The organism is Methylocystis sp. ATCC 49242, assembly GCF_000188155.2.
GTDB lineage: Bacteria > Pseudomonadota > Alphaproteobacteria > Rhizobiales > Beijerinckiaceae > Methylocystis.
In genome coordinates, this window is the sequence record NZ_KE124774.1 from 204,421 (window position 1) to 431,600 (window position 227,180).

Here is a 227,180-nt window from a genome sequence, read left to right on the forward strand (position 1 = left end):
AGCGTCCTTTTTAGCGCGGCGTCGCCACCCTGCGCCAACAGCGCCCGCCGCCATAGTTGTGCGGCGATGACCGGCACGACGATGTAGAGCAGGACCGACAGGAGCAGCGTGTTCCAAGGCACGGTGATGGAGGAGAGGCCGAGCAGCAGCGCGACGATCGGCGCGAAGGCGATGACCATGATGGAGTCATTCAGCGCGACTTGGGACAGTGTGAAATGCGGTTCTCCTTCGACGAGGTTGGACCAGACGAAGACCATGGCCGTGCAGGGAGCCGCCGCCAGCAGGATCAATCCGGCAATATAGCCGTCAATCTGATCGGCAGGCAGATAGGGCCGGAACAGATGCGAGATGAAAATCCAGCCGAGCAGCGCCATGGAGAAGGGCTTCACCAGCCAATTGATGCCGACGGTTACGGCAATTCCGCGCCAATGCTCCTTCACCTGCCCGAGAGCGGCAAGGTCGATTTTCAGGAGCATGGGAACAATCATGAGCCAGACGAGCACGGCGACCGGCAAATTGACCTCGGCGACCGTCGCCGCGCCAATGGCGTGGAAGACGGCGGGCATCATCTGCCCAAGGACAATTCCAGCGACGATGCAAAGGGCGACCCAGAGAGTCAGATATCGCTCGAACACGCCCATTGCCGGCGCTTTGTCTATCGTGGAGTTTCTGGCGACGGTTGTGGCTTCACTCATGATGCTCGATCTTCCCAATGATATTTCAGACGGGTTCAGTCGCACGGCCAGCCAGTTCGAGAAGGCGCGACACCCCGACCGGCTCTTCCCTCAGCAGCGGTACGACGGCGTAGCGCCGCGCGTGGGTTGTTGCGACTTTCTCCACCTCGCGCAGTTCGTTCTTCGCGCGCTGGCGCAGCAAGGGAGAATGCGGGCGCGCCGCCGCGACGCTGTTATTGACGACCCACGCCCATGGCTCGATCCCCGCACGGCGCAAATCCGCCTGAAGGTTTGCCGCTTCGAGGACGGGCGTCGTTTCCGCGAGCGTGACGAGCAAAACCTTGGTTCGGCGCTCGTCCTGTAGCTGCATCATCGGCGTCGTGTAATGCGCGCCCTTGGCGTCCAGCATCCGCGCGACCTCGCGGTGATACGCCCCCGTCGCATCCAGGAGCAGTAACGTGTGGCCGGTCGGCGCGGTGTCCATGACGACGAACTTCTCGCCCGCCTCGCGGATGATGCGCGAGAAAGCTTGAAAGACGGCGATTTCTTCCGTGCAGGGCGAGCGCAAATCTTCTTCCAGCAAGGCGCGTCCCTGCGCGTCGAGCTTTGCACCCTTCGTCCGCAGCACCTCTTGCCGGTAGCGTTCAGTTTCGGCGTGCGGATCGATGCGGCTGACCGTCAGGTTTTCCAGTGAGCCATGCAGCGTTTCAGCCAGATGCGCCGCAGGGTCGGAGGTGGTGAGATGCACTGGCAGGCCGCGATGCGCCAGTTCGACCGCAACCGCCGCCGCCAGCGTCGTTTTGCCGACGCCGCCCTTGCCCATCAGCATGACCAGGCCGTGACCGTCGGCGGCGACGCCATCGACCAGCTCGGAGAGACTGGGCGCGTGCAGCTCGACAGCTTCGCCGACCGCTGCGTCCAGGTGCGGCGGCGTCTCGACGAGGAGCTGACGCAACGCATCGAGCCCGACCAGATTGAAGGGCTTCAATGGCACATAGTCGCAGGGCAAGCCGCGAAGCGCATCGGGTGTGGCCCCAAGAGCGGACTGCTCGCGCGCGTAAAGTGCGGCGGCGAGCGCATCGAGCGCCGCCTCTTCCTTCGGCAGCAGACCATTCACGACGAGGAATTGCTGATTGAGACCAATCGCCGCCAGTTCTTCATGCGTGCGCGCGGCTTCGCGCAGCGCGGAATTTTGGGCGCGTGCGACAAGGATAAGACGGGTGCGCTGACCGTCGGCCAAAGCGTCAACGGCGGCGCTGTATTGCGCGCGCTGCTTTTCCAGTCCAGCGAGCGGGCCGAGGCAGGAGGCGTCACCCTTGCCCGCTTCGAGAAAGCCGCTCCACGCAACGGGAAGCTGCAAGAGGCGTATGGTGTGGCCGGTCGGGGCCGTATCGAAGATGATATGGTCGTAACCCGACGTAATAGCGGTGTCCGTCAACAGCGCCGTGAATTCGTCGAAGGCGGCGATCTCCGTCGTGCAGGCTCCCGAGAGCTGCTCTTCGATGCCCTTCACCACGGCGTCCGGCAACTTGCCGCGCACGGGACCGACAATGCGGTCGCGATAGGCTTGCGCAGCGGCCTGCGGGTCGATTTCCAGCGCGAACAGGTTCGGCACGGCGTCAATCGCCGTGATTTTGTCGCCGATGCCGACCCCGAACACCTGCCCGACATTCGAGGCCGGATCGGTGCTGACGAGCAGCACACGGCGACCGGCTTCGGCGAGCTGTATCGCCGTCGCGCAGGCGATCGACGTTTTGCCGACGCCGCCTTTGCCGGTGAAAAAGAGAAAGCGCGGAGGTTGTTCTAGAAATTTCATATCGACCTTTCAGCAGCAGGATGTGCCGCTGCAACATGCGCCTTGTTTTACTTCCTCGACCTCTTTGACGCCCGCCCAGCGCGCCAGCTCCGTGCGGCTCGGATAGCGTCCGGCGAGCGCGATATCGCCGTCAACCAGGATCAGCGGCAGCGCTTCCTGCCCGGAGCGTTCGAGAAAGCCTTTCACCGTGGCGTTGTCGGCGAAGGCCAAGGGTTGCTGCGCAAGATTGAAGCGCTCCACTTGCGCGCCGTTCTGCTTCGCCCAATCCACGTCAGCGGCGAAAGTCACAAGGGCCTGATCGGTTTCAACGCCGCAGACGCCAGAGCTGCAACAAAGAGCGGGATCAAAAACATGAATGGTCGCCATGGTGTTCCTTTCAGGGTTGAGGTTGTGAGGCCCTGCCGCCGACGACTTCCCCATCTTCCTTGATGAAGCCGCCGATGTCGGGGTTGGGCAGAATATCGAGCACGGCCTCCGAGGGACGGCACAGCCGCGCGCCCTTCGGCGTTACGACGATTGGCCGGTTGATGAGGATCGGGTGTTCGAGCATGAAGCCAATCAATTCCTCTTCCGTCCACTTCGGGTCGCCGAGACCGAGCGCGTCATAGGGCGTGCCCTTCTGGCGGAGCAGCTCGCGCGCTGAAATCCCCATGGCCGCGAGCAGTTCGACGAGCCGCTCGCGCGTCGGGGGCTCCTTCAAATATTCAACGACGACCGGCTCTTCGCCGCTCTGCCGGATCATCGCGAGCGTGTTGCGCGAGGTGCCGCAGGCGGGGTTGTGATAGATGGTGATCGTCACCCTCACGCCTCCGTCTTTTGGCCGTGGGTTGCCCCTTCGGACTCGCCGATTTCCTGCAAACGGTTCTTGAGCGCGAGTTTATCCAGGCGCGCGATTGGCACCGCGAGCAGCAGCCAGATCCGATTTTTCATGTAGCGGAAGGCTTCGTTGAAGGCGCGTTGCTTCTCCAGATCAGAGCCCTCGACGGCGGCAGGGTCTTCAATGCCCCAATGCGCGGTCATGGGCTGGCCCGGCCAGATCGGGCAGGCTTCACCCGCTGCGCTGTCGCAGACGGTGAAAACGAAATCCATTTTCGGCGCGTCGGGCGCGGCGAATTCGTCCCAGCTCTTCGAGCGGAAGCCATCTGTCGGATAGCCAAACTCGGCAAGAGTCTTGAGCGCATAGGGATTGACGACGCCCTTCGGCTGGCTTCCCGCCGAATAGGCGTTGAACCGGCCCGCGCCATCCTTGCGCAGAATGCCTTCCGCCAAGACGGAGCGCGCAGTGTTGCCGGTGCAAAGAAAGAGGACGTTATAAACGCGGTCAGTCATTTGTTGGCTCCCGTTCCAGAACAACAAGCGCCTTCAACCGCAGGCGCAGGCTTAGAGCCGCAGCAGGAGGCGGGCTCCGCGACGCCGCCACCCGTGCGGAATCCTGCAAGCGATTCATCGTCGCCGTAAATCGTGCTTTCGCCGCTCGTCAGGAACGATTCCCACAAGAGCCCTTGCGGGTCGGACGTCCACGCTTTCTCGGACTCGGCGTAGCAGCAGGTTGTCGCGCCCTCTTCGAGCACAGGCCGTTCAGCACGTTGCAGGCGGCCATAGACTTCCTTCAGTTCTTCTGGCGTCTCGACCTGAATCCCAAGATGATCGACGCCAGCCTTTCCGCCGCGCGACGATATCGCGAAGTTCACGCGCGGATCATCCAGCATCCATTTCGCGTAATCGGACGCGGCGACGGTCGGCTCCGCCCCAAAAAGCGCGCTGTAAAAGCGGATGGACCCCGCAAGGTCATCAACGGACACGTGCACGTGCAGGCGTTTCATGGCGTCCCTTTGGCGGGCAAGTTGGAGGAGCGTCGGCTTCGCATGAAGCGGTTGCGCCTTGGCAGCAGTTCTCGGTCATGTAAGCGAGCAGCGCATTCATGACCGGATAAGCAGCCGAGTAGATCAGTGACCGACTTTCGCGGCGGAAGGTCACGAGGTCCGCATGCTTGAGCTGACTGAGGTGGAACGACAGCGTCGCAGGTGGGAGCGCGAGCCGCTCGCCGATCTGTCCCGCCGCAAGTCCCTTGGGTCCGGCTTGCATGAGCAGCCGGAAAATATCGAGGCGCGTCTCATGACCGAGCGCGACAAGGGCGGCTATGGCTTCATGGCTTTCCATATTTCTAATATGATGGAAATATAAGAACCAGTCAAGGCGTTCTCAATCAGAAGCTTCGCATGGATGCGGTTCAAGGTTCCCAAAATGAAATTGCAAAGGGATTGCAGTGACCGTTTCAGGCGTGGCTTTTGCCCGTGCTTGGAATGGTCGCTGCGCCTCACTCATCAATGAAACATTCAAAGTCTCGTTCGTCGCCGTAACGCGAGCTTCGCGGGAAGCAACGGCGGCGGGGGGAACGGTCGCCACTTGCGTAAGGCGCGCATGGCGTCGCTACTTCATGTCTCCCGAGTAGCTTAGCCGTGTTTCTTGCTGGCTTTGCAAACGACGAGGTCATAGCGGCAGACGTGAAGACCAAGCCCAGAAAGATTGCCATAACCATGCGTCTGGCGTCGAGATAGGGGGCGCTGGTGTGTTCCATGTCCTGTCTCCAAGTGGCACTCATCGCCTAGAAATAAGTCGGGCGAGCAAAGAAGCTGAAAGAACAAGGACGACGACCTTAAAAAGAGGTCCGCGTTCAGCAAAGGTCGCGAGCGGCTTCGGCAAGGCTTGTACGCAGCTACGTCAGGGATCAGCTCAATCGAGCGTCGAACAATCCGCTTACTTAGCGATGTGGATGTTGACCACGCGCAATCATCAAGTGATGCATCTGGTGATGCATGCCACGAGTCATGACACCTATGAATCCGAGCCCGCGCAACTTAGCGGCCTCCCCAGGGGACGGACGCACTGTGAGCGTCGAACCGCTCTCGATTTCCAAGGCTTCGAAGCCCCATCCGTCGACATCGTTCATGGTCGCCGCGTGGGCTGCGACCATGCGGCGGATGGAGTCTCGGACCGCGCCAGGTCCCGTTACCGTGAAGCGCATTCCGCCTTCCGTAGGCTCGCTTTTCACTTCAGCCGTGAGGGTGACGTTGTTCATGTCGATTAGGTGCTGTCGGAGCGCCTCGATATCGACTTTGGTCCAATCTGTTTTCGGATCTGCTTCCAGAATTTCAGCAATTTCCTGAATGGCAGCGAATGCGGCCTGGCCGGGTTGGGTTGGGGCTGGCTGACCAGAGTGATGCTCATGCCCCATCATCATTTGATGGTGAGAGGCTTGGCTGCCTCCGTGTTGTTCCTGGTCCGATTGCGCGAGCGCAATGGTTGGGAAGAGGCAGGCGAAAAGTGCAATGGCGCGGATCATCGGATTCTCCTTCAATGAGTTCTTGCCATGGGCGTGCGTTTATAGACATGATAGATATCATGTCAGAGGCTGAATTCTTTCTGGAGGGCCTAAGTGGGCACGAATGCGCCTTCGCAGCGGGCGAGGCGGTATTTCACTTGGGAGACGCCGTGCAGTTGGTTCATGCCGTGCGGCGTGGCGTCGTCCATCTTGTTCGTGTCCACGAGGACGGGACGTCTCTGATCCTTCAACGCGCGGGGCCGGGATCAATTCTGGCAGAGGCTTCCGTGTATTCCACCGTGTATTACTGCGATGCGCGTGCTGAAACCGCTGCCATAACTTGGGCTGTGGCCCGCGACGCTTTGCGCAGTCGGCTCGTCCAAAACCCTGATTATGCGGAAGCTTGGGGCCAGCGCCTCGCGCATGATGTGCAGCGTGCGCGGCTTCAGGCGGAAATCCTATCGCTCAAAACCGTCGAGGATCGACTGAGCTCGTGGATCGCCTGGAATGGCTCGTTGCCCGGCAAGGGCCAGTGGTCCAACGTCGCACAGGAGATCGGCGTCAGTCCCGAAGCCCTTTATCGAGAAATCGCGAGACGCCGAAAGTTGAGTCGCGGGCGGTGCGCAAATGAAGAGAAACACACCACGCGGTAAGCCTTGTGCGGGCTTTGGAAATCGGTCTTTTTTGCTCTACGAGTCCGAGCAGCATCCGCTTGCGCGGCCTTGCTCTTTTGCCTCCTGAATCGGCGGGCATGGCACGTCTCCAAATGAGCAGAAGACGCAGCAATCTCCTGCCTTGGGCCTGAGCAAAGCACCGCAGCCTTTGCACTCATAGAAGAACTGGCAGGCATCCGTGGGCATTGTCTCAGCCGATTGATGGCCGCAAGACGGGCAGGTTATCGTCGAGACGAGTTGCACTCACCGCCCCTTAAACAGTTTCAGCAGCACGGGGTCGATATAGCTCCAGCTCGGCGCCAGCACCACAATGAGAGAGGCGCACAGGAGCAGCCCCAGCGTTGCGCGTGATCGCTGCGGCGACGCACACGCCGAACCCGAAGCGCAAGGAACCGGACGCTTCCACCACCATGCGCCCCACCCCCCGACAATGGCCGAGGCGCTGACCGCCAGAAGCGGGACGCGCCATTCGGCGACCTTCTCAAGGCCGCCTAGAACGCTCGCGCCCGCGCCGAGCGCGGCGAGACCGAGCGGAATAACGCAGCACGACGAGGCGACGACCGCCCCGAGACCTGCGACGAGTCCCAATGCTGCGAACCACTTCGGCGCGGCAGTCAATGCAGGGGGAGACGTAACGGCTGGCGTCGTCTTTTGCACGGCATCGTTGATGGTCATGGCTCGCCCTTCCTTGAAGTTTGGGCTATCCTGCACCCTGTAGCGACTACGGGTTCAAGGGAAAACTCATGCAGCCTTTGACGATTGGCAAGCTCGCAGCGGCGGCGGGGGTCAATTTCGAGACCGTGCGCTATTACGAGCGCATCGGCCTGTTGCCTTCGCCCGCACGGACGGCGAACGGGCGTCGCGCTTATGAACATGCGGACGTTCAAAGGCTCGCCTTTATCCGCCGCGCCCGCGAGCTCGGATTCAGCATTGAGGACATTCGCGCCCTGCTTGCCCTCGCCGAACTGCCTCGCGCTTCCTGCGCCGAAGTGAGAGAGATTGCACTGATGCATCTCGACAAGGTGAGGACGAAACTCGCCGACCTTGCCAGACTTGAGTGCATTCTCGCTGCGACACTCGCCCAATGTTCCGGTGACGTTGCCCCCTCATGTCCCGTGCTCGACATGCTGGATGCAGGCCTGAAAGCCCCCGCTTCCTTCACTCGTGCCGCCAGACTTTGATGGCGGAAGCGATGAGGATAGCGGCCAGCAGCGGGAGCAAAATCGTGTTCGGCGCCATGCCGAGCAGCTGCCCGCCGAGGAATGTCCCGACGATGGAGCCAAGCGCCATGACGAGGACGAATGCGCGGCTCTCGCGCAGAATTGCAAAACTGCGGTCACGGCTGTAGCGCGTAAAACCCACGATCATTGTCGGCAAACTGACGGCGAGTGAGAGGCTTCCCGCAAGCTTGATATCCACGCCGAACAGCAAGACCAGAGTTGGAATAAGCAGTTCGCCCCCCGCAACGCCGAGAAGCGATGCGACGACCCCGATGATGAAGCCCGCCGCCACACCCGCGACGAGCTGGAGATTGCCAGTTGCGAGAGCTGGGCCGCCCCCCTGCTGATCGTGGCCGAACAGCAGCAGGGCGGCGACGCCCACAAGTAGCGGGGCAATTACGCGATAGAGCGTTGTCGACTTGAGGCGCGTCGCCCATCCCGCGCCGAGCCATGCGCCCAGGAGGCTGCCCGCCAGGAGGTTGAGAACAATCGGCCAATTTGCGGCTACACCGCCGAGCGGCACAGCCGCGGCCCGAAAAGGCAACGCCGAGGCGACGACCACAAGGCTTGTCGCCTTGTTGACGATAACCGCTTCGAGCGCTGCGAACTGAAACGCGCCGATCAGTAATGGCAACCGGAATTCAGCTCCGCCTAAGCCGATTAGACCGCCGAGCATGCCGATGATTGCCCCGCCACCGAACGCCGCCGCTTTGTTGTCTCGCACGTCTGCCCCCGCATTTTTCTCTGCGTCGCATGGAGCATGCCACGGGGGCGGGGGCTTTCGCGCCATGTCCATGGACGCAGCATGCGAAGAGATGGGTACGAAACTCTTGATCAGTCCAGCCAAGACGTAGTCATAGTAAAGGATCGCTGTGGGTCCATGAATGAACCATCGCGAAAATGAGGAAAAGGACGCGATCATCGATTGCCATCGTTCCTGAAGCCCTCGTCACTGGAGTTAGGCTCGATCTCCTCCAAAGCCTCCTTCGCCAACCGTTGACCCTTTGCCAGCCTCCGCCCTAACGCCTCGACGAAACTTTGATATCGCTCCCGCCCCTTGGCCTGTGCTGCGGCTTGTGCGCCTTCCGGCAATGGCGGCGTTGCGGTGAGCCAGGCGCGGATATAAAGCGCCAGCGCCTCGACCGAGAATTCGAGGTCGCGCTCCACGCGGTCGATGGAGCGCGTTAGCCTGTCGAGCCGTCGCGTTAGCGCGGCTTCCCATCGATCTGCGTCGTCCGCGGTAAGGAACGAGATGATCGCCGCCTCGGCGATCGACGACTTCGCAGCGCGCTCCTTTACCGCAAGCTTTTCGAGCTGCGCCATCATCTCGGCGTCGAGATAGACCGAAAGACGTTGCTTCACCGCCATGGGGTCGCCTCACAATGCGATGCCATCGTCGGGGTCGAGCGCCGCTTGTCGAGCAAGCGCGCGACCTTGGCTGCGGAGCAAGCGGGCCTTAATCGCCTCGTCATTATCCGCTTCATCGACCGTGGTGGCTTCGAGCGGCGGGGCCAGAGTCGATTCGATCCTCGCGATGTCTTCGTGTTCGGGGAGCTCGGGTTCTCGGCGGATGCCGCCATTGGCGGGGTCTTCGTCCAATCCCGCTTCGCGTTTGGGCGGGGGCAAGCCAGACCAATCGTCCATCACATCGGCGCTGGTGGGGTTCGCAGCCGATAGGCCATCGTCGACTATCTGGCGCTCCGGGGGCCGCAGTATCCGCCCATTCAACCGGCGATCTTCGTAGTAGCGCGCCTTCTTGGCGCGGATCGGCGGCAGGCCAGAGACGAGGATGATTTCGTCGGCGTGCGGCAGCTGCATGACCTCGCCCGGCGTCAACAGCGCCCGCGCTGTCTCCTGTCGCGAGACCATCAGGTGCCCGAGCCAGGGGCTTAAGCGATGGCCAGCGTAGTTTTTCATGGCGCGCATCTCCGTCGCGGTGCCGAGGGCGTCGGAGACGCGCTTCGCCGTGCGCTCGTCATTGGTCGCGAAGGACACCCTCACATGGCAATTGTCGAGGATGGCGTTGTTCGGTCCATAGGCCTTCTCGATCTGATTGAGCGACTGCGCGATGAGGAAGCTTTTGAGGCCGTAGCCCGCCATGAAAGCGAGCGCCGACTCAAAGAAGTCGAGCCGCCCCAGCGCCGGGAATTCGTCGAGCATGAGCAGCAGGCGGTGGCGCCGCTCCTTCGGCTCCAGCTCTTCGGTCAGCCGTCGCCCGATCTGGTTGAGGATCAGGCGCACCAGCGGCTTGGTTCGGGAGATGTCGGAGGGCGGCACCACGAGATAGAGCGTTGCCGGCTTCTCGGCGTAGACGAGGTCGGCGATGCGCCAGTCGCAGCGTCGCGTGACCCTCGCGACGACGGGATCCCGGTAGAGGCCAAGGAAGGACATTGCGGTCGAGAGAACCCCGGAGCGCTCGTTCTCGGATTTGTTCAGGAGCTCGCGCGCGGTTGATGCGACCACGGGGTGCGGGCCAGCCTCGCCGAGGTGGCGCGTCGTCATCATGGCCCGCAGCGTCGCCTCGATCGGGCGTTTGGGATCGGACAGAAAATTGGCGACGCCGGCGAGCGTTTTCTCGGACTCGGCATAGAGGACATGGAGGATGGCGCCGACGAGGAGCGAGTGGCTGGTCTTCTCCCAATGATTGCGCCGCTCCAGCGCCCCTTCGGGATCGACGAGAATGTCGGCGACATTTTGCACGTCTCGAACCTCGGCGGGGCCGCGCCGAACCTCGAGCAGGGGGTTATAGGCGGAGGACGCGGCGTTGGTCGGATCGAAGAGCAGCACACGGCCGAAGCGCGCCCGCCAGCCGGCGGTGAGGGACCAGTTCTCGCCCTTGATGTCATGGACGATGACAGCGCCTGACCAGGTGAGAAGCGTCGGAACGACAAGGCCGACGCCCTTGCCGGAGCGGGTGGGCGCGAAGCAGAGGACATGTTCGGGGCCGTCATGACGCAGATAATGGTCCAGCAATCTCCCGAGGATCACACCATCAGGCCCAAGCAGCCCCGCCGCTTCGACTTCTTCGGCAGTCGCCCAGCGCGCCGAGCCATAGGTGACGACATTTTTCGCCTCGCGCGCGCGATGCACGGACATGCCGATGGCGGCGGCGATGGAGATGAAGCCGCCCGAGGCGGCGATGACCGCGCCCTCGACGAAGACATCTGGCGCATAGGCGTCGAAGTGATACCACCACCAGAAGAACGCCGGGGGCGGATAGAGACGCCACACGCCGACCAATATCCAGGGCGGCCCCAGTTCCGGCTGGTGCGCCAGTCGCCACGCTGTCCATTGGGTCGCGCCCCATGTGGTCGCGAGCACGATGGCGCAGACGACGAGGATCTGACCCCAGAGGATGCGGGTGGCGGACATTGGCTCCAGCTTGTGGGGTCGTCGCTCGCGCCCGCAAGACGAATTGAGCAAGGATCGCAGCCTGTCGCGCTACGGCGCGCAAATACCGGGAGAGATGTGACCTCAAGGACTGCGAGAGCTCGGAAATCCAGACAGCACGCCTCAACGTCCCTCCTCCTACAATCCGATTCCCTTCTTCCGCCCAAAGCTCCAATCCACGCCGCCACCTGGCGTCATCAACCCCGACACCTGCCGGCCGAGTTCCTTTTCAAGCGACGGGGACCACGGGACGAGGCTGAAGCCAAGTCCGTCGTCGATCATGGCGAAGCGGCCCGATGCGAGAGTCAGGCGCTGACGATAGACGCCAGCGACGGTCTCACCCTCGGCGACGGCATGCCGCGGAAGGCCTGTCTCCGCTGTGAGCCGGTTGGAAACTTCGCTCAGCTCGCGCGACCGCAGCGTGTCGAGAAGATCGCGCGCGAAGACAAGGCGCTGACCCTGGCGGTGGGCGAGCCCTGTGGCGGCAAGATGGTCGGCGCGCGCTTCCATGGCGTCCCGGACCTCGCGGCCGAAGCTCGATTCCGATAAAGGCATAGGCTCCCTTTCGACGAGGCGTCGATCGAGCCAGGTCGCGCCCGTCGCGTTGATTTGCGCCTCGATCGAAAGGTCGGATCGAACGGCGAGTACGAGATGGGGCGTCCCGCCATCTCGGGGAGGGAGTCGCCTGACCTCGACCATGGCGCCGGGGGCGGCGTCGCTCGTGGCGTCGAAATCTTTGAGCCGAATGTGGTGCGCGCGACCGTCGACGCCGTCGATGATCGCGAAGGCTGAGCCCTTGAGTTCGTCGTCCAGGCCGCGAGAGATGAGGCGGCCGATAATTGGCTCGCTGCGCGCTTCGTTCTCCCAGACGAAGTCGGCGGTCGCCCGCTCGACGCCCCGCTCCCTCAGGCCGCGATGGATGCGCTTGATGATGTCGCCGCGTTCGCCGAGCGCGCGCAGGACGCTCTCGGCTTCCTCGCCGATCATCCACTGGCCGGGGCCGAGCGGTGCGGTGAGACCAAGTTTTTCGAGCTTGCGCGCGCGAGCGATCAGCGTTGAGCGTTCGACATCGTGCTCCTGACCGGCGTTCGGCCGAAGGTCGACGAGGCCATCCTGCTTCCCGGCTTCCCGCGCCAGCGCCTGATCGAGCGGCGTCCAGCGGTCGGCGTCGACCTGCCGCTCGAGAGCCTGACGAATCTCCTGCTCGCTGCGGGGCCCGAGCTCCAGGGTGACAAGTCGCTCGGCGCGGGCGCGTAGACCCCGGCTGATATAATCGCGGCTGATAACGAGATCGCCGCGGTCGTCAGCGCGGCCCCGCATCAGGACGTGGATGTGGGGATGCTCGGTGTTCCAATGGTCGATCGCCACCCAGTCTAGACTGGTCCGGAGATCGCAGGCCATCTCGCCCATGAGATCACGGGTGAAGGCGCGAAGGTCGGAAAGCTCTCCGGCGTCATCGGGCGAGACGATGAATCGAAAATGATGTCGGTCGCCCTGGCAGCGATCGGCGAAGTCTCGCGCATCGATCTCGTCGCCGTTGGGATCAAACATTTTTCCGGGCGCGCCGTCGCGGGTGACGCCGTCGCGTTGCAGATAGGAAAGATGCGCGGTAAGCGGCGCCGATCTCGGACCGTGTCGCACGACGCGCGCCTTGATCACAACGCCGCGTGAATGGGAGGTCAGGCCGCGCAGCGCCGAGAGGCTTGCCGCCCGGCCGCGGCCAAAGGCGCCGCGCCCCTTTCCGCGCGCGTCCGACCGATGCAGACCGCCCGCCTTTTCCGTCGCGGCCAGCACGCGCGAGACAAAGCTCCTCGTTCTTCGCGGCTTCGTCGAGCGGATACGGCCGGGGCGGATGTGAATGTCGTCGTCACGCGACATAACGAATCGCAGACGAGGTGGAAATTGGCGCGTCGTTACAGGGACTTGCTACGAGCGAAAGGCTGTGCGTCGAAAACGCAGCCTGTATGAATGCATTGAAGCACAACGACAAACCGACCGTCGGACAAAGCCGCAGGCTGTCCCTTTTATCCTGCAATAGCTCGGTCGCTGGCGCTCCCTCGGCGGGACTCGCGCACAAAGGCGCGAGGACATGCGCTATTCTAGGAAAATGGGAGAGTTGGGTCATCTGGATGCTCCTGAAGGCCCGCGAACGGCGAAAAGGTCGGAGGAGCGCGAAAATGCAGCGAGGGACGAAGCGTCGGGGCGGTTCTCCGTGTGCAAATCTGTTGCAAATAATCTGACGTCTATCCGCGCCGGAATGAGCGAGCGGCGTGTCGATCCTTCGGCTCCAAGAGCGGCATCGGCGCTGTGTCTCGGCGGCTTATCGTCGTGCTTTTCCTGTGCGGTGATCGCGACAAAGATTGAAGAGCAACCGTTGCTAGAGGAGGCGGAATAAGGGGCTGCGGAAATACCGCCGAGTGAAAGTGCGGGCGCAATCCTTCGGACATATTCCGTCGTTTCGGCTGGCAAGGAGCGACCGTGAAGGTAGTCCTCATAGCGCCCCGGGCCGGCGTTATACGCCGCCAGAAAGCCGTGCTCGCCATATTGGTCGAGCAACGAGCGAAGGTAGGCGGCGCCGGCCAGAATATTGTCGCGAGGAACGAACGGGTCTGCGCCAAGACCGTAGCGCGTGCGCAATTCGGCGTAGGTCGCGGGCATGAGTTGCATGAGGCCGATCGCGCCTTTGCTGGAGACGGATTTTGCCTCGCCGCCGCTCTCGGCGCGCATGACGGCGCGCAGCCAATGGACTGGGAGATGGAAGCGATTGGACGCCTCCGTGAGCGAGCTGCTGATGGCGAGACGGCGCGAAAGTTGGTTCGATATAGTCTCGTGGCGCGCGGACTCGGCATATGCAGGAAACGCCCATAAGGCGCAGAGCAAGGCGCGCGCAATTGTTCGAAGCCTTGCCGAACGTCGACCAATTGAAGCGCGGTTGCAATCTGCATCCCAGCAGAGCGATGGGTCGATCATCACTCGGCCTCCGTCCAGATGGGCTGCGCGCGGCCGACAATGGAGTCGACTGGAAGCGCCCCGAAATACCGCCCGTCGAGCGAGGCGGAATGGTCCCAATTGAGCAGGAAGACGTCGCCGGGCTGGAGCGTCAGACATCCGCTCCAGCGCGGCAGGTCGCGGCCCGCATGATCGCGCGCATTCGCCTCGGCGACGACGCTGCCGTCGACAGAGATCGCGAGGTTAGCTCGGCATACCTTCTGTCCTGGGAGCGCCGCCACTCGTTTGATGAGCAGCGCGCCTTTGGGCAGATAGCCGCGCGCCGCGAGCCACTCGGCGAGGTGTTCGGGCGGCCGCGCGAGGACGAGATCGGCGATAGAGAGCGCGCCGAGCGGACGGACGGCATAGAGTCCGATGGGCGCGCTGGCGGAGGCGTTCCAGACGAGAAGCGGCTCGCGGCCGCCGGCGAAGGTCGACGCGATTGCGCAGACGGCGACGAAAGAGAGAGCGAGCGTCCTCATGGGCGTCGCTCCAATCCAGCACGCAGCAGCCACGCGCGGTGACGGTCGTGCGAATAGGCGCGCGGCGGCAGCCCGGCGGCGAGCCGGTTGTGGACGTGCCGCCAATGGTCGGGACAGACTTCGTGCGGGAGAAAGCCGAGCGCTTCAACGGCGTCGATGGCGCGCAGGACGCGCTGCACCTTCTCCCAGCCGACCGTCCGCAGCAAAATCTCTGCGCCGGGCTTTACGCCCGGAACGGTGGAGCAGGCCTCGCCGTCGTCGCAGGCGCGCAAGATATCGATGCGCGAGACGAGCGTTCCATGCGCATTCGACGCCCAGCGGATGAAGCCGAAGATCGCGCCCGGCGCGAATGTCGCGATGCGCCGCCGTCGATCGAGCGTTCGCTCGTTGATCGGTTTGCCGAAGCGCAGCCAGCGTTCGATCTTGCCTCTGACGAAATAGAGTTCAACTTCGGTCGGCGCGCTCATGGCTGGCCTCCGGTCGCGTCATGGTCGAAGGGAGCCGCGGGCTGCATTCTGTCTGCGAAGGCTCGTTGTCCCGAAGGGATGACGGCGTCGACGTCGGCCGGATGTTCGGCTCTGTACGCGCGGCGCGCGCGCCGAGCTGCGGGCGCGCTTTCTTCTCTTACCGGCGGGCTTTTTGCCCGTGGGGCGGCAGTCGAGCGGGAGGCGCCCGCCGTTAGAAGGAATCCGAAGGATTCCGAAGTTAGTAAGTTAGGAGCGCCGTGAATGACGCTGCGACAATAGCTTGGGCGCCATTTTGGTCCCCGATAGCACGAGGATTTGGTCCCCGATAGCACGATAGCTTCGGTCCCTGATAGCACGAGGCTATTCACAGCTTTTCCACAGCGGCGAGACGACGGTCGAGGCGCTGAACGGCGCGCTCGAGCGGATCGGTGGTGAGCGGCGCGAAAACCAGAAGTTCGCGGTCGAACGGCCCTCGGCGAATGTCGAGCCGGTAATTGGGAATGGGCTGCCGTCGAACGATGTCGCGCAGATCGAATGCGAAATGTTTGAGCGGCGAGAGCGCGCCGGATTTGGCGTGGAGATGCGCGAAATCGAAGCTCCAGCCGCCACTCTGATTGCCGGCGTGCTTGCGAACGAGGCGATAAAGCCAGCGCTCCAAACCGCCCGTCAGTCCGAAGTAGGCCCGGTCGATTGTGAGCACCAAGGCTTCGTTGAGGACGCCTTCATAGAACCAGTCGGGGACGATGAGTTCGACGCCGAGGGGGCGTCCGCTCGGATCGGCGGTCTCCTTCCATTCATTGATCCAGGAGAAGCGCCGCCGGCGTCTTTCGGTCGTTTGGCGGATCGACGTGACGACGCTCGTCGACTGCAGCCGGTCGAAGGCGGCGCGCAGGCGCTGATAGTCTCGTGCGCCCGTGGCGCGGCCGGTGAAGGTGAGAATCTCATAGGGCGTCGTCGCCATCAGGCGCGAGGTCTTGAGGCCTCTATCGCGCGCCTGGACGATTTGGGACGCCGCCCAGATCAGAACGTCGGCGTCCCAGATGGTCGCCATGCCATGCTCGGCGGTCGCTTCGACCTTGATCGCGATCTGAGCCGTCCTGAAGTCGATTGGCGCCGTTCGCTTTGACTTGGCGAGGCTGAAGAAGGGATAGGCCATGAGGTCCTGCGCATCGCGCGGCGCGAGCTCGCCGGGCAGCGCTCGAAAGAGTTCGAGCTGCTCCCGTTCGTCGCCGCAGTTGCGAGCGTGTCGGTCTCGGGGCGTCATTCTCGTCGCTCCCGAAAGGTCAGCCGCGCGGTTGAGCGGCGCGCTGCACAAGGCCATCGGCATGCCGGCGCGCGGGCAAGACGGTTCCGACACCGGGGTCGGAGGTCGACGCCTTGGCGCCGCGATCGGCCCAGGCCTGCAGGTCTTCGACGCGGTAGACGACCCGGCCGCCGAGCTTTGAATAGCGGGGACCGGTTCCGTAAGTGCGATGCTTTTCGAGCGTGCGGCCGGAAAGGCCAAGAAATCGCGCGGCTTCGGGCGTGCGAAGGTAACGCGGCGGCAAGGGCGCTGTTTGTGCGGACATGGATAAGCCTCGGCAGATCATGGAGCGTCGCCGGTTATCGGCGGGTTGGCTGGATCACCATGGCGGAGGGAAACGGGCGGGAGGGATGGCGAAGATGGGGGCGACGGAAATCGCCACCCCGGCGACAGCATCCGAAGGAGCTTTGGCGAGCGCCGCTACTTTTTGAGGAACTTGCGATAGCCGCCGCGCATCAGCGCGACGCCGCCGCGAACAAGACGGATCGTCTCGTCGCGAAGGGAAGAAGTTTTCCAGGGATGGGCGGCGACGCGGGCCGTGCCAAAAAGGCGCTCGGCAATCTTGCGATAGGAGGCGCCGCCGAGATGGCCGTCGAGGGCGCGAAGAAGGGAGAAGATGCGGCGCAGATCAGGAGGATGTTCGGCGCGTTGCGGCGGCTTGTCGCGCAGCAACCGCCAGAATCGCAATACGGCTTCGGTTCGGTGCGGCGTGCGTTCGTCGAGTAGGATGACGGCGGCAAGCGGTCTGCTACCGGCTTGTAGATCGGGGAGCCAAAGCTGGCATTGGTCGCGCCCGGATTGCAACAGGACGTGTTGGCCATCGTCACTTGTTCGGTGAGCGACTAATTTGGAATGAGTTCGCAACTCAGCGGCGGAAGGCGCGATTGAAGATGGCGCCGGCGTTTCCTCGTCGGAAGCGGGTGCAATCGGCGACGCGACGAGGATGACGCTCGACGCCCGCAGCTCAGGCAGCCAGAAGATCTCTGCTTCGTCGGCGCGCAGATTGGGATCCACCGCGAAATCGCAACCCCCAGCGCCGCGTCGAACCGGCGGCGCCGGCGTCGAGCGCAGCTCGAATGTCTGGGTTTGCGTAGTCGGCGCGATAATCCGCGTTGCGTCTGAGAAACTCCCAGGCGAGGCCCGGAGCGCTCAAGTCCTGCAAATAATCGTATGCTTTTGGCGAGCGCCAGTCCTGATCCGACATGGAAGTTCTCGCAATGAATGAATATCGCCTGCAAAGGTTGTGGAGAAACGTGTCAAGAATCGCGTCAGAATCCGACCGGAATGGGAAATCGACGGCGATGGAGTCGAATCGCGGATGTTTACTGAAGCCACGGTTCAGCTGCCTTTGAGCAAGTCTCGATAGCCGTGCTCGGTGAGCCATCTTGCTCGTTCGAGATGCGACCGATGCGCGCTTGCAGCGCGTTCGGGCTCTCGATCGGGATCAATGCCGAGCACAATCCGGCAGGCGTCTTCCCATGAAGCGCCTTCGGTCGCCGCATCCAACAGACGCAGATATGTCGGCGCGTGGGCGCGATCATAGTCTGTGGCGGAAGGTTCGGTAGGAGCAAGATCGGCGACGGGCATGGGGTCGGGACGGCTCATGACGTCGCGTCTCCTAAGGTGGCCTGCCGCATCAACTGGCATTTAACGGGAATTTTCCCCGAATGGCTACAGGGGCGCAGCCTGCCGTCCCAACGCATTTTGTAGAGTATACTCCGTGGTGAAATACTCGACAAGGCGGCGTCATCTCGCAGATGAATTTGCGAGATGTGCTGGCGCTGAACCTCCGGAAATTGCGACGAGCCCGTGGCTGGTCACAAGAGGAGCTTGCGCATCGAGCGGAAATCGATCGAACCTATATCAGCGCGATCGAGCGTCGGCTCTATGCGGCGAGCGTCGATGTTCTGGAACGCCTTGCGATCTCGCTCGAAATTGAGGCGAGCGAGCTCATCAGATCGTCGGGTGATCGGAAGTCAGGACAGAGCTGCGCGATGCCAGTTCGAAAGTTACCCCTGAAAGCGCGGAAGGAGCGGCCATCCGTTGCAAGCCAAGTAGACGCCCAAGCCGGAAAGGCTCGTCGTCGAAATCATGGCTCACAACAGTCGGCTTCAGGCGCGCAGCGCTCGCCAATGACGCATGAAAAGGGCGAGCTCGACCCAAAGTCGAGCTGACGAGTTAGGGAAGAAGAATCCCCGCCCGATCGCTCGGGCGGGGCGCTCACGGTCAGTCACCATTGGCCTTTCGGCCACGCGACCAGATCAGGCTGTAGCCGTCGCCTTCCTCGTCGTCGAAGAGGTTGGCGTAGATCGGCGCGGTGAAGCTCGGATCGTCGAGCTTGAGCGAGAGATAGTCGCGGCCCTCGTTGGAGCGCTTCGGCCAGGCGGCGCCGATCTCGACGTTATGTGGAGCACCGCATAACGCCGATTATGCGTAGCGCGTTATTATGCGGAGTCGCGTGGGCGGAACTTCGGTTTTCCGTGCGTTTCGAGGTTGCGGCGCTCCGCATAATATCAGCGCCCACGATGGGATGACGTGCCTCGCTCCAATTATGGAGAAAGCTGCTAACGTCGTAGGCATGGCACATCTACAAATTACTCTTGTCCTTGAATCCGGGGCTCGTATCGGCCCCGGTAAGGCCGCACTTCTCGAAAGCGTGCAATCGACGGGCTCGATCGCAGCGGCCGCGCGCGCGATGGACATGGACTATAAGCGCGCCTGGCTTCTGATCGACAGCCTTAACCAGTCTTTCAAAACGCCTTGCGTCGAGCGCGTCATGGGCGGCGCGGGCGGAGGCAGTGCGACGCTGACGCCGCTCGGCGAGGAGATTCTGGCGCGCTACCGCAAGCTCGAAATCGCCACCCGGAAGATTGCCTCAGCTGATCTGGCCGTGCTCGAAAAGCGGGCGACGAAGGAAAAGCGCCCCAAGGTGTGATGAAAAAAGATTCGCCGCCGCGCTCACTTTCAATTATCGCTATGTAATAAAAACATAGCGAGTAACGGGATGGTGGACCAAACGAAAGACGCTGCGCCGGGACTATGGCGGATAGCAGACGTGTTTATCCGCTATGCGAACTTTACCCTGGGTGGCGGCAGCGCGACGACGGCGACGATGCACCGCGAATTGGTGACCAAGCGCCGCTGGGTCGATGACCAGCACTTCACTCTATCCTTTGCGCTCGCGCGGCTGACGCCGGGGACGAATGTGTTGGCCTTCTGCACGGGGATAGGCTGGATGCTGCGGCGGCTTCCTGGCGCGATCGTAGCGCTGCTCAGTGCGTCCATCCCTTGCACGATCATCGTTGTCATTCTGACCGCGCTTTTCAGCCGCTGGCAGGAGAACCCCACGGCGCAGGCCGCTTTGCACGGCGCGGTTGCGGCGGCCGTCGCGATCACAGCCAAGACAAGCTGGACGATCGCAAGGCCGCACTTCAAAGGCGGCGCGCGGGCGCGCGTCGTCATCGTGAGCATAGCTGCCTTTGTGCTGCATGTCGGCCTCGGCCTGTCGGCGATTCAGGTCCTTCTGCTGGCCGCCATAGTCGGTACGATTCTTCCCCCGGTGCGCGCATGAATATCGTTTATCTCTATTTGCTATTGCTCAAAGGCACGGTGACGGCATTCGCCGGTCTCGCCTCGCTGCCGGTCATTCAGGATTCTCTCGTCAACCAGCACCATTTGCTCACCGACCAGCAATTGAACGAGGCGGTCGTCATCACGCGAAGCACGCCGGGGCCAGTCGGCCTCTACATCGTGAGCGTCGGCTATTTTGTGGCAGGCTTGCCAGGTGCGTTCGTCGCCTGGCTCGCAATGATAACGCCGGCGATATTGATTATTCCGCTCGTCCATTATGTCGGCAAGCGCATGGAGCATCCACGGGTCAAGACGATCCTGCAAACGGTCGTTCTCGCAAGCGCGGGTCTGCTGCTCGCGGCCTCGATACCGCTGGCGCATGACGGTCTGACGGATTGGATCACGGTCGCGATCGCGGTCGCGAGCATGATCCTTTTGCTGACAACCGAGGTTGACACGCTTTGGATCATTCTTGGCGCCGCTCTCATCTCCTTGTCCGCATCGTCAGTAGGATTGGTCGTGGGCATCTCCTGAAGTTCCCAGCCGCCATTGCTTCAGGTGCAAATCGAAAGCTGGTTCCGCATCAAGCGCGAATGCGGATACTTGCAGTCATCTCGCTCCGCATAATAACGGGGCGATATCCGCGACGCCCCGCTGTGTGGCGGGGCGCCGCGGGCGCCGATCAGCGCGACCAGATCAGCGCGCATTCGCCATTCTCACCGTCGAAGAGGTTGGCGTAAATGGGGGCGGTGAAGCTGGGATCGTCGAGCTTGACCGAGTGGTAGGTGCGGCCCTCCTTCGAGGTCCGGCGCCACGCGGCCCCGATCTCGACGCCTGAGACGATCACCCGGAGGTCGGGCGCCTTGTCGCTGGTGGAGGCGGGATCGCTGGGGACGAGGCGCGCCTTGGCGTCGATGGCGAGGGTCTTGATCGCGCCGGTGTAGGCGCCATCGTTGCTGCGGGTGAACGAGCCGATCTGGGACATGGTGTAACTCCTTTTGCTGTGTTCCAAGCCCGCGACCATCGCGGCCTTGTGGCGATCAGGAGCACCGGGACGGCCGCCCCGCACCTGCAAGGGCCGCAGCGCACGCGAAGGACGGCATGAGCCGAGCTTCTTGTGCCGCGAGGAGCGGCGCAGCCGCGGGGAAGAAGGTCGGCGACGCCGTTGCGGGGACAAGGCCGGGTCGAAGACCGCATCCTGGGGCCGATCCGCCCAGCAAAGGCCCGTTGGTCATGGGGGACACCGCACCCATGGAGAACACACCCAGCATGGATCAGTCACCGCGGGCGATGGCGGACACCGATCAGCGCGCCATCGCCGTTTCGGACAATGGAAGCCCACGCTTCATAGTCCCGCCTCCAGCAAACGAGGAGGCGAACCGTGCCGATAGGTGTCTATGTAAGAGCGAAGAGCGTCGTCAAAGACCGGCTGCGAGCAGGACTTGCCGCCGATCACGTCGATGATTTTACCGCGTGGCTGCGACAACGGCGCTATACCGACAAGACGATCGTCGAGCGGATCAGGCTGCTCGCCTGCTGGACGCACTGGGCGCGCGAGAAGGGCTATGCGTTCGACACGGTCCGCGCCGCGCACGCTGCGTCGTTCGCGCTGATCGACGCGGGATATCGCCCGCGCTTCCGGGGCGACGTCAACAAGGACGCGGTCGAAACCGGCAAGCTGTTCATCGGCTATCTCGAAGATCGCGGCGCGTTGCCGCGTGTGCCAGTGCTGCCGGGGCCGCCAATCGTTGGCGAGTACATGGTGTGGGCGCGCGAGCAGCAGGGGCTGGCCGAGACGACACTCGCCACTTACGCCAGCGCGATCATCCCGTTCGTCGCCGCGCTCGGTGAGGATCCGGCTGCCTATGACGCCGCGGCGATCCGGGGCTACATGCTGGGCCGCGCCGGCGCCGTATCTGTCGCCCGCCTCAATGGTATCGGCGTTGCGATCCGCGCGTTCCTTCGCTTCCTGATCGCGATGGGGCGTTGCCCGCCGGGGCGCGACCGAGCCATGCCCCAGGCGGCGGAATGGCGGCTCGCCTCGATTCCGCGCTTCCTACCCGAGGACGACATCGCGCGCATCATCGCCGCGTGCGAAAGCGAGCGGCGGCTGCGCGACCGCGCGATCATCCTGCTGCTGGTTCGGCTCGGAATGCGCGCCAGCGAGGTCGCGCGGCTCGGCTTCGACGATATCGACTGGAGACAGGGCAGCATTCGACTGCATGGCAAGGGGCGTCGCGAAGAGCTGCTGCCGCTCAGCCAGGAGGTCGGCGATGCTTTGATCGCCTATATCGAATGCGCACGTCCCGCGTTCGCGGCGCGTGCGCTGTTCCTTACCGAATCTGCGCCGCTCCGACCGATCGACCGCGGCACAATCAAGTGCGTTGTGCGGCGGGCGCTCGAGCGCGCCGGGGTCGAAAGTCGATTCAAAGGCGCGCATGTGCTGCGTCACTCGGCGGCAACGTCGATGCTGCGACACGGGGTGAGCCTCGCAGGCGTCAGCATAGTGCTACGCCACCGCTCGCCCGCGATGACGGTGCATTACGCCAAGGTCGATATGACGCTGCTCGCGACGATCGCACAGCCCTGGCCGGGGAGTGCGTCATGCTGATTGACGACGCTCACCGCTATGTCGCGCTCCGCCGGTCGCTCGGCTTCAAGCTCGAAAAAGCCGCGCGTCACCTCGACGCGTTCACCCGCCACGCGGTCGATCATGGCGACAGCCATATCCGCGCCGCGACGGCGCTCGCCTGGACGGCGGCTGTCTCTTCAACGCCGGACACCCGCTATCGCCGACTTCAGGAAATAGCCGACTTCGCACGGTTCCTGCACGCCGAGGACGCGAGGCACGAGATACCACGGCATCATCTGTATTATCGTCCGCGCTCGCGACCCGCGCCATATATCTACACCCCGGACGAACTGGTCCGGATGCTTGATGCCGCCGCGACTCTGCGGCGTCAGAAGCCGAGCCCGCTCCGGCGGTACGTCCACGCGATGCTGATCGGACTGCTCGCCGCAACGGGCCTGCGCGTCTCGGAAGCGCTGAACCTGCGGCTGGGCGATCTGTTGCCGGGCGGCGTGCTCCACATCCGCCAGACCAAGTTCAACAAGAGCAGGCTCGTGCCGATGCACGCGAGCGTCATCACCGCGCTCGACGCCTATCTTCGCATCCGGGCGACGGTCGCGGGCATCGATGACCATGTATTCCTGACGGTCGGCGGCAAACCGATGGGCCTCGGGACCGTCCATGCCGCCTTCCATGCAATCCTGGACAAAGCCGGTATCGCGCCGGATCGACCACGCCGCCCGCGCATCCATGACCTACGCCACACCTTCGCGACGCGCGCGCTGGAGCAATGCGCGATGCGCCGCGCGGACGTCGCCCGCGACTTCGTCGCGCTCTCGACCTATCTGGGGCACGGCCATATCCGGCACACCTACTGGTATCTGGAATCGACGCCTGACCTGATGGGCGACATCGCCGCCGCCGCCGAGGCGCTGGTTGCGGAGGTGATCGTATGACTCCGATCGCACCGCTCATCACAGCGTTCCTGCGCGAGCACATGCCGCAGCAACGCGGGTATAGCCTGCACAGCTGCGAGGCCTATGCGACCTGCTTTCGGCTGTTGCTGACCTTCGCGGCTGACCGCCTGAAGACGCGGCCATCGCGGTTGACGTTGGAGGCGATCGACGCCGCCATGGTGCTCGCGTTCCTCGCCCACATCGAGCAGGATCGCGGCAACAGCCCGGCGACGCGCAACCTGCGGCTCGCCGCGATTAAGGCGTTCATGCGCTACGTCGAACTCCAGCGCCCGAGCGCGTTGGAGCAGGTTGCTCAGATCGATGCGATACCGGGCAAGCGCCATGACCAGAAGCTCATCCGTCATCTGACGACGGCGGAGGTGCGCACTATCCTCGACGCGCCCGACACGTCAACTCGATCGGGAATCCGCGATCGGGCGATGCTGCACCTATGCTTCGCCGCCGGCTTGCGCGTCTCGGAACTCGTCGGGCTAACCATGAATGGCGTCACCCTGCATCCCAACCCAAGCGTCCTTGTGTTCGGCAAGGGTCGACGCGAGCGCAGTCTGCCGCTCTGGAAGGAGACCGCGCGCGACGTTCGCGCCTGGCTTGCGGTGCGCGGAAACCCGCCAACGCCCGAGCTGTTCGTCAACGCGAAAGGCATGGCGATGACGCGCGCCGGATTCGAATACATCCTCGAGAAGCACGGGGCGATCGCCGCGAAAAAATGTCCGACGCTGGTTGGTCGCACGCTATCGCCGCACCTGTTGCGGCATAGTTGCGCGGTGCTAATGCTTCAGGCCACGCGTGACATCCGCAAGGTCGCACTCTGGCTCGGTCATGCCGATATCCGCACCACCGAGATCTACCTCGGGATGGATCCGTCCGAAAAGCTCGAGGCGGTCGAGGCGGTGCTGCCGCCTGCGCTGCGACGCGGTCGGTTCAAGGCGCCTGACGCGTTGATCGCATCGCTGATGGCCGATGCCCGTTCCGTGCCGACGTGAGCGGGTCGATGCCGGACCGCCATCGCCCGCGGTGACTGATCCATGCTGGGTGTGTTCTCCATGGGTGCGGTGTCCCCCATGACCAACGGGCCTTTGCTGGGCGGATCGGCCCCAGGATGCGGTCTTCGACCCGGCCTTGTCCCCGCAACGGCGTCGCCGACCTTCTTCCCCGCGGCTGCGCCGCTCCTCGCGGCACAAGAAGCTCGGCTCATGCCGTCCTTCGCGTGCGCTGCGGCCCTTGCAGGTGCGGGGCGGCCGTCCCGGTGCTCCTGATCGCCACAAGGCCGCGATGGTCGCGGGCTTGGAACACAGCAAAAGGAGTTACACCATGTCCCAGATCGGCTCGTTCACCCGCAGCAACGATGGCGCCTACACCGGCGCGATCAAGACCCTCGCCATCGACGCCAAGGCGCGCCTCGTCCCCAGCGATCCCGCCTCCACCAGCGACAAGGCGCCCGACCTCCGGGTGATCGTCTCAGGCGTCGAGATCGGGGCCGCGTGGCGCCGGACCTCGAAGGAGGGCCGCACCTACCACTCGGTCAAGCTCGACGATCCCAGCTTCACCGCCCCCATTTACGCCAACCTCTTCGACGGTGAGAATGGCGAATGCGCGCTGATCTGGTCGCGCTGATCGGCGCCCGCGGCGCCCCGCCACACAGCGGGGCGTCGCGGATATCGCCCCGTTATTATGCGGAGCGACATCACCTCCAAAGTCCCGGAAAACCGAAGTTCCGCCCACGCGACTCCGCATAATAACGCACTACGCATAATCGGCGCGGCCGACGAAGACGCGGTGGCTGGGGGCGTTGTCGTTGGCGCGGTTCGTTTCGGGGACGATGCGGACGCCGCGCGCCTGGACGCTGAGGGTGACGATTTCGCCCTGATACTCGTTGCCGGACTTTTTGAAGGAGCCGATGTTCGCTATGATAATCTCCTGTTGATCTCGCTTTCGAGCCCGCGACCACCGCGGCCTCGATGGCGCTTCGAGAGACGAAGGCGATTCGCCGACGCACCCGTAGGGCCGCAGCAAAGCCGAGGACGGCGGAGAAGCGGCTTTCTTGCCTCGCGAGGAATGACGCTGCAGGCGTCAGGGGAAGAAAGTTGCTGACCCGCTGTTGCGTCTCAGGCGGTCGAGGCGCAGCCGTCCTTCGTCCAGATGAAGCCAAGAGAGAGGCCAGCGTTGGCGCCGGGCTGGATTGCGATCAATGCGGAGAGTTGGCGCGCAACATCGGTTGCAGCACAAGTCCTGCGAGCTACGAGGCGAAGGAAAAGAAAGCTTCGGCGGCGTTCGGGTGACGTGACCTCAGACCGGAGCGACCGTCGCGACGAGAGGAGCCGCAGCGCGCTTCTTCATCGCAGCGGCGTCCGCGCCGCAGCCTCCGCGTCAAACGATGCCGCAGTCTCTCGTCACCGGAAAATGTGACGTTCAGCCGTCCGAACTCGGATTGCGCAACGACGGGGAAAGATCCGTCGGTCCCGGCTCACCGAGGCGCCAGAAAGGCACTGACCGCCGCCCGGGGCGCCTCATCTCGCGGGATCGGGAGGCGGCGCTTTCAATCGCGTCCGCGCCGCTGCGGCGACTGCGAGCGCTCCAAGAAACGCCATGGCGTCACGCCAAGGTCCGCTTGCGCCGCCAAGGCCAGCGAAAGCGCCCGAAAGCTGATAGCCGGCGACGCCCGCCGGGATGGCGTAGATCAGCGTGATCGCGAGCCGGATGGGTGCAGAGCGGGTCGCGGCGACGCCGATGCGGATAGTGGTCAGGACGCCAACGCCCGCGATCAGCGCCAGAGCGACGGCGCCGATGACGCCAGCGCCAGCGTTGAACGCGGCGAATGCAATGGAGAGCGCCGCGAAGAAAGCGAGAGCATCGACGGCGAGTGCATAAAGGAGCCAGCAAAAGAGCCCCAAGCCTGCGAAATTGAAAAGGATGGCGAACAACATCTTTGCTGCTCCATGGCGTGAGTCGAGGTTGCGCCCCCACCTCCGCCATGGCGCAATGCACATCGTCGTCAGAGGAATATGGAGAATCCTTGGCGACGGCGCGTCATTGACCAGTGGCGGCGCTTATGCGCCGCTGCTCTCGTATTTCCAGACCGGGATGCCGAGGACCCGCGCCTTGTCGGCGAGATTGGCGGAGATGCCGGAGCCGGGGAAGACGATGACGCCGATGGGGAGCGTTTCGAGCATCCGGTCGTTGCGCTTGAAGGGGGCCGCCTTGGCGTGACGCGTCCAGTCGGGCTTGAAGGTGATCTGCGTGACTTTGCGGTTGTCGGCCCAGCATGACGCGATGCGTTCGGCGCCCTTCGGCGAGCCGCCATGCAGCAGCACCATGCCGGGATGTTTCGCCAGCGTTCTGTCGAGCCGATCCCAGATGGCGTGATGGTCGTTGAAGTCGAGCCCGCCGGTGAAGGCGATCCGGGGACCGGCGGGTATGAGAAGCTCGGTGTCGGCGCGGCGCTTGGCGGCGAGAAAGTCGCGGCTGTCGATCAGCGACGCCGTCAGCGAGCGATGGTTGACCTTGGAGCCGCCGCGGGGACGCCAGGACGAGCCGGTGTGCAGTTCGAAGGCGTCGGCGGCTTGGTCGCGGAAGAACTCCATGCTGTCCCGGCGTTCGATAAGAGTCTGGCCTTCGCAGATCAGCCGCTCGAGCTCGACCGAGCGGATTTCGGACCCGTCCTGCTCCTTCTGGCTGCGCTTTTGCGCCTGCTCATTGTCGTCGAGTTCGCGCTCGATGCGGCCGACGGCGCGGTGGAAAAGGTTGACGGTGGACCAGAGCAGGTCTTCCAGGTCGGGCTCGAGGCGGCTGTCGCTCAAGGTGACGACAAGCGCGTCGAAGATGTCGGCGACGGCGCCGGTGATCGTGCTGGGCTCGGGCAGCGGCCGGGGATCGGGTTCGTTGTGAAAGGGGCGGTAGCCATAGAGTTGGAGTTCGGCGAGCACCCGGTCAGTTGGCGAGGCGGCTTGCGCGGTCTCGGGGTCTTGGTCGTCGCGATCGGTCGTCATTGGCGTTCTCCTTCGCCCGTTGGGCCGCGACCCTCGCGGCCTTCGTGGCGACAAAAGGCGGCGGACGAGACCGGCTGGCACCGGGAGCGCAGCGACGGGCCGAAGCGCAGCGGAGGATGGCGAAGCGCCGGCTATTTTGTTTCGCGCTGTAAAGCGCCCGCAGGGCGCGACGGAAAATAGCCGGCCGCAGCCATTGCCGGGCGGGCGCGTGCGACGCAAAAGTCGCCCTCTCAGAAGGCCGGGACTGCGGCCCGATCTGGCGGGTAGGAGCCGATTGGCGAGGAAGGCGGCGGCGAGAGGTCAGCGGCGAACATGCTCGACCTGCGGACTCACGCGGAGAGCGTCAGGAAGCGCTCGACGTCCTGCGGCGCGAGCTGCGTCCGGATCGCCGCGCGCAGCGCATCTTCGCCAAGGCGGCGCAGATCGTCGTTGAAGTCGCCGAGCCGGGGAACAAGGACGATCGCCTCGATGCCTTCGGCAGTGGCTCGGTCGACGAGGATTGCCGAAGCCTTCTTGCCGGCGGCGTCATTGTCGCAAAGGACGTAAAGACGGCGCAAGGCCGATGGCAAAAGCAGCGCGGCAAGATGCGCGGATGAGAGCGCAGCGACCATCGGCATGGTGGGAAGCAGAGACCGAACCGACAGAACGGTTTCGATGCCTTCGCCCGCGGCCATGACGTCGAGAGGCGCGCCAAAGCGCACGCCATTGCCACAAAGATCGCCCATCATCCGGCGAGGAGTGGCGATCGGCGCCTTGTCGCGCCCCGATCGATCGAGCCAGGTGCGATGCGCGCCGGTCATCTTGCCGTCGAGATCGCTGACGGCTGCGATCAATGCGGGCCAAGTTTCGACAGCAAAGGATTTTTCCGGCCGATAGTAGCAGCGGGGGTGAAAGCGCAGGCTGTCGAGATCGTGCAGCGTCGTCATACCGCGATGTCGCAGATAGCGCTCGGCCAACGTGCCTGTGATCGGTCTCGACATATGGAAGAGACGTCGCGCGGCTTCCGAAGACGCTTTCGGCGCGTGGATATGCGATGTCACTCGTTCTGTCTGCGGGTCATCCCTCGGCAGACTGAGAAAGCGCCGTGCTTCATCAATGGCCTCGACGAAGTCGGCGCAGCGGGCGCTTTCGCTGATGACGTCAAGTAGATCGCCATGTTCGCCCGTGGCGGCGTCGGTCCATTTTCCGGCAGCGCCCTTCCCGCTCTCCGGTCCGGTCAGGCGAACAAATAGGCTGCGGCCCAGCGCATTGCGCACGTCGCCGACAAGCCAGTACCGGCCTTCGCGACGGCCGTTCGATAAATATCGCCGGCAGACCGCCTCGGCGTCCCGCGCGAGGCGGCGCGCTAGCTCGGAGGCTACTGAACTGGGCATGGCTCCACCTCCAAAAGAAAAAGGGGCCCGCCATTGCTGGCGAGCCCCACGCTGTCGGCCTCGGGGAGGTCTATTCGGCGGCGACGCCCTGGGGCTCGTCGACCGACGCCTGATCAGCATCTTCCTCGGATGCGGTTTCGTCGATGGCCGTTTCGCTTTCGATCGCCGCCGATTCTTCGACCGGTAGGGCGTCATCCTCGGCGGGGCGCTCCGAGGGCGTTCCTTCGGAGGCATGCAGATGCGGGGCGCGCCCGGGCGTACGAAGCGGCTCGGGCAGCCAGTTCGTCCCCACAAGGAGCCTTTCGGCTTCCTGGACCATGTCGCCTTTCTTCAATCCTTCGATGCGCCGGGCGACTTCTGTGCCCTTTGCTTCGCTCACCGCCTGGACGATGCGCGCCTTGGTCACGCGGCCGAGAAAATTGTCGGCCGTCGGCGTCCAGCCCGTCGCCGAGATGTCGAGTGACAGTGAGGTCGCGAGACGGTCGGCATGGGCGATGGCGCGCGGACGCCGGCTCCAGGGCTCATGCACGGCGTTGACCGTCAGGGAGACGCAATGCGCGAAGAGACGTTGGCGTGCTTCCACGTCAAAGGTCGTCAGAGCGTCCCAAAGGTCTTGTGGCTCCGCCGGGAGCTGCTGCGACCAGTCGAGATGACGGGCGTCGACCTTGGCGGCAAGGGCCGTGTCGGAGAGACCCGGCGCCTGCGCGCCAAAGGAAACATTCTTCGCTTCGATCTCCATGCAGGTGTCCGAACCGTAGCGGTAGAAGAGGCGCAGGCAGATGGCGTGTAGCGCGGCGAGGAAGGCCATGTCCGGTTCATTGCCGAGCGCCTCGCGCAACGCGAGCGTGCGATAGGCGGTAAGTTCCGTCAGCAATTTGTCGGGCAGAGGGCGCAGGCCCTCGTCTTCCTCATCCTCCGCGGAGCCAGAACGGACGGCATCGTCTCCGTCCGGCGCCGCGCCCTGAGCAAGGGCCGCTGTGCTCAAAGGCGCGCTACCGGCGTCCTCCATCTCACCTTCCCCGGCCAGCGCTTCAAGCTCCTCGATCGGCGCTTCGTCCTCGGGGCGGACATAGCCGCGCTCGATCCGCAGTCGCCCCGAGCCGTCGATGCTGACGAAGACGCCGCCGCGGGCTATGTCCTCCGGTGTATAAATGACCGGACGATCTTCCATCGCTTCGAGCGCGGTCTCGATTTCGGCAAGGCGCACATCGACGTCTTCGGGAATCTCGTCGGCGTCGGAATAGGCGGCTTCGAGCTGTTCGGCTTCGAGGCGGAGCGACTCACGCGTCGCGGCTTCCTCTTCGCTCAGAGGCTGGCGTTCGCCCTGCAGATGTCGGAGCCCATAAGTGTGGCCATAGGGGAAGTCGATCGCCGTCTCGACCCATTTCCAGCCCTCGGAGCGAATGGGCTCGGCGTCCCGGGTGAGTTTCTCGGCGATGAGCCGTTCGAGAAGGGGGACATCCTGCAGCCAGCCGCCGTCGTCGCTCTGGAAAAGGTCCCGCATGATGGGACCGCCAGCGGCGAGATAATCTTCGCCGACATATTGCGCCCGCTTGTCCGAAGCCCGGACCGCGCCTTCCGTGAGAAGGCGGCGGATCTGATAGGCTTCCTTGTTGTAGGAACGCTGGATCGCCTCCCAGACCTGTTCCTGCCGCTCATGGTCGGGATTGACGGTGAAAGCCATCAGCTGGTCGAGCGTCATGCCGTCCTCGGCATAGACGTCGAGAAGCATTGGCGACACGGAGGCGAGCCGCAGCCGCTGTTTGACGACGGCGACGCTGACGAAGAAGGCGGCGGCGATCTCTTCCTCGCTCTGGCCTTTCTCACGCAGCGTGAGAAAGGCGCGGAACTGATCGAGCGGGTGCAAGGGCGCGCGCTGAACGTTCTCAGCGAGGCTGTCTTCCTCGGCCGTGCCCTCCAATCGCACCACGCAGGGGATGGGGGCGTTGCGCGCCAGGCGCTTCTGCTTCACCAGAAGTTCCAGCGCGCGGTAGCGGCGCCCGCCCGCGGGGATTTCGAACATGCCCGTCTCTGCGCCTTGCTCGTCGATGACCGGCCGCACGGTGATGCTCTGCAGAAGCGTGCGGCGCGCGATGTCCTCCGCGAGTTCTTCGATCGAGACCCCCGCCTTGATGCGACGGACATTCGCCTGCGACAGGACGAGCTTGTTGAAGGGAATGTCGCGCGAGGCGCTGAGCTGGATTTTCTGAACCGACCTGGTCATGGGGATCAACTCCGCGACGGGCGGCCGGGAGCCTCTCTCTCGGCCTCGAACCCGTCACGAAGCGCAGCGCCGCCCTCTGACTTTGAGGGCGACGCCGGGAAATCATCGAGGCAAATTCGTAGGCGGCGACGACCATATTGTCGAACAGCGGTCCCCACTGCGCCAGCGGGCCTGAACCTACGCCGCCCGCTCGAAGAGCTTCTTCGCTCGCGCCTCGAGATCGAGCCGTGCGTCCTGATGCGTCTTGTCGCGCGCAATTGCCGTAATCCCTTGGACGAAGTCGAACACGCTCTCGGGCTTGCGTCCTTCCTCCGTCAGTACGGTGTCGATGATTTTCGCGGTCTCCGCTTTCGAAAAGCCGCGCTTGCGCAGGAATTCCGTGCGGTCGTCGTCGCAGCGCGCGACGATGCGCTCGCGAGCCGCCTTGACGCCGTTGATGAAGGGCAGCGGCGAGGAATTGGCGAAGCGGGTCAACGCCGGCGCGGCCTCATGCGCGAAGCGCGACGCGGCGTATTTGGAATGCCGGATCGTGATCTCCTCGAAATCCTCGACGCCCCAGAGATTGCGGTTCTGACAGACGGCGCGAAGGTAGAAGCTCGCAATGCCAAGTGTCTTGGCGCCGACCTCTGAGTTCCAGCAGTAGAAGCCGCGAAAGAAGAGATCGGGCGAGCCGTCCGGCAACCGGCCGGCTTCAATCGGATTGAGATCGTCGACGAGAAACAGAAACACGTCGCGGTCGGAGGCGTAGAGCGTCGTCGTGTCTTGGGTGACGTCGACATTGGGGTTGTAAATACCAGTCGACCAATCGAGCACGCCTGGGACCTTCCAGCGCGTATCGCCCGTGCCGTTGCCGGCAATGCGCTGCACCGCCTCGATGAGCTCGTGGTCATAGATGCGCCCGTAGTCCGGGCCGGTGACGGCGCGCAACTCGACGCGGCCGTCTTCGGTTTCGAGCGTCTTGATCTTTTCGGCGCGGTTCGAGGTCAGGCCGTATTGCAGATTGATGCCGGCGAGCGAGGCAGGAAGCTGGCGCAGATAGGCGGCGGGCGCGCCGACCTGGGCGGCCAACTGGCCAAAGCTCCAGTGCGTCGGCGCCACAGGCGCTTCGGCACCGGGAAGGAGTAGCGACAGCCGCTCGGAATCGGTGCGGCTCGCCTCGACATGGATCAACGCGGTTTCGACCACGCGGGTCCGGCTGCGCTCGGCCCGATCGCGCACCGAGCGGGCCAATTCACCGAGCGAGAGGAACCGCTCGTCATCCGGTCGCGAAAACCATTCTGAAGAAACCCGACCGACGCGCTCGCCACGCGTGACATCCACCTTGTAGCCGCCGCTGAGATCGCGGCGGGGGTCTAGAACCTGCATGTTCATCGGGAAATCTCCGCGACGGGCGCCGGAAGCCTCTCTCCCAGCCTTCAACCCGTCGCGGAACACCCGGCCTGCACTCTCGCTCTCGGGGGCGTCCCCGCATAAGGGGTCGGCAGAGATATGGCTCGGCCGTAGAGGAAGGCGTTCCCCTCACTACTCTCGGATAGCGACGTTCACGATACCAATCAGCGGGCCATTGACTACAAATCTGCCGAAGCTGATAGTGCCAATCAGCCGGAAGCCGGAGATGTCATGTTTCAGCGATTCGTTGAGCGGCGGGCGGAGGAGGCCCTTGCGGACACGCCGGTCGTCCTGATCGTGGGACCGCGCCGGGCTGGCAAGACGACGCTGGTGCGAAAGATGGGAGAAACTGGCTGGACCTACAGCACACTCGACGACCAGACCGTCCTTGAGGCTGCCCACTCCGACCCGGCCGGCTTCATCCGAGGTCTGGATCGAGCCATCATCGACGAGATCCAGCGCGCGCCCAGTCTGTTGCTCGCGATCAAGAAGTCGATCGATGAGGACTATCGTCCAGGCCGTTTTCTGCTCACCGGTTCCGCCAATGTGCTGACCTTACCGCGTGTCGCCGATAGCCTCGCTGGCCGGATGGAGACCATACGGATGCTGCCCTTGGCCCGAGCGGAAATCGAGAACCGGACACCGACCTTTCTGGAGCGCCTGTTTGCGGGGAATTTGCAGAGCCAGAAGAACGCCATTGTTGGCGACGAGTTGATCCGACTTATCCTCCTCGGCGGCTTTCCTGAAGCCATCAGCCGTGACAGCGAACGGCGGCGGCAGGACTGGGCGCGTTCCTATCTCACCTCGATCCTGACCCGTGATCTGCGCGATATTGCCGAGGTGGAGAAGCTGACCGAACTCCCAAAGTTCGTGCGACTTCTCGCTGAACATTCCGGGCAGCTCGTCAACTATTCCCAACTCGCAAGCGGCATCAACGTCAACCACCGGACCGGTCAGCGCTATGTCGGTTTGCTCGAACAGGTTTTCCTGATCGCGACCCTGCAGCCATGGTTCACCAACGCGCTCAAACGCATCGTCAAGACGCCCAAGCTGCATTTCCTTGATTCCGGCCTGCTGGCTGCCGCGCGCGGGCTGACTTTCGATCGGATCAAGGCGGATCGGGGGGCGTTTGGCGCGCTGCTCGAGAGCTTCGTGTTCTCCGAAGTGCTGAAGCTGATGACGGCCTCAGACCTGCGTCTGACGCCACACCATTTTCGCGATCGGGACATGCGCGAAGTCGACATCGTGCTCGAGCGCGACGACGGCATGATTGCCGCCATCGAGGTGAAGGCGAGCGCAACGGTCAAGGCCAGCGACTTTTCGGGCCTGCGCGCATTGGCGGAAGCCTGCGGGGACCGCTTCGCGTTTGGCGTTATCCTCTACGACAGCTCTGACATCGTGCCGTTTGGCGATCGGTTGGCAGCGGCGCCCCTGTCGTCTCTCTGGAGGTGACCCGGTGTCTCGGCCTACGAGATCATCACAGGCGCAACGCGCGGCGCTCGTCGAGCCATCCTTGGGATGGACTTATTTGTCCCGCGAGGCGCTGGCCCGCGCCAAGGCGCAAATGGACGAAGAATCCATGGGCGTGCGCGACGAGATCGGCTTTCTGACTATCCATCAGCGATACGCGGATCACTTCTTCCCAGGTACATCCGTCCTGCACACCCGGGCTCGCTACGCGATCTTCGTGCCTTGGTTATTCGAGGATCTCGCGGGTTTGACCAGACCGGCTGCCGAGCGTGCCCTACGCGAACGCGAAAGGGTGCTTGCAGGGCGGCTTCGAGACGCCGGCGAATCCCAGGTGATTGGCAGTCGTGTTTTTCCCAAGCCTTCCAGTCAGCCGCCATCGACCGTTTATTGGAATGCTCTCGCGGTGTGGGGAATCCTGCGCCCGCGTCTTGACGGGCGGACGATTTCTCGGGCGCACGCCCATAGACTGCTGAAGAGCGTTAGCGCGGCGACCGACGATGACGGACAGCCACTCCTCGGCTTCGATCCGCCGTTCGTTCCGCTACCGAAGCGCCCGGTTGGCTGGCGCGATGGATCGATCACTCTCCGGTTGGCGGCCGCGGAGGCCATATTTCTTCGCGAGCGCCTCGCGCAATTACGCGGCAGCGGAGGTCATGAGCTTTCCTTACTCGCGCGCCTTGTTCGAACAGAGGCCGCATCGCCGCCGGGAATGTGGGCCGATGAGACCCGTGCGATCGCCGGTCCCGACCGCGCGCCGCTGGCGCGTGCGCATCAGGCGGCCAATCTGGCCGGCGTGGGGCGCGCCATATATGACGCTCTCCTTGAACATATCGTCGAGGCCTACGACAAACGGGAGACGTCAACCCGACATCGCGATCACCTCGTCTCGATCGTTGCCGAATACGGCGCCGTCGCGGCGAAACTCGATGTCGACGCGCTTGAGGCAGACATAGGCGCGCTGCCGTCGAAGTTGCGCGCCGTCGTAACGGCGACGAAAGATTGGATAGCTTCGAAGCCGACTGATCCCCGACCGCTTTTCGAGGTCTATGAGGCGGCCGAAGCCCGAAAGGGGCCCCGCGCGCGGCTCCCCCTAACGCCCAATGGTCGCGCGCGGCGGCTCGAATGGGCGAACGACGAGCATGGTCTAGCTGGACCTCTCCACTATAGATGGGAGCAGGTCAGCACGCTCCTTAACGATTTGGCGGACGCCGAATGAGCGGGACGGTCGACAGCTGGCCGGCGCTCTCGTTTCTCGATGGCCTTCGTCCCGGCCCCGACGAGAATGTCGAACTGGCCTTGCTGGCCTCCTATTCGGCGGATCTGGGGACTATTGGCGCGACGCTGCTTGCCTTGGCCGGCAAGGACACAGATGCAGGCCGTGGAAGCCCCTCCGACTTCGCCGATGCGGTCGAACGCCTTCGTGGAAAGGTGCGCATCATCATTCAGCGAGGGCGGCTGGCGAAAATGCGTCGGACACCGCGTATCGCGGCGGTCCTCGACCAGTTCGTGCGCGAAGTCGATTTTGATGAAGCTATCCATAGTTGGCATCCCAAAGCAGCCCTTGTTCGCACGCGCGATGCGGGCGGGAACGTCGGCTGGCGCCTTTGGATCGGGAGCCGCAATCTCACCGAAAATGTGAACCGGGACATCGGACTGCTGCTCCTGTCCGCGGAGAAAGGCGGCGCTTTTTTCCCAGGCGCAGAGGACTTGGCGCGTGCGCTGGCCGAGAGAGCAGCTTTCAAAGGCGTAAGGCCTGCTTCATTGGGCGCTGTCGTTGCAAAGGTAGCCTGGCGCGCTCCGGCCGGCGTGCGCGTCGAGCGGCTTCGCTGGTCGGACGGAAGTGGAAACATGGCGGTTCCCGTGCCCACGGCGGGTACTGATGAAGTCGTGGTGGTGAGTCCGTTCATCGACAAAACGTTCCTCGCTCGACAAGCGCCACAGGGATCGAAACCGGCGCGCCGCGTGCTGTTGACGACTATGCGCGAGATCGAGCGGATTGGTCCCTCGCTTGCGGCGTTTGATGATCTGCTCGTGCTGGACGCACCGGACTATCCAGTCGGAGATCCCGAGCCTGATGCAGACATCGCCGTGGCGGCTTCCGATCGTGATCCGGCTGATGACGAGGAAGAAGAACTTGGCCGTGGACTTCACGCGAAGCTGCTGTTCATGCGATCGGGACAAAAGCGGCGGCTATGGCTCGGCAGCGCGAATGCGACCATGCGTGCTTGGACTGGCCGCAACGTCGAAGTGACCGCCGAGCTGGTCGTCACGGAGCCTGTCGAGAGAGGACTGAAAGCACTTATCGGATCAGCTCGGTTGGTTGAGGTGCCGCTCGTGGAACATGCGCCCGACGCCGTAGCGCTGGAGGAGGAGGCGCTCGAACGCGCGCGAGCGCAGGTCGCGGCCCGATGGGCCGCTCAGCTCGGCTTTGACGATGAAGGCGCGCGCCTCGCGCATCGTTCCGATCTCCATCCAGGCGGGCCTCATCCAGACGAGCGGAACATCGCGCTCGAGGTGGGCATGCTCCACGGCGAATTGGTTGCGTGGCCCTGCGGGCAAACCATCGTGCCTCTGGGACCGATGCCTCCAGCGGAGCGGAGCGAGTTCGTGCGGCTGCGCGTGAGCCGTGGGGGAAAAGGGCTTTCTTGGCTGCAACGCGCGCCCGCAGATCCGCCATTTGGGGAGGATCGCGACCGCGCGGCGTTCGTGCGTTTTCTAGGCGCCAGAGGGTTCCTCTTGTGGCTGGCCGGATTGCTGGCGGACGACGGCCGCGAGGGGGAAGGCGACTGGACGAATGACGAACCACGGGAGCGCGCCGATCCGAGAATGAATCCGGCACTAGATTCCTCGCTGCCGACACTGGAGGAGATGTTGGCGGCATGGGCGCGTGATCCCGAGAAGTTTCGTCAGATCGAGCGGCGGGTATCTCAGTATCTGCCTGCTGTGCTTGAGGAGGCCAAGCGGGAAGACCCTCAGACTGCGGATATGCTGCGCCGCTTCGATGATTTGTGGGGCAAGCTCCGCAGCGGGCTCGGGGTTGCCGAAATCAAGGGCAAACGCCCATGAGTGCCCCAAAGCCATTTCAGAAGGCGGCCGTCGATGCGGCGTTTGCGGCCTTTGCCGACCTTGACGGCCGACGGCGCTTTCTTGTCGCTGATGAAGTCGGCCTTGGAAAAACCGTCGTGGCGAAGGAGCTGGCTTGCCGCATGGCTGATGGCGGTCGCCGGCCTCTTACCATCTACTACATCGCCAACGGACACGCTGTGTCGCACCAGAACAAGAGCCGGGTTGTCGGCTTCCTGGGCGACTTGCAGCTACGGGATGCGATCAAGACGCCCGATCGGCTTTCGCTGATCGCCGTCGAGAAGCGGCCTGCCAGCCCGGTTTTGATCTATGCGCTCACCCCTGCGACCTCGTTTCCGGGCGCGAAGGCTCGCCTGACCGGCGGCCGAAAGGAAGAACGGGCGTTTCTGAAGGTGCTGCTCGAACAGAGCTATCCGGCTTTCGCTCGCGATCTCGATCCCGACATCTTGCGGCTTAGTGCGCGCGGCTCCTGGGACTGGGCTGTTACGGAAGCCGAGAAGAAGTTTGCGGCGTCGCCACCTGGCTTGCGGCAGAGGTTTCGTGAGGCGCTGGAGGTTGAGTTTGGCGAACCTGGGCGTGCGATGCTCGATCTGGCGCTGCACGGCGACACTGAGCGCAGGATCAAGCCGCTCAGGCCGACCACCTTCGTTGGCCGTCTCCGGCGAGCCTTGGCGCTGGCAACGCTACGCCATCAACCACCAGACCTTGTCATTCTCGACGAGTTCCAGCGCTACCGGCAGCTTCTGGACGAGAAGGACGCCGACCCGCTCCTGAAGGCGCTGCTGGAGCCTGAAGGCTCGGCCAGACGTCCGGCGATCCTGCTGCTGAGCGCCACGCCATATCCGTATCTGACCACGCGATGGGAGGAAGCGCGCGGTGCGCTTGCTCACGCGGAGCTTCTGAAATTGATCGAGTTTCTCGCCGGCTCGGACGCGCGTGATCGCGCAAAGGATCTTTTTGCGGATTTTGGGGACAAGTTGCGCGCCGTCTCCGCCCATTCCGATGCAAGCCGCCCGGAACTGATGGAAGAGGTGACGGAAGCGCGGCGTCTCAGGGATGAGCTTCGGCAGCTTATGACGCCGGTGATGTCGCGCACGGAGCGGGACAGCGTGGCTTCCTCCGATCCGCTCGCCGGCACCAAGTTTCTCCATGCGGACCCGCTGCCCGAGGATTTTCAGGTGTACCGGCATTTGGCGGAGAGCTTCGCCGAGCAAGTGCGCTACGAGGCGTTGCCGTACTGGTCGTCGGTTCCGTTGCCGGCCCAGTCCCTCGGGCCGCGCTATGCGGCTTGGAAGAAGGCCACGATCAAGGCTGCGCCGAAGCTCACGCGGATGACGCGGGAGCGCCGCAACAAGCTCAACGCGCCGGCCGACTGGCCGGACGCCAAGCTTCGTGCGCTGAACGGTGTTGCTCCGCCCGCATTGTTGTCGTTGCCCTGGGTCGCCCCATCGCTTGCATGGTGGCCTCTTCGCGGGGGGTGGGCGGCGGCGACGGCCGATCAGAAAGGCGGGGCTGATCCCAAGCTCCTTATGTTCAGCCGGTTCCGTGCAACGCCCCCCAGCGTCGCAGCGCTTCTCAGCTTCGGGGTCGAGGCACGCTGCCTTCCCAAGAAACAAGGGGGATACGAAAAAGCCTACAGGCGGCGGCGCTTCAAGCTGGCGGCGGTCCCCGGCCCCGTGATGGCGGCGTTCCATCCCTCGCCATGGCTGATCCGCAACACCGACCCGCTCGCAAAAGCGGGGGCGCCGCTCGGTGCTGTCCGCAAGGAAGTTCGCCGGCAGATTCTCGCTGCTTTGCCGAGAGGCATTGTCGAACGGAACACCGTCAAGGCCCGCCGGCGCCACAGATCGATTGCCCGCGTCTTGGCGTCCATCGAACGCATGGCGGGTATTGCGGAGCAGTCGGCGGCGGGATGGAGCAGTGCGATCGGTGATGATCGCGCCGCGCAATCGGCAGTGCGAAAGTGGCGCCAGACGCTGCCGATCGACAGGCTATCGCCGGCCGAGATTTCCGACCTCGTTGACTACGCCATTGGCGCGCCGGGCGTCGTGCTTGGCCGGGCGCTGCGGCGCCATGACCCGACGATCCTGGATGGCCCGCGATACCCCGAACTGGTTCAGCTCAGTTGGCAGGGCCTGCGTGCCTATCTCGACAACCCGGTTATATTGTCATTGCTGCCAGGCAGGAACGCGGTCGAGCAGGTCATGGGAGCGGTGGTCGACGGCGGGTTCGAGAGCGTTCTCGACGAGCATTTCTGGCTCCGCGCCCAGAATCTCCATGAGGGCGCTGCGGGTCTTGCCAGGGATCTGAAGGCGTCACTCGGGCTCCGTGCCGGCAGTTTCAGTTTTCATGGGATCGGCGGGCAGCCGCACAAGATTCCTATCCGTTGCCATGTCGCCGTGCCATTTGGCGACGCGGAAGCCGAGCCGGTGGTCAAGGTGGAGGGAGGCGTGGCGCAGGCCACTCCGGCGCGTCCAGATGAAGTGCGCCGAAGCTTCAACACGCCTTTCTGGCCGCATGTCCTGGCGACGACATCCGTTGGGCAGGAGGGCCTGGATTTTCATCCGTGGTGTTCGCATGTGGTTCATTGGGACCTTTCCTCCAATCCGCTCGACCTCGAGCAACGCGAAGGCCGCATTCAGCGCTATGCGGGCCTGTCGGTCAGACGGAAGTTGGCGGAAGAGCTGCGCGACGAAGTGCTTGGTGATCTCGCCGTGGATCAAGGCTCGCCCTGGCGATGCGTGGAACGGCACGCGGAGCGCTTTGTCGATAAGAGCGGCCTTCGTCCGTGGTGGGTGCTCGACGGCGCCGAAATTCGCCGGCATGTTTTCGAGCGTCCCTTTGGTCGGGACATGCTGCGGTTCGCGCAACTTCGGGAGCAGCGCATGATCTATCGACTGGCTCTCGGCCAGCCCAACCAGGAAGATTTTATCGACGTGCTATCGCGCGGCGGGGAAGCGACCCGTGCGCTGCTGCAACCGCTCGTCCTGGACTTTTCCGCAATGGGTCTTCGGCAACAACACACGATTGCCCCGGACTCATCGGCCAATGGCCATGGGCAGGCGGCAGAGACCGGCGCTCCGGCATTGGATGACGGCGACATGGCCGCGCCTGCGTCGGCAACCAACCAGCCTATGACCGACGTCGATGCCCATCAGCGGCTGATGCCTGGCTGATCGGAGAGACGCGAGGCGGCCCTATGACGGTTATGCGCTGCCCATGACCCGCAATTTCATCGCGCGGGTCTCCAGGAGATAGGTCTCGACTCCGGCGAGCAAATGCAGCCCTTCCTCGGTGATCACCGCCCGCGACAGGCCGGGCTGAATGATGCGGACGTCAAATTCGTAGCGATAGTCCTGCCAACTCGCTTTCAGCCGCTTGAGGAACGCGGCGTTCCCATGTTCGAAGCGAGAGCTTTGCCCCTTGTCGAGGCGCAGCTTCTCGCGCCTGAGCATATGCGTGAACATGCGGCTGGGGCGGTCGCGCCAGCGGGCGGATTTTTGGGCCTGCCCGCACACTTCGTAGAGATCTTTCACGCGGGCCCCGGGTGTGTCGGCGCTCGAAAACTTGCAATGATGGAGCGTGACCTGGACAAGGCCCTCGGTGACGCGGAGCGTCACCACATCGGCAATCTCGCCAGCTCCATCGTCGTCGAAAATCAGATCGTAGGCGTCCCCGTCGGCGAGCAAGGTCTCGATGACCCGCCGCTGGACGGAATCTGCACGTTTTTCCGATCCTTGCGACTCTGTTCGGATATCTGTTCCCGACCAGTCCCAAACCTCGATCCGATCTGAAGGATAAGGCTCGACCTGAACACCATCGGGCAGGGCATAGAGATGACTGTAGATCAGGAGAGAGCCGTCTCCGAAATCAATCTGCGGGGAGTCTTCGCCAAAGGATTCCGACAGCGTCTTCACCTTGCCGCTGAACTTGATCGTAGCCTTCGGCCCTGATCGTTGCGGATAGCGGGCGCCGCCTTCCGCGAACACGATTTCGAACTCGGCGATCTGGGTATCGCTGCGCACCGCGAAGCGCAGCGGCCCGGTGCGTTCGTGGTCCACAAGCTCGATGTCGCATTCCGCGAACGGTGCGGCGATGTCGTCGAAGCTGATCTCGATCCGGTCCTCGATCTGTATCAGCACAGATTCCGGCCAGTGAATTGCTACGGGTGGAACGCTCGGCCGATTATTGATCTGGCGGGGGCGCATGGCGCTCTTGAAGACGCCATCGGTGGTGATGCCCGGATCGTTGACGGCTGTGCCGATGTCGCCGCACCACTCGACCCAGTCGGTAAGGTCGCGAACCGGGGAGATCGACCAGAACTTCCCTTTGGCCGAGCAGCCGCGCGAGGCCGGCACGCCATCGAGGAAGCCGGTCGCAAAGACGTTGTTCTTGATACGGGATTGCGATTTCGCGGTGTCCAACCCGTCGGCGACGTCCACGCCCATATACATCGAATAGCGCACGCCACGGCCCTGATGGTGTGTGAGCCCGAGGTTGCGAAGGATGAGGCGATTGAAGCCATGAAGACTGCGAAAAACTTCCTCGCCTTCGACGCGCCGTGTCGTGTCACCGCAGACAGCCTTGGCCAGCCGATCATAGGGGCCTTTGGCCGAGCTGCTGATATAGAGGAGCTTCTTGTCGGGATCCCAGTGCATCATATGCAGGTCCCAGACGACGTTGGTGGCGTGCTGTGCGGTCGTCCAGCCCGCCTGCTCCTCCGAACGGGTGACGAAGATGGCCATGCGCTGATGCGGGTTGACCTTCATGCCGAGATAGACGCCGGGGTTATACAGGTCTTCGGCGCGAAGCGGCTCCCAGGCATCGCAAGCCGTGCGATAGACCACGGCATTCATCTTCGGCTCGAGCGTCTGCAAGGGAATGTCGCTGAGATCGCCGACAAAGCCCTTGAACATCTCGGCGCGCCGAACCTGCCGGTCGATTTTGGCTGTGCTGAGAGCCTCGACCAGAGCGTTCCAGTCGGCGTCTTCGGCATAGAGTTTGGCGAGCGACCGATCGATGTCGTCCACGCCGGTGTTGGCGATGACGGTCGCGTCGCCCAAGCGCGGATCCTGCCGGGTGAAGCGGCCGACGAACTGGATAGTGACGGCGATGCTTTTGTGCGGATCATGCAGACCCGCGATCTTCAGTTCCGGGAGATCGAAGCCTTCGCCCAGCATGTCGACGCACACGATGATCCGGCTCTCGAAACGCCGCAGCGCGGCAAGATTCGCGCGGCGCTCGCGGATCGACTGCTGGCTATGGACGATGACCGGGTGGAACTCGGGGAATATCGTGCTATAGAGCTGGTGGAGATCCTTGGCCCGCTCGATCGTCTGGCAACGCGCCATGGCGAGATGATTGAGGCCGGCTTCCAGATCGGCCTGGAGGACTTCGCCGAGCTTCTCGGCGATCGCAAGGTCTGCATCGGGCTGATCGAGCCCGAACACCGCCTCGAACCGGATCGGCTTGAAATAGCCCTCGGCCTGCGCCTTCTTGAGCGGGTAGGTATAGATGAACTCGCCATCGACGCGCCGGCCGTCCTCACGGAAGGGGGTGGCGGTGAACTGGACGATCGGAAGCGGCGGGTCCCGGTCGATGAAGAGGCCGCGAAATCGCGACCAGGTCGGCGCGCCGATATGGTGCGCCTCGTCGATGAACAACGCCGATGCACGGGCCGCCATCCGTTCCTGAACCGGGGCGTCCGCCCGGCCAGCGATCTGCATCGTGCTGACGACGACATTGGCGCTGTCGAAGATTTCATCGACTTCGGCCTGGCTGGTCGGGATATGCGAGAGCCGCATGACCATAGGGAAGGCTGCGGTCTCATCAAGGCATTTCTGCTGTTTCAGGACGCCGAAGGTCTCGAATTTGCCCGCGATCTGCTCGCGTAGCGCGTCGGTAGGCACCACCACCAGCAGTCGCTCGAACCGCTGGTTGGCATTGAGCGCCAGCATTGTCTCGGTCTTGCCCGTGCCCGTTGGCATGACGATGGTGGCCGGATCCGTCGATCGCGTCGCGTGGGCAAGCGCGGCATGAAGCGCGCCGATCTGTGGACGCCGCAAGCCAGGCTGCTCCGGCCGGCCGTCCGCCCCAGCTCGTCCCTCGCGCAGATGAATCGCGTCGATCCAGGAAGCGGAGACAGCCTTCAGGCGCTCGGCACGCGCGGAACGATCCAGCGTGTCGATGCAGGTCGGCGGTGCATTCATCCACCGGCCTTCACCCAGTTCGAGCGCTTCGGCGATCCGTTTCGGCTCCGTTGCGCCGGGCACAAGGAGAATGAGATCGGCTTCCAATGGCGTCGCCGTCTTCGCACTGATGATCTTCAGAATCTCGCCGGATTCCAGGGTCGTCTCGTAACCATTGACGCGGCGGATGGCGAAGGGGCGCAGCCGGCAACCCACCCACCGCGCCGGAACCGCCAACTGGCGCACGGGGCTTCCCAGCACCTTGCCGTCAATGGCAAGCCGAGCCGGCAGCAGGAGTTCGACCTCGGGGTTGAAGAGATCGTCCTGGTTGGAGCCGGTGGGTCGCTTGCGGGAGGCCATCGTGTCTCCCTCCGTCAGGCCGCCACCGTCTGCGGCGAGGGCGAGACGGCAATCACCATTCCCCTCGTCATCAGAACGATGAGTCCGCGCTCGGCGCCGGTCATGTCGAGATAGGCGCTGACCTGAGCCCGATAGTGGTCGAGCGTCTGAGCCTCGGGATTCACGTCGCTCTTCCAGTCGACGACCACGACCGGCCGGCCATCCTCGCCAACAGTCAGGGCGTCGGCGATCCCGGCCGTTGCGGTTTCCACGCCATCGGACGACTGTGCGGCATAGACGGGAAACTCGGCCAAAAGACCCGGCCGCAGGGCTGCGATGTCGGGCAGGGCCAGTGTCCGAACGACACAGGCCGCCAGTTCTTCCGCCGACAGTCCCGTCGCCGGGTCGGCGACCGGAGCCTGGCCGAGGGCGCGGATGAGGTCCGCCGCCCGTTCTGTCAAGGCGGCTTCCGCCTCTGCGGTTTCGCCGGTCAGCACCTCTTCCATAAGCTTGTGGAGGATCAGTCCGCGCTCCCGGCCGCCCTGCACGAGGGCGGCGGCTTCCAGCTCGGGACGCTGGTCGTCGGCCGACCCCGTCCAGAGCGCGGCTTCTTCTTCCCGCAGCACGGTCCCAGCGGCGTTTTCGTCGCGGCTGGGCGCAAGCCAGGTCAGCCGCGTCTGTGCGGCGGCGATGGTTTCGGCTTCGGCAGCGAAGCTCGCGCGCGTCTGGGTATTGTCCTCGCCCGCACTTGCGGCCGTGCGGCCGGCAGGCAGGCGGGAGACGTCCAGGCCGGGCAGGTCGGCGAGCGACAGATCGACGAGACCGATCCAGGCCGATTTCGACGGTGTGGTGTCGAGCCGGGGCAGGACGAGAAGTTCGCGGGCGCGGGTGGCCGCGACATACCAGAGCCGGATGCGTTCGCGGTCCAGCTCTTCCTTTTCCGCCTGGCGGGCGGTTTCATAGCCCTCCGGCGTGACGCCCAGAACCGGGCAATAGAACGTCTCGGTCTGGCGGTCGATGACGGCGCTTTCGGCAGCAATGACGCCAGTCATGGTGTTGACCGGAATGACGATCGGCCATTCCAGGCCCTTGGCCGCGTGCATCGTGAAGAGCGCGACCGCTTCCTCCTGGGCGTCGGGCCGGCCCTCGACGGCGCGCGCCTCATCGGACCATGCCGATGTCATCGCCTCGGCGAAGGCGCGCAGGCCGCGCACGGCGTAGCCGGTCGACAGGCTGAGATAGAGATCGACATTGGCGAGCGCGCGCTCGGCCTGGCCGCGATGGCGCTCAAGGAGGAGCGGGCGGACGCGCATCACGTCCACGGCCTGCGAGAGCAGTGCGTGCGCGGTCGTGCTGTTGCCGCGCCGAGAGAGCGATTGCAGCCGCTCGATGACCTCGCGCGTGAGCGGGTGAGCGATGACGGCCGGGTCGATGCCGAGATCCAGGCGCGGAATCCGATCCGGCTGTTTCTCCGAGCGCGGAAGCCCCCAGATGATGTCCAGCAGGTCTTCCTCCGTGAGGCCGACCAGAGGCCCGCGCAGCAGCGCGCCGAGCGCCAGCGTGTCGCGGCGATCGGCCAGGACGCGGGTCAGCGCGATGAGGTCTTGGATTTCCTGGCGGCGGAACAGCCCCTTGCCGGCCTGGGTCGCCACTGGGATGCCGCGGCGCTCTAGGGCTTCCTCATAGCGCCACAGCTCCGCGCCGGTCGGCGCCAGCAAGGCGATGTCGCCCGGTTGGCAGGCACGTTCCGCGCCGCTGCGACGGTCGATGATCGGGTGGTTTTCGATCAGCCGGGCGCACAGCTCGGCGATGGCCTCGGCTTCGGCGTCGCGCTGCTGTTCGGCGGTGGCCTTGCCGTTTTCGTCGGCCACGGCGATGTCGAGGGCCGCCACGCACGGGCCGCCCCGGTCGTCATGGAACGGGTCGAGCGCAGTGAAGCCCGGCTGCCCATCGGCCGAGAGCACGGCCTCGAAGCGCTCGTTGACGAATGTGAGGATGGAGGCGCAGGAGCGGAAATTGGTGGAGATCGACAGGAGGCTGCCGGGAGCTTGGGCGCGGAAGGCGTCCCTCGCCTGCACATAGGTGCCGACATCGGCGCCGCGGAAGCGATAGATCGCCTGCTTGGGGTCGCCGACCAGGAAGAGCGCGCCCGGCCGGATGCGGAACCGGGTCCAGTCGTCATCGCCATCGACCGGCTCGCCGCACAGCCGCCAGAAGATCTCGGTTTGCTGGGGATCGGTGTCCTGGAACTCGTCGACGAGGACATGGACGAAACGCTGCCCCAGCGCCCGGCGCACGGCATCATAGTCGCGCAGCAAGTCGCGCGCGGCGAAAATCAGATCGTCGAAATCGAGCTGGGCGCTAGCGCGCTTGTGGTCGCGATAGCGTTGTAGGATCGGACGCGCTTCGTCGATCAGCGCCGCCAGGGCATGGCCGGCGGCGGCCTGCGCAAGCGCGGCCCAGGCGTCGCAGCAGGCGGTGTAGTGGGTCTCGGCGGCGTCGTTCAGCCGATCGCCGTCGGCCTTGGAGAGACCCGCCTGCTTGGCCGCGGCGGCCCATTTGCCCTTCCTGCGGTAGGAGGCGAAGGCGCCCGCCTTGGTGCAAAGATCCGGGTGGGGCCGCGAGGTCAGGAGGTGGACGAGGCCCGCAGGCGTTGCGGGATCGGGACCGTTCGCCAAGGCGGTCGCCATCTCGGCCAGCCGCTCGACGATCGTCACCGTTTCCGGCTCGGCCGCCGCCGCGCCATCCATGAAGCCTGCGAAATCCGCAGCGGCCTGCCGGAACGCCGTCAGGTGGCCGACCAGCGGAGAGACGGGCGGGGCCGAGAGCGTAGGGCGGCGGCGCAGATTCTCGGCGATCTTATGGATGAGCGCTACGGTCTCACCGGGGCTGTGCAGCACCATCTCTGCCAGGATGCCGCCCTGGCCGCCGGACAGGCGTTCGCGCAGCCAGCCATCGACAATCTCGAGGAAGGTGAGATCGGCTTGGTTGCGATCCATGACACCGGCGCCGGGATCGATGTCGGCCTCCGCCGGATAGGGCTTGATGAGGCGCTGGCAGAAGCCGTGGATGGTCGAGCAGGTGATTTCGTCGATCGCCGCGCTGGCGGCGGCGAGATTGTCGCGATGGGCCTGGGTCAGCCCATCGGGGAGCGCCACGCGCAGTTCGGTCGCGATCGTGCCGGCCGAGAGGTCGGCGACGAACTCGCGGACACGCGACAGCAGCTCGCTCGCGGCGAGTTCGGTGAAAGTGACGGCGGCGATGGAGCGCGGCGCAACGCCTTCGGCCAGCATGGCGGCGATGCGGCCGGCCATGACGGCGGTCTTGCCCGAACCCGCGCCGGCCTCGACCAGGATCGAACGATCATGGAGGCTGATCGCATCGCGGCGTGCGCCGTCGTCCTTCAGCACCTTGGACACGCTCATCATTCCGCCTCCCAGACCTGACCGACTTCGCCAAGCCGCTCCGCCGCGGCTGGCATTTTGCGTTTGCAATAGGTGGCGCTGGCGTTGGCCGGCAGGGCGAAGGCGAGGTCGTCGTAATCGCCGCCGGTATCCGGGCCAGGCAGGGCCGCGCCGCCGGCGAGACTCGCCCTTGCCGCGCGCAGATAACCCGTGATCTCCGACAGCACGGCCTCGGGATCGTCGAGCTGAAGATCGACGGGCTCACGCGGGTAGAGCAGCGAGGCGCTGATGGCGACGTCGTCGCCGAGGAGCGCCTTCACCGCGAAGGCGTAGAGGCAGCGCTGAAGCTCGCGTCCGCCGTTCAGCCGGACATCGCCCCGCGGCGGGCGGCCGGTCTTGTAGTCGCGCACAAGCGCGCGCTTGCCGTCGCCCGAGATGTCGAGCCGGTCGATATAGCCGGCGATGTTGAAGCCCGTGTCGGGAATTGTGACCGGCGTGCTCGCATCCCAAGGCGTTTCCGCGTCGGATTTCGGTTCCGAGCCGCCGAAAGGTACCTCTCCGTAGGAGCGTGCTCCCGGCAGAAGGTCATCGCCATAGGACAGGGCGCGGCCCGCCATCACGCGAGCGTCGTCGAGGGTGCGCCCCCAGATGACGGCCGGCGGAACCGGACGCTCGCTTTCCCAATCGGCGGCGACGGCCTGCGCGGCCTGCGCCACCGCCGCTTCGATGGCCTCCATGTCGGCGGACACAAGGCCGCCTCCGGTTTCGAGTTCGCGCAAAGCGCGGTCGAGAACCATGTGGACGAGATCGCCGATCCCGAGCGCGTCGAGCACGAGCGGTTCGGCGCTGCTCTGCGGTTCACGCCATCCGAACGCATAGACCCACACGAAGCTGAGCGGATTGCGCAGCAGGCGGCGCAAAGAGCTGGCCGATTGGGTGCGGCTGAGGATGGCGAGAACGAGCGGATGATCCGCCCGCACGAGCCCGTCATGGGGCGTGATCTCGGCCTTCCGCCAGTCGCGCCAGCAGCCCTGCGCACCGACCGCTTGCGGATCGGCGGCGAACTCCTGGGGCCGGGCCATGAGGCGGTCGGTCTCGCTGCAGGCATGCCGCGGCGTCGCATTGCGGCGCAGATAGGTTTCGCCGCCCATTCCGGCGAGTAAGGGACTGCGTCCCAGGAGACGCCCATCGCTGTCGCGCCGAGCGCGCGAGAGAACGACGGTATCGGCCGTCGTGGCGAGGATTGTCTCGAAATCGCGGCGGTCGGCGAGATTGACCGGCAGCGGGTCGAGCACCGGGGTCGGGATGATATGGTCCGGGATCAGCCGGTCCTCGGCGATCCCGCGCGGCCAGCGCGAGGAATTGAGTCCGAGGAGCCGCACGAAGCGGCGGGGCGACGCGGCGAGCGCGCTGGCCGGCATCCAGGCGACGCAGACGCAGGCTTCCAGTCCGTCGTCCTGCTTCAGGGTTTCCAGCGTCGCGTCGAGCGAGGCGGCGGGGCCGGCGAGCAGCGCCTTACGCCAGATCGCGAGCGCGCGGCCTTTGAGGAAGGCTTCTCCGATCTCGCCGGCGGCATCCGGTCCTTTCGCCAGAGTCGCGACCGCTGTCCGCAGCGCCGAAACATGGTCGGCGCCGTCGGGCCAGTCTTCCGCCATCAACCGGGCCAGCAGGCGGTTCCAGGTGCCCAGCGTTGAGAGCGGCGCATCGGTCGGCAGGACCCGGAGCCAGCCTTCGGGTAGGGTCTCGAAAGGCCCGCTGTCCCGGCAGAGCGCCGCGAGGCGCCGCAGCCGCGACTGCGACAGGCCGCGGACCACGATGTCGGCCAGCGCCGCGGCCGCCTGGCCCTCGCGGGTAGTGACGGTGCGGACGCCGTGGACGAAGTGCAGGTCGATGTTGGCGTCGGCGCGCAGGGCCAGGAAATGATCGTCATAGTCGGCGGGCGAGGCGGTCGCGATGGCAATCTCCGAAGGGGAGACGCCCGTGGCGAGCAGGCTGCGCGCCCAGCGCATTGCCTCGACGGCCTCATGATAGGCCGTCGCCGCGCTGACAGCGCTGATCCGTGGCGTTTGCGCCGGTGCGCGCGCGACCGTGACACCAGTGCCGTCCAGCCATGCGGGTATGCTCCTCGGGCCGGCTGTCCATTGCACGGGGATATGGGCGGTGAGGGCCTGGAGCAGCGGCCGCCAGCAGGGCGAAAGTTCGGTAAGGCCGACGATCTCCATCGGGCCGAGGACCGCCGGCGCATGAGCGATGCGTGCGGTCGCCGCAGCGACGATGTCGAGAGGACGCATCGTGCCGGGTGGAAGCTGGTCGAGGACGGCCGCTTCGAGGCGTGAGATGGCAGCGAGACGCGGATGGTCGGCAGCGCGTGCGGCAAGATCGATGCCCGCGCGCCAGGCTTTGTGGAGCGTGTCGGCCGCTGCGTCGATCATGCCGGGGAGAGCCTTTATGCTCTCCAGCTCACCCATCGGCGTTGTCGGCAGGGCCATCTGGATGGCCGCGCGCAAGCTCTCGTCGTCGATAGGGCGGACGAACCCGCCGGCCAGCCGGACGGCTGCCTGTTCGAACGACATGATCTGGAGGCCGTGACGACCGCCACGGCCCGCCGTCAGCCGGCTCTCGCGCATGGCGAGGCGGCCGTGAACGACCAACGTGGAACGATGCGCTATGGTCATGGTCGCCCTCCTTCCGGGTGCTACTTCCGATTCGGTCGCTGGGTTAGCGCCGTCGCGGCGGCCGTCTACGCAGCCTTGCTGCTCTTGGGGTCGCGCAAAATCTTCGAGGCAGCGGGGGCTGCTCGCTGGCTGGTGACTTCGCCTTTCGAGACGCGTCTCGGCATCTCGCACCTCCCAATCCGAGCGCTGATCACCATTGACGAGCGCCTATGATGGGGATAGTAATTAAACGGGTCGTGCCGATATGTCCATATAGTTTCTATCCTCATTGGCGCGCGGAGAGATCGAAGGCGATGCGACCGGCCGCTGCGACGTTGAAATGGGGGGTGGAGCGCCGGCTCGAGTTCATCGAGTTCCGGCTGTTTTGGGAGGGCGGGGTCAACCGCGCCGACATCATCGAGATGTTCGATGTATCTGTTCCCCAGGCGTCGAAGGACCTGACGCTATATCAGGAGCGGGCGCCCCAGAACGCGATCTACGACAAAAGCGCTAAACGGTATGTCGCGGGGCCGCAGTTCTCGCCGATTTTCCTTAAGCCGGACCCAGACGGGTATCTGTCACGTCTACGATCTCTGGCGGAAGGCCTTGCTGATCCCAGCGACTCCTGGATCGCGAACCCGCCTGAGACCGACATCGCGCTGACGCCGCGCCGCAAGGTGGAAGCAGATGTGTTGAAGGCGGTTCTCCAGGCGGTCCGCGAAAACCGTTCGCTTGAGGTCTACTATCAGTCGATGGGGAGCAGGCGAACCGATCCAATGTGGCGGCGTATCACGCCGCATGCCTTCGGCTACGATGGCTTCCGTTGGCATGTTCGCGGCTATTGCCATATCGACGAGAAATTCAAGGATTTCCTGCTTCCGCGGATTCTCGGCGTGCGCCACATGGACGTGCCTGGGCCAGGTGGTGATCAGGATGCCTTGTGGAAAAAGACATTCGACATTGAGATCGGCCCGCATCCGGGGCTGACCCCCAGTCAACGCGCAGTGGTCGCGAAGGACTATGGGATGACGAATGAGCGTGCCGTCCTCTCGGTTCGCTACGCCATGCTTTTTTACGTAATCAAGCGGCTGGGTCTCTTGGGGGACGCAAGCCAGCAGAGCCCGCGCGCCCAACATATAGTCGCGCTCAATCCCAATGAAACAGAGCGGGCGTTGCGACGCGCGGATTTCGAGTTCGGCGAGGTCGAGCAGACTCCAAAGAAGGTCGGAGAGGCTTGATGGAGCGTCTGCGGGAACAGCCGTATCTGATGTCCTTTGGGACCGGCGGTCTCTATATCAACGAAAGCGTGGCCATTGCCCGCCTGCATGCAGCCGGCGGCGATTGGGAAGCGACAGTGATCGGGGCCCAAGAGAGGGGGACGTTTCCTGTTCGCAAGGCTAGTTCGGCGCGCCGGTCCATTCGGGAGATCGTAAACCGCCTGAAGCGACTGTCTGCCGATGAACTAGCGCTGCTCATTGAAGGCGAGCGGAGCGAACAGGCAGCACTTCTATGGCTCGCGGCCTGCCGAGCCTACCGGTTCATCGCCGAGTTTGCCGTCGAGGTGCTCGGCGACAGGTTCCTATCGCTTCGCACGACCCTCACTTACAACGATTTCGACGCCTTTCTGTCCGCGAAGGAGGAGTGGTCGCCGAAGCTCGCGGAGCTAACGGTCTCTACGCGCGCCAAGCTTCGCGCGGTTCTGTTTCGCCTGATGCGCGAAGCCGAGATCCTGTCGCAGGACAACCAGATCCTCGGGGCGATGTTGTCGCCGCGCGTTCTGGCTGTCATCCAGGCCGGAAACCTCGATGAACTCGGATACTTCCCGGGTGCCGAACGGCTGGTGGGGAGGAAGGGTTAATGGCGCGGCTGAGCAAGACGGCAACCGCCAAGGACCGCTTCGACCACCTTCTCAGGGTGATCGCGAGCGACAGATTCCTGAAGAAGAAGGGCCTCGGCAATGAAGTGCCGTTCTTCATCTGCCCCTATCCGGCCGAGGAAGCGGTCGGAATGGAGGCGCAGCGCGCGAGCCTCGTGAAGCAACTCGAGAATCGTGGCGTGCGCGTGGTCGAGATCAACCTCTATGACCTTAGCATCTCCCTGCTGCACGATCGCGGCATCTGGGATGACGTTCTCGCAGCGGAGGCAGGTATCGGAAAGGACGAGCTCAAAGAGCTTCTGCAAGGGGTTCTGGATCCGGAAACTCATCTTATTCCGGAAATTGGCGCCCTTCTTTCGCAGCGGGAGTTCGATGTCCTGTTCTTGTCGGGTGTCGGTGAGGTCTATCCCTATATCCGATCCCACAATGTGTTGAATAACCTCCAGAGCACCGCCAAGGAAAAGCCAACGGTAATGTTCTTCCCCGGCAAATATACACAAAGCCTAGACACCGGCGCGTCACTTGATTTGTTCGGAGTCCTGCACGACGACAAATACTACCGGGCATTTGACATAATACACTATGAGATCTGAGGGGGCATGACCACACTTCGCGACATCTTCGAAAAGCCCGTCGATCGTGCGATCGAAGGGGTCATCAAGGCCGATGACGAAGCCAGCCTCAGAGTTGAACTTGAGGAGTATGTCATCACGAATGAGATCGAGCGCCAGCTCGAAAAATTCCTTGATGCATACAACAACTATGGCACGGCCAACGGGGTCTGGATCTCGGGCTTCTTTGGCTCGGGCAAATCGCATCTGCTGAAAATGCTTGCGCTCCTTCTGGAGAACCGGGACATCGGCGGAAGCCCGGCCTATGAGGTTTTCAAACAGAAATGCGCGCATAATGAGATTCTCTCGGCCGACCTGCGCAAGGCCGTGTCGATCCCGTCGAGGAGCATCCTGTTCAATATAGACCAGAAGGCCGACGTCATCTCTAAGGGGCAAACCGACGCGCTGCTTTCCGTATTCCAGAAAGTCTTCGACGAAATGGGCGGCTACTACGGCAAGCAGCCGCACATCGCGCAGTTCGAGCGCGATCTGGACAGTCGCGGGGTGCTCGAGACGTTCAGAGAGGCGTATCGGTCTGTCGCCGGGAACCCCTGGGAGCGCGGACGCGAGCAGGCATTGCTGGAGAACGCGAATGTTGCCAAGGCCTATGCCCAAGCCACTGGCGCCAATCCCTCCGAGGGCGAAGGCATCCTGACCCGGTATCGACAGGATTTCCGGTCGTCGATCGAGGACTTCGCCGAGAAGGTGATGGCTTACATCGAAACGCAGAAGCCGGGCTTCCGGCTGAACTTCTTCGTCGATGAGGTGGGTCAGTACATCGCCGACAACGTCAAGCTCATGACGAACCTCCAGACGATCGCGGAGAGTTTGAACACCAAGTGCCGCGGTCGGGCCTGGATCATCGTCACGGCGCAGCAGGATATGGCGTCGGTCATCGGCGATATGAATCAGCGGCAGGAGAACGACTTCTCCAAGATTCAGGCGCGCTTTGCCAATCGAATGCCGCTTAACAGCGCCGATGTCGCCGAGGTGATCCAGAAGCGGCTGCTCAAAAAGACAGAGTCCGGCATTAGCAGCTTGTCCGACCTCTACCACCGCGAGTCGAACAACCTGAAGACGCTATTTGACTTCACGGATGGTTCGATCCGGCTGGAGAACTTCCGCGACCGCGATCATTTTATTCACAGCTATCCCTTTGTTCCCTACCAGTATCCGCTTTTCCAGTTGGCGATTCAGAACCTGTCCCAGCACAACGCTTTCGAGGGAAAGCACAGTTCGGTCGGTGAACGGTCCATGCTGGGCGTTTTCCAGGAAGTCGCGGTGCGGCTCGCGGAGCTGCCGGTTGGCGGGCTTGCGACCTTCGATCAGATGTTTGAGGGCATCCGCACCGCGCTCAAATCGAATGTCCAGCAATCAATCCTGATTGCGGAAAAGAACCTGGGCGACGACTTCGCCACACGGATTCTGAAGGCGCTGTTTCTGGTCAAATACGTCAAAGGCTTCAAGCCCACGGCCCGCAATGTCGCCGTCCTGATGCTCGACAGATTCGACACGGACCTGACGAAGCATAAGCGGCGGGTTGATGAGGCGCTGAGTCTGCTTGAGCAGAACACCTACATCCAGCGCAATGGCAAGCTGTTCGAATTCCTGACCGATGAGGAGAAGGATGTCGAACAGGAAATCAAGGCGATTGAAATCGACACGGCGGAGATCGCCAAGGAGCTGGAGGCGCTGATCTTCGATGGCGTCGTGAAGAGTCGCAAGCTCCGGCACGAGGCGTCCTCGCAGGACTATGCCTTTGCGCGCTACCTGGATGACCGGCTGCTCGGCCGCGACTACGAACTGGCGATCAATGTCATCACGCCATTTCACGAGCAGAGCGGCAACGCTGAAGCGACCGCCATGCGCACCATGTCGAGAGACGAACTCGCCATCGTCCTCAATGCCGACAACCGCTTCGTCAGCGACCTGATGACGTTCAAGCGGACGGACAAGTATGTCCGTCAGGCGCGCTCCATGACGCAGCAGCCGAGCATCGAGCGTATCGTCCGCGAGAAGGGCGAGCAGAACAACAGCCGGCAGCGCGATCTGACCCTGAAGGCCCGCACCCTGGTGGTCGATGCCCGGCTTTTCGTGCGCGGGGAGGAAATCGAGGTTCGCTCCGAGGACGCTCAGGCCCGGGTCGAGCGTGCGTTCCAGACCCTTGTCGACAAGGTCCATGTCAATCTCGGCATGCTGCGCGGTGCTGCCTATTCCGAAAGCGAGATCGGCCGGTTCCTCACGCACGGCAGCGACCGCATGTTCGGCGAGGATGGCGCCAATCTCACCGAGGCCGAGCAGGAGATTCTCAACTTCGCGCAGTCAAACGCGCGCAACGGCATCAGAACGACGGTGAAGGCCGTCGTCGAGCGGTTCGAGTGCAAGCCCTATGGCTGGTCCTACGCTGCCATCCTTTGCACCGCGGCCAGCCTGCTTGGTCGCGGCAAGATCGAAGCGCGCTCGGACGGCGGCCCCTTGGAGGGCGATGCCTTGCTGCGGGGGCTCCAGAACGCCCACGCTCTCGGCAACATCGTGCTCGAATTGCAAGTGGAGTTCACGCCGGCGCAGACGCGCAAGCTGAAGGAATTCTTCCGCGAATTTTTCGACGAGCAGCCGGCCGGCGCCGAGGGTAAAGCGCTCGGAATTGAAACGGCTGAGGCCTTCGCCAAGGTCAAGAAGGAACTCGCGGACCTGGAAGGGCAATCGTCGCGCTACCCCTTTCTGTCCGCGCTGGGCCAGATCCAGAACGCGCTCCGCGAGGTTACGGGCAAGCCCTATGCTTGGTATCTTCAGGACCTGGGTCGCCACGAGGATCGGCTGTTCGATCTGAAGGAGGGCATTCTCGACCCGATCCGTCGCTTCATGGGCGGTGGTCAGAAGGCGATCTATGACGAGGCGCGGAGCTATCTGGCCGATCAAAACGCCAATTTCGGATATGGCGGCGAAGATCAGGCCCGTGCCATCCACGAGGTTTTGGACGATCCCAATTGCTTCAAGGGCAACGCCATCCAGCAGATCAAGGGCGCCCTTGATGCCCTGCGCGCGGAAGTTGACAATCGGCTCGTAGCGGAACGCAAGATGGCGATCACCGATATCGAGGAGCTTCGCGCCAAGCTGCGGGCGCTACCCGAATTCGCCTCCTTGGCGGATTCTGACCGCCGGGAAATTGAGGCGGCCTTCTCCACGGTTCTGGACACCATTGAGAACAGCAAGCTGATTGCGGTGATCAGGGAGCGCGTGAGCGGATTTCGGGCGTCCGGCTATCCGACGCTGCTCGGCCGCGTAACGGCGCTACCTCCCGCGAAGAAGGACAGTGAGGACGACAAGCCGGGCGGCTTCAGAGATAGCGCGAGCGGCACACCGGCGGTGCCGACCCAGCCGGAATATGTGGCCGCCAGTGCGCTGCGCGTCACCTACGCCAAGCCGTACCTAGCCGACGAACGGGACATTGACGCCTATCTGGATACTCTGCGCGAGACGCTGATCGCCGAAATCCGCGCGGGCAAGCGGGTGACTGTGGGATGATCGCCGGCGTCGAGATCGAGAATTTCACGGCGTTCGGGAGCCTGCAGCTATCGCTGTCTCCGCGGGTGAACGTCGTCATAGGCTCCAACGGGACCGGCAAAACGCACCTCCTGAAGGCGATCTATGGTCTGGCGCTGGCGGGTCTGCCTCCGTCCGCCGAGCGTTCGGGTAGGGAGGCAGCCGCCGACATATCGAGGAAATTTCTGCGGCTCTTCACGCCCGAGGAAAACAGGATAGGCGCCCTGCGAGCCAGCGGCGCGAAAGCCCCAACGCGGCTCAGCCTCGCGAGCAGCGACGACGCCCGCGTAGCAATCTCGTTTAGCAGCCGTTCCAAGGTCGCGCAGATCAAGGTGGATGCCGGCGGCAGGGGACATGAACTGGTACCTGTGTTCATTCCGACGAAAGAGGTGCTGTCGCTCGTCCGTGGCATGCGCCATCCGGACCATGATCGCGCCACCGTTGAGATGATCTTCGACGACGGCTATATCGACCTCGCCAAACTTCTCGTTCATCCGGGTTTTGAGGACGAGGCTTCAGGCCTTGCCGAGGATCCGAGGCTTTCGAGTGTCATCCGGGAATTGGTAAGCCTCGTCGGTGGGCGGTATCGCTGGACGAGCGAAGGCGCTTTCCGCTTCGAGCCTGGATGCTACGAGGAGAAGGCCGATCCTGCCCGGTCCAAATCGAAGGCAGCGCGGGCCTATCAGGACTCGACAGTCACACGTTTCGTCCCGAAAGCCGGCCAATCGCTTTCGAGCGGGATGACCGCCGAGGGATACAGGAAGATCGGGGTGTTACATCGCCTGCTCTGCAACGGCTCGATCAACCCCGGCGCGACTGGCGTTCTGCTGTGGGATGAGCCAGAGGCAAACCTGAACCCGAAGCTGATGAAGAAGCTCGTTCAGCTTCTTTTGGAGCTATCGCGCAACGGCCAGCAGATCGTCCTCGCGACCCATGACTATGTCCTGCTGAAATGGTTCGATTTGCTCATGGAAAAAGGCAAGGACGATCATGTTCGATTTCACGTACTGGTTAGAGAAGACGACAGCGGGACGATCGCCATTCACTCGACTGATGACTATAACCAACTCGCAAACACTGGAATAGCAAAGACTTTCAGCGATTTGTACGACGCCGAAATTGAGCGCTCCCTAGAAGGAGTCACGCTGTGACAACAGTGCGAGAATTAGATTTGGAGATTACGTTTCTAGAGGCAAAGGCGGTTATTCATTTTGACGATTCAACCTACCATGGCGATAGCACCATGCAGCGGGTCGATTTCATAGCTGAATATGAAGATCGGTCCGTATTTGTCGAAATAAAGGATCCCGATAATCCTGCTGCCCAGAACGTGGCTGCGTTTCAACAAAAACTGAATTCCGGCAAGCTGGTGCAAAGCCTGTCGGGGAAGTTCCGAGACACCCTTTTCTTCCGGTCCATTCAAGGGAAGGACGACCTAAGTGTCGTCTATATTGTGCTGCTTTCAATGAGGAAATTGGAGGCAGCCTTACTGCTAACAAAGCAGGATGAACTGAAGAGATCGATTCCCATACGGCATACGGATTGGGCGCGCGATTGCGCGGCCAGCTGCATCGTCTTGAATGTTGAACAATGGAAAAAGCGGTTCGGTGATCAATCAATCCGGCGGATTAGCGAGGAGGCGGCTTGATGGACACCACGAAACTCAAGAAGTTCGCGCAGTTCGCCCGCCGCGCTCTGATAGGGCAGGTTGGCGCCAAGCTGGACGCTGTGCTCGCGCCGGGCGCCGCCGCGCGGCGCGAGCATCAGGAGGCGATGAAGACGCTCGAGGCGGCCATCGCGCGGGACGGCAAGGGCCAGGTTATCGAGCGGGTGGCCTACATCTGGTTCAATCGCTTTTCGGCTCTGCGCTTCATGGACGTGAACGACCTCAACCCCGTTCGCGTTGTATCGCCCTTGTCCGGTCAATTTCAGCCGGAAATCCTGGCCGAGGCCAAAGCCGGGAACATCGACGAGGACCGCGTCCCCGAGAAGGTTCGCGCCCAGGCCCGTGCCCTGCTGGATGGACGAGCGCCCAGCCCCGATGCACAGGCCGAGGCCTATCGGCTGCTGCTCGTCGCGATCTGCAATGATTGGCATCGGGTCATGCCGTTCCTGTTCGAGCGGATCGACGATTACACCGAACTGCTGTTGCCGGAGGATCTGCTGTCGAATGCCTCGATCGTTGCCCATTTGCGCGAGGCGATGACGCCGGATGTTTGCGAGGATGTCGAGGTCATCGGCTGGCTCTACCAGTTCTATATCTCGGAGAAGAAGGACGAGGTCTTCGCTGGCCTGAAGAAGAATGTGAAGATCACGGCCGAGAACATCCCGGCAGCGACACAGCTCTTCACTCCGCACTGGATCGTGCGGTACCTCGTCGAGAATTCGCTCGGTCGGCTTTGGATGCTGAATCGGCCTAGCTCCCGGCTGAGGGAGCACATGGAGTATTACATCGCGCCGGAAGATCCGGAGGCGGATTTCCCGAGCATCTCGCGCCCTGAGGAGATCAAAGTCTGCGACCCAGCGTGCGGGTCCGGACATATGCTGACCTACGCCTTCGACCTCCTCCACGCGATCTATGAGGAAGAGGGATATGACCCACCTCAGATCCCCGCGTTGATCCTGAAGAACAATCTAACAGGGCTGGAGATCGATGATCGCGCCGGCGCTCTCGCAGCGTTCGCGCTAGCAATGAAAGCAGCAGCAAAACTGGGACGGCGGCGGTTCTTGCGGATGGAGGTGAAGCCCGACATCGTCGTGCTGCAGAACGTCACCTTTACTCCGGCCGAGATGACGGACGTTGCCGCCGTGGTGGGACGTGACCTGTTCACCAACGAGCTTCGCGAAACGCTGGGGCAGTTCGAGCAGGCGAAGAACTTCGGCTCGCTGATCGTGCCGAAGCTGCATGACCCGGCCGAGACGCTGCGGGTGGTCGAGGCGCGGGATTTCGGCTCCGACCTGCTGCTGAAGGAGGTGCAGGACCGTGTCTTGGCCGTGCTGCGCATGGCCGAGGCTTTGTCGCCGAAGTATCACGTGGTGGTTGCCAACCCGCCTTACGCAGGTAGTAAGGGCTTGAACGATCGAATGAACGCTTTTCTCGAAATCAACTTTAGAGATAGCAAATTCGATCTGATGACGGCATTCATGGATCGATCCGCGGCCTTGCTTCGGTCCTCGGGATATTACGGAATGATCAACTTTCCGTCTTGGATGTTCCTGACTTCATTCGAGAAAATGCGAGAGGCGCTTCTGAGAAAGAAAAGGATTCTTTCTCTTGCCCATCTCGGGCGCGGCATGTTTGGTTCGGATTTTGGTTCAGTGGCCTTCGTGGTAGGCAACGCGAAGCCTGTAAACGGTGCCAAGGGTTACTATAGGCGCCTTTTTGAACAACATGTCGACGTCAGGAAGCCCGAAACGATCCGGTCGCTCTACCTTGACAAGGCTTACAATGCTTACTGCCTGGACCAAACAGAGCTCCTGGCCATTCCGGGTTCGCCCATAGCGTACTGGATCAGCTCGGAGCTACGAGCGGCGTTCAAGAGGTCAAAGCTCTTTGATTCAGTTGCGAAGCCGAGAAAAGGTATCACAACTTCTGATAATGAACGCTTTCTTAGGCTGTGGCAGGAAGTGGCGGGGATCAACTTCGCCGGTTCGCATGCATCTGCAAAGTACCCCAAGTGGTATCCTGTTAATAAAGGTGGGCAGTTCCGGCGCTGGTTTGGCAATCGTGAGGTTGTGATCAATTGGAAATCAGATGGGGAGGAAATAAAGGCGTTTGATCGCGCGGTGATAAGAAACCCAGATTTTTACTTCCGCGAAGGTCTAACGTGGAATGACATTACATCTGGTACATTTGCTATGCGGTATTCGCCCGCCGACGCGATGTTTGAAGGAAAGGGGCCAATGGCGTTTGCGGGCGACCGCGATGAAGTGTTCGCCTTTGCTTCTTTCTTCAACACCAAAGTGTGCCGAAGCCTGCTTGCGTTCTTGGCTCCTACTATCAATTTCAATATCGGAGATGTGGCCCGCGTCCCCATCTTGCCGGAGGTAACGCAAAACACGACGACTATCCAAAACGGCAAGCTCTGTATTGACCTCGCCCGTGCCGACTGGGACGCCTACGAAACCTCCTGGGATTTCACCACGCTTCCGATGCTCTCGCCCTATCACCGGGGCAAGACGCTGGAGGGCACCTATGCCCGCCTGCGCGCCCACTGGCAGGGCATGACCGACGAGATGCAGCGGCTGGAGGAAGAGAACAACCGCATCTTCATAGATGCCTACGGCCTGCAGGACGAGCTGACCCCCGAGGTTCCGATCGAGGAAGTCACTCTCACCTGCAATCCCGCCTATCGTTACGGCGTGAAGGGCTCGGAAGACGACCGGGAGACCCGCCTGCTCGCCGACACCATGGCCGAGTTTGTTTCCTATGCTGTGGGCTGCATGTTCGGCCGCTATAGCCTCGACACGCCTGGCCTGATCCTCGCCAATCAAGGGGAGACGCTGGCCGACTACCTGACCCGAGTGCCGAAGCCATCCTTCATGCCGGATGAAGACAACGTTGTCCCCGTGCTCGACGGCGACTGGTTCGCCGATGACGTCACAGAGCGCTTCCGTCGGTTCCTGCGTGTCACCTTCGGCGAGGAGCATTTCCAAGAGAATCTTGCCTTTGTCGAGGAGGCGCTGGGCAAGGATATCCGCAAGTATTTCACGCGCGACTTTTTCAACGATCATGTGAAGCGCTACAAGAAGCGGCCCATCTACTGGCTTTTCTCAAGTCCGAAAGGAACCTTCAACGCGCTGATCTACATGCACCGCTACCGCCCCGACACGGTGAGCGTGGTGCTGAACGATTATCTGCGGGAGTTCCGGTCCAAGCTCGAGGCGCATCGCCGGGCGCAGGAAGCGCTCAGCATCAGCGGGGACGCCTCGCCCGCGCAGAAGACCAAGGCGCTGAAAGAGATCGAGGCGACAGCCCGCCAAATCGAGGAGCTGGATGCCTGGGAGCGAGACGTCCTCTTCCCTTTGGCGACACAGAAGATCGAGATCGACCTCGATGATGGAGTGAAGGTCAATTATCCGAAGTTCGGCGCTGCTGTGAAGCCCATCAAGGGCCTCAACGATTCGGACGATTGAGAATGCAGGACCGGATCGCCAAGGGGCTCGCAGCCCAATTCGACAAGCACCGGATCGTCTTCTGGTACGATCCATCGCACGAATTCCGACAGACGTTCGAGGCACTGACGCTCGATGGCGTCGAGAAGATCGAGGTGGCGAACACCGAGTTCGCGGTAAAGCATCGCGTCCTGCGTGAAGAGCCGAAGCGGCGGTTCCTGCTCTATCGGGACGGACCGCGCCCAGCCGACATCGATAATTGGCTGCTCGACATCGAGTTGGCGCATGGGGTGTTCAAGAGCGATCAGGTAGCGATCTGGCTTGCGGATCTGGGGTTGCCGATCAGTTTCGAGGACTCGGTTCGGGAGCACCAGGAATTCTTTCGCTCTGGGCGCCGGTTGGAGAAGCTCAAGGTTGCCGTCCGGGGAGACGACACGAAGGCGAAGCTACGCCTGAGGATGCTCAGCGTGTGCGCCGGGGCCGATGGTGACTTCGATACGGTCGTCGAGGCGCTGTTGGGAGAGCTAGCAGTCGGTAAGGATGACAGCCTGCGGTTGATCGATCGTGTCGGCTTAAGCGGTTTCCTCTGGGACCAGATGCAACGGCTCTTCGGTTACCGCACTGAAAACGCGAGCGTCGGCGACTTCGCGATCACGCTGTTCAAATCCTGCTACCAGAGCGCGGTCGGCGGCGACGCGATTTTAGCTCCCGAGGCCCTGGTGTTCTTCCGTCGCTGGAAGAACAACCGGAACGCGGAGGAAGCTTTTGCGACCCTCTCGGCCGAAAATGCCGAGGCATTGGGGCTGGCCCGGGATCTCGCTAAGCGCGACTTCCGCGCGCTGATCGATGTGGACTACTTCGAGGAGGTCGACCGCGCGATCATCCGCGCATTGGTCCATGAGGTCGGCAGCCAAACAGTGGCGCAAGGAGAGGTCCTGAACTGGCTCCGTCAGCGTCGGCAGAGCCGTTGGTATGGCGCTTACCGCGACCTCTACGAAGCGATCGGCTTCGCTGCTGAGTTCCAGCAAGCGATGGCGCACGTCACGCTCGGCATGACGAGCCTCGCGGAGGGCGTCGAGCGCTATGCGAAGAGCTGGTTCAGGATCGATCAGCTCTACCGGAAATTCATCTGGCGTATGCAGAAGTCCGGCCAGGCGACGCTCATGCGCGAGTTGTTCGAGCAGGTCGAGAACCACTACGTCAACACGTACCTCCTGCGGCTGAACGAGGCGTGGCAGGCGCATGTCGACGGGGCTGAAATCTGGTCGGCGCCTCCGATTCCCGCACAGCGAACTTTCTACAAGGAGCATGTCGGCGAATTTCGCCGGCGCGATCAGAAGGTGTGCGTCATCATTTCCGACGCGCTTCGTTATGAAGTGGCGGAGGAGCTGCGGGGACGCATCCTCAGCCTAGACCGCTACGAGGCTAACATCGATCCGATGTTCGGGTGCCTCCCCAGCTATACTCAGCTCGGGATGGCTGCACTTTTGCCCAACGGCGAGTTGCAGATTGTGGACAACGACAGCGGCACGGTGCTGGTGAACGGCCAGAGCTCGCAGGGAATCGAGAACCGCAAGAAAATCCTGGCGACGGGAAGGACGGGCGACCGAACCACGGCCGTGAAGGCGGAGGACCTCATGGCTCTGGACAAGGACGAGGCGCGAGCACTCGTTCGCGATCATGACGTCGTTTACGTCTATCACAATTTGATTGACGCAATCGGCGACAAGCGGGATTCAGAGGAGCGCGTTTTCGAGGCCGCCGAAGACACGATCGAGGAGATCGTGCGGATCGTCAAAAAGCTAAACGGCGCGAACGCCAACAACATGATCGTGACGTCCGATCATGGCTTCATCTACCAACACCGTCCCATCGAAGAGAGCGACTTCTCCTCCGCGCAGGTCGAAGGTGACGTGATCCTTTTCCGCGACCGGCGTTTCATCCTCGGCCACGGTCTGAAGGCCAATCATGGTCTGCGACGATTTACGCCGGAGCAGGCCGGTCTCGAAGGCTCGGTGGAATTGCTCATCCCGAAATCCATCAACCGGCTTCGCCGGCAGGGATCGGGGAGCCGGTTTGTGCATGGCGGCGCGACCCTTCAAGAGGTTGTCGTTCCCGTCGTCAAGATCAACAAGAAGCGGCAGAGCGACACGACCGCGGTTGAGGTGGAGATCATCGGATGCTCCAACCAGTTGATCACGTCGAGCCAGATCTCGGTTCGCTTCTATCAGGTGGAGGCCGTCACGGAGAAAACCCAGGCGCGCACGCTCAGGGCGGGGATTTATGCCCAGTCGGGCGAATTGATCTCGGACACCCACGAGCTTGTGTTTGACTTCCGATCCGAAAACGCGCGCGAGCGCGAAGTCCCAGTCCGGTTCCTCCTCCTCCGCAGGGCCGACGAATTCAACGGCCAGGAGGTGCTCCTGAAGCTGGAGGAGCGGCATGGCGATACGTCCCACTTCAGGGAGTACCGCACGGCTCGCTACACGCTGCGCCGCAGCTTCTCGAGTGATTTCGATTTTTGACGGGGGAGCGATGACCGCGCTGGATGACAAAATTAACGAACGCTTCCCGGGCCTCGTGGTTCGCAAGGACCTGGTCAAGGCGGTAAAGGGCAATGCCATTGTCCCTTCCTACGTGTTGGAGTTCCTGCTCGGCCAATACTGCGCCACCAATGATGAGAGCTCGATCCAATCAGGGATCGAGACCGTCAAGGAAATTCTTCGGAAGCACTACGTCCATCGTAACGAGGCGGGGTTGATCCGCTCGAACATCCGGGAAAAAGGCCGGTGGAAGGTGATCGACAAGATCAGCGTCGATCTCAACACCGACAAGGATGCCTATCAGGCGACCTTCGCCAACCTGGGCATCAAGAAGGTCATCATCGACTCCGACACCGTGAAGGCTCATCCCAAGCTGCTGGTTAGCGGTGTCTGGTGCATTGCTGACGTCGAGTACGAGCACAGCGAAGACAAGAACGTCGAACCCTGGATTCTGGGGAGCATCAAGCCGATCCAGCTATCGAAGTTTGACTATGAGGCTTTTCTCAGCGCGCGCGCGGGATTCACGACCGACGAATGGATCGACCTACTGTTCCAGACGGTCGGCTTTGATCCCGAGATGTTCGGTCGGCGCAGCAAGCTCCTGCAACTGATGCGCCTCGTGCCCTTCGTCGAGCGAAATTACAATCTGATCGAGCTGGGGCCGAAGGGCACCGGCAAGTCGCATATCTTCTCGGAGTTCTCGCCGCACGGCATCCTAATTTCCGGGGGCGAAGTGACGGTGCCGAAGCTGTTCGTCAACAACAGTTCGGGAAGGATCGGATTGGTTGGCTACTGGGATGTCGTAGCCTTCGACGAGTTCGCCGGTCGGCAAAAGCGCGTCGACAAGGCGCTTGTCGACATCATGAAAAACTACATGGCTAACAAGAGCTTCTCGCGAGGAGTGGAGACGCTTGGTGCCGAGGCGTCGATGGTCTTTGTCGGGAATACCAAGCACAATGTCCCGTACATGCTGAAGCACACCGACTTATTCGAGGAGCTTCCTGAAAAATATTACGACTCCGCTTTCATCGACCGGCTCCACACCTATGTGCCAGGCTGGGAGATCGACGTCATCCGCGGAGAAATGTTCGCATCAGGGTATGGCTTTGTCGTCGACTACCTTGCCGAAATTCTTCGGCACATGCGTAGCGACGACTACTCCAATCGCTACCAGCCCCTGTTCACGCTCTCATCGGATATTTCGACGCGCGACCGCGATGGCGTAAACAAGACGTTCTCCGGGATGATGAAGCTGCTTTTCCCAGCGGACAATGCAACAGAGGCCGAGGTGGAGGAGATCCTGCATCTCGCCGTTGAAGGACGGAAGCGGGTCAAGGATCAGCTTCTTCGCATCGACAGCACTTATCCCGAGACAGAATTCTCGTTCACTGCTCGCGATGGTCGAAAGGCGGTCGTGAAGACACTCGAGGAGACGGAGTATCCACAATACTATCACAAGCGGGCGCCCACGCATGAGGAGCCCGTGCCTGATGGAGTGAAGGAGTGCGGTGACAAGCCCTTGTTGATGGCAGTGAAGAGCCCGGCCGAGACTACGGACACTCCAGCCGGCCCGAGAGAGGGGCACAAGGTTTTCAGCGAAAACCAGAAGGGCGTAACCTTCGCTGATTTGTTTTGGCCCTGGCTCGAGGGTGCGACAAAGATCGTGATAACTGATCCTTATATTCGGATGTTCCATCAGGTGCGGAATCTGATGGAGTTCATTGAAATGATCGCTGTGCGGAAGGCGCCGGAGGATGAGGTCACCGTACGCCTCATCACCTCGCCAGATGAAATCTACCCGGAAAAGCAGCAAGCGAATTTGGCTTCCGTTGAAAGCGCCTGCACAGCAGCCGGGATCAAGTTTTCATGGGAGTTTGACGGAACAAACACGATCCATGCGCGCCACATTTTGAGCGACATAGGCTGGAAAATCAGTCTCGATCGCGGCTTGGACATCTATCAGAAGTTCGAAATGAACGATGCTTTCAGCCTCGCAAATAGGCTGCAGCGCTTTCGGCAAGTGAAAGCCTTCGAGGTCACGTATCTGCGAAGCGGCATTCGATCAGAATGAGCCTGTCAGGAGAAGTGATCAGTCATGCGCGGCGCGGCTCAGTTGGCTTTGTCCGCCGTCGCCTGGCATCGTCAGGGGGCAGGTTGGCGACGGGTGCCGAGGCATGAACTACGAGCCTCACGTCGGCGTCACAGATCCGGCATCGGAATACAGGTGACGGTAATTTCATGGTACGGTTTGAGCACCCGCAGAGGCGCCTGACGATGCTCTCTGGGGGCAATCGAGGGGAAAGTTCGATGCTACCTCGCTCGATCTCTTCGCGAGATCGAGCGTTGCTGCGCACGTTATCGTAGAAGAAGAAAAACGTAAACGTGATCTGATGCCCGCCTACCGGGGCGCATATGGAGTGGGTTAGGTGTCCACCATCGAACAGGTGGACACCAGATGTCGGCGGCGAAGGATGGCGGCACACGGCGCACGTGGAGCCTCGAGGAACGGCAGCGGATTGTCGCAGAGGCTTTGGCGCCTGGGGCGTCTGTCGCCGCTGTTGCGCGGCGGCATGGGCTGAACGCCAATCTGATTTTCAAATGGCTGCGGCGTTCGCGCGAAGGCTGGCTGGATCGCCGGCGCGCGCCGGGAAAAGAGTCGACGATCGCGAGACTGTCGCCGGAGCTGGCCGCACAGACCTTCGTTCCGGTCGAGTTGCTGGAGTTGAAACCGGTTCCGGCGAGCCCGGCTCTGGCGCCGCCCCCGACGCCGGTCGCGAAGATTGCCGCTCCGCCGGCGCGGACGGCGCGCAAGAGCGCGCGGCGCGGCGCGATGGAAGTCCGCCTGCCGAACGGGGCGCGCCTGTCGCTCGACGCGGACGTGGACACGGAAGCTCTGCGCCGCGTGCTGTCAGCGCTGGGCGACCTTTGATGCTTCAGTTTGCGCCCGGGGTGAAGGTTTATCTGGCGCTGAAGCCCGTCGACATGCGGCGCGGCTTCGATGGGCTCGCCGCCGACGTCGCGCAGGTTCTGCGCAACGATCCTTTTTCCGGCGTGGCCTTCGTGTTCCGCAGCAAGCGCGGCGACTACGTGAAGATTTTGACCTGGGACGGGTCTGGCCTGTGCCTTTTCGCCAAACGGCTGGAGAAGGGAAAGTTTGTCTGGCCGCCGATCGTCGAGGGCGCGCTGCAACTTACGGCGGCGCAACTTGCCTTGCTGATCGAAGGGATCGACTGGCGCCGAACGGTCGCGCCGGAAGCGCCGGAACGTCCGGTTTTTCTGTAGATTCCTCCGATTCTGAAGCTGCGCATTTGCGTGTTTCGTGATAGACGAAACCATGTCGCGCGCCGCTGCTGATTTGCCCGAAGACCCCGCCGAACTGCGGCGTTTCGCGGAGGCGCTCGCCGCGGAAGTTCACGCCAAAACGCTGCTGATCGAGAAGCTGAAAATGCAGCTTGCCGTTTTGCGGCGCGCGCGCTTTGGGCGTTCGTCGGAAAAGCTCGACCGCGATATCGAACAGCTCGAACTCTTGATCGGCGACATGGAGGAGAGTGACGCCGAGCGGCAGGCGCACAGCGAAGCGGCCCAGAGCGGCGCTGGCGCTTCCTCATCGACGCCGAAGAAGAAGCCGTCCGTTCGCGTTCCGCTCCCCGATCATCTCCCGCTCGAGACGATCGTCCACGACGCGCCCTGCGTCTGTCCGACCTGCGGCGGAACCAGGTTCGGCCGGATCGGGGCCGACGAGCGCGAGATGCTGGAATATGTCGCGTCGCACTTCAAGCGCGTGGCGCATGTGCGGCCGAAGATGAGCTGCCGCGCCTGCGAGATGATCGTTCAGGCGCCCATGCCGACGCTGCCGATCGAGAAGGGACGGCCGGGTCCGGCGCTGCTCGCGCATGTGATCGTCTCCAAATATTGCGATCATCTGCCGCTGCATCGCCAGTCCGGCATTTACGCGCGCGAGGGCGTGACGATCGACCGCTCGGTCATGGCCGGCTGGATCGGCCATATGGCGGCGCTTCTGGAGCCGCTCGCCGAGCGCATCGCGCGTCATGTGCGCGCCGGCCCCACCGTTCACGCGGACGACACCACGGTTCCCGTGCTCGATCCGGGGCGCGGCAGGACGAAGACCGGCCGATTGTGGACCGCGGTGCGCGACGAGCGGCACTATGGGTCGACGGCGCCGCCGGCCGCCTTCTATCTCTACTCGGCGGACCGCACGGCCGAGCACGCTCATGCCCTGCTGAAAGGCTGTAGCGGTCATCTCCATGCCGACGGCTATACGGGCTTCGGCGGCCTTTACGAGGCCGATCCGAAAACCGGCGCGCCGGCGCCGCTGAAGGAGGTCGCCTGCTGGGCGCATGCGAGGCGCAAGCTCTACGACGTGCATATCGAGACAAAGTCTCCGGCGGCGGCGCAGGCGCTCGAAATGATCGCGCGGCTCTTCGCCATCGAAGCCGGCGTCAAAGGCCGAGTCCCGGCCGAGCGCGTCGCCGCGCGTCGGGAGCGATCCGCTCCGGTCCTTGCCGAACTCCGCGCGTTCCTCGACGCGACGCTGGCCAGGATCAGCGGCAAGAGCGACTTCGCCAAGGCCATCCGCTATGCGACCTCTCGCTGGACGGCGTTGACCCGCTATGTCGACGACGGGCGTCTCGAAATGACGAACAATGCCGCCGAACGCGCCATCAGGCCCCTGACACTGGGCAGAAAAAACTACCTGTTCGCCGGCTCCGACGAAGGCGGGCGACGGGCGGCGATCATGTATACGCTGATCGAAACCGCGCGCTTCAACGGCGTCGATCCGGAAGCCTGGCTCGCCGACATCATCGCCCGCATCGCCGATCACCCGATCAACCAGCTCGATGAATTGCTACCGTGGAAATGGAGGCGTGACGCGCCGCAAGCCGTCGCCGCATAGTGGCGCGCGGTCGTCGGATCACGCTTACAGAAAAACCGAACAATCGGTGCACACGAACTGCACACGCGTCAGCTCAAATAGCTGAAATTTATGCTGTTTTTCTCCAATCCATCATCGGTGCAAGGCAAAAACGCCAATTATTACAATGGCTTACGATGGACATTTTTTGCGATTTTCTCCGATTTTAGGGTCAAAATACAACAATGTTTTAGCAATTTCTCCAATGTTGTATCTTTTCCATAACTAACTGGTTAATATGGATTTTCTTTTGTCGAGATAGATAGTGGCAGTCGGTCCAACCAAGAGCCTCGTTTGACGGGACCGACTAGCACCGGCGGCGGTTTTTGTGCTTGTCTAGAAATCCGGCAGCGTCAGAATTGCCCTTCAGGCTGGACATAGCTCCATGATGTGAATCGGCGTCCAACATCGACCTTTCATGGATTTCTCATACCGCAACGACATAATTATGTTTTCGCCGGTTTTTTGGGGTCACGGTTGAACGCCGATCATTTTCCGCGCCAGCGCAGGAAATCTCATTTGGATCAATGGTGTCCGATTATTTGGGGGCGGGGGTCAAGATTGGACGCCGATTTACACGCTGTCGAGGAACAGCGCCATGATCTCGCTACACCAACCAGAAGGACCGCTTGTCGAAGCGAGCGCCCGACGCCAGCGGAACCAGATGCGAGATAGTCGTACTGGAATGGCGGCTTCCATCGGGCTGCGGCTCAGCGCAATTCCAGCATCAGTTCGGCGCGATAGACGCTTTCCGTCCCGGCCGTTCATGTCGGGACAATCTTTCACAGGCGGCGGGGACGCTCGCGGCCACGCTCAGTCCCCTCGCTTCACCGGCGGCGGCGCCCAGGAGCCGTTGAGAACCTCCGCCTTCGGCCAATAGAGCCGCAAGTTCAGGGTGAAGGACCCGCTCGCAGGCGCCGGGAGCCAATTCGACTCCTTCTCCTTCCCCGGCGACTCGCGCTGAATGTAAAGGTCGAGCGACCCATCGGCATTGAAGGCGAGTTTGTCGCGGTCGCCGATGGCGTAGCGATCGATCGGATTGGCGGTGAAGAGCTGTCGCTCGTCATACATCGTCAGGGACCAGAAGGCCCGCGCCGGCGGAATCTGATCCTTATTGAAGTGCAGGACGTAGCGCTTGCCGCTGTCGAATGGCTGGCCGTCCGCATCCGCGAAGGCCGTCGGATACACCGCATCGTCGGGGACATTGGCGCCGAGCCCGCCATAGGCCACGCCGGCCCGATGCAGATAATCCGTTCCATATGTGCCGATCGCGGTAAGATTGGTGCGCCAGCCATTCGCGAGCACGCCTGCCTTGCGCCAGGCCTCCTTGATGTCTTTCAGGGCAGAAGGCGGAGCGGCGCTCAGAGCGTCCTGAACGTCCTGCGGCTGCGACGCTACCGAGTAGGCTTTGCCGGGTGTAATGCCGATACGTTTCATGCGATCAAGGATCGGATAGTCGTTGGCGTGCGGCGGATTTTGCTTCATCAGCTCGGCGAACATCGCGAAAAACGTCGCTGCGTCCATCTTGTCGACCTGATCCGGCGGCGGGCTCATGTCCTGATCTGGGCGCACTTTGCCCTTCGGCGGCGTGAAAGGCTTGCCATAGGCGCTCAGCGGAACGATCTTTATGCCGTCCTGAAATTTGCGCACCGCCTCATAGTCCGCCTTGCCGTTGGTCTGCGTGCGGCCGATCAGGAGACCGGACGCCGTCGGACTGTCATAGCGCTCGACGCCACGCGGCAACTTCCCGCGCCAGCCCGGCCCGACGATGGCGAAAGTCTGCGCAGCCGTGCCGGTGGTCCGCTTGCCCGGCACGGTGAACACGTCTGTCCAATAGTCCAGGAATGGCAGCAGGAAGTAGCGTCCGCCGGAATCTGGAACGCTGAACACCAGAGGCTCCTTTGATACGTCGAAGGTCAGCGCCGAGTAGAGCGTATCGGCGTTCGGCCGCACGACGATGGTGAAGGAGGCGTCCGGGAACTCGCGTGCGTGCGCGAGCTGATTGATGGGCGCTGTCAGCCCGGCGGGCTCGACGACGTTCGTGCTCGCGCGCCGCGTGACCTCCATCAGCACCATCGGGTAGGCGTAGATATAGGCTTCGCGGGCGATTTCCCGCGCTTCTTCGGCCGAAACGCCCGGCTGCGCGAGGGCGGCTGGCGCCGACAACATCAGGCTTGCGCACGCGGCTGCAAATAGTGAGTTTCGCACGGTCTTCTCCTATGGAATTGGCATGAAGCGAAGCGAGCACGGACCAAGTGCCGAGACTTGTCCGCGCGAAGCGCTGCTACTTGACGATCTTGAAGGGCGGCGGCGCCCAGGAACCGTCGAGCGCTTCCGCACGCGGCGAGTACAGGCGCATTGTCGGCTGGAAAGCCGCCTTCGGCGCAGGCAGCCAGTTGGCTTCCTTGCCCTTGCCGGGCGAATCGGCTTGCACATAGATGTCTATCGAGCCGTCAGTGTTGTATTCTAGCTTGTCGTAGCTGCCGATGGCGTAGCGATCGATCGGATTGGGAACCTGGAAACCGTCCTTGTCATACATGGTGATTGACCAGAAGGCGTCCGCAGGCGGCGTCTTGCCCTTGTCGAAGTGCAGGACATATTTGTGCGCGCCCGTCAGCGGCTTGCTTTTCCCATCGACGAAAGAGGTCGGATAGATGGCGTCCTCGGGCAGATTGGCGCCGAGCCCGCCAATCGCGATGATTGCGCGTCGCAGATAGGACGTGCCATATGTCCCCATATTCTCGCGGCCAATATTCCAGCCGTTCACATGATCGCCGGCCTTCAGCATCGCCGCAGGCAGATAGGCGAGCGCGTCCTTCGCCGCCTTGTTGATGATCGCAACCGTTTCCGGGGCGAGCGTCGACGCGTCGAACGGCTTGCCGGGCTCGATCCCGAGCGCATGCAGGCGGAAGAGGATCGGATAATCATTGCCATGTGGCGGGTGCTTCGCCAGGAGCTGCGCGAGGCGGGTCAGCATGGCGACGCCGTCGAGATTATTGACCTGAACGAGCGGCGGTGTCTTGTCGTCGATCGACGGATCGGTCGGGAGCGACTTCGGCGGCGCATAGGCCTTGCCCCACTGCGAGAGCGGCGTCAGCCGGTAGCCGTCCTGAACCTCGTGGACGTTGTCGTAATCGGCTGGCCCATCCGTCTTGGTGCGGCCAATGATCCATATCGCCGGCGTCGGCGCGATGATCTTTTCGACGCCGGCCGGCAGGGTTCCGCTCCAACCGGGCGCAACGATCACGTAGTTCGCCGCCTTCGTGCCGGTCGTTCGGCTCCCGATTACGGAGAAGACATCGGTCCACATGTCGAGCATCGGCAGCAGGTAGTAACGGCCTTGCGTATCGGGGACGGAAAGAATGAGCGGTTCGGATGACAGATCGAGCCAGGCCATGGAGTAGAGCGTATCGAAATTATACCGCACCACGTCTTTCTCATCGGCCTTGGGATAGGCGCGCGCATGGGCGAACTGATTGACGGGCGCGCGGAGATTGACCGTGGTTGCGTCGGGCACGTTGGTCGCCTGGCGCATCGTGACGTCCATGCTCACGATCGGATAGGCGAAGAGATAGGCGTCGCGCGCCAGCGCGTAGGTCTCTTCGGGCGAGAGCGTGGGCAATGTGGTCTCGGCCGCAACGGCTCCTTTGACGCTGAAGAATAGCAGAACGGCCAACAGCGCCCTGCTGAAGGCTCTTGATATGCAAGTCATGACGATTGTGCCTCCTTGTATTATGTCGTGAGCTGGAAGAGATTGCCCGCCGTAATCGGGCCAGCCTAAGAGTCCGTCCCAGAAGTTAGTCAACAATTGCAGAGCTTTCGTAGCATGAGCCGAATCGACGCGAAACGCAGGAACACGAGCGCTGTGATATTGAGGTTTTCCCAATCCTTGGCCAGTCTTCTACAGCGGTTTAGCCAGGCGATTGATCTTTCGACGATCCAGCGCATGGGCAATTTCACGAAGCCCTTCGCCTGATCGGATCGTTTTATAATCTCGATTTTGAGACACGGTAGGATTTTGCCCGTTGCGTCGGCGAAGATCGGTCCCTGATAGGCGCTGTCAGCCAACAGCTTTTCAAGAAAGGGAAACCGCCCATGCAACGTCGAAAGCAGCAAGACGCCGCCGTCTCGGTCCTGAATGTCGGCGCCGTGAACGACGGCGCCCATCAACAAACCTTGCGTATCGACGAGTACGTGGCGTTTCTTGCCTTTGATCTTTTTGCCGGCGTCATAGCCATGCGGATCAATGCGCGCCCCCCTTTTTCCGCGCTCTTCACGCTCTGACTATCGATGATCGCCGCGGTGGGGCTCGCCTCTCGTTCCGCTCGTTCGCGACACATGACGTAGAGCGCGTCGTGCATGCGATCCAGAACGCCGCACCAGGCCCAATCGCAAAAATAACGATACACTGTGCTCTTCGGGGGAAAATCCTTGGGAATGTACCGCCATTGGCATCCCGTGCTCAGCACATACATGATGGCGTTGAACACCGCCCGCATGTCCACTTCACGCTTGCGCCCGCCACGCTTGGCCGGAGGAATAAGCGGCGCCACATGCCCCCACTCCTCGTCCGTCACATCACTCGGATAACGTAACCTGTCGCGATTGTATTTCGCCCGGTTTGCCTTCGTCCACATCGACGGCCTCCTACGAATCAGACCGCCTCCCATCCATCACAACAGATTCATTCGATTCAACATCTTTCAGGACGGACACTAATCCTTGTCATTGGCGAACTGCAACCCAGCCGTTCCGCCCGTTTCGATGAACAGATTGATGAAGGCCGGAACAGTCTCTTTGCGCGCCCAGTCCCGCTGCAACTCGCAAAAGAGTTGCGCCACGCTGATGAGAACGCCGCCAGCCTGTTCGATGCGGCGCAGCGCCACTTCGTGAGCCGCAACCGACGTTCCGCCGACGGCGTCGACCACGACATAGACCTCATAGCCGGCCTTGAGCGCGTCGAGCGCGGGAAACGTCAGGCAGGCTTCCGTCCACAGCGCCGTCATGATCAGCTTCTTGCGCCCCGCCTTTTCGACCGCTCGACGAAACTCCACATCCTCCCAGGAATTGATCGAGGTGCGATCGATCGTGGGGACATTGGCCAGCGCCGCGCGAACCTGCGGAATTGGCGGGCTGTTCAACCCCGTCTTGATGTTCACCGTCGAATGCACGATCGGCAGCCCATAAGTGATGGCCGCCTTGCACGCGCCGACGATGTTGCTGACGAGGAGTTGTCGGTCCATCGAGGCGATGGAGTTCACCTGCACCGGCTGGTAGTCGATGATGACAAAGGCCGCGTTTTGTGGCGTCAACAGATGATCCTGAACGGGGTTGCGTATGGCTTCGCTGGTCATCGAAACTCTCCTGCTTTGCTCGTTGTCTTTTTCGAGCCTCGGCGCGTGAGGATGTCGCGCCGAGGGGATAACGCTAGGCGGGAAGGCCCGCCGCCAACGCTACGCCGGCATTTGGCCAAATCGCCCGTCGCTGAAATCGGCGATCGCTTGCCTGATTTCTTCCTGCGTATTCATCACAAAGGGACCGTAGGCCGCGACTGGCTCGCTTATTGGCGCGCCGGAGAGGACCAACAGTTTGGCGTCGCCGCCGGCCGCCAGTGTGATCGCCCCGCCCGTGCGATCGAACAGGACAACCTGCGCATCCCGCGCGATCTGCCCGCCGTTGCACTCGACCGTTCCCGCGAGCACGACAACCGCAAGCGTGTGGTCTTCGGGCAAGATGAACGCCGCGCCGCCGCCCGCTTTCAGTCGAACGTCCCAGACATCTAGCGGCGTGAAGGTCCGGGCCGGCCCCTTGTGGCCGTCATATTCGCCCGCGATGACGCGCACCACGCCTGCGCGCTCCGGCAGCGCGACGGAAGGGATATCCTTGTCGAGAATGGCCTGATAGGCCGGCGCCGCCATTTTGTCGCTGGCGGGCAGATTGACCCATAGCTGAACCATTTCCAGCACGCCGCCCTTCTCGGTGAAGGCGCGCGAGTGGAACTCGTCGTGCATAACGCCGGCGGCGGCGGTCATCCATTGCACGTCGCTGGGACCGATGACGCCCCCGGCGCCTGTCGAGTCGCGATGTTCGACCTCGCCCGAGTAAACGATAGTCACTGTCTCGAAGCCCCGATGCGGATGCTCTCCCACGCCGCGCGGGCGGTTCGCCGGAGCGAAGACGTGAGGACCGGCGTAGTCGAGCATCAGAAACGGGCTGATGTGATTCCCGAGGGTCTGCGGCGAGAACAGCGAGCGGACGGGAAAGCCGTCGCCGACCCAGTGCGGGCGGGACGCCGAATAGACACCGAGGATGCTTCTCATGGGTTTCATTCCTGAAAGACGGCGCATAGGGCCGCGTTGGCGTGAATGTGCCAACGGAACGACGGGATCAGTAGAAGGCAAAAATTGACCTCACCGTCCTATTTTGTGGACAATGCCCCTATGCGCGACCTCAATGACCTCTATTTTTTCGTGCAAGTCGTCGATCACGGCGGCTTCGCGCCGGCCGCCCGCGCTCTGGGCGCACCGAAATCGCGACTTAGCCGCCGCATCCTCGTGTTGGAGGAGCGCCTTGGCGTGCGTCTGATCCACCGATCGACGCGAAGCTTCGCCGTCACTGAAATCGGCCAGGAATATTACCGCCACTGCGTCGCGATGCTGGTCGAGGCCAACGCCGCCCAGGACGCAATCGACCGCTCGCGCGCCGAGCCGCAGGGCATGGTGCGCTTAAGCTGCCCGCCGGGCCTGGTGTGCTTCAAGGTCGCCGACATCGTTGCGCGCTTTATGGCGCGCCATCCTCAGGTGCTGGTGCATCTCGAAAGCACGAGCCGCCGTGTCGACGTTATCGCCGAAGGATTCGACATCGCCATCCGCGTGCGTTTTCCGCCACTAGACGAAAGCGATCTCGTCATGCGCGTTTTGGCCGGGAGCCCGCAGCATCTGGTCGCCAGCCCTGCAATCTTCGACGGAAACCCACTGCCGCGAACACCCGCCGATCTTGCTGACTTACCGAGCATCGATTTCGGTCCGCCTCAACGACCACATCAATGGTGGCTGGAAGGGCCCGACGGCGACTCGGCGCTTGTGACGCAGCATCCACGGCTGATCACCGACGACTTCGTGCAGATGCGGTCCGCGGCGCTCCAAGGGATCGGCATCGCGCAATTGCCGGACTTCGTCGTCGATGACGACCTTGCGGCCGGAGCCCTCGTCGAAGTCCTCCCGCAGTGGCGACCCCGAGCCGGGATCATTCACGCGGTCTTTCCGTCGCGCAGAGGTTTGTTGCCGGCGGTCAGAGGTTTCCTCGATTTTTTGGCGAAGGAGTTTGCTGGCCAAGACAAGGCCTCCAGCTAGCCGCTCTTATTCGTGACGTGAGTGTTTCGAGGCTGGCAAGCGTAGCATAGCGCCTTGATACAGCGTAGGATTCGGGCGTCTAAGCCAACCTCACGCGCATTCCGCGCCAGCCACGCCCGCCATGACCGACACTACGATTCTGCCGTTCTCGTTTCCAGCAGTGGCTCGCAAGAAAGTCACAGCCGATTTCGACGGAGGCCGCCTCACGTCCGATAGCGGCGTCATGTTGCTGGCGCTGGCCGAACGTCGTCTGGGGATCGCCGATAGGCTTGCCGGCGTCTTTCCGGATCGGCGCGATCCGTCCCGGATCACGCATACGCTCGCTGACATGATCCGCGCGCGTGCCTTCGCCATCGCCTGCGGCTACGAAGACGCCGACGATCTCGACAGCCTGCATGTCGATCCCGCGTTCAAGCTTGCTTGCGGAAGATTGCCCGAGACCGGCGCCGATCTTTGTTCGCAGCCGACGCTGTCGCGGCTGGAGAACGCGCCTTCCCTAAAGGATGCGATCCGCCTGACCTATGCGCTCCTCGATCAGTGGATGGCGTCTTACGAACGCGAGCCTGCGTCCGTCATTCTGGACATCGACGACACCTGCGATGTCGTACATGGCCATCAACAACTGTCGCTGTTCAACGCGCATTATGACGAACGCTGCTTCCTGCCGATCCATGTCTACGACACCGAACGCAGCCGTCCGGTCGCGGTCGTCCTGCGACCGGGCAAGACGCCGTCCGGCATCGAAGTGCGCGCGCATCTGCGGCGTCTTGTGCGGCATGTCCGCAAGCGCTGGACCAAGACTCACGTCACTTTCCGCGGCGATGGCCATTACGCCCGGCCGGAGGCGATGGCGTGGTGCGAGGACAATGGCTGTGAATCGGCGTCCAAAAATGACCGCTTGGAGACTTGACCCAACGGACTAATCTAGCACGACTTTTCCTGATTTTCAGACAAAGTGATCGGCGTTCAATCGTGACCCCCCGCTAGGGGCGAGACGTTATTTGATTTCAGCCTCTTATAACAGAAGGAGGTCGGGTCAGTGTTGGACGCAGATTCACACGCTTCGCGCGCCCAGTTCTTGCCGCCGTCCGCGGTCGTGAACATGCCGTGCACATTGCCGACCGAGAAAACGCCTGGCGCGCCGGGATAGCCGATCAGCGCATCGATCATTTCGTCCCATGAGGCGAGATCGAACGCCGGTGTCAGCATCGCTCTTGGCGTGACGACGCTCCGGAGCCAGCCGCCCAACTCACTGTCGTGATCAATGATGACGCCGGTAAGCGCCATGTAAAGGAGAACCGGTGAAATCAGAATGCCTGTCGTCGCGGCGGGGTGCGATAGAGCCAGGCAAGGATACTTCTTTTGGCCTCGGGCGAGACGCTACGCGCGCCGGCCGCGGCCCGAATACGCCACCACTTCCCGAACCCCCAGTGGAGAAGGCCGGTCAGGGCGAGAATGCACATGGCGAGGCCACCGGTATCGTTGATGAGCCGGGAGGTCGCCACGTCGAAAAGACCATGCCCAAAATGCAGCGAACGCACGAAGCTGTGCAGGCGAACCTCCATCTGACGCGCCTCTTCGGGCAAGGGCGCCAGCTCGAGCGTTTCGACATTCGTCGCCATATCGGGATCAAAGCGGACGACTTTCGACTTGTCGACCACTCCGTACATTTCAGCGGACGACGCGCCTTGCACCAGTGCGGTTACCCTCTCACCGGCGAGACCGGCGGCCCGCGCCGTCTCTCCCTTGTTCGACGAGACGTATAGCCCCTTGTCAGAAGCGATCCATAGCCGGCCCCAACCAAGGGCCGGGTCGGGTTCGATTGCGAAGATCTGCGGCGTTGCGCCGCCTTCGAAGTTCGTTTGCGACCATGTCATGCCGCCGTCGGAAGACCGCCACAGGCCGCGCGGCCCTCCGCCGATTTGCTTCGCGGCGTCATTAGGATCGATCTGGAGAAGGTGCACGACGTAGCGGCCGGCGTTCTGGTAGAGCTGCTCCGACGTCAGCCATCGCGGCGCCGTCGCCTGCTGCAGGACCCTCAATCCGTTATTGTTGAGGAAGAACCCGGTAAGGCCGAGCACGGCGAGCCAAACGGCTCCGATCAGACCTCCCCATTTATGAATCGTTGAGGCCAACCGATAGACCGGCGCGCTCTCGGCTCTCTTTCGCTCGCTCCGCGTCGGCCTCGCCGCTACGGCGCTACCGTCGGATGCGGTATGTCGATCGTGCAAAGTCGAATCCTGAATGGATTGGCTCATTTTCATCTCCGGAACTGGACGCTGAGGATTCTGTTGGCGCGTAGATCGCGGCCGCCTTCGACCGGCCTGTCAAAACTCGAACATCGCGCGCCGCGCGATTTCGCGGGCGCGATGCGTCCCCATGCGCCACAACGCGGCAAGAGCGGCTCATGAGGCGTTTCAAATCCGCTCGGCGGGCGCAGAGATTTCTCTCCCTCCACGACGCAATCGCCAATCTCTTTCGATTTCCTCGTCCCCAACATCAATCCGCTCAGAAAGATACGGAGGATAAACTCGGGATTGCGCGAGGATCTCGGCGTCGATCGGGCGCAGCGGGTGGTTTTGGGGGATGTGATCATCGACGCACAAGACGGTCGCTGCAAGAACAAGTGGAGAAGAACCAATTTAGGAGCCTTTTCGCGTGGATTTGGATATTCTCAAGTCAAGATTGACCGACCTGCAAAGCGATTTTACGCCGCCTGCATTAAATCGGCGCGACAATTTCCAGCGGCGGCGGCCGCCGCGGCTCAAGTTAAAATTGCGCACGAAAATATACGCCTGCGCTGAGTCGGATCCGCATTTTTGAAGATCCCGAATCGTAACGAATTTCGTCGGCTTGTTACCAAAACAGCGCTCCAAATCGATTGCAATTTCCGGCACGCGGCATATCCTTCGAACGCTATGCACTTCGTCTTGTTCAATTTTTTCAAAGGAGCGCACGTCGTCTGCGCTTTGGCGTGCTGGCTTTTTGTTTCGGCCGTTCTGGCCCCGACACAGGCGAATCCGCTGTGGGACGACGTGAGCGCCAACGCGACGTGTTCGCTTCCGAATTCGATCGGCTCCGACCGAAATGACGCCCATGACTTCGGCTGCTGCGTTCTCGGATGCCGCGACAGCTTCGTCGTCACTTATCTCGTGATTTCGATCGACGTTATGAACAGCGGCGGCAAAGTGTACCACTGAACCGGCTTTGGGGGCTGCTTTGACGGCGGCGCAAAAGTGTACCGGTCCTGATAGGCCGAACTCGATGTCATCGACTGGCATGGAGAGGCCGAAAGGATGTTCACAGTGGAACTCTATGCCCGGGTGAGACGCGCGGTGATGGCGGAAGGGCTGAGCCGGCGGGAAGCGGCCAGGCGCTTCGGCGTGCACCGCAATACGATCACGAAGATGCTTCAATATTCGGTTCCGCCGGGGTATCGGCGTCGGGAGCGGCCGATCTCGAAGAAGCTGGGGCCGTATATGGCCTGGATCGACAAGGTCCTGGCGGATGATCGGCTTGTTCACGCCAAGCAGCGTCATACGGCACAGCGGATATTCGAACGGCTGCGGGACGAAGAAGGGTTTTCCGGCGGTTACACGATCGTCCGGGAATATGTCGCGCAGGCGCAGTTGCGGTCGCGCGAGATGTTTATTCCACTCAGCCATCGACCGGGGAATGCGCAGGCGGATTTTGGCGAGGCGGACGCCTATATCGCCGGCAGGAAGGTCCGCTTTCATTATTTTTGCATGGACCTGCCGCATTCGGACGGCTGCTTCGTCAAGGCCTATCCGGCGGAGACGGCGGAAGCCTTCTGCGACGGCCATGTCGCGGCCTTCGCCTTCTTTGGCGGCGTCCCCCAGTCCATTCTTTACGACAATACGCGTCTCGCGGTCGCCAGGATCGTGAAGGGTGGAGAGCGTCTGCGTTCGCAAATGTTTGCGGAACTCCAGAGCCATTACCTTTTTGCTGATCGCTTTGGCCGGCCCGGCAAGGGGAATGACAAGGGCAAGGTCGAGGGGCTTGTCGGCTATGTCCGGCGCAACTTCATGACGCCACTGCCCGTGGCGGAGAGTTTCGAGGCGCTGAACGCGAGGTTCCTGGACGCCTGCACGAAACGACGGCGGGCGATCCTGCGCGGCCAGTCGACGCCGATCGGCGAACGCATGCAGGCGGATATGGCGGCATTCCTGCCGGCGCCGCCGGCTCCCTATGACGCCTGTCACAAGGTCGCGACGCGCGTGTCGTCGATGGCGCTGGTGCGCTACCGCAACAACGATTACTCGGTCCCGATGCGCTTCGGCCATCGGGAGGTGCTGGCCAAGGGCTATGTCGATCGGGTCGAGATTGTCTGCGGCGGGGAGACCATCGCCGTGCATGCGCGCAGCTACGGCAAGGCCGAGTTCATCTACAACCCGCTGCATTATCTCGCTTTACTCGAACACAAGAGCCGCGCGCTCGATCAGGCCGCGCCGCTCGACGACTGGCGGCTTGCCGACTGCGTGCATCGTCTGCGGCGGCTGATGGAGGCGCGCATGGGGAATAGCGGGCGCCGCGAGTTCATCCAGGTGCTGCGGCTGATGGAGGACTTTCATCAGCATCAGGTCGAACAGGCGGTCGCGGAGGCGCTGCGTCTTGGCGCGATCAGCTTTGACGCAGTGAAGATGCTGCTGCTGGCCAGGCTGGAGAACCGGCCCGCGCGGCTCGATCTGACATTCTACCCCTACCTGCCGGCGGCTACGGTCGGCGCGACGGATCCGCGCGCCTATCTCGGGCTCGTCGCCGGCGCGAGCGTCATCGCGGGCGTCAGTGGACTCGAACGCGGGGGGGCCGGCATGACCATCTCGCATGAGCCAGGTTCGCAGACGATCGTCGCGCCGCAGGTGCTGCTGGGTAATCATCTCAAGGCGCTGAAGCTTCCCACCTTCGCGCGCGAATATGAGAAGGTGGCGCTGGAGTCGGCGCAGGACCGCGCCGATTACCCGCGCTATCTGCTACGCCTGTGCGAACTGGAGCGCATTGATCGCGAGCGGCGCAATGTCGAGCGCCGCATCCGGCTGGCGCGCTTTACGCAGGTCAAAAGCCTCGACACATTTGACTTTACCGCCCAGCCTTCACTCAACAAGCCGCTCGTGCTGGAGCTAGCGCGGTGCGAATGGATCGAGAAGCGACAGAACTGCATCGCCCTTGGGGCCAAGCGGAACGGGGAAGACCCACGTCGCGCTCGCCCTGGGGCTCGCCGCCTGCCAGAAGGGGTTCAGCGTCGCGTTCACGACCGCCGCGGCTCTTGTGCATGAACTGATGGAGGCGCGCGACGAGCGCCGCCTGCGCGCGCTGCAAAAGCATCTCAACACCGTCAAACTGCTGATCGTCGACGAACTGGGCTATGTGCCGTTCACGGCGGTCGGCTCAGAGCTGCTCTTCGAGGTCTTCAGCCAGCGCTATGAACGCGGTGCGACGCTGGTGACCAGCAATCTGCCCTTTGATGAATGGACGTCGGTGTTTGGCTCCGAGCGTCTCACCGGCGCATTGCTCGACCGGCTCACCCATCATGTCCACATTCTGGAAATGAACGGCGAGAGCTATCGGCTGGCGACCGCAAAGAAAGCGCAACGGCGAAACCGCGATCTCCCCGACGCGCCCGCAATCGACAAAGGAGGCGCCGACACGACGAACTGATCGCCGTCGCGCGCGTTGAACCGCGCTGCGCTACGCTCCGCGCGCCTCAACGCCCGCGTCAACTAAACTACAAGGGCCGTGCGGCCCTTTTCTCGAAACCAGACCGGTACACTTTTACCCCGCCTTCATGCACATTTTGTCCCCGCCATTGACAGGCGGCGGATCTGATAAGGTTCCTTATTGTAGGAACGCTGGATCGCCTCCCAGACCTGTTCCTGCCGCTCATGGTCGGGATTGACGGTGAAAGCCATCAGCTGGTCGAGCGTCATGCCATCTTCGGCATAGACTTCGAGAAGCATTGGCGACACGGAGGCGAGCCGCAGCCGCTGCTTGACGACAGCGACGCTGACAAAAAAGGCGGCGGCGATCTCTTCCTCGCTACTCCCTTTCTCGCGAAGGGTCAGGAAGGCGCGGAACTGATCCAGCGGATGGAGAGGCGCGCGTTGGACGTTCTCGGCCAGGCTGTCCTCCTCGGCCGTTCCCTCTAATCGCACGACGCAGGGGATGGGGGCGTTGCGCGCCAGGCGCTTCTGCTTCATCAGCAGTTCCAGCGCGCGGTAGCGGCGCCCGCCCGCGGGGACTTCGAACATGCCGGTCTCGGCGCCACCTTCGTCGAGCACCGGCCGCACGGTGATGCTCTGTAGAAGCGTGCGGCGCGCGATGTCCTCCGCGAGCTCTTCGATCGAGACGCCCGCCTTGATCTTGCGGACATTGGCCTGCGACAGAACGAGCTTGTTGAAGGGAATGTCGCGCGAGGCGCTGAGCTGGATTTTTTGAACCGACCTGGTCATGGGGATCAACTCCGCGACGGGCGGCCGGGAGCCTCTCTCTCGGCCTCGAACCCGTCACGAAGCGCAGCGCCACCCTCTGACTTTGAGGGCGACGCCGGGCGAGCATGGAAAAAAGAGGACGCGATGACGACCGTTCACAGCACAGCGGTCTCCACCGGGCCTTCGGACTAAACCTACGCCTCTCGCTCTAAGAGCTTTTTAGCCCTCGCCTCGAGATCAAGCCTTGCGTCCTGGTGGCTCTTGGTCCGCGCGATCGCCGTAATTCCCTGCACGAAGTCGAAGACGCTTTCGGGCTTGCGCCCTTCCTCGGTCAGCACTGTGTCGATGATCTTCGCGGTCTCGGCTTTCGAGAAGCCGCGCTTGCGCAGGAACTCGGTGCGGTCGTCGTCGCTGCGTGCGACGATGCACTCCCGCGCCGCCTTGACGCCATTGACGAAGGGCAGGGGCCAGGAATTGGCGAAGCGCGTCAGCGCCGGCGCTGCCTCATGGGCGAAGCGCGAGGCGGCATATTTTGAATGGCGGATCGTGATCTCTTCGAAATCCTCCACGCCCCAGAGATTGCGGTTCTGACAAACGGCGCGAAGATAGAAGCTGGCGATGCCGAGCGTCTTGGCGCCGACCTCGGAGTTCCAGCAATAAAACCCTCGAAAGAAGAGGTCGGGCGAGCCGTCTGGCAGCCACCCGGCTTCGATCGGATTGCGATCGTCGACGAGAAACAGGAAGACGTCACGGTCGGAGGCATAGAGCGTTGTCGTGTCTTGCGTGATATCGACATGAGGGTTGTAAATTCCGGTCGACCAGTCGAGCACGCCCGGCACTTTCCAGCGCGTGTCACCCGTCCCATTGCCGGCGATGCGCTGGACGGCGGATACGAGTTCATGATCGTAAATTCGACCATATTCGGGGCCAGTGACTGCCCGCAGTTCAACACGACCCTCTTCGATTTCCAGGGTCTTGACCTGTTCGGCGCGATGCATGTTTAGACCATATTGCAGATTGATTCCGGCGAGCGACGCCGGCAACTGACGCAAATAGGTCGCCGGCGCGCCGACGAGGCTCGCGAGCTGGCCGAAGCTCCAATGCGTCGGCGTGACGGGCGCGTCGGACCCTGGGAGCGTGAGCGCGAGCCGCTCGGAATCGTCGCGGCTTGCTTCTACACGAATAGCGGCGCTCTCGACCGTCCGTGTCCGGCAGCGTTCGGTTCGGCCATGGACGGCCGCGAACAGCTCCGATAGCGACAGATAGCGCTCATCTGCCGGGCGTGAAAACCATTCTGATGAAACGCGGCCAATCCGCGCTCCGCGGCTCGCATCGACTTTGTAGCCGGCCTCGGGACCGCGAGCGGCGTCGAGAATTTCAACCTGGGTCATGGGATTTCTCCATGACGGGAGCCGGGAGCCTTTCTCTCGGTCCTCAACCCGTCACGGCAAACGAGTCAGAACTCTAACTTTCCCACTTCCTCGTTCCGTGACACGCGCACGGCGTTTATCCGCCTTCGGACGTGTCGATCAGGACACGGGATCACAGGCGGTGGCACACCCGCATTTTCGGCGTAGTCAAGAATTACGGCGTCGAAAGCACTCACCGGCGAGACTTCCCGTGTCGCGCGAGCTCTTGCCGCCGATGGCTTCGCATATAGATAGCTATTATAGCGATAAGCCGTCTCGATGTGACTACAGTTTTGAGTCATTAAGGGCTCGGGGTTCGAGCTGGATTTGCAGATCGCCAAACAGGCTGGTGTCCATACCCGCGCCGGCGAGAGTTTGCAGGTATTCCACTAGGTCGTCCTGCCGCGGCTGGCCGAAGGCCAAGCGATAGACGGTGAGGCTGCGTTTGAGCCAAGCAAGTCGTGTGACCTCTCGGCTGAAAGGCAGCATCGGCACGCGTCGTTCAACCCGGACGGAGCCCTCGTAGATCCAGTACGGGACGATATCTGTATCGACCGCCGCCTCGGATCGCGCGCGCTCGAACATCAGCTTCCACGGATCGTCAGGCGCCTGCCCACGGCCCCTGACGACGCCGGCCTGGCGCTCGGCCAGGTTGAGGCGCACGGCGTGGCCCTTGAAGCGGTGGACGCGGCCTTCGCGCTGTTCGAGGTCCACCGGGTTGCCCGGCAGGTTCCAGTGATAGACGCGATAACAATAGGGATGGAAATCCAGCCCTTCCTGGCCGACCGACGTGGTGGCGAGAACGAACGGCCGGAAGGGCGAGTTGAACGCATCGCGCACGCCTCCGAGCCGAGCGACGGCGCCGTCCTCGTCCTTGTAGTCGGCTAGCCGCATCGCGAAGCGTCCGCGCATCTGGAATTTGCTGATGTCGAGGACTTCGTCTGTGAATCGGCGCCCAAAAATGACTCCTTGGAGACTTGATCCTACAGACTGATCTGGCATGACTTTTCCTGATTTTCAGACAAAGTGATCGGCGTTCAATCCTGACCCCGCGCTAGGGGCGAGACATTATTTGATTTCAGCCTCTTATAACAGAAGGAGGTCGGGTCAGTGTTGGACGCCGATTCACACGCGATGGTCGCCCGTCCTTTGTGCCTTCATTTCACGCCAATTCGGGCGCACGTCATTGCGCGGGCGAGAACTGGCGAGACAACGAGGGAGTATTGTTCAGCGCTCGTTACGTGGCCCAATGGGAAGGAATTGCTGGGGGATCGAAGGGGGATTAATGTTGCGAAGAGCATCGCTTGTTTTGGCCCTAGCCACAGCTTTATCTTTCCCAACCGCGGCGATGGCCCAGTACGGCGGCTGGGGTTGGGGCTGGGGTGGCCGTCATGGCGGCTGGGGTCACCAGCATCATCATGGACATTGGGACTATCATCCCAGCGGCCACTGGGATTGGCACGGCAACCATTACGATTGGCACGATACCAGTCATTATGACTGGCATGGCGGCGGTCATCATGGTCACCACTACGATGATTGACGCCGCCTCGGCGTAATCTCCCGACGATCGTGTGGCGGCACGGCCGGCGCTGGCGCTTTGGTTTGACGAGCGCGGGTGGCGGCGGCCGACCGCAGCCCAGCACACCATCGGCGATCCTTCCCTACTCGGGCGGTTGTCGATCGCCTGGTGGCTCGTAGCTCAACGAGCCTGTGGTCCCTGCACCCCTCCCGCCCGTTGTGGGTGGGAGGGGACAGTTGTCACTCCGCGGCCTTTCCCGCCTCGGCGCAACCTTTCTGCATGGCCTCGCGGCCGGCGGCGACCATCTCGTCCGGCGTCATGTTGCGGATGCGCGTCGCGATCGACCACTCATGGCCGAAGGGATCGACGACGATTCCATAGCGGTCGCCCCAGAACATGTCGGCAACCGGCATTTTCATCTTCGCCCCGGCGCTGACGGCCTGTGCGAAGACCTCGTCGACATTGGCTACCGCAAGATGAATCGTCACGGAGGTTCCGTTGCGCGCCTTCGGCCCGAGCGCTCCCCATTGCGGCATTTCGTCGACGAGCATCAGCATCGAGTCGCCGATCTTCACGCTGGCGTGCATCAGCTTTCCATCAGGCCCCGGCATGCGCATGAATTCCGTCGCGCCGAAAGCTTTTTTGTAAAATTCGATCGCCTCCGCGGCGCCCGCGCAGACAATATGCGGCGTGAGCGTATGCAAGCCTTCCGGAACCGATTTCACGTTCTCGCCCATGGTGTGGCCTTTCCCTGCGTCAACCGAGCTTTCCAAGCGACATACGCAGGGCCTCGGCGTCCCCCTGCGCAAGCTCTTTCTGCAACGCCGCATGCGTCTCCCGCCAGATCGGGACCGCCGTCGCGAGCGCCTCCCGCCCGGCCTGCGTGAGCGAGAGCCGGCGGGCGCGCTTGTCCTTCTCGTCGGCGACGACAGCGACGAGTCCTCGCCGCTCCAGCGATTTCAGCGCGGCCGTCAGCGTTGTGCGGTCCATGGCGAGAAATTCCGCAAGCTTGCCGACTGTCGGCGCCTGCGGGGCGTTCAGCGCCATCATCAGCGAGAACTGCCCGTTCGTGAGCCCGACAGGCGCGAAGGCGCGGTCGAAACGCCGGGCAAGCTGGCGCGCGGCCCTCTGGGTCGCGAGGCAAAGGCAGGAGTCGCGGATCTCATGAACGACGTCGAGGGGAAGCATCTTTGACATGGCGTAGGTATGTTGATATCAACCTTTATGGACCTTGTCCAGCCGGAGGAAGCCGCCGATGAGCGCCATAGTGAGAAGCTGCCCCGCTTTCATCGACTAGGCGGAGAAAACCGCGTGTTTCTTTGTGTCGCCGATCCACGGCTCGGGAACTGCGGCGGTGTTCGCGGCCCTTCGACCTGATTGGGTCACCGCCAGCATCTGTTCTTAAAATTGGCCGCCTCGAAGGCGGATTCAAAAGCGAAAGGATAAGCAATGACAATTGCAAAGAACACGATCTGCCTGTGGTACGACAAGGACGCCGCGGCTGCAGCCCACTTCTACGCCGAGACTTTCCCGAACAGCAGGGTGATCGCCGTCCACCGTGCGCCCAGCGACTACCCATCCGGCAAGGCGGGCGATGTGCTGACGGTCGAGTTCATCGTCGCCGGCATCCCCTGTCTCGGCCTCAATGGCGGGCCCGCATTCAAACATAACGAAGCCTTCTCGTTCCAGGTCGCCACTGACGATCAGCAGGAGACCGACCGCTATTGGAACGCCATCGTCGGCAATGGCGGGCAGGAAAATGCGTGCGGCTGGTGCAAGGACAAATGGGGCGTCTCCTGGCAAATCACGCCGCGCGTGCTGACCGAGGCGATTGCCGCCGGCGGCGACGAAGCAAAACGCGCGTTTGACGCCATGATGGGTATGATGAAAATCGACGTCGCCGCGATCGAGGCAGCTCGGCGCGGTTGTGCACATGAACGACAGGCCCCGAATGCTTCTTGAGAATGCTGACGGCCCGTTTTTGGTCTTCCCCGTCCCACGTTCGCATCCAGAGCAATAACATCCCGTGGTCGAGCTGTTCTTGCTGATTGCGTGCGTGGTGATCGCCAACCAGGCTGGCTAGAACCGAGCCGATAACTGCGCCCGCGCCGCCCCCTAACACGCCGCCCGCAATCGCCGTCGCCAGTGCGCCAGCAGATGCTAAACTCGTCCGCCTCGATCCTCAGATATGCTGCCGATTTAGAAGGCAAAGAACGGCCAATCGGGTGCGAGCCCCAGCATTATCTGCCCCACTGGCTGCAATTTGGCGGAGTTGATGAAGCCGTGCTGGGTGATGACGTGAATGTCGCGGAAATGCCGGGAGAAGCTGTATTCGTCGCGCACGCCTGACGCGCCGACGATCTCATGGACGATGTCGACGGCCGCCGCAGCTTCGAGCATGGCGTGCGTTATTGCGAGCTGCATCTTCGCCTTCAGCTCGATGTGGATGGGGCGCCCGGCGACGGCTTCCGCATACGCCTCCTCGAACGTCTGGTAGAAAAGGGCGCGACCGCCACGCAGCTTTGCTTCGGCGCGTGCGAGTTGCGACTGAGCAACGCCCTGATCCTTCAGCGTCTTGCCGCCGAAGGCGGGGGTTTTCGCCTTTATGAGCTCGATCGCCTCGTCGATCGCGGCGCGGGCGATGCCAATCGCCGGCGGCGTGAGGGCCGCAATCGCCGGCCATACTGTGAGACGATAAAGCGGCCCCTCATAGGCGCTCCCCGGCTTTTGCAGCGGCGCCCAAGGGACGGCCCAGTGCGCGGGAACGAAGGCGTCTTTCATTTCCACGTCGTGACTCCCGGTGCCGCGCATGCCGATGACATTCCAATTGTCGATGATTTCGGCGTCCGCTGCGGGACAGGCAATCAGGAGCGTTTCCGGCGCGCCGTCCGGACCCGGGCGCAACTTACCGTTCTCGAGGATGTGGGCGTAGCCGAGATAGACGGTCGCCTGATGCGCGCCGCTAACGAAAGGCGTTCTGCCCGAAAGCAAATAACCTCCCTCAACGGGAACCGCTTGCCGCGCGGGCTGCTGACCGCCGACGGCAACCGCGTCGCCTCCGAATATTTCATGCGCGGCGGTGTCGCCGAACCATGCCCCGAAGAGATCATGGGCGATGGATACCTGCAGATTCCAGCTCGCCGCGCTGTCGATGCGGGCCAGTTTCTCGATGATGCGGAAACCCGTTATGGGGTCGACTTCGAGCCCGCCGAGCGCCTTCGGTCGCCATAGACGATAAAGACCCGCCTCTCGCATCGCGTTGACCACCGGCGTCGATAATCTACGATCGCGCTCGGCGACGCCAGCATTTTCCCGAATGAGCGGCTCAATCTTTCGAACGGAGTCCAAGAGTGAATTGATTTGGACCATGGACCTCCTCCAGTCATGGCGACGCCAACCTTGCCGGATAGAGTCTGGGAGAAACTTCGGTTTTTCAAATTGAATTGAGTTTGAGCGGGCGCGGCCAATGGCCACTCCTCTTACACGCGCCACGCTATTTCTCCGAGCTTTGGCGACCGTCTGCGTTCTGGCGTCTTTCACGCCGGCTTTGAAATGTCGCCCTGAATTCTCCACTTGTAGCAATTCGGGATCTCATTGGATCATTTATCCCTTGCCTGATCGGCATGCCCAAGCTTCTCTTGATCAAGATCCCCTCGACGAACCTTCCGTCTTGCTTCCGGCGCGCGCGTTTCTTTCGAGCGAAAAAAAAGCCCCTTGCAGCGGCTCGGTGTCGACGATGGAAGACAAGCCGCGTTGCTCACAACAGGCGAAGGATTCGCCGATCGCGCGGCCACAGGCGCGCGGGTTGCGGATATCGGCGACGAAGAATTCCCAAAAGCGCGTCTGGGCGCGCTCGCCGGCGGAGCGGACAAGCGCGGGAACCTGGGCGTTGAGACGATCAAGCCCGGGAGTTCCGCCGCGGGCACCGAATTATTGGCGACAAACGCCGTGACGATCCGCGTTGCCCGCTCCTGCGTTTTGATGCCTGCTTCCGCATCACCTTGCAACATCGCAGCCCCTTCACTATTCGCGGTTGGCGTTCTGATACGCGTCGGTCTGTCAGGCTTCGAGGGCGTCAACGAATTTTCAAGACATCACAGCCGCGAAATCCGCGACTGCGATTCAGGCTGCTTTCGTTCCATCTCCGTGCCAAGGAATTCAAAACGAGACAGCGTGGCAATTCACCTCGTTCGTCTTTCAGAAAGGCGCCCGGTCTCACTTCATGTAGCAAGGGACGACAAATAGCGGTTTCTCTCATAAATTCAGAGGTCTACACCGACGCGCAAGAGTCTTGACCATTCGCAACGGCGTTAGCCGGTCCCATGTGGTAAGCAATCGCCATGCACATCACGACAGCCACGTCAGCCCGTCACGCGATCATCTCCACATTGAACCGATCCGCGTTTGGCGGCGACGCTGAGGCCGAACTCATCGGCCAGCTACGAGATCGCGGCCTGGCGCTGGTCGAACGGATGGCGCTTGATGCCGGAGAGATCGTCGGACACATCTTATTCAGTCGGCTCGACGTCGAATGCGAGGCGCAACCGGTCAGGGCCGCTGCGCTGGCCCCTATGGCCGTGAGGCCGGACCGGCAGCGCGAGGGCATCGGGTCTAGCTTCGTGCGGGACGGACTGACTGCTCTTCGGTCACAAGGCTGCGAGGCGGTTTACGTCGGCGCTGCATCTTCATGGTCGCCGATTACGAAGCTTTAGCAAGCGCGGAAGGCTCCGCTGCGTCAGCTTGCGCGGTCTTCGAGTGATCCGCCGCCAGCACCAGGTAGACGGCGGGAAGAACGAACAGCGTGAAGAGCGTGCCGATGGAAAGGCCTGAGGCGATGACAAGGCCCATATTGTACCGTGAAGCCGCGCCTGCGCCGCTGGCCAGGATGAGCGGCACTACGCCAAGGACCATCGCCGCGGTGGTCATCAGAATGGGGCGCAGTCGAATGGCGGTCGCCTTGAGAATCGCCTCGCGTTTCGACGCGCCGGCATGGCGAAGCTCGTTGGCGAATTCGACGATCAATATGCCATGTTTGCTGATCAGCCCCATTAGCGTCACCAGACCGACTTGCGTGTAGATGTTGATGCTCGCGCCGCCGAAGCCAAGCAGGATGAACGCCAGCGCGCCGGCGATCGACATAGGAACGGACACAAGGATGATCAGCGGATCGCGAAAGCTCTCGAACTGAGCCGCGAGCGCGAGGAAGATAATGATTAGCGCGAAACCGAAGGTCACCAGGAAGCCGCCTGACTCCTGCACGAATTGCCTCGAGGGGCCCGCGTAGTCGATCGTATAGGTTGAAGGCAATACCTGGCGCGCGGCCTCTCTCAACGCGTCGAGCGCCTCGCCGGCGATGACGCCAGGTGCGGCCACACCCGATATCGTTACCGAATTGATTTGCTGAAAATGGTTGAGCGACTCGGGAACGATGGTGGTCTCGAGCTTGGCAACGGTCGAAAGCGGCACCAAGGAGCCGTTCGCCGTCTTGATGTAGTAGTTCAGTATCTGATCCGGATTCAGCCGAAACTGCTGGGCGACCTGCGGAATGACCTTGTAGGAACGGCCGGCCAGCCCGAAATATTGCGTGTAGCCGCCGCTCAGCGCGGTGGTGAGCGCGCCGCCGACATCAATCATTCTCAACCCGAGTTGCGCTGTCTTTTCGCGGTCGATGACCAGCGACAACTGCGGCTGATCAATCTTGAGATCGGTGTCGAGGAACATGAACTTTCCCGTCGCCAGAGCTTTCGACAAGAACTCGCGGGAGAGGCCGTTCATCTTCTCGAAAGGGTCGCTGCTCTGGAAGACGAATTGAATCGGCAAACCCATGGAGCCAGGAAGCGGCGGCGGCTGGAAGGCGACGAAGCGCACGCCCGGAACAGCGCTCAGTTCCTGCTGGAGCATATGCTGTAAGTCCTCGGCCCCAACTTTGCGTTCCTCCGACGGCTTGAGCACCATGCCGGCCAGGTTCGAAGCTGGCGAATTAATCTGAAACACGCTGTCAGTTTCTGGGTGCTTGGCGATGATCTTATACGCCTCATTAGCGTAGTACAGCTTTTGCTGGAGAGTCGCATTCGGCGCCGGCGTCGCTTGCGCCAGAATAATGCCCTGGTCCTCGTTTGGCGCGAGTTCGCTCTTAGCGTTGGTGTAGAGCCAATAGATGCTCGCAAGAACCAGTCCGCCGAAGACGAGCGTCACCGGGACGTAATTGAGCGAGGACGCCAGTAGTACCTGATAGCGGTCACGGACGGCGTCCATCCGCGCGTCGATAAAACCGATGATGCGGGACTCAAGCGTTTCCGCGCCTTGGATCGGGGGCTTGAGCGCCAATGCGCAGCTCACCGGCGACAGGGTCAGCGCGACAATGCCGGACACCGTGACCGCCGCCGCGAGAGTGAAAGCGAATTCAACGAAGAGCGCGCCGGTGAGGCCGCCTTGGAACCCGATCGGCACATAGACGGCGATCAGCACTATCGTCATGGCGATGATCGGTCCGGCGAGTTCGCGCGCCGCCAGCAACGCGGCGTTGACGGGCGTGAGGCCTTCGGCGAGATGGCGGTTGACGTTTTCGACGACGATAATCGCGTCGTCGACCACGAGGCCGATCGCCAGCACCAGCGCAAGCAGCGTCAACAGATTGATCGAGAAGCCGAATGCGAGGAGAAACGTCAGAGAGCCGATGAGCGAAAGCGGTATCGCCATGATCGGGATCAGCACCGAGCGCCATGATCCCAAGAACACGAAGACGACGGCGGTGACGATGAGGACCGCTTCGATCAGTGTGTGAACCACCTCATCGATGGAGCTGTTCACGAAATTCGTCGTATCGTAGACGATTTCGCTGTTCAAGCCTTTGGGGAGCGTTTTCAAAATATCCGGATAGGCGTCTTTGACGCCTTTGACGACATCGAGCAAATTCGCGTTCGGCGCCACCAGTATGCCGATATAAACCGCCTTCTTGCCGTCGAACGACACCGAGGATTCATAGTCGTCCGCGCCGAGCGTGACATTGGCGACGTCGCGCAGCTTCACATTGGCGCCATTCGCCTGCTTGACGACGAGGTTACGAAACTCCTCGAGCGAATGGAGCGAGGTCGCCGCCGAAAGATTGACCTGAACCCATTGGCCCTTGGTCGAGCCGAGGCCGGCAATATAGTCGTTGCCTTGGAGAGACGCCGCCACTTCGGTGGCGGTGAGACCATAGGCGGCGAGCCTCACCGGATCGAGCCACGCTCGGAGCGCAAAGGTCTTGCCGCCAATAAGCTCCGCCGTCTGCACGCCTGGCACTGATTGCAGACGCGGCTGCACGACGCGGATAAGATAATCCGTCACCTGGCTCGGCGTGAGGATATCGCTGTTGAAGCCAAGATACATTGCGTCGGTCGTTTGGCCGATCTTGACTGTGATGACAGGGCGCTGCACGGCCTGCGGCAACTGGTTGATCACCGAATCGACCTTGGTGCTGATCTCGGTCAACGCCTTGCCGGAATCATAGTTCAGCCGGAGATTGGCGGTGATCGTGCTCACGCCGATCTGACTGGTCGAGGTGAGATAGTCGATGCCATTCGCCTGCGCGATGGCGTTTTCCAGCGGCGTCGTGACGAAACCGGCGACGGTCGCCGGATCGGCGCCGAAATAGGACGTCATCACCGTGACGACGGCGTTCTGCGTGCGCGGATATTGCAGCACGGGCAAAGTCGCCAATGATCTCAGGCCAAGCACGAGGATCAGAAGGCTCACGACGCTGGCGAGCACGGGGCGGCGCACGAAAATGTCAGTGAAACGCATATTGCGGAATCTCCGTTCACTGATCCACAGGCTTGGGATCGGCATCGACCGGTGGAGGCGGCGCTTGCGAAATGGCGAGCGGCGAGCCGTTGTGCAGCTTGACCTGACCGGCAGTGACGACCGTGGCGCCTTCTGACACGCCTTCGAGCACCGACACTTCGTCGCCGCGCGACTCGCCTAGCCGAACGAAAGCCTGATGCGCGACGAGCCCGGAGCCTTGCGGCGCCTTCTTGTCCGCGCCCTCCTCGCTTTTTTGCGCAAGGAACACCGAATTGCCGAAAGGCGCATAGACGATCGCCGTTTGCGGCAGCGTGATGAGGCGCTGGGGCTTGCCGGTCGCGATGTCGATCGACGCGAACATGCCGGGCCGCAGCTTGCGTTCGGCATTTGCGAGGCTCGCGCGAATCTGCACGTTGCGGCTCGCGAGATCCACCTTGGAGCTGATCGCGTCGATCTTGCCCTTGAAGGTCTGGCCGGGAAAGGCGTCGACGGTCGCGGCGATCGCTTGTCCGACCGAGACGCCATTCAAGTCCTGCTGAGGCAGCACAAAGTCGAGAAAGATCGGATCGAGCGCCTGCAAGGTCACAATCACCGTTCCGGCGCCGATATATTGACCAAGATCAATCTGGCGGATGCCGAGCCTTCCCGCGAAAGGCGCGAGCAGGGTCTTTTGCGCGATTACCGCCTCCTGCTGCACGACTTGCGCGTTCGCGCTTCTCAGATTGGCGACGTCCGTGTCGACCGTCGCCTGGCTCGCAGCGCGAATTTTCAACTGCGCCTGGTCGCGGCGCAGGTTGATGGCGTTGAGTTCCGCGGCGGCTTTCAATGATTCAAGCCGGGCGTTGTCGGTATCCTTGCGTAACTCAAGGAGAATTTGCCCCGTCTTTACGTCCTGGCCTGACTGGAAGTGGATCTTCTCGACAATGCCGGAGGTTTCGAGCGCCAGGTCCGCGCCATTGACGGCGCGAAACGTGCCTATCGCCGATAGCTTCGGGCGCCATTCCCGATAGGTTGCCGTCGTCACCGACACGGTTTGTGGCGGATTGGCCATGGAGGCGAGGAACCGCCCGATCATCATCGAGCGGAAACTAACGAAGCCGTAAAGACCTCCGAATAGGAGGGCCACGCACGCCAACATGATCATCATTGGCTTGAACATCGATCCGAGACGGTCTTGTAAAAGCGTATTAACGGGCACGGGAGCGTTCCTCAGCCTCGGCGCGTATGGCCGCCGCGATTGGCAGGGTTGAAATGAGATCGGTGGGTTTGGGTAGCGACGCCGGAGTCTCGTCGAGACGATTCCACCAACCGCCGCCGAGCGCCTGCATCAGCGCAGCGGTATCGGAGAAGCGCGCCGCCTGCGCCTGGACGCGATTGATCCGAGCGTTGAGCAGCGTCTGCGCGGCGTTGAGCACCGTCGGATAGGTGGTCGAGCCCGCCGAATATTGAGCCTGCGAGATATTCAGGCTTTCGGCGGCGGCCTTTTCCGCCGCAACCTGCGAACGCAGCGTTTCCGCATCGTGCTTGATCGCCTGCAGCGCGTCGGCGACATTTTGAAAGGCGCTGATCACCGTCGCGCGATATTGCGCTTCAGCCTGTTCCAGCGCGGCGAGCTTCGCCTCGCGCTGGTGGAACAACCTGCCGGCGTCGAACGCTTGTCCCGACAGCTGCGCCGCAAGATTGTAGACCGAGGTCTCCGGCAAGAACAATTGCGAGAAATTCGAAGCCTGACTACCGCCATTGCCGGTCAGCGTAATCTGCGGCAGCATATTTGCGGTGGCGACTCCGACATCGGCGCTCGCCTGATGCAATTTCGCCTCAGCCGAAAGCACGTCGGGACGCTGACGCACCAGATTGGACGACAGGCTCAACGGCAGATCGCGCGGCAAATGCAGATGCTCTATGTCGATCGCTTCGCCCTTGTCGTCGTTGGGAAAGCGGCCGAGATAGGCCATGAGCTGATTGCGCGTCTGCGCGCGCGCCTTTTCGAGCGGCGGCAGCGTCGCTTGCGCCTGAGCGACGAGCGCCTTTTCCGAGACCACGTCGGCTGCGCTCACGGCCCCGAGTTCGAAGCGCTTCTGCAATATGTCGAGTTGCTTCTGATAGGCGGTGATGAGATCGTGCGTGACCTTGATCTGCGAGGCATAGGAGGAATCGGCGATCGCCGCGGTCACCACATTGGCGGTCAGCGCCAGATAGGCCGCCTCAAGTTGAAATCGCTGATATTCAGCTGCGGCGAAATCGCTCTCAACCGTACGCATCGTCTTGCCGAAAACGTCGGGCGTGAACGACACTGCGACATTCGAATTATGGAGCGAGAAGAGCAGCGCCCTCGGCCCACTCGATGAGGAGCTTTGCGCCAAACTGCCGAATTGCGCCGTTGTCATCTGCTGGCGCGCGACGGTCTGGCCCAACGTGGCTTGCGGAAGGAACGACGCCGCATCGGCTTCCGTGGTTTCTCTGGCCTGGCGCAACGCCGCTTCTGCGGCGGCGATGTTGGGATGATTCGTCACCGCCTCGGCCACAAGCGCCGAAATTTGCTTCGAGCGGAATAGTCGCCACCATTCGCCCGGAATGTCGCGGCCAGGCACGAGCCTTTGCGCGCCGCCTCCCGCGATGGGAGACGATTGCGTGACATTCGCAGGCTTACCCGCAGCGTAGCCCGCACCCTGGGGCGCCGCGGGCGCGATAAAGTTGGGCCCGACGGCGCAACCGGAAAGAATCGCCGCCTGGAGCAGTCCGAGAATCATGGCGCCAACCTTCGATCCGCCCGACGTCGGTTGGCGTCCCTGGCGCGCCGTGATCTGTGGCGCAGTGGGCTGCGCTGGGCAAATCGGACGGGGATCCCGCGCAAGCGGACCGATCAATGGCCGCGATATTTGTGCCGTCCATTCCATTTCGCACCCAGATAAAACTGAACCGTTTGGTTTTATTCTTGCCATGAGATAGCTGTCAACGCTAAAATGAACGAAGCGGTTTAGTTGGGATGTTTTCGCAACAAGGCGAAGACGACGCTTCGCCGTTTACGACGTCGCCAAATGTCCGGGTCTGTCGCGACCTGAATTGCTGAGGCTCAAAATGCGCCTGTGCTCACTGGAGGCCACGACTTGATAACGAAAAAAGTCGGCGGCGCCCCATCCTCGACGACTCAAGCAGCGCAGCCCGCGCTGGCCGATCGGTCCACGAAATGTCCATCGCCGGAGACATTGGCGGAGGCGCGTGTTGCGGGACGGAAGGAAAGTTCCGTGATTGCGGCCGCCCGGAAATTATTCCTCGATCAGGGTTTCGCTGAGACGAGCATGGATGCGATCGCGCGATCCGCGTGCGTGTCCAAAGCGACGCTTTACGCTTACTTTCCGAGTAAGGAAGCTTTGTTTGCCCATTTGATCGAAGCGGAATGCCGCTTGAACGCCAGCCGTCTACAGATGCCGGATCTCGACATGGGCCTTGTCGAGGCGCTTCGAAGCTTCGCCCGCCAATTTGTCGACGTGTACATTACGCCGGAGTCTATGGCGTTCTTTCAGGCGATATCCAGTGAGCGCTCGCGCTTCCCCCAACTTTGCCAGCTCTTTTTTGACAGCGGGCCGAAAAACGAATTGATGCGCGTTGCAGCGCTGCTCGAAGAGGCCAAAGCCCGAGGTCTTTTGACGTTCTCAGATGCAACTGAGGCTGCAGGCCATTTTTTGAGTCTTATCCGCGGGGACCTACCGCTTCACACGGCGCTTGGTCTCGAACCGAGAGCCGAGGCCTCTGTCGCCGCGATGGTCGACGCCGGGATTGAAACTTTTCTGAGAGCATATAGAGTGGAAGGAGCTCCACGCTTTGGAACGAAGCGTCACAAAAGGATTGCATATAACTAAATATATGATGCGGAGCTCCGTTCGATTGTATTCGCGCGCTTAGATGTCCGAGGTCTCAAAATATGCGCTCGATGAACGTGCGGACTTGGGCAATGCGATTGGCCTTGGCCGTGACAATCGCTGTGGCCGCATATTTCGCTTGGGAGAAGCTAAAGCCGCAAACGCTTCCCCCAGGAATCGCCAGCGCCAATGGGCGAATCGAAGCGACGGAAATCGATATCGCGACGAAAATCCCTGGCCGTATCGACAGGATATTGGCCGACGAAGGCGATTTCGTTAACGCGGGGCAAGTGCTCGTCGAGATGGACACGCAAACCCTTCGCGCCCAGCTTCGCCAAGCGCAGGCTGACCATAGACGCGCGGAGTTAAACGTCGACGCCACCCGCGCGCAGGTCGTCCAGCGGAAGGCCGAGAACGAGGCGGCGTTGGCGGGACGCGCCCAGCGCCAAGCGGAATTGGACGCGGCGCAGAGGCGCTTCGAACGCTCCAAGCAATTGGTGAAGCGTGGCACAGCGGCGGTCGAAACATTCGACAACGATCGCGCGCGTTTCGAGGGAGCGAAAGCCGCAGTTAGCGCTGCGGAAGCGCAGATCGCCGCCACGCACTCCGCGATCAGCGCCGCCGCATCCCAAGCCGTCGCCGCGGAGGCGGCGGTCGATGCCGCCAAGGCCGCCATGGATCGCATTCAAGCGGATATCGACGACAGCGCCCTGTCTTCACCGCGAGACGGCCGCGTGCAATATCGGGTGGCGCAGCCGGGCGAGGTGCTCGGCGCCGGCGGCAAGGCGCTCAATGTCGTTGACCTCAGCGACGTATATATAACGTTTTTTCTGCCGACGGAGACTGCCGGACGCGTCGCGATCGGCGCAGAAGCGCGCATAATTCTAGATGTTGCGCCTCAATATATCATTCCGGCGACAGCGACCTTCGTCGCCGACGTCGCCCAATTCACCCCGAAAACGGTCGAAACGGCGGAGGAACGCCAAAAGCTGACGTTCCGCGTCAAGGCGAAAATTGCGCCAGAACTTTTGAAGAAATACCTCCGGCAGGTGAAGACCGGGCTCCCGGGCGTCGTTTATGTACGCCTCGATCCCCATGCGAGCTGGCCCGCCCATCTCAAGGGCGAATTGGTGCAATGAGCACAGGAGCTTATTCGGGCTTCGTCGCGCGCCTGCACGACGTCGGCTTGCGATATGGCGGCGACATTGCGCTCGACTCCATCACGCTCGACATTCCCGCCGGCGCGATGGTCGGACTAATCGGACCGGATGGCGTGGGAAAATCAAGCCTGCTCTCGCTCGTCGCCGGCGCGCGCGCCGTACAGACCGGCGAGGTCGAGGTGCTCGGCGTCGATATGGCGAGCGCGGCGCACCGCAATGCCGTCTGTCCCCAAATAGCCTATATGCCGCAAGGCCTAGGCAAGAATCTCTATCCCACCCTGTCGGTCGCCGAGAACATCGATTTCTTCGCCCGCTTGTTCGGTCAGGAGCGACAGGAACGCGAACGACGTATCGCGGACCTCGTGGAGAATACCGGACTGGCGCCCTTTGTGGATCGGCCGGCGGGAAAACTTTCCGGGGGCATGAAGCAGAAACTCGGGCTCTGTTGCGCCCTGGTGCATGATCCCGATCTGCTCATTCTGGACGAACCGACGACGGGCATCGATCCGCTGTCACGCCGGCAGTTCTGGGATTTGATCGACCGCATTCGTCGCGATCGTGCAGGTATGAGCGTGATCGTCGCGACCGCCTATATGGAGGAAGCGGCGCGTTTCGACTGGCTTGTCACGATGGACGGCGGACGAACGCTCGCGACCGGCACAGTAGAGGAACTTCTCACGCGCACGAAGGCGCCGACGCTCGAAGCGGCGTTCATCGCTTTGTTGCCAGAGGTACGGCGACGCATGCATCACGCGGTCATCATTCCGCCGCGAGACGACAAGGACACGGAAATCGCCATCGAAGCGCGGGATTTGACGATGCGATTCGGCAAATTCGTCGCGGTCGATCATGTCGGCTTCCGCATCCATCGAGGAGAGATTTTCGGCTTCCTCGGCTCCAATGGCTGCGGCAAGACCACGACGATGAAGATGATCACCGGCCTGCTGCCGCCTTCCGAAGGGCAGGCCTGGCTCTTCGGCAAGGAGGTAGACCCGCGCGATCTCGCGACCCGCCAGCGCGTCGGCTATATGTCGCAGGCCTTTTCGCTTTATTCAGAACTGACGGTTCGGCAAAATCTGGAGCTGCACGCAAGGCTTTTCCGATTGCCGGCCGAAACAATCGACGCGCGCGTCGTCGAGGTCGCCGAACAGTTCGATCTTCGCGCCATTATGGACGAACTTCCAGGAACGCTTCCTCTGGGGCAGCGGCAACGCCTGTCGCTCGCCGTCGCGATGATTCACGCGCCGGCCATGCTTATCCTCGACGAACCAACGTCGGGGGTCGATCCGATCGCCCGCGACTCCTTCTGGCAAAGGCTGATCGACTTGTCGCGTCGAGATGGGGTGACGATCTTCATCTCGACGCATTTCATGAACGAAGCCGCGCGGTGTGACCGAATTTCGCTAATGCACGCCGGCCGGGTTCTGGTGAGCGGCAAGCCCGACACGATCATCGAGAAACGCGAAGCGAAGAATCTGGAGGAAGCCTTCATCGGCTATCTGGCGGACGCGGTTGAAAAGGACGACGCTTCGCCCAGCCCCTTTGATCGGCTCGAAGCCCACCGGGAGACCTTTGAAAAGACGCCAGCCGATCCGCGAGGGCGCTTCTTCTTCGACCCTAAGCGCATGTTCAGTTATGCGCGTCGGGAGACGCTCGAATTGAGGCGCGACCCGATACGGGCCGCCATGGCCATGCTCGGCACCGTTTTTTTGATGTTCATCATGGCCTATGGCATCAGCATGGATGTCGAGAATCTGTCCTTCGCCGTGCTTGACCGGGATCAGACGACGACGAGCCAAAACTATGTCATCAACATCGCCGGATCGCGCTATTTCACCGAACAGGCGCCGCTGGCTGATTATGCGGATCTCGATCGGCGCATGCGGAGCGGCAAGCTGACCGTCGCGATCGAAATCCCGCCGGGCTTTGGCCGCGACGCTGCGCGCGGTCGCCCAGTGGAAATCGGCGCATGGATCGACGGCTCCATGCCCATGCGGGCCGAGACGGCGCAGGGCTATCTGAAGGCCATGCATGCGCAATGGCTGCGCGCTAAGATCGGCTTGGCTAGCCCAGTCAATATCGCCATCCGCTATCGTTACAATCCCGACGTGAAGACGATCATGGCGATCGTTCCCGCGGTCATTCCGCTCCTGCTCATGCTCATTCCGGCGATGTTGACGGCGCTGAGCGTCACCCGCGAGAAAGAACTTGGCTCGATCATCAATTTTTACGTGACGCCGACGACAAGGCTCGAATTCCTGCTCGGCAAACAGCTACCCTATTTCGCGCTGGGCCTATTGAATTTCCTGCTCCTGACCTTGCTTTCCGCATTCTGGTTTCAGGTGCCGGTAAAAGGCAGCTTTCCCGCACTGTTTTTCGGCGCGGGGCTTTATGTCGGCGCGGCGACGGCGATGGGGCTCGTCATGTCCTCCTTCATGCGCAGCCAGGTCGCCGCGATCTTTGGAACCGCCATAGCGACCCTTATTCCTGCGGTTCAATACAGCGGTTTCATCTATCCGGTGTCGTCGCTCGACGGCGCTGGCGCCTTTATCGGCCGCATCTATCCGACGACCCATTTCCTCGTCATCACGCGCGGAGCCTTCTCTAAGGCTCTCCATTTTTTCGACCTGCAAAGCGCCTTCATTCCCCTGTTGATCGCGGCGCCCCTGCTTCTCGTCGTCTGCGTCCTGCTCCTAAAAAAACAGGAGGTATGATCCTGACATGCGGTTCGCGAATATCCTGACCCTGAGCGTCAAGGAACTGCGCAGCCTTGCGCGAGATCCGATCATGATAGCATTGATCGTCTACGCATTCTCCTTTGCGATCTATACAGCCGCAGAGGTGATACCCGAGACGCTCAACAAAGCTCCCATCGCCATAGTCGACGAGGATCGCTCCGCTCTCTCCATGCGCATCGGCGCCGCCTTCTACCCACCCTATTTCACACCGCCGATCTTCACGACGCTCGCGGAAATGGATTCATTGATGGATAAGGGCCTCATCACTTTCGCCCTTGATATCCCGCCAAACTTTCAGCGCGACGTTCTCGGCGGGGACCAGCCAACGATACAGCTCAATGTCGACGCGACGCGAATGAGTCAGGCGTTTTCTGGCGGCGGCTACGTCGAAACCATCGCCATGGGCGAAGTCACGGCCTTCTTACAACGCTATCGCGCGACAACGATCCCGCCAATCGAACTCGCCCTTCGAACGCGCTTCAACGCCACGCTGAAAAGATCTTGGTTCGGCGCCGTCGTGGAGGTCATCAATCAAATCACAATGCTGTCGATGGTGCTGACCGGCGCCGCGCTGATCCGCGAACGCGAACATGGAACGATCGAGCATCTGCTGGTCATGCCCGTCACACCGTTCGAGATCATGGCGAGCAAGGTTCTGGCGATGGGCTTCGTCGTCCTCGTCGCTTCCGCCGCGTCGCTCATTGTTATCATTCAGGGATTGCTTGCCATGCCCATTCAGGGGTCGATTGCGCTTTTCCTCGTGGGCGCCGTGTTCAATCTCTTCGCCACGACGTCTTTGGGCATTTTTCTCGCGACCACGGCGCGGTCTATGCCGCAATTCGCGCTACTTTTCATTCTGGTCGCTCTTCCCCTGGAGATGCTGTCGGGCGGCGTAACGCCGTCCGAGAGCATGCCATGGCTCGTCCGAGACATCATGCTCGCGACGCCGACGACCCATTTTATTCTTCTCGCGCAAAATATTCTTTTCCGCGGCTCTGGCTTTAGCGTCATCTGGCCACAGCTTGTCGCGCTCAGCGTCATCGGTATGGGGCTCTTTGGAATCGCCTTATCGCGATTCAGAAAGACAATCAGCGAAATGCAATGAGCCCCGCGGAAAGCGACAACCCGGGCATGGCGTCTTAGAATTCAGTTTGATCGGTTCGATGCCAGAGAAAGCAGGCGGCAAAATAAAAAAGGCGAGCGCAAAGAAAAAAACCAAAGCAGCGTAACCGAAAAAGCACATCAATAAGCGATGACAATGACACGTGCTTTTGATGAGAAATAGTGTCCGCAGAGAATCTGCAATCAACCGCCATCTAGCATTTCTCCGCTTCCCAATGACCTGCATATATTATCATCTACCGATGCATATTGCACGATAATCAAGATCAAGACGGCATACCCTATATCCGACAGGCTGAACTGATGGGGTGGATGCCTTCTCCACCCAGCATTGTGAGATGCTGGAGCGTCGCCGGAGGCGCAGTGAGGAGGACGGGCAAATCTCGGAAGTTCACGTTTTGGCGATCGCTTTGGCGAAGCGCAGCTTTCAGGTCTGCGGCGCAGATCGCGGCGGGCGGTTCTGTTCAATCGGAGCATGTCGCGTTCGAAACTCGAACAAACCCTCCGGGCGCAGCCGCCCTGCATCGTCGCGATGGAAGTATGCGCGACGAGCCATTACTGGGGCCGGATGGCGCTCGCTTGCGGACACGAGGTGCGTCTGATCCCTCCGATCTGTGAATCGGCGTCCAAAAATCACCCCTTGGAGACTTGACCCAACAGACTGATCTGGAATGGCTTTTATTGATTTTCAGACAAAGTGATCGGCGTTCAATCGTGACCCCTGCTAGGGGCGAGACATTATTTGATTTCAGCCTCTTATAACAGAAGGAGGTGGGGTCAGTGTTGGACGCCGATTCGCACCTTAAGGCTCGAGACGGCTTCGAGAAAACGGACCACTACGTCGGCACTCAGCACGGACGGGAGCTTGCGCGGCTCGCGGGCATAGGCAATCCGCTCCGGGATCGTGTCGCAGCCGAGCGTCACCCCGGTAGAAAAAGCGCAGCGCGCAGACGCTCTGATTGAACGACGCCCAGGATATGCCCTTGGAAATGAGATGCACTTGGAAGGCGCGGACGCCCTCCAGGCCCAGGCGGTCAGGTGAACGGCCGAAATGCCGGCTGAACTTCGCAACGGCGTGGATGTAGGATTGCTGAGTCGCCGGCGAAAGATTGCGGACTGTCATGTCCTCGATCATGCGACGACGCAGAGGGCTGATCTCGGCCATCTGAAACCTCTTGTCCGAGGGTGGGTTGCAACGCCCAAATCCTCTCAGACAGGAGGCCAATCACGCGACCTCGCCCCTCCCGCCGCGATCAGCGGCATCGTTCAATCCCAAGAGTCCACAGGACCTAGCGTTTCGTTCGGCCGCCGTTTCCGAAAAGGTGAGAATGGATGAAAAGCCGGCGAGTAGACCCATGGTCCGAAGTGACCGCGCCCCGACACTATCGCACAGACCATTGTCGCTTTTTCATATTTAGCCCCGAGCCGTTGGGCATGGGAGCGGACAGCATCCCGTGTTCCGCATCGATCGCCGTCCGGCGTCGAACCCTCGACGACATTGCGCCGATTAATTCCCGGTCACGGTTGACGGCCCGGGGAGCGAAATCCTGAACGTCGCGCCGCCGCCTGGCGTCTCCTCCACCCATATGCGCCCGCCATGCATGTCCATGAGCTCTTTTGCGATCGAGAGGCCGAGTCCCGTCCCGGGCGTCGCCTCGCTCTTGCGCCAGAACGGCTCGAAAATCCTGGCTTTGTCTTGGGGAGCGACGCCTTCGCCATGGTCGATCACGTCAATCGTCGCGTCGGCGTCGACCCGAACCAGCACTGTTCCTCCGGGAGGCTCGGCACGCAACGCATTATCGATGAGATTTCCGACGACGCATTCGATCGCGCGCCGATTGCCCAGTGCAAAAATCTGCGCCTCTCTCGACTCGAATTCGATCCGGCGGCCGCAGTCGACGACGAGCGGCATGTAGTCGGATACAAGCTGGCGGATCGCGCCGACAAGCTCCACGCGATCATCGACCGTCGTCTGATTTTCCGTCAGCCGGGCGGCGATGAGCATCTGCTCGACGATCGACTGTATCTGGCTCGCGTCGCGGACGAGATCGGCGCGGAGATTCGCCTCGTCCGGATCCTCCAGCCGCGCGCGCATGATCGCCACGGGCGTTCTGAGTTCATGCGCGGCGTTGGCAGTGAAGCGGCGCATCCGTTTCGCTGCGGCGTCGAGACGTTCCAGCGCCTGATTGACGGCGTTGACGAGCGGCCTGATCTCCGAGGGGACATTCTCCGCCCTAATGCCCTGGCCGAGCGAATCCATGTCGATGCGCTCCGCCTGCGCTGCAAGCTCGTGAATCGGGGCCAGCGCCCGCTGCACGGCAAACCATGTCACAATGGCGGCGGCCGCGAAGCCGGAGGCGAAATGCAGCGTCACCGGCGAAATGTCGCTGCGCAAGGTGTAGAACAGGTCGCTCCAAGCGAACCTGTATCCATAGGCGGCGACATACATGAAGCCGAACGGAGTCAACTTGCGCGATTTCGTGCCCCGCGCGCCCGGCGGGGCGTCGCCGGGAAGGCTGAAATCCACATAATGCGTCCGGACGATCGACGGATCGCGAAGGGCGCCGAGCAGCTCCTGCGAGGAGCCTTGCGCCGCCTCGCCTGATTTGGGATCGAAGACTGCGTATTTAAGTCTGGGATTCAGCGCAATCTGCTGTTGCAGATTTTTCGTCGGCGAGATCCGCAACTCGCCGTCATGGCCTTTCACCAACGAGTCGACGACCAGTTCAGAAATGCGATGATAGGCAAAATCGTCCGGCTCCAGGTTGAAATCGATCGCCACGCCGAAGAACATGAGAAGCGTGACGGTGAGCCAGGCCACGGCGGACGCCGGAAACTGCGCCATCAGATTATAGAAAAACAGCCGATAGAGCAGGGAAGGTGCTTTCACGAAGACGTCGCCTTCTTGATCATATAGCCGAGCCCGCGCGCCGAATGGAGTTCGACGCCGGCGTCGATCTCCTCGAGCCGCGCGCGCAGACGGGAGGCCAGCGTCGTCAGCGTATGGGGCTGAACGTCGTCGTCCATGCCGTAGATTTCCGAGATGAGAGTCTCTCTCCACACCACCCGCCCCGAACGGCGCATCAAGGCTTCCAGCAGCGCGAGTTCGCGACGCAGCAGCGTGGCAGGCCTGCCGTCCACGGTCACTTCGCGCGTTTCGCAGTCATAGGCCAGTTTAGCGAGCAGGATCTGCGGCGATCCCTTCTTGCCCGCGCGGCGCAGGCTGGCGCGAATGCGCGCCACGAGCTCGTCGAGATGAAAGGGCTTGGTCAGATAATCGTCGGCGCCGGCGTCGAGCCCCTCGATCCTGTTGTCGACGGCGTCGAGCGCCGTCAGGATCATGATGCGGCTTTCGGGCTGCATCTGGCGGATCTTCGGAATGAGACGCAGGCCGTCGCCGTCTGGAAGCCGCCGGTCGAGTAGCGCGACCGAATAGGGACGTCCGACGAGCGCCTGCGCCGCCGCCTCGATCGTGTCGACGTGATCGACGTCGAAACCCGCCTGTCTGACGCGCTTCGCAACCCGGCTCGCGAGTTCGAGATGATCTTCAACCAACAGAATTCGCATGGGCGCCGCTCCCAGCTTTTTCCTGCATTCGAAACGCTGTTTCGATTCGAAAATGTCTCATCCCTTTCTGATCCTGAAAAATGCGGGACGCAACTAGGGTCGCCGGGCGCGTCGCACGGCGAAGCCGAATGTTGCATTTGCGCCACATGACCCGCTTTTTCAGGCAAAGCTTGTCCATGTAACCTTCAGGGGACATTCGACCGTTATTGCTGTGACGTCTCGAGAGGCGCAACGCGAAGCATTCGCCATTGCGTGCGCCTCCCGGCTAAAAGGCCAACGCAACGGTGATGAAAGAGAAGAGAACGAGACGAGCGATTTTCGGGCGGCGATTCGTCGCGGCCATTACGCTTCAATTCGTTCTGCTGCAATCGCTCGCCGCCGTCGGCTTCTCCGTTTCGCATTCGGCCGACGCGGGCGCAGTCTTCGCGCTCGACCCGGCCTGCGCACGAGACGCCGGACATCCATACGCGCCGCATCAGGCGCACGACCACGGACATTGCTGCATTCTGTGTGATACGGTCGCGCGCCTCGCTGCGCCTCCTCCGATCGTGTCGACGCTTTCCGGCGCGCTCCCCGCGCCTTCCGCCCATCATTACCCGGACATTGAAAGTCTCTCCATCGGCGGCCGCGAACGCCAGATCGGCTGGGGAACGTCCTGGTCGTCGCAGGCGCCGCCGTCGTTGACCTGACGCGGTCGTCCGCCTTTCACACGCAAACGATCATTTCAGCGCGCGCCCCTGGTCGCGCCCGGGATACCGACTCCAATGACACGCATCGATTTACTGCGCGGCGCAACCGCCGGCGCGTTCTCACTTGTTTTCGTCGCCTCGCTCGCCCAAGCGCAACAGACCCTGCCCACGATCGACGTCGGCGGCGCCAGGGGCCGTCAATCCGGCAACGGCCCCCGGACGCCGGGCAATGGCGTCCGCGTGCGACCTGCTTCGGGCGCCGCCGTCACGGCGCAGACGTCGAGGCCAAAGGTTGATCCGACCGCCTATTCGGTTCCTGACGCCACGACCGCGCTCAAGACCGACACGCCCATCCTGCAGACGCCGTTTTCGATACAGGTCGTGCCGCAACAGGTGCTGCAGGACCAGCAGGCGACGCGCGTCGAGGATGCGGTCCAGAATGTCAGCGGCGTGCAAATTCCCTGGACGGGCGGACAGTATCAAGACTTCATCATTCGCGGCTTCGGCACGAACAATGTGCGTTTCCGTAACGGGATTCGTCTGCCCGCCAACAGGTTCGACATGGCCAATGTCGATCGTATCGAGGTCTTGAAAGGCCCGGCGGCGATGCTCTATGGGCGAACCGAACCCGGCGGCATGATAAACGTCGTCACCCGTCAGCCGCAGGCGACGCCCGGGCATTACATTCAGCAGCAATTCGGCAATTTCGACTATTACCGCACCGTGCTCGGCTCGACGGGCAAGCTCAAAGAGGACGGTTCGCTCCTTTATCGCTTCGACGGATCATACTGGAACGCCGGCTCCTTTCGAGACTTCGTGAGCAACCAGCGCGTCTTTCTCGCGCCGAACGTCACGTGGAAACCGACCGCGGACGACGACTTCAACGTCAACTTCGAATATCAGCACGATCTCTCGGTCGGCGACACCGGCATTCCTGCAATTTACGGCCACATCGCCGATGTGCCAATCAGCCGGAATTTCAGCAACCCCGGCTTCGGCAGGGATCCGATCGACAGCCGTCTGATCGATGCGAGCTGGACGCACCGCTTCAACGAGGACTGGAAGCTTCACTCCGGTGGAGTCGTGAACTGGATCGACTACACATTCCACGACAATCCTGTCGCCTATTTCCAGTTCGCGCTCGAGGACACGCCCAACCCCGCCGTGCGGCGCGGAATCTATTTCGAGGATTTCCACCGTCGCGCGATCACGGCCTATTCCGATCTTACCGGCAAGTTCCACACAGGACAGCTGAAGCACGAGGTCCTGCTCGGCGGCAATTATTACGTCCAGCGTCTGAACAACAAGGGATTTTTCGGACTCAACGCCCTGTTCGATCCCCTGCTTCCGGAAGACTGGTTCACCAACGTCGGTCTCTACAATCCGGTCTACCCGGCGCTGCCTTTCGGCTATTTCGACGCGCGGCGAAAATTCGCGCCCAACGACTATGGCCTCAACAAGGATGAATGGGCGTCGATCTATTTCCATGACCAGATCAGCTTCGGTGACTGGATTCACGTGCTGGGAGGCGGCCGCTACGACTGGTCGAGTTCGATCCAGGGCGTTTCGACGATCGTTCCATGGCTTCCCGTTACCTCTGGCGACACGTCCATCCGACGCACCGATCGCTTCAGCCCCAAGGCCGGCGTCGTGCTCAATCCCCTGCCCAATATCTCTGTCTATGGCAGCTATGCGGAAGGTTTCGGCTCCAATAATTTCGGGCGCTCCGCGACGGGAGGCGTCCTGCCGCCCGAGACCTCGCGGCAATTCGAATGGGGAGTGAAAGGCGAGTTTCTCGACAGGCGCGTCCTCGCGACGCTCGCCTTTTACGAAATAAACAAAAAGAATGTCGCGACGCTCGCAGGCGACGGCGCCTCTTTCGAGGCGATCGGCGCGGCGCGCAGCCGAGGCGTCGAGTTCGATCTCGCAGGCAAAGTCACAGACGCGCTCAGCCTCATCGCGAGTTTCGCCTATACCGACGCGCGCTATGTCAGAACCGCCTTTGGCGACGACCATTACGGCCGGCATCTGCCGGGCGTGGCGCCAAGCGCCGGCAGCATCTGGGCGAAATATGACTTCCAGCAACCGGAGCTGAACGGATTCAGCGTCGGCGCCGGCGTCTATGCGGCAAGCGACCGTGCGGGCGACAAGGGCTATTCAACTTACTATTACACACTGCCCGCCTATGCGCGGGTCGATCTCATGGCTGCTTACAAGTTCGACTACATGGGCAAGAAGCTCACGGCGCAGCTCAACATCAACAACGTCAACAATTCGCGATATTTCGCTCCCTGCCTCCCCTACAACTGCTCGAAGGCCTTCAACGCCGTCGGCGAGCCGCTGACGGTGAAGGGAGAACTCCGGGCTGAATTTTAGCACGAGGGCCGACGATGACCGCTCGATCTTTCTGCGTAATCGCCCATCGGTGGGCCGGGCTCTCGATCTCCGGCTTCGTGATCGTCGTCGGCCTCAGCGGCGCCCTGCTCGCATTTTTTGGCGAGTTCAATCGCTGGCTTTCGCCCGAACTCTTCCCGCCGCCGCACCCGGGCGCGACCCTCGACGCCGCAACGCTCGCGCGCCGCGCCGAGGCAATCGCGCCGCAGGCGCGTATCGACACGATCTATCTCGGCAATCCGGGGACGGTCGTTATCGGCGTCTCGGCGCGCCCGGGAGGCGCGCCGCTCTCCTACAATCAACTCTTTCTCGATCCCGTGAGCGGGGCGGAGCTCGGGCGTCGCAAGATCGGCGCATGGCCGCGACGTCTGCAGGAGGCAATGCCCTTCGTCTACCGACTGCACATGACGCTCGCCGTGGGCGAGATCGGCGCATGGCTGCTCGGCGTCGCGTCGCTCGTCTGGACGATCGATTGTTTCGCAGCCTTCTATCTTACCCTGCCGCCGCCCGGCGAACATGCGCGGAAGAGCTATTTGCAGCGCTGGCGCGCTTCGTGGGTCTTGAAGCGCTCCGGCTCCTTTTATCGCCTGAACGTCGATCTCCACCGCGCTGGCGGCTTGTGGCTGTGGGCGGCGTTGTTCGTCTTCGCCTGGTCCGGCGTCTACATGAATCTCAATAGCGTCTATTCGCGCGTGACCGAAACCTTTTTCGACTATCAGCAGCCCCTCTATTTTCTCGACGCGGCGCCGACGCATGAGCGCGAGGCGCCGATGTCCTGGGAGGCTGCGCGAGAGAGAGGCCGCGCTCTACTCGACGAAAAAGCGACGGCGCATGGCTTCACCGTTTTGGCCGAAGTCGCCCTTTATCGCCTGCATGAAAGCGGCCTCTACGAGTATCGCGTGCGCTCTTCGCGCGACATTGGCGAGAAATACGGACAGACAGCCGTCTGGTTCGACGCCGCCACCGGCGCGCTGCGGCAATTTGCGCTCCCCACTGGACTGCGCGCTGGCAATACGCTTACGACATGGCTCTATGAATTGCACAAGGCCAATGTCTTCGGTCTCCCCTACCGCATTTTCGTCGCGATCACAGGTCTTGCTACCGTCGTCCTTTCCGTCACCGGCGTTTATATCTGGCTGAAGAAACGCACGGCGCGACGGGCGGCGGCGCGCGACGGGAGGCGCGCTCTTCGCGGAATACCGGCCGCCGCGACGCAGGGGCGACATTGATCTTTCTTGCGGGCGCGGCGCGGCTGGCGCGACGCCTCCCGCAGTTCGCCTTGGTCTGCGCGTTTCTTCCGGGCGGCGCGCTTGCGGATGACGGATCCCCTGCGCAAACCGGGAAACAGAGGGAAAAGCGCCAGAAGGAAAGCAAGGTCCAGGCGCAGACTCTCGGCAAGGACCAGAGCGGCGTTTTCGTGAATTCGACCGCGTCGAATTCCGGCTATTCACCGAGCTTCGTCATGCGCGGCTTTCCGAGCGGCCTAACGCTCTTCGACGGCGCGGCGCATGGTTTCACCTCGCAAGACGTCGATCTTTCAACGGTTGATCACGTCGAATTCTACAAGGGGCCGAGCGCCATGCTGGTCGGCAAGGCGCCCGGCGGTTATGGCGGCGCGGCAAATTACATAAGGAAAGCGCCGACCGACGGGACCTTCACTAACGCCGCCGCGACCTTGGGCGCCTTCGGCGTGCGACGCCTGACGCTAGACGCCAATGCGCCGTTGAACGACGCCGGAAACCTGCAGTTCCGCGTCACCGGCTCCGCGCAGACGATCGGAAGCTTCGTGGATTTCGTGCGCGCGCGCGGCTTCGACATCGCGCCGGCGCTCGCCTTCACGGCGGACAATGGCGATCGGATCACTCTGAGAGCCGAACACAACGCCTCGCGGCTCGTCTGGCGCGACGGCGTTCCTGCCAATCCGGTCTTCTTCGGCGCACCGCGCGAATTCTATGCCGGCGTCCCGGCCAACGAGCATGAAACGCCCTTCTTCGACGACGTGACGCTGAACTGGGAACACGCCCTGACTGACAATTGGCGGCTCACGGCCAATATCGATCATTATCTCAATGCGAGTCATTTCGGCTGGTTCACCGAATGGGGCTATGACGGCTATCGCTCCATCACCTTCGGGCAGCCCGTGCGCACGCGCGTCGGCGTCCGTAATTTCGACGCGCAACTGCGACTGAACGGCCGCTTCGACGCCGGGCCGTTCGAGCACACGGCCTTTCTCGGCCTCGAACATTGGGATTATTATTTCGGCTATTCCAGCGACATCGGACGTCAGGCGCTCGCGCCGCTCGACATTTTTCATCCGGCCTATCCTCCCGCGATCGATTACGCCGGCGCCTACTGGTCGAATGGAACGGCGCGCGCCTACAGCGAGTCGATTTATGCGCAGGATCTGATCGATTTTAGCGAGAAGTGGCGCATATTGCTTGGCGGCCGCTACGATCTCCTCGCGCAGCGCGAGCGCGTTCTCGATCCCTTCGGCGCATTGGCCGGCGAACCCATCGCGAGCCTGAGCAAGGGCGCCAACGGGTATTTCTCGCCGCGCGCCGGCGTGATGTTCCAGCCAGACGAAGACACGCAAATCTTCGCCGCCTTCGGAAAGTCGCTGGTCCCGAACACCGGCGTCCGCATCCAGAGCGGAGAAGCGCCGCCGCCGCAACAGGACACGCAGTACGAGATCGGATTCAAGCGTCACTTTTCCGACAGGCGCATGAGCTTCGAACTGGGTCTCTTCGACATCACGCGCGACAATGTCGCGATCCCCAATCCGCTGAACCCCTCCGGATTCTATTCCGTGGTCACCGGTCAGCAGCACAGCCACGGCGTCGAAGCGAATATTGGCGGCGACATCCTGCCCAATCTGCATGTGAACGCCGTCGCGACCTTCCTGCACGCCGTCGTCTCGAAGGACTCGAACATCCCCTCGCAGCAGGGCAGCGACCTTCTGGGCGCGCCGCGGCGCATCTACAGCCTGTCGGCGACGTATAAATTCGACCAGGGCGACATGAAGGGTCTGGAGCTTGGCGCGAGCTATTATTACGCGAGCCGCGCGGAGGCGACGCTGCCGAATACGCCCGGCTTCACCCTCGCGCCGCAGCAGATGCTCGGCCTGTCGCTCGCCTATGACATCAGCGACCGGGTCAAGCTCGAAGCCAGCGCCAGCAATATCACGAACCGTCCCAATTTCACCTCCAACGGGGCCCTCTACCACGGAGAGCCGCGCGGATTCAGCGTCAGTCTCAACTGCAAATATTGACGTTCACGATTGGTGATCAGCGCGTCCTGCCCAGCTTCCGATTTACCGGGAATGCCTGCCTCGTGGTGAAAATCGTCGAGATGCTCTTCCCGCAGGATCGACACCGCCGCCCGCGCCGGCGGACCGGACTGGCAATCGCGCATCAATGCGCCGCCAGTCCTTGAGTTTGGCGATGAGGTTCTCGATCTTGTGGCGCTGACAATTGAGCTCCTTGTCGTAATTGAGCGGCTTCGTCCGGTTTTTGGTCGGAGGAGCGCAGGGCTCCGTCCCGCGCGCCTCGTGAAACCAGTCGCCGCCATTGCCGCGATCCGCGATCATGTTCTTGGCTTCATGCAGCGCTTTAAGCATCTACCATGCGCCTTTGGGGCCGCTCATGTGTCCTGCTGTCAGCAGCATGATCCGTGGCTTTACAGTGCCGTCACAGGCAAAGTGATGTTTCGAGTTCAGCCTGCCTTTCATGCGGCTGATAGAAACCCTTTCTCAGGAGGCGCCGCTGCTGGGCTGACGCCATCCAGCACGACGAACGCCAAAACACGGACCAACTTGGCGGATGGCCGCTCGCGGCGTCATTCCTTTCGTGAAATGGCCCAGCAGCTCGGCATGTGTTTCATCCCGATCCTCGGGTAGCAGCCTTCGGCGGCGGGCGCGGAGACGAGGATCAGGCTCGTGCCGGGCCCCGCGGCTTCATGCGTTTCTTCGACCAGCCGTTTGCCTATTCCGCGCCGCTGATACTTTTGGTCGACCGCGAGATCGGAGAGATAGCAGCAGTAAGAAAAGTCGGTGATAGCCCGCGAAACGCCGACGAGCTTTCCGGCGTCGCGAGCGGCGACGATAAGATCGGCCTGCCGCAGCATTCTGTCCAGCCGGACCAAATCATGAGCCGGCCGCCTTTCGGCAAGCGTCGACGCTACGAGTATTTTCCGGAATTCCTCGGCTGATAGATCAGGTTCGAGAGTGTATCGAATGTTCATCACAGTTCGTGAAGTTGAATCGAGGCCTGCGGCGCCACGCGCGGCTGAAGCCCGCAATAACAGATTGTTCGTCGACCACGACTGCGTCGGGGTCGATCGGAGTGACGATACGGGAGAAGGAAGATGAATTCCTGCATTTCCGATCCTGTCGCCTTCGCGCGCCAATGGGCCGAGAACTGGAACGCCCGCAACGTCGAGGCTGTGCTCGCTCACTGCCACGATGACGTTATTTTCACTTCGCCGATCGCGGCGACGATCGATCCCTCCGGCGGCGGCGTCGTCAGGGGAAAGGCTGCGCTGCGCGACTACTGGTCCGCCGCGCTGGCCAAAAACCCCCATCTCTCATTCACGGTGACATCGGTGTTTGCTGGCGTCGATTGCCTCCTGATCGGATTCCGCACGCAGAAGGGCGAGGATCGAATCGAGGTCCTGCGGTTCCGCGATGGCCTGGTGTTCGAGGGACATGGAACTTTCGGCGTCTCCTCCGGCGCGCGGCCGGTCTGAAGGCGGCGCGCGAATGCGGTCGCCTTCGAAATACTCCGGCGCGTCGCTATGCCGAGCGCCGTGACGTTTCGACGTAACGCGCGAAATTGTTCAAAATCGCTTGCCAGCCGGCGCGCTGCTGCTCGATCGGATGCGTGGTTTCCGCGTCGAACGTCACACGCACGTCGACGCCTTTCTCGCCTTCCGTGAATTCAACCCGCGCGGCGCGGTCGCCGAAGGTGAATTCGATGAGCTTTTGCGGTTCGATCCTCGTGTATATGCCGGCGAAATCGAAGCCCATGCTGCCGTCCTTCGCCTCCATCCGCGAGGAGAAAGCGCCGCCCTCGCGCAGATCGACCGATGCGGCGGTCGTGCGCCAATCGTCCGACGCCGCGTTCCATTCCCTGATGTCCTCGGGCGTGGTGTAGATGCGCCAGACGTCGGCGATCGGCGCGGCCACCGTCGCTTCAACCGTGATCTTCATTTGCGTGCCTTTCAAGCGTTGATGGTCAAACAAAACGTGGGTCAGGATCCATGAACCGAACGAAAAACCCGAATGGCGACCTCGAGCCGGGGAGGGCCTCAATCGGCCGGCCGATGCGCGCCGGCGTAGACCGCCAATTGAGCGTCGAAAGCCCGCCCGTAGGAAGGACGCGCCTCGCCGCGGGCGACATAGGCGCGCAGGTTGCGATATTCGTCCAGAATGCCGGATGCTTTCAACCTGAGCAGCACCGACGCCATCATCAGGTCGCCCGCGCTGAATGCGCCATCGAGCCAGTCGGCGTCTCCCAGGCGCACGGAAAGCTGGTTCAGCCGCTCGCGGACGCGGTTCTCGACCAGAGGCAGGCGCTCCTCATACCAGCTGCTGTCGCCCTCCAGGAGCCTGGCGGTTTCGCGTTCAAGGATCGGCGGCTCCATCGTGTTGAGCGCGGCGAACATCCATGCGATGGCGCGCGCCCGGGCGTTGGCGTCGTCCGGAAGCAGGCCCTCGTGGCGCTCCGCGATATGGAGCACGATCGCGCCGGTCTCGAACAGGGCGAGATCGCCTTCCTCATAGGTCGGAATCTGACCGAAAGGATGAAGCGCCCGATTTGCGGGCTCCTTCATCGCACGGAATCAAAGCAGGTGAACCTCGTAAGGTTGACTGAACTGATGGGGTGGAGGGGGCATCCACCCCGTAGTTCAAACGGCGAAAAGACGCCGGCCTTGATCGGATCCGATCGCGCGATCACGCGTCATCGCGCGCGTTATCGCGGAACAAGAAAAAGCGAACAGTCAGTGCACACGAACTGCACACGTGGCGACTCAAATATATGAAATATTATACTTTGTTCTCCAATCCATCATGGGCGCGACGGAAAAGCGTATGTCTTCGGGGCGTATCATCGGGAATTGGGGCTCTCGTGGCGCTCTTGCCTTTGCTGGCAACGTGCCGTACGAACCCCCTAAAATGCAAGCAAATCATGCGCCGCGCGCCGGGGATCGGGATGACGCCGAAGGAAAAGATCGACGCATTTCTGCGCGCCGAGCTCGACAAGGAGCAGGCGCTGACCGATCTGCGCGTGAGGTTTCTGGCGGGCAAGGCGCGCGAACTCTACTGGACGCTGTCGCGGCTGGTTGGGTTGAGCCGCCTGCATGACGGGCGTTGGCGCAGGCCGGGGCACGCGGAGGCCGCGAGCCTGCGGCCCGTGCTCGATGGCGATATTCCGACGCCGCCCGAACAGGGTCGGCTTCTCATCGATGTGACGGCGACGCATCGTTACCGCAAGCACACTGGCGTTCAACGCGTGGTGCGGGAGATCGCGCGCGCCTGCGTCGAAAGCGGAAGCGGGCTGCCGGTGTTCATCGAAGACGGGCGCCTCTACTCTCATTTCAGACATCAGCGATTGCCCGACGAAGTCATGATGGGCGCGGGAGACAAGCTCCTGCTGCTCGACTCGGGTTGGGGATTTTTCGACGAATATCCGCCGCTCATGGATAGCGCACGATTGGCGGGCGCGCGTGTCGTCGGCTGTCTCTATGACATCATTCCCCTGCTTTATCCCGACGCGGCCGAGTCGGCGAATGGTCGATCCTTCGCGGTCTGGTTCGAGACCGTGCTGATGAAATGCGATGCGCTGATGTGCATCTCAAAAAGCGTTGCCGGTGATCTTGTCGGTCATTTGCGGGATACGGGCCGGGAGGCGCCCGCAAATATGCAAATCGGCTGGTGGCCGCTCGGCGCGGATTTTCGCGCGCCGCCGGATGCGACGCCATCGGCGCGGGCCCTCGAAATCACGGCGTCGCCGACGCCATATTTCATGAGCGTCGGCACGCTGGAGCCGCGCAAGGCCTATCCTGTGGCGCTCGCGGCCTTCGAGAAATTATGGGCCGACGGTCGCGACCTGCGTTATGTGGTCGTCGGCAGGCCGGGATGGAACACTCGCGCCTTGCAGCGTCGCATACGCAGGCATGCGGAATATGGGCGCCGCCTCATCTGGCTCGACAATGCGAGCGACGCGGATCTGTTTCATCTTTATCGCCATGCGCGCGCGCTCGTCTTTCCTTCCTTCGCGGAGGGATTCGGCATGCCCCTCGTCGAGGCTGCGCATCATGGCGCGAGGGTGATTGCTAGCGACATTCCTGTCTTCCGCGAAATTGGCGGCGATCACGTGACCTACTTTCCGCTGCTCGACGCTGCGGCGCTTGCGGAGCGGATCGGGGAGGAGCAGGCGGTCGCGAACGCCGTGCAACCGACAAAAGTCGTCAACTGGCGCGAGTCGGCCGCAATACTTGCAGATATTGTCCGCAACGAAAAATATCAGATCGACGCCGCCACATTGCAAAACGCCATGCGCGCCCCCGCATCCGAACTCAATTGACGAAAGAGCCCCTCGCGCGGCCGCAGGCGCGCAGATTGCTTCCGTTCCTTCTCTCCATTAATCTTTTTATCGAAGCAAATGGCCGATCGGGCCAGGGGAACGGTTTGGGAATGAGGGCGGCGCGCTTATGAAGCCAACACTATCCATAAGCATTCCGATCTATAATTTCGCCAAATTCGTTCCGGAGACGCTCGACTCCATTCTCGGGCAGGATGGCGCGAGCAAGGTCGAGATCGTCATTCTCGACGGCGCGTCGACCGACAACACCGCCGAGGTCATCGAAGGATACAGAGCCCGCCACGGCGCCATAAGATACGTCCGCATGCCGCAGAAAGGCGGCATCGATCGCGACATGGCGCATTCCGTGACGCATGCGACGGGAGATTACGTCTGGCTCTTCAGCGGCGACGACTGGATGTTGCCCGGCGCGCTGTCCAAAGCGCTGGAACAAATCAAAAGCGGCTATGATCTTTATCTCACGCGGCACATGGAATGGATCGACGACCGTTCGGAATGGATCGAATGGCCGACCGTCAATGCTGCGACAGACACGGTTTTCGATCTTTCGGACCCGGCTCAGCGCCGCGACTATTTCAGCAAGGCCGTGAATACGGAAGCCTTCTTCAGCTTCATCGGCGGCTTGATCGTGAAGCGCGCGACATGGGAGCGCGTGCCGCTGAACGAGAATTTCGTCGGCGGCTGCTGGGCGCATGCGGCGCGGCTGTGCGAGCTCATGTCCGGCGGGCTTACTGTAAAGACGCTGACGGAGCCCTATCTGAAGCGCCGTCCCGACAATGACTCATTCGCCAATCGTGGGCTGGTGAATCGCTTCCGCATCGCCATCGACGGTTATCACCAGATTGCGGACGAGATTTTCGGCCACGACAGCTTCGAAGCGCTGCAAATGCGCCGCGCCGTGCGCAGCGAGTATCATCCGCTGGTGATGTTGCTCGGCAAATATCTCTGCGCCATCGATCCCGAGCATGAGGACAGGAAGCTCATGGATCGCCTTCTGCGCAAGACCTATTGCGATCGCTCGATGGAGGCGCTGCGCACGCGGATCAGCTATGCGCTGATGACGCCCGCGCGTTTTCGCCGCCAGCAACCCGAGCTGTGCCGGAAATTCGACAGGCTGAAGGCGGAGCTTCGCGGACAGGCGGGCGCCTGAGCGCCTCACAGTCCAAGCATCGACCTGATGCGGGCCCACAGCGATCGCTGCGCCTCTAGGGCTTTCATCTCGACATAGACGTCATTGGGCTCGAGGCGTTTCCAGAGCCCGTAGCCGCGGCTGCGCATGTAGTCGACATACTCATCCTTCTTGAAGAGATTTTCCAGGATGATGACGCGGGGCTGAAATTTCTCGATCGAGAAGCCGCGCATGACGCTGAGCTCCCAGCCTTCGACATCGACGGCGACAATGTCGACCGTTTTCACGTCCGGCTCATGCTCGGCGAGGATCGTGTCGAGGCGGCGGACCTTCACCGGAATCTTGCGGACCTGCGTGTTGTTCTTCACCGTATCGTAGAGCTCGGAAAATTCGTTCTGGATTCCGAGCGAGGAGAAGGACTCGAAGGAAACATTGCCGCCCTGATATTCGGCCCCTTTCGAGTCGACGACGAAGAATTCCACGTCGTCGAGATCTGCGTCGCTGCAGGCGTATTCATGAACTTCGTAGCCGAGGTCGCGATGCAGCTTGCAAAATTCGGGATTGGGCTCGACGGAGATCACTTTCCATCCGAGCTTGCGAAAGCTCGCGCTCACGGAAAGATAGTCCGGTCGCGCCGCGCCGATTTCGACGAAGATGCCCGGCTCCTTCTTGTCCTTGAAAAATGTTTCGCGGACCTCCCGGTCGACGTCCATCTCGGCGGCCATGGCCTTCTACTCCGGTAATCTAGTTTTTCGAGAACCAGCGCTTGATGGCTGACATTGGTCTGATCGTCGTCATCTTGTCCGCCGCGGCCGCCTTCTTGCCGCCGCGCTGAGCGTCTGCGAGCATCTCGCGCCAGACGGGCGTGACATTGGCGCGACGCACGGACGCCGCGTCGAGCTTGCGGAAGACGAAGCCGGCGAAACCATATTGCGAACCTTCATATTCGAAATCCTCGACGCCTTCCGCCCAGCGGGGAGGATCGACGAGGACGCAGTCGCCGATCGCCGGCATCAGGCGGTCGCAGATGTCGCGGGTCGTGTAGAGGCGGAAGTCGACGATCGGCTTGTTGGCGCCGGGCTTCCATTTTTCCGCGAAATCGACGGTAAGCACCGCCAGGCCGCCGGGGCGCAAAAATTCGCTGATGATGCGCACGAACTGCTCGTCGTCGGCGACATGCTCGAGCACCGAGACGCTCACGACGAGATCGTAGGAGCCAAGCTGCGCCTTCGACGAGACGTAGAAGTCCTGCAGCGTCATGCCGTTGACGTTGGGGTCGATCTCGTCGATGCGATAACCCATGTTGCGCAGGGATTCGACGGCGGTGTCCTCGAAGGAGCCGGCTGCGAGGATGCGGGCGTTGGGATGGTCGGCGAGAAAACGCTTGCAGACGTCGAGCCCGAAAGCCTGCTGGATATTCGCGCGCTCGATCTTTCGCGCGATCATTTCCGGCGCGTATCTGGCGAGATCCGCCAGCGCTTCGGTGTAGGCGGCGCGCGAGCGATCGTCGAGGATCTTGTTATAGCCTCGTCCATCCGGCGTCGTACGCGCCGCTTTCGTCGAACCTATCGCTTCGAGGATAGAGAGGTTCCACTCTTTCGCGGCCGCCTCCGGCAGCGCTTCGGCGCGCGCTGCGTCGAGCATCCTGGTGTCGCCCGCCGCGATGTCGGAGAGCTTGCGATCCTCGATGAACACCGATGGATTCAGATGGAACAGATTGCGGAACATCGACGTTCGCGTGAGCGCGAAGGGCCTGCCTGACGCCAGCGCGAAATCCACGCAGCTCGAGATGCCGGTCGAAGGAGAGTCTTCGTAGAGGAATGCGTTGATCGTGTTTTCGCCGAGGAATTTGACGATGTCGGCGTTGCTCCAGAAATGATGCGTGATTTCAAGTTCGACGCCGGGCTTGGTGATGGCGGTGCGGCACTTGTCGACCACCGCCTTCATCATGGTGTCGGGAAGGAGCGACGGATCGTCGTGAACCGGCATGTTGATGCGGATTCTGGCGCGATCGAATTCGGCGTTCACCATTGCGCAGAGCCGGTCGAATCCCTTGGTCGGCGTCGCAAAGCCGAAGGAGCCGACCGTGAAGATTTCCGGCGGCGCCGGCGGCGTCGCGGGATTGACGGGCAGGAAACGCGGCGCGCGAAGAATGCGCGGATTGCGCGCGACGAGCGTGGGATCGAGACAGATGAGGAAATCGAAGGGCGCGGGATCGGCCGCGTCCGCGATCTCCTGGCTCACCTGATGCAGCAGGCCGAAGAGCGGCGCATTGCCCAGCTCCCTCACCGGCGCGCCGGCGAGCCAGGGCATTGTGTAAGGGTGATGATTGAAGAGGATCGCGTCCGGCCCCATCTTGGCGACGACCGTCTTCAATTCATCGAAGCTCGAACATTCGCAATAGGACCACGCGATTTCCTTCGCCCGCGACAACGTCTCGAACAGATTGCGTCCGAACTGGAATACGCCGCAATGTTCGCCCTTGTGGGATACGATAAGGCCGCGTGTCATGAGGTTCTTTCTGTTCCTGGCTGCGTGAGCGCTGGGGCTCAGACGATCTCGATTTCAGGGAAGGGGAAGATCATCTTGCCGCCGCCGGCGAGATATTCCTGTTCGCGCTGCAGGATGCCGTCCTTGAAGTGCCAGGGCAGGACAAGGAAATAGTCCGGTTTCATGGCGCGCGCTTCGGCCTCCGAGATGATCGGAATATGCGTGCCGGGCGTGAAGCAGCCGAACTTGTCCGGATTGACTTCGGCGATCGCCTCGACGAGGTCGGGGCCGAGACCGCAGAACTGCAGCACGACATTGCCCTTCGTGGAGGCGCCGTAGCCTAACACGCGCTTGCCGTCGTCCTTCAGCGCCTGCAGGAGGCGGCGCAGGTCTTCGCGGTGGCGGAAAACGCGCTCCTCGAAATCGCGATACGGGCGCGGCGTGTGAAGCCCCATGCGTTCTTCCTGCTCCAGCAGCCAGTCGATGACCGCGAGATTGCGCTTGTGCGGCGCGCCGCGATGACCTGCGGTGACGGCGAAGCTGCCGCCGTTGATCGCATTCATCTGCACGTCGAGGATCTGCAGATCGGCGGCGTCGAGAATGGTCTTGATGACGCCGAGCGAATAATATTCGACATGCTCGTGGCAGATCGTGTCATAGGAGGTGAGACGCAGCATCGACGGCATGTAGCTCTGCTCGAAATGCCAGACGCCGTCGGGCGCCAGCGCCTTCGCGATCTCCCGCGCGAACCAGATCGGGTCTTCGAGATCGTAGAACATCGCGATCGACGTGATGACCTTCGCGCGATTGGTCCCGAATTTCTCGAAATTCTTCGATGAGAAGAAATCCGGCACGAGCTTGATGTCGTCGGGATAATACTGGCGGAACTTCTCGCCGGTCGGGTCGATGCCGATACGCGTCAGGCCTTGCGTCTTGTATGCCTTGAGAGACGTGGCGTCGTTGGAGCCGATGTCGAGAACCACGTCGCCGGGCTTGAGATCCGCAAGCTTTTCGAGATTGCCGATCTTCTGCGTGAGATGGCGCACCATCGACTGGTTGAGGCCGGAGCGGTAGCCGTAATTCTCGCCATACATCTCGTCCGGCTCATAGACATGGGCGAGCTGCAGCAGGCCGGAGTCCGGGCACCAGACGAGCTCCAGAGGTCCGACAGTCACGGGCGTTTCCCGCGACGTCGGGAACACGCCGGTCAGGGCCTGGTCGCCCAGCGACAGGACGGAAATGAGATTCGTGGAGCCGCTGATCCGGCACTTGGTGATTTTCTTGGTCATTGTCCAACCCCGGGGACGGAATCTAGCAGCCGACGAATGGCGTTTTCATGTGCGCGTTCATGGGCCGAAGTCGGCGGATAAGTCAATTGGCCGGCCTTTAGAACGGATGGTACTGGAACATCCAGTATTCCGAGAGAATCGTGTCGCCATTCTTCAGATAGAGGCGCATCTCGACGGGCTCGATCCCCTCGACCGTCAGGTCGAATTGCGCGCGCCAGTGGCCGGGCACGTCGTCGAAGACGGCCTCCGTGAAGATGTAGGAGAAGGTTCCGCGCGAAGCCCAGAGCACTGGCTCCGGCTTCACGCCGGAAGGTAGCTTCGTCAGCGGCTCGCCGAGGAACTCCACCATGAATTTGCGCACGCCTTTGGGGCGCGGGCGGCCGGGTTGGCCGCCATTGCCGAGCCGCGTGGCGACGCAGCGCGCGAGCGGGGTCGGATAGGGCTCGTCGGCGAGCCAGTGCAGGCGATAGGAGTATTCGAACGTCGCGCCCGGAACGGCCGGTTTTTCGGGAACCCACATTGCGACGATATTGTCGTGGATTTCGTCGTCCGTCGGAATTTCGATCAGATGGATCGCGCCCTTTCCCCAGTCGCCCTTGGGCTCGATCCACACGCTCGGGCGGCGGTCATAGAACACGCCGTCGAGATAATGGTCGAAATTGCGGTCGCGCTGCATCAGGCCGAAGCCCCTGGGATTATTGTCCATGAAGGCCGAGGCCATCACGCGGCCGGGATTGTTCAGCGGACGCCAGAGCCGCTCGCCAGACCCGGTCCACATGCTGAGGCCGTCCGAATCATGCACCTCGGGGCGCCAGTCGATCGCGGTGGGTTTTACCGTCTCCGAGAACCAGTACATCGAAGTGAGCGGCGCAATGCCGAAGCGCGTGAAGGAGCCGCGCAGATAGAGCGCGCAGTCGATGTCCATCACGACGCCCTTGCCGCGCGTCATCAGGAACCTGTAGGCGCCGACGATCGAGGGGCCTTCGAGCAGCGCGTGCAGCACCACCCCGTCCCCGGTCTCCGGCCCGATATAGATTTGGGTGAAGTCGGGGAATTCCTCGTTGGCGCCCGCCTGCCAGGTGTCGAGCGCAACGCCGCGGGCCGACATGCCGTATTGCCGCAACTCGCCGATGGCCCGGAAATAGGAGGCGCCGAGGAAGGCGATCCAGTCGTTCTTCTTCCAGTCGAGCGGGCCGTCCTTCGACTCCTGGATGCGGAATCCGGCAAATCCCGCCCCCTGCGGCAGCCGCCGCGCGATGGAGTCGGCGGGCATGTTGAAATAGACCGGATCGTAAAGGACTTCACGCGCCTCGCCGTTCTCGACGACATGGATGCCCACGGCCTTCTTGAAGAACATGCCGAGATGGAAGAACTCGATCGGGAAGCGCTCCTTCGTGTCGGCGAAAAGCGCATGATCGGTGTTGTAGGTGATATGCCCCCATTTCTCGTAGTCGATCTGCGAGGTGATCTCGGGGGAGGGGATATTGGGCTGGCGGTAGGGCTCCCTGACGAGCCTTTGGGCTTGCTGCTTCAGCGCCTCGAAAGAAAAGGGTTGCGCGTCGCCGAGCTTGACGTTGGAGATCTGCGTCGCCGCTTCGCCCGGGCCGGCCCCCACGGCGCCCAACGCGCTGGTCGCCGCCGCGACCTTGAGGAAGGAACGGCGATCCTGATTGTCGATCATCTCGAAATCCCTGCCGAAACTCCGAATATATACGGCTCCCTACGCGCGCCCGACCCATGGCCGCAAGCGTTGCGTGACGCGGGACGAACGAAAATCTCAGCCGCGGATCGGCTCGTTGCGGATAGCTGTCCGCATGAAGAAATACAGGCCGACGAGGCCGAGGACCGAGAAAAGCGCCTCGAGCCCGCGACTCACCATCGGGTCGAGCTGAAACAGGCCGCCCAAGGCCCAGCCCGCGGCCCAGGAGGCGCCGACGAGTTCCGTTCCCACGAGGATCGCAACCGCGACCAGCGTGGAAAGATGCAGGAAGTTGATCGGCTTCTGGCTCATGGCGTGCTCTCGAGCTTGGCTCTCGGAGGGGACGCGGCCGGGCCGCGCTTCGCTTGCAGTGGTGCTATATCAAAGGACAACCCAAGGCAATACCGGCCCCGGGGGCGGGGCCGGCGGCGGGGGCGCGGCGGCTACTGCGTCAGCCGGGCCGACTGCACGGCCTGTTCGAACATCTTCTTCATCGCGTCGGCGATGCCCTCGGGCGTGTCCGCCATGAAGTAGAAATTCGGCGAGGCGCAGGCCCGCATTGCCCCCGAGAGATTCGGGACGGCGTCATTGGCCTTGAACTCCTGGGCGGCGGCGAAGGGCTTGGGGTTGGTGAAGGTCGGATAGGGAATCTCCAGCACCGAGACGGTGATTCCGCGAGCTTTCAGCACGTTGCAGAGAGTCGGGTCCATGGCGCGGATCGAGACGGTCTGGCCGGGCGGCGTCGGATAGGGCGTCACCCCCGGCCAGGTGCCTGTCGCGCTGACGAAGGACTGGCTGTTCTGCATGCCGTCGGAGACGAAGAAGACGAAAGGTTGCGGGCTGGACGCGCCGGAGCCGTCGCCGACGCTCGGGATCTTGGCGTTGATGTCCTGGAAGATGTTGTGGATATGCGAGCCGCCGGCGCCCATCGGCGTGACGTCCGCCGGGATGTTCGGATTGGCCTTGTAATTCGGGTTCAGGTCGCGGGCGAACACCCAGTCCTTGCCCGCGTCGAGCAGCCTGCCGAAATCGGTGGTCCGCGTCGCCGGGTCGTAGTTGATCGCCGACTCGACCGAATACTGGTCGCCGCGAAGATTGTCGGTGAGATCGACGAAAGCGTTGGCGTGGGTCACGAAAGGATATACGCCGACGCGATACTGCTTGGGCAGCGTCGCCGTGTCCTTGGCCTTCTCCATGAGCTGCGCGACGGCCGCGCCGACCGCGTCGATGCGCAGTTGAATATTGTTGGCGCGCGACACGTTGTAGCCCTGCGACCCGGCGAAGTGACAGGCGAAGCGGCAGCCGGTCGGATATTGCGCGAGGTCGTCCGGGTTCTTCGCCGCGAGCGCGGCCTCGCCGGCGGGAGTCGAGGGCAGGCCCATGGAGCCGGACACGTCGAGCAGCAGGTAGAAGTCGAGGAACTTCGCCATGGTCAGCTGTGCCCCCGCGCCGCCATTGTAGTTCATCAGCTTGACGCCCGCGATCCTGCCGAAGTTCGACGGCATGGCGGCGCTGTAGGCGACATTGGCCGTCACTTCCTGACCCTTGATCTGCACGTCGATCGCCGGCTTGCCGAGGAGATCCGCAGCGCGTTTGCCGGCCTGGGCGTAGAAGGACTTTTCGGCCTGCGACATCGCCGCCGCGATGGCCTGCGGCCTGGGGTTCGGGTTCGTCGCCGAGAGTTCGGCGATCGTGGTCTGCGCGGTCTTGATCGCGGCGAGGGCGGCGGCGTCGGCCGAGGCGTCGAGCCGCGACTTGGCCGCCTGCACGATCGCGTAATCGGCCGCGAGGCCGGAGGCGAGCACCAGCGGAATGACCGCAAGGCCCATGATGATGGCGACGCCGCCCTTGTCGTCGCGGGTAAAACCGGCGATTTTTCCGAAATGACTCATGGCACGCTCTCAGGAACAGGTTGTGACAAGGGTGTCGCCGCCGGCCACCGCATAGGACAAGGTCGAGACGTAGCGCGGCTGCAGATAGCTGGAGCGGCGGATCGTTACGCCGCCGAAGATCTTCTCGGCGAAGAGCGGCTTGTAGGTGTAAGCGAGATCCACGACGATGATCGAATTCGGCCCGAAGGCGTCGGTCGGCAGCGTCGTCGGGCTCGGCGTGGCGTTGTTGGGCGCCGGCGTCAGCGGCGTGTTGCAGGGGCGGCGCGACGTGCCGCCGCTCCAGCCGACCTTCGCCTGATAGGTGCAACTCGCGACGCAGCCCGGCGCGGTCGGCGTGAAACCGACGGTCGTCATAGAGACCGAAATGTCGTCGCTCCATTTATGGCCCTGACGGGCGCTGTCCTGAAGCACGCGCGGGAAAAGCACCATCACGGAATCCTGCGCGGCTCTCAGGTCGACGGGCTCGACGCGGGTCGTCTGCGACAGCATCTGGGCGATGGAGTGCGCCGTATTCTCGAGCTGGCGCCCGGCCCAGGCGTAGCGATCGAGCTCGATGAAGCCGAGCAGCATGAGGCCGAGCACCGGAAGCGCGAGTCCGAATTCGACCGCCGCGAAGCCGCGGGCGTCGTGCAGGAGATTCTTGTTCATCGGCAAGGCGTCGCGCGTCATGTCAGCACCCGACGTTGGAGGTGGGGAAGGGTTCATTCTTGAACGTCGCCGTCGACTGGACGAGCCGGGTCTTGCGGCCCTTGTAGGTCGTGCTGCTGGGGAAAATCAGCGCGGTGGTGAGCAGCGGCGCGGGATAGGCGGCGCGGATCACCACATATTTTTTCGCGCCGCCGACGCAGTAGGCGTTCTTCGAGTTGTCGAGCTGCGGAGGCTTCAGTCCGCTCTTCGTCGCATTGACGAAACTGCCGTAGTCCGGCGTGTCGAAGGCCTGCACGTCGACATAGAGATCGGCGCAATTCATGATCGCCGGCAGTTTGGGGCACATGATCTTCGTGCGGAACTGATTGGCGTCGAGCGCCTTGCCGCCGACCGACTGGTTCTGCACATAGCCCGTCATGATCTGGCGCGACGCCTGCTGCACGACGGCGTCGAGGCGCGACTGGGCGAAATTGCCGTAGCTGTATTCGAGGATGGCGACGATCAGCAGGAGAAAGGGCAGGGCGATCAGCCCGAATTCGACCGCCGCGAAGCCACGGGAATCATGAATCAAATTGGCGCAATTGCGCGGAGACGGACCGGCGAGGCGCCGGAAGGAACTGTTAACGCGTCCGATCATTAACAGTATTATGTTATTGTTTTTATTTGATATTATTTTGAACCAGCGCCATCAACCCGCCAGTTGATCCGCCATTTTGGCGCGATTGTAGGCGAACGGTAGCGAACAAGCCGCCCCGCTCTTTCTTCGCCCTTGGCGGATAGCAGATGGCATGATGCGCCGCGCAGTAGGGCGAGCCCGTGGCGGAAGCCTCGCCACAGAAGAGCGCCGGCGGATCGTCAATGCTCCCCAGGGCGAACTTGCACTGGCCGTGCTTCAGATCGAGGAAGGGAACGCCGATCATATCGAGGCCCTCGATAGAAAAAACCCCGCGCCAGTTCATCCGTGGTCGCGGGGCTCTCGTGTTCCGGCGAATGGACGACGCCGGCGTTTGCTCAACCTAAACAGGCAAGCCGCAAGCCGCAACCTCGTCCCCTATCGGGGTTTTCTCCAAAGAGCTTGCCGGGAGTCGGCCCGAGCGCGGGTTGTTAGGGGACGCGCTCGGGCCACGCCCTCGGCGAGAGGCTGATAACGCCGCTGGCCGGTTCATGCTCGCCGGTGGCGAGCATCCTTGCAAGCGTCGCAGAAATATCACGCCGCGCCCGGAAGCGCCGACGACCTTCGCAGCCTGTTCGCTGGACTTGCCGTCCTTAGCTTGTCGCAGGTCTGCGACAAGCTTTTCTTGCCCTCGCCCGAATTGCTTTCCGGCTTCGACCTGCCTTTTCTTCGCGTCTTCGGCGAAGAGTTTTTCGAGATCGAGGGCCCGCCGTTGCTTTGCCGCCGCCCATGCCGTCGAGAGGCATTGCGACCAGCTCCACCCGAGCCCGAGGCGCTTGCCGTCCCTGTAGCGCTTGTGAGCGTCGCGCATGATCGCGGCCCTGTCATATCCGCCTGCGGGCGTCGCCATGTCTCACGTCCTCGGGGCGAGCCGCTCCCCGAGCGCCACGAGCGCCCGGCCGGCGGTAATGGTGAGCGTCCCGGCTTTAAGGGCCCATCCGGCGAGCCTGATGCGCCACAGCAACGCGGCCAGCTCGGGCAGTGTTTTATCTCGAAGGTTCATCTTCTAACTCCGGGTTGAGCCTCCGGCCCATAGGTGGCCAAAAGCGGCTATCTCTTTTTTTGGCCACCTATGGGCATCTTTGGTGGTCTCGCTCATAGGTGGCCATAGGTGGCCAAGTTTTTCGCGTGGCCATCTTTGGCCACCTATGGTTGAAGGCTCCACGTCCATTGCCCTTCCGGTCCGAATCCAGAGCGAGCCACCTTCACGCCAAGCGCCTTCTGCGCCCGCCTCACTGTCCGCCACGCCAGCCCATTCGCCTCGGCCGCCTCCTTCACGTCCTTCGCCGCCATCGGCCCGTCGGCAAGCAACGCCTTCAGGAACGTCTCGGCGTCGCTTTCGGCGCGCCCCTTGTCGTCGTCGGGCTCGCCAAGCAACTCGCGCGGGCTTCCCTTCACCGCTTCGCCCCATTCGACATAGGAGGTTTCGACGCCCGGATGCCCGACAATGCCCGTCTGGCATATTTCATAGGTGAAGCCATTGCCGTCGGGGCCGATGTTCGATTTCACGCGACAGACGATGCGCGGCGCTGGCCCGTCGTCCTCTGCCTTCTTCGCCGCCATCAGGACAATTCGCGCCACGGCGCCGAAGGCCAGCGAGCCGGAGAGGCGCTCCAGGGGCTCCCGTCCCGCCGAGCCTTTCGCGACATGCGTCACCCCGATCAGGGCCGCGTCCGTCGCCGCCGCAAGGTCCACGAGCGGCTGAAGCCCGCGCCTCGTTTCCGTGTTTTTGTGGCTGTCGCCGGTCACGGCGTTCACGATAGGGTCCACGATTATCAACGCCGCGCCTCCCGCCCGTTCGATCGCCGCCTGCAAGGGGCCAATGTCGCGGGAAGGATCGAAGGCGCGGGCGATATCGCCGCTGTAGACGCCGCCGACGAAGAAGATGCGCCGCATATCCGCGCCCGAGGCTATCAGGCGAGGAACAAGAGTGTCGGCGGGGTCATCCTCGCCGGACCAGATGACGACGTTGCCAATGGGCGCGTGTGAGCCGTCGGGCCATGCGCCACCCGTCGAGACGGTCGCGGACATGCGCAGGCAGATGGTGGTTTTCCCGGCGCCGGGCGAGCCGCCGATGATGTGCAGCTTGCCCTTCGCCATCCAGCCGGGCCAGAGCCAACGAATGGGCTCGGGCTCGATTGCGTCGGCGCGGACCAGTTCGACTTGTGGCGCGGCCGGAAGCCCGACGACGATGCGCGACCGGTCGCCGCGTTGCTCGTGATATTCGGCGGCGGCGGCCGCGAGAATTGCGGGGTCAACGGTCAACGATTTCCTCCACATCGTCGTCTTCTAGGTCCGCGTCGCCGTCCAACTGGTCGAGAAGGTCAAGCAGCAGGTCGACCACGGCTTCGAGGCGGTGGCGGAGGTTGCCGTCCAGTTCGACAAATAGGCGCTGGGTCACGGCTCCCTCCCGTCGCTAAAGATGCGCTCGATGCGCGGCTCGCCTCTCTCGCGCTTGGCCTTGTCTTGGTCTGTCAGGTTGTCGGACAGCTCTTCGAGGTCCGCCCGGACGAAGAAGATGAAGTCGCCAAGGGCGCCCGCCACGTCTTTTGAGAGCCCCGCGCCTTTGATGGCAAGGTCGAGCGCGATCAAGCGACATGCGGCCCGATCGAGAGCATCGATAATGTCGAGTTCCTCCAGCTCTTCGGTTTGCTGCGTCGCTTCAGTCACGGCGGCGGCCTCCCTTGATCGAGGCGACGGCCCGGCTCGCCTCATAGGCGACGAAGGCCAGCCAAAGCAGGCTGAAGGGGGCGAGGGCGAAATAAAAGGCGGGGTCCATTGGGCAAGCCTCCGGCGTTCGCGGAAATGGTGTTTCCGCGTTGTGTGGAATTGATGAGAAGTTGTTGGCCTGATATAAAATACTCAGTCGCGTTGCTTCGTCAATAGGAAATAATCGGCGTGATAAAATATAATCACATAACCGGGCGTCAGATAGCGGCGGCGCTTGGCCTTGCGCGCATGACACAGGCGGAATTGGCGAAGGCAGCCAACGTTTCCATTCCGACGATCGGCCGCATGATTGCCAGCGAAGGCCCAGCCGTAGGCATGGCCAATAACGTCGCCGCGATCCGCGCCGCCCTCGAGGCGGCGGGCGTCGAGTTCATTGCCGAAAATGGCGGCGGGCCAGGCGTGAGGCTGAAGAAGGCGGAATGAACGCCAGCTCGCCCTCATCGCGCTCGACCTCGAAAAGCTCTTCGCCGAAGACGCGAAGAAAAGGCAGGTCGCCGGGCTCAAGAAGGGCAATAGTCAAGATAAAGTCCCCGTTCCCGCAGACCTGCGGGAACAGACGACACGTCGCCAGAATGAATCCAGCGAACAGGCTGCGAAGGTCGTCGGCGCTTCCGGGCGCGGCGTCCAGATGGCGAAGAAGGTCGCGGCCCCACGATTTTCACTCCCCAAAATTGGGGAGTGGACTTTGCCTATTCGCCCTTCTGCGCCGACGCCGTGAAGTTGCGATTTTGCTCGGCCCGAATGGTGCCGATCTTCGCCGACGCGGCGCCAGCCGCCGCGCTCAAAGCGTTGACCTTGCCCGTCGCCCCCGACGCCGCCGCGCCGACCTGGTGAAGGAGCCCGAGTAAGGTTTGAACCTTGCCGATTCCCGCGTCTACGCTGCCCGTATCGACATGCGGCGCGACGGACAGGTTCAGCCCCTCGAACGCCGTGCGCGCGCCTTCCGCTGCGCCCTTCGCCGCCTCTGCGCTCGATGCGTCCACTTGCGGTGTCACTGTCGTGTTGAGTGCGGCGAAGCGATCGGACGCCCCCTCAATCGATCCCTTGAAGGCGTCGAGCGGCCCAACATCTACACGGGGCGTGACGACCATCTCCTGCGGAGGAATAGGCGGGATATCTTCGACCTTGGGAGTGACGCGAAGCTCTTGCGGCGTGAACGGCGGGACAGGCTCGACTTTCGGAGTGACGACCATCTCCTGCGCCGCAGGAGCTTGCGCCGCCGGGATCGGCCGCGCCTTCGCGTCCTCGCGCAACATGCGCGGGGCGAGCGTCGGGGCGGGCTTTGGTGGCAAGATCGCTTGTGGAGTAATGACAGGCGCCGCCGGCGGAACGCGCTCCACATCCTTCGCCCGGAGGCTCAGCGGGCGCACGGTGGGCGCGGCCGGCGCGGGCTTTTCGGCAGGCGCGGGTCGCTCCGCAACCGCAGCCGAATTTTCGCCCGTTTTGTCAACCGGCGCATGTCGCAGGCCGTGCGTGTAGCCGCCGGGCTGGCGCGGCGGCTGCGCCGTGATCTTCGTGCCAGGCAGTTCCAATTGCGCTTTCGCAGCGTCGAGTGCGCTGGCGTCGAGCGTGATCGGTATTCCCTGCATCTTGCGAAACGCCGGAAGGTTGCTCGCGCTTATGCCGCCGGCGACGCCCATCGGGCCAGCGTCCTTGCTCTTCGCCCAGTCCTTCGCCTTGACAGATATTTGCGGCAATTGCTGAAACACGGGACGGGGCGGCTCGGGAGCCGCCGGCGGCTGATTGATCTTCAGCCGCTTCTCCAAGTCAACCACGGACTCGCCGACAGGCGTGGCGCGGGAGCGGGCCTTCTCGCTCTCTTCGGTCGCCGCGCGCATCCGGTTTGCAGCCGACGCCCATTTATCGGCGATGCTGTCGAGCCACGGGAGAACAACCGGCTTCGCGGCCTGCGCGGCGATATCCAGAAGCGACTGCTTCAGCTTTTCGAGCTTCGCTTCGGTCGTCCCGGTTTCGATATCCATGGCGCCCTGCATGGATTTGCGCCACGTTCCGCCGCCAAGATAATCGAGCAGGCGAATGATCTCGGGAAGCGCTTGCTGCATGCGTGTGGCTTCGTCCCACCATTCGGCGCCTACCAGCGATTTCATGGTGCCGACGGAATTTTTCGCCTTTCCGACGCGCTCAAGGAGATCAATCATCGTCTCCATTGGCTTTGTCTGCATTCCTTCTTCGACTTGCTTGCCGGACAGTCCAATTTCCTTGAATGCAGCGGCCGCACCTTTCCCGAGCGTTGACGCGGTGCGCAGCTTCGACGTGAACGCTGTCAGAAACCGCGCCGCCACGTCGGTTTCCATCCCGACGCCGCGGAGGGCGGTCATCATCGCGAGGGCGTCATTCTCGCCGACGCCCGCCGCCTTCATGCCTGCCATGGCGCGCTGCGACATCGCGCCAATGTCTTTTTCAGCCGCCGCAGACACGTCGCCCAAGCCGTTGATCTTGTCGGCGAACACTTCGAGGTCTGCGATAGATTTGCCCGTCTGCGCCCTCACCTCGGTCAGCATCTGCGCAGCCTCACGGGCGCTAATGTCCCAAGCAGTCGAGACCTTCGCGCCAAGCAGGGCAAAGGCGTCCAAATCCTTATAGGCAACGCCCGACTGCCCGCCCTGCGCGAAGATGGCGGCCACATCCTGATAGCTCTTGCCGATGCTCGTCGAGACGTTCGCGATCTTGCGGTCGAGCGTTGACCAGCTATCGCCCGCGTCGAGCGTGACCTTCTTCTGAATTTCCGCGAACGCCTTGTTGCGGCTGATCGCCTCTTTGATCGCGACCGTGGAGACGCCGCCGACCGCCGCGCCAGCAACCGCCGCGCCGCCCATGCCAACCATCATGCCGGCCGCGCCCGGCAGGGCAAACGAGGCAACGTCGGACGCTTTTGCGCCGATACCGCTGAACCGGCCGACGCCATGCGTGGCAGATGCGGCGATGGCCTTGTTCAACGCTATCCGCTCGCGCACGGACGCCTTTGCCGCCGCGAGGATCTGCTTCTCCTTCGCGAGCATCATCGCGGGGCCCTTAGACGACCACGCTTGCGCGCCCATCGCCTGCTTTTGCGCCCGCGCATAGGCCAGCCATTCCGCGCGCACGTCGCGCAGCTCGGCGCCGGTGAGTTTCAAGCTCGCGAGCTGACGGCGAAACGGATCAGAGCCCGCCTTTCCCATGCCTTTGGCTACAGCCGCCGCCGCCTTCTCGGCGTCCTTGAGCGCCTGCGCGACCGTGCGCGCCGGCCGGGAAACGTCGTCAATGAGACGGACGGTTAAGGAGCTTGTGAGGGAAGCCATTGGTTATCCTTTCACCTGGTCTAAGGCGCCAATTCGTCCGCGCGCCGCTCAAAATCGGCTCGGGCTTCGTCGAGAGCCTCTTCAAGCCGCGCCTCGATCGTCTCTCGCAAGTTCAGATCGCGTGTGCACGCCGCCGGGACGCCCGCCAGCCGGGAGCGAAGCGAGCCAAGGATGTCGGAAAAGACAGGCTCGATTTCCGTCATAGGGATGAGCTCGCCTTGTTTGATGGCGACGCGGAGGCGGATTTCTTCGGCGCGTGCTCTTTGGACTTCGGCGGCCGCTTCAGATTTCGACGTCTTCTTCGACTCGGTCTTCAAATTCTCGGTATAGGCGGCAATCACTTCGCCGATCGGGACAACGCCGGGCCCCTCCTTCGTCACGCGGCCATCCGTGCATAGCTGGCGCACCCACCTGTCCGTCACGCCAAGCAAATCGGCGGCGTTCCGAATTGTGACGAGCGTGCGGCTATGGATCGTCTGAATGGCCCGTTCCGCCGGTCCCGTCGCCCCTCTTTTTCGTGTCGTCATCGGGCAATCCCCATTGTTTTATCGACCTTTTCGATAGACTAGACCGGAACGGAACCGGAAAAATCAAAAAATCGAATATAATCAACGATCGGGGTCGCCGCCCGCAGGTGGCCGAAAAAATGGCCAAAAGGAACCATCAATTATTTCAATTACTTAGCCGATGCTGGTTGCGGAATGGCTCAGCATATGCTTGCAATGGCAAAGGCAATGCTTGTTCGGCGGCGGCTGGGATGAGCGCGCCCCGGCCGCCGCCTTCGCCACGGGTGATCTAAGTCCGTGGCGAATCCTCTGTTAGCGTCCGTGCGAGATAATAGCCCCGGCCTGGCGGGCCCCGATCGAAGACGACGACACCATCGTGCGCAGGGCGCCGATGGCCTGTTCGGCGCTCATCTCCGTCTCGAAGGCGAGGTGCCGCGCCGCTGCCTCTCGTCCGCGTGCGGCGTCGCTCGTCAAGATTGCGGTTATGCGGGCGCGCTCGTCCTTTGCCCCAAGTGTAAGCCCCTCCGCGAAGCCGGCCTCGCGGCCCTCCGCGAGCCCCGTCAATTTTCCGTCGAGAAAGCCCTGGTCAAATGACCCGTCGTCGTGCGCTTGCTGCAATCCCTCGGCGCGACCGAGTGCGCGTTGACGTTCGAGTTCTTCGCCGTCGTAAAGTTTGCTCATTTTCATCTCCTATTGTGTCTTGATAAGTTGCTTGATCGTGATCATGCCCGCTGCGACGACTGACGGGCCTTCATTCGGGACAACCCGGATCTGATAAAAGTATTTGCCCGGAATGGTCTTCGTGTCTTCTTCCTCGAAGTAGACGTAAAGCACCCACCATTGAACGCCGCCGATGTTCTCTTGCAGGACAGACGCCCCTGACGCCGGAGACGATTTCGACAGAACTGGAACGCCATCGAGCGTCGCCGCCATCCTGAAATGCCCGACCGGGCTCGTGAGCGCCGCCGGGGCGAGCCCGGTTCCATCGGCAAGGGGGAATCGAAGGGTGACGCGGTCGCCAGCGTAAAACGAAACATTCTGGTTTTCCCTCGCGCCCATTTCCGATCCCCTTGATCAGCTATCGCGCGGCGCCGGCGCGGTGTCGGAGAGGCCCAAAACCGCCCTCGGATCGCATTCGGGGCGGCGATGGATTGTGAGACCGGCTTCCTGCGCCGCCGCGATCAACGATTCCTCGTCGCGCTCGGCGGCGAGAATTGCGGATTTGCACTGCGCGGTTTTCTTCGCGCGGGTCTCGGGCGAAAGCGCCGATGCGTCGTCGGAATTTTCGTCAATCTCGCGTTCGATCGCGGCGATGAGCGAGTCGCGGTGCAGCCAACAAAACATCGACTCAGTGTCTGTGACGCGATGAAACGGCAGGGAGACCATCTTCCCCTCGACTGCGACGGCGCCGCCGCCCGCGATGACAGTGGGAAATTCGAACGGTCGGCCAGCTTCGATCGAGATAAGCGTGTTCGGCCGGCCGCGCTCGGCGAGGGCTTCGATTTTTGTCCGCGCCATCTGTTTTGCGACGCTCGAATGAATAGGTGCGTCGGCGACCGCCTGCGCGTCCTCGCGCAATTTTTCCAATTGCTTGCGCACGCGCGCGACCGCCTGCTGATGAGTCTCGCCCTTGCCGAGCGTCGCGGCAACAGGCGGAGCTGCCTCGACCGGGTCGCTCAGGCGCTTGATATAACTTTCGAGGGTCTCGCGCACGGCGGCGAGGTGACGCCATTTCGCCGCGCGCTCGTCATACGCGGCCTGCAAGCGATCGATTTCCGCTGTCAGTTTCGCGATTTTTTCGCGTTCGCGGACGATCGCGGGGTCGTCTTCGCGATGTGCGCGACCATCATGGCGCCCGTTAATGTAAGAGCCGATCCACACTTCAGAGCGCTGGCGCTTTTCGCGCAATTCGGTCAGCTCGTCTTGCAAAGGTCGCAACACCGCGTGCGCGTCGGACGCCTCACGCCGGATTGATCGGAGCTTGTCTGCGGCGGGAGGAGGAAGGCGGTCGATCGGATCGGCGACGAATGTCGGATTGGAGCCCTTGCCGGGCTCGCGGACTTCGGCGGACTCGGTGCGGAAGGGGTTGAGAAAGTTCATGTGGGCCTCGTTAGTTCACATCAACTTGCGCCGACTCCATCGCCAAGAAAACCCCGTCGCGCTCGCCAAATTCGCCAAATTCGCCAACGCCGGATTTTTTCTAAGAAACGCACGCAAGCCTCGTTCCGAAAACTGCCAACTACCGGTCGGTAGTTTCCATCCGAAACCGTGCTGACGTGCGTCGCGGTAGAGTGATGAGAACGATCGTTTAGCGATCCTCGAGGCCTCGTTAGTTGAGAGCGTGCGATCCGGCTTCGCGGTAGACTTTTCCCTCGCTTCGAGTTCGTCGGCGAGCTGCGCGGCGAGGCGGGCCAGCTCTCGAAGTTCATCGGCGTTCATTGCGCGTCCCCCGATTGCGGCCACAGGGGACCGCTGGCGAGTTTTTCGATGTGTGCGCTAGCGTGGTAGCGGGCGCTCGCGTTTCGCGCACGAGCGGGTCGTTTTTGGCGATCTGGCGCAGGGCGAATGCGATCTCGGCGCGCTCCTCGAAAAAGGAATGCGGATCGCGGCGAGATGGGGAGAGGCGCTCCACGCGCGCGGCGAGTTCGGAAAGCGTCATCTCATTTCCTCCTCGACGACGGTCATGACGGCCTTTTGCAACTCGAGCATCGTGTCGGGGTCCGGCCGGTCGAAGGTCGCGAGCATCTCGCGGGCGCACTGTCTCGATCGGGCGGCGATTAGTGCGTTGTTCGCGTCATCCGGGAGATGGGCGACGACGCGCTCGACGACGGCGAGCCTGAATGCGAGGCTCGCGGTGAGGTCGCGTGTGAGCGGCGGCCGGCGGGTCATCCGAGCACCTCGATGCGGTCGGCGCGAAGGTCGAGGCGAAGGCGCGGACTGTGAGAGCTGTCGTCGATACGGAAGCTCGGGACGCCGACGACGCGGACGCGCTGGCCAGGTCGTAGGGCCATGGCGGCGGCGCGCACCGCGTCTTCGACCGCGACGACGTTCCAGCTCCGCCCCTGCTTCTCCCGCGCCACGAGTTTGGCGAAAGGCCTCCCGTCGAAGCGGGCCTCGATCCGGGCGAGTGAGTGGACGAAGGCGGTAACTTCAGCTTGACAGCTCATCGGCGGCTCCTGATTTTATTGTTAAGGTCGCGTCCGCACCTTCCGCACCTTAGGTGCGGATGAAGTGCGGAGGGTTCGGCAAAACCGCATCCGCCGCACCTCCCTTATAGGGGTGCGGGGTGCGGTGCGGATGCGAGGCGCGGGAAGTAAGGTGCGGATCATGCGCGCACCCCGACGGTGATGTATTGCCTGTCTCGGCCGTCGCGCGGGCTATGACGGGCCTCAATTTTCAGCACGCCGTTTTTTAGCCAAACCTTGAGCAGCGATTTGACACGCGCCTTGTCGGCTGCGTTCTCGATATCCAGGCAGAGCGCTTCGGCGACGGCGCGACCGGCCCAGTTGGCCGCCTGCACGTTTGCGGCATGCTCGCCCTCCGCGAGGGCGTCCTGCACCTTGCGCAAGTCGTCAGTGCATAGGCCGTCAAGCGCGTCCGGCCACTGCCACGGCGTCACGACGCCAACCATGTCGCCCTCCCGCATTCCGCCGTTGCCGAGCGGCACGGACACCATTCGAAACCAGTCTGACCCTTCCGGCGGCGGCGCCAGGTTTGCCTTTCCGTTGTCGGCGCGAAAGTAAAGTTTGTGATTATCAACTCCGGCGCGTGCGCCCTCGTCTTCTGTCATCGAATTAAGGACGCGCGCCGATCGCACCGCTCCGAGCAGCGCGGACGCGCCGCGAGCGTGTTCGACCGTCACCTCTCCGCCGCCGGTCTTGCGTGAGTGATGCACCAGCTCGATCGCGCAGCCGGTTTCGTCGGCGATCTTCGCCCAGGCCTTCACAACCGCGTCGATTGCGCCGTTATCGTTCTCGACGACGCGGTGACACGACACAAACGGGTCGATGCGCAACACGTCGATGCGGCAGTCACTGATCGCCTGCTTTACGGCTGAGACGACGGGCGTAGCGATGGTGAAGCCGTTGCGCTCGGCGCGAGCAATGATGATTTCTTGGTCGCGCCCCGAGTCGAGGAAGAGCCGCCCGCCGATCTCTTCGGGTCGCACGTGATAATGCAGACAGATCGCCGCGATGCGCCTTTCCAGCTCTTCGAGAGGATCCTCGCCGTTCCACGACCAAACACTCAGCTCCGATTCAATGCTTTGACCGAGGATCGACCGCCCGCTCGTCATCGCCACGTCTTCAGCGAGCCCGAGAGCGGACTTTCCGACGCCTGGAAGCGCAATGGTCGAAGAAACGAATTTGCGGATCAGGCGGCGACCGTAGAGCCATTGGCGCATGGGGATGGTCGCCGGGTCGCGCCAAACGAACGGCGTCGGGCGAATGATGCGCGGATGCAACGCCTGATTTGCTTGTGGCTGCGACAAAATCTCGCCCGTCTCGGCGTCGGCCACCACGCCGTCCTGGACGATCGTCGCGCGAGGTTTTGGCCCGAGAAGAGATTGCCCGAAGTCGGCGCCGCTCTCGTCGAGACGAAGCCAATCCGCCACGGCGCGCCCGATCGCGTCGCCGAACGTGTCGCACAATGTCGGTAAGCCGGAAAATTGCGACCCCGAATTTGCGCGCGCATGCGTGCTTCTGATCGCCGCCTGAAAGTCTCTCACGTCTTCGTCGTCGACGGCGCGGGCGAGCGCTTCAGCGAATAGCTTGCTCTCGCTCTCAGAAAATCCGGCGCGGACCAAGACGCCGCCGACAGCAAGGCGCGCGTCATGGCGAGCGCCATGCGCCGGCCAATGCCGCGCGAGAAGCGAACATGCGGCGAGGCGCTCGACGCGACGCAAAAGGTCGTCGCATTCGACGCGCGCAGGCTCGCCGTCACATCCCGGCTCCCAAGCGATCGGCTCGCTTGTGTCTTCGTGTGCCGAGCCCGGAAAGACTGTCTGGACTTTCGGCCCAAGCCGCAAATCGACAAGGCGCGCCTTTGCGCCACGCTCCTTGGCGATCGGATCGTCAAAGTAGACGTTGGCGGAAAGATTTACACTAGCTGAGTTAGTGTAATAGAGCCAATGCGACGCGCGCGCCGTCTCGCGACCGAAGATCGCTGCGGTTTTTTGAAGAAAATACGGCGCGGCCGCGATGGCTTCGCGGCAATCCAGATCAACGTCAACTAGTCCGCCAGAGACTTCGCCGAGCGCCACGCCGATGTTGCATGGCGCGCCGTTAAAATAGCGTGACGCCTCGTCGGCGCTGATCCGGAGGTCCGTCCAGCCGGGGAGTGATGGCGCTTTCGATCGGAAGCTAATCGGGATCGGCGACCAGCCGCGCTCGATGTAGTCGAGCGCGACGGCGAGGGGCGACGGGGCGTCGTCAGTCGGCGCGGGAGGCGGCGACGGCTGGCGACGCCAGGGGGGCGAGGGCGCGAGCGTCATTTTTGCCCCCACGAAAGACTCGTCGAAACCGATCGCGGAGCCCTCACGCGACGACGCGGGACAACGGCGAGCATTTGACGCAACACCGTGACTATATGCGGACCTTCGGCGACCATCTCGACAAACGCGACGAAAAAGGAATCTTCCTCGATCCTTGCGAGCAGTGCGCGGTCTTCGTCGTCTTTTCCCAACAGGACGACCGCACGGTCGCGATATCGGAAAGCTCGAATAACTTCGCCGTCTGTGCAGGACATGTGCTCGATTATGCCACTCAGAAAGAGGCGGATTCCGCGCCGTCTGGCGAGCGTTCTGGTCGTTTCGAAAGATGTTTTTGCGGTCATCACGCCACCCCCTCAAATGCGAGGCTCGCGACCGCCGCAGCCATCGTAGGAGTGAGGCGGAAACGGCGCGCGAGGAAGGCGACGCGGATTTCTTGAATGGACGGAAGGCTTGCGCTATTTGAAACATCGAAAGCGCCAGCCAGCCTTTCGACGTTCCGACGCCCGCTTCCCGCATTCCGCCGGATTGCGGGCGTCTCCGCATTCGGAGGCGCCATTCTCAAGCGACCTTCGCCGTCTTATCGGCGTCGCCGGCCTTCTTCAAATACTTCTCGAGTAGAGCCTCGGCGTCCTGGCGGCGAATCAGAGTTTTTGACGCGATCTTCACGACTGGAAGATCGCCAGAATTTATCAGCTCATACGTGAGGGTTTTGCCGATCTTTGCCCAAGCGCAAAATTCGGAAACCGTGAACGCGCCGCTATCCATTTCGCTCGCTCCTTCCGCCCGGACAATTCCGAACGTGGGCAAAAGTTGGCGAGCTTTTCGCGCGGCGTCTAAGGGACACAACGCCGTGAAATTTGGCGTTATGTCTTAGGTCTTTCTTTGCAATGCCTTAGCAATTGCGGCGTCTGAAATTTCAACGCCGGCCGCAGTGAAAATGTGGCGGCAAAAATTCAGAAACCCGCCCGAATGAACTTCGGTCTCGGGGTCGTATGTGACGCTTGCCCGGCTTCCAAAACGATAGAGGAAAGCGCCCGCCAATGTCTGGCGGACGAAGTGCGCAAAACCGCGATCGGTCTTCGCGGCCACATCATAATTTGCCGCCTCATGCCGAAATTGCTTCTCGGCTTTTTCGAGCGCGGAGATCATTTCGCTCGCGCGCAATGCCGAATAATCGCCGAGAGCCGGCGAGTATCCGTAGGTATCGACAAATGCGCTCAATTTCTGCGCCAGCGCCGCCGCTTGTTTTTCGATGTGCTTCGCGGCGTCCCGCCGCTTTGATTGGGCGCCCTGTTGCACGCGAAAATTTATCCGTTGTGCCTCGGCGACAAGGAAGCCGCAGTGCTCTCCGAAGGCGCGATGTGTGCAATTCACAAGGGCGATGCCGACGGCTTCTTCGGCGCGCCGCCCCTGCGCCTCGAATGTGGCGGCGTCTTCGCGATCTAGGTCGATCATTCGCGAGTGACCTTGAACTGAAGAATGTCAGCGCCGCCGGCCGCTTTAGGTTCGATGTAGCTCGCCCACGTTTCCATGAGCGCCCGGCGCTTCTCCAAGGCGTCGCCGCGCCGGTAGGCTTGTTCCGCCTTGTCGCCAACAACGTGCGCCAGCGCGGCCTCGGCAACCTCGCGCGGAAAGTTAGTTTCGTTTCCGGCCCAGTCGCGGAAAGCGGAACGGAAGCCGTGAACCGTGACGTCGGTATCTCCTATCTGTTTCACCAAATTCCACATCGCGGCATGGCACATTGCTCCGCCGCGCGCGCGGCCGGGAAAGACATGACTGCCGATTTGCGTCGCAGACAGCTTTTCGAGAATTTCCAGGGCCCGGCCCGAGAGTGGAACGCGATGTTCGCGCCCGGCTTTCATACGCTCGGCGGGAATCGTCCATACCCGGCCCGCCGTGTCGATTTCCGACCATTGCGCGCCTAGCACTTCGCCGCTTCTTGCGGCCGTGAGGATCGCGAATTCGAGGGCCAGCGCGGCGACGCTTTCACGGTCGCGCAGCTTGACGACGAAGGCCGGAACATCCTCGTATGGGAGCGCCGCATGATGAGCCCGCGCAAGCCGCCCCCGCTTCGGCAAAAGGTGCGCCAGATGGCCACGCCATCGCGCCGGATTCTCGCCCGATCGCAGCCCCTGCGCCTTGGCAGCGTCCAAGACTGATTCGATTCGTCCCCGCAGGCGCGATGCTGTTTCCGGCGTCGCATGCCACATAGGCGTTAGGACGGCGAGAATCGCACCCGTGTCGACCTCGTCAACCGGGATCTGGCGCAGCGGCGCGGCGATATGCGATAGCGCTTGGCGCCATTGGTCTCGATGCTTCTCACTCCCCCACTGGATTGCCTTCGATTCGATAAACCGATCGGCAATCTCTCCGAACGTCGGCTTGGCCTCACTGGCGCGCCTCGCCTCCCGCCGGACCTCGATCGGGTTGCGGCCGGAACGCAGGATCCGGCGGGCCTCGTCTCTGGCGCCCCGCGCTTCGGCGAGGGTCACGCCTTCGTCAAAGCTCCCGAGCCCCATTTCAGGGCGCCTGCCTCTGAAGGAAAACCGAAAAACCCATGTCTTGCGCCCCGACTCGCTGACGCAAAGATAGAGCCCGCCGCCGTCCGGGTAGAGCCCAGGTCCGGCCGTCTGCACCTTGCGCGCGGTCAATCTTCCGATCAATTCAGCGCCCCGCCAGTTGGTCCCCCATGTAAACACGAATTTAGGCGCATCGCGGCGAACGCGCAAGAACGGTCACGGCCGGAATACACAAGGAATCAGTTGATTGGACGAACGCCCAAAAACGCCTGCGAACGCCAGTTGAGCGGATAACGCGTCCGATCATTTTACCCGCTCGTCTGTCAACAGGCGGCGCCGCTAATGGCGGCGCCTTCGCTGGTTTTCCGCCGGTTTCAGCCCCGCCGAGGCGCGGCTGAGACACAGCTTGTGACGTGCGAGAGTGTTAGCGTTTCCTTAACGAATCCTTCCGCCGATATTTGAAACTTCGAGACAATTGAAACTAGTTTTGACGCATCTGCCCTTAAGGTTAAGTCCGGCGGCGCCGCGCGGGACCCGCAGGCAGGCGTTGTGTTGACAAATATGTATACATGTCCAATGGTTTGCCTAGCCCGATCCGGGTAGCTTGCTTGCGCCGATCCGCGCGAGCGGCCGGGGTCCGGACGCCTGTAGCGATCTCGCCATTTTCTGTTGAAACGCGCTACCGGACGCCGCTGTCGCAACGGATTGTGATTTCCGTAAAGGCTCCGGGCGCCACGACAATCGGCTCATTGCTCTGGCAGCGCGGCAGGATGGTCGTGGAGCGTATCTGATAGCGTCCGGGCGGCAGCGCGATTTCGAACCGTCCCTCGGCGTTCGAGGAAAACTTCCAGCTGCGCCGGGACCCCGCAAGGCTCTCCACTATCAGAGAAGCGGCGAACTTCCTCTCGGCGCATCCCGGCTCGGGCGGAAAGGACTCGGCGCCACAACGAGGCCCCAGGGCGACGAGTCCGCGAATTCCCTGCGCGCCGGGCTGGGCCGCCATCCCCGTCGTCGTGACCGCCGCAAAAGCAAGGGCGAGCGCGACACGGAAACGACGGCCTGAAAACATGACCTTCTCCTAGAACGGAATATCGTCGTCGAGCTGGTCGGAGAGCCGGCCGGCGGGGGCTGACGGGCGCCGCTCGGCGGGGGCCCGCTCCATTGGCGACGAGCGTCCAAAGGAGCCGCCGCCGCTCTGGCCGTAGCCGCCGCCCTCATAGTCGCCCTCGCCGCGGCCGCCGCCCTTGCTGTCGAGGAGGGTCATCTCGCCCCTGAAGCGCGGCACGACGACCTCGGTCACCTTGCGCTGATTGCCGTCCTTGTCCGTATATTCGCGGGTCTGCAGCTGGCCTTCGAGATAGATCTTGGCGCCCTTGCGGCAATATTGCTCGGCGATCTTGCCCAGCGCCTCATTGAAGATCTGGACATTGTGCCACTCGGTGCGGTCCTTGCGTTCGCCGGTCGCCTTGTCGCGCCAGGACTCGGTCGTTGCGAGCGAGAAGGAAACGACGCGGTCGCCGGAAGGAAAGGTCCGCACCTCGGGGTCGCGGCCCAGATTGCCGACCAGAATGACCTTGTTGACGCTGCCCGCCATGACTCTCTCCAATTGCTGAGATGCGCGGCACTCTAGTCCAATCGAGGACAATCTGGCGCACGCCCGCGCCTTGTCCACAGATCATCCATGCGCAGCGCCCTTGCACAGCCGATATGTTCCTTTTTTGTTCTAGCAGCCCGGGTCTGGCGGCGCAAGCGCGTCATTCCGTCGAGACGGCGGTTTCCACGTTCGACGGGTCTATCCGCCGTTTCAGCCCTTCCTGCAGCTTGTCGCGGTCCAGCTCGCCCTCCCAGGCGGAAACGACGATCGTCGCCACGCCATTGCCGATGAAATTGGTCAGCGCGCGGCACTCCGCCATGAACTTGTCGATGCCGAGCACCAGCGACATGCCCGGCGCGAGCTGCGGATCGACGGCGGCGAGCGTCGCGGCGAGGGTGACGAAGCCCGCCCCGGAGACCCCGCTCGCGCCCTTGGAGGTCAGCATGGCGACGACGAGGATCGTCGCCTGATGCGCGAAATCCAGCTCGACGCCCATCGCCCGCGCGATGAAAAGCGTCGTCAGCGTCATGTAGATGTTCGTGCCGTCGAGATTGAAGGAGTAGCCGGTCGGCACGACCAGCCCAACGACCGGCTTGGAGCAGCCGAGCCGCTCCAGCTTCTCCATCAGCGGGGGCAGGGCGCTCTCGGATGAAGAAGTGCCGAGAACGATGAGGATTTCATCCTTAAGATAGGCAAGCAGCCGAAAGATGTTGAAGCCGACAGTCGCGGCGATGAGCCCAAGCACGACGGCGATGAAAAGCGCCGCCGTCAGATAGAAGGAGCCGATCAGTCCCGCGAGCGACAGCAATGCGGCGGAGCCATATTTGCCGACCGTATAGGCCATGGCCCCGAAGGCGCCGACGGGCGCGGCTTTCATCACGATGGCGATGACGCCGAACATGGCGTGGCCGGCGTCGTCGACGAATGTGCGCATGCCCCGGCCGCGCTCGCCCAGCGTCAGCAGCGCGAAGCCGAACAGAAGGGAGAAGAGCAGCACCTGCAATATTTCTCCCCTGGCGAAAGCGCCGATCGCGCTGTCGGGGATGATGTCGAGAACGAAATCCACGCCGCTGCGCTTTGCGGCGAGTTCCGTATATTTCGTAATGGCGGAGGGGTCCGGCTTGCCGGCGAAGCCCGCGCCGGCTTTCAGAATATTGCCGACGAGAAGGCCGATGACGAGCGCGAAAGTCGAGACAATCTCGAAATAAATCAGCGCTTTGACCCCGACGCGGCCGACTTTTCTGGCGTCCTCTATGTGCGCGACGCCCGAGACGACCGTGCAGAAGATGATCGGCGCGATCACCATCTTGATGAGCTTGATGAAACCGTCGCCGAGCGCCTTCACCCATTCCTGCGCGGCGGTCTGGGGCGCCAGCCAGCCGAACAGCGCGCCGAGCAGAATGGCGACAAGCACCTGGACATAGAGGTGGTGGTGGAGGGGCTTTTTCGCCGGGGCGGTGGACTGCGCTGTCATGGCGCCGCTGATAGGCCCGGCGGGACGACAGGGCAACTGCAAGCAAGGTGGATTTGCGGCGCGGTCCGTGGCAGGAAAGGCGCAGGCGTCGGGCGCCGGCGCCGATCATGCAAGTTCTCAAGACATGGCGAGCAGCACAAGGAAATCCGCCCAGGTGGTGGAGAAGGTTTTTTCCGACTCGAAGACCATCGCCATTCGTGGCGCGCGCGAGCACAATCTCAAGAATGTCGATCTGACGATCCCGCGCGACAAATTCGTGGTGTTCACGGGCCTGTCCGGCTCGGGCAAGTCGTCGCTCGCCTTCGACACGATCTACGCCGAGGGGCAGCGCCGTTACGTCGAGTCGCTCTCCGCATACGCCCGGCAGTTTCTGGAGATGATGCAGAAGCCGGACGTCGACCAGATCGACGGGCTCTCGCCGGCGATTTCCATCGAGCAGAAGACGACATCGAAAAATCCGCGCTCCACCGTCGGCACCGTGACGGAAATTCACGATTACATGCGCCTCCTGTGGGCGCGCGTCGGCGTTCCTTATTCGCCGGCGACGGGACTGCCCATCGAGAGCCAGACCGTCTCGCAGATGGTCGACCGCGTGCTGGCTCTGCCGGAAGGTTCGCGGCTCTATCTGCTCGCGCCCGTCGTGCGCGGCCGCAAGGGCGAATACAAAAAGGAGATCGCGGAATATGCGCGGCGCGGCTTCCAGCGCCTCAAGATCGACGGGGCTTTTTGCGAGATCGCCGACGCGCCGCCGCTCGACAAGAAACTGAAACACGACATCGACGTGGTGGTGGACCGCATCGTCGTGCGCAAGGACATGTCTGCGCGGCTTGCCGACAGTTTCGAAATGGCGCTCGATCTGTCACAGGGCCTCGCGGTGATCGAATTCGCGGACAACAAGTCGGGCGAGACAGCGAAGACGCTCGCGCCGGCGCCGGCGTCGGCCGCCAATGTCTCGACGCATTATGCGCCCGGACACATCCTGTTCTCGTCGAAGTTCGCTTGCCCCGTTTCCGGTTTCACCATCCCCGAGATCGAGCCGCGTCTCTTCTCCTTCAACAATCCTTTCGGCGCCTGTCCGACCTGCGGCGGCATCGGCCATGAGCAGAAGGTCGACGCCGATCTCGTCGTGCCCAATCCGCGGCTGACCTTGCGCAAGGGCGCCGTCGCCCCTTGGGCGAAATCCACCTCGCCCTATTACATGCAGACGCTGGAGGCGCTCGGCAGGCATTACAAGTTCCGCCTCGACACGCCGTGGGAGGATCTGCCCGAGAAGGCGAAGAACGTCATTCTCTTCGGTTCAGGCAAGGAAGAGATCAAATTCTCCTATGACGACAGTTTCCGCGCCTATGACGTGAAGAAGCCGTTCGAGGGCGTCGTCATCAATCTGGAGCGGCGCTATCTCGAAACCGACAGCGAATGGGCGCGCGAGGAGATCGGGCGTTTCATGTCGGCGACGCCATGTCTCGCCTGCGAAGGCTTTCGCCTGAAGCCGGAGGCGCTCGCGGTGAAGATCGCCGGCAAGCATATCGGCGAAGTGTCGGAGCTTTCGGTGCGCATGGCGCTCGACTGGTTCTCGAAGCTGCCGGGCGAACTCGACAAGAAGCGCAATGAGATCGCCTTTCGCATCCTCAAGGAAATCCGCGACCGGCTCACCTTCCTCGTCGACGTCGGTCTCGATTATCTGACGCTTTCGCGCAACTCCGGCACGCTGTCGGGTGGCGAGAGCCAGCGAATCCGTCTTGCCTCGCAGATCGGCTCGGGTCTGACCGGCGTGCTTTACGTGCTCGACGAGCCGTCGATCGGCTTGCATCAGCGCGACAATGACAGGCTGCTCGACACGCTGCGCCGGCTGCGCAATCTCGGCAACAGCGTCATCGTCGTGGAGCATGACGAGGACGCGATCCTCGCGGCCGATTATGTCGTCGATGTCGGCCCCGGCGCGGGCATCCATGGCGGCAAGATCGTCGCGCAGGGCACGCCGCAGGAGATCATGGACAATCCTGCCTCGCTTACGGGGCAATATCTCACCGGCGCGAAGCAGGTGCGCCTCGCGCACAAACTTCGCCAGCCGACGCCGGGCCGCTGGCTGAAGCTCTTCGGCGCGCGCGGCAACAATCTCAAGAATGTCACCGCGCAAATTCCGCTCGGGCTGTTCACGGCCGTCACCGGCGTTTCCGGGGGCGGCAAGTCGACGCTCGTCATCGAGACGCTCTACAAGGCCGTCGCGCGACGCCTCAACAATGCGCATGAGGTTCCGGCGCCGCATGACCGGCTCGAAGGTCTCGAGCATATCGACAAGATCATCGACATCGACCAGTCGCCGATCGGCCGCACGCCGCGTTCAAACCCCGCGACCTATACGGGCGCCTTCACGCCGATCCGCGAATGGTTCGCAGGGCTGCCGGAGGCCAAGGCGCGCGGCTACGCGCCGGGGCGCTTCTCCTTCAATGTGAAGGGCGGACGCTGCGAGGCCTGCCAGGGCGACGGCGTCATCAAGATCGAGATGCACTTCCTGCCGGACGTCTATGTCACCTGCGACGTCTGCAAGGGCAAGCGCTACGACCGCGAAACGCTGGAAGTGAAATATCGCGAAAAGTCCATCGCCGACGTGCTCGACATGACGGTGGAGGAGGCGGCCAATCTGTTCAAGGCCGTCCCGGCGATCCGGGACAAGATGGAGACCCTGAAGCGCGTCGGGCTCGATTACATCCATGTCGGGCAGCAGGCGACGACGCTTTCGGGCGGCGAGGCGCAGCGCGTGAAGCTTTCAAAAGAACTGTCGCGCCGCTCGACCGGCCGCACGCTCTATATCCTCGACGAGCCGACGACCGGACTTCATTTCCACGACGTCGCCAAACTCCTGGAAGTGCTGCACGAGCTGGTGGAGCAGGGCAATACGGTGGTGGTGATCGAGCATAATCTCGAAGTCATCAAGACGGCGGACTGGATCATCGACATGGGTCCGGAGGGCGGCGACGGCGGCGGCGAGATCGTGGCGGCGGGCCCGCCCTCGGAGATCATCAAGGAAAAGCGCAGCCACACGGGCCGCTATCTGGCCGAGGCGATGGCGCGGCGGCCCGCGCCGACGACAAAGGGCGACAAGACCAAAACTCCCACGAAGCGCGGCGCGAAGGCGGTTTGAGGTTGAGTCTTCCTTAACCATGCGCACATTACTAAAGCGGAGCAATTTGCGCGAACAGCACACTCGCGGCGTCACTCATGACCTTCGAACAGCCGATGCCCGCGGGGGGGCGCCTGGTCGTCAACTATGCCGCAATCGTCAATGCGATGCTATTGCTGCTGGTGTCGCTCGGGTCGTTCACCTTCATCGAGCCGTCGCCTTACGACCTCGTCCTTGTGGCGTTCTTCGGCGTCTGGCTGCTAAGCGGCTTTCGGGTTCACAGTAGCATCATTCCACTGGCGGCGCTGGTCGTCCTCGGCAATCTGATGTCTTTCATTTCAATCATACCGTGGTTTCACGTGGATGATTCCTTTATATACTGGGCGCAATCGCTTTATCTCTCCATCACCGTCATTTTTTTCGCGGTCCTGTTCGGGGAGGACGGACTCAGGCGATCCGACCTACTTTTGCGGGGCTATCTGATCAGTTGCATCGTCGCGGCGGTGGTTGGCGTCATCGGCTGGCTGGATATTGGCGGTACGGCCGTCTATTTCAGCCCGGAAGGGCGCGCGATGGGTCCGTTCAAGGATCCTAACGTCTTCGGTTCGTATCTGATCGCCGGCTACCTGTTCCTCCTCCAGCGGATGTTGCTTGGGCTAACGAAGGGCGTGATCGGCGTCACCCTGTCGCTGGCGACGATCCTTCTGCTGCTCTCCGGCGTCTTTCTTTCATTCTCGCGCGGCTCATGGGGCGCCGCCGCGACGGCGACGGTTCTGATGTCTGCGATGACTTATTACATCGCCGAGGGGGCGGGGGCCCGGCGTCGGCTCGTCGTCATCTTCGCGATCGTGGTCGCTGCAGCCGTCGCAGCCTTGCTTGTCGCGCTCTCAATCGAGCAGGTACGCGACGTCTTTCTCGTGCGCGCGTCGTTGAGCCAGGATTATGATGTGGGCGAGACAGGCAGGTTCGGCAACCAGTTGCGGTCGCTGCCGATGCTGCTCGAGCTTCCTTTCGGCATGGGGCCGTTGCGGTTCAGATCCTTCTTCGGCCTTGATCCGCACAATTCATATATCGGCGCCTTCGCCAACGCCGGATGGCTTGGGGGCTTCGCCTTCCTTTTCCTCATCGGCGTGAGCACATTTGTCGGCTTTCGCCTGTGCTTCGCGCCGTCGCCGTTCCGTCGCAACGCGCAAGTGGTGTTCATCGCGTTATTGATGTTTTTCCTGCAGGGCTTCCAGATCGACATCGACCACTGGCGCTTCGTCTATCTGCTGATGGGCGGCGTCTGGGGTCTGGAAGCCGCGCGACTGCGCTGGCTGGAGAAAGTTTCCGCGCAAGAGCAGAACGCGCCGCCGGCGCGGGCGTGAAGGGAAAGTCCGCCGCTGCGGTTCCAGATGAAAAGACGCGCCCGGACAGGCGCGTCACGTTGCGGAGGCCGCGAGCGTCGCGCCTCATTCCGCCGGCGTCGCGATATTTTCCATTTCCGCCGGCTTCCTGCGCGCGCCGCCGACAAATCGCTTCAGGCTCAGGGCCGGTTTTTCGATCCATGTCCAGGACGCCCATGCGAAGATCGACGTTAGCAGCAACGCGCTGCTCATGATGATCGCCTTCTTTGGATAGGCGCCAAGCGATTCCATATGCGGCAGAAGGAAGAACACGAGCGCCTGTGTGATCGGATAGCCATACAGATATATGCCGTAGGACAGGTCGACCTTCAGCAATCTGTCGAACAACGGGAAAGGGGTCATCCCGACATAGATGATGCAATAGGCGAGCGCGAGACCGGCAAGCGCGTCATTGGCTTTTGCGAGCATCAGTACGTAATAGACGCCGCCGCAGATGAGGAATGTCCAGCGGTTCAATGGAATGTGCCGGGCATAGACCCACATGGCGACGCCGACGACAAAGAGATAGACGATCAGCCATGACGAAAAGCGGGTGGTGTCCTGGCGCGTGGAGAGTCCGAACCAGCCGAGCGCGACGGACAGAACGATCGACGCGGTGACGGCGAGGAAGAGCCAAAGAAACTCCTTCGTCCTGTAAACGACGCCTGTCAGCATCATGGCCGTCATGATGGCGTAGCAGTAGAATTCCGGCGGCAGCGTCCAGAGATTGACGTTGACGAGATCGGCGACGGGATTGGTCCTGAAGACGCCCGGCAATTCGTAGGACACGAAGCCGAAGATGTTGCCGAAATAACGCAGGAACAACGGATCGCCGAAATAGGTGCCAAGCGCATAGCTCGTCACGAGCGGCCCGAGAACGAAGGCCGACAGCATGACCTCCGAACTCAGCGCGGGCACGATGCGCAAGATGCGGAAAGTCAGAAACTGGCGGACATTGCGCGTGCGGAACGCGCTGCCCGCGACGAGAAAGCCGCTGAGTACGAAAAAGGATCCGACGAGCGAAAACAGGAACGGGCGGAGGAGTTCGATGATCGACTGCCGGAGGAAGGCGCTGTCGCCGCCCTGGAATAGCCGGTCGAGAGTCGCGACCGCGTCGCCCTTCGTGACCAATGGCGCAATTTCGCCGCCGACGGTCAGGATCGAGGCATGATGCAACAGTATAACCACAGAGAGGGCGTGGCGAACGAAATGGAACCCCGGACCCTTCCCGCCGTTTTTTTCCAGAGCGGACTCGAGATTCATGGCGCGCCTCCCTTGAGCTTGACAATAGCGGGCAAGGATGTGCGCTCGGCGTAAAGAAGCGTTTAATGGGCGCTGTCGCTCCAGCGCCCGAATTTCTATTTGATGGCCCGCGCCGCGATTGCGTCGCGATAACCCTGCAGGATCTGGTCGACCATGGTCGATATTGAGAAGCGCGCGGCGACGAATTCGGCGAGCCTCCCGGCGTTGTCGCGCTGCTCCTGCGGCGGTTCATCAAGCGCTTGCCGCAGGGCGTCGGCAAGAATTGCCGGGTCGTCCGCGGCAATCAGCCGATCCTTGTAGGGGCCGAAAATCTCTGACATGCCGCCGACATTCGTGGCTACGAGCGGTATGCGCGCGCCGGCGGCCTCCAGCACGATATAGGGAAGGGACTCGAAGCGGCTCGGCACGACCATTACCTTGCCCAGCGCAAAGGCTGCGCGCGCCGGCATCGACGATTTGACGCTCAACAGACTCGCGACGCCCGCGCGCCGGGCGCGCGCCTCCAGCGCCGCGCGCTCGGGGCCATCCCCCACGAGAAGCGTCTTCGGCCTGATGTTTTTCTCCGCAAGCAGAGCCAGCGCGTCGATCAGCGTGTCGAGGCCCTTGGCGGAGCGGAATTCGCCGACATAGAGCAGGTCAGCGGCGTCGGCCTGCGGCGCGACGGGTTCCAGTTCCGCCTCGGAAATCCCGTTCGGAATGATCCGCGCCAAATGGTGCGGATGCCCGACGAAGGTCTCGAAGCGCCCGGCGATGAAAGCGCTCTCGAAGAGCAGCGCATCGGTGCGATAAGAAAGCAGCTGCTCCGTCGCCATGAAGAGCTTGTGGCTCAGCGAGCCATTGCGATAATTCAGACTGCCGCCATGGGGCGTATAGACGCGGATCGGGCTCGCGCGGCCGGACATCAGTCCGCTGCTGCGCGCGAAGAGGCCGCCTTTCGAGCCGTGCCCATGCACGACGTCCGGGCGCATCTTATTGAGGCGCCTGTTGATCGCGAGCAGGGCGGTTACGTCCGAAGGATGCGGCAGACGATGAATCGGCAGCCGCATCAGCCCGAGGTCGAGGCGCGGCGACAGCGCGGCGAGTTGCCGCTCCGCCATTTCGCCGCCCGTCAGCGAGTCCGCGATCACGCCGACCTGATGGCCGCGCGCGATCTGCTCGGAGGAAAGGTCGAGCACGTGGCGGAACAGCCCGCCGACCGGCGCGCGAAGCACATGCATGATGCGCAGGGGGCCATTCGAACCGGGCGCATTTTGCAGCACCGAGGACTCCCTTTCCTTCTCGACACCGGGCGCGTGTCGCTTCGATGGCGGAATGTCAGACCTTGATCCGGCGTGAGCTTCGCAGGACGCCGTTAATGTCTGATGAAGCCGACGCGATATGGCTCGAGCGCGAAACTATTTCGGCGGCGCGGATTTTCAGGAACTCGAATCGGGCCATCGATTTGGCCTGCAGCTGAAGCTTAAATATAAGATAGAATAGGTCCGTTATGATTTGTGTAATTTTCTCAAAATGTAAAGCTTAAGTCGTTGTCATTTATACAACACCTAGCCTAAAAACATATTCTAAAACACGTTTTTAGAATTTTTACATTGAAGACGCGCAATTCTTGAGCGACGTTGACAAACAGTTTTGCGGGCCCTCGGCCGTGGGGACCACAAGACTTTGGGCTTTTCCAAGGGGTGAATACATATGAAAAGAACCGCCATTTCTCTATCGGCGCTGGTTCTGGTCGTCTCCGCCGGCGCCGCTCTCGCCGCCGACCTCCCGTCCTACAAGGCGCCTCTGCCGCCGCCTCCGCCCCCTCCGCCGATGTGGACGGGTTTCTATGTCGGCTTGAACGCCGGCGGCATGTGGTCGAACAGCAGCGTCACAAATCTTACGACGATTCCGGGCTTCATCAATTTCGGCGGGGTCAGCCCGCTGGGCCTCAATCACGCGATTTCGGCCGCGGTGGGCGCCAATGCGGCCATTCCCACGAACACGAGCGGCTTCATCGGCGGCGGCCAGATTGGCTACAACTGGCAGTTCGGCGGATCCTTCCTCGCCGGCATCGAGGCTGACATTCAGGGCGTCGCCGGTTCGAACAGCAATTCCACGGTGACGACCATCGCGACGGGCGCCGGCTTCCCGGCCAATCCGACGATGACGACGATGACCGCGTCGCGCCGTCTCGACTATATCGGCACGGTTCGCGGCCGCCTCGGCTGGCTGTTCACCCCGACGCTGCTCGTTTACGGCACAGGCGGTCTTGCGTATGGCGGCGTGACGTCGAATGTGAGCCTCGTTGGCGCGGAAACGCCCGCCGCCGGCCCGAACAACGGCGTCTGGTTCTCGAACGGGGCTTTCTCAGACACGCGCGTCGGCTGGACGGCTGGCGGCGGCGTCGAGTGGATGTTCATGCCGAACTGGTCCGCGAAGGTCGAATATCTCTACTATGATCTCGGCCGCGTGACCTATGCGATGGCCCCGATCGTTCAGACCTTCCCGGCGGCGCCCTATTGGACGCATTTCCCCGGCGCTTCGACCCGCTTCAACGGCAATATTGTCCGCGCCGGCCTGAACTATCACTTCAACTGGGGCGTGGCTCCAGTGATCGCGAAATATTGATCCGCGATCTTCGGTCGCCCGCCGGATTCGTGGCCTCGTAACCGGTGGGCGAATCAAAAGAGAAGCCCGGTCCTCTGAGACCGGGCTTTTCCATTTTCGTTTTGGAGCGCCGCGCGGTCAGTCCCGAACGGGCGCCGGCTGCGTATCGGAGGCCGACTCCGGATCCGCCGGCGGCTCCTTGGCGCTCGCCTCGGCGTCCTCTGCGCTCGCGCGCTTCTTGCCCGCCTCGATGATGTCGCGCTCGGGACGCGGCAGCACGGGACCCTCGGGGAAAACGAAGCCGAGTTTCTTCTCGCCCTTGTCGTCGCCGACCACGACGACGCGAACCGCGCCGCCGTTCTTGAGGCGTCCGAACAGCACTTCATCCGCGAGCGGCGTCTTGATGTGCTGGTGGATGACGCGCGACATGGGGCGGGCGCCCATCGCCTCGTCATAGCCATGCTCCACGAGCCAGCTGCGCGCCTCGTCGGTCAGTTCGATCGTGACGTTGCGGTCGGCGAGCTGCGCCTCGAGCTGCATCACGAATTTGTCGACGACGCGCTTGATGACGTCCACCGGCAGATGGCCGAAGGGCACGATCGCGTCGAGGCGGTTGCGGAACTCCGGCGCGAAGAGGCGGTTGATCGCCTCGCTGTCGTCGAGGTCAGCGCGTGTGCGGGTGAAGCCGATCGGCGTGCGGGCGAGATCCTGCGCTCCCGCATTCGTCGTCATGATGAGAATGACGTTGCGGAAGTCGATGGTCTTGCCGTTGTGGTCGGTCAGCTTCCCGTGATCCATCACCTGCAGCAGGATGTTGTAGAGATCGGGATGCGCCTTCTCGATTTCGTCGAGCAGCAGCACGCAATGCGGATGCTGGTCGATCGAATCGGTCAGCAGGCCGCCCTGATCGAAGCCGACATAGCCGGGAGGCGCGCCGATGAGACGGCTCACCGTGTGGCGCTCCATGTATTCCGACATATCGAAGCGAACGAGTTCGATGCCGAGCGAGGTCGCGAGCTGGCGGGCGGCCTCCGTCTTGCCGACGCCTGTGGGGCCGGAGAAGAGATAGCAGCCGATAGGCTTCTCCTGGTCGCGCAGGCCCGCGCGGGCAAGCTTGATCGCGGAGGTGAGGGCGCTGATCGCCTTGTCCTGGCCGTAGACGACGCGCCGCAGCGTTTCGTCGAGATGGGCGAGAACTTCGGCGTCGTCCTTGGAGACGGTCTTGGGCGGGACCCGCGCCATGGTGGCGATCGTCGCCTCGATCTCCTTCAGCCCGATCGTCTTCTTGCGCTTGTTTTCCGCGAGCAGCATCTGCGCCGCGCCGGTTTCGTCGATAACGTCGATCGCCTTGTCCGGCAGCTTGCGGTCATGGATGTAACGGGCCGACAGCTCCACCGCCGCCTTCAGCGCGTCATTGGTGTAGCGGATTTTGTGGAACTCTTCGAAATAGGGTTTGAGGCCCTTGATGATCTCGATCGCGTCCGGGATCGACGGCTCGTTGACGTCGATCTTCTGGAAGCGACGCACCAGCGCCCGATCCTTCTCGAAATATTGCCGGTATTCCTTGTAGGTAGTGGAGCCGATGCAGCGCAGGACGCCCTGCGCCAGCGCGGGTTTCAGCAGATTCGAGGCGTCCATCGCGCCGCCGGACGTCGCGCCGGCCCCGATGACGGTATGAATCTCGTCGATGAAGAGAATCGCATTCTTGTGATTCTCGATCTCCTTCACGACCTGCTTCAGCCGCTCCTCGAAATCGCCGCGATAACGCGTGCCGGCGAGCAGGGCGCCCATGTCGAGCGCGAAGACCGTGGCGCCCGAGAGCACGTCCGGCACTTCGCCCTGCACGATCTTTCGCGCAAGACCCTCGGCGATGGCGGTCTTGCCGACGCCGGGATCGCCGACGAGCAGGGGATTGTTCTTGTGGCGGCGGCACAGCACCTGGATCGTGCGAAGCACCTCGGGCTCGCGGCCGATGAGCGGGTCGATGCGGCCGTCGCGCGCCTTCTTGTTCAGATTGACGCAATAAGCCTCGAGCGCGCCCTCCTTCTTGCGGCTTTCGCCGTCGCGCCCCTCGCGCCCCTCCGCGCGGTCGCCTTCGTCCTCGACGCCGCGCGGGGTTCGGCTCGCGTCGGAAAGGCCGGGACGCTTGGCGATGCCATGGCTGATATAGTTCACGGCGTCGTAGCGCGTCATGTCCTGTTCTTGCAGGAAATAGACGGCGTGGCTCTCGCGCTCGGCGAAGAGGGCCACCAGCACATTGGCGCCGCTCACATCCTCGCGGCCGGAGGACTGGACGCTGATGATGGCGCGCTGCACGACGCGCTGAAAGCCGGCGGTCGGCTTGCACTCGTCGGCGTCCTCATTGACGAGGTTGTCGAGCTCGCGGTCGATGTAGTCGCGAAGATTCTTGCCCAGAAGATCGAGATCGACGGAGCAGGCGCGCAACACCGCCGAAGCGTCGGCGTCCTCGATGAGGCTGAGCAGCAGATGCTCGAGCGTCGCATATTCGTGGTGTCGCTCCCGCGCGGAGGCGAGAGCGCGATCGAGAGTCTGCTTCAGGTTCCGCGAGAAAGCCGGCATGCGTTCCGAGCCCCTATTTCTTTTCCATGATGCATTGCAAGGGATGCTGGTGCTTCCTCGCGAAATCCATCACCTGGGTGACCTTTGTTTCTGCGACTTCATAAGTGTAGACGCCGCATTCACCGACGCCGTGATTGTGGACGTGCAGCATGATGCGGGTCGCTTCTTCGACCGACTTGTTGAAGTATTTGCGCAGCACGATGACCACGAACTCCTGCGTCGTGTAGTCGTCGTTGAGCAGCAGCACCCGATACATGTTCGGGCGGCGAGTTTGCTGGCGCGCCTGGGTGATCAGCGCCGTTCCGGCCCCGTCGCCGGATTTGCGCGGCTCCCTCGCCGCGCGGATCGGCTCCGCCCCCGAGCCGTCAAACGTCTGCCTGGGTTTGATGGATATCAACACCGCCACTTTCGTCGTTCCCTTTCGGTCCTTTCCATTTAGGTCGCTGCAAAAGACAATTTTAGGGTCGCATGGCGCAAATTCCTCACCCGGCCTGCCGCGCGCCTCCGCGATTCCGGGGAGCCGCCTGGAGCACGTAGGCAGTGTTCTGCTTCGGGCTCGCCTTGGCAAGAGGCAATAATTTTCACTGTAAGCAAAAACCCGGCCGTGAACCAGAAATTAACCATGAATTGTTACTCCATGCGATCGTAACGCGACGAGCGATCTCGATGGCAGATTTCGACAATAATCCGATTAATCCCCGCGCCGGAAAGCCCCTCGGCGCGGCGGTCTGGAGCCTCGCGGCGGTGTCCGTGGCCGCCTTCCTGTGCAGCGTGCTGACCGCCAAGATGCTCGCCCGCATGGTGGATCAGAGCGATGCGCCGGTCGCAGTTTTCACCCATGATGAGCAGTCGATGCGCGAACTCGCCGCAGCGGCGCCGAGCTCCCAGCCGCCGCAGAAGGTCACGATCTTCCGCAGCGTCGGCGTCGACGGCATGACCACCGCGACGATTCCCGGCGCCCAAAAGGCTACGCTTCAGCCTTGCGGAGATCAGAAACAGCGCTGACCCGTCCAGTTCGCCGGCCGCCGGGGGCGCCGGCGGCGTCTTTTATGCGCAGAGTCGACGTTCCGTCGGCCGTGTCGTCGTAATTTCATTGACAATCTGCAAATTGTTCTCCATGCATTGCGGCGTGGACATCGCCCGCGCTTCTTTGCGGCGGACCGTCGGCGAGCCAGTCCGTCGTCGCAGCGACGGAGGCGCCACCTCTCTTTCATACTCTCGCGCGCTTTTCTTACGGCTGGCGCGCAGCGGCCTCCCGCTTCCGAAAGCCGTAACCAGGATAATTGATGACATTCGACGAACTGGGCCTTTCACAAAAGGTTCTCGCGGCCGTGCAGGCCTCAGGCTACACGACCCCGACGCCCATCCAGGCCCAAGCCATTCCGCCGGCGCTTCAGGGCCGGGACATCCTCGGCATCGCCCAGACAGGCACCGGCAAGACCGCCGCCTTCACCCTGCCGATGCTCAGCCGGCTCGAACAGGGCCGCGCCCGCGCCCGCGTTCCCCGCACCCTCATCCTCGAGCCGACGCGCGAACTCGCGGCGCAGGTCGAGGAAAGCTTCGCCAAATACGGCGCGAATCACAAACTCAACGTCGCGCTGCTGATCGGCGGCGTCTCTTTCGGCGATCAGGAAGCCAAGATCATGCGCGGCGCCGACGTGCTGATCGCGACGCCGGGCCGTTTGCTCGACTTCTTCGATCGCGGCAAGCTCCTGCTGACGGGCATCGAAATCCTCGTCATCGACGAGGCCGACCGTATGCTCGACATGGGCTTCATCCCGGACATCGAGCGCGTCTGCAAGCTGGTGCCCTTCACCCGCCAGACGCTGTTCTTCTCGGCGACGATGCCGCCGGAAATCACCCGCCTCACCGAAGCCTTCCTGCATAATCCGATCCGGATCGAAGTCGCTCGCGCCTCGACCACGGCCTCGACGATTCGCCAGGCGCTGGTCGCCTCCCGCGGCCACGCCGACAAGCGGGAGACGCTGCGCAACCTCATTCGCGGCGCCGAGAATCTCAAGAACGCGATCGTCTTCTGCAACCGCAAGCGGGACGTGGCGATACTGCACCGTTCGCTGGTCAAGCACGGCTTCCCCGCCGGCGCCTTGCATGGCGACATGGACCAGCTGGCCCGAATGGCGTCGCTCGACGCGTTCAAGAACGGCGATGTTGCGATCCTCGTCTGCTCGGACGTGGCCGCGCGCGGCCTCGATATTCCGGACGTTAGCCACGTCTTCAACTTCGACGTGCCGACGCATAGCGAGGATTACGTCCACCGTATCGGCCGCACCGGCCGGGCCGGCCGCTCGGGCGTGGCGATGACCATCGTCACCGAGGACGACACCAAATATATCGACCAGATTCAGAGCCTTATCGGCAAGGCGATCGAGTGGGAAGGGCCGGGCTTCGACGCTTTGCCGCCACCCATGGAGACGAGCCGGCCGGGCGAGCGTCATGGCGAGCGCGGCGGACGCCGGGAGCGCGGTGGACGCGGCGAGAGGGGTTCGCGCCGACAGGCGCCGGCAACGGAGCGCGAGGCGCCGCCCAGCATCGGCCGGACGCCCCGGGCAGTCCGTCAGCATACCGATAATGGGCCGGTCCGCGCGCCGCGCCCGTCGGCTCAGCCCGTGGCGCTGTCATCCGGCGACCGCCGCGACCGTCGCCCGCGCCGCTATCATGAGGATGACGGTCCGCCCGTGATCGGGCTCGGCGACCATGTTCCTTCCTTCCTGCTGCGTCCGGTGACGCTGCGGCCGGCGAAGGTTGGCGAGGAATAAGAGAGGACTGCGAGCCTGAAGGTTCGCGATCCGATTATCCCGCGAAAGGCGTCATCGCCGCCCGGATCTTTTCGGCCTGGGCGGCGAGCCTGTCATTGTCGCCCATATTGCCCGGCGGACGCAGGGCCACGCCTTCCCAGCGCGGCAGGATGTGGAAATGCAGGTGGTAGATCACCTGTCCACCAGCGCTGTCATTGAACTGATGCAGCGTCAGCCCCTCGGCGCCGAGGGCCGTCTTCACGACCTGCGCCACATGCTGGACGCGCTTGATGAGTTCGCCGAGCGTCTCTGGCCGAACGTCCAGCAGGCCGCGTGCGCCCTCCTTCGGGATCACCAGCACATGGCCCTCCGCGCGCGGCATGATGTCCATGAAGGCTAGCGCCACGTCATCTTCATAGACCTTGTGCGCGGGGATCTCGCCGCGCAGGATCTTGCCGAAAATATTGTTGGGATCGTAAGTGGCGGACATTCTGACACCTCGGATAAGAGCGGCGGCTGCGGCGACGTGTTTTAGCAGAAGCTTTAAACTATTGAACTGGCCTTTCGACCAATAAGAGTCTGTCCGTGAACTTCATTCTTGATTACAGAGCCTTCTGAGCATCAGGCGGATGGAAGCGAGGTGCAGAAACGCGAGCGCCTTGCAATTGAGGTTTTCGAAGTCCTTTGCCAGCCTTCGGCAGCGACCAAGCCATGAAAAGGTTCTTTCGACGACCCAGCGTCGGGGCAAAACCTCGAAACCTTTGGCGGCATCCGAGCGCTTGACGATCTCGGTGACGACGAAGGGCAAGGCCTTCTTCTGCGCGTCCCTGAATTGCGGGCCCTGATAGCCGCCATCCGCGAACAGTTTTTGCAGAAACGGGAATTTTCCCAACATCGTGCGCAGGACGAGAACGCCGCCGTCGCGATCCTGGATGCCGGCAGGATGAACGAGCGCGTGAAGCAGCAGCCCTATCGTATCGACGAGAATATGCCGCTTCTTGCCCTTGATCTTCTTTCCTGCATCGTAGCCATGCGGATCGATGCGACGCCCCCTTTTTCTGCGCCTTTCACGCTCTGGCTGTCGATAACGGCGGCGGTCGGGCTGGCCTCGCGCCCCGCCGCTTCGCGGCATTTCACGTAGAGAGCGCGGTGGATGCGATCGAGCGTCCCGTCATATGTCCAAAGATCGAAATAGCCGTAAACCGTGCTCTTGGGCGGCAAATCCTTCGGGATCGCGCGCCACTGACAGCCGGTCGAGAGCACATACATCAAGCCGTTCACAACCGCGCGCATCTCGACCGTGCGTTTCCCTCCACCCCGCTTCGCAGGTGGGATCAGCGGTTCGACGAGCGTCCATTCCGAGTCGGTCACGTCGCTCGGGTAGCGCAATTTGCTGCGATCGTATCGCGCACGATTTTCATTCGTCCACATCGGCGGCCCCTTCGAGAATCAGGCCGCATCATTGAATCATAACCGATTCATCCGATTCAACTTGTCCTCGGACCGACACTAAGATTTTTCAATCGGTCGAAGCGCCGAAACAGTCCCTTGGCGCCCAGCGCGCCAGGCGGGGCCGGAAGGGCGCGACCGGCGCCCGCATGGCCGTAATGGCCGATGAGGTGGCGTCAGCGCCGAGGTCGATTAGCGTCGGCTCTGTGAGCGCCTGTTCATCTCGGGCCGCTAACGGGGGTCAACTGTTGATGGCGGCACTCCATATGTGCAATTGTGGGTAGAACTCCCGGCTCTCGTTACGAATTGGCGCTATACGAAGCTGATGGATTTGCGCAGAGGCGCATCATGCAGATTTTGTGAGCCGGCAATGACAGGTCAGATTGGTTTCGTCTTACTTACCCACCGAAATCCATTACAAATTTTACGGCTCATCAAGTCATTGAATCGAATGTTTGATAATCCGAAAATCGCATGCCATCACGACTTTTCCCAGTGCAGTTTTTCTATCGATTTGATACCTGAAAACGTCTTGTTTGTTCGTCCCCATTTCAATACGACGTGGGGACATTTTTCTCTTGTTGACGCTATGCTTGCCGCCCTTCGGTTGCTCTATAGCGATAATGATCAGCCTGACCGGTTTGTCTTGTTGAGCGGTCAATGTTACCCGATAAAAAATGCAGATACGATTATCAGCGCCCTGAAACAGGGGAATTTCGACGCCCAGATCGGGTATTATCCCATCGTTGAAAACAAATTGGAAAGCACCTGGCAAGAAAAGTGCTTTCTCCGCTATTGCGCGCAGAGCCCGTTCTACCCATTCAGCGACTCATTCGAATGCTTTGCCGGCGAACATTGGTTTTCCGGAAACCATGTCGCTGCGAACGCCTTGTTACGATTTCATAGCGCTTCTCCCGCGCTGGCGGAACATTATCGCTTTCTAGGGCGCGATCGCGCAATCACCCCTGCGGAGTCGTATTATCAAACAATATTATGTAATGATCCAAAACTGAAAATTCTCAATGACGACTTGCGCTACATAGATTGGCCGGAGGGAAGTTGGCATCCCAAGACGTTGACGCTCGATGACAGTGAAGAGCTATTCTCTTCCCATGCTCTTTTTGCTCGAAAATTCGAACTGGATGAGAGCCGTCCCCTTCTTGATGAAATTGATAATCGGTTATTTAACGGATAATTTTAGTTCTCGTAGATTTTACTTTTACGTCCCAATGTCTATCGACGGCGGGTGCAAGCCGTGAATCATGACGAAACTTAATCCCTCTCCAGCAAATGCATCACAAGGGCGTTTTGAGCGGAAGCAGTGATTTCGGTTACGCCTGATGATGATTGAATGACTGTCGAAACTCGCGTTCAATCCCCGAACTCGAAGGCGCGAATATTCGTCACCCGGAATTCCGCCGCCGGATAGACGCCGAGAATTTCGACCTCCTTGGAGAAAAACTGCAATTCCTCCAGCGCCCGCGCCAGGTTCGGCTGTTCGGGGTGCCCGTCGACGTCGGCGAGAAAGCGCGTCGCGGCGAATTCGCCGTCGACCATGTAGCTTTCGAGTTTCGTCATGTTCACGCCATTTGTCGCAAAGCCGCCGAGCGCCTTGTAGAGCGCGGCGGGGACGTTGCGCACGCGGAAGATGAAAGTCGTCATCGTCGGGCCGGCGTTGGGCGCGGCCCAATGGCGGGTCTTCGAGAGCACGACGAAACGAGTGGTGTTATGCGCCTCGTCCTCGACATTCTCGGCGAGAATGTCGAGCCCGTAGATGTCGGCGGCGAGGCGCGGCGCCAGCGCAGCCTTCGTTATGTCCTTCCATTCCGAAACCTCGCGCGCCGCGCCGGCGGTGTCGCCCGCCGTATGCGCTTCCAGCCCCAGATCGCGGATCACGCGCCGGCACTGCCCCAGCGCATGCACATGGCTGTAGACGCTTTTCAGCCCCTCGCGCGTCGCGCGCTTCGGGGCCATCAGGTGAAAATGGATCGGAAGGAAATATTCGCCGACGATATGCAGGCCGGAATGCGGCAGGAAATGATGGATGTCGGCCACGCGGCCCGCGATCGAGTTCTCGATCGGGATCATCGCCAGCACGGCGCGCCCTTCCGTAACCGCGGCGAAGGCGTCCTCGAAGCTGGTGCAGGGCAAGGGCGTCAGATGCGGATAGGCGTCACGGCAGGCGATGTCCGAGTTCGCGCCGGGCTCCCCCTGATAGGCGATGTATTTTGTCACTGCTTTTCCTGCTCGCGCGCCGCGGCGCGCAGCGCCGCAAGGTCGCGCTCGGTATCCACCGACGGGGCGGCTTTGTCCAGCACGGCCGCGTCTATGCGCATACCGGCCTCCAGCGCCCGAAGTTGCTCGAGACGCTCCCGAAGCTCCAGCGCCGAGGGCGGCAGCGCGACGTAGCGCTCGAAGCTCGCGCGACGAAAGGCGTAGACGCCGACGTGCTTGTAGAGCGGCCCGTCACCGTGGGGCGCCCGGGCGCGGGTGAAATAGAGCGCGCGCATCCGGTTCGGGCCGATCTGCGTTCCAACCAGTTTCACCGCATTGGGGTCGTCGGCCTCCTCCGGCGCAGCTTGGGTCGCGAGCGTGCCGATGTCCGCCGCTAGGTCGTCGAGCAGGCCGAGCGCCGCCGCGAGGGCGCCGTCGGGCAGGAAAGGATTGTCGCCCTGCAGATTGACGATGGCGTCGTGGCGCCGGTCGGGATCGAGCGCCGCCACCGCCTCGCCGATGCGATCGCTCCCGCAGGCGTGGGCGCCGCTCGTCATCGCGACAGTCCCGCCGCCGGCGCGGATGACTTCGGCGATTTCGACCGAATCGGTCGCCACCGCGACGGGGGCGAGCCCCGCCGCGCAGGCGCGCTCCCATACGCGCGCAATCATTGGCCGCCCGCCGATGTCGGCGAGCGCCTTGCCGGGAAGCCGGGTCGAGCCCAGCCGCGCAGGGATGACGATGAGCGGCGCGCGCGGCGCCATTGCGTCAGTAGGCGTTGTTGTCCTCGGCCAGCCAGCCTTTTTCGGTCTTGACGAAATGCAGCGTGCCTTCGCTCGTGTGCACTTCGCTCTTGGCGAAGGTCCGGTCTTCATCGATGCCGAGGAAGGCGCATTTGCCGCGCTCGCGCTCGTCGCGGCACTTTGCCTCGAAGCCCTCGGGGAACTGGACTTCCGCCTCGTACATCAGCTCCAGCGCGTCGACGTTGTCGCGCTTCACCTCGCGGGCGTTGACCTTCTTGAAGGAGACGATCTTCGCGTCCACCCCGTTCTTTTCGAGAATATTGCGCAGGACTTTGGCGCCCGTGGCGTCGCCAGGCATGTGATCGCCGCAGCCGGCGAGTGCGAGGGCGCCCGCGAGCGCAAGGAAGAGACGCGCATTGAGACTGATCATTATTTCCTCCGAGAGATACGCCGGCGACGTGACTCGTTTTTGCTTTTTGCACAGCAGGCGCGCTGCCCGCGCACAGTGTCTAGCTGAAAACGCGCCCTCTCGTCGCGACGATTTACCGTTGCAGTCGGCTTCTGTGAAAATTCATATCAGATAGTTGCAATTTTGTGCAGCGGGAGTAATTTTGAGCCCGCCAAATGAGATGCGTGTCTGGCGACGTCCAGGGGCCGGGCAAGAAGACCCCAGGCGACCGTAAGCGTTCGATGCGTATCGGCACAACTTCGAATACCCTGCGGAGTGCTCAGGTCCGCCGCATCTCCTGGGTCCGTGGGGTTGGCCGGCTGGCGGTGGTTGGAGTGGCCTCCTTGAAGCCATCGTCAGTCGGCCGCCTTCGTCCCTGACGACGAAGGCAAAAAGAGCGGTTTACGCCTGAATGTATGGGAAGCTGGTGAGCCGGGCGCTGCGCCTCGCTGCTCGCGCGCATCCAAATGCGCGGCGCCGCCGGCCGGAGCCGGCGTCGCGAATTCGCGATCTTACTTGATCTTGGTTTCCTTGAACTCGACGTGCTTGCGCGCGACGGGATCATATTTCTTGAACACGAGCTTCTCGGTCTTGGTGCGCGCGTTCTTCTTGGTGACGTAGAAATAGCCCGTATCCGCCGTGGACAGGAGCTTGATCTTGATCATGGCGGACTTGGCCATCGCTGTCTTTCCAGTCTGTTTTAAGAATAGAAAAACGCCCCCGCCGCGTTGGGAAGCGGCGGGCGACGAGATTGCGAGCACCATACGTGCGGCGCGCGTGATGTCAAGACTTGGAGTTCACGCGCCGGCGCGGGGCGCCATCAAAAGCTATTTTTTCTCAGCGCCATGTAAGAAGCAACAAATTGAAACATTAATTCCTCACTCGGCTTCATTAAGAGCAAATATCAGCCATAATTGATTTCTTAATTATAAATCAAGCCAATGGATTGAAGCAGTAACCTCGCGCTCGGCGGTTCCTGTTGGGGGCGTGGCGTCTTCGGAGTGGTCAATTTCCGAAGAGATAATATTCGCCAATGCATGGAGCGCAATGCGTCAGGATGAAAATGGTGAAACCCTGATCTGTTTTGCGTAGGCATCCGGAGTCAGCAGTATGAGCGTAATCATTGAGAAACGACGCCTTATGGCGCGATTGGAGGAGCTCGAGAGGCGCGTTATTGCTGAAAAACAGCGGCTCGGCGCGGAATTGAACGAGCTTGAAACGGGTTTGTATGGGCCGCGCGCCGGTTCCGAATCGAGAAGACCTTCAAGTGCCGCGGGACGCCTCGGCGCGTTCCCGCGGTTCGCTATCCTCGCGGCGGCTGCTGTCGTCGCCGGCGCCGCGCTCGCGGGGAATGCGATCCTTCGCGGCCAGAACCCCGAGCGCTTCGACGTTGCGGCGCAGGCCGAGTTGACAAAGCCCGCAGACAGCAAGGCCGGCGAAAAGAAAACCGCCGCGTTAACCGTTGCGCCGCCCGGTCCGTCACACGGCACTGCGCCGCTCGCGAGTGGCGACTCCTCGACGCAGCCCATGCCCGCGGCGCTGGAGCCGTTGCCGCCCCCGGCCGCCGCAGCCGCTCGGGCGCCCCAATCGACGACGGACCCGGCGCCGGCCACGAAACGCGCAAATGAAGACGGTGATCTCAACCATGTTTCGGCGCGTGGCGAGATCGCGCAAACGAAGGAACCAACCTTTGATGTGGCGCCCCCCGTCGATCTGAAAGCCGAGACGGAGCCCGTTCAGCCCACCATCGAAGCTGAAAAGGATCCGGAGACGGCGGCGCGGAAAAGCGTTGCAAACTGCTTCGTGAAGGTCGGCGGGCGCGTGCTCTTCGAGCGGAAATGCGCGGTGCTGCGGACCGAGGAGACAAAGGTGAACTTCGAGCTGGAAAAGCCGGTCTCTCTCACGCTCGATCATGGGAAAACCTGGACGGCGACGCTGGACGGCCGCGCGCTGGGCAGGGTGTTCCACCGCGGGCAATGCTGGGGCGGCAAGCAGGTCTATATCTGCGCCTTCGGCCTCGCGGCCCGCAGTTAGCGCCTGCGCGCCTTTCCTTTCGCAGGCTTGCGCGCGCCGCGATCGTCGCCGCGCCGGGGGAGGCGGTCTGTTCGCTTCACCCCGCCGCTCACGACCTCGAATCTCAGCGCCCCGGCGATCGGCGCGGCCTCCAGCAGGCGCACTTCTATAATGTCCGCAAGGCGATAGCTGACGCCCGAGCGTGACGTCAGCGCATGGGCGGCCTCGTCATAGGAGTAATATTCCCGCCCCAGGGTCGCCGCAGGAACGAAACCATCCGCTCCCGTCTCGGTCAGCCGCACGAACAGCCCGGACTTTGTGACGCCGGAAATTCGCGCCTCGAATCGGGTTCCGATCTGGTCGGCGAGGTGGTGGGCGATGAGCCGGTCGACGGTCTCGCGCTCGGCCGCCATGGCGCGGCGCTCAGCGGCGGAGATTCGCGCGGCGATTTCAGCGAGTTCGCCGGCGCCCATCTCGGGCAGGGCGCCTTCGCCGAGTTTAAGCGCGCGAATCAGCGCCCGATGCACGATGAGATCGGCGTAGCGGCGGATCGGCGAGGTGAAGTGCGCATAGCGGCGCAGGTTCAGGCCGAAATGCCCGTAATTCTCGTGCGTATATTCCGCCTGGGCCTGCGTGCGCAGGATGATCTCGTTGACGATGTTTTCGTGCTCCAGCCCCTTCACGCGTTCGAGAATCACGTTGAAATGCGCGGGCTTTAACACCTGTCCCTTGGCGAGCTTCACGCCGATCGTGCCGAGGAACTCCGAAAGGGCGGTGACCTTTTCCTTCGAGGGCTCGTCATGCGCGCGATAGATGAGCTGCTGGCGGTTCTCCTCCAGCGTCTCGGCCGCCGCGACATTGGCGAGGATCATGAATTCCTCGATCAGCCGATGCGCCTCGAGCCGGGGCGGAAGCACCACGCGGTCGAATGAGCCGTCTTTCTTGAGCAGGATCTTGCGCTCGGGAAGGTCGAGGTCCAGCGGCGCCCGCAGATTGCGCGCGTGCTGCAGCGCCTCATGCGCCGCATAGAGCGGACGCAGAACATTCTCCAGCAGCGCCTTCGTTGTTTCGTCCGGCCGGCCGTCGATCGCATCCTGCGCCTGCTGATAGGCAAGTTTGGCGTGCGAGCGCATCATCACGCGATGGAAGCTGTGGCCGATCTTCCGGCCCTTGCTCGTGACGCGCATGCGCACGGCGAGTGCGGGGCGATCCTCGTTCGCGCGCAGCGAGCAGAGGTCGTTGGAGATTCTCTCGGGCAGCATGGGCACGACGCGGTCGGGGAAGTAGACCGAGTTGCCGCGGTCCAGTGCGTCGCGGTCGAGCGGCGAGCGAGGTTTCACATAATGCGCGACGTCGGCGATGGCGACGGTGAGGACGAAGCCGCCCTCATTGTCGGGCGACGGGTCGGGGGCCGCATGGACGGCGTCGTCGTGATCCTTGGCGTCGGGCGGGTCGATGGTTACGAGCGGCAGGTCGCGCCAGTCCTCGCGGCCGTGGAGCGTCGCGGGTTTGGCCCGCTCCGATTCCTCGATCGCCTCGGCGCGGAAAACGTCGGGGATGTCGTGGGCGCGCAGGGCGATGAGGCTCACGGCCTTCTCGCCGGTCACGGACCCCAGCGTTTCGCGCACGCGGGCGCGGGGGGCGCCGAAGCGTGTCTTGCCGACGAGATCGACATTGACGAGATCGCCGTCTTTGCCGTCGCCGATGTCGGCCGCTGCGACCATCAGTTCGCGGCCGGCCTGCTTCTTGTCGATCGGCACGATGCGGCCGGCGCCATTGGGCTCGATCCGCAGCACGCCGAGCACACGATGGCGCGCCCGCGACAGAAGTTTTACGACCCGGCCGACATAGGGCGGCTCGCCGGGCTCGGCGTCGCGGTCCGGCTCGGCGCGCACCAGCGCCCGGTCGCCGACGCCGGCCACGGGTTCGCCTGAAAGCTTCTTGCCGAATTTGGCGCCGCGACCCGAGCGAATGAGGATGCGCGGCGCCGGTCCCAGCTCGTCTTCGTTCCATTCGACGGGAACGGCGATCAGCTCGCCATCCCGGTCGCGTTCGAGAATATCGACGAGCGCGACCGGCGGCAGCGCGCCCTTGCGGTTCACGCGGCGCCCGCGCTTCTCGACCACGCCTTCGTCAGCGAGTTCGGAGCGACGGCGCTTGAGCGCGACCCTGTTTTCACCCTTGAGCCCGAAGGCGCGGGCTATTTCGCGCACCCCGATTTTGCCGGATACGCCCGCTTCCCGTTCTCGGGCGAGAAAAGCGAGGATGTCGTCGCGGGAGGGAATTTCCGGCTGAATTTTCTTTATCGTCAAGACTTTGCTCAGATGGGCGCCGCCGCAAACGCTGTGGCGGACCAGCTCCTTATATTGTGTGCGCCCTTTCAAAACCAACGGCTGTTTCCGCCGCGGCCCCGCAAGCCAGAGATATGTCAACTTATTGCTAAGGTTTACAGTCGTTCATTGTTTACAGACGAGTTCAAGGCAGGATCGGTCAACGAGTGGTCCGTAAAGCTTGTTGTCAATCGATATCGCTCGCACCGGAGCGGCGGGCATTCGGGATTTCGAGGAGGCGGCGTTCGCGCCGTAGGTCGTTATGGGTGGCAAGATGCGTCGGAAACTCCGCAGCGCCGAATTTGTTTCGGATGAAGGCGGCAATGCAATCATGATTTTCGGGCTTAGCCTGATGCCCGTCATGCTCATGCTTGGCGCGACGGCGGATTACACCCGCTTCACGACAACCCGCGCAGCGCTGCAGCAGGCGGCGGACTCCGCGGTGCTCACGGTCGCCTCGAAGATGACGGAATCGACGACCAACGCGCAGGCCAAGGACCAGGCCCAGGTCGTGCTCAACGCCCAACCCCGGATGACGACCGCCATTGTCACCGGAGCGACGGTTTCGGAAGACAAGCGGACGGTCTGCGCCACCGCGAAGGTCACCATCCAGAACTCCTTCATGCAGATGGCGCAACTCGCCACGCTGACGCCGACAGTGAAATCCTGCGCCAATCTCGCGGGCGGGGCCGATCCGGGAACGACCTATGAAATCGCCCTGGTGCTGGACAATTCGGGGTCCATGAATTCCTCGAGCGACGGCCAGTCCAAGATCAGCATTCTGAAGTCCGCGGCGAACAGCTTCGTCGACACGATGTTCTCTAAGTCGAACAATGTAAAATTCTCCGTCGTGCCGTTCTCGTCGGGCGTCGCGGCGGTCGATCCTTCCGAGCCGTCCAGCCGTAACGCAGCCTGGGTCGACAAGAATGGCGCCAACAGCCAGCACTGGATCGCGTTTGGCGGAAAGACGGCGGCCAACGCCGCAGGCTTCACAAGCCGCTTCGACATTTTCGACAAGCTCAAGGCGAGGAATTCGGCGCTGGATTGGCGTGGCTGCTTCGAGCCGCAGGTCTATCCGCTGAACGTCAATGATACAACGCCCAATCCGAGCGACGCGGAAACGCTGTTCGTGCCCTTCCTGGCGCCGGACGAGCCGGACAATTCGGGCTGGGGCGGCAATCCCTACTGGAACAACTATTTCGGTGACAATCCTTCTGCCTGTTCCAGCAGCGCGTCGGGCGCGTGGGCGCGGTTGAGCCGCGCCTGCAAATACAATGCGACGGGTTCGCTTGGCGGCAGTTTCGGCCCATCGGATTTCAAGGGATCGAGCAGCTTCTGTCCCGATCCCGGCACGCAGCGAATCCTGCAGCTCACGCAAAAGAAGTCCGACGTCCAAAACAAGATCAATCAACTCGTCGCCAATGGCGCGACCAATCTGCATGAAGGCTTCATGTGGGGCTGGCGAACGCTCTCGCCGAACGCGCCGTTCTCTGGCGGCCGCGCCTATCAGGCGCCGAAGAACCGCAAGATCATGGTGTTCATGACGGACGGCTTCAACAGCTGGAACTCCCGCGTGAACACCGCCACCGGCTCGACCTACGACACGCTGGGCTATTACAGCTACAACGGCGCGGAGAACGAGCGTTTCCCCGACGGTTCGCAGGGCAATGGCGTGAACTATCGCAGCCTGCTCGCCGCCGCGGCGAACAATAGTTCGAGCTACCAGACGATCTCGCGCGCGATGCAGGACGAATTGACCCGGCAGGCCTGCACGAACGCCAAGACTGCGGGGATCGAGGTCTTCACGATCGGCTTTTCGGTGTCGGGCGATCCGATCGACGCGCAAGGTCTGGCGCTGATGAAGGAATGCGCGACGAACGAGGACCACTATTTCAAGGCGGAGGACGCCTCGCAGCTCAACGCGGCCTTCTCGCAGATCGGCATCGGCCTCGGAAAGCTGCGCTTGTCCCTCTGAGGCATTGGGAACGACGGCGCTTCGCCCCGGCCGATTGCCGGGGCGCGGCGCGCGAGGGGAAAGCCGCCTATTTCGAGGCGGCTTTTTTCGTGGGTGTCTTTTTCGTCGCCGCTTTCTTCGCGGGCGCCTTTTTGGCGGGCGCGGCTTTCCTGACCGGCTTCGCGTCCGCGAAGGGCGTTTCGTCGCTGTCCTCGATCACCTTCTTCGCCTTGGCCGGCGCTTTCTTCGCGGGCGCCTTCTTCTTCGGCGGGCCGCCCTTGGCGTCGATCAGCTTGATGGCCTCGTCGAGCGTCACGTCTTCCGCCGACATGCTCTTGGGCAGGGTCGCGTTGATCTTGCCGAGATTGACGTAAGGGCCGAAGCGGCCCGCGCGCACGGTGATGGTTCCGCCGTCCGGATGCTCGCCGAGCGCCCGCCCGCCCGTAGCGCCGCCGCCCGCCGCCTTCGCGGAGATCATTTCCAGCGCCTGTTCGAGCGTCAGCGTCGCGGGGTCGATGTCCTTGGGGATGGTCGCGTTGACTTTCTTCCAGTTGACGTAAGGCCCGAAACGCCCGGACTTCACCGTCACGCCGCCGCCCTCGGGATGGTCGCCGAGAGTCCGGCCGGGTTCGGAGGCGCGTCCGAAGCGCGAGCCGCCGGCGCCCGATTCCTTCTGCACGATGAGGTCGATCGCGCGATTGGCGCCGATCGTCAGCACGTCGTCGTCACGACCGACATTGGCGTAGGTCTTGCCGTGCTGAACGTATGGCCCGAAACGGCCGATATTGACGACAATTGGCTCGCCGGTGGTCGGATGTCTGGCGACCTCGCGCGGCAGCGAGAGCAGGCCGATCGCCTGCTGAAGCGTGAGGTCGTCCGGCTTGATGGTCTTGGGCACGGAGGCCCGCTTGGGCTTTTCGGCCCCTTCCTCCTGCTCGCCCTCCTGCACATAGGCGCCGAAGCGGCCGTCGCGCAGCGTGACTTCGGCGCCGGTCTCCGGATTGACGCCCAGAACCTTTACGCCCGGACGCGCGCTTTCCGCCGCGTCGCCCGTGGGCGGCGACAAAGTGCGCGTGTAGCGGCATTCGGGATAGTTCGAGCAGCCGATGAAGGCGCCGAACTTGCCGACCTTCAGAGAGAGCTGGCCACTGTTGCAGGCGGGGCAGAGGCGGGGATCGGAGCCGTCTTCCTTCGCCGGAAAGATATGCGGCCCCAAAAGATCGTTGAGACTGTCGAGCACCTGCGTCGTGCGCAGATCCTTCGTCTCGTTCACCGCCGCGGAAAAATCCTGCCAGAAGTCGCGCAGGACCTGCTTCCAGTCGATCTCGTTGTTGGAGACGAGGTCGAGCTTCTCTTCGAGCGAGGCCGTGAAGTCGAACTCCACATACCGCGAAAAGAAGCTTTCGAGAAAGGCGACGACGAGGCGGCCCTTGTCCTCCGGCATGAGGCGCTTCTTGTCGAGCCGCACATAATCGCGGTCGCGCAGCGTCGCCAGCGTCGAGGCGTAGGTCGAAGGCCGGCCAATGCCAAGCTCCTCCATACGCTTTACCAGCGTCGCCTCGGTGAAGCGCGGCGGCGGCTCGGTGAAATGCTGGGTGGCGTCGATCTTTTCGCGCGCGCAGGGCTCGCCCTGCGCCATCGCGGGCAGGCGGCCGCCATCCTCGTCCTGATCGTCGTCGCGGCCTTCCTGATAAAGTTCGAGGAAGCCGGGAAAGCGCACAACCTGACCCGTGGCGCGCAGCTCCAGCATTCTGGCGCCCGCCCTGGCGTCGATGTCGACGGTGGTGCGCTCCAGCTCGGCGGACTCCATCTGGCTCGCGATGGTGCGGGTCCAGATCAGCTCGTAGAGCCTGGCCTGATCCGGCTCGAGATATCTCGCGATCTGCTTCGGCAGGCGGGCGGCGTCCGTCGGGCGGATCGCCTCATGCGCTTCCTGCGCGTTTTTCGCTTTCGCCGTGTATTTGCGCGGCGCGCCCGGCACGAAGCGGTCGCCATATTCCTTGGCGATCACACGGCGGACGCTGGCGACAGCCTCGGGCGCCATGTCGACGCCGTCGGTTCGCATATAAGTAATGAGGCCCGCCGTTTCGCCGCCGATGTCGACGCCCTCGTAAAGCCGCTGCGCGATCCGCATGGTGATGGCCGGCGCGAAGCCGAGCTTGCGGGACGCTTCCTGTTGCAGCGTCGAAGTGGTGAAGGGCGCGTAGGGATGGCGCTTCACCGGCTTGGCTTCCACCGAGCGCACCGTGAAGGTCGCGGCGTCGAGCGACTTCTTGAAATCCTCGGCCTCTTGGCCGGCGCCGATGTCGAGGCGCGAGATTTTCTTGCCGTCCGCGCCGACGAGGCGCGCGGTGAAGGGTTCGCCCGCCTTGGTCTTCAGATGCGCGACGAGCGACCAGTATTCGCGCGGGACGAATTTCTCGATTTCCAGCTCGCGGTCGCAGACGAGGCGCAGCGCCACCGACTGCACGCGGCCGGCCGAACGCGCGCCGGGGAGCTTTCGCCAAAGCACCGGCGACAGGGTGAAGCCCACGAGATAATCGAGCGCGCGGCGGGCGAGATAGGCGTCGACCAGCGCCTGGTCGATCTCTCGCGGATGAGCCATCGCCTCCTTGATCGCGTCCTTGGTGACGGCGTTGAAGACGACGCGCTCGATCTTCTTGTCCTTCAGGACGCGCTTCTTGTTGAGGATGTCGAGCAGATGCCACGAGATGGCCTCGCCCTCGCGATCCGGGTCGGTCGCCAGAATGACCTTGTCGGCGCCCTTTACGGCGTCGGCGATCGCCGAGACGCGCTTGGCGCCTTTGGCGTCCATTTCCCAGATCATCGCGAAATCGGCGTCGGGATCGACCGATCCGTCCTTGGGAGGCAGGTCGCGAACATGGCCGTAGCAGGCGATCACATTGAAATCGCGGCCCAAATACTTGTTGATGGTTTGCGCTTTGGCCGCCGACTCAACGATAACGACATTCATTCGATTGTCCCGATCTGGCGGTCCCGCCCTGGAGCGCCGGGGCGGGAACATGGTCAAAATGGGCCGCGCCTGTCAAATATGAAGGCGGGGGAGGGGGAGGGAGCGCATCCGATGACCAGCGAAACCGGGGACCGGCCAACCGTGGCCATGGCCCGAGAAATCGCGCCGCGGAGCCGGCGTTCCGTATATCCGGAACCCTTCGCCGCGCTGATGGACCGACGCGAGAAGCGCGCGCTCGGCGATTTCTTCGGCCTGACCAATTTCGGCGTGAACCTCACCACGATCGCCCCCGGCGGACAATCAGCGCTGCTGCACCGCCACAGCCGGCAGGATGAGTTCGTTTACATCCTCGAGGGCGCGCCGACGCTCGTGCTGGAGGACCGGGAGATCGCGCTGCAGGCGGGCATGTGCGCGGGTTTTCCGGCGCGGGGCGCCGCTCATTGCCTCGTGAACCGCACCGACGCGACCGTGGTTTATCTCGAAATCGGCGACCGCGCCGCCGGCGACGAGGCGAGCTATCCGAATGACGACCTGAAGGCTGCGATGGGCGAAGACGGCCGCTGGATTTTTACCCACAGGGATGGTCGTCCCTATGAATAGTGCAACGCACATACTTGCCGGCGCCAGCGGCCTCCTGTAAGAGCGGGCTCAGGCGAAGCGCGTCGCGCCTTTCGCACGGATGGCCTCGTGGCGGAGTGGCTACGCAGAGGACTGCAAATCCTTGTACGGGGGTTCGATTCCCTCCGAGGCCTCCAGACGCTGCGACGCATCACGGTCCGGAACGAGAAATCTCCCGGCGGACCCCCGCTAAAATGTTGAGTTGGCGCCCGTCGCCGCAATCAAGAAACTATTCCTAGCCCATCGAGAGGGAAAAATGCTGCACGCTCTCATTGCCGACGCACAGGCCCGGTTGGACGAAGCCCGCCGCGAACTGCGTCTCGCCGCCATCAATTTCGACGTCTCCGACGAAGAGCTCCTCGAAATGCGCGCCAGGGCCCGCAAGGTCTACGAGGAGCTCGCCGCCCTCGACCGAAAGTTCCTCAGGAAGGGCCTGTTCGGCTTCCTGAAATTCTGGTGATCGGCTTCGCGGCGAAAACCGCATCTTGCTTCCGGCGCTTGCGCGCCCACCATAAGTCGTAAAGGGCGCCATCGCGCGCCGCCTGCGACGAGGAAGAAAGATGATCAGCCCCGATACGCCTCCTGGCGCCGAGGTCGTCTGTGTGGACGCCAGCGCCGGACCTTACGGCGACGGCGGCCTGCGGCGCGGGGCGGTCTACACGGTGGATCGCATCGCCCGCGGCATAGACGGCGGCCATGTCGTGCTGCTCGTCGAGATTCCCCCCTGGCAGACCTACTCGCCCCCCTGGGGCGTCGTGGGAATCGGCTTCGAGCTGAAGCGTTTCCGTTATCTCGATATTCCTCGATCACTGACCGAATTGCTCGAGACGGCGCCGCAGGAGGTCGAAGACACGGCGTGACCAACGGCTCACGGCGCTGGCGGTTCCGCCGTCGGCGCCGGCTCGTCGCGCGGCAGGAGCGGCGCGGCGGCGCCGGAGCGGCGGATGAAGGCCTGAGGGTCGGGCGTCAGCGAAAGTTCGTCCCAGCCGCCCGCAAGCTCGAAGGCGATGTGCAGGCCCTTGTCGCGTGGCTTGCCCGCGCTGTCCGCCTCGCCGGCGACGGCCTTGATCGACAGGCTGCGTTCCGAAAAATTGGCGGCGCCGGTGAAGGCGAGCGCGAAGCCGGGCCCGCGCGCGAGACCGTCCTCGATAACGCCGACGCCTTTCTCGAAGGCGATCGTCGCGCTGGCCTTCTCCAGCGGCGAGGCGCCCGAGCGAATGTCCTGCGCGCTGGCGAGCGGCCGTTTTTCGAGGCGGCGCAGCGCGCGTTCGAAATCGACGCCGGCGATCTCTCCTTCCGAGAGGCCCAGCGTCGCGCGCCCGCTCAGGCTGCGCATCAGCGTCGCCATATTTTCCCCTGCGGCGTCGATCGCTACGGTCGAATCGAGCGCGCCGCCGATCGCCTGCTTGCCGAAAGCATCCCAGAGCAGCGCGCCGGCGTCGACGCCATTGGTTTGCGCTGAGGCATGGACGGAAAGCCCGCCGTCAGCCGGCCGAAAAGCGGCCCGCGCCTTGATTTTCCCGCGATAAGCCTGCGCTTGCGTCAGGGCGAGATCGAGCGCGCCGTCGCGGAGCGTGAGGTCGAGCGCCGCGTCGTCGATGGTGAGACGACCGAGCCGGGCGTGAGCCGCGTCGATATGCATGTCGACATCCGCGCCCGAGAGGTCGGGCGGATCGAAGGCCTCGCGGCTCCATTGTCCGTCCGGCGCAAGGAGCGCCGGGGCGTCGGACAGCATGGGCTTGAGCGACACGAAATCGCTTTTCAGCGCGCCTGTGAGGTGGAGGCGTTCATCGTCCCGGCGCAGACCCAGCGCGCCGGCAAATTCATTGCCGTCGATGAAGAGACGCAACTCTTTGAGCTGGGCCTCGCGCGGGCCGAGATAGGCCTGCGCGGAAAATTGCGCGTCGCCGAAGGGGCCGGGCAGGGGCGCGGAGAGGCCGAAGACCCCGAGCGCTTGCCGCACCGAGGGCGACGACCCGGCGACATGCCCGTAGAATCGCGCGTTGAGGCCCGTCTGCGCGACGCCCTGCGCCTCCAGTCGCACGCTCTCGCCGTCGAGCCGGGCAGTCGCCACCGATTGCTCGCCGCGCAAAAGCATGGCGGGGCGCGCGACCCACAGCACGGTCTGGAGCCGCTCGCCCCGCCAATCGAAACTCGCGGTGAAGGTCGCCGCCTCGCCGATCCTGCGCCAGTCCAGCGACGCGTCGATCCTGTCGGCCGCATAGTCCTGTCCGAGACGCCGGACGCGCAGGGAGCCGTCGACGATGGCGATGACGCCGAGCCGCACATTGTCGGCTTTCTGCGCTTCCGGCGTCGCCGGCCGCGTGGCCGCCGCGCGCGCCGCGGCGCCGGGCGCGTCGATCGGCTTCTGGTCCAGATCGAGTCTCGCGCGGGGTCTGACAAGGGCGAGCGAATCTACCTCGAGGCGTCCGGCGAAAAGCGGAAACAGTTTGAGGACGCCATGCAGCTGGTCGGCCTCGATGATCAGCGCGCCATTACGGTCGGCGAAGGCGACGCCCTGAATTGAAATGTGCGGGCGCGGGGTCAGCGAGAGCGTCGTGCGGCCGCGCGTGGCGACGTAAAGGCCGGACGAGGTCTGCAACTGGCCGGAGATGGCGTCGAGCAGGGCGGTCGGAGAAAAGAGCCAGGGCGCGAGCGCCGCCGCCGCTGCGACGACGCCGACAAGGATCGCGAGGGCGGCCGCCAGAAACCGCGTCCACCCCGAGCGGAGCGCGCGCGCGAATCTGCCGCGCCTTCTTAATTCAACATTGGTTTGATCGCGTTCCGCCGAGGGCGACAAGCGCTCTTGCTCCTACGCCAACTTTTCTTCGCCTTGTCGCGGCTAAGCGCGGCGAGAAAGTGGCGGAGCGCGTAAATCCTGCTGAACGGGAGCGCCCCGGGACAGCCGCCTGGAGCGCGTTCAGGAAAAGTGTCGGCGGTTTTCCGTTCGAACGCGCGACAAGATATGGAGCGGGACCAAATCCGGCGAATTCGAATTCGCCGGATTTGGTCTAGAGATCAGCGTCCCGGCGATGGCTGTTGCGGCGATGGTCGTTGTTCATCACCGCGAGTCGTCCCACAGGCGTTTTCAGCGCGCGCTCGATCGCGAACAATGCGCTGCGATTCGAGAGCGGCACATCGCGAGTCTCGGCAAGAGCGAGGAAGTCGGACTGCTTGAACGGATAGCGGCTGCCGCGCTTTACCACGCGAATACCCTGCGGCGTCACCACAGTGTCGCCGGGGCGCAGCGTCGAATCGCCGAGGAATGCGCTGGTCACGCCGAGGCTGTCGACGGCGGACTGGCAGGCGCAGCTTCTGGACCTGGCGTCGGCCGGATTGAGGCGGGCGACGAGCTGCGCGTATGTGTCGCCGCCCCTGGCCGCCTTTGCGTCCTCGATCCTGTCGGAGCCGGCCGCCATCACGAAGAGCTGGGGCTGCGCTCCGGGACAGAGCCTTTCGCAGGTCGCCTGCTGGGCCGGAATATCCGACTCACGGTACAGTCTCGCGACAGGGAAGTAATAGCCGTCGCAGCCGCGCACGCAGATCGTGCGGCGGCTCGTGGCCGCTGTCGTCTTTGGCGTCGTGGCGGAGGCTTCCGCGAAAGAGAGGGTCTCGATCCCGGCGGGGCGCCGCAGCGCAGCCGCGTCACGCTCCGTCGTCGACTGTTGATGGCGGCCGACGACGCGCCGGCGCGCCTGGGCGTCGCGCGCGTGATGTCGCCATTTCGCGTGCCGCGCGTGCCGCCGATAGCCGTAATGGCTCCGGCTGGCGCCCGGGCCGCGCAGATAGCCGTTGTAGGGCAGCGTCGGGACATAGGCCGGCGAACCGCCGCCGAAAAGCGCGTCGAATAACCCGTTCGCGGCGAGGCTCTCCGGCGCCTCCAGGCCGAAAACGGCGACGCATAGCAGGGCGAGCGCGGCGCCGAGCGTGATGGCGGTTCTGGCGCGGTCGCTCCTGACGCGGGCGATGGTCGCAGCCTTGGGCAGGGAAGGCGAAGTCATGACGCAAGCTCGCGGTAACAGAAAATTAACTTTCTCTTCTCGAATGAATACAACGCGAGCGTGACAGTTTCAAGCTTATCGCCTCGTCTGCGCTTGAATTAACCCATAAAAATCAGTCAGCGACGGCCGACGCCCGCGACCTCGTCGCGCAGCGCGCGCAATATCTCTTCGACGTAGAAAGGTTTTTCGACGATCGCCCGGTCGAGATGCGCCTCCGGCAGGCCCGCCCTACCGCATCCGGTAGTGAAAACGAAAGGCAGACCACGCGCGGCGATGGCGTCGGCGACGGGGTCGATCTTTTCATGCCCGATGTTGACGTCCAGAAGGGCGAGATCAAATGAGGCGTCGCGGGCAAATCGCAACGCTTCCGCAATGTTGCGCGCCGCGCCCGCGACGACGAGCCCGAATTCGACGAGTGTTTCCTCGAGCGCCAGAGTTATGAAGGGGTCGTCCTCGACAATCAAAATCCGTCGCCCGAGCAAGGGATCGCTCGCGCTTTGCGGGGCATCGCTCGATGTCCCCGCCGGACGGAAATCGGGCGTGTCGGACACTGACATGATGTAATGGTGCGGCGGAATGCCGCGTATGTCCAGTATTTGCGCGCGTCAGTTGTAAAATGAAGCCTTCAGCGACCGCCGGGCGCAGCGCCGTCGCGCCAGCGCGCGAGGCCCCACGCCGCCCAGATAGCGAGGGCGATCCAGGAGATGATCGTCAGGCCGCCGCCCATAGGCGCCGCAAAGGGGAAAAGTTTTCCGCCCAGATAGACCCGCGCCGCGAGATCGGCGGAGAAGAGCGTCACGCCGGCCTGCAAGGCGAGGCCGGCTGCGGCGAGCCAACGCTGCATGGGCGGCTCGCTGCGCGCGAGCGCCGCGAGCGCCAGTCCTGCGCCGGCGTGGATCATGAGGAACTGGCTTGCCGTCGCGAGCAGCGGATTGGCGTCCACATGCGCCGCGGCCGCGGCCAGCGAGACGCCGGCGGCGCCCTGAAGCGCCGCGATCATCGCAATGAGGAGAACCGATCTCACAAGCGCTCCCCGGTCTGTGCGCGGCTCAATAGGCGTTTTCGGCCTTGAGCAGGGCGAAGGGCGTCATCGCCAGAATATAGATGTCGAGCAGGATCGACCAGTTCTCGATATAGTAAAGGTCGCACTCGACGCGTTTCTGGATTTTCTCGGGCGTGTCGGTCTCGCCGCGCCAGCCGTTGATCTGCGCCCAGCCCGTGAGGCCGGGCTTTACGCGATGGCGGGCGAAATAGCCGTCGACGACGTCGTCGTAGAGATGGTCCGCCGCGCGCGCGACGATCGCATGCGGGCGCGGGCCGACAAGCGACAGATTGCCCTTGAAGACGACATTGAAAAGCTGTGGCAGTTCGTCGAGCGACGTCTTGCGGATAATGCGGCCGACGCGCGTCACGCGCGGATCGCCCTTCGTCACCTGCTTCACCGCGTTGTGGTCGAGCTGGTCCACATACATCGAGCGGAATTTGTAAACCTCGATCTTCTCGTTGTTGAAGCCGTAGCGCACCTGCTTGAACAGCACCGGCCCACGTGAATCGAGCTTCACGGCGAGAGCGGTGAGCGCCATCACCGGCGAGAGCAGGATGAGGCAGATCGTTCCGACGATCTTGTCGAAAACGGATTTGACGATGACGTCCCAGTCCGCGATCGGCTTGTCGAAGACGTCGATGACCGGCACGTTGCCAATATAGGAATAGGAGCGTGGCCGAAAACGAAGCTTGTTGGTGTGCGCCGCGAGGCGAATGTCGATCGGAAGCACCCAAAGCTTGCGCAGCATTTGCAGCAGGCGGGTCTCGGCCGAGATCGGCAGAGTGAAGATCACGAGATCGAGCCGCGTGTGGCGCGCGAACTCGACGAGATCGTCGACCGTCCCGAGCTTGGGATAGCCGGCGACGACGTCGGGCGAGCGATTGTCCGTGCGGTCGTCGAAGACGCCGAGGATACGGAGATCGCCGTCATCCTGCGCCGCGAGCTCCCGAAGCACCGGGTCGGCGAGCTCGCCGCCGCCGACGATCACCGTGCGCCGATCGAGTTTGCCCTGTTGCGTGAGCATCCGCACCAGGAAGGCGAGGGCGATGCGCTCGCAAGCGAGAAGCGCAAGGCCGCTCGCATACCAGCCCAGCAGCCAGACGCGCGAGAAGGAGTCGTCGAGCTTGAAGAAGAACACCGCCGCCAGCGTGACGACGAAAACGAGCGACCAGCCCGCGGCGACCTTGAGCCCGTCACGCACAGGCGCGCGGAAAGAGGCGGTCGAGTAAAGGCCGAGGCTCTGCAGGATGATGACTGCGGTCAGCGCCATCAGCGGCATTACGACGTAATAATCGAGCGAGCGGCCCCAGATCGCCGCGACATGCCATTCGTGAATTACGAGACCGCAAACAAGCAGCATCGAAAACTCGAATAGGCGCACGAGGCCGGCGAGCACGATCGGCGAATAGGCCTTGCCCGGCGCCCCGTTGCTCGCGATCTCCGCGAGCTGCGGACTGAGGCTCCGGCTCGCGTCGGAAGCGGAGCCGGCTCCTTGCGGCTTGCGGTCGTCATTTGGCGAAACGCCTTTCATGTCGCCGACGGCGAAAGCGCACATCTTTACTCTCCTGTTCGAAGCTGCGCCGACGTAAGGTAGTTTGTGGAGCTTGTGGCGCGCAGGCTGTCGCGACAGCTGCGCAGCGCGCCGGCGGCCATTCGTCCGGGTGTGCTCGCATGGACGAATTCGGACATGGCGCCGGGCGACGGCGAGGAGGAGCGCCCCATGAGGATAAGAGTCGCGCTTTCTTCGCGGCGCCATACAAGTGTATGGCGTCGCGCGCTGTGGCCGCCTCGCGCCTGTCTACGAATGAGATCGACAACGTGCCGAAGCAGGCCGCTGACCGGGGCGCGCATGACGTCGGCTATGCGCAATCCGTTCGAGCCTCCCTTTGCCGTCCGGCGATCCCTGATGATCGCTTACGGCAAAGGTAACGCTACTTTCTAAAAAATTCTTTCCCGCACAGTGATGGTGTCGCCGGGACGCACCGGCGTGTCGAGCGGCACGCGCCCGGTCACCGGATAACCGTCGATGACGCGGGTGATGTCGGCGCCGCCCTGATAGCCGCGCGGCGAGAAGCCGCCGGCGATGGCGACGGCGGTCCTGACCGTCATGCCGTCCACGAAAGGAAATTGACCGGCGTTTGTGACTTCGCCGAGCACGAAGAAGGGGCGGAAGGCTTCGACCTCGACCGAAACTCGCGGCTCGCGAATGAAACCGTTGCGCAGGCGCGCGGCGATCTCGCGTTCGACGGCCTGAGCGTCGCGGCCCTGCACGGGAACGGAGCCGATGAGCGGCATGGCTATGCGGCCGGAGCCGTCGACGGAATAAGTGTTCGAAAGCGAGTCCTGTCCGAAAACGATGACGCGAAGCCGGTCGCCGGCCGCGAGCGTGTAAGGCTCATGCGCCGTCGCGGCAAACAGCTCGGGCTGATAGTTGCCCGGCGCCGCGCATCCGGAGAGCAGCGCAATCACGATCATGGCTGTCGCCAAAGTGAACGTCTTCGAGGCGGCTCTGTGCGAGGCGACCGTATTCGCCATTTCGGACTCGCTGATTTCTGCTGACTGACCATGAGCCGCGAAGCGACTGAGCTTTTTTTATTGTCTGATGGTTAACAAACACTCACCTGACTTGAACGTAACTGGTTAACCTAGCTTCAACCATGATCGCGTTATGAAAGGTTACTGAATTCGGAGAGGCGATGCGTTCCGGAGTTACGATCGACGCGGAGACAGCGACAAACGAAATCGATTTGTCGCGGATCGGCCGCGTTCTTCTCGAGAAGCGCTGGTGGGTGATCGGCCCGACGCTCGCCGCGCTCGTCGGCGCGCTCATCTTCGTGAATGTCGTCAAGCCGCGTTACAGCGCTGACGCGAGGCTGTTGCTCGAAAACCAGGAAAGCTTCTTGACGCGCGCCGACAAGGGCGAGCGTGCGGAATTGACCGCGCCCGACGCCGAGGCGGTGCAAAGCCAGATCCAGCTGCTCACCTCGCGCGATCTCGCGCGGCGCGTCATCAAGAAGCTCGATTTGCAGGGCAATCCGGAATTCGATCCGCTCGCCAATGGCGTCGGACCGATCACACGCGTTCTCGCGCTACTCGGAATTTCGCGCGATCCGACGCGTATGTCGCCCGAGGACCGCATCCTCGAGAAATTTTCGGAAAAGCTCGCCGTGCTCTCGCCGACGAAGACGCGCGTGCTGTCCGTTGAGTTCTCGTCGCGCAACCCCGACCTTGCCGCGCGCGCCGCCAACGCCGTCGCCGAAACCTATATAGAGATGCAGCAGGAGGCCAAGCGCGAAAACGCTCGCGCCGCGGCGCAGTCTCTGGGCACGCTCGTCGCCGAATTGCATACGCGCGTCGCGCAGGCGGAAACGCGCGTCGAGGAGTTTCGCGCGCAGACCGGGCTCCTGATCGGGGCCAATAATGTCGCCATTCCAACGCAGCAGCTCGGCGAATTGAACCAGCAGCTTTCTGCCGCCCGCGCGGCGCAGGCGGATGCGCAGGCGAAGGCGCGCATCCTGCGCGAAATGCTGCGCAGGAATCGCATCGGGGACATTCCCGACGTGTCCAACAATGAATCGATCCGCCGCATCAATGAGCAACGCGTGGCGTTGCGCGCGCAACTGGCGCTGGAGTCGCGCACGCTTCTCCCGATGCATCCGCGCATAAAGGAACTCACTGCGCAACTCATGGATCTCGACGCGCAGTGGCGCATCGCCGCGGAACGAACGGCGCGCACGCTGGAGAACGACGCCAACATCGCCGCCGCCCGCGTGGAAAATCTGACGCGCGCGCTCGACGAGCAGAAGCGCGTAACAGGCGCCGCGGGCGCCGACGAGGCGAAGCTCCGTGACCTGGAGCGCGCCGCGCGCCTGCTCAAGGATCAGCTCGAGGCCGAGTCGGCGAAATATCAGGAAGCGCTCGCCCGCGAACGCGTGAAGGCGACGCCGGCCGATGCGCGCATCATCCAGCGCGCGCTGGCGCCGCAGCTGCCGTCCTTCCCCAAGAAACTGCCGATCACGATTTTTGCGACCTTGGCCGGACTTATCCTGTCCGCCGGCGTGATCATTTCGGGCGAAATGCTGAGCGGCCGCGCGCGTGTCGCAAAGCAGGCTGCTCCTTCGCCTGAGGCGCCGGAATCGACGCCGGTGGTTGCGGCGCCGATGGAGCGGTCAGCGCCCGCGCTCGTGGAGCCGGCCGCTGAAAGCGTTCTTCCCGCAAGCGCTGAAGTCGACGCCGTCAGTGCGATCGACAAGGCGCGCGCTGCGACGAATTGCGTAAAGGTGCTCGTCACGCCATGCGAAGATGACGGAAAACCTTCGGACACGGTGATCGCGCTGGGCCGCAATCTGTCGCGGCGCGGGCGCACGCTGCTTGCCGTCGCCGATCGCGGCGCCGCCGCTTATGACGCGCTGGTGCATGCGCCGCAGGGCGCGCCGAAAGGCATGGCCGATCTCGTCACGGGAGTCGCGGACTTCGCCGAGGTCATTCATCGCGATGTGGGATCGCGCCTGCATGTCATGCCCGGCGGCGTCCATGAGGGTGAGACGCGCTACGAGCTCGCGCTCGTGGTCGATGCGCTCGCGCATACTTACGATTTCGTCGTCTTCGCGGCGTCTCGCGTCGAGGCGCGTCGCCTTGCGCCTTTCGTGGATCTCGCCTTCGTGCTCGGCGGCGATGCGGAGGCTGAGTCTTTACGTGCGGAGCTTGCGCAGGCGGGCGCCGACGCCCAGCTGCTCGAAGGCGGCGCCGGCGCCGACGATCTCGTCGCAGCGTGAGGCTTGTTTATCGTCGTCCGCGAAGCAGGCGGCGCAGGCGCGAGAATACGCGCGCGAGCGCCGGGGTCTGCTTGATGCGCCGCTTTGCGCGAAGGAAAATCACGAGCAGGGGGGCTGCGACGACGCCTTTCCATGAGGCGGGCGTCACCGTATCGCATAACTCGATCGTCTCGTCGCAGACCGCGTTCTTGTAGCGTGCTTCGCCTGCGCCGAGGTCGAAATACGTCATGCCCCGCGCGACGAGATCGCGCATCAGCGCATGCAACAGAAGATCGCCGGGCGAGCAGCGCGCGACCTCTTCATCCATGTCGAATGAATTGAGCAACGCGGAAAAACGCCCGCCGCGCGTAAGGCCGGCGTAGGTCGCGACAATACGGCCATCGACGCTGAGCGCATGGAGCTCCAGCGATCCTTCGCCGGTTTCGACGCTCAGGCGACGCAACATCTCGCGCATGCCAACGCCGTCGAAGACGCCGCCGACGCCCATGTCGGCGAAGCGCGCGGATTTCTGGTCGATCAGCGCGTTCAGAATTTCCTGCGCGCGCGGGCCGGTTTGGCGATGCTCGTAACGCAGCTCTCCCATTTCGGCGAGCCGCGCTTCTTTCTTGCGCAGTTTCTTGCGGCTTTCCTTCGACAGGCGCGCCGCAAGCTCCGCTTCGGTCGCGGGCAGGGCGACGCCATAGGCGAAACTGGCGCTCGGCATGGCGCCGGCGAAGGCGAGAGGATTTTCTATGCCCTCGAAGCGTCGCGGCTGATTTCTCAGATAATAGACGTCGGGCGGATTGGCCGCGCGCCGCGCCGCGTCGCGCAAAAGCGCACGAATGGATTTTTCGTCGAAGCGGCAGCCCGAGCGCAGCAGCGCAAGATTGAAATTGCTTTCACGCCCGCCGAGAAACATTGCGATGCGGAGCGGCCCGCGTGTGTCGATGGCGAACGGCAGAAGCGCGCGCGGACTCCCCGTCGCATCGCGCGCGACGATGATGAAGGCCTCCAGCCGCTCCTCGCGCCCGACCGTGTCGAACCATGTCGAAAGGAACAGACAGGATTGATAAGGGCTCGTCGTGGCGACGGCGGAAAGCTCCACCCACGCGGCCCGCGTGTCCGCGATATTATCGATGACGTCGATCGTGAAGGGGCGGGCGGAAACGGGTTCTGTCGCCAATTCGGCGTTCCCCGGCGTTTCCGGATTGCTAACCATGTCGCAGAATCGCCTTCGTCCAAAAACAACGCCTCAGCTTTTTAAGCATAGCTCAAGCTGCATAACAGATGCTTTGAGCATTCATCGTAAATGGCCGATTTCACGGAGGAGTGTCGATGGCAACCTGGCGGGAGCGGGCGATCCGGGCCGGCATGGGTCTGTTTCACGCCAGCGGCGCGCATCGCCTCGCCGAGCCTTTCACGCGCGGACTTGGCGCAATCCTGATGTTCCATCGGGTGCGACCCGCGACGGGCGACGCATTTGCGCCCAACGCCGGCCTGGAGATCACCCCGCAGTTTCTCGACAGCCTGCTCACGCATCTTCGCGGACGTGGTTACGACATCCTGTCGCTCGACGCGGTCCTCGCCCGGCTGGGTTCGCGCGAGGCGCCGGGGCGGCCTTTCGTCGTGCTCACCTTCGATGACGGCTATAACGATCTCGTCGATCACGCCCTGCCGATCCTCGAGCGTCATCGCGCGCCTTTCACCGCTTATGTGACGGCGGGCTTTGCGGACGGGACAGCGCGCTTGTGGTGGCTCGAACTGGAGGAGGCGCTGCGTCGCCTCGCGCGCGTCGACATTATCGTCGGCGGCCGGCGCATCGTCCGCGATTGTCGCTCCGCTCGCGAAAAAAGCGAGGCCCATGCGGATATTTATTGGGGCGTGCGCGCGGGCGACGAGACCGAGCTTATGCGCGTCGTGACGGCGCTTGCGTCGCAGGCCGGGGTCGACGCCGGAAGATTGACGAGGGAAGCCTGTCTCGACTGGAGCGGGATCGCAGCGCTGGCGCGTCACGAACTCGTGACGCTCGGCGCGCATTCCCTCACGCATCCGCGCCTTGCGAAGCTCGACGCACAGGAGTCCGCGCGCGAAATGGCTGAAAGCCGCGCGGCGATTGCGCGCGAGGTTGGCGTGGAGGCGCGTCATTTCTGCTATCCGGTCGGAGACCCGACGTCGGCGGGCCCGCGCGAATTCTCGACCGCGAGGGAACTCGGCTTTGCGAGCGCCGTGACGACGCGGCCGGGAATGATCTTTCCCGGGCATCGCGACCATTTTCATGCGCTGCCGCGCCTTTCCGTCAATGGGGGGCACCAGAGCCTGACGGCGGTCGACATTCTCCTGAGCGGCGCGCCATTCGCATTGTTGAATCGCGGCCGGCGCATCGCCGCATAATTGACGGGAGCCGGTCATTTCCTTCGATCCTTTCGACGCGCCGGTAAAGGAGCTCGGACACGGCGAGGCGCGGGGCGTCGCGGCGCCGGCGCTCGCGGCGGCAATCGGATTTATGGTTTTCTCCCTGCTGCTGATCGTCATCCTTTCCGTAACGGCGCCGGGGGAACTGGCTCCTTTGCGCGTTACCGACAAGGAGATGCGCGGCTACGCCGAGTTGGGCCGTTTTCCGCTCATGGCAGCCTCCTCCGCCGCGCAGCTGCACGCGCTTGCGTTTGTCGCGGGGCTACAGACCTTCGGCGCCTTTGCCCTGCTGGCCTTTGTCGCGGTCTTCTTCGGTTGGCGCGGCTTCGCGTCCGGGCGTGTTCGCGGATGGTCTAACGGCTATTGGGTCGCCGGCGTCATGGCGCTCTGCTTCTTTCCGTCCGTCTTTCCCGGAGTGACGGCGCAGCTTTTCGATTACGTCATCACCGCGTCGATCGGCAATCCGGTAGCGAGCCGGGCGCTGCCCGGACTGGCCGCTGCGATTTATGGCCCGCATGGGCTGAACAGCCACATGCTTCCGGCCGTATTCCTGGCCGAGCGCGCGCTGGTTGTGGCGCTGCTCGCGGCGCCCTTCTCGGTCCTTTGCCACGATCTCGCCTATCGTCTGCGCGAAGCGCTGGAGGATTTCGGCGTCATCGAGGCGGATGAGGAGCGCGATCGCCAGTCGGAACGAGCCGGCGCCGGGCGGCGCGCGCGGCAGCCGCGTCACGAGACCGGCGACGACGCGGCTGATCGGGGCGGCGGCTTCGGCCAGCGAGGGGCGCCGCCGTCCGGCGCCCCGCAAAGCGCAGACGCGCACGCCCGCGCCGTGCTCGGCGTCAGCGAGAGCGCCACGCGGCGCGAAATCGAGCGCGCCTATCGTTCGCAGATGAAGCGCGCCCATCCCGACCACGGCGGATCGGTGGAGCGGGCGGCGGCGCTCAACGCCGCGCGCGACGCGCTGCTGCGGCGCGGGTAGGGCGGGGACCCTCGCAATGCGTAATTCGTTGACCTATATTAACCGGAGCTTGTCAGCAGGAGCGGATCAATGAGCGCCATGGGCGTCGTTATTTGTGTTGCAATCGCCTTGTCGGCCGCGCTTGGCGTCTATCTGCGCATGCGGCAGACCGCCAATGTGGAGCGTCATCGCGAGGCCGTGCCGGCGGATTTCGCGCGGGAGGTTAGCCTCGACGACCACCGCCGCGCCGCGGACTACACGATTGCGCGCACGCGTTTCGGCATGGCGGAAACGATCTACGACGCCGTCGTCTCGATCCTCTGGCTCGCGCTCTGGATGGCGCCGCTCTATGCGTTCGTCTCGCATTACATCGAGCCGGGGTTGACGCGCAGCGTCGTCTTCGTCGCGGCGGTCGGCGTCGTAGGACATTTTCTCGAAATGCCTTTCTCGCTCGCCAACGCCTTCTGGCTGGAGGAGCGTTTCGGTTTCAATCGCCTCACGCCCGGCACCTTCGTGCTCGACGAGTTGAAAAGCGGGGCGCTGGCGCTCGCGATCGGGACGCCACTGCTTTATGCGATGTTCGCCCTGTTGCGCGCCATGCCCGACACCTGGTGGCTTCTCGCCTATGTCGGCTTCATGGCGCTGACGATCGCCATGACGGTGATCTATCCGACCGTCATCGCTCCGATGTTCAACAAGTTCACGCCGATGGAGGACGGTTCGACGAAGAGTCGAATGGAGGCGCTGCTCGAGCGGTGCGGCTTCGAGTCCAAAGGCCTCTTCGTGATGGACGCGTCGAAGCGCTCCAGACATGGCAATGCTTATTTCTCCGGCTTCGGCAAGGCGAAGCGGATCGTCTTCTTCGATACGCTGCTCGAAAAACATTCGCTCGAGGAGATCGAGTCCGTCCTCGCGCATGAACTCGGACACTTCAAATTCGGCCATGTCCGGCAGATGATCCTGCAGGCGGCGGTCATCGCCTTCATCGGTTTCGCCGCGCTCTACTGGGCTTTCTCGTCGGATACTTTCGCGGGCTGGTTCGGCCTGCCGAACGATCCGGGCGTCGTCCTCATCGCGCTGCTTTTCGCCAAGGAGCCGATCTCGCATTTGCTGACCCCGCTGCTTGCCTGGCGCTCGCGTCGAAACGAATTCGAGGCGGATGATTTCGCGCGCCAGATCGTCGGCAAGGAGCCGATGATCTCCGCGTTGACGCGGCTGACGCGCGACAATCTCGCGACGCTCACCCCCGATCCGCTCTATGCAAAATTCTACTTCTCGCACCCGCCAGTCCCGGTGCGGGTCGCGCAATTGCGCACTACGCAATAAGTTTTGCGAGGGCGCAATCACAGTATTGTCGCGGGGGAAACAAATTTCGCCGCGGCATTCTGCCTCATAGCGAAAAGGAATATGCGTCTTGTGCGGCGCATAAATCAGCCTATATGTGCCTGATAGGCTGCAGCTTTTACGGATATACCTGCGCTCGGCTTATGGGATTATTGTCGCAGGCGTGTCCACGTAAAAGAGACAAAATGAGCAACACGAACAATACCTCCAGCACCATGGGCCGCATGAAGGGTCTGATCTGGGTTGTTGGCGCTATCGCCCTTATCGCCACCATGATTTCGCTGGCGCCGGTCATTTCCCATCTGGGCTGACCAGGACGGCTCGCCTCATCCGCAGGCGCAGATGATCAAGGCCGCGCAGTGTAATTGCGCGGCCTTTCTCATGTAATGGCGCATCGCGCGGGGGGCTCAGCCGGCTTGCCCGACCGCAGCGCGGTCGCGGTCGATGAAAGCGACGAGCTCTTTCGCGCGGTCGGAGAAAATTTGCAGCTTCCCCGTGTCGAGCGGTTCGCTCAATCGCTGAAGCAGCAGCGTGTCTGCGCCGTCGGCGAAGGCGGGGCCGAGGCCGGAGAAGAAAAAACCATTTTTGCGCGCTGCGGCCGTCAGAATGGGCAGGCCGGGATCGCCGACCGGCGCGGAGAGCCGGATTGCGCTGGCGCCGAGGCCCACGACGTCATTGAGCGCCTGTTTCAGCTCGATGGCGGCGTTTTCGCCGATCGACTGGAAATGAATTTCGCCATATCCGCGGCCATCGGCCTTGACGCTCGCGCGGGACTCCGCGCGCATCGGCGCCGCAGGTTCTGCAATCGTCGCGGAAACGCCGAGGCTCTCGTAAATTTTGAGTATCGCCTCGCGATAGGGCGCGGGCGCATGAATGACGCGCGGCGCAGGGGGCTGAAGGAAGCGAAAGGCGAGGAGCAGGCTTTGCCGCTGCCCCGCTGTCGGCGCCGCAAGCCCCTTCGGGCGCATGTTCTCCGGCGCGGCGCCGAGCAATACGGCGCAAACGGGCATTCCCGCGCGCTCGTCATTGCGCTGGGAGAAAATATGCACCGTCACCGGTTCGGCGAATATGCCCTGAAGGCCGATTTTCGGCGCTTCCTCGCTGAGGCGCCCGGTCATGAGTTCGAGCAGATGATGACCGCGATAGGCCGGCAGCACCACGGCCTCGCCACGTTCGGCGATGCAGGCGCCGGGTTCGCGCTCCAGCGCGACATGGCCGACCACCTCGCCCCGATCATTGCGCGCGATCATTGGAACAAGCTCGCCGCTTTCCACCTTGGCCCAATATCTGTGCGGCGAGAACACTTCGGAATGAATATAGTTGTGACCGTAAACCTCCAGAAAGCATCGTGCGATGGCGGCCGTGTCGCTTTCCTTCGGGGGCTCGATGCGGAAGGGGCCTGTCGTTGGGGGCGCGTCCCCCGTCGCCGTCTCGTCGGCGAAATGGGCGAGCTCCGCCTCCTCATGCAGACTGCGATGCAGGCTGATTTCCCATCCGTCGATCCCACGCTCACGATAGGAGAGGCCCGCTTCGCGGCGCAGGCGTCCGGAGAGCGTCGGAAGCAGATTCGAGAAACGGTGGTGGCCCTGGAGCAGAATCCTTGCGCTGACCTCCTTGCGGGAGGACAGGAGAGCAACATGGACGCGCGCCCCGCCCGATCCATGGGCGCAGAGCGCCAGCCAGGTCTCCAGCGCGTCTTCAGCGATCTGGCCCGCCGCAAAATGCTGCACGCCTTCCGCAAGCGACGCTTCACGAATGAAAGCCCTCACGAGTTCGCTGTGCGACGGCTCCAGAACGATCTGCAACTCCGAGTGTCGGGAAGAGGGTTGAGCGCTCACGATGCTGAGGTCCGATCCGAAATTGCTGGAGAGGCCGAGTCTAGCAATTTCATTGCTGGTTCAAAAAGGTAAACAAACAGCGGACGGACTGCGTGCGCCTCTGCGCAAGACGCTACGAATGAAAACAAGTTCGCGGCCGCGCAAACAAGAAAACGCCCGGCGGTTTGCGCCGGGCGCTTCTCATTCGACTGGTCTCTAAACATAAGGCGAAGGGATAACGCGCATCCGGAAGAATGGTTCCGTCGCATGCGTCGCCACGCTTCCAGAATCTGGCGGGTCCTTCCGCGCTCTGCGTCTCGACGCCGTCGAGAGTGAAACCCGGTGCGGCAGTGTGACACAGCGTGGCGAAGCTTGTGGCTGTTTCCTCTGGAAGTGTACAATTTACCTCGCTGACGCACCCCAGACGCCTCTCCGTCAGTTGAAGCGGCCCGAGCGCGTAAATCCAGCGACGGGCCGTTCTCAATTTTGGCTGCGCCAACGGTCCTGTTCCGGCGCTGATGCGAAGGCGCCGACAAGCGGAGATATTCATGACAGTAATAGTGAGAGACAGTAATGGCGCGGAGCTGAAAGACGGCGACTCCGTGACTCTCATCAAGGATCTGAAGGTAAAAGGTTCGTCAATCGTGCTGAAGCGCGGCACGATGATCAAGAATATTCGCCTCACCGACGATTCGGCCGAGATCGAATGCCGCGCCGAAAAAGTCAAGGATCTGGTGCTCCGGACGGAGTTCGTAAAAAAGGCGTGATGAGGCGCCGATCTCCCGACTGCTGCGGCCCGAGCGCGGATCGAGCGCCGGGACGCAGGTCGCCGCGCCACTGACGCAAGGGGTTCAACGTCTGACTGTAAAATTTTTTGCTTGTTTTCAGGGACAATCGATCGGCCAGCGCGGCGCGCGTCCGAAATTCCGGTCCGAGGCGGATACTGCGCCGAAGCGTCCTTAGCGCCACGCATTCGCTTGATTCGGCCAGCATAAATATCTAGCTTCCGCTGAGCATGGACCGTGGCTATCTTCATTAACGCAAATCGAGAAGACGCCTTGAAAGCTCGCCAGTCATTGACTTGGCGATCATCTCGGCCGTCCCGTTATGGCTTCGCTTTGCTTGCAGTCGCCGCGGCGACCGCGTTGCGCTTTTGGCTGAGCGAGTTTCTGATCTCGCAACCTTTCGCCACCTATTTCCTCGCGACGCTGCTCGTCGTGGTGGTCGCTGGCCCGGGGCCGGCGGCGCTCGCGACTTTTCTGTCGGCGGCGAGCGCTGTTTATCTTTTCGTTGAGCCGGTCAACAGTTTCGAGATTCGGAACGTGGCCGACATCGCAAGATTGTTGATCTTCGTTACGATTGCGCTCGGCATGTCCGCCATGGCGGAAATGATGCGTCGCGCACGCGAGGTTGCGGTGGAAGCGCAGATAAATCTCGCGAAAATCGAGATGTTTCAACAAAGCGAAGCGGCGCTGCGCGCCAGCGAAGAACGTTTGCGAGTCGCCAATGAGCGATTCACGGCGGCCCTCGAGGCGTCGCCCGTCGTCATATTCGAGCAAGATCGCGAATTGCGCTGCATGTGGGTTCACAATTCTGCGCTTGGTTATGCATCCGAAGAAATTATCGGGAAGACTGACCATGACCTTCTCGAACGAAAGGAAGACGCCGATTGCCTTGCCGCAATCAAAAGGCGCGTGCTGGACACAGGTCAGCCGGCCCGTGAAGAGGTCTTCGTGACAAGCGACGGCAAACCGCGCTATTTCGATCTTCATGTGCAGCCGCGTCGGTCGGGCCATGAGGTCATAGGCCTGCTTTGCACCGCCGTCGATATCACGGAGCGAAAACAGTCCCTCGATCGGCTGCGTAAAAATGATCTGCGCTTGCGGATTGCGGTGGACGCCGCCTATGTCATCTCCTTCGAATGGGACATTCAGCGCAACGAGGTTCGCCGCTACATCTCGACGGATCCCGGCCTGCCGCCAACGCCGGAAATGCAACCGAGCACGTTCGAGGCCGTTCAGCAAGCCGTGCATCCGGATGATCGCGCCTTGTTCAGCGCCAATGTCCATGCCGCACTGGAGAGTCGGGAGGGGCTATATGAGAGTGAATTTCGCATCGTCCGGCCGGACGGCGCCGTAGCGTGGCTATTTGAACGCGGTCGCGTGGAGCGGGACGCCGAAGGGCGGCCCGCTTTTCTCATCGGGCTCTCGCAGGACGTTACGGAGCGCCGCCGCATCGAGGAGGCGTTGCGCGAGGCGGACCAGCGGAAGGATGAATTCCTCGCGACATTGGCGCATGAACTGCGCAATCCGCTGGCGCCGCTCCGCAACGCGATCCGCGTGCTTCGCCGTGACGCGGGCAGGCTGTCGGAGGAGCAGCGCGGGGAGCTGTTTGCGATGTTCGATCGCCAGACCGAGCATCTCGTCCGACTTGTCGACGACCTTCTGGAGGTTTCGCGGATCACGCGGGGGAAGATCGACCTGCGAAAAGAGCGGGTCGATCTCGCGACGATCCTGAGGAACGCGATCGAGACCAGTCGGCCGGCCATCGAACGCGGGGGGCATGAGCTACGGATCGATGCGGGCGCGGAGAGGTTGATCCTCGACGCGGATCCGGTGCGACTCGCGCAGGTGTTCAGCAATCTCCTCAACAACGCCGCCAAATATACGGAGCACGGCGGATCGATCGCGCTGACTGTAGAGCGGCGAGGCGACGAAGCGGTGGTGAGTGTCCGCGACAGCGGCGTGGGCATCCCGCCCGAGATGGCGCCAAGGGTGTTCGACATTTTCACCCAGGTCGATCGCACGCTCGGCAGGTCGCAGGGCGGGCTCGGCATTGGTCTCGCGCTCGTCCGCAACCTGCTCGAGATGCATGGCGGCTCGGTCGAGGCCCATAGCGAAGGGCTCGGCCGCGGGACAACTTTCGTCGTCCGTCTGCCAGTTGCGACGGGCGGCTTGCAGGAGAATACGTCGAAGAAGGAGCTGTCGGCGCCGCCGAGGGTCGACCGCCGAATCCTCGTGATCGACGACGATCACGATGTCGCGGACAGCCTGGTGATATTCCTGAAATCATTGGGAGCGAGGGCCCGCGCGGTCTATGACGGCGTTGCGGGCCTCGACTCGCTCGAACATTTCAGGCCAGAGATCGTTATTCTCGACATCGGCATGCCGGGAATGGACGGCTACGAAACCGCCCGTCTCATTCGCGAGCGCCCCGAAGGCCGCAATGCGATTCTGGTGGCGTTGACTGGATGGGGGCAGCAGCAGGTCCACGACCGCGCCCGAGCCTCGGGCTTCGACCACCAGCTGACGAAACCGGCTGACCTCGATGAACTCGTGACGCTGCTGAAATCGCTGGAAAGCTGAAAGCGCGCGCATTTCCCCGCGACAGGGTCAACAATGCGGCAGGGCCGGCGACGCCGAAACCAAAGCCGTTGAGACGGCGCGAAAATCCTGTGCGGACCGTTGAAATGAGTGGCTCCCCGAGTAGGACTCGAACCTACGACCTAGCGATTAACAGTCGCATGCCAACGGATGACGACCGGCGACAAGCGGCGACAACATTCATTCTGTATCCTGTTGAAAATCAACGATTAATCTGGCGCTATTGCGACATGTCTTGATTTGTCATAACGATCGCAGACATAATCAAGCGCTTACCTCAGCGCTTACCTTTTGGAGCAGACGATGGCGAAGCTGACCGTCAAGGCGCTCGAATCATTGGCGCCGCGCCAGAAGCCATACGAAGTGAGGGACGACGCGGAGCCCGGCCTTTGGGTTTGCGTATTGCCAAGCGGGCTGCGCTCCTTTGTCTGGCGATATCGCTTCCACAATAAGACGAAGAAATTGACCATCGGCCCGGTAGGGCTCGCAGAAGCCCGCAGGATGGCCCGGGACGCGCGAAACCTTCGCGACGACGGAACGGACCCAGCGCTTGCGAAACGAGCGCAGCGCGTCGCCAAAGCCGAGCAGGCGCGACAATTGGAGCGCGAAATTAAGAAGCTGCCCGAGCAAGACGACGTTGAAACCGTCATCGCGGCCTTCATCGAGCGACATTGCGAGCCGAAGTTGAGAACCGGACAAGCCGTCGCGCGCGTGCTGCGAAAGGACGTCGCGGGGCCATGGAAGGGCAGGCGGCTTTCGGAAATCACGCGCGCCGATGTTCATGAGCTCCTGGACGGCCTCATTGATCGCGGCGCGCCGGTTCAGGCAAACCGCCTTCTGTCATATCTCAACAAACTATGCCGTTGGGCCGTGTCGCGCGGAATCGTTGCGCACAATCCGTGCGACGGGATCGGCAAGCCGTCGCAAGAGAAAAGTCGCGACCGTGTTCTAGACGATCACGAGTTACGGCTCGTGTGGCGCGCCGCTGGGGAGCTTGGATGGCCGTTTGCGCCGATCATTCGTTTGCTGATCTTGACTGGCCAACGCAAGAGCGAAGTCGCCGAGGCGACGTGGAGCGAATTTGACCTCGATGCGAGGGCGTGGCGAATTCCGCCTGAGCGTGTCAAGAACAAGCGACTTCACACCGTGCCGTTGTCGCCGCAGGCCGTGGCGCTCCTGAAGAATTTGCCGCGTATCCAATCCGCCTCTGACCTCGTCTTCACGACGACCGGAAAGACCTCGGTTTCGGGTTTCTCGCGAGCGAAGCGCAACATCGACGTAGCAGTGAAGGTGCTCAATGCCGGCACGCAGATACCAGCATGGACGATTCATGACCTTCGTCGCAGCGCTGCGAGCGGCTTGGCCAAAAACGGCGCCGAGCTGCACGTCATAGAGCGCGTGCTGAATCACGTTTCGGGGGCATTCGCCGGAGTAGTGGGCGTGTATCAGCGGCACACGTTCGCCGATGAAATGCGAGCCGCGCTGGACGCGTGGGGGCGTCATATCGAGCAAATAACCTCGGAGAAAGCGGCGGGCGACGCAGAGCTCGACACCGTGGAGGCATGACGATGGCCAAGATTTTTTTCGTGCCGCCGGACGAATTCGACACGCCCGACAAGGTGAAGAAGGCTCTGATCGAAGCATTGCGGGCACAAGCGCCATCTGGCGCTCTGGAACAGGCTGTCGCCGACATGCTTGATCCTGCCGGCAACAGCGAGTTCCGCCTTGTGGTGACGCGGAAGCGGGGGAGACCCGGACAGAATGGCCGGGAATGGTTTCTCAGGTTACGGGAAGTCGAAGAAATTTACGACGACGCCCCAAGCGAACGCGAGGCCATCGAAACCGCTGCCGATAAGCTTGGAATTTCCGAAGTCACCGCGCGAAAATACATTCGTTCGATCAAGGAATGTCGGGCAATCCTGGCGGCCGAAAGGGACGCGGAAAGGCAATTCGACGAATAGGCTTTTTGCAGTCTCTGATTTTTCGCAATATCTGAAATGTCGTCCATTCACCAATAGGAGGGCGACATGTCTCAATCACCGGTCAAATTTTTATCGTCTGCGGCAATATCCCGTAGATACGACGTCACGCAGCGCACGATCCTGCGCTGGATCAAAAACCCGCCGCAGGGATTCCCTCAGCCTATAAAAATTGGCTCGCGCAACATGTGGCGCGAGGATGAAATTCTTGAATATGAACGTGTTGCTTCGCTCTCGCAGGCCACCGAGGCGGCGTGAAACATGGCTGTCCAAAAACGGCGAAGGCCGCCCCGGCGAGACGCTGGCGGCGACCTTCAAAATGAGCGGCTTGGCGGCGGGCTCGACACGACGCATACCAAATCGAACTTTAATCTTCAACGCCTGAGCGGCCTTCAGCGGGGTCAAATTATAGCGAGCCGCATCCTCGATGCTGGAGAGGAAAAAGCCGTCGAGCTGACGTTCGAGATCGAAAACGGCGCGCCCGTCAAATCAAGTATTCGATATCGATCGGGGGATGAACGAGCGCAGGCGGCGGGACAGCGGGCGCTTGCCGAATTGTGCGCGGCCTGCGGCCATCGTGGACCGCTCGAAAGCGTGGAAATTTTGCACGGAATTCCGATTGGCATGCACTTCAAGCGCGGCGCCGACGGGTTGCGGATAGATCGCGTCGAGCGCGCGCCGCCGCCGCTGGGCGCCGCGCCGTTGTGGCCGGCCGCCGCTGCTGCCATCCGGGAGGGCCGCTCATGAACGCGACCGTCATCCCATTCAAAAAGAAGCAAAAGCGCGACGCCCGCCCTGCGTGGCTGATCGTCGCGTCGACATGCGATTGCTGCAAAACCGCCATCAGCATTTTCGAGCGGGACCGCATCGCCGACGACGATGACGCCTGGGCTGATAACGACCCGAGCGAGTTGGCCATTCCCGCTGACGCATGGCAGCCCGCCGTCGCCGATGCGCCGCGCCGCTGGTCTGCGAAAACCGGAGACCCGATATCGCCCTGCTGCACCGCTGTTTACGTTGAGGATAAGGCGACGAAAGAAGCCATCGAGGATGAGGCGTTACGCCTTCTTTATGCCATCGCCAAGGAGGGCCGCAAATGACCTTCCTTGGCATCCCCTTCGACCCGGCCGAGCATCCGCCGCGCCTCCACAACGACGTCGCCGCGCACGAGCTCGCGGCGGCCGGGCTGCATGTCCACCCCTGCGACGCAACAAAGCGGCCGCTCACGAAATGGAGCGAGTCGTCGTCCATTGACGCCGCCCGCATAGATGATTGGTGGACACGATGGCCGGACGCTTTGCCGGCCATCGACCTCGCGTCCGCTGGCCTGCTGGTCATAGACGCAGACCGGCATGGCGGCCCGGATGGCGTCGCCGCGTTCGACCAGTTGGTCGCCGTCCACGGGCTGCCCGATGGCGCGCCCGTCATCGAAACGGCGCGCGGCGGGCTGCACTACATCTTCCGTAACCTTCCAGACCAGCTCGGCAACCGCGAGGGCGGGCTGGCGGGGCGGGGCATCAACGTTCGCGGCGCCGGCGGATATATCATCGCGCCGGGCTCGATCCTGCCCGATGGCAGATGCTGGCGCGAGGCGGACGGCTCTCCGACACTCGTGGAAGCCTATTCGTCCGGGACCATTCCAGAGGTTCCGGCGTGGATCGTGGCCCTTATCCGCGACAAACCAGCACGTCCTGAGCCGTCGCCTTCGCCCTCGCGCCCGCCGGGCTCGCGCGAGGAAGCATATGCGCGCGCGGCCATCGACGACGAGGCCGCGAAGGTCGCGGGCGCCGCTGAAGGCGGGCGAAACAACACGCTCAATGCCGCCGCCTTCGCCGCCGGCCAGATGGTCGCCGCGGGCTGGATCAGCCGGGAGGAATGCGCGTCGGTGTTGCTCGCGGCGGCGGCGACCTGTGGGCTCTCGAGAGGGGAGGCGATGGCCACGTTTGGGAGTGGCTTCAACGCCGGCCTGAAGCAGCCGCGCGGGGCGCTGGAGGATCGTGAGCCGCCGGCAATAATGTATGACCCGAAACCGCGCGCGACGATCGTCGAGAACGGCGTGGTGGCCGACGCCGAGACGGGCGAAATTCTGCGGCAACCGGCGGGAGAGAGTGGACGCATCGGCCGCCTCGGCATTCTCACAAGCGCGCAATTCGTGGCCGGCTTCACGCCGCCAGACTACTTCCTCGACGGCGTTTGCCAACGCGGCTTCCTCTATTCACTCACAGCCGCCACGGGCGCCGGAAAGACCGCCGTCGCGCTCACCATTGCGGCGACGGCCGGGGGCGGCGGGGGAACGCTCGGCGGCCGTGAGGTGATGGGCGGAAAAGTCCTATTCCTTGCCGGAGAAAACCCGGACGATGCGCGAATGCGCTGGATCGCGATGGCGCATCATTTCGACTTCGATATCGCCACGATTGGCGTCCGCTTCCGCCCGACCGCTTTCGATATCTCGAAATCGCTTCCAGACCTTCGGGCCGAGGCAGAGGCCGCCGGCGAGTTTTCGCTGATTATCTGCGACACGTCGGCGGCGTTCTTTCAGGGCGACGACGAAAATTCAAACACACAGCTTGGCGCCTACGCTCGCACGCAATTGAGAAAGCTGACCGAGCTTCCCGGCCGGCCGTGCGTCATCGTTCTTTGTCATCCGACCAAAAACGCATCGGCTGACAACCTCCTGCCGCGGGGAGGCGGCGCGTTTCTCGCCGAAGTGGACGGCAACCTGACGGCGTCAAATACGTCCGGGATTGTCACGATGCATTGGCAGGGGAAATTCCGCGGCCCCGACTTCGAGCCGCTCCGCTTCGCGCTCGAAAAGGTCTCGACACCGAGCCTTGTGGATTCGCGCGGCCGGGAAATTCCATCGGTCATCGCCCGGCCGCTCGACATGCGCGAGGCAGGCGCCCTGGCCGCTGACGAGCGGCGTGAAGAGGACATTCTCCTTGAGCTAATGCTTGACCACGAGGCCGCGTCGATTGCCGAGCTGGCGAGGTTGGCCGGATGGACGACCGGCGACACGCCTCACAAGTCAAAGGTCGCGCGTATCCTTCAATCTTTCGCGGCGGAGCGACCGCCCCTCGCAAAGAAAATTCGCGCGCATTGGACGCTGACCGGTAACGGCCAAGAAGAAGCCGCGCGCGTCCGCGATGAGCGAAGGAAGGCCGAGCAAACCGCCGCCCGATTTTCTCGATTGGGAGAGCCCGAATGACCCATTTCGAGCCCCAAAAAGCTGGAACGGCGGCTGGAACGGCAAGAGCGAAAAACACCCCCTATCGTTCCAGAAATCGTTCCGGGAACGAAAAGCTGGAACGATTGCCCCTCAAAACAGCCTTTATGCCAATAAAATCAAGCCGTTCCATTGGAACGATCTGGATAGGCAAAACAGTAGGGAAGGGGGGGGTGTTTACACCCCCTCCCCTGTTCGGAACGTTCCACACCCTTCCTAGGAAGGGAACGCTGGAACGATGGAACGATTTTCACGGCATGACCTTAACAATAAAACAAGGAGCCGCCGATGAGTTGCAAAGCTGAAGTTGTCGCCTTCGTCCACTCCCCCGCCCGCACCGAGGCACGATTCGACGGGAAGCCTTTCGCCAAGCTCACGGCACGGGAGAAGCGGGGGCGGAGCTGGAACGTCGTCGCGGTCGCGGACGCGGTCCGCGGCGTCGCCATGGCCCTGCGACCTGGCCAGCGCGTCCGCGTCATAGGCGTTCCGTCGTTTCGCATTGACGAAGGCGCTTCCACTCCCCGCCTCCGCCTCGATATACGCGCCGATGCGATCGAGGTGCTGGCATGAGCCGCCCCGCTCCACTCGTCCGCGACCTGGCCGGCAATCTCGCCTTCCGCCTCGCCGTCGTCGAGCGCGTCGTCGCCCATCTCCCAGATGACGCAGGCGCCGCGTTGATCGCCGCCCGATCGAGACAGTGCGCCCGCGAGATGCTCGCGACCTTCGACCGGCCGGACCCCGACACGATGCTCGAGTTGCAAAAGGCCGTCATGACCGTCGTCGAGGAGGAAATGAGATGACGCTTTCCGAACTCGCCCGCCGCGTCGAGAAGCTCCGCCCCTCGCATCGCGATCCTGAAAACTTCTTCATCGAGAGAGCCGAGATCGCATTCGCCCTGCGCCAGATCGCCAAAAACGACCCGCCCGTGCGCGAGACGAAGGCGACAGCTACGACGCTAGCTCCGAGGTGGAAAAACGCGCCAGCTGCCCCCTGTGGCCCGCAGAGAGGAAAGGCACGATGACCGCCGATGAACTTCGCACGCTGGCCCGCCAGCTTCTCACCCTCGCCGATCAGCTCGAAGCCGGCGGACCCGCTGCGCCCGCGACGGAAGACATATGGCTCTCCACACCAGAAGCCGCATCGCTTGTGGGCGCCTCTCGCTCAACCGTCATCCGATGGGCGCGACGGTTCAAATGCGGTCAGCAAACGTATACCGGCCAGTGGAGGTTTCATCGCACGCGGCTATTGGAAATCGCACTAAACGAGGCGCAGCGTGACGCAAATAACGCGAATGACGCAAATGACGCGGCTATTCACAATGTCGCCGAGCGGGCCTAGTTTTCGACTCAACCAAGAGGTGAGCCTGTGAATTTCTTGAACCCCTTCCGCACCGAGTCCGCCGAAGTCCGCGAGCCGGGCGGCGGAGCTAATCCAAACTTCGTGCTCGACCCTATCGACCGCTTACCTCCCGCCGCCGCCGACAAGCTCCGATCAATCCGGCGTGAGGCGTCCGACGCGCACGCGGTGTTGCGACCTTTGCAAGACGAGCTGGCCGAACTCCGCGAAAAGCGCCAGCGCTCAGAAGTGTGGATCGTTTCCTATCTTAACGGCCGCCATGATGGCCGCGCGCACCGCGAAGACGATCCTGCGATCATCCGCGAGCGCGAAAAAATCGCGAAACTGACGGCGGAGATCGAGCGACTTCAGGTCGCGTATGACGAGCGGGCCGCGAAATGGCGGCAGCTGGCCGCGGTGCGCGAGACCCTCGAAAATTACATCAAGCGCCTGTCCGATCCGGTCGAGGCAGCGCCGCCTGTTGCCGCGACGCTCGGCAAGGGCGAGACTCATCAGCAGGCGGTCGCGCGCGTGCGCAAGCATTGCGAAAAATTGCGCGAGGACGCGCAGGCGGTCGCCGACGCACCTATTCATTCGAGCGTCGCAAAACAGATGGCGCGGACAAAAATCGAAGCCCTCGCCGAGCGCGGCCGGCCGAACACGCTTATCTCGATCGAAGCTGGCCGACCGTTCGAATTTCCCACTGTCATCGCGGGCGGCGGCGCCGTCGCAGTCGAGGGGAAGATGGTCTCCCTGCCGTTTCATCGCGTCACAGACACTGAGTCGATGTTTTGTTGGCTGCACCGCGACTCGCTCATCGCCGCGATCGAACGCGAGATTGACGAAAATTCCGACGACGCATCGGCGCTTTCGCCCGAGACCCGCGCGAAGAAAACCGCGCAGTGCAAATCCGCAATTCTCGCCGCCGAGCGCGACGAGGAATCGTTGATCGCGGCGGCGCAGGAAGCCGGTCTCACAATCCATCGCCGCCCCGAATGCGATCCTCGCGCCGTGCTGGGCCTCGCCGACGCCGCCCCGGCGCCGCGCGATAGCTGATCAAGGGGATCGGAAATGGGCGCGAGGGAAAACCAGAATGTTTCGTTTTACGCTGGCGACCGCGTCACCCTTCGATTCCCCCTTGCCGATGGAACCGGGCTCGCCCCGGCGGCGCTCACGAGCCCGGTCGGGCATTTCAGGATGGCGGCGACGCTCGATGGCGTTCCAGTTCTGTCGAAATCGTCTCCGGCGTCAGGGGCGTCTGTCCTGCAAGAGAACATCGGCGGCGTTCAATGGTGGGTGCTTTACGTCTACTTCGAGGAAGAAGACACGAAGACCATTCCGGGCAAATACTTTTATCAGATCCGGGTTGTCCCGAATGAAGGCCCGTCAGTCGTCGCAGCGGGCATGATCACGATCAAGCAACTTATCAAGACACAATAGGAGATGAAAATGAGCAAACTTTACGACGGCGAAGAACTCGAACGTCAACGCGCACTCGGTCGCGCCGAGGGATTGCAGCAAGCGCACGACGACGGGTCATTTGACCAGGGCTTTCTCGACGGAAAATTGACGGGGCTCGCGGAGGGCCGCGAGGCCGGCTTCGCGGAGGGGCTTACACTTGGGGCAAAGGACGAGCGCGCCCGCATAACCGCAATCTTGACGAGCGACGCCGCACGCGGACGAGAGGCAGCGGCGCGGCACCTCGCCTTCGAGACGGAGATGAGCGCCGAACAGGCCATCGGCGCCCTGCGCACCATGACGAGCACGTCATCAATTGGTGCGCGCCAGGCGGCGGCGATCATTTCTCACGGGCGCTGACAGAGGATTCGCCACGGGCTTTACTGTTCCCCCGTGGTGAAGGCGGCGGCCGGGGCGCGCTCATCCCGGTCGCCGCATACAAAGAGGCGATAGAGGAATGGGTATGAGGGCGTGGATATTCGATCTTGATAAGACGATGGCTGACAGCACCCATCGCGCGCACCATCTTCGACAAGAACACCCTGACTTCGATGCGTGGCGTTCTGACACGGCGGGCGATAGCCCGATATCCGAGATAGTTGAGATCGCCAAAATGGCGCGATCATCAGGCGTCAAAGTCATCGTGATCACAGGTCGGCGCGAGGCTGATCGATGCCATACATCAGCATGGCTCGACGCTCACGGTATCGCTATCGACGCCATGTTTATGCGGCCGGATGGACTGCGCAATGCCGACAATAGCGCCGTAAAGCGCGGCCTACTCTACAACGCACGCGCCAAAGGCTATCGCCCTGTCCTTGCATTCGATGATCACATTGAGTGTTGCGGCATGTATCTCGAAGAGGGCGTGAGGGCGTTATGGGTCGCACAATACGGTTGATGCAAGTCAAATGGAAAACGACGTTCAATAGAAAACATCTATAGATGATTGATGTTGCCTTTGCCGTAACCATTGTTCGCACAGGCAGCAAAGTGGACGATGTTCATTCATAAGTAATTGAAAAGATTGATGGTTCCTTTTGGCTATTTTTTCGGCCGAGCGCGGGCGGCGACCCCGATCTTTGATTATATTGGGTTTTTCCATTTTTCAGGTATTGTATTACCTCACCACTATAGGAATTTTCTATAAATGGCTGTGTCTTAAAGACTTCTCCGATCTTCCAAGGCTCGCTTCGGCGGGCCTTTTTTGTTGGGTGACGACATGACGAGCGTTCCGGCAATCTGCGGTGACTTGGCCATTCGCGAGACGAGCGGCGTCCCTGTCGTCAACTCCCGCGACGTGGCTGAGAAGTTCGGCAAGCGGCATGACCACGTGCTGCGCGATATCGACGTTTTGCTCCATACCCCAAATTTGGGGGGTGGCTGGTTTCATGAAATCCAGACAGAGCATCCGACTGTTGCCGGGCGCTTCGACCGCTACTTCGACCTGACCCGCCAGGGGTTCACCTTGCTCGTCATGGGGTGGACTGGCGAGCGGGGCTCACCTTTCACGTCGAGGTAACGGGCCGAAAATTCGGCCGGTTGAATTTCAACCGCCACATCCTCGCGCGCGGGGGTTCACCGACTTTGTTTGCTCGCCGATTTTGGCGAGCGAAGCCACATCCTCGCGCGCGGGGGTTCACCCCTTCGCCTTCCGCAACCGCACGCCCGGCCCCTCGCCGTTCTCCTCGACGAAGATCACGCCCGCCGCCTCAAGCGCGGCGCGGATCGCGGCGAGGTTGTTGGCATAACCGGGAGCAGGACCGACCGCCGCCTCGATGCGCTTTATGGAGGGGGTCGAGAGATTGGACCTTTCGGCGAGCTCCGGCTGCGTCATTCCAACGAGCGTCCGGGCCGCCGCGATCTGCCGCCCGGTGAGCCGATTTTTATCCATTAGAGTTGCCCTTATCCATTCGTATTGACTTCGCGCCATGAGTCGCGCTATTAGTATCACGTCAAGACTATCGCCTAAAGCGCAAACCAACGCGGAAACCACCGTTTCCGTGAACGGGAAAGGCTTGCCAAATGCCCGACCAGACCACCGCCTTCATCTTCGCCCTCGCGCCCTTCAGCCTCTTGTGGCTGGCCTTCGTCGCCTATGAGGCGAGCCGGGCCGCCGCCGCGATCAAGGGAGGCCGCCGCCATGGTTGAGCCTCTCGACATGATCGACGTCATCGACCGCCTGTGCGCCGCCATCAAACAAGGGCGAGCCCTCGAAATGGCCATCACCGGCTCATGCAGCCTTCAGAAAGACGAGCGGGAGGCGCTGGAGCTGTTGGCCGAGCATTTCATTGATAGCGTCAAGGCCCTGCATCGCGAACTCGACGCCCAGCAGTCCGCGACAGACGGGAGGGAGCCATGACGACCGCGACGATCCTCCCTTTCGAGAAGCGCGACGCCGACGGCGTGCTTCACGTTCCGCCGCCCGAGCACGAGGGCGCGGTCTATGTCTTTTTCGGCAAGATGTGGCCGCGCCAGAGGAAAAAACGATGGTTCATCGCGATCGAATATTGCGACCACAGCTACGAGATTGAGGACGCCCCGGAGGACTGGGCGGCGGCCATGTTTCTCGCCCGCCTCCGCGCCCGCAAATTCGGTTTTCGCGTGGTCGACTTGTCCGGGGAGGCGGCGTCATGAGCCTGATCGAACTCCCCCGCCGCAAGCGCGAGGCGCGGACCTTCGTCGAAGCGCCGCCGGGCCTTCAGCGCCGCGTCAACCGCGCCCTGACCGCCCTTGGCGATCTGCCAGACGACCTCGACCTTCCGGGCCTCGACGACCTCGCCGGAGCCCTCATCGAACTCGCCGACGCGATCGACGGCGACCCGGACCTCGAGCCCGAGGAGGCCGCGGACGGCGAGGAAGAGGGCTTGCCGCTCTTCGCCTTCGCCGATCGGGCGGCGGACGCTGTAACGGAGGAAATCGTTGACCGTTGACCCCGCAATTCTCGCGGCCGCCGCCGCCGAATATCACGAGCAACGCGGCGACCGGTCGCGCATCGTCGTCGGGCTTCCAGCCGCGCCACAAGTCGAACTGGTCCGCGCCGACGCAATCGAGCCCGAGCCCATTCGTTGGCTCTGGCCCGGCTGGATGGCGAAGGGCAAGCTGCACATCATCGGCGGCTCGCCCGGCGCCGGAAAGACGACCATCTGCCTGCGGATGGGGGCGACTGTTTCGAAGGGCGGCGCATGGCCCGACGGCTCACACGCGCCCATTGGCAACGTCGTCATCTGGTCCGGCGAGGATGACCCCGCCGACACTCTTGTTCCCCGCCTGATCGCCTCGGGCGCGGATATGCGGCGCATCTTCTTCGTCGGCGGCGTCTACAGCGGCGATATCGCCCGCGCCTTCGACCCTTCCCGCGACATTGGCCCCTTGCAGGCGGCGATCGAACGGGCGGGCGGCGCGGCGTTGATAATCGTGGACCCTATCGTGAACGCCGTGACCGGCGACAGCCACAAGAATACGGAAACCCGGCGCGGCCTTCAGCCTCTCGTGGACCTCGCGGCGGCGACGGACGCGGCCCTGATCGGGGTGACGCATGTCGCGAAAGGCTCGGCGGGACGGGAGCCCCTGGAGCGCCTCTCCGGCTCGCTGGCCTTCGGCGCCGTGGCGCGAATTGTCCTGATGGCGGCGAAGAAGGCAGAGGACGACGGGCCAGCGCCGCGCATCGTCTGTCGCGTAAAATCGAACATCGGCCCCGACGGCAATGGCTTCACTTATGAAATCTGCCAGACGGGCATCGTCGGGCATCCGGGCGTCGAAACCTCCTATGTCGAATGGGGCGAGGCGGTGAAGGGAAGCCCGCGCGAGCTGCTTGGCGAGCCCGACGGCGACAAGGGGCGCGCCGAAAGCGACGCCGAGACGTTCCTGAAGGCGTTGCTTGCCGACGGGCCGATGGCGGCGAAGGACGTGAAGGAAGCCGCCGAGGCGAATGGGCTGGCGTGGCGGACAGTGAGGCGGGCGCAGAAGGCGCTTGGCGTGAAGGTGGCCCGCTCTGGATTCGGACCGGAAGGGCAATGGACGTGGAGCCTTCAACCATAGGTGGCCAAAGATGGCCACGCGAAAAACCTGGCCACCTATGGCCACCTATGAGCGAGACCACCAAAGATGGCCATAGGTGGCCAAAAGAGATAGACGGCTTTGGCCACCTATGGGCCGGAGGCTCAACCAGAGGACAATAGACGATGACCATTCACGATAAGACCGTGCTCGAGCTGGCCGCGTTATTGTGGCGAATCCGGCTCGCCGGATGGGCACTTAAAGTCGGGACGCGCACCATATCCGCAGGCCGGGCGCTCGTGGCGCTCGGGGAGCGGCTCACCCCGAGGACGTGAGACATGGCGACGCCCGCTGGCGGATATGACCGGGCCGCGATCCTCCGCGACGCTCACAAGCGCTACAGGGACGGCAAGCGCCTCGGGCTCGGGTGGAGCTGGTCGCAATGCCTCTCGACAGCATGGGCGGCGGCAAAGCAACGGCGGGCCCTCGCCGAAGACGCGAAGAAAAGGCAGGGACAGCGGAATGACCTGAAGCCGCAGAACATTCGCGCAGACCTGCGCAAAAGTTCTGACCGCAGCAATCGTTCTGACGAACAGGCTGCGAAGGTCGTCGCCACCTGAGCGCCGGCCAGCTTGCCCTCATCGCCCTCGATCTCGAAAAACTCTTCGCCAAAGACGCGAAGAAAAGGCAGGGACAGCGGAATGACCTGAAGTCGCAGAACATTCCGGCAGACTTGCCGGAATGTCGCCAACGTGAGTCCCGCGAACAGGCTGCGAAGGTCGTCGGCGCTTCCGGGCGCGGCGTGATATTTCTGCGACGCTTGCAAGGATGCTCGCCACCGGCGAGCATGAACCGGCCAGCGGCGTTATCAGCCTCTCGCCGAGGGCGTGGCCCCGAGCGCGTCCCCTAANAACCCGCGCTCGGGCCGACTCCCGGCAAGCTCTTTGGAGAAAACCCCGATAGGGGACGAGGTTGCGGATTGCGGCTTGCCTGTTTAGGTTGAGCAAACGCCGGCGTCGTCCATTCGCCGGAACACGAGAGCCCCGCGACCACGGATGAACTGGCGCGGGGTTTTTTCTATCGTCACCCGTGAACTATCCATAAGGCGCTGTTGAGACACTGTTTTCCGTATTGGAAAAGTATCGTTTTTTGCAAGAAAGCGGGTGCTTTCGGTCTGTTTTCCGGCGATTTGATCTGGGCGGCATGGCGTGATTCTCTCCTTTTCGGGATCGAAAAGGGAGACGCTTTCGATGCGGCCGAAGGAGCGACGCGACAGCGGGCAGAGCGATCTTTTCCGGGCGCGGCTCGATCAGATCGTCGACAGGGCGCATCCGCTCGTAAAGCTCGCCGCGGCGATCGACTGGGGCTTTCTCGAGCAGCGCTTCGGCGCGGTTTATTCCGACGGTCCCGGCCAGCCGCCGCTGCCGACGCGGCTCATGGCCGGCCTCGCGATTTTGAAGCACATGCACGACCTCTCCGACGAGGTTTTGTGCGACCGCTGGCTGGAAAACCCCTATTATCAGCTGTTCTGCGGCGAGGAGTTTTTCGCCCATCGGCTGCCGTTCGACCGCTCGTCGATCACCCGCTGGCGCCAACGCATGGGCGAGGAGAAGCTCGCGGCGCTATTGCAGGAGAGCCTGTCCGTCGCGACTCGCACCGGCGCAGCGAAGCCCGCCGACTTCACCAAGGTGATCGTCGACACGACGGTGCAGGAGAAGGCCGTCGCCTTCCCCACCGACGCGAAGCTCATGCACCGCGCGCGAGAGAGGCTTGTGCGGCTCGCCAAAAAGCATGGCGTCGCGCTGCGCCAGTCCTATGAGCGAATCGGCAAATACGCGCTCATCGACCATCAGCGCTACAAGCACGCCAAACAGCACAAGCGGGCGAACAAGGCGCTGCGCAAGATCAAAACATTCCTTGGCCGCGTCATGCGCGACATCGCCCGCAAGGCAAAGGGAAACGAGGCGCTCATCGATGTCTTTCGCCGCCCATTGTGGCTGGCCGAGCGCGTGCGCGAGCAGCGCCAGAACCAGAGGGGCAAGAAGGTCTACAGCCTGCATGCGCCGGAGGTGGAATGCATCGGCAAGGGCAAGGCCCACAAGCCCTATGAGTTTGGCGTGAAGGTGTCGGTGGCGACGACGCTGCATCGCTCGAAGGGCGGGCAGTTCATCGTTCACGCCAAGGCGCTGCCGGGCGCGCCTTACGACGGCCACACGCTGGCGACGGTCATCCCCGAGATGGAGCAAATGATCGGCGCGCCGATGCAGCGCATTCTCGCCGACCGCGGCTACCGCGGCCACAATGCCCCGCCAGAGCGCAAGTTCCGAGTGTTCATCGCCGGCCAGAAACGGCGCATGACCAAGGCGATCAAGCGCGAGATGAAGCGCCGCTCCGCTGTCGAGCCGGTGATCGGCCACGCCAAGACCGACCACCGCATGGGCCGAAACTTCCTCGCCCACGCCATAGGCGACGCCGCCAACGCGGTGCTGGCCGCCGCCGGCTACAACTTCAGACGCCTGCTGGCCTGGCTGAAGTTTTTGCGCGCCTTCATCGACGCGCTCTTCTCAGCCTATGGCGAAGCCCTGTCCGCAGCTTCAAGCGCATTCTTCACGGGAGACTCTATCGAGGTCCTCGATATGAGCGGCGTTCCCTTCCTCGATCTGAAGCACGGCCAGTGCAAGTTCGCCCTGGGGAGCATTGACGATCCGCCGGCGCTCTTCTGTGGCGAGGCTTCCGCCACGGGCTCGCCCTACTGCGCGGCGCATCACGCCATCTGCTATCCGCCCAGGGCGAAGAAAGAGCGGGGCGGGCGCGCTTACCTCAGCGCTTACCTTTTGGAAGTCCGGCCTTGTTCGCGAAGTGCTGGTGTTTTCGCAAGCCGTTGAAAATAGTGGCTCCCCGAGTAGGACTCGAACCTACGACCTAGCGATTAACAGTCGCGTGCTCTACCAGCTGAGCTATCGGGGAACGTGAGAGGGCGTATATAGGGCAGGCGGCGATTTGCCAAGCCCTTTCAACCGGCTTGTTGATAACTTCGTGTCACCGGGCCAGTTCGAGGCGCGCGCCTTCCGGAAACGCCGCGCGGGCGACGGCGATGTCGTCTTGCGAGGGCAGGCCGGCCTCATTGCCGAGATGCTGGATTTTATGGGCCGAGGCCGCGCGCGCGAATTCGAAATGCTCGCGCCAGCGCGCCCCGGGGCGTTCGAGATAGGAGGCGCAATAAGCGCCGTGGAAAACGTCGCCGGCGCCGGAAGTGTCCACGATTTTCTCGCGCGGCACCTGGAGCGAGGGCATGTGCTGGACGATTCCGTCTTCGTCGTACCACATGATTCCCTTGTCGCCGTTCGTCACCGCGCCGATCCGGCAACCCCTGGCCTTCAGCCAGTCGAGCATCCCGAGGTCGGAAAGCGACATCTGTTCGCAGAATTTTTCCGCGACCACGGCGACGTCGACGAAGCCGGTCAGCTCCTCGATGCAGGGACGCCTGGCGCCGCCGTCGAGAGACACCAGCACGCCCTTTTCTCGCGCGGCTCTGGCGTAGTGGAGCGCCGCGTCGGCCATATGGCCGTCGAGATGCAGAAGCCGCGCTTTCCCGATATCCACGCTGGGGAAGGGGGCGAGGTAACTGTCGTCGCGCGCCCGGAGGATCGCCCTTTTGCCGTCGTTGGGAAAAACGAAGGAGAGCGACGAGCGCGCGACCTTGCGTGAATGCACGCGCACGCCATAGGCCTGGGCCATGTCCACGAACATGTGGCCGAGCCAGTCGCGCGCGACCGTCGTCAGCAGATCGACATTATGGCCGAGCTTGGCGCAGGCGAAACCCGCCGTGACCGCGTTGCCGCCGAAGCTCACCGCGTAATCCTGCGCCACCGTCTTCTCGTCGCCGCTCGGCATTCGGTCGGCGCGCATGGTGACGTCGATGTAGGCGTGACCGATGAAAAGCGCTTCCATGGCGGCTCCGGATGATAATCCTCGGAAATTCGTTGAGCGGGCGCGAGCTTCGCCTGGACGGACGACAGAACTATGTCATCGGCGCGATAAGACCTAGATCGAGAAACTCGTCCCGCAGCCGCAGGACGCCGTCGCGTTCGGATTTTCGACGCGGAAGGACTGCCCCATCAGGTCGTCGACGAAATCGATCTTCGCGCCAGCCAGGAAGCCCATGGAGGCCGGGTCGATCGCCACGCGGGCGCCGTCGCGCTCGATGACGGCGTCCTCCTCCGTCGGGGCAGGGGAAATCGCGAATTGATACTGGAAGCCCGAGCAGCCGCCCCCTTCGACAGAGACGCGAAAAACCGCGCCGGGCGCCTCCCCCGCCAGAAGGGCTCCGATTCGCTTTGCCGCCTGATCCGTCAGCACCACTTCGCTGGCTGCGCCGGTCGTCATGTGCCTGTCCCCGTTGGCTGCTTGCATTCGCTGGGTGATGCGGTCTATGCGCCGCAACATAGGTCCGATCCGCCGGCCTTTCAATGACAGGAGCACGACAGTGGCGCTTCGCGACCCCCTCGCGCCCTACGCCTGCGACGCCACGCGCTCGCGCGGGCGGCTCCATCCCGTGTCGCCGTCGCCGACGCGCAGCGAGTTCCAGCGCGACCGCGATCGGATCATCCATTCGACGGCCTTCCGGCGCCTCGCGCACAAGACGCAGGTCTTCGTGCCGCTCGACGGCGACCATTTCCGCACGCGCCTGACGCATACGATCGAGGTCGGGCAGATCGCTAGGGCGCTCGCTCGCGCCTTGCGGGTCGACGAGGATCTGGCGGAGGCGGTGGCGCTGGCGCATGATCTCGGCCACACGCCCTTCGGCCACGCGGGGGAGGACGCGCTGGAGGCCTGCATGAAACCCTTCGGCGGCTTTGACCATAACGCGCAGGCGCTGCGCGTCGTCACGCTGCTCGAGCGCCGCTATGCAGATTATGACGGGCTCGATTTGTGCTGGGAGACGCTCGAGGGCATCGTCAAGCACAATGGCCCGCTCGCGGGGCCGAAGGCGACGCGCAAGCTCCCGCGTTTTGTGGCGGAATTCGACGCAGCCTATCCGCTGGAGCTCGCGACGTTTGCAAGCGTCGAGGCGCAGGCCGCGGCGCAGGCGGACGACATCGCCTACATCGGCCACGACATCGACGACGGCCTGCGCGCGGGGCTGTTTTTGCTCGAAGACATCGCCGCCGCCGTTCCCTTTATCGCGTCGTTGCTCCAGCAGATCGGCGAGAAACATCCGGGGCTGGAGCGCGGTCGCGTGATCCACGAACTCGTGCGCCGCGTCATTACGCGCTTCGTCGAGGATGCGATCGCCACCGCGCTCGGCCGCCTCGAGAGGCTGGCGCCCGCAAGCGCCGCCGACGTGCGCGCGGCCGGCGAGGCGATGGTCGCTCTGTCGCCGGCGATGGCGGAGGCCGAACGCGACATCAAGAAATTCCTCTTCGCCAACATGTATCGACATCAGAAGGTCAAGGCGGTCTGGGAGCGCGCGCGCGACGCGATCTCGCGGCTCTTCCCCGCCTTTTTCGAAACGCCCTCGCTGATGCCGCCCGAATGGGCCGCGCAGGCGCTGGCGCGCGAAGGCGCCGCCCGGGCGGTGGTCGTAGCGGATTACATCGCCGGCATGACCGACCGTTATGCGCTGGGCGAGGCGAAGCGGCTGTTCGGCGCATGAAGCGCCTTGGAAAAGGCAATCGGAGACGATGATGGACAAACTTGCGCTAGCCCGCGCGCTTCACGTCGTCGCCGTCGTCATCTGGATCGGCGGCGTCGCCTTCGTCACGACCGTGCTGCTGCCGGCGACGCGCCGCCTGAAGGAGCCCGGCCAGCGGCTCGCCTTTTTCGACGCGGTGGAGCGCCGCTTCGCCTGGCAGGCGCGGCTCACGACGCTGCTTGCCGGGGCGAGCGGGTTTTACATGGTGGCCGAACTCGACCTTTGGGACCGTTTCCGTTTCTCCGCCTTCTGGTGGATGCATGGCATGGTCGCCATATGGGCGGTCTTCACCGTCATGCTTTTCGTCGCCGAGCCTTTGTTTCTGCACCGCTGGTTCAACGCGCGGGCGACGGTCGATCCCGAGGGAACCTTCGCCCTCGTCGAGCGGTTGCATCGATTCCTGCTCACCATCAGCCTGATCGTGGTCCTCGGCGCTGTCGCCGGCGCCCATGGCGGGGCGTTTTTCGGGTAGCGGCGCGGGGCGGGGTGATTTCGGCCGACCAAGCTGCTAAACCCGCCGCCAATTCAATTCCGTCCGGACCTCCATGAACATCTTCGACATCTTCCACGCCCGCATCGCCTCCATCCTCGAGGGCATCAAGGCCGACGGCCGCCTCCCCGAGCCCGATCTCGCGCGCTTCGTCGTCGAGCCGCCGAAGGACGCTTCGCTCGGCGACCTCGCCTGTAACGCCGCGATGGTCTTCGCGAGGGAGGCCAAGGCCCATTTCGCGAATCCGCGCGAGCTGGCGGTCGAAATCTGCTACGCGCTGGCGCAGTCTGAGGGCGTCGCGACGGCGGAAGTGGCCGGACCGGGCTTCATCAACATTCGTCTCAAGCCCGAGATTTTCGCGCAGGTCTTGCGCGCGGCGCTCCTCGATCCGGACAACTACGGCCGCGTCGAAAAGGGCAGGGCGGGCGCGCTTCAGGGCAAGGTCAATGTCGAATATGTCTCGGCCAATCCTACGGGGCCGATGCATGTCGGCCATGGCCGCGGCGCGGTGTTTGGCGACGCGCTCGCCAATCTCCTCGCCTTCTCGGGCTGTGAGGTGACGCGCGAATATTACATCAACGACGCCGGCGCGCAGGTCGACGTGCTCGCGCGCTCGGCCTTTCTGCGCTACCGCGAGGCGCTGGGCGAAACGATCACGATTCCGGAAGGTCTCTATCCCGGCGACTATCTCAAGCCGGTCGGCGAGGCGCTCGCGAAAGCCCATGGCCGGGAGCTGCTCGACAGGCCGGAGGGTGAGTGGCTGCCCGTCGTCCGGCGCGAAGCCATCGACGCCATGATGGACATGATCCGCGACGATCTCGCTGCGCTCAACATCCGCCACGAGATCTTCTTCTCCGAGCGGACGCTGCATGACCGGTCGAACGGCCCGTCGAAAATCGACGCCGCGATAGAATGGCTGCGCGAGAAGGGGCTCGTCTACGAGGGTCGCCTGCCGCCGCCCAAGGGCCAGTTGCCGGACGATTGGGAGGACCGCGAGCAGACGCTGTTCCGCTCCACCGATTTCGGCGACGACGTCGATCGCGCGCTGAAGAAGTCGGACGGCTCGCCGACCTATTTCGCCTCCGACATCGCCTATCACAAGGACAAGATCGACCGCGGCTTCGACACGCTCGTCGACGTCTGGGGCGCGGACCACGGCGGCTATGTGAAGCGCATGGGCGCCGCCGTCGCCGCGCTCTCCGGCCGCAAGGTGGCGCTCGACGTCAAGCTCTGCCAGCTCGTGAAGCTGATGCGTAACGGCGAGCCGGTGAAGATGTCGAAGCGCGCCGGCGATTTCGTCACGCTGCGCGAGGTGGTCGACGAAGTCGGCGTCGACGCCGTGCGCTTCATGATGCTCTATCGCAAGAACGACGCGCCGCTCGACTTCGATCTCGCGAAGGTCATCGAACAGTCGAAGGACAACGCCGTCTTCTACGTGCAATACGCCCATGCGCGGGCGAAGTCCGTGATGCGGCAGGCGCTTGCGGCCTTCCCCGATCTGGACATTTCCATGGCCGCCCTGTCCGGCGCGAAGTTCGAGATGTTGACGGATGAGGGCGAGCTTCAGCTCGCCCGCGTGATCGCCCAATATCCGCGCGCGATAGAGGCGGCGGCGGCCGCTCATGAGCCGCACCGCGTCGCTTTTTATCTTCATGAACTGTCGAGCGTGTTCCATTCTCACTGGAACAAGGGCAAAGATCAGCCACAATTACGCTTTGTTAATTCAACCGAGAGAGATTTAACGAGCGCCCGGGTCGCTTTAGTTTTATCCTTAACTGTCGTCCTGGGGTCGGGCCTGAGACTTCTCGGCGTGAGCGCCCCCGACGAAATGCGTTGACGCGATAATACCTTGGGCGCTCGGCCCTCGCGCGACGCTTTAGCCACAGCTCAGCGCCTGGGAAGAGTGATCGAGGTGCATCATGCGTGAATCCACCGTTAGGGGCCCGGCCGTCGATCTGGGCGAGTTTGAGCGGCGTCTGCGCGGGCCCGAACGCACGGGCCAGGGGAAAGCCGACCCGTTGAGCGAACTCGCCCGGCTGATGGAGGGGCGGGAGGCCGCAGAGACAGACCCGTACAGCCAGATCCTGGCAGACCCTCGCGCCGCGCGCGCGCCAGCGCCCCCGCCGGTCGAGCCCTCCTGGGATGCGCCGCAACACGGCCTTCGCGGCTCCTATGACGAAGCGCCGGCCATCGCGCCGGAGCCCCGCCATTACGCCGACGAGGTTCATGGCGAGCAGGCCTATCACGACGCCGTCTACCAGCAGGAGCACGCCTATCATCAGCAGGCGCCGGCTCCGGCCTATCCCGACCAGTATGGGACGCCTTATTCGGGCGCGGAGGGCGGCTGGAGCGACGACTCCCAATATCTCGATTACGGCGCCGATGAGGAGCCGCAATATGAAGAGGAACGCGGCGGCTGGCGTCGTCATCTGCGCCCGTGGCACGCCATCGCGGCGATTTCCGTGCTCGCGATCGGCAGCATCGGCTGGGGCTTCGCCCATCGCAGCGGCGGCGGCTCCCGGGATATCGCGGTCATCAATGCGCCTGAGGGGCCAGTGAAGGTCAAGCCGAGCGCCGAAACGGAGCAGGGCGCGCCGGACGCCGGGACTGCGGCGGTCCTGGACCGCAAGGAAACCGCTCCCGTCAAGCAGGTCGTCAACAATCGCGAGCAGGCGGTTGATCCGACCGTCGCGCCCAGGACCGTGAAGCTCGGTTCGGGCCCGGTCGATGCGCCACACGAGCCGGCGCTCGCCCCGACGCAGCCGCGCAAGGTGAAAACCGTGACGGTGCGCCCCGACGGCACGAGGGTCGAAGACGCCGCGCTGCCGCCGGCGGTGGCCAAAGTGACTAGCCCGCCCCCGAGCGCGGACGCCGCCAAGACCGGCGGCGGCACGCCGAAAACTACGAGCGCCAAAACGACGACGACTGCGGCCACCGCACAGGCGGCCAAGCCGAAACCGCCGGTAAAGACGGCCGCTGTCGAGGAGCCGCCGGCCAGCGAGCCGGACTCCGCTGCGGCAGCCGTGTCCGGCGGAGGATACGCCGTGCAGTTCGGCGCCGCCGGCAGCGAGGCCGAGGCCCGCGCGCTGCTGAAGACCGTCGCCGCCAAATATGGCGCGCAGCTCGGCGGCCGCAAGCCGACCTTTAAGCCGGCGCAGGTCGGCGACAAAACGGTCTATCGCGTCCGCGTCGGCGGCGTCAGCAAGGACTCGGCGAACGCCATCTGCAGCAAGGTCAAGGCCAGCGGCGGCTCCTGCTTCGTCGCCGGGAACTGACTCGAATTTCGGGCCTGAGGGCTCGCGGTCCGGGGAGCCCCCTCGGATCGCGCGTCCTCAGGCTCGCTCCATTTCAGGATTTACCGAATGACCCGCGCATTCATCTGCGGCGTGAAAGGCTACGTTCTCGAGAACGAGGAGCGCGCCTTTCTGCGCGACGCGGCGCCCTGGGGCGTTATACTCTTCCGTCGCAACATCGACACGCGCGAGCAGGTGGCAAGGCTCACCACCGACCTGCGCGCCGCGCTCGGCCGCAATGCGCCCGTGCTCGTGGATCAGGAGGGCGGGCGCGTGCAGCGTCTCGCGCCGCCGAACTGGCGGGCCTATCCCAGCGCCGCGCGTTTCGAGGCCGCGGGCGCCGACGCGGCGCAGGCCGAACGGCTTGCGTGGCTCGGGGCGCGGCTCATCGCCCATGACCTCCGCGAGGTCGGGATCGACGTGGATTGCCTGCCGGTGCTGGATACGCCCGCGCCCGACTCCCACGCCATCATCAGCGACCGCGCCTACAGCCGCGATCCCGCGCGCGCCGCGAAGGTCGGGCGCGCGGCCGCCGAGGGGTTGATGGCTGGCGGCGTCGCGCCCGTGATGAAGCACATTCCCGGCCACGGCCGCGCCAAAGCCGACAGCCATTTGGAGCTTCCCGTGGTGGAGGCCAGCCGCGCCGAGCTGGAGGCGGTCGATTTCCGGCCCTTCAAGGTCAACGCCGACCTGCCGATGGCGATGAGCGCCCATGTCGTCTACACGGCCATCGACCCGAACGCGCCCGGCACTCTGTCGAAAATCGTGGTCGACGAAATCATCCGCGGCCATATCGGCTTCGACGGCCTGCTGATGACCGACGATCTCTCCATGAAAGCGCTCACGGGAAGCTTCCGCGACCGCTCCGAACGCGCCATTGCGGCGGGCTGCGACATGGTCCTGCATTGCAACGGCGACCTCGCGGAGGCGCGACCGGTCGCCGAGGGCGCGCCGGAACTGTCCGGCAAGGCGCTGGCGCGGGCGGAGAAGGCGCTTGAGTGCGTGCGGGAGGTCGAGGCCTTCGACGTGGCGGCGGGCGTCGCAGAGTTCGATGCGGTGATGGGGGCGGTCGCCTGATTCGTTCGCCCGACGCGCCGGGGCTCGAAATCAGGTTTCACGACATCCACGGGGAGTAGCCCGCCCGGTTATCCACCCCTCTATCTTGTGGACGGAGCGAGCAAGTTGCGCACCGCGCTTGCGACGTCGCCTCAAAGAGACCAATCTCCTGCCGGCAAGGTGAATCGGGCGTAAACGCGCCCTGAGTCGCTGGAGAATCAATGGCGCAGGAACTGTCTTTCGATCTTTCCGACGAACCGCGCGCGGAGGGTGAGGCCTTTCTCGTGGACGTCGACGGATTCGAGGGGCCGCTCGACCTGCTGCTGGAGCTCGCGCGCCGCCAGAAGGTCGATCTCGCGCGAATATCGATTCTTGCGCTTGCCGAGCAATATCTCGCCTTCATCGAGGCCGCGCGCCGCGTGAGGCTCGAGCTTGCCGCCGACTATCTGGTGATGGCGGCCTGGCTCGCCTTCCTCAAATCGCGGCTGCTGCTGCCGGAGCAGCCCAAGGTGGGCGACGAGCCCTCGGCCGCCGACCTCGCCGCCGCGCTGGCCGAGCGCCTGCGCCGGCTGGAGCTGATCCGCCTCGCCGCCGACCGTCTCGTCCAGCGCGGACGGCTCGGCCGCGACATGTTCCTGCGCGGCGGGCCGGAGGGGCTGGAAACCATCTCCCAGCCGAAATATCAGGCGAGCCTGTTCGACCTTTTGTCGGCCTACGCGCGCCAGCGGCAGAAGAACGCGATTTCCCGTGTCGTGCTGCGCCAGCGCACCGTCTGGTCGCTGGCCGAGGCGCGCGAGGCGCTGGAGCGGCTCGCCGGCGTCGCCGCCGAATGGACCGTGCTCGACGACTATCTCCTGCAATATTGCGCCGACTTGCAGACGGCGCGCACCGTCCGCGCGTCGTCTTTTTCGGCATCGCTGGAAATGGTGCGCGAAGGCCATCTCGACATCAGGCAGGACCGGCCCTTCGCGCCGCTCTGGGTGCGCCGGCGCGAAGGCCGAAGACTGGAAGAACCCGCGGAAGCGCTCTGAGCCCCGCGAGGCGAATATGGAGGATGCGCATTGGCGCAAGCGGCGGAAAAAGTAGAACTCTTCGACGTCAACAGCGATGAGGCGCTGGCGCGCAACGAAGTCGCGCTGCGGGAGGCCGAGCGCATCGTCGAGGCGATGCTCTTCGCCTCCGCCGAGCCGCTCGACGAGGCGGAAATGGCCCGCCGCATCGACGACGGCGTCGAGCTTTCGCAGGTGCTGGAGCGCCTGCGCGCCCATTACGCGCCGCGCGGGGTAAATCTCACGCGCGTCGGCAGGAAATGGTTTTTCCGCACGGCGGCTGACCTCAACTGGATTCTCGCCCGCGAACAGGTGGAGGAGAAGAAGCTCTCCCGCGCCGCGCTGGAGACGCTGGCGATCATCGCATATCACCAGCCCGCGACCCGCGCGGAGATCGAGGAAATCCGGGGCGTCGCCATCTCCAAGGGCACTCTCGACACGCTTCTCGAAACGGGCTGGATCCGCCTGCGCGGCCGCCGAAAGGCGCCCGGCCGGCCGATCACCTATGGCACGACCGACAGTTTCCTGATGCATTTCGGACTGGAGCAGATCGGCGACCTGCCGGGCCTCGACGAACTCAAGGGCGCGGGTCTCTTCGACGGCCGCCTGCCCAAGGGCTTTGGCGTGCCGCAGCCTTCGGACGACATTGCGCTGCGCGACGACGAGGAGCCGCTGGAGGACGAGGCCCCGCAGCTTCTCGAAATGGAGTTCCCCGAGGAGCCGGAGGCGCTGGAGGCGCCCGAGGCGCTCAATGACGACGAAGGGTAATCGCGACGCCAGAATCGCCGCGTCTCTCCTTGTTTTTGCGGCGCCGGCGGCATAGGTTCCCGTCAACCCGGCCGGCGGTTCCGGCCTGTAAAGTTTTCGGAGGTTCGCGCCATGGGTGGTCTGTCGATCTGGCACTGGATCATCGTCGGCGGCGTCGTGTTCGTGCTGTTTGGCGGCAAGTTCAAGATTTCCGACGTGATGGGCGACGTCGCCAAGGGCATCAAGGCCTTCAAGAAGGGCATGGCCGAGGACGACGACAAGACCGCGGAAGCTGCAAAACCGGTGGAGCAGACCGCCGAACGCCGCGCCATCGAGGCCGACAAGACCATCGACGGAAACAAGGTCTGACGCGGCCTCCGCCGCCGTTCAGGAAAAATCATGTTCGATCTCGACGCCGGGAAGCTCATCGTCATCGGCATTGTCGCGCTCATTGCGATTCCGTCGAAGGATTTGCCGCGCGTGCTGCGCACGCTGGGGCAGGCGACCGGCCGCATGCGCCGCATGGCTGCGGAATTCCAGGGCCAGTTCATGGAGGCGATGCGCGAGGCCGAACTCGCCGATCTCAAGAAAGAGATCGAGGAGACCAACAAATCGATCATGAAAAGCGTGAAGCTGGAGGGCGCCTTCGATCCGATGGTCGAGGCGCGCAAGCAGATCACGACCGCGATCGACGGCGAGAGCGGGGCCTCCCAAACTCCTGAGCCGCCGGCGGGCGAGGCGGAGGATGCGTCGGACGGGGCCGGAAGCAAGGCGCAGCCTTCCGGCAAGGCCGACTCATGAACGAAGCGGATGAAGCCGAGATCGAGGCGAGCAAGGCCCCGCTGATCGAACATCTGATGGAATTGCGCGAGCGCCTCATCAAGGCGCTGCTCGCCTTTCTCGCGATGTTTATCCTGTCCTTCTTCTTCGCCAAGGACATCTACAATCTGCTCGTCATCCCCTACACTCAGGTCGCGGGGCCGGAGGCGAAGCTGATCTACACGGCGCCGCAGGAATATTTCTTCACGCAGATCAAGGTCGCGCTCTTCGCGGCGGCCTTCCTTTCGTGCCCGATCGTGCTGTCGCAGATCTACGCCTTCGTGGCGCCGGGGCTCTACCGCCACGAGCGCGCGGCCTTCCGGCCCTATCTCTTTGCGACGCCTATCTTTTTCGCCATCGGCGCGCTGGTTGTCTATTTCCTCGTGATGCCCAATCTGCTGCACTTCTTCATCGGGATGCAGCAGGCGAACGAGCCCGGCAAGGCGCAGATCGAACTTCTGCCGCGTGTCTCCGAATATCTCTCGCTCATCATGACGCTGGTGCTGGCCTTCGGCATCGTGTTCCAGATGCCGGTGATCCTGACGCTGCTCGGGCAAGTCGGCATTGTCTCGTCGCAGTTTCTGGCGGAGAAGCGGCGTTACGCCATCGTGATCGTCTTCGTCGTCGCGGCGATCCTGACGCCGCCGGACGTGTTCTCGCAACTCGCCCTCGCGCTGCCCGGCATGCTGCTCTATGAGGCGTCGATCTATTCCGTCCGGATGGTCGAGAAGAAAAAGGCGGCGGCCGAGCAGCCGAGCGCCTGATCCGACAGTTTTTTCATCCAACTCCCTGAGCGCCCGGTAACGCCAAATGTACGACATCAAATGGATTCGCGAGAACGCTGAGCTTTTCGACAATGGCCGCAAGCGGCGCGGGCTGGAGCCCCTGTCGGCGCAGCTTCTCGCTTTCGACGACGCCCGCCGCGCGGCGATCGCGCAATTGCAGGTCGCGCAGGAACGCCGCAACGCCGCCTCCAGGGAAATCGGCGCGGCGATGAAGGCGGGCGACAGCGCGAAGGCGGAAGCGTTGAAGGCCGAAGTCGCGCAGATCAAGGAAAACTGGCCGGCGCTCGAGGAGGCCGAGCGCTACGCCGTCGCCGAACTCGACGCCGCGCTCGCCGCCATCCCCAACACGCCGCTCGACGCCGTGCCCGACGGCGCGGACGAGAACGACAATGTCGAAGTCTCGCGCTGGGGCGAGCCGCGCAAATTCGACTTCGCGCCGAAAGAGCATTTCGAGATCGGCGAAGGGCTCGGTCTGATGGATTTTGAAACCGCCGCCAAGCTTTCCGGCGCGCGTTTCGTCGTCAACAAAGGTCCGCTCGCGCGGCTCGAGCGGGCGCTCGCGCAATTCATGCTGGACCTGCACACGGGCGCGCATGGCTACGTGGAGGTTAACCCGCCGCTCCTCGTGCGCGACGACGCCATGTTCGGCACAGCGCAATTGCCGAAGTTCAGAGAGGATCAGTTCGCGGCGGGCGATGGTTACTGGCTAATCCCCACCGCCGAAGTTCCGCTGACGAATCTCGTGCGCGAGTCCATACTCGATGAAACGCAACTGCCGATCCGCATGACCGCCGGCACCTATTGCTTCCGCGCAGAGGCGGGCGCCGCGGGCAAGGACACGCGCGGCATGATCCGCCAGCATCAGTTCTACAAGGTCGAACTGGTCTCGATCACCACGCCCGAGCAATCGCTCGAAGAGCATGAGCGCATGACCGGCTGCGCCGAGAGAGTGCTGCAAACGCTGGGGCTGCCCTATCGCAAGGTCGTGCTCTGCACCGGCGACATGGGCTTCGCCTCGCAGAAGACTTACGATCTCGAAGTGTGGTTGCCGGGGCAGGGGAAGTATCGCGAGATTTCATCCTGCTCGGTCTGCGGCGATTTTCAGGCGCGGCGCATGGGCGCGCGTTATCGGCCGGCCGAAAGCAAGGGACCGCGATTCGTCCACACGCTCAACGGGTCCGGCGTCGCCGTCGGCCGCGCGATGGTGGCGGTGCTTGAGAATTATCAGGAGGCGGACGGCTCCGTCACAATCCCGCAGGCGTTGCGGCCTTACATGGGCGGCATGGAGCGAATCGCGCGAAGCGCTTAAGAAGTAAAGCTTGCCAAAGCTTCCGCCCTGCGCGGAAGCCCTGGACAAGCGTAGGCGTCCCTGTCAGCGCAGAATGCTGACGCCCGCATCGAGAACGTCGCCGGCGGCGTCGATCGGCGCCGTAACCACGCCGGCGCCGACTTCAGCGAGGCCGCCGTCGCGATAACCATAGCCGGCGCCGCGCGGGCCGTAGACCGTCCCGTCGAGCACATGGCTCATGTAGATGTAACCCGCGTGCGGACCATGCGTCACCCAGCACCAGCTATGGTCGCATTTGTCGATATTGACGATGTCGCCGTAGCCGAGGGTCATGAGGTGGCGGCCATGGGGGCGGTTGTGCAGGGGGAAATCGCCGCCGAGCATGGCTTCGAATGCGGAAGCGGTCGGCGCTGCGCCGAGGAGGGCGCCAGCGGCAATGAGGGAAAGACACAGTTTACGCATATGAACCTCCATAACGAAGTCGTGAGCACAACTTCAGATAGGGCGGCGCAGGGGCGGTCGATCCTTCTCGCGAAAATTTTAATTGCCAAGCCTCCGATATAAACGACGTGCGGGACGTGTGAATGCGGATACTCATCACCAATGACGACGGCGTGCATGCTCCCGGCCTCGCGGTTGCGGAGCGGGTCGCGCGCGAATTGACCGACGATATCTTCGTCATCGCGCCGGAGTTCGAACAGTCGGGCGTGGCGCATTCGCTGTCGCTCAACGATCCATTGCGGCTGCGCGAGATTTCGCCGCGTCATTTCGCGCTGAAGGGAACGCCGACCGACTGCGTCATCATGGGCGTGCGCAAATTGCTGCTCGACCACCCGCCGGACCTCGTGATCTCAGGCGTCAACAGTGGCCAGAACATCGCGGAGGACGTGACCTATTCAGGCACGATCGCGGGCGCGATGGAGGCGACCATCCTCGGCATTCCGGCCATCGCCCTTTCGCAGGTCTATGATTTCTTCGCAGGCCGCCAGACGATCAACTGGGATTGCGCCGAGACTCACGCCGGCAGGATCGTTCGCCGCCTGCTCGACGTCGGAATCCCTCGCAATGTTCTAATGAACGTGAATTTCCCCCATTGCCGCGCCGATGAAGTGACGGGCGTCGCCATCACGATGCAGGGACGGCGAAGCACCGATCTGATGAAGATCGAGGATCGCAAGGACGGGCGCGGCAATCCCTATCACTGGATTTCTTTCCAGCGCGGCAGCTTCACGCCGGGGCCGGGCACTGATCTCGTGGCGCTCGACGAGAAGAAGATTTCGATTACTCCGCTGCAGCTCGATCTCACCGATCACCCGACGGTGACGCGGCTTTCGGCGGCTTTCGAGGAGGGCGCATGATCGAGGCGGGAGCAGTCACGGGCGACATCGAGGAGCGCGCGGCGTTTCTGCTGGCGTTGCGCCAGGCCGGCGTGCGCGACATTTCCGTCATGCGGGCGCTCGAAATCGTGCCGCGCGAGGCTTTCGCGCCATACAGGTTCCGCGATCTCGCCAATCGCAACATGAGCCTGCCGATCGGCTGCGGACAAACCATGTCGCGCCCCGCCGATCTCGCCCGCCGGCTGGAGGCGCTCAAGGTCGGGCGCGGTCATCGCGTGCTGGAGGTCGGCACGGGGTCCGGTTACGGGACCGCGACGCTGGCGCAACTCGGCCGCGAGATCGTGAGCCTCGAACGCTACGAGACTCTCGCGATTGAAGCGGCCCGACGCCTCGCCGCGCTCAAGGTGTCGAATGCGGTGGCGCTGCACGCGGACGGTCTCGCGCCCTCCCGGACGCTTGGCGAATTCGACCGCATCATTGTCCAGGCTTCGATTGCGGGGACGCCCGACGCGCTGCTGCAAATGCTTGCGCCGGGCGGGGCGTTGCTCTTCGGGCGCCGCGAGGCGACGGCGCCGGGCGAGCCGCCGCGTGAACGATTGATTAAGCTTGATCGCATCGAGAAGGGTGAAATCCGCGAGACCGACCTTGGCCCGCATATCCTTGGCGCAGCGGCGATTGGGGTTGCTCAGGCGTTGTAAACATTGCATTTCCGCCACACCGACGAATTTCATGAATGGAGTCAAAAGCCGTTCATCTTAAACGGCTCCTTAACCCGCTTACTGCTACAAAAAAGCCCGTTGATGTTGCGTGCGAGTGGGTCGCGTCATGGCTATAGAGCGTCAAATTGCTTATTCGCGGGTCGCCAGGCGACTCCTCATGGCCGTGGGGACGGCCGCATTGATGGCGGGCTGCTCCGATGCGTCTCGCCTTGCGGATCCCTTCTCCAATCCTTTCGGCGATTCACCGAAGATCGCCTCCTCGCGCTCCATCGATCGCGCGCCGACGGGCGCGATCGGCTCCGCCCCGGCGCGCTCGATGGCTCCGGTTCGCGTCGAATCCCAGCCCCTTCCGGCGCCCGGCGCGGTGAAGACCGCATCGGCTGCGCCGGCTCCGGCGCCGGCCCCGGCCGCCCCTGGGAGCGCGGGCGGATCTCACTGGGTTGCCGATGGCGGCACCCCCGTCACCGTCGCGCAGGGTGAAACCGCCGGAATGCTCGCCACCCGCTATGGCGTGCCGACCGACGCGCTGCTACGCGCCAACGGCTTCTCGACCGCCGCGCAGGTGCAGCCCGGCACGCGTATCGTGATCCCCGTATACCGCGCCAACGCCGTCGCCCATTCGGCTCCCGCGGCCCCTGCGCCCGTGGCCGCGCCGAAGGTCGCCGAGACCAAGCCCGAGCCGGTCAAGACGGCGTCGCGCGAGGATCAGCTGAAGGCCGAGAAGGCCAAGGCCGCGGCCGCTAAGGAAGAAGCGGCAAAAGCCGAAAAGGCGAAGGCTGCGGCGGCGAAGGAAGAAGCGGCCAAGGCCGAGAAAGCCAGGCTCGCCGCCAAGGAGGAGGCAGCCAAGGCTGAAAAAGCCAAGGCCGCCGCCCGCGCGGAAGAATTGAAGGCGGAGAAGGCGAAGGCCGCCGCGAAAGAGGAAGAGGCGAAGCGCGCCAAAAAGGCCGCCGAGCTGAAAGCCGCCGAGGAAGCCAAGATCGCGAAGGCGGAAGCGAGGAAGGCGGCCGAGGCCAAGACGGCCGAGGCGAAGAAGGCGGCTGAAGCCAAGGCCGCCGAGGCGAAGGCTGCGGCGGAAAAGGCGAAGCTCGCCAAGGCCGAAGCGGCGAAGGCCGAGAAAGCCGCGAGAGCCGAACGCCTTGCCAAATCCGCGCCGGCGCCGCGCGTCGAGGAGAAGGCCGCGACCGTCTCGGAGCCGGTCGTCGCCAAGTCTGCCGAGAAGCAGGAGACGAAGACGGCGGCCGTCGAGAAGCCGGCCGAACCGGCCGCCTCCAAAACGGTCGACAAGACCACGACCGCCTCCATCCCGCCAGCCGCCGCGGCGGCCCCGGCTCCGGCCGCGCCGGCGCAGGACCAGAAGACCGTCGCCTCCGACGATGGTCGCCCGGAGTTCCGCTGGCCGGCGCGCGGCCGCATCATTCAGGGCTTCTCGTCGGGCGGCAATGACGGGATCAACATCGCGGTGCCGGAGGGCACGCAGGTGAAGGCTGCGGAGGGCGGCGTCGTCGCCTACGCCGGTAGCGAGCTGAAGGGCTATGGCAATCTGGTGCTGATCCGCCACCCCAACGGCTTCGTCTCCGCCTATGCCCACAATGGCGAGCTGGAAGTGAAGCGCGGCGATCAGGTGAAGCGCGGACAGACCATCGCCAAGTCCGGCCAGTCCGGCAATGTCGGCTCCCCGCAGCTGCACTTCGAGCTGCGCAAGGGTTCGACGCCGGTCGATCCGACGAGCTATCTCGCGGGTCTCTGACAGACGGAATATCTCCGGCGTTCGCGAGACACTTACGCCGGAGAACAGCGGCGGCGGGTCCAAAGAAAGGCCCGCCGCCCGTTTTCTTTTCAGCGGCGCATTCTTTGGCGCGGGTGGAAGGCGCAATCAGGAAAGCCATTCGCGCGCGCTCTTCAAAATCCTTGTCACCGTTTCGTGTTTCACTTTCCGCTGCATCGAGATCGCGTAATAGCGCTCGGTGACTTCCTCTATTTCGCCAATGAAGACGAGCCCATACTGGCGCTCGATTTCGGCGCGCACGGATTTGGGCGCGATGATCAGTCCGGCGCCGCCAGATGCGAAGGTCTTCAGCAGGGCGCTGTCTTCGACTTCCGCTTTCACTCTCGGCTCGATCGCAAGGTCTTCGAACCATTTGTCCAGCGCACGACGCACCTCGGTGTTCGTGGTTTGCAGTAGCAGGGGCGCGCCTCTCAAGGACCAAGGAAAATCCTCGCGATATTGCGCGGCAAGCGCTTTTGCGCCGAAGACCGCGACGGTCGACTCTCCGATGACGTGGTTATAGACGCGCGCGCCGCCAGCGTTGGTGGCCGGCGCGTCCGAGAGCACGAGATCGACGCCGTGCAGCGTCAGTTCGGCGAGCAGTCGGTCTCTCTTGTCCTCGTAGCAGACGATCTGCGTGGGTTCGTTCAGATGCAACGCCGGCGCGAGCAGACGATAGACGACCAGTTTGGGCAGGGCGTTGACGACGCCGACCGACAGACGCTGTCCCCGTACGCCAACTGTCCCCTTGAGCGTGTTGCTCAGTTCCTGACCTAATGTGAATATTTCCTCCGCATAGTTGAAAACTGTCCGGCCAGTCTCGGTCAGCACAAGCTTTCGGCCTTCCTTGCGGAACAATGGCGAGCCGATCGACTTCTCGAAAACCGCCAATTGACCGCTGATCGTTGGTTGCGCGAGGCGAAGCTTCTCGCATGCGCGAGTGACGCCGCCCTCCCGCGCGACATGCCAGAAGTAGAAGAGGTGCTGGTAATTAAGGCGGTCCATCGGCGCCATCCATCGAAAAAACGGATCAAAAAAATTTATAAATTCTATTTTTAAATTTTTCTAGCCCATGGCATATGGATTCAGCCGATCCGCTTCAATTTGCTCGTCGCGATGAAAGCCGAATGCGGTCGTGAGTTCCGCAATGGCGGGTCCGAAGTATCCGGGCCAGCCTCATCCGTTTCAATTGTTGGAGGGTGTCATGCTGAGAAAAATCGCTTTGGCGGTGGCCCTTACATGGGCGGTCGCCAATACGGGCGCAGCGGAAGCCGCTCAATTGTTCGTGGACGGCCCAACCGGGCGTTGTCTGCTTTGCGAGATGTTATGGGGATCTACCAAGGCTGACTCATCGCGCGCGTCGCAAGTAGAAGACCAAGCGAGTAATCCCGAGCGCGACAGCGGCCGTTCCGGCCCGGCATGTGATAACTAGCCGCGCATCGAATCGACGTGATCGCGCGATGGCGTGATCATCGAACAACACGAGAAAACGCTCTAAAGCCCCGGCGTCACTCGCCGGGGCTTTTCTTTTCGCGGTCCGGCAAAAGTGGTCGCGAACCTGCTGGTCAGTGGTCGTACATGGTGGCGCTCAGGTTTGCGCCGGGCGCCGCGCCGATTTTCGTAAGTATCTGTAAAAAAGTATTTTTCTATTGCCGGGCCGGATCCTGTGAAGTCGCCGGATCGGACTGCGCAAAACATCGGATATAACGATTTTTGCAATTCAAATTATCTATTTTACGATGACAACCGCTGCGCTTATCATTTGTTCACATCACATGTTGGGAGAGAGCCGCATGCAACGCCTCATTCAGGGCCTCCATCATTTCCAGAACGCGGTGTTCGGGAGCCAGCGCGAGCTTTTCGAGCGTCTGGCCAAAGGGCAAGCGCCCGAAACCCTGTTCATCACCTGCTCGGACTCGCGCATCGACCCCAACCTTCTCACACAGACAGTGCCGGGCGAGCTTTTCATCATGCGTAACGCCGGCAATCTCGTGCCTCCCTATGGCGCAAGCCAGGGCGGCGAGGCGGCGACGATCGAATTCGCCGTCGCCGGCCTCGGCGTGAAGGAAATCGTCGTCTGCGGGCACTCGCATTGCGGCGCGATGAAGGGTCTCCTCGATCCGCCGCCGGCGAAGGATTTTCCCGCGCTGACGCAATGGCTCGGACATGCTGAATCGACGCGCCGCGTCGTGAGGGACAAATACGCCGACCGTGAGGGAGCGTCGCTGATCAACATCACGATCCAGGAGAATGTGCTCGCGCAGCTCGAAAATCTGCGCACGCATCCGGTCGTGGCCTCGGGTCTCGCGCAGGGCAAGCTGAAACTTCATGGCTGGGTCTACAAGATCGAGACCGGCGAGGTCTTCGGCTACGACCCGGAAAGCGGACAGTTCCGCCTGCTGACCGAACAGCCGTCGCACCGGACCGATCGCGAGCGGCAATTCGAGCCGCTCGATGTCTGAGTTGCGGCGCAGTCCTAAATAATCTGTCGCGTATAAACCGCCGCTGATCGGCGTCCCCGAAAGACAAAGGATATCACCATGAGCGCCGTAACGTCGCAAAACGAAACGCGACGCTTCTATTTGAAAGAGGACCTTCTCGCCTCGTTCGTCGTCTTTCTCGTCGCGCTGCCCCTCTCGCTCGGTCTGGCGCTCGTCGCTGGCTATCCATTCGAAAAGGCGGCCGCCGTCGGTCTCATCAGCGGCGCCATCGGCGGCGTCGTCGTCGGCTTTTTCTCGGGTTGCGCGCTGCAGGTCAGCGGCGCCGCGAACGGCGCCGCGGTGACGGTGGCGGCGTTCGCGAGTGAGCTGGGATTTGAAGCGCTTGGCCTGATCGTGATGCTGGCCGGCGTTATTCAGCTTGCGGGCGGCGCCTTGCGTCTCGGCCCCGTGTTCCGCGCGGTTTCCCCCGCGCTGATTCAGGGCATGCTCGCGGGCATTGGCATTCTCATTTTCGCCTCGCAGTTTCACGTCATGGTCGACGACACGCCGCCGGGAACCGGAAAAGAATTCGGCGGCGTAATCAATCTTTGGTCGATTTCCGATGCCGTGTTGAAAGGCTTCACCGTGGACGCGCATCGTCCCGCCGCGCTGATCGGTCTGGTGACGATCGGTCTCATCGTTTTGTGGAACGATCGCGCGCCCAGGATGCTGAAGATGGTGCCCGCCCCGCTCGTCGGCGTGGGCGTCGCGACCTTCATCGCCTGGCGTTTCGGTTTCGATGTCAAATATGTCCCGGCGCCGGATCGGCTGATAGACGCGATTTCCTTCCCCGACACCGCCTCCTTCGCCCGCGTGTCGGAGGGCGCGATCTGGATTGCGGCTTTGACTCTCGCCTTCGTTTCCGGCGCGGAATCGCTGCTTACCGCGACCGCCGTCGACGCCATGCAACGGCATACGCCGCGCACGAGATACAACAAGGAGCTGATCGCGCAGGGCGTCGGCAATTTCCTGTGCGGCGCGATCGGCGTTCTGCCCGTGTCGGGCGTCATTGTCCGAAGCTCCGCAAACGTGATGGCCGGCGCCCGGACGCGCCTCTCCACCATGCTGCATGGCGTCTGGATTCTGCTTTTCATAACCATGCTGCCGGACGTGCTGCGCATGATCCCCGTGGCGAGCCTCGCGGCGGTGCTGGTCTATGCGGGCGCGAAGCTGATCAAGCTCGGCTTTCTCCGCAATCTCTGGCAGCAGGATCGCGCCGAGGCGGGCATTTATGCCGTGACGCTCGGCATGGTGGTCGCGACGGACGTGCTTACCGGCATCGCCGTCGGCGTCGGCCTCGCCTTAGCGCGTCTGCTCTATACCTTCTCCACACTTGAAATCAGCGTCGAGGAGGACAAGGAGAGCGGCAAGACGGAGATAAATCTGCGCGGCGCGGCGACCTTCATTCGCCTTCCGCAGCTTGCTTCCGCGCTTGAGGCGCTGAGCCCGGACGCGCATATCCAGGTCCATCTTCATGATCTGAACTACATCGATCACGCCTGTCTCGATCTGCTCCTGAACTGGCATCAGCAGCATCAGTCGGCAGGCGGCGAACTGACCATCGACTGGGACGAACTGCATGGGCTCTTCCAGCAGAAGGCTTGGGGCGATGGCAACGGGGTTGCGCGAATGGCGGCGACCTGAGCCTCGCGGAGAGCGCGGGGGGAGGGCGGGCGCAACTGCGCCCGCCCTTCGCATTTCGGCGGGGGCCTCTTACATGTCGCCATCGGGCGGGGAATGTTCTATATCCCCGCCGTCGCAATTCTGGAGGGACCGCAATCTTGAAACTTCGTCTCGCCTGCCTTTTCGTTCTCGCCGCCACGCCCGCGCTCGCCGTAGACCCGACGGGCGTGCCGCAATGCGACGCGCTTCTGAAGCGCTACGAGGCCTGCTCGGTCGAACTCTCGCCCAAGCAGTTGCACGCCGCGCAGAAAGAGCTGCTCGAGGGCGCCATGGGGATGCGCGCCGCCGGGACAGATCCCAAGCTGCGTCCCGATCTCGAGCGCTTCTGCGACGACACTTTCGAGAAGATGAAAAAGGAAAGCGACATCAAGGATTGCATGTCGAAGCCATGAGCGCGATGCGCACGGCGCAATTCTCCAGATAGTCGCGCGCCCGCATCTCGGTGAGGCGCGAGACGGCGCGCTGGAATTCGCGCGCCTCGGCGCCATGGGCGGCGCGATAGAGTTCAGGCGGCTCGGCGGCGGCGGAGAGCGCGAGCAGCGCGCGCGCCTCGTAAAGCACGTCGACGAG

At 62.8% G+C, this 227,180-nt stretch carries 210 protein-coding genes, 3 tRNA genes and 10 pseudogenes (2 of these 223 only partly in view); 110 read left to right on the forward strand and 113 right to left on the reverse strand.

The genetic code is table 11. The features are described from left to right. From arsB to MET49242_RS23850, 7 genes are all read right to left on the reverse strand, one after another. Positions 1-641, reverse strand: partial view of an ACR3 family arsenite efflux transporter gene (gene arsB, locus MET49242_RS02915; protein WP_036280540.1) — the 5' portion only. 388 nt of this gene lie to the left of the window's left edge; 641 of the gene's 1,029 nt are visible here — the first part of the coding sequence; its start codon is at positions 639-641; its stop codon lies beyond the left edge, outside the window. Positions 642-720: 79 nt separating this feature from the next. After that, the gene (gene arsA / locus MET49242_RS02920; protein WP_036280541.1) at positions 721-2,490 is read right to left on the reverse strand and encodes an arsenical pump-driving ATPase; all 1,770 of its coding nucleotides are present in this window, start codon (positions 2,488-2,490) and stop codon (positions 721-723) included. Positions 2,491-2,499: 9 nt separating this feature from the next. Next, the gene (gene arsD / locus MET49242_RS02925; RefSeq protein WP_036280542.1) at positions 2,500-2,856 is read right to left on the reverse strand and encodes an arsenite efflux transporter metallochaperone ArsD; all 357 of its coding nucleotides are present in this window, start codon (positions 2,854-2,856) and stop codon (positions 2,500-2,502) included. A 10-nt stretch (positions 2,857-2,866) separates the two neighbouring features. Continuing rightward, the gene (arsC, locus tag MET49242_RS02930; protein ID WP_036280543.1) at positions 2,867-3,289 is read right to left on the reverse strand and encodes an arsenate reductase (glutaredoxin); all 423 of its coding nucleotides are present in this window, start codon (positions 3,287-3,289) and stop codon (positions 2,867-2,869) included. A gap of 2 nt (positions 3,290-3,291) precedes the next feature. Next, positions 3,292-3,819, reverse strand: a complete 528-nt coding sequence (locus MET49242_RS02935; RefSeq protein WP_036280545.1) for an arsenate reductase ArsC — start codon at positions 3,817-3,819, stop codon at positions 3,292-3,294. Then, on the reverse strand, positions 3,816-4,313 hold the full coding sequence (locus tag MET49242_RS02940; protein ID WP_036280546.1) for an ArsI/CadI family heavy metal resistance metalloenzyme: 498 nt from the start codon (positions 4,311-4,313) through the stop codon (positions 3,816-3,818). The genes MET49242_RS02935 and MET49242_RS02940 overlap by 4 nt, the downstream gene beginning before the upstream one ends. After that, positions 4,282-4,575 carry a helix-turn-helix transcriptional regulator gene (locus tag MET49242_RS23850; protein ID WP_244430882.1) on the reverse strand — a complete coding sequence of 98 codons (294 nt, stop codon included), beginning with the start codon at positions 4,573-4,575 and terminating at the stop codon, positions 4,282-4,284. The genes MET49242_RS02940 and MET49242_RS23850 overlap by 32 nt, the downstream gene beginning before the upstream one ends. Between MET49242_RS23850 and MET49242_RS26030 the strand changes: the two genes are divergently transcribed. Continuing rightward, on the forward strand, positions 4,477-4,674 hold the full coding sequence (locus MET49242_RS26030; RefSeq protein WP_036280548.1) for a hypothetical protein: 198 nt from the start codon (positions 4,477-4,479) through the stop codon (positions 4,672-4,674). The genes MET49242_RS23850 and MET49242_RS26030 overlap by 99 nt on opposite strands. A 577-nt stretch (positions 4,675-5,251) precedes the next feature. On the opposite strand, the gene MET49242_RS25410 is transcribed toward MET49242_RS26030, so the two are convergent. Beyond that, positions 5,252-5,833 carry a hypothetical protein gene (locus MET49242_RS25410; RefSeq protein WP_051133958.1) on the reverse strand — a complete coding sequence of 194 codons (582 nt, stop codon included), beginning with the start codon at positions 5,831-5,833 and terminating at the stop codon, positions 5,252-5,254. Between the two features lie 59 nt (positions 5,834-5,892). On the opposite strand from MET49242_RS25410, the gene MET49242_RS02955 reads away from it, so the two are divergent. Beyond that, positions 5,893-6,465, forward strand: a complete 573-nt coding sequence (locus MET49242_RS02955; RefSeq protein WP_158497240.1) for a Crp/Fnr family transcriptional regulator — start codon at positions 5,893-5,895, stop codon at positions 6,463-6,465. A 36-nt stretch (positions 6,466-6,501) separates the two neighbouring features. Here MET49242_RS02955 and MET49242_RS26035 read toward each other — a convergent pair whose 3' ends face one another. Continuing rightward, positions 6,502-6,729, reverse strand: coding sequence for a GDCCVxC domain-containing (seleno)protein (locus MET49242_RS26035; protein WP_084678852.1), 228 nt, complete (start codon positions 6,727-6,729; stop codon positions 6,502-6,504). Beyond that, positions 6,730-7,161: a mercury transporter MerT gene (locus tag MET49242_RS02960; protein ID WP_051133960.1), complete on the reverse strand. Its 432-nt coding sequence runs from the start codon at positions 7,159-7,161 to the stop codon at positions 6,730-6,732. It abuts the gene before it with no gap. Positions 7,162-7,229: 68 nt separating this feature from the next. On the opposite strand from MET49242_RS02960, the gene MET49242_RS02965 reads away from it, so the two are divergent. Continuing rightward, positions 7,230-7,667, forward strand: coding sequence for a helix-turn-helix domain-containing protein (locus MET49242_RS02965; protein WP_051133961.1), 438 nt, complete (start codon positions 7,230-7,232; stop codon positions 7,665-7,667). Here the strand turns inward: MET49242_RS02965 and MET49242_RS02970 are convergent. From MET49242_RS02970 to MET49242_RS03020, 12 genes are all read right to left on the reverse strand, one after another. Continuing rightward, on the reverse strand, positions 7,645-8,628 hold the full coding sequence (locus tag MET49242_RS02970) for a sulfite exporter TauE/SafE family protein (protein WP_084678853.1): 984 nt from the start codon (positions 8,626-8,628) through the stop codon (positions 7,645-7,647). The two genes, MET49242_RS02965 and MET49242_RS02970, sit on opposite strands and share 23 nt — an antisense overlap. Continuing rightward, entirely contained in the window at positions 8,625-9,074 is a 450-nt protein-coding gene (locus MET49242_RS02975) for a ribbon-helix-helix protein, CopG family (RefSeq protein WP_084678854.1), read from the reverse strand. Before MET49242_RS02975 ends, MET49242_RS02970 begins: the two co-directional genes overlap by 4 nt. A gap of 9 nt (positions 9,075-9,083) precedes the next feature. Further along, on the reverse strand, positions 9,084-11,078 hold the full coding sequence (locus MET49242_RS02980; protein WP_036280550.1) for a conjugal transfer protein TraG: 1,995 nt from the start codon (positions 11,076-11,078) through the stop codon (positions 9,084-9,086). A gap of 156 nt (positions 11,079-11,234) precedes the next feature. After that, positions 11,235-12,974, reverse strand: coding sequence for a VirD2 family relaxase/mobilization nuclease (locus tag MET49242_RS02985; protein ID WP_036280552.1), 1,740 nt, complete (start codon positions 12,972-12,974; stop codon positions 11,235-11,237). Positions 12,975-13,217: 243 nt separating this feature from the next. After that, entirely contained in the window at positions 13,218-13,823 is a 606-nt protein-coding gene (locus MET49242_RS26510) for a lytic transglycosylase domain-containing protein (protein ID WP_371212512.1), read from the reverse strand. A 242-nt stretch (positions 13,824-14,065) separates the two neighbouring features. Next, positions 14,066-14,566, reverse strand: coding sequence for a S26 family signal peptidase (locus tag MET49242_RS02995; RefSeq protein WP_036280555.1), 501 nt, complete (start codon positions 14,564-14,566; stop codon positions 14,066-14,068). Next, complete coding sequence (locus tag MET49242_RS03000; protein ID WP_036280558.1) at positions 14,563-15,033, reverse strand: DUF2840 domain-containing protein; 471 nt, start codon at positions 15,031-15,033, stop codon at positions 14,563-14,565. The genes MET49242_RS02995 and MET49242_RS03000 overlap by 4 nt, the downstream gene beginning before the upstream one ends. A gap of 364 nt (positions 15,034-15,397) precedes the next feature. Next, positions 15,398-16,297: a replication initiator protein A gene (locus MET49242_RS03005; protein ID WP_051134440.1), complete on the reverse strand. Its 900-nt coding sequence runs from the start codon at positions 16,295-16,297 to the stop codon at positions 15,398-15,400. A gap of 19 nt (positions 16,298-16,316) precedes the next feature. After that, positions 16,317-16,601 (reverse strand): AlpA family transcriptional regulator, encoded by a 285-nt coding sequence (locus tag MET49242_RS03010; protein ID WP_036280560.1) that lies wholly within the window; start codon positions 16,599-16,601, stop codon positions 16,317-16,319. 155 nt (positions 16,602-16,756) lie between these two features. Beyond that, complete coding sequence (locus MET49242_RS26320) at positions 16,757-17,350, reverse strand: DUF2285 domain-containing protein (protein ID WP_256378570.1); 594 nt, start codon at positions 17,348-17,350, stop codon at positions 16,757-16,759. Then, positions 17,301-17,720 (reverse strand): transcriptional regulator domain-containing protein, encoded by a 420-nt coding sequence (locus MET49242_RS26515; RefSeq protein WP_371212513.1) that lies wholly within the window; start codon positions 17,718-17,720, stop codon positions 17,301-17,303. The genes MET49242_RS26320 and MET49242_RS26515 overlap by 50 nt, the downstream gene beginning before the upstream one ends. Further along, a complete protein-coding gene (locus MET49242_RS03020) occupies positions 17,675-17,983 on the reverse strand; it encodes a DNA -binding domain-containing protein (protein ID WP_371212514.1) in 309 nt (102 codons plus the stop codon). Before MET49242_RS03020 ends, MET49242_RS26515 begins: the two co-directional genes overlap by 46 nt. 125 nt (positions 17,984-18,108) lie before the next feature. Here MET49242_RS03020 and MET49242_RS26520 point away from each other — a divergent pair, with 125 nt between their 5' ends. Continuing rightward, the gene (locus MET49242_RS26520; protein ID WP_371212515.1) at positions 18,109-18,510 is read left to right on the forward strand and encodes a helix-turn-helix domain-containing protein; all 402 of its coding nucleotides are present in this window, start codon (positions 18,109-18,111) and stop codon (positions 18,508-18,510) included. Positions 18,511-18,562: 52 nt separating this feature from the next. Here the strand turns inward: MET49242_RS26520 and MET49242_RS23875 are convergent. After that, positions 18,563-18,736: pseudogene (locus tag MET49242_RS23875) on the reverse strand (DUF736 domain-containing protein); the annotation flags it as partial. Between the two features lie 151 nt (positions 18,737-18,887). Between MET49242_RS23875 and MET49242_RS03030 the strand changes: the two are divergent. From MET49242_RS03030 to MET49242_RS03040, 3 genes are all read left to right on the forward strand, one after another. Beyond that, positions 18,888-19,271, forward strand: coding sequence for a winged helix-turn-helix domain-containing protein (locus MET49242_RS03030; RefSeq protein WP_051133963.1), 384 nt, complete (start codon positions 18,888-18,890; stop codon positions 19,269-19,271). 69 nt (positions 19,272-19,340) lie between these two features. After that, a complete protein-coding gene (locus MET49242_RS03035; RefSeq protein WP_036280566.1) occupies positions 19,341-19,907 on the forward strand; it encodes a chromate transporter in 567 nt (188 codons plus the stop codon). Continuing rightward, complete coding sequence (locus MET49242_RS03040; protein WP_036280568.1) at positions 19,904-20,440, forward strand: chromate transporter; 537 nt, start codon at positions 19,904-19,906, stop codon at positions 20,438-20,440. Before MET49242_RS03035 ends, MET49242_RS03040 begins: the two co-directional genes overlap by 4 nt. 148 nt (positions 20,441-20,588) lie before the next feature. Here MET49242_RS03040 and MET49242_RS03045 read toward each other — a convergent pair whose 3' ends face one another. Continuing rightward, a complete protein-coding gene (locus MET49242_RS03045) occupies positions 20,589-20,891 on the reverse strand; it encodes a DUF736 domain-containing protein (protein ID WP_036286693.1) in 303 nt (100 codons plus the stop codon). A 396-nt stretch (positions 20,892-21,287) separates the two neighbouring features. On the opposite strand from MET49242_RS03045, the gene MET49242_RS03050 reads away from it, so the two are divergent. The 4 genes from MET49242_RS03050 to MET49242_RS03065 all read left to right on the forward strand — a co-directional run bounded on the left by MET49242_RS03050 (position 21,288) and on the right by MET49242_RS03065 (position 25,066). After that, positions 21,288-22,517, forward strand: coding sequence for a tyrosine-type recombinase/integrase (locus MET49242_RS03050; RefSeq protein ID WP_036280569.1), 1,230 nt, complete (start codon positions 21,288-21,290; stop codon positions 22,515-22,517). Then, positions 22,511-23,431, forward strand: a complete 921-nt coding sequence (locus MET49242_RS03055; protein ID WP_036280571.1) for a tyrosine-type recombinase/integrase — start codon at positions 22,511-22,513, stop codon at positions 23,429-23,431. The genes MET49242_RS03050 and MET49242_RS03055 overlap by 7 nt, the downstream gene beginning before the upstream one ends. Continuing rightward, complete coding sequence (locus MET49242_RS03060) at positions 23,428-24,435, forward strand: tyrosine-type recombinase/integrase (protein ID WP_036280574.1); 1,008 nt, start codon at positions 23,428-23,430, stop codon at positions 24,433-24,435. Before MET49242_RS03055 ends, MET49242_RS03060 begins: the two co-directional genes overlap by 4 nt. 328 nt (positions 24,436-24,763) lie before the next feature. Then, the gene (locus tag MET49242_RS03065) at positions 24,764-25,066 is read left to right on the forward strand and encodes a DUF736 domain-containing protein (protein ID WP_036286693.1); all 303 of its coding nucleotides are present in this window, start codon (positions 24,764-24,766) and stop codon (positions 25,064-25,066) included. Between the two features lie 138 nt (positions 25,067-25,204). On the opposite strand, the pseudogene MET49242_RS23880 reads toward MET49242_RS03065, so the two are convergent. The 6 genes and pseudogenes from MET49242_RS23880 to MET49242_RS03095 all read right to left on the reverse strand — a co-directional run. After that, positions 25,205-25,360: pseudogene (locus MET49242_RS23880) on the reverse strand (DUF736 family protein); the annotation flags it as partial. Between the two features lie 599 nt (positions 25,361-25,959). Further along, complete coding sequence (locus tag MET49242_RS03075; protein WP_036280578.1) at positions 25,960-26,376, reverse strand: hypothetical protein; 417 nt, start codon at positions 26,374-26,376, stop codon at positions 25,960-25,962. Between the two features lie 123 nt (positions 26,377-26,499). Further along, positions 26,500-27,438 (reverse strand): DUF2493 domain-containing protein, encoded by a 939-nt coding sequence (locus tag MET49242_RS03080; protein ID WP_036280581.1) that lies wholly within the window; start codon positions 27,436-27,438, stop codon positions 26,500-26,502. A gap of 329 nt (positions 27,439-27,767) precedes the next feature. After that, on the reverse strand, positions 27,768-28,811 hold the full coding sequence (locus MET49242_RS03085) for a toprim domain-containing protein (RefSeq protein ID WP_036280583.1): 1,044 nt from the start codon (positions 28,809-28,811) through the stop codon (positions 27,768-27,770). 70 nt (positions 28,812-28,881) lie between these two features. Beyond that, entirely contained in the window at positions 28,882-31,035 is a 2,154-nt protein-coding gene (locus tag MET49242_RS03090) for a ParB/RepB/Spo0J family partition protein (protein WP_036280585.1), read from the reverse strand. Positions 31,036-31,212: 177 nt separating this feature from the next. After that, positions 31,213-32,406 carry a hypothetical protein gene (locus MET49242_RS03095; protein ID WP_036280587.1) on the reverse strand — a complete coding sequence of 398 codons (1,194 nt, stop codon included), beginning with the start codon at positions 32,404-32,406 and terminating at the stop codon, positions 31,213-31,215. Positions 32,407-32,655: 249 nt separating this feature from the next. Here MET49242_RS03095 and MET49242_RS03100 point away from each other — a divergent pair, with 249 nt between their 5' ends. The 4 genes from MET49242_RS03100 to MET49242_RS03115 are packed head-to-tail and all read left to right on the forward strand — an operon-like array spanning position 32,656 to position 40,154. Then, on the forward strand, positions 32,656-33,876 hold the full coding sequence (locus tag MET49242_RS03100; RefSeq protein ID WP_036280589.1) for an ATP-binding protein: 1,221 nt from the start codon (positions 32,656-32,658) through the stop codon (positions 33,874-33,876). A gap of 4 nt (positions 33,877-33,880) precedes the next feature. Beyond that, positions 33,881-35,110 (forward strand): DUF6361 family protein, encoded by a 1,230-nt coding sequence (locus tag MET49242_RS03105; RefSeq protein WP_051133964.1) that lies wholly within the window; start codon positions 33,881-33,883, stop codon positions 35,108-35,110. Continuing rightward, entirely contained in the window at positions 35,107-36,960 is a 1,854-nt protein-coding gene (locus MET49242_RS03110; protein ID WP_036280593.1) for a hypothetical protein, read from the forward strand. The genes MET49242_RS03105 and MET49242_RS03110 overlap by 4 nt, the downstream gene beginning before the upstream one ends. Then, complete coding sequence (locus MET49242_RS03115; protein ID WP_051133965.1) at positions 36,957-40,154, forward strand: helicase-related protein; 3,198 nt, start codon at positions 36,957-36,959, stop codon at positions 40,152-40,154. Before MET49242_RS03110 ends, MET49242_RS03115 begins: the two co-directional genes overlap by 4 nt. A gap of 30 nt (positions 40,155-40,184) precedes the next feature. Here the strand turns inward: MET49242_RS03115 and MET49242_RS03120 are convergent, their stop codons facing one another. Genes MET49242_RS03120 through MET49242_RS03130 form a run of 3 tightly spaced genes read right to left on the reverse strand, consistent with a single transcriptional unit; the run spans position 40,185 to position 49,584 of the window. Continuing rightward, a complete protein-coding gene (locus MET49242_RS03120; protein ID WP_036280595.1) occupies positions 40,185-43,526 on the reverse strand; it encodes a DEAD/DEAH box helicase in 3,342 nt (1,113 codons plus the stop codon). 14 nt (positions 43,527-43,540) lie between these two features. Continuing rightward, positions 43,541-46,933 carry an exodeoxyribonuclease V subunit beta gene (locus MET49242_RS03125; protein WP_036280598.1) on the reverse strand — a complete coding sequence of 1,131 codons (3,393 nt, stop codon included), beginning with the start codon at positions 46,931-46,933 and terminating at the stop codon, positions 43,541-43,543. Beyond that, complete coding sequence (locus MET49242_RS03130; RefSeq protein ID WP_036280600.1) at positions 46,930-49,584, reverse strand: PD-(D/E)XK nuclease family protein; 2,655 nt, start codon at positions 49,582-49,584, stop codon at positions 46,930-46,932. Before MET49242_RS03130 ends, MET49242_RS03125 begins: the two co-directional genes overlap by 4 nt. Before the next feature lie 293 nt (positions 49,585-49,877). Here MET49242_RS03130 and MET49242_RS03135 point away from each other — a divergent pair, with 293 nt between their 5' ends. The 12 genes from MET49242_RS03135 to MET49242_RS03190 all read left to right on the forward strand — a co-directional run bounded on the left by MET49242_RS03135 (position 49,878) and on the right by MET49242_RS03190 (position 68,166). Further along, positions 49,878-50,801: a YafY family protein gene (locus MET49242_RS03135; RefSeq protein ID WP_036280602.1), complete on the forward strand. Its 924-nt coding sequence runs from the start codon at positions 49,878-49,880 to the stop codon at positions 50,799-50,801. After that, complete coding sequence (locus MET49242_RS03140; RefSeq protein WP_036280604.1) at positions 50,801-51,421, forward strand: DUF1819 family protein; 621 nt, start codon at positions 50,801-50,803, stop codon at positions 51,419-51,421. The genes MET49242_RS03135 and MET49242_RS03140 overlap by 1 nt, the downstream gene beginning before the upstream one ends. Further along, complete coding sequence (locus MET49242_RS03145; RefSeq protein WP_036280606.1) at positions 51,421-52,032, forward strand: DUF1788 domain-containing protein; 612 nt, start codon at positions 51,421-51,423, stop codon at positions 52,030-52,032. Before MET49242_RS03140 ends, MET49242_RS03145 begins: the two co-directional genes overlap by 1 nt. 6 nt (positions 52,033-52,038) lie before the next feature. Further along, on the forward strand, positions 52,039-55,575 hold the full coding sequence (gene brxC, locus MET49242_RS03150; protein WP_036280608.1) for a BREX system P-loop protein BrxC: 3,537 nt from the start codon (positions 52,039-52,041) through the stop codon (positions 55,573-55,575). Then, the gene (locus MET49242_RS03155) at positions 55,572-56,744 is read left to right on the forward strand and encodes an ATP/GTP-binding protein (protein ID WP_036280610.1); all 1,173 of its coding nucleotides are present in this window, start codon (positions 55,572-55,574) and stop codon (positions 56,742-56,744) included. The genes brxC and MET49242_RS03155 overlap by 4 nt, the downstream gene beginning before the upstream one ends. Next, positions 56,741-57,241, forward strand: coding sequence for a hypothetical protein (locus MET49242_RS03160; protein ID WP_036280613.1), 501 nt, complete (start codon positions 56,741-56,743; stop codon positions 57,239-57,241). Before MET49242_RS03155 ends, MET49242_RS03160 begins: the two co-directional genes overlap by 4 nt. Beyond that, the gene (gene pglX / locus MET49242_RS03165) at positions 57,241-60,729 is read left to right on the forward strand and encodes a BREX-1 system adenine-specific DNA-methyltransferase PglX (protein ID WP_036280615.1); all 3,489 of its coding nucleotides are present in this window, start codon (positions 57,241-57,243) and stop codon (positions 60,727-60,729) included. Before MET49242_RS03160 ends, pglX begins: the two co-directional genes overlap by 1 nt. A 2-nt stretch (positions 60,730-60,731) precedes the next feature. Then, positions 60,732-63,233 (forward strand): BREX-1 system phosphatase PglZ type A, encoded by a 2,502-nt coding sequence (pglZ, locus tag MET49242_RS03170; protein ID WP_036280617.1) that lies wholly within the window; start codon positions 60,732-60,734, stop codon positions 63,231-63,233. Positions 63,234-63,243: 10 nt separating this feature from the next. Then, complete coding sequence (gene brxL / locus MET49242_RS03175) at positions 63,244-65,322, forward strand: BREX system Lon protease-like protein BrxL (protein ID WP_036280618.1); 2,079 nt, start codon at positions 63,244-63,246, stop codon at positions 65,320-65,322. A gap of 384 nt (positions 65,323-65,706) precedes the next feature. After that, positions 65,707-66,180 carry a transposase gene (locus MET49242_RS03180; RefSeq protein WP_036280620.1) on the forward strand — a complete coding sequence of 158 codons (474 nt, stop codon included), beginning with the start codon at positions 65,707-65,709 and terminating at the stop codon, positions 66,178-66,180. Further along, positions 66,180-66,533, forward strand: a complete 354-nt coding sequence (gene tnpB, locus MET49242_RS03185) for an IS66 family insertion sequence element accessory protein TnpB (RefSeq protein ID WP_036280622.1) — start codon at positions 66,180-66,182, stop codon at positions 66,531-66,533. The genes MET49242_RS03180 and tnpB overlap by 1 nt, the downstream gene beginning before the upstream one ends. 52 nt (positions 66,534-66,585) lie before the next feature. Beyond that, a complete protein-coding gene (locus tag MET49242_RS03190; protein WP_036280624.1) occupies positions 66,586-68,166 on the forward strand; it encodes an IS66 family transposase in 1,581 nt (526 codons plus the stop codon). An 831-nt stretch (positions 68,167-68,997) separates the two neighbouring features. Here MET49242_RS03190 and MET49242_RS03195 read toward each other — a convergent pair. From MET49242_RS03195 to MET49242_RS03220, 5 genes are all read right to left on the reverse strand, one after another. Beyond that, complete coding sequence (locus tag MET49242_RS03195; protein WP_036280626.1) at positions 68,998-70,392, reverse strand: DUF1254 domain-containing protein; 1,395 nt, start codon at positions 70,390-70,392, stop codon at positions 68,998-69,000. A gap of 76 nt (positions 70,393-70,468) precedes the next feature. Then, on the reverse strand, positions 70,469-71,896 hold the full coding sequence (locus tag MET49242_RS03200; RefSeq protein WP_084678858.1) for a DUF1254 domain-containing protein: 1,428 nt from the start codon (positions 71,894-71,896) through the stop codon (positions 70,469-70,471). An 89-nt stretch (positions 71,897-71,985) separates the two neighbouring features. Continuing rightward, positions 71,986-72,821, reverse strand: a protein-coding gene (locus MET49242_RS23885) for an IS5 family transposase (protein WP_144259444.1) whose coding sequence is annotated in 2 segments (ribosomal slippage) — positions 71,986-72,437 and positions 72,437-72,821 — 837 coding nt in all. Because the reading frame shifts where the segments join, the coding sequence is not laid out codon by codon here. Positions 72,822-72,899: 78 nt separating this feature from the next. Further along, positions 72,900-73,538: a hydrolase gene (locus tag MET49242_RS03215; RefSeq protein WP_036280632.1), complete on the reverse strand. Its 639-nt coding sequence runs from the start codon at positions 73,536-73,538 to the stop codon at positions 72,900-72,902. Positions 73,539-73,637: 99 nt separating this feature from the next. Next, complete coding sequence (locus MET49242_RS03220; protein ID WP_036280634.1) at positions 73,638-74,504, reverse strand: pirin family protein; 867 nt, start codon at positions 74,502-74,504, stop codon at positions 73,638-73,640. A gap of 120 nt (positions 74,505-74,624) precedes the next feature. On the opposite strand from MET49242_RS03220, the gene MET49242_RS03225 reads away from it, so the two are divergent. Together MET49242_RS03225 and MET49242_RS03230 are read left to right on the forward strand one after the other, a co-directional pair. Then, positions 74,625-75,536: a LysR substrate-binding domain-containing protein gene (locus tag MET49242_RS03225; RefSeq protein WP_036280636.1), complete on the forward strand. Its 912-nt coding sequence runs from the start codon at positions 74,625-74,627 to the stop codon at positions 75,534-75,536. Between the two features lie 121 nt (positions 75,537-75,657). Next, positions 75,658-76,413: pseudogene (locus MET49242_RS03230) on the forward strand (IS1380 family transposase); the annotation flags it as partial. Between the two features lie 89 nt (positions 76,414-76,502). Here the strand turns inward: MET49242_RS03230 and MET49242_RS03235 are convergent. From MET49242_RS03235 to MET49242_RS24690, 3 genes are all read right to left on the reverse strand, one after another. After that, positions 76,503-76,823, reverse strand: coding sequence for a hypothetical protein (locus MET49242_RS03235; RefSeq protein ID WP_036280638.1), 321 nt, complete (start codon positions 76,821-76,823; stop codon positions 76,503-76,505). A 20-nt stretch (positions 76,824-76,843) separates the two neighbouring features. After that, positions 76,844-77,794 carry a PepSY domain-containing protein gene (locus MET49242_RS03240; protein WP_158497241.1) on the reverse strand — a complete coding sequence of 317 codons (951 nt, stop codon included), beginning with the start codon at positions 77,792-77,794 and terminating at the stop codon, positions 76,844-76,846. Positions 77,795-78,178: 384 nt separating this feature from the next. After that, the gene (locus tag MET49242_RS24690) at positions 78,179-78,817 is read right to left on the reverse strand and encodes a hypothetical protein (RefSeq protein WP_144259446.1); all 639 of its coding nucleotides are present in this window, start codon (positions 78,815-78,817) and stop codon (positions 78,179-78,181) included. Positions 78,818-78,832: 15 nt separating this feature from the next. Here MET49242_RS24690 and istA point away from each other — a divergent pair. The 3 genes and pseudogenes from istA to MET49242_RS26330 form a co-directional block, all read left to right on the forward strand. Then, positions 78,833-80,317: pseudogene (gene istA / locus MET49242_RS03255) on the forward strand (IS21 family transposase); the annotation flags it as partial. A 51-nt stretch (positions 80,318-80,368) separates the two neighbouring features. Next, positions 80,369-80,830, forward strand: coding sequence for an ATP-binding protein (locus MET49242_RS26325; protein WP_256378610.1), 462 nt, complete (start codon positions 80,369-80,371; stop codon positions 80,828-80,830). Then, a complete protein-coding gene (locus tag MET49242_RS26330) occupies positions 80,721-81,212 on the forward strand; it encodes an ATP-binding protein (RefSeq protein WP_256378572.1) in 492 nt (163 codons plus the stop codon). The genes MET49242_RS26325 and MET49242_RS26330 overlap by 110 nt, the downstream gene beginning before the upstream one ends. A 140-nt stretch (positions 81,213-81,352) precedes the next feature. Here MET49242_RS26330 and MET49242_RS03265 read toward each other — a convergent pair. The 5 genes and pseudogenes from MET49242_RS03265 to MET49242_RS03285 all read right to left on the reverse strand — a co-directional run. After that, positions 81,353-82,003 (reverse strand): annotated as a pseudogene (locus MET49242_RS03265) (ParB/RepB/Spo0J family partition protein); the annotation flags it as partial. 173 nt (positions 82,004-82,176) lie between these two features. Continuing rightward, the gene (locus MET49242_RS03270) at positions 82,177-83,373 is read right to left on the reverse strand and encodes a hypothetical protein (RefSeq protein WP_036280648.1); all 1,197 of its coding nucleotides are present in this window, start codon (positions 83,371-83,373) and stop codon (positions 82,177-82,179) included. Positions 83,374-83,676: 303 nt separating this feature from the next. Beyond that, complete coding sequence (locus MET49242_RS23115; RefSeq protein ID WP_202804151.1) at positions 83,677-84,393, reverse strand: helicase-related protein; 717 nt, start codon at positions 84,391-84,393, stop codon at positions 83,677-83,679. 759 nt (positions 84,394-85,152) lie between these two features. Beyond that, positions 85,153-85,650 (reverse strand): VOC family protein, encoded by a 498-nt coding sequence (locus MET49242_RS03280; protein WP_036280652.1) that lies wholly within the window; start codon positions 85,648-85,650, stop codon positions 85,153-85,155. A 19-nt stretch (positions 85,651-85,669) separates the two neighbouring features. Beyond that, positions 85,670-86,110 (reverse strand): MarR family winged helix-turn-helix transcriptional regulator, encoded by a 441-nt coding sequence (locus tag MET49242_RS03285; protein WP_036280654.1) that lies wholly within the window; start codon positions 86,108-86,110, stop codon positions 85,670-85,672. A gap of 258 nt (positions 86,111-86,368) precedes the next feature. Between MET49242_RS03285 and MET49242_RS03290 the strand changes: the two genes are divergently transcribed. Next, complete coding sequence (locus tag MET49242_RS03290; RefSeq protein WP_051134441.1) at positions 86,369-86,875, forward strand: VOC family protein; 507 nt, start codon at positions 86,369-86,371, stop codon at positions 86,873-86,875. 237 nt (positions 86,876-87,112) lie between these two features. Here the strand turns inward: MET49242_RS03290 and MET49242_RS03295 are convergent, their stop codons facing one another. Further along, positions 87,113-88,282, reverse strand: a complete 1,170-nt coding sequence (locus MET49242_RS03295; protein WP_036280656.1) for an acyl-CoA dehydrogenase family protein — start codon at positions 88,280-88,282, stop codon at positions 87,113-87,115. Between the two features lie 345 nt (positions 88,283-88,627). On the opposite strand from MET49242_RS03295, the gene MET49242_RS25415 reads away from it, so the two are divergent. Further along, the gene (locus MET49242_RS25415) at positions 88,628-89,158 is read left to right on the forward strand and encodes a hypothetical protein (RefSeq protein ID WP_036280658.1); all 531 of its coding nucleotides are present in this window, start codon (positions 88,628-88,630) and stop codon (positions 89,156-89,158) included. A gap of 95 nt (positions 89,159-89,253) precedes the next feature. Continuing rightward, positions 89,254-89,625 carry a GNAT family N-acetyltransferase gene (locus MET49242_RS03305; protein ID WP_051133968.1) on the forward strand — a complete coding sequence of 124 codons (372 nt, stop codon included), beginning with the start codon at positions 89,254-89,256 and terminating at the stop codon, positions 89,623-89,625. Here the strand turns inward: MET49242_RS03305 and MET49242_RS03310 are convergent. From MET49242_RS03310 to MET49242_RS03320, 3 genes are read right to left on the reverse strand one after another with little or no spacing between them, the layout of a single operon-like run. Beyond that, entirely contained in the window at positions 89,612-92,698 is a 3,087-nt protein-coding gene (locus tag MET49242_RS03310) for an efflux RND transporter permease subunit (protein WP_036280660.1), read from the reverse strand. The two genes, MET49242_RS03305 and MET49242_RS03310, sit on opposite strands and share 14 nt — an antisense overlap. A 16-nt stretch (positions 92,699-92,714) precedes the next feature. After that, on the reverse strand, positions 92,715-93,857 hold the full coding sequence (locus tag MET49242_RS03315; RefSeq protein WP_192815568.1) for an efflux RND transporter periplasmic adaptor subunit: 1,143 nt from the start codon (positions 93,855-93,857) through the stop codon (positions 92,715-92,717). 28 nt (positions 93,858-93,885) lie between these two features. Then, entirely contained in the window at positions 93,886-95,448 is a 1,563-nt protein-coding gene (locus tag MET49242_RS03320) for an efflux transporter outer membrane subunit (RefSeq protein ID WP_036286715.1), read from the reverse strand. Positions 95,449-95,943: 495 nt separating this feature from the next. On the opposite strand from MET49242_RS03320, the gene MET49242_RS03325 reads away from it, so the two are divergent. The 4 genes from MET49242_RS03325 (at position 95,944) to MET49242_RS03340 (ending at position 101,561) form a co-directional block, all read left to right on the forward strand. Then, positions 95,944-96,558 carry a TetR/AcrR family transcriptional regulator gene (locus MET49242_RS03325; RefSeq protein ID WP_244430670.1) on the forward strand — a complete coding sequence of 205 codons (615 nt, stop codon included), beginning with the start codon at positions 95,944-95,946 and terminating at the stop codon, positions 96,556-96,558. A gap of 92 nt (positions 96,559-96,650) precedes the next feature. Continuing rightward, positions 96,651-97,697, forward strand: coding sequence for an HlyD family secretion protein (locus MET49242_RS03330; RefSeq protein WP_371212516.1), 1,047 nt, complete (start codon positions 96,651-96,653; stop codon positions 97,695-97,697). Beyond that, positions 97,694-100,432, forward strand: a complete 2,739-nt coding sequence (rbbA, locus tag MET49242_RS03335; protein ID WP_036280666.1) for a ribosome-associated ATPase/putative transporter RbbA — start codon at positions 97,694-97,696, stop codon at positions 100,430-100,432. The genes MET49242_RS03330 and rbbA overlap by 4 nt, the downstream gene beginning before the upstream one ends. A gap of 7 nt (positions 100,433-100,439) precedes the next feature. After that, positions 100,440-101,561, forward strand: a complete 1,122-nt coding sequence (locus MET49242_RS03340) for an ABC transporter permease (RefSeq protein WP_036280668.1) — start codon at positions 100,440-100,442, stop codon at positions 101,559-101,561. Between the two features lie 812 nt (positions 101,562-102,373). Here the strand turns inward: MET49242_RS03340 and MET49242_RS03345 are convergent. The 3 genes and pseudogenes from MET49242_RS03345 to MET49242_RS03355 form a co-directional block, all read right to left on the reverse strand. Then, positions 102,374-102,743, reverse strand: a pseudogene (locus MET49242_RS03345) (site-specific integrase); the annotation flags it as partial. A 342-nt stretch (positions 102,744-103,085) separates the two neighbouring features. After that, a complete protein-coding gene (locus tag MET49242_RS03350) occupies positions 103,086-104,468 on the reverse strand; it encodes a cell wall metabolism sensor histidine kinase WalK (protein ID WP_036280670.1) in 1,383 nt (460 codons plus the stop codon). Next, positions 104,465-105,145: a response regulator transcription factor gene (locus MET49242_RS03355; RefSeq protein ID WP_036280672.1), complete on the reverse strand. Its 681-nt coding sequence runs from the start codon at positions 105,143-105,145 to the stop codon at positions 104,465-104,467. The genes MET49242_RS03350 and MET49242_RS03355 overlap by 4 nt, the downstream gene beginning before the upstream one ends. A gap of 287 nt (positions 105,146-105,432) precedes the next feature. On the opposite strand from MET49242_RS03355, the gene MET49242_RS03360 reads away from it, so the two are divergent. The 4 genes from MET49242_RS03360 to MET49242_RS03375 all read left to right on the forward strand — a co-directional run bounded on the left by MET49242_RS03360 (position 105,433) and on the right by MET49242_RS03375 (position 111,496). Next, positions 105,433-105,834 (forward strand): hypothetical protein, encoded by a 402-nt coding sequence (locus MET49242_RS03360; protein WP_036280674.1) that lies wholly within the window; start codon positions 105,433-105,435, stop codon positions 105,832-105,834. Positions 105,835-105,909: 75 nt separating this feature from the next. Then, entirely contained in the window at positions 105,910-108,210 is a 2,301-nt protein-coding gene (locus MET49242_RS03365; RefSeq protein ID WP_051133970.1) for a TonB-dependent siderophore receptor, read from the forward strand. A gap of 14 nt (positions 108,211-108,224) precedes the next feature. After that, positions 108,225-109,457 carry a PepSY domain-containing protein gene (locus tag MET49242_RS03370; protein ID WP_036280676.1) on the forward strand — a complete coding sequence of 411 codons (1,233 nt, stop codon included), beginning with the start codon at positions 108,225-108,227 and terminating at the stop codon, positions 109,455-109,457. Continuing rightward, positions 109,454-111,496 (forward strand): TonB-dependent siderophore receptor, encoded by a 2,043-nt coding sequence (locus tag MET49242_RS03375; RefSeq protein WP_244430673.1) that lies wholly within the window; start codon positions 109,454-109,456, stop codon positions 111,494-111,496. Before MET49242_RS03370 ends, MET49242_RS03375 begins: the two co-directional genes overlap by 4 nt. A gap of 42 nt (positions 111,497-111,538) precedes the next feature. Here MET49242_RS03375 and MET49242_RS03380 read toward each other — a convergent pair whose 3' ends face one another. Next, the gene (locus MET49242_RS03380) at positions 111,539-111,844 is read right to left on the reverse strand and encodes a hypothetical protein (protein WP_051133971.1); all 306 of its coding nucleotides are present in this window, start codon (positions 111,842-111,844) and stop codon (positions 111,539-111,541) included. A 218-nt stretch (positions 111,845-112,062) separates the two neighbouring features. Beyond that, a complete protein-coding gene (locus MET49242_RS03385; RefSeq protein ID WP_036280678.1) occupies positions 112,063-112,467 on the reverse strand; it encodes a GNAT family N-acetyltransferase in 405 nt (134 codons plus the stop codon). 123 nt (positions 112,468-112,590) lie between these two features. Here MET49242_RS03385 and MET49242_RS03390 point away from each other — a divergent pair, with 123 nt between their 5' ends. Further along, positions 112,591-112,971 (forward strand): nuclear transport factor 2 family protein, encoded by a 381-nt coding sequence (locus MET49242_RS03390; RefSeq protein ID WP_036280681.1) that lies wholly within the window; start codon positions 112,591-112,593, stop codon positions 112,969-112,971. A 46-nt stretch (positions 112,972-113,017) separates the two neighbouring features. On the opposite strand, the gene MET49242_RS03395 is transcribed toward MET49242_RS03390, so the two are convergent. Both MET49242_RS03395 and MET49242_RS03400 read right to left on the reverse strand, forming a co-directional pair. Continuing rightward, entirely contained in the window at positions 113,018-113,434 is a 417-nt protein-coding gene (locus tag MET49242_RS03395; RefSeq protein ID WP_036286728.1) for an SRPBCC family protein, read from the reverse strand. 98 nt (positions 113,435-113,532) lie between these two features. Continuing rightward, positions 113,533-114,120: pseudogene (locus MET49242_RS03400) on the reverse strand (glutathione S-transferase family protein). Between the two features lie 317 nt (positions 114,121-114,437). On the opposite strand from MET49242_RS03400, the gene MET49242_RS03405 reads away from it, so the two are divergent. Both MET49242_RS03405 and MET49242_RS03410 read left to right on the forward strand, forming a co-directional pair. Next, positions 114,438-115,811, forward strand: a complete 1,374-nt coding sequence (locus MET49242_RS03405) for a glycosyltransferase family 1 protein (RefSeq protein WP_244430675.1) — start codon at positions 114,438-114,440, stop codon at positions 115,809-115,811. 127 nt (positions 115,812-115,938) lie between these two features. After that, a complete protein-coding gene (locus MET49242_RS03410; RefSeq protein WP_051133972.1) occupies positions 115,939-116,979 on the forward strand; it encodes a glycosyltransferase family 2 protein in 1,041 nt (346 codons plus the stop codon). A gap of 5 nt (positions 116,980-116,984) precedes the next feature. On the opposite strand, the gene MET49242_RS03415 is transcribed toward MET49242_RS03410, so the two are convergent. From MET49242_RS03415 to MET49242_RS03470, 13 genes are all read right to left on the reverse strand, one after another. Next, positions 116,985-117,683, reverse strand: coding sequence for an FkbM family methyltransferase (locus tag MET49242_RS03415; protein ID WP_036280684.1), 699 nt, complete (start codon positions 117,681-117,683; stop codon positions 116,985-116,987). A gap of 19 nt (positions 117,684-117,702) precedes the next feature. Further along, positions 117,703-119,469, reverse strand: coding sequence for a methyltransferase domain-containing protein (locus MET49242_RS03420; protein WP_036280686.1), 1,767 nt, complete (start codon positions 119,467-119,469; stop codon positions 117,703-117,705). Positions 119,470-119,507: 38 nt separating this feature from the next. Continuing rightward, entirely contained in the window at positions 119,508-120,737 is a 1,230-nt protein-coding gene (locus MET49242_RS03425; protein WP_036280689.1) for a class I SAM-dependent methyltransferase, read from the reverse strand. 97 nt (positions 120,738-120,834) lie between these two features. Next, a complete protein-coding gene (locus MET49242_RS03430) occupies positions 120,835-122,418 on the reverse strand; it encodes a glucan biosynthesis protein (protein ID WP_036280691.1) in 1,584 nt (527 codons plus the stop codon). A 96-nt stretch (positions 122,419-122,514) separates the two neighbouring features. Continuing rightward, positions 122,515-122,748 carry a hypothetical protein gene (locus tag MET49242_RS03435; protein WP_036280693.1) on the reverse strand — a complete coding sequence of 78 codons (234 nt, stop codon included), beginning with the start codon at positions 122,746-122,748 and terminating at the stop codon, positions 122,515-122,517. Between the two features lie 131 nt (positions 122,749-122,879). Next, the gene (locus MET49242_RS03440) at positions 122,880-124,328 is read right to left on the reverse strand and encodes a pilus assembly protein TadG-related protein (RefSeq protein ID WP_036280695.1); all 1,449 of its coding nucleotides are present in this window, start codon (positions 124,326-124,328) and stop codon (positions 122,880-122,882) included. A 9-nt stretch (positions 124,329-124,337) separates the two neighbouring features. Next, positions 124,338-124,997, reverse strand: coding sequence for a TadE/TadG family type IV pilus assembly protein (locus MET49242_RS03445; protein WP_051133973.1), 660 nt, complete (start codon positions 124,995-124,997; stop codon positions 124,338-124,340). Position 124,998: 1 nt separating this feature from the next. Then, on the reverse strand, positions 124,999-125,613 hold the full coding sequence (locus MET49242_RS23120) for a TadE/TadG family type IV pilus assembly protein (protein ID WP_084678861.1): 615 nt from the start codon (positions 125,611-125,613) through the stop codon (positions 124,999-125,001). A 22-nt stretch (positions 125,614-125,635) separates the two neighbouring features. Continuing rightward, positions 125,636-125,935 carry a GcrA family cell cycle regulator gene (locus tag MET49242_RS03455; protein ID WP_036280700.1) on the reverse strand — a complete coding sequence of 100 codons (300 nt, stop codon included), beginning with the start codon at positions 125,933-125,935 and terminating at the stop codon, positions 125,636-125,638. 567 nt (positions 125,936-126,502) lie between these two features. Continuing rightward, a complete protein-coding gene (locus MET49242_RS25420; protein ID WP_158497242.1) occupies positions 126,503-126,652 on the reverse strand; it encodes a hypothetical protein in 150 nt (49 codons plus the stop codon). A 143-nt stretch (positions 126,653-126,795) separates the two neighbouring features. Next, positions 126,796-127,914, reverse strand: a complete 1,119-nt coding sequence (locus MET49242_RS03465; RefSeq protein WP_158497243.1) for an AAA family ATPase — start codon at positions 127,912-127,914, stop codon at positions 126,796-126,798. Further along, on the reverse strand, positions 127,904-128,050 hold the full coding sequence (locus MET49242_RS25425) for a hypothetical protein (RefSeq protein ID WP_158497244.1): 147 nt from the start codon (positions 128,048-128,050) through the stop codon (positions 127,904-127,906). The genes MET49242_RS03465 and MET49242_RS25425 overlap by 11 nt, the downstream gene beginning before the upstream one ends. Continuing rightward, positions 128,047-128,319 (reverse strand): hypothetical protein, encoded by a 273-nt coding sequence (locus MET49242_RS03470; protein WP_036280705.1) that lies wholly within the window; start codon positions 128,317-128,319, stop codon positions 128,047-128,049. The genes MET49242_RS25425 and MET49242_RS03470 overlap by 4 nt, the downstream gene beginning before the upstream one ends. A gap of 228 nt (positions 128,320-128,547) precedes the next feature. Between MET49242_RS03470 and MET49242_RS23895 the strand changes: the two genes are divergently transcribed. After that, positions 128,548-128,802: a helix-turn-helix domain-containing protein gene (locus MET49242_RS23895; RefSeq protein WP_036280707.1), complete on the forward strand. Its 255-nt coding sequence runs from the start codon at positions 128,548-128,550 to the stop codon at positions 128,800-128,802. A gap of 266 nt (positions 128,803-129,068) precedes the next feature. Here MET49242_RS23895 and MET49242_RS03480 read toward each other — a convergent pair whose 3' ends face one another. From MET49242_RS03480 to MET49242_RS23900, 9 genes are all read right to left on the reverse strand, one after another. Then, complete coding sequence (locus tag MET49242_RS03480) at positions 129,069-131,678, reverse strand: phage tail tape measure protein (RefSeq protein WP_036280709.1); 2,610 nt, start codon at positions 131,676-131,678, stop codon at positions 129,069-129,071. A gap of 20 nt (positions 131,679-131,698) precedes the next feature. Next, positions 131,699-132,205, reverse strand: coding sequence for a hypothetical protein (locus MET49242_RS03485; protein ID WP_036280711.1), 507 nt, complete (start codon positions 132,203-132,205; stop codon positions 131,699-131,701). A 291-nt stretch (positions 132,206-132,496) separates the two neighbouring features. Beyond that, positions 132,497-132,865 carry a hypothetical protein gene (locus tag MET49242_RS03490; protein ID WP_144259447.1) on the reverse strand — a complete coding sequence of 123 codons (369 nt, stop codon included), beginning with the start codon at positions 132,863-132,865 and terminating at the stop codon, positions 132,497-132,499. Between the two features lie 9 nt (positions 132,866-132,874). Next, positions 132,875-133,243 (reverse strand): hypothetical protein, encoded by a 369-nt coding sequence (locus tag MET49242_RS03495; protein WP_036280715.1) that lies wholly within the window; start codon positions 133,241-133,243, stop codon positions 132,875-132,877. Positions 133,244-133,258: 15 nt separating this feature from the next. Further along, positions 133,259-134,284: a hypothetical protein gene (locus MET49242_RS03500; protein ID WP_036280717.1), complete on the reverse strand. Its 1,026-nt coding sequence runs from the start codon at positions 134,282-134,284 to the stop codon at positions 133,259-133,261. A gap of 15 nt (positions 134,285-134,299) precedes the next feature. Next, a complete protein-coding gene (locus MET49242_RS24705; RefSeq protein WP_144259448.1) occupies positions 134,300-134,623 on the reverse strand; it encodes a hypothetical protein in 324 nt (107 codons plus the stop codon). 216 nt (positions 134,624-134,839) lie between these two features. Continuing rightward, the gene (locus tag MET49242_RS03510; RefSeq protein WP_036280721.1) at positions 134,840-135,073 is read right to left on the reverse strand and encodes a hypothetical protein; all 234 of its coding nucleotides are present in this window, start codon (positions 135,071-135,073) and stop codon (positions 134,840-134,842) included. Further along, complete coding sequence (locus MET49242_RS03515; protein WP_036280723.1) at positions 135,070-135,351, reverse strand: hypothetical protein; 282 nt, start codon at positions 135,349-135,351, stop codon at positions 135,070-135,072. Before MET49242_RS03515 ends, MET49242_RS03510 begins: the two co-directional genes overlap by 4 nt. 158 nt (positions 135,352-135,509) lie before the next feature. After that, positions 135,510-137,675: an AAA family ATPase gene (locus MET49242_RS23900; protein WP_158497245.1), complete on the reverse strand. Its 2,166-nt coding sequence runs from the start codon at positions 137,673-137,675 to the stop codon at positions 135,510-135,512. A 95-nt stretch (positions 137,676-137,770) separates the two neighbouring features. Here MET49242_RS23900 and MET49242_RS25430 point away from each other — a divergent pair, with 95 nt between their 5' ends. After that, positions 137,771-138,112, forward strand: coding sequence for a hypothetical protein (locus MET49242_RS25430; RefSeq protein WP_158497246.1), 342 nt, complete (start codon positions 137,771-137,773; stop codon positions 138,110-138,112). A gap of 121 nt (positions 138,113-138,233) precedes the next feature. Here the strand turns inward: MET49242_RS25430 and MET49242_RS03535 are convergent, their stop codons facing one another. Both MET49242_RS03535 and MET49242_RS03540 read right to left on the reverse strand, forming a co-directional pair. Next, complete coding sequence (locus MET49242_RS03535; protein ID WP_036280729.1) at positions 138,234-138,440, reverse strand: helix-turn-helix domain-containing protein; 207 nt, start codon at positions 138,438-138,440, stop codon at positions 138,234-138,236. A 105-nt stretch (positions 138,441-138,545) separates the two neighbouring features. Beyond that, entirely contained in the window at positions 138,546-138,974 is a 429-nt protein-coding gene (locus MET49242_RS03540; protein ID WP_144259449.1) for a hypothetical protein, read from the reverse strand. Here MET49242_RS03540 and MET49242_RS25435 point away from each other — a divergent pair. Beyond that, positions 138,969-139,121 carry a hypothetical protein gene (locus MET49242_RS25435; RefSeq protein WP_158497247.1) on the forward strand — a complete coding sequence of 51 codons (153 nt, stop codon included), beginning with the start codon at positions 138,969-138,971 and terminating at the stop codon, positions 139,119-139,121. The two genes, MET49242_RS03540 and MET49242_RS25435, sit on opposite strands and share 6 nt — an antisense overlap. A 5-nt stretch (positions 139,122-139,126) precedes the next feature. Here MET49242_RS25435 and MET49242_RS03545 read toward each other — a convergent pair whose 3' ends face one another. The 4 genes from MET49242_RS03545 to dctA form a co-directional block, all read right to left on the reverse strand. Then, entirely contained in the window at positions 139,127-140,326 is a 1,200-nt protein-coding gene (locus MET49242_RS03545; protein ID WP_371212517.1) for a tyrosine-type recombinase/integrase, read from the reverse strand. A gap of 547 nt (positions 140,327-140,873) precedes the next feature. Continuing rightward, positions 140,874-141,263 carry a hypothetical protein gene (locus MET49242_RS03550; RefSeq protein WP_036280733.1) on the reverse strand — a complete coding sequence of 130 codons (390 nt, stop codon included), beginning with the start codon at positions 141,261-141,263 and terminating at the stop codon, positions 140,874-140,876. Positions 141,264-141,272: 9 nt separating this feature from the next. Beyond that, positions 141,273-141,788 carry a single-stranded DNA-binding protein gene (gene ssb, locus MET49242_RS03555; protein WP_036280735.1) on the reverse strand — a complete coding sequence of 172 codons (516 nt, stop codon included), beginning with the start codon at positions 141,786-141,788 and terminating at the stop codon, positions 141,273-141,275. 160 nt (positions 141,789-141,948) lie between these two features. Beyond that, positions 141,949-143,262 (reverse strand): C4-dicarboxylate transporter DctA, encoded by a 1,314-nt coding sequence (gene dctA, locus MET49242_RS03560; RefSeq protein ID WP_036280737.1) that lies wholly within the window; start codon positions 143,260-143,262, stop codon positions 141,949-141,951. Positions 143,263-143,386: 124 nt separating this feature from the next. Between dctA and uvrA the strand changes: the two genes are divergently transcribed. Continuing rightward, complete coding sequence (gene uvrA, locus MET49242_RS03565; protein WP_051134444.1) at positions 143,387-146,404, forward strand: excinuclease ABC subunit UvrA; 3,018 nt, start codon at positions 143,387-143,389, stop codon at positions 146,402-146,404. Between the two features lie 77 nt (positions 146,405-146,481). Beyond that, entirely contained in the window at positions 146,482-147,750 is a 1,269-nt protein-coding gene (locus MET49242_RS03570; RefSeq protein WP_051133976.1) for a hypothetical protein, read from the forward strand. Positions 147,751-147,834: 84 nt separating this feature from the next. On the opposite strand, the gene MET49242_RS03575 is transcribed toward MET49242_RS03570, so the two are convergent. Further along, entirely contained in the window at positions 147,835-149,031 is a 1,197-nt protein-coding gene (locus MET49242_RS03575) for an acyltransferase (protein WP_051133977.1), read from the reverse strand. Positions 149,032-149,126: 95 nt separating this feature from the next. After that, a complete protein-coding gene (locus MET49242_RS03580) occupies positions 149,127-150,290 on the reverse strand; it encodes a glycosyltransferase family 4 protein (protein WP_084678864.1) in 1,164 nt (387 codons plus the stop codon). Positions 150,291-150,720: 430 nt separating this feature from the next. Here MET49242_RS03580 and MET49242_RS03585 point away from each other — a divergent pair, with 430 nt between their 5' ends. After that, on the forward strand, positions 150,721-151,638 hold the full coding sequence (locus MET49242_RS03585) for an outer membrane protein (RefSeq protein WP_036280740.1): 918 nt from the start codon (positions 150,721-150,723) through the stop codon (positions 151,636-151,638). Between the two features lie 117 nt (positions 151,639-151,755). Here the strand turns inward: MET49242_RS03585 and clpA are convergent, their stop codons facing one another. Continuing rightward, positions 151,756-154,197, reverse strand: a complete 2,442-nt coding sequence (gene clpA, locus MET49242_RS03590) for an ATP-dependent Clp protease ATP-binding subunit ClpA (protein ID WP_036280742.1) — start codon at positions 154,195-154,197, stop codon at positions 151,756-151,758. A gap of 13 nt (positions 154,198-154,210) precedes the next feature. Next, positions 154,211-154,597 (reverse strand): ATP-dependent Clp protease adapter ClpS, encoded by a 387-nt coding sequence (gene clpS / locus MET49242_RS03595; protein ID WP_051134446.1) that lies wholly within the window; start codon positions 154,595-154,597, stop codon positions 154,211-154,213. A 140-nt stretch (positions 154,598-154,737) separates the two neighbouring features. Here clpS and MET49242_RS03600 point away from each other — a divergent pair, with 140 nt between their 5' ends. After that, positions 154,738-155,202 (forward strand): hypothetical protein, encoded by a 465-nt coding sequence (locus MET49242_RS03600; RefSeq protein ID WP_144259450.1) that lies wholly within the window; start codon positions 154,738-154,740, stop codon positions 155,200-155,202. A gap of 281 nt (positions 155,203-155,483) precedes the next feature. Further along, a complete protein-coding gene (locus tag MET49242_RS03605; RefSeq protein WP_036280748.1) occupies positions 155,484-156,974 on the forward strand; it encodes a DEAD/DEAH box helicase in 1,491 nt (496 codons plus the stop codon). A 34-nt stretch (positions 156,975-157,008) separates the two neighbouring features. Here MET49242_RS03605 and MET49242_RS03610 read toward each other — a convergent pair whose 3' ends face one another. Both MET49242_RS03610 and MET49242_RS23905 read right to left on the reverse strand, forming a co-directional pair. After that, positions 157,009-157,443: an HIT family protein gene (locus MET49242_RS03610; protein ID WP_036280750.1), complete on the reverse strand. Its 435-nt coding sequence runs from the start codon at positions 157,441-157,443 to the stop codon at positions 157,009-157,011. A 102-nt stretch (positions 157,444-157,545) separates the two neighbouring features. Then, positions 157,546-158,384, reverse strand: a pseudogene (locus MET49242_RS23905) (IS5 family transposase). 388 nt (positions 158,385-158,772) lie between these two features. Between MET49242_RS23905 and MET49242_RS03625 the strand changes: the two are divergent. Then, positions 158,773-159,597 (forward strand): beta-1,6-N-acetylglucosaminyltransferase, encoded by an 825-nt coding sequence (locus MET49242_RS03625; protein ID WP_158497248.1) that lies wholly within the window; start codon positions 158,773-158,775, stop codon positions 159,595-159,597. Positions 159,598-159,773: 176 nt separating this feature from the next. Here MET49242_RS03625 and MET49242_RS03630 read toward each other — a convergent pair whose 3' ends face one another. The 4 genes from MET49242_RS03630 to rpmG all read right to left on the reverse strand — a co-directional run bounded on the left by MET49242_RS03630 (position 159,774) and on the right by rpmG (position 162,487). Beyond that, the gene (locus tag MET49242_RS03630; RefSeq protein WP_036280758.1) at positions 159,774-160,637 is read right to left on the reverse strand and encodes a prephenate dehydratase; all 864 of its coding nucleotides are present in this window, start codon (positions 160,635-160,637) and stop codon (positions 159,774-159,776) included. Further along, positions 160,634-161,380 (reverse strand): 3-deoxy-manno-octulosonate cytidylyltransferase, encoded by a 747-nt coding sequence (locus MET49242_RS03635; RefSeq protein ID WP_036280760.1) that lies wholly within the window; start codon positions 161,378-161,380, stop codon positions 160,634-160,636. Before MET49242_RS03635 ends, MET49242_RS03630 begins: the two co-directional genes overlap by 4 nt. A 4-nt stretch (positions 161,381-161,384) precedes the next feature. Next, a complete protein-coding gene (locus MET49242_RS03640; protein ID WP_036280761.1) occupies positions 161,385-161,789 on the reverse strand; it encodes a hypothetical protein in 405 nt (134 codons plus the stop codon). Between the two features lie 530 nt (positions 161,790-162,319). Continuing rightward, complete coding sequence (gene rpmG, locus MET49242_RS03645; protein ID WP_036286758.1) at positions 162,320-162,487, reverse strand: 50S ribosomal protein L33; 168 nt, start codon at positions 162,485-162,487, stop codon at positions 162,320-162,322. A gap of 430 nt (positions 162,488-162,917) precedes the next feature. Between rpmG and MET49242_RS03650 the strand changes: the two genes are divergently transcribed. Continuing rightward, positions 162,918-163,841 carry a hypothetical protein gene (locus MET49242_RS03650; RefSeq protein WP_144259452.1) on the forward strand — a complete coding sequence of 308 codons (924 nt, stop codon included), beginning with the start codon at positions 162,918-162,920 and terminating at the stop codon, positions 163,839-163,841. Here MET49242_RS03650 and rnr read toward each other — a convergent pair. Continuing rightward, on the reverse strand, positions 163,838-166,132 hold the full coding sequence (gene rnr / locus MET49242_RS03655; protein WP_036286761.1) for a ribonuclease R: 2,295 nt from the start codon (positions 166,130-166,132) through the stop codon (positions 163,838-163,840). The genes MET49242_RS03650 and rnr overlap by 4 nt on opposite strands. A 349-nt stretch (positions 166,133-166,481) precedes the next feature. Here rnr and MET49242_RS03660 point away from each other — a divergent pair, with 349 nt between their 5' ends. Continuing rightward, positions 166,482-168,125 carry a VWA domain-containing protein gene (locus MET49242_RS03660; RefSeq protein WP_244430676.1) on the forward strand — a complete coding sequence of 548 codons (1,644 nt, stop codon included), beginning with the start codon at positions 166,482-166,484 and terminating at the stop codon, positions 168,123-168,125. A 67-nt stretch (positions 168,126-168,192) separates the two neighbouring features. On the opposite strand, the gene topA is transcribed toward MET49242_RS03660, so the two are convergent. Next, positions 168,193-171,078 (reverse strand): type I DNA topoisomerase, encoded by a 2,886-nt coding sequence (topA, locus tag MET49242_RS03665; RefSeq protein ID WP_036280765.1) that lies wholly within the window; start codon positions 171,076-171,078, stop codon positions 168,193-168,195. Between the two features lie 111 nt (positions 171,079-171,189). On the opposite strand from topA, the gene MET49242_RS03670 reads away from it, so the two are divergent. The 4 genes from MET49242_RS03670 to MET49242_RS03685 all read left to right on the forward strand — a co-directional run bounded on the left by MET49242_RS03670 (position 171,190) and on the right by MET49242_RS03685 (position 172,556). Continuing rightward, positions 171,190-171,678, forward strand: coding sequence for a cupin domain-containing protein (locus MET49242_RS03670; RefSeq protein ID WP_051134447.1), 489 nt, complete (start codon positions 171,190-171,192; stop codon positions 171,676-171,678). 81 nt (positions 171,679-171,759) lie between these two features. Further along, positions 171,760-171,833 (forward strand) — tRNA-Cys (locus MET49242_RS03675). A 119-nt stretch (positions 171,834-171,952) separates the two neighbouring features. Continuing rightward, positions 171,953-172,156, forward strand: a complete 204-nt coding sequence (locus MET49242_RS03680; protein WP_036286771.1) for a hypothetical protein — start codon at positions 171,953-171,955, stop codon at positions 172,154-172,156. A 100-nt stretch (positions 172,157-172,256) separates the two neighbouring features. Then, positions 172,257-172,556: a hypothetical protein gene (locus MET49242_RS03685; RefSeq protein WP_036280767.1), complete on the forward strand. Its 300-nt coding sequence runs from the start codon at positions 172,257-172,259 to the stop codon at positions 172,554-172,556. Between the two features lie 8 nt (positions 172,557-172,564). Here the strand turns inward: MET49242_RS03685 and MET49242_RS03690 are convergent, their stop codons facing one another. From MET49242_RS03690 to MET49242_RS03720, 6 genes are all read right to left on the reverse strand, one after another. Further along, entirely contained in the window at positions 172,565-174,496 is a 1,932-nt protein-coding gene (locus MET49242_RS03690; protein ID WP_084678866.1) for an AsmA family protein, read from the reverse strand. Between the two features lie 211 nt (positions 174,497-174,707). Next, positions 174,708-175,697: a DUF2865 domain-containing protein gene (locus tag MET49242_RS03695; protein ID WP_036280769.1), complete on the reverse strand. Its 990-nt coding sequence runs from the start codon at positions 175,695-175,697 to the stop codon at positions 174,708-174,710. A gap of 116 nt (positions 175,698-175,813) precedes the next feature. Continuing rightward, positions 175,814-176,254 (reverse strand): response regulator, encoded by a 441-nt coding sequence (locus tag MET49242_RS03700; RefSeq protein ID WP_051133979.1) that lies wholly within the window; start codon positions 176,252-176,254, stop codon positions 175,814-175,816. A 68-nt stretch (positions 176,255-176,322) separates the two neighbouring features. Beyond that, positions 176,323-176,721 carry a DUF423 domain-containing protein gene (locus tag MET49242_RS03705; protein WP_244430678.1) on the reverse strand — a complete coding sequence of 133 codons (399 nt, stop codon included), beginning with the start codon at positions 176,719-176,721 and terminating at the stop codon, positions 176,323-176,325. Between the two features lie 25 nt (positions 176,722-176,746). After that, complete coding sequence (locus MET49242_RS03710; protein WP_036280773.1) at positions 176,747-178,297, reverse strand: undecaprenyl-phosphate glucose phosphotransferase; 1,551 nt, start codon at positions 178,295-178,297, stop codon at positions 176,747-176,749. A 383-nt stretch (positions 178,298-178,680) separates the two neighbouring features. Next, positions 178,681-179,277 carry a polysaccharide biosynthesis/export family protein gene (locus MET49242_RS03720; protein ID WP_051133980.1) on the reverse strand — a complete coding sequence of 199 codons (597 nt, stop codon included), beginning with the start codon at positions 179,275-179,277 and terminating at the stop codon, positions 178,681-178,683. Positions 179,278-179,438: 161 nt separating this feature from the next. Here MET49242_RS03720 and MET49242_RS03725 point away from each other — a divergent pair, with 161 nt between their 5' ends. After that, entirely contained in the window at positions 179,439-181,517 is a 2,079-nt protein-coding gene (locus MET49242_RS03725; protein WP_036280776.1) for an exopolysaccharide transport family protein, read from the forward strand. 7 nt (positions 181,518-181,524) lie between these two features. On the opposite strand, the gene MET49242_RS03730 is transcribed toward MET49242_RS03725, so the two are convergent. Then, positions 181,525-182,715 carry a GNAT family N-acetyltransferase gene (locus tag MET49242_RS03730; protein WP_051133981.1) on the reverse strand — a complete coding sequence of 397 codons (1,191 nt, stop codon included), beginning with the start codon at positions 182,713-182,715 and terminating at the stop codon, positions 181,525-181,527. A 116-nt stretch (positions 182,716-182,831) separates the two neighbouring features. Here MET49242_RS03730 and MET49242_RS03735 point away from each other — a divergent pair, with 116 nt between their 5' ends. The 4 genes from MET49242_RS03735 (at position 182,832) to MET49242_RS26335 (ending at position 186,521) form a co-directional block, all read left to right on the forward strand. After that, positions 182,832-183,887, forward strand: a complete 1,056-nt coding sequence (locus MET49242_RS03735; protein WP_051133982.1) for a polysaccharide deacetylase family protein — start codon at positions 182,832-182,834, stop codon at positions 183,885-183,887. A gap of 112 nt (positions 183,888-183,999) precedes the next feature. Further along, positions 184,000-184,887, forward strand: a complete 888-nt coding sequence (locus MET49242_RS03740) for a J domain-containing protein (protein WP_036280777.1) — start codon at positions 184,000-184,002, stop codon at positions 184,885-184,887. A 69-nt stretch (positions 184,888-184,956) separates the two neighbouring features. Beyond that, a complete protein-coding gene (locus tag MET49242_RS03745; protein ID WP_036280779.1) occupies positions 184,957-186,192 on the forward strand; it encodes a M48 family metallopeptidase in 1,236 nt (411 codons plus the stop codon). Positions 186,193-186,395: 203 nt separating this feature from the next. Next, positions 186,396-186,521 (forward strand): hypothetical protein, encoded by a 126-nt coding sequence (locus tag MET49242_RS26335; RefSeq protein WP_255679618.1) that lies wholly within the window; start codon positions 186,396-186,398, stop codon positions 186,519-186,521. A 96-nt stretch (positions 186,522-186,617) separates the two neighbouring features. On the opposite strand, the gene MET49242_RS03750 is transcribed toward MET49242_RS26335, so the two are convergent. After that, on the reverse strand, positions 186,618-188,048 hold the full coding sequence (locus MET49242_RS03750) for a hypothetical protein (protein ID WP_036280781.1): 1,431 nt from the start codon (positions 188,046-188,048) through the stop codon (positions 186,618-186,620). Between the two features lie 527 nt (positions 188,049-188,575). Here MET49242_RS03750 and MET49242_RS03755 point away from each other — a divergent pair. The 3 genes and pseudogenes from MET49242_RS03755 (at position 188,576) to MET49242_RS26065 (ending at position 191,392) form a co-directional block, all read left to right on the forward strand. Further along, positions 188,576-188,794, forward strand: coding sequence for an alkylphosphonate utilization protein (locus MET49242_RS03755; protein WP_036286789.1), 219 nt, complete (start codon positions 188,576-188,578; stop codon positions 188,792-188,794). Between the two features lie 255 nt (positions 188,795-189,049). After that, positions 189,050-189,814: pseudogene (locus MET49242_RS26525) on the forward strand (DUF4118 domain-containing protein); the annotation flags it as partial. A 204-nt stretch (positions 189,815-190,018) separates the two neighbouring features. Continuing rightward, a complete protein-coding gene (locus MET49242_RS26065; protein WP_244430682.1) occupies positions 190,019-191,392 on the forward strand; it encodes a PAS domain-containing hybrid sensor histidine kinase/response regulator in 1,374 nt (457 codons plus the stop codon). A 109-nt stretch (positions 191,393-191,501) separates the two neighbouring features. Here MET49242_RS26065 and MET49242_RS03765 read toward each other — a convergent pair. Further along, a tRNA-Ser gene (locus MET49242_RS03765) sits at positions 191,502-191,574 on the reverse strand. A gap of 139 nt (positions 191,575-191,713) precedes the next feature. Between MET49242_RS03765 and MET49242_RS03770 the strand changes: the two genes are divergently transcribed. The 15 genes from MET49242_RS03770 (at position 191,714) to MET49242_RS03835 (ending at position 200,927) form a co-directional block, all read left to right on the forward strand. After that, positions 191,714-192,976, forward strand: coding sequence for a site-specific integrase (locus MET49242_RS03770; RefSeq protein ID WP_036286796.1), 1,263 nt, complete (start codon positions 191,714-191,716; stop codon positions 192,974-192,976). Positions 192,977-192,996: 20 nt separating this feature from the next. Further along, entirely contained in the window at positions 192,997-193,371 is a 375-nt protein-coding gene (locus tag MET49242_RS03775; protein WP_144259453.1) for a hypothetical protein, read from the forward strand. Positions 193,372-193,437: 66 nt separating this feature from the next. Beyond that, entirely contained in the window at positions 193,438-193,647 is a 210-nt protein-coding gene (locus tag MET49242_RS24710) for an AlpA family transcriptional regulator (RefSeq protein ID WP_144259454.1), read from the forward strand. A gap of 485 nt (positions 193,648-194,132) precedes the next feature. After that, on the forward strand, positions 194,133-194,489 hold the full coding sequence (locus MET49242_RS03785; RefSeq protein WP_036280787.1) for a hypothetical protein: 357 nt from the start codon (positions 194,133-194,135) through the stop codon (positions 194,487-194,489). Continuing rightward, entirely contained in the window at positions 194,486-196,594 is a 2,109-nt protein-coding gene (locus tag MET49242_RS03790) for a bifunctional DNA primase/polymerase (RefSeq protein WP_036280790.1), read from the forward strand. The genes MET49242_RS03785 and MET49242_RS03790 overlap by 4 nt, the downstream gene beginning before the upstream one ends. Beyond that, positions 196,591-196,917, forward strand: coding sequence for a hypothetical protein (locus tag MET49242_RS24715; protein ID WP_144259455.1), 327 nt, complete (start codon positions 196,591-196,593; stop codon positions 196,915-196,917). The genes MET49242_RS03790 and MET49242_RS24715 overlap by 4 nt, the downstream gene beginning before the upstream one ends. Next, positions 196,901-197,182, forward strand: coding sequence for a hypothetical protein (locus tag MET49242_RS03795; protein WP_036280792.1), 282 nt, complete (start codon positions 196,901-196,903; stop codon positions 197,180-197,182). Before MET49242_RS24715 ends, MET49242_RS03795 begins: the two co-directional genes overlap by 17 nt. Beyond that, positions 197,179-197,412 (forward strand): hypothetical protein, encoded by a 234-nt coding sequence (locus MET49242_RS03800; RefSeq protein ID WP_036280794.1) that lies wholly within the window; start codon positions 197,179-197,181, stop codon positions 197,410-197,412. Before MET49242_RS03795 ends, MET49242_RS03800 begins: the two co-directional genes overlap by 4 nt. After that, positions 197,409-197,633 carry a hypothetical protein gene (locus MET49242_RS03805; RefSeq protein ID WP_036280797.1) on the forward strand — a complete coding sequence of 75 codons (225 nt, stop codon included), beginning with the start codon at positions 197,409-197,411 and terminating at the stop codon, positions 197,631-197,633. The genes MET49242_RS03800 and MET49242_RS03805 overlap by 4 nt, the downstream gene beginning before the upstream one ends. Then, positions 197,630-197,950 carry a helix-turn-helix domain-containing protein gene (locus MET49242_RS03810; RefSeq protein ID WP_036280799.1) on the forward strand — a complete coding sequence of 107 codons (321 nt, stop codon included), beginning with the start codon at positions 197,630-197,632 and terminating at the stop codon, positions 197,948-197,950. Before MET49242_RS03805 ends, MET49242_RS03810 begins: the two co-directional genes overlap by 4 nt. Positions 197,951-197,977: 27 nt before the next feature. Continuing rightward, positions 197,978-199,003: a hypothetical protein gene (locus tag MET49242_RS03815; RefSeq protein ID WP_036280800.1), complete on the forward strand. Its 1,026-nt coding sequence runs from the start codon at positions 197,978-197,980 to the stop codon at positions 199,001-199,003. 15 nt (positions 199,004-199,018) lie between these two features. Then, positions 199,019-199,387, forward strand: coding sequence for a hypothetical protein (locus tag MET49242_RS03820; RefSeq protein ID WP_036280715.1), 369 nt, complete (start codon positions 199,019-199,021; stop codon positions 199,385-199,387). Between the two features lie 9 nt (positions 199,388-199,396). After that, a complete protein-coding gene (locus MET49242_RS03825; protein ID WP_144259456.1) occupies positions 199,397-199,765 on the forward strand; it encodes a hypothetical protein in 369 nt (122 codons plus the stop codon). A 103-nt stretch (positions 199,766-199,868) separates the two neighbouring features. Beyond that, positions 199,869-200,306: an HAD family acid phosphatase gene (locus MET49242_RS03830; protein ID WP_256378611.1), complete on the forward strand. Its 438-nt coding sequence runs from the start codon at positions 199,869-199,871 to the stop codon at positions 200,304-200,306. A gap of 309 nt (positions 200,307-200,615) precedes the next feature. Continuing rightward, the gene (locus tag MET49242_RS03835; protein ID WP_202804152.1) at positions 200,616-200,927 is read left to right on the forward strand and encodes a Rha family transcriptional regulator; all 312 of its coding nucleotides are present in this window, start codon (positions 200,616-200,618) and stop codon (positions 200,925-200,927) included. Between the two features lie 117 nt (positions 200,928-201,044). Here the strand turns inward: MET49242_RS03835 and MET49242_RS03840 are convergent, their stop codons facing one another. Further along, positions 201,045-201,299, reverse strand: coding sequence for a helix-turn-helix domain-containing protein (locus tag MET49242_RS03840; RefSeq protein WP_036280806.1), 255 nt, complete (start codon positions 201,297-201,299; stop codon positions 201,045-201,047). Positions 201,300-201,430: 131 nt separating this feature from the next. Between MET49242_RS03840 and MET49242_RS26340 the strand changes: the two genes are divergently transcribed. The 9 genes and pseudogenes from MET49242_RS26340 (at position 201,431) to MET49242_RS26070 (ending at position 206,289) form a co-directional block, all read left to right on the forward strand. Further along, positions 201,431-201,556 (forward strand): hypothetical protein, encoded by a 126-nt coding sequence (locus MET49242_RS26340; RefSeq protein ID WP_256378575.1) that lies wholly within the window; start codon positions 201,431-201,433, stop codon positions 201,554-201,556. Positions 201,557-201,566: 10 nt separating this feature from the next. Next, entirely contained in the window at positions 201,567-201,767 is a 201-nt protein-coding gene (locus MET49242_RS03845) for a hypothetical protein (RefSeq protein WP_036280808.1), read from the forward strand. Then, on the forward strand, positions 201,764-202,042 hold the full coding sequence (locus MET49242_RS03850; RefSeq protein ID WP_036280810.1) for a hypothetical protein: 279 nt from the start codon (positions 201,764-201,766) through the stop codon (positions 202,040-202,042). The genes MET49242_RS03845 and MET49242_RS03850 overlap by 4 nt, the downstream gene beginning before the upstream one ends. Next, positions 202,039-202,338 (forward strand): hypothetical protein, encoded by a 300-nt coding sequence (locus tag MET49242_RS03855; RefSeq protein ID WP_036280812.1) that lies wholly within the window; start codon positions 202,039-202,041, stop codon positions 202,336-202,338. Before MET49242_RS03850 ends, MET49242_RS03855 begins: the two co-directional genes overlap by 4 nt. After that, positions 202,328-203,446, forward strand: coding sequence for an AAA family ATPase (locus MET49242_RS03860; RefSeq protein ID WP_084678868.1), 1,119 nt, complete (start codon positions 202,328-202,330; stop codon positions 203,444-203,446). Before MET49242_RS03855 ends, MET49242_RS03860 begins: the two co-directional genes overlap by 11 nt. A 143-nt stretch (positions 203,447-203,589) precedes the next feature. Further along, positions 203,590-203,739: a hypothetical protein gene (locus MET49242_RS25440; RefSeq protein WP_158497251.1), complete on the forward strand. Its 150-nt coding sequence runs from the start codon at positions 203,590-203,592 to the stop codon at positions 203,737-203,739. Positions 203,740-203,742: 3 nt separating this feature from the next. Further along, positions 203,743-204,024 (forward strand): hypothetical protein, encoded by a 282-nt coding sequence (locus tag MET49242_RS24720; RefSeq protein ID WP_036282342.1) that lies wholly within the window; start codon positions 203,743-203,745, stop codon positions 204,022-204,024. A 630-nt stretch (positions 204,025-204,654) separates the two neighbouring features. Then, positions 204,655-205,974 (forward strand): annotated as a pseudogene (locus MET49242_RS03870) (IS5 family transposase); the annotation flags it as partial. Between the two features lie 66 nt (positions 205,975-206,040). Further along, positions 206,041-206,289 (forward strand): GcrA family cell cycle regulator, encoded by a 249-nt coding sequence (locus MET49242_RS26070; protein WP_244430883.1) that lies wholly within the window; start codon positions 206,041-206,043, stop codon positions 206,287-206,289. Positions 206,290-206,295: 6 nt separating this feature from the next. Here the strand turns inward: MET49242_RS26070 and MET49242_RS03875 are convergent. The 3 genes from MET49242_RS03875 to MET49242_RS03885 all read right to left on the reverse strand — a co-directional run bounded on the left by MET49242_RS03875 (position 206,296) and on the right by MET49242_RS03885 (position 207,790). Continuing rightward, positions 206,296-206,371 (reverse strand) — tRNA-Asn (locus MET49242_RS03875). Positions 206,372-206,443: 72 nt separating this feature from the next. Then, on the reverse strand, positions 206,444-207,355 hold the full coding sequence (locus tag MET49242_RS03880; protein WP_036280816.1) for a sugar kinase: 912 nt from the start codon (positions 207,353-207,355) through the stop codon (positions 206,444-206,446). Positions 207,356-207,448: 93 nt separating this feature from the next. Further along, complete coding sequence (locus MET49242_RS03885) at positions 207,449-207,790, reverse strand: iron-sulfur cluster assembly accessory protein (RefSeq protein ID WP_036280819.1); 342 nt, start codon at positions 207,788-207,790, stop codon at positions 207,449-207,451. A 100-nt stretch (positions 207,791-207,890) separates the two neighbouring features. Between MET49242_RS03885 and MET49242_RS03890 the strand changes: the two genes are divergently transcribed. The 11 genes from MET49242_RS03890 (at position 207,891) to serS (ending at position 218,647) form a co-directional block, all read left to right on the forward strand. Further along, entirely contained in the window at positions 207,891-209,060 is a 1,170-nt protein-coding gene (locus MET49242_RS03890; RefSeq protein WP_036286809.1) for a deoxyguanosinetriphosphate triphosphohydrolase, read from the forward strand. 28 nt (positions 209,061-209,088) lie between these two features. After that, a complete protein-coding gene (locus MET49242_RS03895) occupies positions 209,089-209,571 on the forward strand; it encodes a hypothetical protein (RefSeq protein ID WP_371212518.1) in 483 nt (160 codons plus the stop codon). 73 nt (positions 209,572-209,644) lie between these two features. Continuing rightward, complete coding sequence (gene argS, locus MET49242_RS03900; protein ID WP_036280822.1) at positions 209,645-211,426, forward strand: arginine--tRNA ligase; 1,782 nt, start codon at positions 209,645-209,647, stop codon at positions 211,424-211,426. 82 nt (positions 211,427-211,508) lie between these two features. Continuing rightward, positions 211,509-212,864, forward strand: coding sequence for an SPOR domain-containing protein (locus MET49242_RS03905; protein WP_036280824.1), 1,356 nt, complete (start codon positions 211,509-211,511; stop codon positions 212,862-212,864). Between the two features lie 87 nt (positions 212,865-212,951). Beyond that, on the forward strand, positions 212,952-213,959 hold the full coding sequence (gene nagZ, locus MET49242_RS03910; RefSeq protein ID WP_036280826.1) for a beta-N-acetylhexosaminidase: 1,008 nt from the start codon (positions 212,952-212,954) through the stop codon (positions 213,957-213,959). 200 nt (positions 213,960-214,159) lie between these two features. Then, positions 214,160-214,969, forward strand: a complete 810-nt coding sequence (locus tag MET49242_RS03915) for a ScpA family protein (RefSeq protein WP_036280829.1) — start codon at positions 214,160-214,162, stop codon at positions 214,967-214,969. A 30-nt stretch (positions 214,970-214,999) separates the two neighbouring features. Then, entirely contained in the window at positions 215,000-215,755 is a 756-nt protein-coding gene (gene scpB / locus MET49242_RS03920) for an SMC-Scp complex subunit ScpB (RefSeq protein ID WP_036280831.1), read from the forward strand. Between the two features lie 111 nt (positions 215,756-215,866). Continuing rightward, the gene (locus MET49242_RS03925; protein WP_036280833.1) at positions 215,867-216,103 is read left to right on the forward strand and encodes a twin-arginine translocase TatA/TatE family subunit; all 237 of its coding nucleotides are present in this window, start codon (positions 215,867-215,869) and stop codon (positions 216,101-216,103) included. A 30-nt stretch (positions 216,104-216,133) separates the two neighbouring features. Continuing rightward, the gene (locus MET49242_RS03930; RefSeq protein WP_244430684.1) at positions 216,134-216,535 is read left to right on the forward strand and encodes a preprotein translocase subunit TatA; all 402 of its coding nucleotides are present in this window, start codon (positions 216,134-216,136) and stop codon (positions 216,533-216,535) included. Beyond that, positions 216,532-217,317, forward strand: coding sequence for a twin-arginine translocase subunit TatC (gene tatC, locus MET49242_RS03935; RefSeq protein ID WP_036280835.1), 786 nt, complete (start codon positions 216,532-216,534; stop codon positions 217,315-217,317). Before MET49242_RS03930 ends, tatC begins: the two co-directional genes overlap by 4 nt. A 46-nt stretch (positions 217,318-217,363) precedes the next feature. Then, positions 217,364-218,647, forward strand: a complete 1,284-nt coding sequence (gene serS, locus MET49242_RS03940; RefSeq protein WP_036280837.1) for a serine--tRNA ligase — start codon at positions 217,364-217,366, stop codon at positions 218,645-218,647. Between the two features lie 63 nt (positions 218,648-218,710). Here the strand turns inward: serS and MET49242_RS03945 are convergent, their stop codons facing one another. Next, entirely contained in the window at positions 218,711-219,088 is a 378-nt protein-coding gene (locus MET49242_RS03945) for a hypothetical protein (RefSeq protein ID WP_144259458.1), read from the reverse strand. A gap of 122 nt (positions 219,089-219,210) precedes the next feature. Between MET49242_RS03945 and surE the strand changes: the two genes are divergently transcribed. From surE to MET49242_RS03960, 3 genes are all read left to right on the forward strand, one after another. Next, positions 219,211-219,984, forward strand: coding sequence for a 5'/3'-nucleotidase SurE (gene surE, locus MET49242_RS03950; RefSeq protein ID WP_036280841.1), 774 nt, complete (start codon positions 219,211-219,213; stop codon positions 219,982-219,984). Beyond that, positions 219,981-220,661: a protein-L-isoaspartate O-methyltransferase gene (locus MET49242_RS03955; protein ID WP_036280843.1), complete on the forward strand. Its 681-nt coding sequence runs from the start codon at positions 219,981-219,983 to the stop codon at positions 220,659-220,661. The genes surE and MET49242_RS03955 overlap by 4 nt, the downstream gene beginning before the upstream one ends. A 178-nt stretch (positions 220,662-220,839) precedes the next feature. Further along, positions 220,840-222,429 (forward strand): peptidoglycan DD-metalloendopeptidase family protein, encoded by a 1,590-nt coding sequence (locus tag MET49242_RS03960; RefSeq protein WP_244430686.1) that lies wholly within the window; start codon positions 220,840-220,842, stop codon positions 222,427-222,429. Between the two features lie 126 nt (positions 222,430-222,555). Here the strand turns inward: MET49242_RS03960 and MET49242_RS03965 are convergent, their stop codons facing one another. Then, positions 222,556-223,452 carry a LysR family transcriptional regulator gene (locus tag MET49242_RS03965; protein WP_036286817.1) on the reverse strand — a complete coding sequence of 299 codons (897 nt, stop codon included), beginning with the start codon at positions 223,450-223,452 and terminating at the stop codon, positions 222,556-222,558. Between the two features lie 788 nt (positions 223,453-224,240). Here MET49242_RS03965 and MET49242_RS03970 point away from each other — a divergent pair. The 3 genes from MET49242_RS03970 to MET49242_RS03980 all read left to right on the forward strand — a co-directional run bounded on the left by MET49242_RS03970 (position 224,241) and on the right by MET49242_RS03980 (position 227,002). Then, a complete protein-coding gene (locus MET49242_RS03970; RefSeq protein WP_051133986.1) occupies positions 224,241-224,909 on the forward strand; it encodes a carbonic anhydrase in 669 nt (222 codons plus the stop codon). A gap of 78 nt (positions 224,910-224,987) precedes the next feature. Continuing rightward, on the forward strand, positions 224,988-226,571 hold the full coding sequence (locus tag MET49242_RS03975) for a SulP family inorganic anion transporter (RefSeq protein ID WP_051133987.1): 1,584 nt from the start codon (positions 224,988-224,990) through the stop codon (positions 226,569-226,571). 137 nt (positions 226,572-226,708) lie between these two features. After that, positions 226,709-227,002 carry a hypothetical protein gene (locus MET49242_RS03980; RefSeq protein ID WP_036280847.1) on the forward strand — a complete coding sequence of 98 codons (294 nt, stop codon included), beginning with the start codon at positions 226,709-226,711 and terminating at the stop codon, positions 227,000-227,002. On the opposite strand, the gene zapE is transcribed toward MET49242_RS03980, so the two are convergent. After that, positions 226,977-227,180, reverse strand: partial view of a cell division protein ZapE gene (gene zapE, locus MET49242_RS03985; RefSeq protein WP_036280849.1) — the 3' end only. It continues 957 nt past the right edge of the window; only the last 204 of its 1,161 coding nucleotides appear in the window; its start codon lies beyond the right edge, outside the window; the stop codon is at positions 226,977-226,979. The two genes, MET49242_RS03980 and zapE, sit on opposite strands and share 26 nt — an antisense overlap.

Excerpts from the sequence above, each read along its gene's own strand:
- arsA (WP_036280541.1), bottom strand. The coding sequence starts at position 2,490 with ATGAAATTTCTAGAACAACCTCCGCGCTTTCTCTTTTTCACCGGCAAA.
- arsD (WP_036280542.1), bottom strand. The coding sequence starts at position 2,856 with ATGGCGACCATTCATGTTTTTGATCCCGCTCTTTGTTGCAGCTCTGGC.
- MET49242_RS02935 (WP_036280545.1), bottom strand. The coding sequence starts at position 3,819 with ATGACTGACCGCGTTTATAACGTCCTCTTTCTTTGCACCGGCAACACT.
- MET49242_RS02940 (WP_036280546.1), bottom strand. The coding sequence starts at position 4,313 with ATGAAACGCCTGCACGTGCACGTGTCCGTTGATGACCTTGCGGGGTCC.
- MET49242_RS26030 (WP_036280548.1), top strand. The coding sequence starts at position 4,477 with ATGCTTGAGCTGACTGAGGTGGAACGACAGCGTCGCAGGTGGGAGCGC.
- MET49242_RS23850 (WP_244430882.1), bottom strand. The coding sequence starts at position 4,575 with ATGCAAGCCGGACCCAAGGGACTTGCGGCGGGACAGATCGGCGAGCGG.
- MET49242_RS25410 (WP_051133958.1), bottom strand. The coding sequence starts at position 5,833 with ATGATCCGCGCCATTGCACTTTTCGCCTGCCTCTTCCCAACCATTGCG.
- MET49242_RS02955 (WP_158497240.1), top strand. The coding sequence starts at position 5,893 with ATGTCAGAGGCTGAATTCTTTCTGGAGGGCCTAAGTGGGCACGAATGC.
- MET49242_RS02960 (WP_051133960.1), bottom strand. The coding sequence starts at position 7,161 with ATGACCATCAACGATGCCGTGCAAAAGACGACGCCAGCCGTTACGTCT.
- MET49242_RS02965 (WP_051133961.1), top strand. The coding sequence starts at position 7,230 with ATGCAGCCTTTGACGATTGGCAAGCTCGCAGCGGCGGCGGGGGTCAAT.
- MET49242_RS02970 (WP_084678853.1), bottom strand. The coding sequence starts at position 8,628 with ATGATCGCGTCCTTTTCCTCATTTTCGCGATGGTTCATTCATGGACCC.
- MET49242_RS02975 (WP_084678854.1), bottom strand. The coding sequence starts at position 9,074 with ATGGCGGTGAAGCAACGTCTTTCGGTCTATCTCGACGCCGAGATGATG.
- MET49242_RS02980 (WP_036280550.1), bottom strand. The coding sequence starts at position 11,078 with ATGTCCGCCACCCGCATCCTCTGGGGTCAGATCCTCGTCGTCTGCGCC.
- MET49242_RS02985 (WP_036280552.1), bottom strand. The coding sequence starts at position 12,974 with ATGTCGCGTGACGACGACATTCACATCCGCCCCGGCCGTATCCGCTCG.
- MET49242_RS26510 (WP_371212512.1), bottom strand. The coding sequence starts at position 13,823 with ATGCGCGCCGAGAGCGGCGGCGAGGCAAAATCCGTCTCCAGCAAAGGC.
- MET49242_RS02995 (WP_036280555.1), bottom strand. The coding sequence starts at position 14,566 with ATGAGGACGCTCGCTCTCTCTTTCGTCGCCGTCTGCGCAATCGCGTCG.
- MET49242_RS03000 (WP_036280558.1), bottom strand. The coding sequence starts at position 15,033 with ATGAGCGCGCCGACCGAAGTTGAACTCTATTTCGTCAGAGGCAAGATC.
- MET49242_RS03005 (WP_051134440.1), bottom strand. The coding sequence starts at position 16,297 with ATGACGCCCCGAGACCGACACGCTCGCAACTGCGGCGACGAACGGGAG.
- MET49242_RS03010 (WP_036280560.1), bottom strand. The coding sequence starts at position 16,601 with ATGTCCGCACAAACAGCGCCCTTGCCGCCGCGTTACCTTCGCACGCCC.
- MET49242_RS26515 (WP_371212513.1), bottom strand. The coding sequence starts at position 17,720 with ATGGCTCACCGAGCACGGCTATCGAGACTTGCTCAAAGGCAGCTGAAC.
- MET49242_RS03020 (WP_371212514.1), bottom strand. The coding sequence starts at position 17,983 with ATGCCAGTTGATGCGGCAGGCCACCTTAGGAGACGCGACGTCATGAGC.
- MET49242_RS03030 (WP_051133963.1), top strand. The coding sequence starts at position 18,888 with ATGGAGAAAGCTGCTAACGTCGTAGGCATGGCACATCTACAAATTACT.
- MET49242_RS03035 (WP_036280566.1), top strand. The coding sequence starts at position 19,341 with ATGGTGGACCAAACGAAAGACGCTGCGCCGGGACTATGGCGGATAGCA.
- MET49242_RS03040 (WP_036280568.1), top strand. The coding sequence starts at position 19,904 with ATGAATATCGTTTATCTCTATTTGCTATTGCTCAAAGGCACGGTGACG.
- MET49242_RS03045 (WP_036286693.1), bottom strand. The coding sequence starts at position 20,891 with ATGTCCCAGATCGGCTCGTTCACCCGCAGCAACGATGGCGCCTACACC.
- MET49242_RS03055 (WP_036280571.1), top strand. The coding sequence starts at position 22,511 with ATGCTGATTGACGACGCTCACCGCTATGTCGCGCTCCGCCGGTCGCTC.
- MET49242_RS03060 (WP_036280574.1), top strand. The coding sequence starts at position 23,428 with ATGACTCCGATCGCACCGCTCATCACAGCGTTCCTGCGCGAGCACATG.
- MET49242_RS03065 (WP_036286693.1), top strand. The coding sequence starts at position 24,764 with ATGTCCCAGATCGGCTCGTTCACCCGCAGCAACGATGGCGCCTACACC.
- MET49242_RS03075 (WP_036280578.1), bottom strand. The coding sequence starts at position 26,376 with ATGTTGTTCGCCATCCTTTTCAATTTCGCAGGCTTGGGGCTCTTTTGC.
- MET49242_RS03080 (WP_036280581.1), bottom strand. The coding sequence starts at position 27,438 with ATGACGACCGATCGCGACGACCAAGACCCCGAGACCGCGCAAGCCGCC.
- MET49242_RS03085 (WP_036280583.1), bottom strand. The coding sequence starts at position 28,811 with ATGCCCAGTTCAGTAGCCTCCGAGCTAGCGCGCCGCCTCGCGCGGGAC.
- MET49242_RS03090 (WP_036280585.1), bottom strand. The coding sequence starts at position 31,035 with ATGACCAGGTCGGTTCAGAAAATCCAGCTCAGCGCCTCGCGCGACATT.
- MET49242_RS03095 (WP_036280587.1), bottom strand. The coding sequence starts at position 32,406 with ATGAACATGCAGGTTCTAGACCCCCGCCGCGATCTCAGCGGCGGCTAC.
- MET49242_RS03100 (WP_036280589.1), top strand. The coding sequence starts at position 32,656 with ATGTTTCAGCGATTCGTTGAGCGGCGGGCGGAGGAGGCCCTTGCGGAC.
- MET49242_RS03110 (WP_036280593.1), top strand. The coding sequence starts at position 35,107 with ATGAGCGGGACGGTCGACAGCTGGCCGGCGCTCTCGTTTCTCGATGGC.
- MET49242_RS03115 (WP_051133965.1), top strand. The coding sequence starts at position 36,957 with ATGAGTGCCCCAAAGCCATTTCAGAAGGCGGCCGTCGATGCGGCGTTT.
- MET49242_RS03120 (WP_036280595.1), bottom strand. The coding sequence starts at position 43,526 with ATGGCCTCCCGCAAGCGACCCACCGGCTCCAACCAGGACGATCTCTTC.
- MET49242_RS03125 (WP_036280598.1), bottom strand. The coding sequence starts at position 46,933 with ATGATGAGCGTGTCCAAGGTGCTGAAGGACGACGGCGCACGCCGCGAT.
- MET49242_RS03130 (WP_036280600.1), bottom strand. The coding sequence starts at position 49,584 with ATGACCATAGCGCATCGTTCCACGTTGGTCGTTCACGGCCGCCTCGCC.
- MET49242_RS03135 (WP_036280602.1), top strand. The coding sequence starts at position 49,878 with ATGCGACCGGCCGCTGCGACGTTGAAATGGGGGGTGGAGCGCCGGCTC.
- MET49242_RS03140 (WP_036280604.1), top strand. The coding sequence starts at position 50,801 with ATGGAGCGTCTGCGGGAACAGCCGTATCTGATGTCCTTTGGGACCGGC.
- MET49242_RS03145 (WP_036280606.1), top strand. The coding sequence starts at position 51,421 with ATGGCGCGGCTGAGCAAGACGGCAACCGCCAAGGACCGCTTCGACCAC.
- brxC (WP_036280608.1), top strand. The coding sequence starts at position 52,039 with ATGACCACACTTCGCGACATCTTCGAAAAGCCCGTCGATCGTGCGATC.
- MET49242_RS03155 (WP_036280610.1), top strand. The coding sequence starts at position 55,572 with ATGATCGCCGGCGTCGAGATCGAGAATTTCACGGCGTTCGGGAGCCTG.
- pglX (WP_036280615.1), top strand. The coding sequence starts at position 57,241 with ATGGACACCACGAAACTCAAGAAGTTCGCGCAGTTCGCCCGCCGCGCT.
- pglZ (WP_036280617.1), top strand. The coding sequence starts at position 60,732 with ATGCAGGACCGGATCGCCAAGGGGCTCGCAGCCCAATTCGACAAGCAC.
- brxL (WP_036280618.1), top strand. The coding sequence starts at position 63,244 with ATGACCGCGCTGGATGACAAAATTAACGAACGCTTCCCGGGCCTCGTG.
- MET49242_RS03180 (WP_036280620.1), top strand. The coding sequence starts at position 65,707 with ATGTCGGCGGCGAAGGATGGCGGCACACGGCGCACGTGGAGCCTCGAG.
- tnpB (WP_036280622.1), top strand. The coding sequence starts at position 66,180 with ATGCTTCAGTTTGCGCCCGGGGTGAAGGTTTATCTGGCGCTGAAGCCC.
- MET49242_RS03190 (WP_036280624.1), top strand. The coding sequence starts at position 66,586 with ATGTCGCGCGCCGCTGCTGATTTGCCCGAAGACCCCGCCGAACTGCGG.
- MET49242_RS03200 (WP_084678858.1), bottom strand. The coding sequence starts at position 71,896 with ATGACTTGCATATCAAGAGCCTTCAGCAGGGCGCTGTTGGCCGTTCTG.
- MET49242_RS03215 (WP_036280632.1), bottom strand. The coding sequence starts at position 73,538 with ATGACCAGCGAAGCCATACGCAACCCCGTTCAGGATCATCTGTTGACG.
- MET49242_RS03220 (WP_036280634.1), bottom strand. The coding sequence starts at position 74,504 with ATGAGAAGCATCCTCGGTGTCTATTCGGCGTCCCGCCCGCACTGGGTC.
- MET49242_RS03225 (WP_036280636.1), top strand. The coding sequence starts at position 74,625 with ATGCGCGACCTCAATGACCTCTATTTTTTCGTGCAAGTCGTCGATCAC.
- MET49242_RS03235 (WP_036280638.1), bottom strand. The coding sequence starts at position 76,823 with ATGGCGCTTACCGGCGTCATCATTGATCACGACAGTGAGTTGGGCGGC.
- MET49242_RS03240 (WP_158497241.1), bottom strand. The coding sequence starts at position 77,794 with ATGAGCCAATCCATTCAGGATTCGACTTTGCACGATCGACATACCGCA.
- MET49242_RS24690 (WP_144259446.1), bottom strand. The coding sequence starts at position 78,817 with ATGCCAGTCGATGACATCGAGTTCGGCCTATCAGGACCGGTACACTTT.
- MET49242_RS26325 (WP_256378610.1), top strand. The coding sequence starts at position 80,369 with ATGACCATCTCGCATGAGCCAGGTTCGCAGACGATCGTCGCGCCGCAG.
- MET49242_RS03270 (WP_036280648.1), bottom strand. The coding sequence starts at position 83,373 with ATGACCCAGGTTGAAATTCTCGACGCCGCTCGCGGTCCCGAGGCCGGC.
- MET49242_RS23115 (WP_202804151.1), bottom strand. The coding sequence starts at position 84,393 with ATGCCAGATCAGTCTGTAGGATCAAGTCTCCAAGGAGTCATTTTTGGG.
- MET49242_RS03280 (WP_036280652.1), bottom strand. The coding sequence starts at position 85,650 with ATGGGCGAGAACGTGAAATCGGTTCCGGAAGGCTTGCATACGCTCACG.
- MET49242_RS03285 (WP_036280654.1), bottom strand. The coding sequence starts at position 86,110 with ATGTCAAAGATGCTTCCCCTCGACGTCGTTCATGAGATCCGCGACTCC.
- MET49242_RS03295 (WP_036280656.1), bottom strand. The coding sequence starts at position 88,282 with ATGGTCCAAATCAATTCACTCTTGGACTCCGTTCGAAAGATTGAGCCG.
- MET49242_RS03305 (WP_051133968.1), top strand. The coding sequence starts at position 89,254 with ATGCACATCACGACAGCCACGTCAGCCCGTCACGCGATCATCTCCACA.
- MET49242_RS03310 (WP_036280660.1), bottom strand. The coding sequence starts at position 92,698 with ATGCGTTTCACTGACATTTTCGTGCGCCGCCCCGTGCTCGCCAGCGTC.
- MET49242_RS03315 (WP_192815568.1), bottom strand. The coding sequence starts at position 93,857 with ATGTTCAAGCCAATGATGATCATGTTGGCGTGCGTGGCCCTCCTATTC.
- MET49242_RS03320 (WP_036286715.1), bottom strand. The coding sequence starts at position 95,448 with ATGATTCTCGGACTGCTCCAGGCGGCGATTCTTTCCGGTTGCGCCGTC.
- MET49242_RS03330 (WP_371212516.1), top strand. The coding sequence starts at position 96,651 with ATGCGATTGGCCTTGGCCGTGACAATCGCTGTGGCCGCATATTTCGCT.
- rbbA (WP_036280666.1), top strand. The coding sequence starts at position 97,694 with ATGAGCACAGGAGCTTATTCGGGCTTCGTCGCGCGCCTGCACGACGTC.
- MET49242_RS03340 (WP_036280668.1), top strand. The coding sequence starts at position 100,440 with ATGCGGTTCGCGAATATCCTGACCCTGAGCGTCAAGGAACTGCGCAGC.
- MET49242_RS03355 (WP_036280672.1), bottom strand. The coding sequence starts at position 105,145 with ATGCGAATTCTGTTGGTTGAAGATCATCTCGAACTCGCGAGCCGGGTT.
- MET49242_RS03360 (WP_036280674.1), top strand. The coding sequence starts at position 105,433 with ATGAAAGAGAAGAGAACGAGACGAGCGATTTTCGGGCGGCGATTCGTC.
- MET49242_RS03365 (WP_051133970.1), top strand. The coding sequence starts at position 105,910 with ATGACACGCATCGATTTACTGCGCGGCGCAACCGCCGGCGCGTTCTCA.
- MET49242_RS03370 (WP_036280676.1), top strand. The coding sequence starts at position 108,225 with ATGACCGCTCGATCTTTCTGCGTAATCGCCCATCGGTGGGCCGGGCTC.
- MET49242_RS03380 (WP_051133971.1), bottom strand. The coding sequence starts at position 111,844 with ATGCTTAAAGCGCTGCATGAAGCCAAGAACATGATCGCGGATCGCGGC.
- MET49242_RS03385 (WP_036280678.1), bottom strand. The coding sequence starts at position 112,467 with ATGAACATTCGATACACTCTCGAACCTGATCTATCAGCCGAGGAATTC.
- MET49242_RS03390 (WP_036280681.1), top strand. The coding sequence starts at position 112,591 with ATGAATTCCTGCATTTCCGATCCTGTCGCCTTCGCGCGCCAATGGGCC.
- MET49242_RS03395 (WP_036286728.1), bottom strand. The coding sequence starts at position 113,434 with ATGAAGATCACGGTTGAAGCGACGGTGGCCGCGCCGATCGCCGACGTC.
- MET49242_RS03405 (WP_244430675.1), top strand. The coding sequence starts at position 114,438 with ATGACGCCGAAGGAAAAGATCGACGCATTTCTGCGCGCCGAGCTCGAC.
- MET49242_RS03410 (WP_051133972.1), top strand. The coding sequence starts at position 115,939 with ATGAAGCCAACACTATCCATAAGCATTCCGATCTATAATTTCGCCAAA.
- MET49242_RS03415 (WP_036280684.1), bottom strand. The coding sequence starts at position 117,683 with ATGGCCGCCGAGATGGACGTCGACCGGGAGGTCCGCGAAACATTTTTC.
- MET49242_RS03420 (WP_036280686.1), bottom strand. The coding sequence starts at position 119,469 with ATGACACGCGGCCTTATCGTATCCCACAAGGGCGAACATTGCGGCGTA.
- MET49242_RS03425 (WP_036280689.1), bottom strand. The coding sequence starts at position 120,737 with ATGACCAAGAAAATCACCAAGTGCCGGATCAGCGGCTCCACGAATCTC.
- MET49242_RS03430 (WP_036280691.1), bottom strand. The coding sequence starts at position 122,418 with ATGATCGACAATCAGGATCGCCGTTCCTTCCTCAAGGTCGCGGCGGCG.
- MET49242_RS03435 (WP_036280693.1), bottom strand. The coding sequence starts at position 122,748 with ATGAGCCAGAAGCCGATCAACTTCCTGCATCTTTCCACGCTGGTCGCG.
- MET49242_RS03440 (WP_036280695.1), bottom strand. The coding sequence starts at position 124,328 with ATGAGTCATTTCGGAAAAATCGCCGGTTTTACCCGCGACGACAAGGGC.
- MET49242_RS03445 (WP_051133973.1), bottom strand. The coding sequence starts at position 124,997 with ATGACGCGCGACGCCTTGCCGATGAACAAGAATCTCCTGCACGACGCC.
- MET49242_RS23120 (WP_084678861.1), bottom strand. The coding sequence starts at position 125,613 with ATGATCGGACGCGTTAACAGTTCCTTCCGGCGCCTCGCCGGTCCGTCT.
- MET49242_RS03455 (WP_036280700.1), bottom strand. The coding sequence starts at position 125,935 with ATGAACTGGCGCGGGGTTTTTTCTATCGAGGGCCTCGATATGATCGGC.
- MET49242_RS25420 (WP_158497242.1), bottom strand. The coding sequence starts at position 126,652 with ATGAACCTTCGAGATAAAACACTGCCCGAGCTGGCCGCGTTGCTGTGG.
- MET49242_RS03480 (WP_036280709.1), bottom strand. The coding sequence starts at position 131,678 with ATGGCTTCCCTCACAAGCTCCTTAACCGTCCGTCTCATTGACGACGTT.
- MET49242_RS03485 (WP_036280711.1), bottom strand. The coding sequence starts at position 132,205 with ATGACGACACGAAAAAGAGGGGCGACGGGACCGGCGGAACGGGCCATT.
- MET49242_RS03490 (WP_144259447.1), bottom strand. The coding sequence starts at position 132,865 with ATGAGCAAACTTTACGACGGCGAAGAACTCGAACGTCAACGCGCACTC.
- MET49242_RS03495 (WP_036280715.1), bottom strand. The coding sequence starts at position 133,243 with ATGGGCGCGAGGGAAAACCAGAATGTTTCGTTTTACGCTGGCGACCGC.
- MET49242_RS03500 (WP_036280717.1), bottom strand. The coding sequence starts at position 134,284 with ATGAACTTTCTCAACCCCTTCCGCACCGAGTCCGCCGAAGTCCGCGAG.
- MET49242_RS24705 (WP_144259448.1), bottom strand. The coding sequence starts at position 134,623 with ATGAACGCCGATGAACTTCGAGAGCTGGCCCGCCTCGCCGCGCAGCTC.
- MET49242_RS03510 (WP_036280721.1), bottom strand. The coding sequence starts at position 135,073 with ATGACCCGCCGGCCGCCGCTCACACGCGACCTCACCGCGAGCCTCGCA.
- MET49242_RS03515 (WP_036280723.1), bottom strand. The coding sequence starts at position 135,351 with ATGAGCTGTCAAGCTGAAGTTACCGCCTTCGTCCACTCACTCGCCCGG.
- MET49242_RS23900 (WP_158497245.1), bottom strand. The coding sequence starts at position 137,675 with ATGACGCTCGCGCCCTCGCCCCCCTGGCGTCGCCAGCCGTCGCCGCCT.
- MET49242_RS25430 (WP_158497246.1), top strand. The coding sequence starts at position 137,771 with ATGCGGACCTTCGGCGACCATCTCGACAAACGCGACGAAAAAGGAATC.
- MET49242_RS03535 (WP_036280729.1), bottom strand. The coding sequence starts at position 138,440 with ATGGATAGCGGCGCGTTCACGGTTTCCGAATTTTGCGCTTGGGCAAAG.
- MET49242_RS03550 (WP_036280733.1), bottom strand. The coding sequence starts at position 141,263 with ATGTTTTCAGGCCGTCGTTTCCGTGTCGCGCTCGCCCTTGCTTTTGCG.
- ssb (WP_036280735.1), bottom strand. The coding sequence starts at position 141,788 with ATGGCGGGCAGCGTCAACAAGGTCATTCTGGTCGGCAATCTGGGCCGC.
- dctA (WP_036280737.1), bottom strand. The coding sequence starts at position 143,262 with ATGACAGCGCAGTCCACCGCCCCGGCGAAAAAGCCCCTCCACCACCAC.
- uvrA (WP_051134444.1), top strand. The coding sequence starts at position 143,387 with ATGGCGAGCAGCACAAGGAAATCCGCCCAGGTGGTGGAGAAGGTTTTT.
- MET49242_RS03570 (WP_051133976.1), top strand. The coding sequence starts at position 146,482 with ATGACCTTCGAACAGCCGATGCCCGCGGGGGGGCGCCTGGTCGTCAAC.
- MET49242_RS03575 (WP_051133977.1), bottom strand. The coding sequence starts at position 149,031 with ATGAATCTCGAGTCCGCTCTGGAAAAAAACGGCGGGAAGGGTCCGGGG.
- MET49242_RS03585 (WP_036280740.1), top strand. The coding sequence starts at position 150,721 with ATGAAAAGAACCGCCATTTCTCTATCGGCGCTGGTTCTGGTCGTCTCC.
- clpA (WP_036280742.1), bottom strand. The coding sequence starts at position 154,197 with ATGCCGGCTTTCTCGCGGAACCTGAAGCAGACTCTCGATCGCGCTCTC.
- MET49242_RS03605 (WP_036280748.1), top strand. The coding sequence starts at position 155,484 with ATGACATTCGACGAACTGGGCCTTTCACAAAAGGTTCTCGCGGCCGTG.
- MET49242_RS03610 (WP_036280750.1), bottom strand. The coding sequence starts at position 157,443 with ATGTCCGCCACTTACGATCCCAACAATATTTTCGGCAAGATCCTGCGC.
- MET49242_RS03625 (WP_158497248.1), top strand. The coding sequence starts at position 158,773 with ATGACAGGTCAGATTGGTTTCGTCTTACTTACCCACCGAAATCCATTA.
- MET49242_RS03635 (WP_036280760.1), bottom strand. The coding sequence starts at position 161,380 with ATGGCGCCGCGCGCGCCGCTCATCGTCATCCCTGCGCGGCTGGGCTCG.
- MET49242_RS03640 (WP_036280761.1), bottom strand. The coding sequence starts at position 161,789 with ATGATCAGTCTCAATGCGCGTCTCTTCCTTGCGCTCGCGGGCGCCCTC.
- rpmG (WP_036286758.1), bottom strand. The coding sequence starts at position 162,487 with ATGGCCAAGTCCGCCATGATCAAGATCAAGCTCCTGTCCACGGCGGAT.
- MET49242_RS03650 (WP_144259452.1), top strand. The coding sequence starts at position 162,918 with ATGAGCGTAATCATTGAGAAACGACGCCTTATGGCGCGATTGGAGGAG.
- MET49242_RS03660 (WP_244430676.1), top strand. The coding sequence starts at position 166,482 with ATGATTTTCGGGCTTAGCCTGATGCCCGTCATGCTCATGCTTGGCGCG.
- topA (WP_036280765.1), bottom strand. The coding sequence starts at position 171,078 with ATGAATGTCGTTATCGTTGAGTCGGCGGCCAAAGCGCAAACCATCAAC.
- MET49242_RS03670 (WP_051134447.1), top strand. The coding sequence starts at position 171,190 with ATGACCAGCGAAACCGGGGACCGGCCAACCGTGGCCATGGCCCGAGAA.
- MET49242_RS03680 (WP_036286771.1), top strand. The coding sequence starts at position 171,953 with ATGCTGCACGCTCTCATTGCCGACGCACAGGCCCGGTTGGACGAAGCC.
- MET49242_RS03685 (WP_036280767.1), top strand. The coding sequence starts at position 172,257 with ATGATCAGCCCCGATACGCCTCCTGGCGCCGAGGTCGTCTGTGTGGAC.
- MET49242_RS03695 (WP_036280769.1), bottom strand. The coding sequence starts at position 175,697 with ATGACTTCGCCTTCCCTGCCCAAGGCTGCGACCATCGCCCGCGTCAGG.
- MET49242_RS03700 (WP_051133979.1), bottom strand. The coding sequence starts at position 176,254 with ATGTCAGTGTCCGACACGCCCGATTTCCGTCCGGCGGGGACATCGAGC.
- MET49242_RS03710 (WP_036280773.1), bottom strand. The coding sequence starts at position 178,297 with ATGTGCGCTTTCGCCGTCGGCGACATGAAAGGCGTTTCGCCAAATGAC.
- MET49242_RS03720 (WP_051133980.1), bottom strand. The coding sequence starts at position 179,277 with ATGGCGAATACGGTCGCCTCGCACAGAGCCGCCTCGAAGACGTTCACT.
- MET49242_RS03725 (WP_036280776.1), top strand. The coding sequence starts at position 179,439 with ATGCGTTCCGGAGTTACGATCGACGCGGAGACAGCGACAAACGAAATC.
- MET49242_RS03730 (WP_051133981.1), bottom strand. The coding sequence starts at position 182,715 with ATGGTTAGCAATCCGGAAACGCCGGGGAACGCCGAATTGGCGACAGAA.
- MET49242_RS03735 (WP_051133982.1), top strand. The coding sequence starts at position 182,832 with ATGGCAACCTGGCGGGAGCGGGCGATCCGGGCCGGCATGGGTCTGTTT.
- MET49242_RS03740 (WP_036280777.1), top strand. The coding sequence starts at position 184,000 with ATGGTTTTCTCCCTGCTGCTGATCGTCATCCTTTCCGTAACGGCGCCG.
- MET49242_RS03745 (WP_036280779.1), top strand. The coding sequence starts at position 184,957 with ATGAGCGCCATGGGCGTCGTTATTTGTGTTGCAATCGCCTTGTCGGCC.
- MET49242_RS26335 (WP_255679618.1), top strand. The coding sequence starts at position 186,396 with ATGAGCAACACGAACAATACCTCCAGCACCATGGGCCGCATGAAGGGT.
- MET49242_RS03755 (WP_036286789.1), top strand. The coding sequence starts at position 188,576 with ATGACAGTAATAGTGAGAGACAGTAATGGCGCGGAGCTGAAAGACGGC.
- MET49242_RS26065 (WP_244430682.1), top strand. The coding sequence starts at position 190,019 with ATGCAACCGAGCACGTTCGAGGCCGTTCAGCAAGCCGTGCATCCGGAT.
- MET49242_RS03770 (WP_036286796.1), top strand. The coding sequence starts at position 191,714 with ATGGCGAAGCTGACCGTCAAGGCGCTCGAATCATTGGCGCCGCGCCAG.
- MET49242_RS24710 (WP_144259454.1), top strand. The coding sequence starts at position 193,438 with ATGTCTCAATCACCGGTCAAATTTTTATCGTCTGCGGCAATATCCCGT.
- MET49242_RS03785 (WP_036280787.1), top strand. The coding sequence starts at position 194,133 with ATGAACGCGACCGTCATCCCATTCAAAAAGAAGCAAAAGCGCGACGCC.
- MET49242_RS03790 (WP_036280790.1), top strand. The coding sequence starts at position 194,486 with ATGACCTTCCTTGGCATCCCCTTCGACCCGGCCGAGCATCCGCCGCGC.
- MET49242_RS24715 (WP_144259455.1), top strand. The coding sequence starts at position 196,591 with ATGACCCATTTCGAGCCCCAAAAAGCTGGAACGGCGGCTGGAACGGCA.
- MET49242_RS03795 (WP_036280792.1), top strand. The coding sequence starts at position 196,901 with ATGAGTTGCAAAGCTGAAGTTGTCGCCTTCGTCCACTCCCCCGCCCGC.
- MET49242_RS03800 (WP_036280794.1), top strand. The coding sequence starts at position 197,179 with ATGAGCCGCCCCGCTCCACTCGTCCGCGACCTGGCCGGCAATCTCGCC.
- MET49242_RS03805 (WP_036280797.1), top strand. The coding sequence starts at position 197,409 with ATGACGCTTTCCGAACTCGCCCGCCGCGTCGAGAAGCTCCGCCCCTCG.
- MET49242_RS03810 (WP_036280799.1), top strand. The coding sequence starts at position 197,630 with ATGACCGCCGATGAACTTCGCACGCTGGCCCGCCAGCTTCTCACCCTC.
- MET49242_RS03820 (WP_036280715.1), top strand. The coding sequence starts at position 199,019 with ATGGGCGCGAGGGAAAACCAGAATGTTTCGTTTTACGCTGGCGACCGC.
- MET49242_RS03825 (WP_144259456.1), top strand. The coding sequence starts at position 199,397 with ATGAGCAAACTTTACGACGGCGAAGAACTCGAACGTCAACGCGCACTC.
- MET49242_RS03830 (WP_256378611.1), top strand. The coding sequence starts at position 199,869 with ATGAGGGCGTGGATATTCGATCTTGATAAGACGATGGCTGACAGCACC.
- MET49242_RS03840 (WP_036280806.1), bottom strand. The coding sequence starts at position 201,299 with ATGGATAAAAATCGGCTCACCGGGCGGCAGATCGCGGCGGCCCGGACG.
- MET49242_RS26340 (WP_256378575.1), top strand. The coding sequence starts at position 201,431 with ATGCCCGACCAGACCACCGCCTTCATCTTCGCCCTCGCGCCCTTCAGC.
- MET49242_RS03845 (WP_036280808.1), top strand. The coding sequence starts at position 201,567 with ATGATCGACGTCATCGACCGCCTGTGCGCCGCCATCAAACAAGGGCGA.
- MET49242_RS03850 (WP_036280810.1), top strand. The coding sequence starts at position 201,764 with ATGACGACCGCGACGATCCTCCCTTTCGAGAAGCGCGACGCCGACGGC.
- MET49242_RS03855 (WP_036280812.1), top strand. The coding sequence starts at position 202,039 with ATGAGCCTGATCGAACTCCCCCGCCGCAAGCGCGAGGCGCGGACCTTC.
- MET49242_RS25440 (WP_158497251.1), top strand. The coding sequence starts at position 203,590 with ATGACCATTCACGATAAGACCGTGCTCGAGCTGGCCGCGTTATTGTGG.
- MET49242_RS24720 (WP_036282342.1), top strand. The coding sequence starts at position 203,743 with ATGGCGACGCCCGCTGGCGGATATGACCGGGCCGCGATCCTCCGCGAC.
- MET49242_RS26070 (WP_244430883.1), top strand. The coding sequence starts at position 206,041 with ATGAGCGGCGTTCCCTTCCTCGATCTGAAGCACGGCCAGTGCAAGTTC.
- MET49242_RS03880 (WP_036280816.1), bottom strand. The coding sequence starts at position 207,355 with ATGGAAGCGCTTTTCATCGGTCACGCCTACATCGACGTCACCATGCGC.
- MET49242_RS03885 (WP_036280819.1), bottom strand. The coding sequence starts at position 207,790 with ATGACGACCGGCGCAGCCAGCGAAGTGGTGCTGACGGATCAGGCGGCA.
- MET49242_RS03895 (WP_371212518.1), top strand. The coding sequence starts at position 209,089 with ATGATGGACAAACTTGCGCTAGCCCGCGCGCTTCACGTCGTCGCCGTC.
- argS (WP_036280822.1), top strand. The coding sequence starts at position 209,645 with ATGAACATCTTCGACATCTTCCACGCCCGCATCGCCTCCATCCTCGAG.
- MET49242_RS03905 (WP_036280824.1), top strand. The coding sequence starts at position 211,509 with ATGCGTGAATCCACCGTTAGGGGCCCGGCCGTCGATCTGGGCGAGTTT.
- nagZ (WP_036280826.1), top strand. The coding sequence starts at position 212,952 with ATGACCCGCGCATTCATCTGCGGCGTGAAAGGCTACGTTCTCGAGAAC.
- MET49242_RS03915 (WP_036280829.1), top strand. The coding sequence starts at position 214,160 with ATGGCGCAGGAACTGTCTTTCGATCTTTCCGACGAACCGCGCGCGGAG.
- MET49242_RS03925 (WP_036280833.1), top strand. The coding sequence starts at position 215,867 with ATGGGTGGTCTGTCGATCTGGCACTGGATCATCGTCGGCGGCGTCGTG.
- MET49242_RS03930 (WP_244430684.1), top strand. The coding sequence starts at position 216,134 with ATGTTCGATCTCGACGCCGGGAAGCTCATCGTCATCGGCATTGTCGCG.
- tatC (WP_036280835.1), top strand. The coding sequence starts at position 216,532 with ATGAACGAAGCGGATGAAGCCGAGATCGAGGCGAGCAAGGCCCCGCTG.
- serS (WP_036280837.1), top strand. The coding sequence starts at position 217,364 with ATGTACGACATCAAATGGATTCGCGAGAACGCTGAGCTTTTCGACAAT.
- MET49242_RS03945 (WP_144259458.1), bottom strand. The coding sequence starts at position 219,088 with ATGCGTAAACTGTGTCTTTCCCTCATTGCCGCTGGCGCCCTCCTCGGC.
- surE (WP_036280841.1), top strand. The coding sequence starts at position 219,211 with ATGCGGATACTCATCACCAATGACGACGGCGTGCATGCTCCCGGCCTC.
- MET49242_RS03955 (WP_036280843.1), top strand. The coding sequence starts at position 219,981 with ATGATCGAGGCGGGAGCAGTCACGGGCGACATCGAGGAGCGCGCGGCG.
- MET49242_RS03960 (WP_244430686.1), top strand. The coding sequence starts at position 220,840 with ATGGCCGTGGGGACGGCCGCATTGATGGCGGGCTGCTCCGATGCGTCT.
- MET49242_RS03965 (WP_036286817.1), bottom strand. The coding sequence starts at position 223,452 with ATGGACCGCCTTAATTACCAGCACCTCTTCTACTTCTGGCATGTCGCG.
- MET49242_RS03970 (WP_051133986.1), top strand. The coding sequence starts at position 224,241 with ATGCAACGCCTCATTCAGGGCCTCCATCATTTCCAGAACGCGGTGTTC.
- MET49242_RS03975 (WP_051133987.1), top strand. The coding sequence starts at position 224,988 with ATGAGCGCCGTAACGTCGCAAAACGAAACGCGACGCTTCTATTTGAAA.